This window comes from Microbacterium sp. NPDC056736 (assembly GCF_042790415.1).
GTDB lineage: Bacteria > Actinomycetota > Actinomycetes > Actinomycetales > Microbacteriaceae > Microbacterium.
On record NZ_JBHTZE010000004.1, the window covers coordinates 74,292 to 273,636 of the forward strand.

Annotated in this window: 174 protein-coding genes and 1 riboswitch (1 of these 175 running past the window's edge); of the genes, 92 read left to right on the top strand and 82 right to left on the bottom strand. The window is 71.6% G+C overall.

Annotated elements, in window-relative coordinates:
• Positions 1–714, bottom strand: partial view of a carbohydrate ABC transporter permease gene (locus tag ACFRAL_RS09795; protein WP_378882257.1) — the 5' portion only. Its footprint begins 279 nt before the window's first position; only the first 714 of its 993 coding nucleotides appear in the window; the start codon lies at positions 712–714; its stop codon lies beyond the left edge, outside the window.
• A gap of 19 nt (positions 715–733) precedes the next feature.
• Positions 734–2,050 carry an ABC transporter substrate-binding protein gene (locus ACFRAL_RS09800; RefSeq protein ID WP_336398316.1) on the bottom strand — a complete coding sequence of 439 codons (1,317 nt, stop codon included), beginning with the start codon at positions 2,048–2,050 and terminating at the stop codon, positions 734–736.
• Between the two features lie 291 nt (positions 2,051–2,341).
• On the opposite strand from ACFRAL_RS09800, the gene ACFRAL_RS09805 reads away from it, so the two are divergent.
• Entirely contained in the window at positions 2,342–3,367 is a 1,026-nt protein-coding gene (locus ACFRAL_RS09805) for a LacI family DNA-binding transcriptional regulator (RefSeq protein WP_336398317.1), read from the top strand.
• 16 nt (positions 3,368–3,383) lie between these two features.
• Here the strand turns inward: ACFRAL_RS09805 and ACFRAL_RS09810 are convergent, their stop codons facing one another.
• Together ACFRAL_RS09810 and ACFRAL_RS09815 are read right to left on the bottom strand one after the other, a co-directional pair.
• Positions 3,384–4,352, bottom strand: a complete 969-nt coding sequence (locus ACFRAL_RS09810; protein ID WP_336398318.1) for an acetylxylan esterase — start codon at positions 4,350–4,352, stop codon at positions 3,384–3,386.
• A 154-nt stretch (positions 4,353–4,506) separates the two neighbouring features.
• The gene (locus ACFRAL_RS09815) at positions 4,507–4,959 is read right to left on the bottom strand and encodes a GNAT family N-acetyltransferase (RefSeq protein WP_336398319.1); all 453 of its coding nucleotides are present in this window, start codon (positions 4,957–4,959) and stop codon (positions 4,507–4,509) included.
• 148 nt (positions 4,960–5,107) lie between these two features.
• Here ACFRAL_RS09815 and ACFRAL_RS09820 point away from each other — a divergent pair, with 148 nt between their 5' ends.
• Positions 5,108–7,324, top strand: a complete 2,217-nt coding sequence (locus ACFRAL_RS09820; protein WP_378882264.1) for an NADP-dependent isocitrate dehydrogenase — start codon at positions 5,108–5,110, stop codon at positions 7,322–7,324.
• A 71-nt stretch (positions 7,325–7,395) separates the two neighbouring features.
• Here ACFRAL_RS09820 and ACFRAL_RS09825 read toward each other — a convergent pair whose 3' ends face one another.
• Positions 7,396–9,096, bottom strand: coding sequence for a L,D-transpeptidase (locus ACFRAL_RS09825; protein ID WP_378882267.1), 1,701 nt, complete (start codon positions 9,094–9,096; stop codon positions 7,396–7,398).
• Between the two features lie 219 nt (positions 9,097–9,315).
• Here ACFRAL_RS09825 and ACFRAL_RS09830 point away from each other — a divergent pair, with 219 nt between their 5' ends.
• The 6 genes from ACFRAL_RS09830 (at position 9,316) to ACFRAL_RS09855 (ending at position 15,546) form a co-directional block, all read left to right on the top strand.
• Entirely contained in the window at positions 9,316–10,509 is a 1,194-nt protein-coding gene (locus ACFRAL_RS09830; RefSeq protein WP_336398322.1) for an ROK family transcriptional regulator, read from the top strand.
• A gap of 107 nt (positions 10,510–10,616) precedes the next feature.
• Positions 10,617–11,888 (top strand): extracellular solute-binding protein, encoded by a 1,272-nt coding sequence (locus tag ACFRAL_RS09835; protein ID WP_336398323.1) that lies wholly within the window; start codon positions 10,617–10,619, stop codon positions 11,886–11,888.
• An 87-nt stretch (positions 11,889–11,975) separates the two neighbouring features.
• Positions 11,976–12,941 carry a sugar ABC transporter permease gene (locus tag ACFRAL_RS09840; protein WP_336398324.1) on the top strand — a complete coding sequence of 322 codons (966 nt, stop codon included), beginning with the start codon at positions 11,976–11,978 and terminating at the stop codon, positions 12,939–12,941.
• Positions 12,938–13,780 (top strand): carbohydrate ABC transporter permease, encoded by an 843-nt coding sequence (locus ACFRAL_RS09845; RefSeq protein ID WP_336398325.1) that lies wholly within the window; start codon positions 12,938–12,940, stop codon positions 13,778–13,780. The genes ACFRAL_RS09840 and ACFRAL_RS09845 overlap by 4 nt, the downstream gene beginning before the upstream one ends.
• 43 nt (positions 13,781–13,823) lie before the next feature.
• On the top strand, positions 13,824–14,774 hold the full coding sequence (locus ACFRAL_RS09850) for an ROK family protein (RefSeq protein WP_336398326.1): 951 nt from the start codon (positions 13,824–13,826) through the stop codon (positions 14,772–14,774).
• Positions 14,767–15,546 (top strand): glucosamine-6-phosphate deaminase, encoded by a 780-nt coding sequence (locus ACFRAL_RS09855; RefSeq protein WP_378882274.1) that lies wholly within the window; start codon positions 14,767–14,769, stop codon positions 15,544–15,546. The genes ACFRAL_RS09850 and ACFRAL_RS09855 overlap by 8 nt, the downstream gene beginning before the upstream one ends.
• Positions 15,547–15,579: 33 nt before the next feature.
• Here the strand turns inward: ACFRAL_RS09855 and ACFRAL_RS09860 are convergent, their stop codons facing one another.
• The 6 genes from ACFRAL_RS09860 to ACFRAL_RS09885 form a co-directional block, all read right to left on the bottom strand.
• Positions 15,580–15,984: an NUDIX domain-containing protein gene (locus ACFRAL_RS09860; protein ID WP_378882277.1), complete on the bottom strand. Its 405-nt coding sequence runs from the start codon at positions 15,982–15,984 to the stop codon at positions 15,580–15,582.
• Entirely contained in the window at positions 15,981–17,372 is a 1,392-nt protein-coding gene (locus ACFRAL_RS09865) for an FAD-binding oxidoreductase (protein ID WP_378882279.1), read from the bottom strand. Before ACFRAL_RS09865 ends, ACFRAL_RS09860 begins: the two co-directional genes overlap by 4 nt.
• Entirely contained in the window at positions 17,369–17,782 is a 414-nt protein-coding gene (locus tag ACFRAL_RS09870) for a YrdB family protein (protein WP_336398330.1), read from the bottom strand. Before ACFRAL_RS09870 ends, ACFRAL_RS09865 begins: the two co-directional genes overlap by 4 nt.
• Positions 17,783–17,823: 41 nt before the next feature.
• Complete coding sequence (locus ACFRAL_RS09875) at positions 17,824–20,082, bottom strand: sigma-70 family RNA polymerase sigma factor (RefSeq protein WP_378882282.1); 2,259 nt, start codon at positions 20,080–20,082, stop codon at positions 17,824–17,826.
• Positions 20,083–20,434: 352 nt separating this feature from the next.
• Complete coding sequence (nagA, locus tag ACFRAL_RS09880; RefSeq protein ID WP_378882284.1) at positions 20,435–21,571, bottom strand: N-acetylglucosamine-6-phosphate deacetylase; 1,137 nt, start codon at positions 21,569–21,571, stop codon at positions 20,435–20,437.
• A gap of 25 nt (positions 21,572–21,596) precedes the next feature.
• A complete protein-coding gene (locus tag ACFRAL_RS09885; protein ID WP_378882285.1) occupies positions 21,597–23,120 on the bottom strand; it encodes a family 20 glycosylhydrolase in 1,524 nt (507 codons plus the stop codon).
• A 58-nt stretch (positions 23,121–23,178) separates the two neighbouring features.
• A riboswitch (ZMP/ZTP riboswitch) is annotated at positions 23,179–23,263 on the top strand.
• 38 nt (positions 23,264–23,301) lie between these two features.
• Between ACFRAL_RS09885 and glyA the strand changes: the two genes are divergently transcribed.
• Both glyA and ACFRAL_RS09895 read left to right on the top strand, forming a co-directional pair.
• Positions 23,302–24,576 (top strand): serine hydroxymethyltransferase, encoded by a 1,275-nt coding sequence (glyA, locus tag ACFRAL_RS09890; protein WP_378882288.1) that lies wholly within the window; start codon positions 23,302–23,304, stop codon positions 24,574–24,576.
• Positions 24,577–24,675: 99 nt separating this feature from the next.
• On the top strand, positions 24,676–25,557 hold the full coding sequence (locus tag ACFRAL_RS09895; protein ID WP_378882291.1) for a bifunctional methylenetetrahydrofolate dehydrogenase/methenyltetrahydrofolate cyclohydrolase: 882 nt from the start codon (positions 24,676–24,678) through the stop codon (positions 25,555–25,557).
• A gap of 37 nt (positions 25,558–25,594) precedes the next feature.
• Here the strand turns inward: ACFRAL_RS09895 and ACFRAL_RS09900 are convergent, their stop codons facing one another.
• The 10 genes from ACFRAL_RS09900 to ACFRAL_RS09945 form a co-directional block, all read right to left on the bottom strand.
• On the bottom strand, positions 25,595–26,692 hold the full coding sequence (locus ACFRAL_RS09900; protein WP_378882293.1) for an RNA polymerase sigma factor: 1,098 nt from the start codon (positions 26,690–26,692) through the stop codon (positions 25,595–25,597).
• A 62-nt stretch (positions 26,693–26,754) separates the two neighbouring features.
• Positions 26,755–27,135 carry a YciI family protein gene (locus ACFRAL_RS09905; protein ID WP_378882295.1) on the bottom strand — a complete coding sequence of 127 codons (381 nt, stop codon included), beginning with the start codon at positions 27,133–27,135 and terminating at the stop codon, positions 26,755–26,757.
• 75 nt (positions 27,136–27,210) lie between these two features.
• A complete protein-coding gene (locus ACFRAL_RS09910) occupies positions 27,211–27,777 on the bottom strand; it encodes a hypothetical protein (RefSeq protein ID WP_378882298.1) in 567 nt (188 codons plus the stop codon).
• A gap of 74 nt (positions 27,778–27,851) precedes the next feature.
• Positions 27,852–28,646, bottom strand: a complete 795-nt coding sequence (locus ACFRAL_RS09915) for a transglutaminase family protein (protein ID WP_378882300.1) — start codon at positions 28,644–28,646, stop codon at positions 27,852–27,854.
• Between the two features lie 92 nt (positions 28,647–28,738).
• Complete coding sequence (locus ACFRAL_RS09920; RefSeq protein WP_336398350.1) at positions 28,739–29,542, bottom strand: aldolase/citrate lyase family protein; 804 nt, start codon at positions 29,540–29,542, stop codon at positions 28,739–28,741.
• Complete coding sequence (locus ACFRAL_RS09925; protein WP_378882304.1) at positions 29,527–30,312, bottom strand: 2-keto-4-pentenoate hydratase; 786 nt, start codon at positions 30,310–30,312, stop codon at positions 29,527–29,529. The genes ACFRAL_RS09920 and ACFRAL_RS09925 overlap by 16 nt, the downstream gene beginning before the upstream one ends.
• Positions 30,313–30,330: 18 nt before the next feature.
• The gene (hpaD, locus tag ACFRAL_RS09930) at positions 30,331–31,491 is read right to left on the bottom strand and encodes a 3,4-dihydroxyphenylacetate 2,3-dioxygenase (protein ID WP_378882307.1); all 1,161 of its coding nucleotides are present in this window, start codon (positions 31,489–31,491) and stop codon (positions 30,331–30,333) included.
• 1 nt (position 31,492) lies between these two features.
• The gene (gene hpaE / locus ACFRAL_RS09935; protein ID WP_336398353.1) at positions 31,493–33,013 is read right to left on the bottom strand and encodes a 5-carboxymethyl-2-hydroxymuconate semialdehyde dehydrogenase; all 1,521 of its coding nucleotides are present in this window, start codon (positions 33,011–33,013) and stop codon (positions 31,493–31,495) included.
• Positions 33,014–33,068: 55 nt separating this feature from the next.
• Complete coding sequence (locus ACFRAL_RS09940; RefSeq protein ID WP_336398354.1) at positions 33,069–33,770, bottom strand: GntR family transcriptional regulator; 702 nt, start codon at positions 33,768–33,770, stop codon at positions 33,069–33,071.
• Positions 33,767–35,266, bottom strand: coding sequence for a fumarylacetoacetate hydrolase family protein (locus ACFRAL_RS09945; RefSeq protein ID WP_378882311.1), 1,500 nt, complete (start codon positions 35,264–35,266; stop codon positions 33,767–33,769). The genes ACFRAL_RS09940 and ACFRAL_RS09945 overlap by 4 nt, the downstream gene beginning before the upstream one ends.
• 123 nt (positions 35,267–35,389) lie before the next feature.
• Between ACFRAL_RS09945 and ACFRAL_RS09950 the strand changes: the two genes are divergently transcribed.
• The gene (locus ACFRAL_RS09950) at positions 35,390–36,772 is read left to right on the top strand and encodes an MFS transporter (RefSeq protein WP_378882314.1); all 1,383 of its coding nucleotides are present in this window, start codon (positions 35,390–35,392) and stop codon (positions 36,770–36,772) included.
• Between the two features lie 66 nt (positions 36,773–36,838).
• Here the strand turns inward: ACFRAL_RS09950 and ACFRAL_RS09955 are convergent, their stop codons facing one another.
• The gene (locus tag ACFRAL_RS09955; RefSeq protein ID WP_336398357.1) at positions 36,839–37,453 is read right to left on the bottom strand and encodes a TetR/AcrR family transcriptional regulator; all 615 of its coding nucleotides are present in this window, start codon (positions 37,451–37,453) and stop codon (positions 36,839–36,841) included.
• A 91-nt stretch (positions 37,454–37,544) separates the two neighbouring features.
• Here ACFRAL_RS09955 and ACFRAL_RS09960 point away from each other — a divergent pair, with 91 nt between their 5' ends.
• The 10 genes from ACFRAL_RS09960 to ACFRAL_RS10005 all read left to right on the top strand — a co-directional run bounded on the left by ACFRAL_RS09960 (position 37,545) and on the right by ACFRAL_RS10005 (position 46,539).
• Positions 37,545–38,282 carry an enoyl-CoA hydratase/isomerase family protein gene (locus ACFRAL_RS09960; protein WP_378882317.1) on the top strand — a complete coding sequence of 246 codons (738 nt, stop codon included), beginning with the start codon at positions 37,545–37,547 and terminating at the stop codon, positions 38,280–38,282.
• Entirely contained in the window at positions 38,279–39,139 is an 861-nt protein-coding gene (locus tag ACFRAL_RS09965) for a 3-hydroxyacyl-CoA dehydrogenase family protein (RefSeq protein ID WP_378882320.1), read from the top strand. Before ACFRAL_RS09960 ends, ACFRAL_RS09965 begins: the two co-directional genes overlap by 4 nt.
• Positions 39,136–41,262, top strand: a complete 2,127-nt coding sequence (gene paaZ / locus ACFRAL_RS09970; protein ID WP_378882323.1) for a phenylacetic acid degradation bifunctional protein PaaZ — start codon at positions 39,136–39,138, stop codon at positions 41,260–41,262. Before ACFRAL_RS09965 ends, paaZ begins: the two co-directional genes overlap by 4 nt.
• Positions 41,259–41,711: a hydroxyphenylacetyl-CoA thioesterase PaaI gene (paaI, locus tag ACFRAL_RS09975; protein WP_378882326.1), complete on the top strand. Its 453-nt coding sequence runs from the start codon at positions 41,259–41,261 to the stop codon at positions 41,709–41,711. Before paaZ ends, paaI begins: the two co-directional genes overlap by 4 nt.
• A 94-nt stretch (positions 41,712–41,805) precedes the next feature.
• Positions 41,806–42,771: a 1,2-phenylacetyl-CoA epoxidase subunit PaaA gene (gene paaA / locus ACFRAL_RS09980; protein WP_336398361.1), complete on the top strand. Its 966-nt coding sequence runs from the start codon at positions 41,806–41,808 to the stop codon at positions 42,769–42,771.
• The gene (paaB, locus tag ACFRAL_RS09985; protein WP_378882800.1) at positions 42,771–43,076 is read left to right on the top strand and encodes a 1,2-phenylacetyl-CoA epoxidase subunit PaaB; all 306 of its coding nucleotides are present in this window, start codon (positions 42,771–42,773) and stop codon (positions 43,074–43,076) included. The genes paaA and paaB overlap by 1 nt, the downstream gene beginning before the upstream one ends.
• Positions 43,073–43,924: a 1,2-phenylacetyl-CoA epoxidase subunit PaaC gene (gene paaC / locus ACFRAL_RS09990; protein ID WP_336398362.1), complete on the top strand. Its 852-nt coding sequence runs from the start codon at positions 43,073–43,075 to the stop codon at positions 43,922–43,924. Before paaB ends, paaC begins: the two co-directional genes overlap by 4 nt.
• 125 nt (positions 43,925–44,049) lie before the next feature.
• Positions 44,050–44,571, top strand: a complete 522-nt coding sequence (paaD, locus tag ACFRAL_RS09995) for a 1,2-phenylacetyl-CoA epoxidase subunit PaaD (protein WP_378882803.1) — start codon at positions 44,050–44,052, stop codon at positions 44,569–44,571.
• Positions 44,571–45,767 (top strand): 1,2-phenylacetyl-CoA epoxidase subunit PaaE, encoded by a 1,197-nt coding sequence (gene paaE / locus ACFRAL_RS10000; protein ID WP_378882329.1) that lies wholly within the window; start codon positions 44,571–44,573, stop codon positions 45,765–45,767. Before paaD ends, paaE begins: the two co-directional genes overlap by 1 nt.
• Before the next feature lie 10 nt (positions 45,768–45,777).
• Complete coding sequence (locus ACFRAL_RS10005; protein WP_336398364.1) at positions 45,778–46,539, top strand: enoyl-CoA hydratase-related protein; 762 nt, start codon at positions 45,778–45,780, stop codon at positions 46,537–46,539.
• A 14-nt stretch (positions 46,540–46,553) separates the two neighbouring features.
• Here the strand turns inward: ACFRAL_RS10005 and ACFRAL_RS10010 are convergent, their stop codons facing one another.
• Complete coding sequence (locus ACFRAL_RS10010) at positions 46,554–48,206, bottom strand: thiamine pyrophosphate-binding protein (RefSeq protein ID WP_378882332.1); 1,653 nt, start codon at positions 48,204–48,206, stop codon at positions 46,554–46,556.
• A 138-nt stretch (positions 48,207–48,344) separates the two neighbouring features.
• Between ACFRAL_RS10010 and ACFRAL_RS10015 the strand changes: the two genes are divergently transcribed.
• Positions 48,345–48,653 (top strand): hypothetical protein, encoded by a 309-nt coding sequence (locus ACFRAL_RS10015; protein ID WP_336398366.1) that lies wholly within the window; start codon positions 48,345–48,347, stop codon positions 48,651–48,653.
• A gap of 15 nt (positions 48,654–48,668) precedes the next feature.
• On the opposite strand, the gene ACFRAL_RS10020 is transcribed toward ACFRAL_RS10015, so the two are convergent.
• Positions 48,669–49,382 carry an IclR family transcriptional regulator gene (locus ACFRAL_RS10020; protein ID WP_336398367.1) on the bottom strand — a complete coding sequence of 238 codons (714 nt, stop codon included), beginning with the start codon at positions 49,380–49,382 and terminating at the stop codon, positions 48,669–48,671.
• A gap of 130 nt (positions 49,383–49,512) precedes the next feature.
• Here ACFRAL_RS10020 and ACFRAL_RS10025 point away from each other — a divergent pair, with 130 nt between their 5' ends.
• From ACFRAL_RS10025 to ACFRAL_RS10035, 3 genes are all read left to right on the top strand, one after another.
• Positions 49,513–51,426, top strand: a complete 1,914-nt coding sequence (locus ACFRAL_RS10025) for an FAD-binding monooxygenase (protein ID WP_378882337.1) — start codon at positions 49,513–49,515, stop codon at positions 51,424–51,426.
• Between the two features lie 157 nt (positions 51,427–51,583).
• Positions 51,584–53,053: an NAD-dependent succinate-semialdehyde dehydrogenase gene (locus ACFRAL_RS10030; RefSeq protein ID WP_378882805.1), complete on the top strand. Its 1,470-nt coding sequence runs from the start codon at positions 51,584–51,586 to the stop codon at positions 53,051–53,053.
• A 68-nt stretch (positions 53,054–53,121) separates the two neighbouring features.
• A complete protein-coding gene (locus ACFRAL_RS10035) occupies positions 53,122–53,391 on the top strand; it encodes a hypothetical protein (protein WP_336398369.1) in 270 nt (89 codons plus the stop codon).
• A 1-nt stretch (position 53,392) separates the two neighbouring features.
• Here the strand turns inward: ACFRAL_RS10035 and ACFRAL_RS10040 are convergent, their stop codons facing one another.
• From ACFRAL_RS10040 to ACFRAL_RS10055, 4 genes are all read right to left on the bottom strand, one after another.
• A complete protein-coding gene (locus ACFRAL_RS10040) occupies positions 53,393–54,331 on the bottom strand; it encodes an SDR family oxidoreductase (protein WP_378882340.1) in 939 nt (312 codons plus the stop codon).
• Positions 54,332–54,431: 100 nt separating this feature from the next.
• Positions 54,432–54,686, bottom strand: a complete 255-nt coding sequence (locus ACFRAL_RS10045) for a helix-turn-helix transcriptional regulator (RefSeq protein ID WP_336398371.1) — start codon at positions 54,684–54,686, stop codon at positions 54,432–54,434.
• 1 nt (position 54,687) lies between these two features.
• A complete protein-coding gene (locus ACFRAL_RS10050) occupies positions 54,688–55,173 on the bottom strand; it encodes a DUF2975 domain-containing protein (RefSeq protein ID WP_378882343.1) in 486 nt (161 codons plus the stop codon).
• A 146-nt stretch (positions 55,174–55,319) separates the two neighbouring features.
• Positions 55,320–56,558, bottom strand: coding sequence for a hypothetical protein (locus ACFRAL_RS10055; RefSeq protein WP_378882346.1), 1,239 nt, complete (start codon positions 56,556–56,558; stop codon positions 55,320–55,322).
• A 228-nt stretch (positions 56,559–56,786) separates the two neighbouring features.
• On the opposite strand from ACFRAL_RS10055, the gene ACFRAL_RS10060 reads away from it, so the two are divergent.
• Positions 56,787–58,031, top strand: a complete 1,245-nt coding sequence (locus ACFRAL_RS10060) for a hypothetical protein (protein ID WP_378882349.1) — start codon at positions 56,787–56,789, stop codon at positions 58,029–58,031.
• A gap of 82 nt (positions 58,032–58,113) precedes the next feature.
• Here ACFRAL_RS10060 and treS read toward each other — a convergent pair whose 3' ends face one another.
• Positions 58,114–60,408, bottom strand: a complete 2,295-nt coding sequence (treS, locus tag ACFRAL_RS10065; protein ID WP_378882352.1) for a maltose alpha-D-glucosyltransferase — start codon at positions 60,406–60,408, stop codon at positions 58,114–58,116.
• Between the two features lie 108 nt (positions 60,409–60,516).
• On the opposite strand from treS, the gene ACFRAL_RS10070 reads away from it, so the two are divergent.
• Complete coding sequence (locus ACFRAL_RS10070; RefSeq protein WP_336398376.1) at positions 60,517–61,596, top strand: winged helix DNA-binding domain-containing protein; 1,080 nt, start codon at positions 60,517–60,519, stop codon at positions 61,594–61,596.
• 15 nt (positions 61,597–61,611) lie between these two features.
• Here the strand turns inward: ACFRAL_RS10070 and ACFRAL_RS10075 are convergent, their stop codons facing one another.
• Positions 61,612–63,048, bottom strand: coding sequence for a helix-turn-helix domain-containing protein (locus tag ACFRAL_RS10075; protein ID WP_378882355.1), 1,437 nt, complete (start codon positions 63,046–63,048; stop codon positions 61,612–61,614).
• Between the two features lie 136 nt (positions 63,049–63,184).
• On the opposite strand from ACFRAL_RS10075, the gene ACFRAL_RS10080 reads away from it, so the two are divergent.
• Positions 63,185–65,065: a phosphoenolpyruvate carboxykinase (GTP) gene (locus ACFRAL_RS10080; protein WP_378882358.1), complete on the top strand. Its 1,881-nt coding sequence runs from the start codon at positions 63,185–63,187 to the stop codon at positions 65,063–65,065.
• Between the two features lie 69 nt (positions 65,066–65,134).
• Here the strand turns inward: ACFRAL_RS10080 and ACFRAL_RS10085 are convergent, their stop codons facing one another.
• Positions 65,135–67,147 carry an ABC transporter ATP-binding protein gene (locus tag ACFRAL_RS10085; RefSeq protein ID WP_378882361.1) on the bottom strand — a complete coding sequence of 671 codons (2,013 nt, stop codon included), beginning with the start codon at positions 67,145–67,147 and terminating at the stop codon, positions 65,135–65,137.
• A gap of 26 nt (positions 67,148–67,173) precedes the next feature.
• On the bottom strand, positions 67,174–67,389 hold the full coding sequence (locus tag ACFRAL_RS10090) for an AsnC family protein (RefSeq protein WP_336398380.1): 216 nt from the start codon (positions 67,387–67,389) through the stop codon (positions 67,174–67,176).
• 222 nt (positions 67,390–67,611) lie between these two features.
• Here ACFRAL_RS10090 and ACFRAL_RS10095 point away from each other — a divergent pair, with 222 nt between their 5' ends.
• The 3 genes from ACFRAL_RS10095 to ACFRAL_RS10105 are packed head-to-tail and all read left to right on the top strand — an operon-like array spanning position 67,612 to position 70,270.
• On the top strand, positions 67,612–68,553 hold the full coding sequence (locus ACFRAL_RS10095; protein WP_336398381.1) for an ATP-binding cassette domain-containing protein: 942 nt from the start codon (positions 67,612–67,614) through the stop codon (positions 68,551–68,553).
• On the top strand, positions 68,550–69,431 hold the full coding sequence (locus ACFRAL_RS10100; RefSeq protein ID WP_378882366.1) for an ABC transporter permease: 882 nt from the start codon (positions 68,550–68,552) through the stop codon (positions 69,429–69,431). The genes ACFRAL_RS10095 and ACFRAL_RS10100 overlap by 4 nt, the downstream gene beginning before the upstream one ends.
• The gene (locus tag ACFRAL_RS10105) at positions 69,428–70,270 is read left to right on the top strand and encodes an ABC transporter permease (protein WP_378882368.1); all 843 of its coding nucleotides are present in this window, start codon (positions 69,428–69,430) and stop codon (positions 70,268–70,270) included. Before ACFRAL_RS10100 ends, ACFRAL_RS10105 begins: the two co-directional genes overlap by 4 nt.
• Positions 70,271–70,334: 64 nt before the next feature.
• Here ACFRAL_RS10105 and ACFRAL_RS10110 read toward each other — a convergent pair whose 3' ends face one another.
• The 7 genes from ACFRAL_RS10110 to ACFRAL_RS10140 form a co-directional block, all read right to left on the bottom strand.
• On the bottom strand, positions 70,335–71,813 hold the full coding sequence (locus tag ACFRAL_RS10110; RefSeq protein ID WP_336398384.1) for an MFS transporter: 1,479 nt from the start codon (positions 71,811–71,813) through the stop codon (positions 70,335–70,337).
• Positions 71,814–72,012: 199 nt separating this feature from the next.
• Entirely contained in the window at positions 72,013–72,366 is a 354-nt protein-coding gene (locus ACFRAL_RS10115) for a Fe-S protein (protein WP_336398385.1), read from the bottom strand.
• A gap of 74 nt (positions 72,367–72,440) precedes the next feature.
• Positions 72,441–72,923: a 6,7-dimethyl-8-ribityllumazine synthase gene (gene ribH, locus ACFRAL_RS10120; RefSeq protein ID WP_336398386.1), complete on the bottom strand. Its 483-nt coding sequence runs from the start codon at positions 72,921–72,923 to the stop codon at positions 72,441–72,443.
• Positions 72,920–74,194: a GTP cyclohydrolase II gene (ribA, locus tag ACFRAL_RS10125; RefSeq protein ID WP_336398387.1), complete on the bottom strand. Its 1,275-nt coding sequence runs from the start codon at positions 74,192–74,194 to the stop codon at positions 72,920–72,922. The genes ribH and ribA overlap by 4 nt, the downstream gene beginning before the upstream one ends.
• Positions 74,191–74,862 (bottom strand): riboflavin synthase, encoded by a 672-nt coding sequence (locus tag ACFRAL_RS10130; protein ID WP_336398388.1) that lies wholly within the window; start codon positions 74,860–74,862, stop codon positions 74,191–74,193. The genes ribA and ACFRAL_RS10130 overlap by 4 nt, the downstream gene beginning before the upstream one ends.
• Positions 74,862–75,899 carry a bifunctional diaminohydroxyphosphoribosylaminopyrimidine deaminase/5-amino-6-(5-phosphoribosylamino)uracil reductase RibD gene (ribD, locus tag ACFRAL_RS10135; protein WP_378882374.1) on the bottom strand — a complete coding sequence of 346 codons (1,038 nt, stop codon included), beginning with the start codon at positions 75,897–75,899 and terminating at the stop codon, positions 74,862–74,864. Before ribD ends, ACFRAL_RS10130 begins: the two co-directional genes overlap by 1 nt.
• 321 nt (positions 75,900–76,220) lie before the next feature.
• On the bottom strand, positions 76,221–77,180 hold the full coding sequence (locus ACFRAL_RS10140) for a sugar-binding transcriptional regulator (protein ID WP_378882377.1): 960 nt from the start codon (positions 77,178–77,180) through the stop codon (positions 76,221–76,223).
• 88 nt (positions 77,181–77,268) lie between these two features.
• On the opposite strand from ACFRAL_RS10140, the gene ACFRAL_RS10145 reads away from it, so the two are divergent.
• Positions 77,269–78,993, top strand: a complete 1,725-nt coding sequence (locus tag ACFRAL_RS10145; RefSeq protein ID WP_378882380.1) for an FAD-dependent oxidoreductase — start codon at positions 77,269–77,271, stop codon at positions 78,991–78,993.
• Between the two features lie 65 nt (positions 78,994–79,058).
• Positions 79,059–80,609 carry a glycerol kinase GlpK gene (gene glpK / locus ACFRAL_RS10150; RefSeq protein WP_378882382.1) on the top strand — a complete coding sequence of 517 codons (1,551 nt, stop codon included), beginning with the start codon at positions 79,059–79,061 and terminating at the stop codon, positions 80,607–80,609.
• 39 nt (positions 80,610–80,648) lie between these two features.
• Here glpK and ACFRAL_RS10155 read toward each other — a convergent pair whose 3' ends face one another.
• The 9 genes from ACFRAL_RS10155 to sdhC form a co-directional block, all read right to left on the bottom strand.
• On the bottom strand, positions 80,649–81,509 hold the full coding sequence (locus ACFRAL_RS10155; RefSeq protein WP_378882385.1) for an Fpg/Nei family DNA glycosylase: 861 nt from the start codon (positions 81,507–81,509) through the stop codon (positions 80,649–80,651).
• A gap of 75 nt (positions 81,510–81,584) precedes the next feature.
• The gene (locus tag ACFRAL_RS10160; protein ID WP_378882388.1) at positions 81,585–82,151 is read right to left on the bottom strand and encodes a GNAT family N-acetyltransferase; all 567 of its coding nucleotides are present in this window, start codon (positions 82,149–82,151) and stop codon (positions 81,585–81,587) included.
• Positions 82,152–82,202: 51 nt separating this feature from the next.
• Complete coding sequence (gene trpS / locus ACFRAL_RS10165; RefSeq protein WP_336398395.1) at positions 82,203–83,210, bottom strand: tryptophan--tRNA ligase; 1,008 nt, start codon at positions 83,208–83,210, stop codon at positions 82,203–82,205.
• 70 nt (positions 83,211–83,280) lie between these two features.
• Complete coding sequence (locus tag ACFRAL_RS10170; RefSeq protein ID WP_336398396.1) at positions 83,281–84,147, bottom strand: exodeoxyribonuclease III; 867 nt, start codon at positions 84,145–84,147, stop codon at positions 83,281–83,283.
• Positions 84,148–84,177: 30 nt separating this feature from the next.
• Entirely contained in the window at positions 84,178–85,443 is a 1,266-nt protein-coding gene (locus ACFRAL_RS10175) for a YihY/virulence factor BrkB family protein (protein WP_336398397.1), read from the bottom strand.
• A gap of 75 nt (positions 85,444–85,518) precedes the next feature.
• Complete coding sequence (locus ACFRAL_RS10180) at positions 85,519–86,319, bottom strand: succinate dehydrogenase iron-sulfur subunit (protein ID WP_336398398.1); 801 nt, start codon at positions 86,317–86,319, stop codon at positions 85,519–85,521.
• Positions 86,319–88,124, bottom strand: a complete 1,806-nt coding sequence (sdhA, locus tag ACFRAL_RS10185; RefSeq protein ID WP_378882394.1) for a succinate dehydrogenase flavoprotein subunit — start codon at positions 88,122–88,124, stop codon at positions 86,319–86,321. Before sdhA ends, ACFRAL_RS10180 begins: the two co-directional genes overlap by 1 nt.
• A 55-nt stretch (positions 88,125–88,179) precedes the next feature.
• Complete coding sequence (locus tag ACFRAL_RS10190) at positions 88,180–88,650, bottom strand: succinate dehydrogenase hydrophobic membrane anchor subunit (RefSeq protein WP_336398400.1); 471 nt, start codon at positions 88,648–88,650, stop codon at positions 88,180–88,182.
• Entirely contained in the window at positions 88,650–89,087 is a 438-nt protein-coding gene (sdhC, locus tag ACFRAL_RS10195; RefSeq protein ID WP_336398401.1) for a succinate dehydrogenase, cytochrome b556 subunit, read from the bottom strand. Before sdhC ends, ACFRAL_RS10190 begins: the two co-directional genes overlap by 1 nt.
• A gap of 377 nt (positions 89,088–89,464) precedes the next feature.
• On the opposite strand from sdhC, the gene ACFRAL_RS10200 reads away from it, so the two are divergent.
• The 9 genes from ACFRAL_RS10200 to ACFRAL_RS10240 all read left to right on the top strand — a co-directional run bounded on the left by ACFRAL_RS10200 (position 89,465) and on the right by ACFRAL_RS10240 (position 100,371).
• Complete coding sequence (locus ACFRAL_RS10200) at positions 89,465–90,628, top strand: endo-1,4-beta-xylanase (RefSeq protein ID WP_378882398.1); 1,164 nt, start codon at positions 89,465–89,467, stop codon at positions 90,626–90,628.
• 99 nt (positions 90,629–90,727) lie between these two features.
• Positions 90,728–91,843, top strand: a complete 1,116-nt coding sequence (locus tag ACFRAL_RS10205) for a mannose-1-phosphate guanylyltransferase (protein WP_336398403.1) — start codon at positions 90,728–90,730, stop codon at positions 91,841–91,843.
• A 181-nt stretch (positions 91,844–92,024) separates the two neighbouring features.
• Positions 92,025–93,173 carry a BMP family ABC transporter substrate-binding protein gene (locus ACFRAL_RS10210; protein WP_336398404.1) on the top strand — a complete coding sequence of 383 codons (1,149 nt, stop codon included), beginning with the start codon at positions 92,025–92,027 and terminating at the stop codon, positions 93,171–93,173.
• Between the two features lie 110 nt (positions 93,174–93,283).
• Complete coding sequence (locus tag ACFRAL_RS10215) at positions 93,284–94,798, top strand: ABC transporter ATP-binding protein (protein ID WP_378882402.1); 1,515 nt, start codon at positions 93,284–93,286, stop codon at positions 94,796–94,798.
• Entirely contained in the window at positions 94,795–96,165 is a 1,371-nt protein-coding gene (locus ACFRAL_RS10220) for an ABC transporter permease (protein ID WP_336398406.1), read from the top strand. Before ACFRAL_RS10215 ends, ACFRAL_RS10220 begins: the two co-directional genes overlap by 4 nt.
• On the top strand, positions 96,162–97,448 hold the full coding sequence (locus ACFRAL_RS10225) for an ABC transporter permease (protein WP_378882405.1): 1,287 nt from the start codon (positions 96,162–96,164) through the stop codon (positions 97,446–97,448). Before ACFRAL_RS10220 ends, ACFRAL_RS10225 begins: the two co-directional genes overlap by 4 nt.
• Positions 97,449–97,452: 4 nt before the next feature.
• Positions 97,453–97,854, top strand: coding sequence for a cytidine deaminase (locus ACFRAL_RS10230; RefSeq protein ID WP_336398408.1), 402 nt, complete (start codon positions 97,453–97,455; stop codon positions 97,852–97,854).
• Positions 97,851–99,161 carry a thymidine phosphorylase gene (locus ACFRAL_RS10235; protein WP_378882409.1) on the top strand — a complete coding sequence of 437 codons (1,311 nt, stop codon included), beginning with the start codon at positions 97,851–97,853 and terminating at the stop codon, positions 99,159–99,161. Before ACFRAL_RS10230 ends, ACFRAL_RS10235 begins: the two co-directional genes overlap by 4 nt.
• 94 nt (positions 99,162–99,255) lie before the next feature.
• A complete protein-coding gene (locus tag ACFRAL_RS10240) occupies positions 99,256–100,371 on the top strand; it encodes an adenosine deaminase (RefSeq protein ID WP_336398410.1) in 1,116 nt (371 codons plus the stop codon).
• Positions 100,372–100,432: 61 nt separating this feature from the next.
• Here ACFRAL_RS10240 and ACFRAL_RS10245 read toward each other — a convergent pair whose 3' ends face one another.
• The 7 genes from ACFRAL_RS10245 to ACFRAL_RS10275 form a co-directional block, all read right to left on the bottom strand.
• Positions 100,433–101,242, bottom strand: a complete 810-nt coding sequence (locus ACFRAL_RS10245) for an alpha/beta hydrolase (RefSeq protein ID WP_378882412.1) — start codon at positions 101,240–101,242, stop codon at positions 100,433–100,435.
• 26 nt (positions 101,243–101,268) lie between these two features.
• Positions 101,269–102,441, bottom strand: coding sequence for a mannitol-1-phosphate 5-dehydrogenase (locus ACFRAL_RS10250; protein ID WP_336398412.1), 1,173 nt, complete (start codon positions 102,439–102,441; stop codon positions 101,269–101,271).
• A complete protein-coding gene (locus ACFRAL_RS10255) occupies positions 102,441–102,878 on the bottom strand; it encodes a PTS sugar transporter subunit IIA (protein WP_336398413.1) in 438 nt (145 codons plus the stop codon). Before ACFRAL_RS10255 ends, ACFRAL_RS10250 begins: the two co-directional genes overlap by 1 nt.
• Positions 102,879–103,017: 139 nt before the next feature.
• Entirely contained in the window at positions 103,018–104,577 is a 1,560-nt protein-coding gene (locus tag ACFRAL_RS10260; protein WP_336398414.1) for a PTS mannitol transporter subunit IICB, read from the bottom strand.
• Between the two features lie 26 nt (positions 104,578–104,603).
• Positions 104,604–106,271, bottom strand: a complete 1,668-nt coding sequence (ptsP, locus tag ACFRAL_RS10265) for a phosphoenolpyruvate--protein phosphotransferase (protein WP_336398415.1) — start codon at positions 106,269–106,271, stop codon at positions 104,604–104,606.
• A gap of 2 nt (positions 106,272–106,273) precedes the next feature.
• Positions 106,274–106,552 (bottom strand): HPr family phosphocarrier protein, encoded by a 279-nt coding sequence (locus ACFRAL_RS10270; RefSeq protein ID WP_336398416.1) that lies wholly within the window; start codon positions 106,550–106,552, stop codon positions 106,274–106,276.
• Positions 106,553–106,584: 32 nt separating this feature from the next.
• Positions 106,585–106,953, bottom strand: coding sequence for a PTS sugar transporter subunit IIB (locus ACFRAL_RS10275; protein ID WP_378882416.1), 369 nt, complete (start codon positions 106,951–106,953; stop codon positions 106,585–106,587).
• A gap of 120 nt (positions 106,954–107,073) precedes the next feature.
• Between ACFRAL_RS10275 and ACFRAL_RS10280 the strand changes: the two genes are divergently transcribed.
• On the top strand, positions 107,074–109,017 hold the full coding sequence (locus tag ACFRAL_RS10280) for a BglG family transcription antiterminator (protein WP_378882419.1): 1,944 nt from the start codon (positions 107,074–107,076) through the stop codon (positions 109,015–109,017).
• Between the two features lie 203 nt (positions 109,018–109,220).
• Here ACFRAL_RS10280 and ACFRAL_RS10285 read toward each other — a convergent pair whose 3' ends face one another.
• The 5 genes from ACFRAL_RS10285 to ACFRAL_RS10305 form a co-directional block, all read right to left on the bottom strand.
• On the bottom strand, positions 109,221–110,171 hold the full coding sequence (locus ACFRAL_RS10285; protein WP_378882422.1) for a hypothetical protein: 951 nt from the start codon (positions 110,169–110,171) through the stop codon (positions 109,221–109,223).
• A 318-nt stretch (positions 110,172–110,489) separates the two neighbouring features.
• Complete coding sequence (locus tag ACFRAL_RS10290) at positions 110,490–111,074, bottom strand: GNAT family protein (protein ID WP_336398419.1); 585 nt, start codon at positions 111,072–111,074, stop codon at positions 110,490–110,492.
• 76 nt (positions 111,075–111,150) lie between these two features.
• On the bottom strand, positions 111,151–112,527 hold the full coding sequence (locus ACFRAL_RS10295; protein ID WP_378882425.1) for an MFS transporter: 1,377 nt from the start codon (positions 112,525–112,527) through the stop codon (positions 111,151–111,153).
• A 120-nt stretch (positions 112,528–112,647) separates the two neighbouring features.
• Complete coding sequence (locus tag ACFRAL_RS10300) at positions 112,648–114,549, bottom strand: phospho-sugar mutase (RefSeq protein WP_378882808.1); 1,902 nt, start codon at positions 114,547–114,549, stop codon at positions 112,648–112,650.
• Positions 114,550–114,605: 56 nt separating this feature from the next.
• Positions 114,606–115,439, bottom strand: a complete 834-nt coding sequence (locus ACFRAL_RS10305) for a purine-nucleoside phosphorylase (protein WP_378882428.1) — start codon at positions 115,437–115,439, stop codon at positions 114,606–114,608.
• Positions 115,440–115,554: 115 nt separating this feature from the next.
• Here ACFRAL_RS10305 and ACFRAL_RS10310 point away from each other — a divergent pair, with 115 nt between their 5' ends.
• Positions 115,555–117,003 (top strand): NAD(P)H-quinone dehydrogenase, encoded by a 1,449-nt coding sequence (locus tag ACFRAL_RS10310; protein WP_378882430.1) that lies wholly within the window; start codon positions 115,555–115,557, stop codon positions 117,001–117,003.
• A gap of 173 nt (positions 117,004–117,176) precedes the next feature.
• Here the strand turns inward: ACFRAL_RS10310 and ACFRAL_RS10315 are convergent, their stop codons facing one another.
• Together ACFRAL_RS10315 and ACFRAL_RS10320 are read right to left on the bottom strand one after the other, a co-directional pair.
• Complete coding sequence (locus ACFRAL_RS10315; RefSeq protein WP_336398423.1) at positions 117,177–118,943, bottom strand: biotin carboxylase N-terminal domain-containing protein; 1,767 nt, start codon at positions 118,941–118,943, stop codon at positions 117,177–117,179.
• Positions 118,944–119,055: 112 nt separating this feature from the next.
• On the bottom strand, positions 119,056–119,733 hold the full coding sequence (locus ACFRAL_RS10320; RefSeq protein WP_336398424.1) for a nucleoside triphosphate pyrophosphatase: 678 nt from the start codon (positions 119,731–119,733) through the stop codon (positions 119,056–119,058).
• A gap of 42 nt (positions 119,734–119,775) precedes the next feature.
• Between ACFRAL_RS10320 and ACFRAL_RS10325 the strand changes: the two genes are divergently transcribed.
• Genes ACFRAL_RS10325 through ACFRAL_RS10340 form a run of 4 tightly spaced genes read left to right on the top strand, consistent with a single transcriptional unit; the run spans position 119,776 to position 124,170 of the window.
• On the top strand, positions 119,776–121,149 hold the full coding sequence (locus ACFRAL_RS10325) for a class I SAM-dependent RNA methyltransferase (protein ID WP_378882435.1): 1,374 nt from the start codon (positions 119,776–119,778) through the stop codon (positions 121,147–121,149).
• Between the two features lie 9 nt (positions 121,150–121,158).
• Positions 121,159–121,836: a response regulator transcription factor gene (locus tag ACFRAL_RS10330; protein WP_336398426.1), complete on the top strand. Its 678-nt coding sequence runs from the start codon at positions 121,159–121,161 to the stop codon at positions 121,834–121,836.
• Positions 121,826–123,073: an ATP-binding protein gene (locus ACFRAL_RS10335; protein ID WP_336398427.1), complete on the top strand. Its 1,248-nt coding sequence runs from the start codon at positions 121,826–121,828 to the stop codon at positions 123,071–123,073. The genes ACFRAL_RS10330 and ACFRAL_RS10335 overlap by 11 nt, the downstream gene beginning before the upstream one ends.
• Positions 123,070–124,170, top strand: coding sequence for a hypothetical protein (locus ACFRAL_RS10340; protein ID WP_336398428.1), 1,101 nt, complete (start codon positions 123,070–123,072; stop codon positions 124,168–124,170). The genes ACFRAL_RS10335 and ACFRAL_RS10340 overlap by 4 nt, the downstream gene beginning before the upstream one ends.
• A gap of 301 nt (positions 124,171–124,471) precedes the next feature.
• Here the strand turns inward: ACFRAL_RS10340 and ACFRAL_RS10345 are convergent, their stop codons facing one another.
• Together ACFRAL_RS10345 and ACFRAL_RS10350 are read right to left on the bottom strand one after the other, a co-directional pair.
• Positions 124,472–124,705, bottom strand: coding sequence for an acyl-CoA carboxylase subunit epsilon (locus tag ACFRAL_RS10345; protein WP_336398429.1), 234 nt, complete (start codon positions 124,703–124,705; stop codon positions 124,472–124,474).
• Positions 124,702–126,291, bottom strand: a complete 1,590-nt coding sequence (locus ACFRAL_RS10350) for an acyl-CoA carboxylase subunit beta (RefSeq protein WP_378882441.1) — start codon at positions 126,289–126,291, stop codon at positions 124,702–124,704. Before ACFRAL_RS10350 ends, ACFRAL_RS10345 begins: the two co-directional genes overlap by 4 nt.
• A 194-nt stretch (positions 126,292–126,485) precedes the next feature.
• Here ACFRAL_RS10350 and ACFRAL_RS10355 point away from each other — a divergent pair, with 194 nt between their 5' ends.
• The 11 genes from ACFRAL_RS10355 (at position 126,486) to ACFRAL_RS10405 (ending at position 140,435) form a co-directional block, all read left to right on the top strand.
• The gene (locus ACFRAL_RS10355; RefSeq protein ID WP_378882444.1) at positions 126,486–128,768 is read left to right on the top strand and encodes a serine hydrolase; all 2,283 of its coding nucleotides are present in this window, start codon (positions 126,486–126,488) and stop codon (positions 128,766–128,768) included.
• Positions 128,769–128,820: 52 nt separating this feature from the next.
• Positions 128,821–129,642, top strand: a complete 822-nt coding sequence (locus ACFRAL_RS10360) for a biotin--[acetyl-CoA-carboxylase] ligase (RefSeq protein ID WP_378882447.1) — start codon at positions 128,821–128,823, stop codon at positions 129,640–129,642.
• A 54-nt stretch (positions 129,643–129,696) separates the two neighbouring features.
• Positions 129,697–130,281, top strand: a complete 585-nt coding sequence (locus ACFRAL_RS10365; protein WP_336398433.1) for a PH domain-containing protein — start codon at positions 129,697–129,699, stop codon at positions 130,279–130,281.
• A gap of 67 nt (positions 130,282–130,348) precedes the next feature.
• Positions 130,349–131,485, top strand: a complete 1,137-nt coding sequence (locus ACFRAL_RS10370; RefSeq protein WP_378882450.1) for a 5-(carboxyamino)imidazole ribonucleotide synthase — start codon at positions 130,349–130,351, stop codon at positions 131,483–131,485.
• A 128-nt stretch (positions 131,486–131,613) separates the two neighbouring features.
• A complete protein-coding gene (purE, locus tag ACFRAL_RS10375) occupies positions 131,614–132,081 on the top strand; it encodes a 5-(carboxyamino)imidazole ribonucleotide mutase (RefSeq protein WP_378882811.1) in 468 nt (155 codons plus the stop codon).
• The gene (locus ACFRAL_RS10380) at positions 132,078–133,547 is read left to right on the top strand and encodes an LCP family protein (RefSeq protein ID WP_378882453.1); all 1,470 of its coding nucleotides are present in this window, start codon (positions 132,078–132,080) and stop codon (positions 133,545–133,547) included. The genes purE and ACFRAL_RS10380 overlap by 4 nt, the downstream gene beginning before the upstream one ends.
• A 3-nt stretch (positions 133,548–133,550) precedes the next feature.
• Positions 133,551–134,681 (top strand): glycosyltransferase, encoded by a 1,131-nt coding sequence (locus ACFRAL_RS10385; protein WP_378882455.1) that lies wholly within the window; start codon positions 133,551–133,553, stop codon positions 134,679–134,681.
• A gap of 121 nt (positions 134,682–134,802) precedes the next feature.
• Positions 134,803–136,788 (top strand): cell wall-binding repeat-containing protein, encoded by a 1,986-nt coding sequence (locus ACFRAL_RS10390; RefSeq protein WP_378882458.1) that lies wholly within the window; start codon positions 134,803–134,805, stop codon positions 136,786–136,788.
• A 92-nt stretch (positions 136,789–136,880) separates the two neighbouring features.
• A complete protein-coding gene (locus tag ACFRAL_RS10395) occupies positions 136,881–137,783 on the top strand; it encodes an ABC transporter permease (RefSeq protein WP_378882461.1) in 903 nt (300 codons plus the stop codon).
• Positions 137,780–138,523 (top strand): ABC transporter ATP-binding protein, encoded by a 744-nt coding sequence (locus ACFRAL_RS10400; RefSeq protein ID WP_378882464.1) that lies wholly within the window; start codon positions 137,780–137,782, stop codon positions 138,521–138,523. Before ACFRAL_RS10395 ends, ACFRAL_RS10400 begins: the two co-directional genes overlap by 4 nt.
• Position 138,524: 1 nt before the next feature.
• Complete coding sequence (locus ACFRAL_RS10405; RefSeq protein WP_378882467.1) at positions 138,525–140,435, top strand: DUF6541 family protein; 1,911 nt, start codon at positions 138,525–138,527, stop codon at positions 140,433–140,435.
• Here ACFRAL_RS10405 and ACFRAL_RS10410 read toward each other — a convergent pair.
• Together ACFRAL_RS10410 and ACFRAL_RS10415 are read right to left on the bottom strand one after the other, a co-directional pair.
• Entirely contained in the window at positions 140,432–140,821 is a 390-nt protein-coding gene (locus ACFRAL_RS10410; RefSeq protein WP_378882470.1) for a DUF2304 domain-containing protein, read from the bottom strand. The genes ACFRAL_RS10405 and ACFRAL_RS10410 overlap by 4 nt on opposite strands.
• Before the next feature lie 5 nt (positions 140,822–140,826).
• Entirely contained in the window at positions 140,827–141,528 is a 702-nt protein-coding gene (locus ACFRAL_RS10415; protein ID WP_378882473.1) for a glycosyltransferase family 2 protein, read from the bottom strand.
• A gap of 67 nt (positions 141,529–141,595) precedes the next feature.
• Between ACFRAL_RS10415 and ACFRAL_RS10420 the strand changes: the two genes are divergently transcribed.
• From ACFRAL_RS10420 to ACFRAL_RS10480, 13 genes are all read left to right on the top strand, one after another.
• The gene (locus tag ACFRAL_RS10420; RefSeq protein ID WP_378882476.1) at positions 141,596–142,795 is read left to right on the top strand and encodes a glycosyltransferase family 4 protein; all 1,200 of its coding nucleotides are present in this window, start codon (positions 141,596–141,598) and stop codon (positions 142,793–142,795) included.
• Positions 142,796–142,874: 79 nt separating this feature from the next.
• On the top strand, positions 142,875–143,456 hold the full coding sequence (locus tag ACFRAL_RS10425) for an acyltransferase (RefSeq protein WP_378882814.1): 582 nt from the start codon (positions 142,875–142,877) through the stop codon (positions 143,454–143,456).
• Entirely contained in the window at positions 143,453–144,550 is a 1,098-nt protein-coding gene (locus ACFRAL_RS10430) for a DegT/DnrJ/EryC1/StrS family aminotransferase (protein ID WP_378882479.1), read from the top strand. Before ACFRAL_RS10425 ends, ACFRAL_RS10430 begins: the two co-directional genes overlap by 4 nt.
• Positions 144,550–145,536 (top strand): Gfo/Idh/MocA family oxidoreductase, encoded by a 987-nt coding sequence (locus tag ACFRAL_RS10435; protein WP_336398445.1) that lies wholly within the window; start codon positions 144,550–144,552, stop codon positions 145,534–145,536. The genes ACFRAL_RS10430 and ACFRAL_RS10435 overlap by 1 nt, the downstream gene beginning before the upstream one ends.
• Complete coding sequence (locus ACFRAL_RS10440; protein ID WP_336398446.1) at positions 145,533–146,519, top strand: glycosyltransferase family 2 protein; 987 nt, start codon at positions 145,533–145,535, stop codon at positions 146,517–146,519. Before ACFRAL_RS10435 ends, ACFRAL_RS10440 begins: the two co-directional genes overlap by 4 nt.
• The gene (locus ACFRAL_RS10445) at positions 146,503–146,931 is read left to right on the top strand and encodes a GtrA family protein (RefSeq protein WP_336398447.1); all 429 of its coding nucleotides are present in this window, start codon (positions 146,503–146,505) and stop codon (positions 146,929–146,931) included. The genes ACFRAL_RS10440 and ACFRAL_RS10445 overlap by 17 nt, the downstream gene beginning before the upstream one ends.
• A complete protein-coding gene (locus ACFRAL_RS10450; protein ID WP_378882484.1) occupies positions 146,928–148,352 on the top strand; it encodes a hypothetical protein in 1,425 nt (474 codons plus the stop codon). The genes ACFRAL_RS10445 and ACFRAL_RS10450 overlap by 4 nt, the downstream gene beginning before the upstream one ends.
• A 3-nt stretch (positions 148,353–148,355) precedes the next feature.
• The gene (locus ACFRAL_RS10455) at positions 148,356–149,546 is read left to right on the top strand and encodes a hypothetical protein (RefSeq protein ID WP_378882487.1); all 1,191 of its coding nucleotides are present in this window, start codon (positions 148,356–148,358) and stop codon (positions 149,544–149,546) included.
• Positions 149,547–149,582: 36 nt separating this feature from the next.
• Positions 149,583–151,367, top strand: coding sequence for an ABC transporter ATP-binding protein (locus tag ACFRAL_RS10460; protein ID WP_336398450.1), 1,785 nt, complete (start codon positions 149,583–149,585; stop codon positions 151,365–151,367).
• Entirely contained in the window at positions 151,364–152,452 is a 1,089-nt protein-coding gene (locus ACFRAL_RS10465) for a glycosyltransferase (RefSeq protein ID WP_378882491.1), read from the top strand. Before ACFRAL_RS10460 ends, ACFRAL_RS10465 begins: the two co-directional genes overlap by 4 nt.
• Positions 152,449–153,597, top strand: a complete 1,149-nt coding sequence (locus ACFRAL_RS10470) for a glycosyltransferase (protein ID WP_378882494.1) — start codon at positions 152,449–152,451, stop codon at positions 153,595–153,597. Before ACFRAL_RS10465 ends, ACFRAL_RS10470 begins: the two co-directional genes overlap by 4 nt.
• Complete coding sequence (locus tag ACFRAL_RS10475) at positions 153,594–154,823, top strand: glycosyltransferase (RefSeq protein WP_378882496.1); 1,230 nt, start codon at positions 153,594–153,596, stop codon at positions 154,821–154,823. Before ACFRAL_RS10470 ends, ACFRAL_RS10475 begins: the two co-directional genes overlap by 4 nt.
• Entirely contained in the window at positions 154,820–155,959 is a 1,140-nt protein-coding gene (locus tag ACFRAL_RS10480) for a glycosyltransferase family 1 protein (protein WP_336398454.1), read from the top strand. Before ACFRAL_RS10475 ends, ACFRAL_RS10480 begins: the two co-directional genes overlap by 4 nt.
• Positions 155,960–155,971: 12 nt before the next feature.
• Here ACFRAL_RS10480 and ACFRAL_RS10485 read toward each other — a convergent pair whose 3' ends face one another.
• Together ACFRAL_RS10485 and ACFRAL_RS10490 are read right to left on the bottom strand one after the other, a co-directional pair.
• Positions 155,972–157,042 carry a glycosyltransferase gene (locus ACFRAL_RS10485; RefSeq protein WP_336398455.1) on the bottom strand — a complete coding sequence of 357 codons (1,071 nt, stop codon included), beginning with the start codon at positions 157,040–157,042 and terminating at the stop codon, positions 155,972–155,974.
• Complete coding sequence (locus ACFRAL_RS10490) at positions 157,039–158,145, bottom strand: glycosyltransferase (RefSeq protein ID WP_378882500.1); 1,107 nt, start codon at positions 158,143–158,145, stop codon at positions 157,039–157,041. The genes ACFRAL_RS10485 and ACFRAL_RS10490 overlap by 4 nt, the downstream gene beginning before the upstream one ends.
• Before the next feature lie 61 nt (positions 158,146–158,206).
• Here ACFRAL_RS10490 and wecB point away from each other — a divergent pair, with 61 nt between their 5' ends.
• Complete coding sequence (gene wecB / locus ACFRAL_RS10495) at positions 158,207–159,268, top strand: non-hydrolyzing UDP-N-acetylglucosamine 2-epimerase (protein WP_378882503.1); 1,062 nt, start codon at positions 158,207–158,209, stop codon at positions 159,266–159,268.
• Positions 159,269–159,289: 21 nt separating this feature from the next.
• On the opposite strand, the gene ACFRAL_RS10500 is transcribed toward wecB, so the two are convergent.
• Entirely contained in the window at positions 159,290–161,272 is a 1,983-nt protein-coding gene (locus tag ACFRAL_RS10500; protein ID WP_378882506.1) for a cell wall-binding repeat-containing protein, read from the bottom strand.
• A 105-nt stretch (positions 161,273–161,377) separates the two neighbouring features.
• On the opposite strand from ACFRAL_RS10500, the gene ACFRAL_RS10505 reads away from it, so the two are divergent.
• Both ACFRAL_RS10505 and ACFRAL_RS10510 read left to right on the top strand, forming a co-directional pair.
• A complete protein-coding gene (locus tag ACFRAL_RS10505) occupies positions 161,378–162,787 on the top strand; it encodes a cell wall-binding repeat-containing protein (RefSeq protein WP_378882509.1) in 1,410 nt (469 codons plus the stop codon).
• A gap of 48 nt (positions 162,788–162,835) precedes the next feature.
• Positions 162,836–164,128 carry a nucleotide sugar dehydrogenase gene (locus ACFRAL_RS10510; protein WP_378882512.1) on the top strand — a complete coding sequence of 431 codons (1,293 nt, stop codon included), beginning with the start codon at positions 162,836–162,838 and terminating at the stop codon, positions 164,126–164,128.
• Positions 164,129–164,160: 32 nt separating this feature from the next.
• Here ACFRAL_RS10510 and rfbD read toward each other — a convergent pair whose 3' ends face one another.
• From rfbD to rfbA, 3 genes are read right to left on the bottom strand one after another with little or no spacing between them, the layout of a single operon-like run.
• Positions 164,161–165,582, bottom strand: coding sequence for a dTDP-4-dehydrorhamnose reductase (rfbD, locus tag ACFRAL_RS10515; RefSeq protein ID WP_378882515.1), 1,422 nt, complete (start codon positions 165,580–165,582; stop codon positions 164,161–164,163).
• Between the two features lie 5 nt (positions 165,583–165,587).
• Positions 165,588–166,586, bottom strand: a complete 999-nt coding sequence (gene rfbB / locus ACFRAL_RS10520; protein WP_378882518.1) for a dTDP-glucose 4,6-dehydratase — start codon at positions 166,584–166,586, stop codon at positions 165,588–165,590.
• Positions 166,586–167,455: a glucose-1-phosphate thymidylyltransferase RfbA gene (gene rfbA, locus ACFRAL_RS10525; protein ID WP_336398463.1), complete on the bottom strand. Its 870-nt coding sequence runs from the start codon at positions 167,453–167,455 to the stop codon at positions 166,586–166,588. Before rfbA ends, rfbB begins: the two co-directional genes overlap by 1 nt.
• Before the next feature lie 132 nt (positions 167,456–167,587).
• Between rfbA and ACFRAL_RS10530 the strand changes: the two genes are divergently transcribed.
• The 4 genes from ACFRAL_RS10530 to ACFRAL_RS10545 are packed head-to-tail and all read left to right on the top strand — an operon-like array spanning position 167,588 to position 171,944.
• A complete protein-coding gene (locus ACFRAL_RS10530; protein WP_378882521.1) occupies positions 167,588–169,537 on the top strand; it encodes a DUF6541 family protein in 1,950 nt (649 codons plus the stop codon).
• A gap of 40 nt (positions 169,538–169,577) precedes the next feature.
• Entirely contained in the window at positions 169,578–170,309 is a 732-nt protein-coding gene (locus tag ACFRAL_RS10535) for a glycosyltransferase family 2 protein (protein WP_336398465.1), read from the top strand.
• Complete coding sequence (locus tag ACFRAL_RS10540) at positions 170,306–170,698, top strand: DUF2304 domain-containing protein (protein WP_336398466.1); 393 nt, start codon at positions 170,306–170,308, stop codon at positions 170,696–170,698. The genes ACFRAL_RS10535 and ACFRAL_RS10540 overlap by 4 nt, the downstream gene beginning before the upstream one ends.
• Positions 170,685–171,944 carry a hypothetical protein gene (locus ACFRAL_RS10545; protein WP_336398467.1) on the top strand — a complete coding sequence of 420 codons (1,260 nt, stop codon included), beginning with the start codon at positions 170,685–170,687 and terminating at the stop codon, positions 171,942–171,944. Before ACFRAL_RS10540 ends, ACFRAL_RS10545 begins: the two co-directional genes overlap by 14 nt.
• Here ACFRAL_RS10545 and ACFRAL_RS10550 read toward each other — a convergent pair.
• The 4 genes from ACFRAL_RS10550 to ACFRAL_RS10565 are packed head-to-tail and all read right to left on the bottom strand — an operon-like array spanning position 171,934 to position 176,237.
• Positions 171,934–173,034, bottom strand: a complete 1,101-nt coding sequence (locus ACFRAL_RS10550) for a glycosyltransferase family 1 protein (RefSeq protein WP_336398468.1) — start codon at positions 173,032–173,034, stop codon at positions 171,934–171,936. The genes ACFRAL_RS10545 and ACFRAL_RS10550 overlap by 11 nt on opposite strands.
• 25 nt (positions 173,035–173,059) lie before the next feature.
• Complete coding sequence (locus ACFRAL_RS10555; RefSeq protein WP_378882526.1) at positions 173,060–174,163, bottom strand: acyltransferase family protein; 1,104 nt, start codon at positions 174,161–174,163, stop codon at positions 173,060–173,062.
• Entirely contained in the window at positions 174,160–175,296 is a 1,137-nt protein-coding gene (locus ACFRAL_RS10560) for an NAD-dependent epimerase/dehydratase family protein (RefSeq protein ID WP_336398470.1), read from the bottom strand. Before ACFRAL_RS10560 ends, ACFRAL_RS10555 begins: the two co-directional genes overlap by 4 nt.
• A 50-nt stretch (positions 175,297–175,346) precedes the next feature.
• Positions 175,347–176,237 (bottom strand): glycosyltransferase, encoded by an 891-nt coding sequence (locus tag ACFRAL_RS10565; RefSeq protein WP_336398471.1) that lies wholly within the window; start codon positions 176,235–176,237, stop codon positions 175,347–175,349.
• Between the two features lie 153 nt (positions 176,238–176,390).
• Between ACFRAL_RS10565 and glf the strand changes: the two genes are divergently transcribed.
• From glf to galE, 4 genes are read left to right on the top strand one after another with little or no spacing between them, the layout of a single operon-like run.
• Positions 176,391–177,527: a UDP-galactopyranose mutase gene (glf, locus tag ACFRAL_RS10570; protein WP_378882530.1), complete on the top strand. Its 1,137-nt coding sequence runs from the start codon at positions 176,391–176,393 to the stop codon at positions 177,525–177,527.
• Between the two features lie 23 nt (positions 177,528–177,550).
• Complete coding sequence (locus ACFRAL_RS10575) at positions 177,551–178,348, top strand: ABC transporter permease (protein ID WP_336398473.1); 798 nt, start codon at positions 177,551–177,553, stop codon at positions 178,346–178,348.
• Entirely contained in the window at positions 178,348–179,094 is a 747-nt protein-coding gene (locus ACFRAL_RS10580) for an ABC transporter ATP-binding protein (protein ID WP_336398474.1), read from the top strand. The genes ACFRAL_RS10575 and ACFRAL_RS10580 overlap by 1 nt, the downstream gene beginning before the upstream one ends.
• Before the next feature lie 37 nt (positions 179,095–179,131).
• Positions 179,132–180,157 carry a UDP-glucose 4-epimerase GalE gene (gene galE, locus ACFRAL_RS10585; RefSeq protein WP_378882535.1) on the top strand — a complete coding sequence of 342 codons (1,026 nt, stop codon included), beginning with the start codon at positions 179,132–179,134 and terminating at the stop codon, positions 180,155–180,157.
• Positions 180,158–180,221: 64 nt separating this feature from the next.
• On the opposite strand, the gene ACFRAL_RS10590 is transcribed toward galE, so the two are convergent.
• From ACFRAL_RS10590 to ACFRAL_RS10605, 4 genes are read right to left on the bottom strand one after another with little or no spacing between them, the layout of a single operon-like run.
• Positions 180,222–181,211: a glycosyltransferase family 2 protein gene (locus ACFRAL_RS10590; protein WP_378882538.1), complete on the bottom strand. Its 990-nt coding sequence runs from the start codon at positions 181,209–181,211 to the stop codon at positions 180,222–180,224.
• The gene (locus ACFRAL_RS10595; protein ID WP_378882541.1) at positions 181,208–183,118 is read right to left on the bottom strand and encodes a glycosyltransferase; all 1,911 of its coding nucleotides are present in this window, start codon (positions 183,116–183,118) and stop codon (positions 181,208–181,210) included. The genes ACFRAL_RS10590 and ACFRAL_RS10595 overlap by 4 nt, the downstream gene beginning before the upstream one ends.
• Before the next feature lie 56 nt (positions 183,119–183,174).
• The gene (locus ACFRAL_RS10600; protein WP_378882544.1) at positions 183,175–184,530 is read right to left on the bottom strand and encodes an O-antigen ligase family protein; all 1,356 of its coding nucleotides are present in this window, start codon (positions 184,528–184,530) and stop codon (positions 183,175–183,177) included.
• Positions 184,527–185,960 carry an O-antigen ligase family protein gene (locus tag ACFRAL_RS10605; RefSeq protein WP_378882547.1) on the bottom strand — a complete coding sequence of 478 codons (1,434 nt, stop codon included), beginning with the start codon at positions 185,958–185,960 and terminating at the stop codon, positions 184,527–184,529. The genes ACFRAL_RS10600 and ACFRAL_RS10605 overlap by 4 nt, the downstream gene beginning before the upstream one ends.
• 130 nt (positions 185,961–186,090) lie before the next feature.
• Between ACFRAL_RS10605 and manA the strand changes: the two genes are divergently transcribed.
• The 4 genes from manA (at position 186,091) to ACFRAL_RS10625 (ending at position 192,103) form a co-directional block, all read left to right on the top strand.
• Positions 186,091–187,242 carry a mannose-6-phosphate isomerase, class I gene (gene manA, locus ACFRAL_RS10610; RefSeq protein ID WP_336398480.1) on the top strand — a complete coding sequence of 384 codons (1,152 nt, stop codon included), beginning with the start codon at positions 186,091–186,093 and terminating at the stop codon, positions 187,240–187,242.
• Positions 187,243–187,424: 182 nt separating this feature from the next.
• Complete coding sequence (locus ACFRAL_RS10615) at positions 187,425–187,751, top strand: WhiB family transcriptional regulator (protein WP_194397809.1); 327 nt, start codon at positions 187,425–187,427, stop codon at positions 187,749–187,751.
• A gap of 87 nt (positions 187,752–187,838) precedes the next feature.
• Positions 187,839–190,700 carry a glycosyltransferase gene (locus ACFRAL_RS10620; RefSeq protein ID WP_378882551.1) on the top strand — a complete coding sequence of 954 codons (2,862 nt, stop codon included), beginning with the start codon at positions 187,839–187,841 and terminating at the stop codon, positions 190,698–190,700.
• Complete coding sequence (locus ACFRAL_RS10625; protein WP_378882554.1) at positions 190,697–192,103, top strand: DUF5719 family protein; 1,407 nt, start codon at positions 190,697–190,699, stop codon at positions 192,101–192,103. Before ACFRAL_RS10620 ends, ACFRAL_RS10625 begins: the two co-directional genes overlap by 4 nt.
• Before the next feature lie 33 nt (positions 192,104–192,136).
• Here ACFRAL_RS10625 and ACFRAL_RS10630 read toward each other — a convergent pair whose 3' ends face one another.
• Positions 192,137–192,577, bottom strand: a complete 441-nt coding sequence (locus tag ACFRAL_RS10630) for a metallopeptidase family protein (RefSeq protein WP_336398483.1) — start codon at positions 192,575–192,577, stop codon at positions 192,137–192,139.
• A gap of 79 nt (positions 192,578–192,656) precedes the next feature.
• Here ACFRAL_RS10630 and ACFRAL_RS10635 point away from each other — a divergent pair, with 79 nt between their 5' ends.
• Both ACFRAL_RS10635 and ahcY read left to right on the top strand, forming a co-directional pair.
• Positions 192,657–192,863 carry a DUF3499 family protein gene (locus ACFRAL_RS10635; protein WP_109210080.1) on the top strand — a complete coding sequence of 69 codons (207 nt, stop codon included), beginning with the start codon at positions 192,657–192,659 and terminating at the stop codon, positions 192,861–192,863.
• Between the two features lie 39 nt (positions 192,864–192,902).
• A complete protein-coding gene (gene ahcY, locus ACFRAL_RS10640) occupies positions 192,903–194,402 on the top strand; it encodes an adenosylhomocysteinase (protein WP_378882557.1) in 1,500 nt (499 codons plus the stop codon).
• A gap of 24 nt (positions 194,403–194,426) precedes the next feature.
• Here the strand turns inward: ahcY and ACFRAL_RS10645 are convergent, their stop codons facing one another.
• Positions 194,427–195,299: an RDD family protein gene (locus ACFRAL_RS10645; protein ID WP_336398485.1), complete on the bottom strand. Its 873-nt coding sequence runs from the start codon at positions 195,297–195,299 to the stop codon at positions 194,427–194,429.
• Positions 195,300–195,315: 16 nt separating this feature from the next.
• On the opposite strand from ACFRAL_RS10645, the gene ACFRAL_RS10650 reads away from it, so the two are divergent.
• Genes ACFRAL_RS10650 through katG form a run of 3 tightly spaced genes read left to right on the top strand, consistent with a single transcriptional unit; the run spans position 195,316 to position 199,202 of the window.
• Entirely contained in the window at positions 195,316–196,311 is a 996-nt protein-coding gene (locus tag ACFRAL_RS10650) for a stage II sporulation protein M (protein WP_336398486.1), read from the top strand.
• Between the two features lie 48 nt (positions 196,312–196,359).
• Positions 196,360–196,848: a Fur family transcriptional regulator gene (locus ACFRAL_RS10655; RefSeq protein WP_336398487.1), complete on the top strand. Its 489-nt coding sequence runs from the start codon at positions 196,360–196,362 to the stop codon at positions 196,846–196,848.
• Between the two features lie 41 nt (positions 196,849–196,889).
• Positions 196,890–199,202, top strand: a complete 2,313-nt coding sequence (gene katG / locus ACFRAL_RS10660) for a catalase/peroxidase HPI (RefSeq protein ID WP_336398488.1) — start codon at positions 196,890–196,892, stop codon at positions 199,200–199,202.
• Positions 199,203–199,345: the final 143 nt, after the last annotated feature.

Below are 199,345 nucleotides of genomic sequence, written 5' to 3' on the forward strand. Positions count from 1 at the left end.
CTGCCAGCGGCTCGCCCCATCGAGCTCGGCCGCCTCGTACAGCTCGTGCGGGATGGACTGGATGGCACCCAGGAACAGCACGAAGTTCATGCCCGTGTAGCGCCACACCGACGTGCCCGCCAGCGACCAGTTGACGACGTCGGGGTTGCCGAGCCACTGCGGCGGGTCGCTGACGCCGAACCAGCTGAGGACGGTGTCGAGCGTCCCGCCGGGCTGGAAGAGGTAGAGGAACACGAAGCCGATCGCGACGCCGTTGATGAGGTAGGGGAAGAACAGGATGCCGCGGAAGAGGTTGGAGAAGCGCGTCGAGAAGCTGAGGATCGTCGCGAAGTAGAGCGCGATCGCCATCTGTGCGAAGGACGCGAAGAAGTAGTAGAGGCTCACGCCGAAGACGGAGAAGATCCGCGGGTCGGTGAACACCTGCACGTAGTTGTCGAGCCCGACGAAGTCCTTCTCGAGGTCGATGCCGTCCCAGTCGGTGACGCTGAAGTAGAAGAGGTTCACCGCCGGCCAGTAGGTGAACAGCAGCAGGAAGCCCACCGCCGCGGCGAGGAAGAGCCACGGGGTGAGGTGCTGCAGGATGCTCCGCCCGGCGGAGCCGCCGCGCGGGCGGCCGATCCGGCGGATTCCTCCGCCGAATCGCCGCGCCCGCGCGGGCGCGGAGAGGACGGCAGGGGCATCCGCCGGTGCCGCACCAGGTGTCGCGATGGCCATGAGTGCCGTCCCCGTCCGCTCAGCCCGCGAGCTTCTCGACCGACGCGCCCCAGCGCTCGTTCAGCTCGGCGAAGTAGCTCTCTTTGTCGCCGTCGGCCGCGCCGCGGGCGATGTCGACGAGCTTCTGCCGGTAGATCGGGCCGTACAGGTCGATCTGGGAGTCATCGGCGATGTTGTTGATGAGTCCCTCCTTGCCGGCCGGGGCGGGGTTGATCTCCATCAGCTCGACGCCCGCCTCCTCGAAGCCCTGCAGGTTCTCGGGGAGCGGCTTGTCGAGCACCGGCGAGATCATGCCCTGCGCCTCGGTGTAGCCGGAGTCCTCGACCACCCACTGGATCCAGGCCCACGCCGCCGCCTTGGCCTTGGAGTGCTTGCTGACCGCGAGGTTGTAGTCCCCGCCGATCACCGCGAGCTGCCGGCCGTCGACGTTCGCCGGGAACGCCATGTAGCCGATGTCGTCGGCGGATGCGCCGTTGTCCTCGGCGGCCGCCTGCATCTGCGAGATCGCCCACGATCCGAGCGTCATCGCGGCGATCTTTCCGGTGCCGAGGTCGACCTTGGACTGCTCCCAGTTGGTGGTGAGCGGGTCGTCCTCGGTCAGGCCTGCCGCCACCGATTCGTACAGCAGCGAGTCGATCGCGTAGACGTCGGTGCCCTCGGTCCACGGCGCGGGATCCTCCGCCATGGTGATCGGCGCGTCGGCATCGTCGGTGACGACACCGAGGTTGCCGAAGCTCTGCGTCAGCGGCCAGCCGTCCTTGTAGTTCGTGTACAGCGGGATCGCGTCGGTGTCGTCCTTCACCTGCTGCAGGGCATCCAGCCACTCCGCCTCGGAGGTCGGCAGCTCGGTGACGCCGGCCTCTTCGAAGATGCGCTTGTTGTAGACGACGCCGTTGGCGTTGCCTCCCCAGGCGATGCCGTACTGGGTGCCGTCGTAGCTCGCGGCGGGGAGGAAGCGGTACGTGTCCTCGAAGTCCGACGTCTCGCCGAGGGGCTCGAGGAACTGCTCGTACTGCTCCGGCTTGATCGCGGGGATCCCGATGACGTCCCCGTAGTTGGTCGTGCTCATGCGCGTGAGCATCTCGCCGGCGTAGTCGGTGATGCCCTCGAACGTCACGTTCACGTCCGGGTACTTCTTGTTGAACTCCTCCGCGTACTTCTCGAACGTGCCGTCCTCGACGAGGTCGGTGCGCCAGGTGACGACCTTGATGTCGCCCTTCACCTCGCCGTCGATCGTGTTGTCGGCGTCGTCGCCCGCCCCGCCGCCGGCGCAGCCGCTCAGCGCGACCGCGGCGGTGGCCGCGAGCGCGATGCCCGCGAGTGCCTTCTTGGCCATGTGATGCTCCTTGTCAGGTTCGCCCTTGAACTTTCCGGTGCGGCTGTTCGCACCGTTGCGTGGTTCGTCGCGCCGTCAGGCTAAAGGCATTCGAAGCGGTTTCGCAACCGTCGGATGTCAGCGCTGTCTAAGCCTGTCCGCGATGTGAAGCGTGAGAAAAAAAGCATCATAACCCGGCATATTTCCTCCATCGCTCGCGCGGGGGCCGTCCGAATGTCTGTGAAATGTCCTACGTGGACATCAGTTGCAGGACGGTGCTAGCGTGGTGGCGTCGGCGAGGAGGCCACACCGATGACCGTTCAGCAGCGCGCAACGCTCGAAGACGTCGCCCGTCTGGCGGGCGTGAGTTCCAAGACGGTGTCGCGGGTGTTCACGCATCGCGACCTCGTCGCCCCCGACACGGTGGATCGCGTGCTCGTCGCCGCCAAACGGCTGCGCTTCCGTCCCAACCCGCTCGCCCGCAATCTGCGGCGGGGCGGCCCGACGAACACGATCGGGTTCATCATGGGCGAGCTGAACAACCCCTTCTACTACAAGGTCGCGGCGGGCATCGAGCGCGAGCTGTCCGCGAACGGGTTCTCCCTCGTGGTGGCGACCACCGACGACACCGCCGAAGGGGAGGAGCGGGTCGCCGAGACGCTGCTGGGTCAGCGACTGGGGGCGCTGCTGCTGATCCCCGTCGCCGAGGACCAGTCCTACCTCGAGGGGGAGCGCCACCTCGGGACCCCGGTCATCGCGATCGACCGACCGGCACGCAACCTCGTCGCCGACTGCCTCGTCCTGGAGAACCACCGCGGCGTCTTCGACGCCACGACGCGTCTGCTGGAGCGCGGGCATCGGCGCATCGGCTACATCTGCAATCCGGCATCCGTCTACACCCAGGCCGAGCGGCTGCGCGGCTACCGGGACGCGCTGGCCGCCTACGGCATCCACGACTCATCCCGATGGGAGCGGCTCGCCGACGACCTGTCGGTGCCGGCCGACGGCTTCATCGCCGACCTGCTCGACCAGCCCGACGCGCCGACGGCGATCATCACCGGCAACAACCGGGTCACGGTCGGCGCGCTCCGCGTGCTGCGCGACCGCCACGACGACGGCCGCACCGCCCTCATCGGCTTCGACGACTTCGACACCGCCGACGTGCTCGGCGTGTCGGTGGTCACCTACGACCCGCTGGCGCTCGGACGCGCCGCGGCGACGCTCGCGATCGAGCGGATGCAGGACCCCGCCGGGTTCACGCGCCGACTGGAGCTGCCGACGTGGGTGGTCGAGCGTGGCACGGGCGAGCGCCCGCCCGCCGACCGGGCTCCGGCCTGACGAGGGCCGGGGTGCGTCAGAGGAGTCCGGCGAGGAAGCGGGCCTGCTTCGGGAACTGGAACGCCTGGCCGCCTTCGTGGCCGTTGTGCGTGTAGACCTCGATCCGCTTCGTGGCGGCGGTGTGGCGGTTGAACGCCGCGTACACCGTCGACGGCGGGCAGATGGTGTCCATGAGCGCGACGGAGTACAGGGCCGCGGCATCCGCCCGCTTCGCCATGTTGACCCCGTCGAAGTAGGACAGCGTCTCGAACACCCGGTCGTCGGCGCCGCGGTGGACGGCCAGATACCGGACCACCTCCTGATACGGGTCGTCGCCGGTCAGCCCGACCGCGCGCTCGAAGTGGCACAGGAACGGCACGTCGGGCATGACCGCGACCAGGCCCTCCGACAGTCCGGCCGCGGCGATCGCGATGCCGCCTCCCTGGCTCGCGCCGCAGACCGCGACGCGCTCCGCGTCGACCTGGGGGAGCGAGCGCACCGCGTCGACGGCGCGGACCGCGTCGGTGTAGACGCGGCGGTAGTAGTACGCGGCGGGGTCCTCGATGCCGCGGGTCATGAACCCGGACGAGGAGGGACCCGTGCCGTGGGGGTCGAGCGTGTCGCCGCCGGAGCCCCACATGGACCCCTGGCCGCGCGTGTCCATGAACAGGTGGGCATAGCCCGCGACCGCCCAGTTGACCCGCTCGCCCGCGACCCCGCGGCCGCCGCCGTAGCCCTGGAACTCCACGACGGCCGGCAGCGGGCCCTCCGCACCCGCCGGGAGGGTGAGCCAGGCGCGCACCGGGTCACCGGCGAAGCCCGGGAAGGTGACGTCGTAGACGTCGACCAGGGTGAGCGCCGTGTCGACACGGGTGAGGACGGGCGCGGCATCCGCTCGGCGTGACTCGGCGAGGGTGTCGGCCCAGAAGGCGTCGAAGTCGGCGGGTTCGCGGACCTCCGGGGCGAAGGTCTCGAGCTCGGCGGGGGACAGATCGAATCTCGGCACGGGCATACCCTAGCGCGTTCGCGACGAAGCGTTTCGACGGTGCCGCAGAGGGCGACGAGGCCTCGATGGGGGAGGGGTATTCGAGGCCCCGCCGCCGGTCTCGGAAGCCCCAGTCCGGGCGGCGTCGTGGCAGAGCGAGTGTCGCGCCCGCGTCTTACAGGCGCATCTCCGCGATCACTTCACCGTACTCGGTCTCCCCGACCGGTGTGAAGCCCACGCGCTCGAAGAATGCCTGCGGGCCGCCCTCGCCCGCCTCGTAGATGACGTTGACGTGGTCCATGCCCCGGTTGCGGGCCTCCTCCAGGAGTCCTGCGACCGCGAACCGGCCGACGCCGCGGCCCTGGTCGTCGGCGTCGACGTTGATGCGCCACAGGACCGAGCGGAAGTGCTCCTGCGGGGCGTCGGGGTCGAAGTTGCCGCTCACGAAGGCGACGACCTCCTCGCCGTCGAGCACGACGCGCTGCCAGGTCGTCTGCGGATTGACCACCGTCGCGGCGATGCCGTAGCTGACGGGGGACAGGTACTCCTCCTGCCCGGGCTTCAGCGACATATTGTTGACCGCCACGATGGTGGCGGCGGACAGTTCGACGAGTCGCAGGTCACCCATAACGCACAGGCTAGCGGGGATGGACGCATCCGGCACCGCCGGGATGTCGGATTAACACGGTGTTCATACGCGGAGATATCTTGACGTCGAGATATCTCCGGGCCTGTTGCGATAGGCTGACAGCCGACCCGCAAGAAGGACGTGACAGGTGACCGACTCCACCATCATCTACACCTACACCGACGAGGCCCCGGCTCTCGCGACCGCATCGTTCCTGCCGATCGTGCAGGCCGTCACCCGCCAGGCGGGTGTGGACGTCGAGACGCGCGACATCTCACTGGCCGGCCGCATCCTCGCGGCATTCCCCCAGAACCTCACCCCCGAACAGCAGGTGGGCGACGCGCTCGCCGAGCTCGGCGGCCTCGCCACCCTCCCCGAGGCGAACATCATCAAGCTGCCGAACATCTCGGCGTCGATCCCGCAGCTCAAGGCCGCCATCGCCGAGCTGCGGTCGCAGGGCTACGACATCCCCGACTACCCGGACGAGGCCGAGACGCTCGAGCAGAAGGACGTCCGCGCCCGCTACGACCGCATCAAGGGCTCCGCGGTCAACCCGGTGCTGCGCGAGGGCAACAGCGACCGGCGCGCACCGCTCTCGGTGAAGAACTACGCGCGCAAGCACCCGCACCGCAACAAGGCGTTCGCCGAGGGCTCGAAGACCCGCGTCGCCACGATGGGCCACGACGACTTCCGCTCGAACGAGAAGTCCTTCGTCTCCCCCGCCGACGACGTGCTGACCATCCAGCACGTGGCCGCCGACGGCACGGTCACCGAGCTCAAGACCGGCCTGAAGGTGCTGCCGGGCGAGATCATCGACGCGACCTTCCTCTCGGCGTCCGAGCTCGACGCCTTCCTGGCGCAGACGCTCAAGGATGCCGCAGCCGACGACGTGCTCTACTCGGTGCACCTCAAGGCGACCATGATGAAGGTCAGCGACCCGATCATCTTCGGCCATGTCGTCAAGGCCTACTTCGCCGACGTGTTCGCCACCTACGGCGACAAGATCGCCGAGGCGGGCCTGACCCCGAACGACGGCCTCGGCGCGATCCTCGCCGGCCTTCCGTCGGTCGAGGGCGGTGACGAGATCGCGGCGGCCATCGCGGCCGACCTCGAGCGCGGTCCTCGCCTGTCGTACACCAACTCGGACAAGGGCCTGACGAACCTGCACGTTCCCTCCGACGTGATCGTGGACGCCTCGATGCCGGCGCTCATCCGCAACGGTGGCAAGCTCTGGGGCGTCGACGGCGGCGAGGACGACACGCTCGCCGTGATCCCCGACTCGTCGTACGCCGGCGTGTTCCAGACCGTGATCGACGACGTGAATGCCCACGGCCCGCTCGACCCCGCCACGATCGGCTCGGTGCCGAACGTCGGTCTCATGGCGCAAGCGGCCGAGGAGTACGGCAGCCACGACAAGACCTTCGAAATCGCGGCTCCCGGCGTCGTCCAGGTCGTCGGCGGTTCCGGCGACGTGCTCCTCGAGCACGCCGTGCAGCGGGGCGACATCTGGCGGGCGACCCAGACCAAGGACGTCGCGATCCGCGACTGGGTCAAGCTCGCCGTCACGCGAGCTCGCGCGAGCGCCACTCCCGCGGTGTTCTGGCTCGATGAGACCCGCGCCCACGACGCCGAACTGATCGGCAAGGTGAAGACGTACCTGGCCGACCACGACACCGAGGGCCTCACGATCGAGATCCTCGCTCCGGCGGCGGCGACGCAGTACTCGCTCGACCGGCTTCGCAAGGGTGAGGACACCATCTCGGTCACCGGCAACGTGCTGCGCGACTACAACACCGACCTGTTCCCGATCCTCGAGGTCGGCACCAGCGCCAAGATGCTCTCGATCGTGCCGCTGCTCTCGGGCGGTGGGCTCTTCGAGACCGGCGCCGGCGGTTCGGCTCCGAAGCACGTGCAGCAGCTCGTCTCGGAGAACTACCTGCGCTGGGATTCGCTCGGCGAATTCTTCGCGCTCGCCGCGTCGCTGGAGCACCTCGCGGACTTCACCGGCAACGTCAAGGCGCAGGTCCTGGCCGACACGCTGGATGCCGCGACCGGAACGTTCCTCGAGAACGACAAGTCGCCCGGCCGTGCGCTCGGGACGATCGACAACCGCGGAAGCCACTTCTACCTCGCGCTGTACTGGGCGCAGGAGCTCGCCGCGCAGCAGGCGGATCCCGAGCTGGCAGCGGTCTTCGCGCCGGTGGCCGAGGCGCTCGCGGCCGACGAGCAGAAGATCGTCGAGGAGCTGAACGCCGTCCAGGGCTCGCCGGCCGAGATCGGCGGCTACTACCGTCCCGACGCCGAGCTCGTGGCGGGAATCATGCGTCCGTCGGCGACCTTCAACGCCGTGATCGACGCGCTCTGAAACCCCGAGAGCAGGAAGGGCGGATGCTGCGGCATCCGCCCTTCCTCGTTCTCAGGTCGTCGCCGAGCAGGTCAGTGGTGAACCCACACCTCGGTGCCTCGGGCGGTCCAGTCGTAGACGAACTTGGCGGCCGACTCGGTCATGTTCACGCAGCCGTGGCTCATCGGCGTACCGAAGTTGTTGTGCCAATACGTGCCGTGGAAGGCGATGTCCGGCGCGAACCACGTGATCCAGGGCACGTCCTCCGTGCAGTAGCTGTTCTGTGCCTCCGGGTTGTAGCAGAGCGCCCCCAGGTCCTGGATGCGGGTGTACGCGTTCACGGTGAAGTGTCCCGTCGGGGTCGGGGTGGCGGCCCGCCCTGACGAGATCGCGTACGTGCCGACGACGTTGCCGTTCTCGAAGAGATACGCCGTCTGGCTGGACAGGTTCACCTCGACCGTGCGAGCCAGAGTCCTCATCTCAGGTGCAGTCTCGGTCACGGGCGCCGCGAACACCGCGTTTCCGGTGGCGAGCTGCTCGGCGAAGTCGGAGGCCACGTTCGAGGTGTCGCCGAGCTCCCGCCCGGACACTCCCGCAGCCTCCTCGCGGAGCACGGTGCCCGCCGAGTTGGTGATGACCGCGCCGTTCTCGACCGGCCGGTTGATGGCCGCCGCAAGGCCGTCCACCGTGGTCTGGATCGCCGCGCTGTCGGCGGTGATCTCGAAGCCGCCGCTCTCGGTGTCGGGCGCCACGTTCAACCACCCCGCCAGGGTGGCGCGATCGATCGGCACCGTGCGCTCCTCGCCGACGTAGAAGCCGGCCGTGTCGAGCATCCCGTTCAGCTGTGCCACCGTGGCGTCCGCCGTCTCGGTCGAGATGCCGGCCGGGATCTCGACCGCCACGGGCTCGACGTCGGCGCTCCGGGCGCCGGTCATCAGGGCGTCCTGCAGGGCGGCCTGCACGGTGGCGAGGTCGATCCCGGTGCCCGGAACAGCCGGCGTCACCGCATACGAGGCCGACGCCGGATCGAAGGCCAGCGTCGCGTCGACCGGATCGGTGTACAGCTGGGGGACCGCCTCGCTGAGTGCTGCGGTCGCGGTGGCGGCGTCGAGCGCGACCTCTGCGTCGGTGCTCTGGAACCACGACGTCACGTTCCACATCGGGTGCTGCGCGAACGCGGCGTCGGCGAGAGCCTGCGCGTCGACGGTCGCTCCGAGCTCGGCGCCCGTCAGTTCGACGTCACCGTCCTCGCCGGCGATGACGACCGTGGTCTCGGCGAGGCTGCCGTCGATCGCGTCGGCGGCGGCGCCGGGCGTCAGCCATCCGACCGGAACCCCGGCGACCGTGGTGCCGGGGGCGATCAGCACGAGCGATGACACCACCAGTCCGACGACGGCGACGCCGGCGGCCGCGGTGATCCAGAGCCCGGTGCGCCTCTTCTTGGCCTTGGGCTCGGCGGGCGCCCACGCGTAGACGGCGGCGTCGGCAGAGATCGAGGGGAGCGGCGGCACCGGAGTCGTGGCCGCCGGCGTGGCGAGCGCGGCTGTCGCGGCGGCCTCCGGCTCGGGCTCGTCGGCCGGCTCGGGCTCGTCGGCCGGCTCCGCTTCGTCGGCCGGAGCGGGCTCGTCGACCGGCTCCGCCTCGACGGCCTCCTCGGCGTCGACGGCCCCCTCCGGCTCGTCGGCCGGCTCCGTCTCGACCGCGGTCTCGTCGCTTTCGACGGCCTGCTGGGCCCGGTCGTCGTCTTCTGAAGACGCCTCACCGGCCTGCGACTGGGTCGCCAGATCTGTCACGCCAACACCCCCGACTGTGATAAACGCTTCCCCCATGGTAGGTGACGGAGGCCACCCATGAGGTTACGGCCTGATCACGCATGAATCGCCGGTCACGCTGCGAAACGTGCGTGGACGCGTTTCGGACCGCCTGCGCGGGAGGTCACGGTTTTGTAAAGCCTCCGCGCAAATAGGCTCTGAGGGTTGCGGAAAGTTAGTTCGTAAGCTCTACTAACAAACATGCCGAACACGGAAACGCAGCGCAGCGCCTCTGTCGCGGACGCCCCACCGGTGTCCGGGTCCGGCGCGTTCACCCCCGGACGCACGCTGCGCCAGGGGCGCAAGGTGCTGCCGGAGCACGCTCGCGGCCACAACCGGTCGCTGGTGCTGCAGACCCTGTTCCACCAGGGCGCCATGAGCCGCGCCGACCTGTCAAGGGAGACCGGGCTCACGCGCGTCACGATCTCCGACCTCGTCGCCGAGCTCATCGCCGACGGCTTCGTCTCGGAGCGGGGCGTGCGCGAGGCGTCAGGCCCGGGCAAGCCCGCCATCCTCGTCGACCTCGACCACGACGGCCACCGCATCGTCGGCCTGGATCTGTCCGGCAGCGACACCTTCATCGGCGCGGTGCTGACCCTCGACGGCAGCATCGTCGCGCGGCGCGAGGTCCCGCTGCCGGCCGACGAGGACGTCGTGACGACGGTCGTCGACCTCGCCCGCGCGCTCGTGGCCGACTCGCACGCCCCGGTGCTCGGCATCGGCGTCGGCACGCCCGGCGTCGTGGACGACCGCGGCGTGATCCTCACGGCCCCGAACTTCGGCTGGGCGGGCTTCGACCTCGAGGGCGCGCTGCGCGGCGCGCTCGGGCTCCCCGTGCTGGTCGCCAACGACGCGAACGCCGCGGTGCTGGCCGAGTACACCTTCGGCGGCGCACCCGACGACGTGCTGCTCGTCAAGGTCGGCCGAGGCGTGGGCTCTGGGCTGCTGCTGGCCGGTCAGCCCATGCGCGGCAGCCGCTTCGCTGCGGGCGAGATCGGCCATGTGACGGTCGGGACCGACGGCGGTCCCCGCTGCGCGTGCGGTCGGGTCGGATGCCTCGAGGCCTGGCTGTCGGTGCCCTCGCTGTCGTCGCGGCTGGCCGCGGCATCCGATCCCGATGCCCGCGAGGGCGTCCTCCGCGATGCGGGGGAGCGACTCGGGATCGCGCTCGCACCGGTCGTCGGCACCCTCGACGTGTCGGAGATCGTCCTCTCCGGCCCCCCTGAACTCCTCGGCGGGTCCCTCGCGGACCAGACCGTCGAGACCCTCCGTGCGCGCACGCTCGCGTCGTCCGACGACGAGGGCGTGCGGGTGCGGATGACGGAGCAAGGCCAGGACATCGTCCTGCGCGGCGCGGCCGTCATGGTCCTGTCAGGTCAACTCGGGGTGTCCTGACGGCGCTGTCTGTCCGGGTTCGTCCCGGAAACCCCGATTCCCCCCGGATGGGCCACCCGGCCCACCCGAACCAAGAGAACACCGAACAGAACACGAAGGAAGACACCATGAAGAAGACGCTCGGAGCTGTGGCGCTCATCGGCGCCTCGGCACTGGTGCTCGCCGGCTGCGCCGGCAGCAGCGACGAGGGCGGCTCCTCGTCGGAGGAGGGCGCCGAGATCCGCGTGTGGCTCGTCGGCACCGACACGCCGCAGGACGCGCGGGACTACCTGAAGGAGACCTTCGAGGAGGAGAACCCGGGGTCGACGCTGGTCATCGAGGAGCAGCAGTGGACGGGCCTCGTCGACAAGCTGACCACCAGCCTGTCGTCCAACGACAGCCCGGACATCGTCGAGATGGGCAACACGCAGGCTCCGGCCTTCACCTCCAGCGGCGCGCTGCTGAGCCTCGACGACATCGAGGGCGACCTCGGCGGCGACGACCTGCTCCCCGGCTTCGTCGAGGCGGGCAGCTGGGACGACACGCTGTTCGCGGCCCCGTACTACTCCGGCGCGCGGGTCGTGTTCTACAACACCGCCATGTACGAGCAGGCGGGCGTCGCGGTACCCACGACCCTCGACGAGTACGTGTCGAACGGCGTGACCCTGGCCGGGGCGCTGCCGGGGGTGTCGGGCGTGTACTTCCCGGGCAAGGACTGGTACAACGCGCTGCCCTTCATCTGGGAGAACGGCGGAGAGATCGCCGTCCAGGACGGCGACGAGTGGGATGCGCAGCTGTCCAGCGACGAGTCCCTCGCCGGTCTCGCGCAGGTGCAGCAGCTGATGACCGAGGCCTCCCTCGCGCCGAAGGACGGCGACGAGGCCGAGGGCTGGGTCCCCTTCCGCACCGAGCAGTCGGCCACCTACTCCGCGCCGAGCTGGGCGTACTGGTCGATCGTCGCCGATGAGGACAAGCAGCCCACCCCGGTCGCAGACCTCACGGGCTACTTCGCCCTCCCTGGCATGGACGGCGGCGCTGCGCAGGTCTTCGCGGGCGGATCCAACATCGGCATCGCGGCCAAGTCGCAGAACCCGGACCTGGCCAAGAGCGCGCTGCAGATCATGCTGAGCGAGGAGTACCAGACGATCCTCGCCGAGAACGGTCTGGTCCCCGCCCTCGTCTCGCTCGGCGACAAGGTGGCCGCGGCCACCCCCGAGCTCGCGACCGTCATCGCCGAGGCGGCTGCCGACGCGAAGCTCACGCCGGCATCGCCCAACTGGGCCGACGTCGAGGCGCAGGGCATCATGCAGGACCTGTTCGTCAACATCGCGAACGGCGGCGACATCGAAGAGCTCGCCACCGCGGCCGATGAGCAGATCGAAGAGATCCTGAACGGCTGATCCTCGGGAGCGGGGTGCCTCGTGCCGCGGGGCACCCCGTTCCATGCCCGCCCCCAGGGCTCGCACGATCTTGAGAGGAGGTTCGCCATGACGACCATTCCCGCGGAGGCATCCGCACCGCCGGCCTCGCCGTCGGCGTCACGGCCCGAACCCGAACAGCCGCGACGGCGCGGCTTCCCGTGGGCGCCGCTCGCGCTGCTCACACCCGCGCTCATCATGCTCGTCGTCTTCATCGGCTGGCCCCTGGTGCAGCTCGTGATCATGTCGTTCCAGGAGTTCGGGCGTGCGCAGATCTTCGGCGCCGCACCGGAGTTCATCGGCATCGACAACTACGTCTCCGTGCTGACCGACCCCGAGTTCTGGGCCGTGCTCGGACGCAGCGTCGCCCTCTGCGTCGTGAGCGTCGTGGCCACCATGCTCCTCGGCGTCGCGATCGCGGTGATGATGACCAGGCTCGGCGCGGTGATGCGCACCGCGGTGTCGATCTCGCTGCTCCTGGCCTGGGCGATGCCGGCGCTGACCGCCACCATCGTGTGGGGCTGGATCTTCGACACCCAGTACGGACTCGTGAACTGGCTGCTGACCCAGCTCACGGGTGAGAACTGGATCGGCCACAGCTGGCTGATCGACCCCACGAGCTTCTACGCCGTCGCGGCGATCATCATCACGTGGGGAGCGATCCCGTTCGTCGCGTTCAGCACCTACGCCGCGCTCATGCAGGTCCCGGACGAGGTGCTGGAGGCGGCCTCCCTCGACGGCGCCGGCGGCTTCGCCCGGTTCCGCCTCATCGTCATGCCCTACCTGCGGTCCGTGCTGCTGGTGCTGCTGGTCCTCCAGATCATCTGGGACCTCCGCGTGTTCGCCCAGATCTACGCGCTGCAGTCGATCGGCGGCGTCCGCGCCGAGACCAACACCATCGGCGTCTACATCTACAGCGTCTCGATGGCCTCCGGCGACCTCGGCGCGGGGGGAGCGATCTCGGTGATCCTCGTCATCCTCCTGCTGGTCATCTCGGGCTACTGGATCCGCACCATGCTGAAGGAGGAGTCATGACAGGCCGCCCCCGCCGCGCCGTGGCACGGGTGTCGCTGAACGCCGCCGCCCTCGTCGTCATCGTCGCCTCGCTCTTCCCCGTCTACTGGATGGTGAACACGTCGCTGCTGCCGGCATCCGCGGTGCGCTCGACCACGCCGCACTGGTGGCCCGACGAGTTCACCCTGAGCAACTATCAGGAGGCGCTCGGCGACGACAGCCTGGTGAACGCGCTCTTCAACTCGATGGCGGTGACCGGCATCACGCTCGTGGTGGCGCTCGCCTTCGCCTTCCTCGGGGCTGTCGCGGTGTCGCGCTACCGTTTCCGCACGCGGACGTCCTTCATCGTCGCGATCCTCGTGATCCAGATGATCCCCGCGGAGGCCATGATCGTCTCGGTGTTCCGCGTGCTGGACGGCTGGTACCTGCTCAACACGATCATCGGCCTGAGCTTCGTCTACATCGCGTTCGTGCTGCCGTTCACGATCTGGACGCTGCGCGGCTTCGTCAACGGCGTGCCCGCCGACCTCGAAGAGGCTGCGATGATCGACGGATGCAGTCGCTCGGGCGCCTTCTGGCGCATCACGTTCCCGCTGCTCGCGCCGGGACTGATCGCGACCGGGGTGTTCGCCTTCATCCAGGCCTGGAACGAGTTCGTCTTCGCCCTCGTCATCATGACGCGCCCGGAGTCGCTCACGCTGCCCATCTGGCTGCGGGCCTTCGTGCAGGCGACGAAGGCGACCGACTGGGCGGTCGTCATGGCCGCCTCCACGATCATGGCAGTGCCTGTCATCGTCTTCTTCCTCATCGTCCAGCACCGCATGACCAGCGGTCTGGTGTCCGGGGCGGTCAAGGGCTGATGCGCGGGGGTTCTGGGCCGGCGTCCCGCGGGGAGGCCGGCGGATGAGGATCGGGCTGGACGTCGGCGGAACCAAGACCGACGTCGTCGCGGTGGACGATGCCGGTGCCGTCATCGGTCGTCTGCGGGTGGCCACGGGATGGGGACCGGATGCCGTCGTCGACACGGTGGTGGACGCCGTGCGGGCCCTCGGCGCCGAGACCGGTGTCGACCTCGGCGCGGTGCGGTCGGTGGGGGTCGGCATCCCCGGCCAGGTCGAGCCGGGGACCGGACGCGTCGTGCATGCGGTCAACCTCGGCGTCGACGAGCTGGACCTCGCCGCGGCGGTCTCGCCCCGGCTCGGCGTGCCCGTGCGGGTGGAGAACGACGTCAAGGCGGCCGCTCTCGGCGCCCACGCGCTGCATGCGGTCTCGGGACCGCCGCCGCGGTCGATGGCGTATCTGAACCTCGGCACCGGCGTCGCGGCCGGCATCGTGTCGGAGGGAACGCTGTGGCGAGGGGCGCGCGGTGCCGCCGGCGAGGTGGGTCACATCTCCATCGACCCGAACGGGCCGGTCTGCCGCTGCGGGCAGCGGGGGTGCATCGAGGCCTTCGCGGGCGGCGGGGCCATCGCCGAGCGATGGGGGCGGCGCTCGGCCCTCCCCGTGCGCGACGTGTTCGACGCCGCCGACGCGGGCGATCCGTCGGCGCAGCGGCTGCGCGCGGGTCTCGCCCGCGGCGTGGCGGCCGCCGTGCGGGTACTGGTGCTCACCGCCGACGTCGATATCGTGGTCCTCGGAGGGGGTGTGACAGCGCTGGGCGATCGGCTGATGACGGATGTCGCAGCCGAGCTGTCGGCCAGCGCCGAGGCATCCCCGTTCATGCGCTCCCTGCACCTCGCCGAGCGCGTCGAGCTGCTGCCGCCGGGTTCGCCCGCGGCGGCGCTGGGCGCCGCGCTCGTGGGTGCGGAGGGCGATGCCACACACGACACCGAGGAGGCTCTGGTCCATGGCTGAGATCGTCATCGTCCGCGACAAGGAGGCCGCGGGGGCGCTCGTCGCCGATCACATCGCGGCGCTCGTGCGAGAGAATCCCGAGACGGTCCTGGGTCTTGCGACCGGGTCGACCCCGCTTCCGGTGTACGAGGCCCTGAAGCCGCGGCTGGAGGGTCTGGACGTGTCACGCGTGCGCGGCTTCGCGCTGGACGAGTACGTCGGGATCGACCCGGCCCACCCCGAGAGCTACCGCTCGGTCATCACGCGGGAGGTCGTGGAGCCGCTGGGCCTCGACCCCGAGCTGATCCGCACGCCCGACGGCACGCCGGAGGGCATCGAGTTCCACGGCGACGAGTACGAGGCGGCGATCCTGGACGCCGGCGGCATCGACCTGCAGATCCTCGGCATCGGCACCGACGGCCACATCGGCTTCAACGAGCCCGGCTCGTCGTTCGCCTCCCAGACGCGCGTGAAGACGCTCACCGAGCAGACCCGGCGCGACAACGCGCGGTTCTTCGACTCGATCGACGACGTGCCGATGCACTGCATCACGCAGGGGCTGGGCACGATCCTGCGGGCGCGTCACCTGCTGCTCCTGGCCTTCGGCGAGGGGAAGGCGGCGGCTGTCGCCGGCGCGGTCGAGGGGCCGCTGAGCGCGTCGCTGCCCGGGTCGGCCATCCAGCTGCACGCCCGCGCGACGGTGGTCGTCGACGAGGCGGCCGCATCGCAGCTGCGTCGCGCCGACTACTACCGCTACGCGTTCGACAACAAGCCCGACTGGCAGGGCATCTGAGCCCGGCTTCGGACGCGTGACGGATGCCGCGGCTCAGCGCCAGGCGTAGCGGATGAGCTGGTTCCTTGAGAGCGGTGCGAGGGGCGTCGCCTCGACCTCGTGCTCGCCGATCCACCGCAGCTCGGCGATCTCGGCCGCCGGGATCGCCGTGCCCGAGCCCGCCGCAACCCTGAGGACGTAGGCGTCGGCCACGACGAGGTGACCCGGCTCGTTGGCGGCGGCATCCGTGAACCGTCCGAGCGGCTCGAACGCGGCGCGGTCGGCCACGATGCCGGTCTCCTCGGCCACCTCGCGCACGACCGCGTCGAGGGCGGTCTCGCCGGGGTCGGGCTTGCCGCCGGGCTGCTGGAACACCGTCGCGCCGTGCTTGCGGACGACGAGCGCCCGGCCGGCGTCGTCGACCACGACGGCGGCGCTGACGTGCACCGTGGCGGTCACGGCGCGAACACCTTGCCCGGGTTCAGGATGCCCTGCGGATCGAACAGGCGGGTGATCTGCCGCTGCAGCTCCCACTGGTCCTCGCCCAGCTCGTCGGCGAGCCACCGGCGCTTGAGCACGCCGACGCCGTGCTCGCCGGTGAGCGTGCCGCCCAGCCGCAGCGCGGCGCGGAACAGGTCGTCGGCCGCGCGCCAGATGTACTCGGGAGCCTCGACGACGCCGAACTCGTCGGGCACGCCCTCGAAGATGAAGTTGGGGTGCAGATTGCCGTCGCCGGCGTGGGCGACCGTGGGGATGACGACGCCGTGCTCGCGCTCGACGCGGGCGATCTCGTCGAACATCGCCGGGAGCGCGCTGCGCGGCACCGAGACGTCCTCGATGAGCGCGGTGCCGAGCGTCTCCATCGCGGGGTGCATCGATCGGCGGACCGTCAGCAGCCGCTCGCCCTCCTCGCGATCGTGCGAGACCGCGACCGTGCCGCCGGCGCGGCGCAGCACCGCGGCGATCGCCTCGGCCTCCGCGATGGCCGCGGGACCGTCGGTCTGGATGGTCAGCTGGGCGGCGCCCGGGGTGGGTGGGCCCAGCGACAGCAGGGCGTGCACCGCGGCGAGGGACGCGGCATCCATGAGCTCCATGATCGCCGGCTGCGTCCCGGACGCCGTGACGGCGGCGGATGCCTCGGCGGCCGTCCGCACGTCGGGGAAGGTCGCGGCGATCGTGCACACCTCGCCGGGCATGAGCCGGCGCAGCTTCAGGGTCGCGCCCACGATCACCCCGAGCGTGCCCTCGGACCCGATGACCAGCGACGTGAGGTCGAGGCCGGTCACCCCCTTGACGGTGCGGTGGCCGAGCGTGAGCAGCCGTCCGTCGGCCAGGACGATGTCGACGCCCAGCACCGCGTCGCGTACCACGCCGTACTTGGCGCACAGCAGTCCGCCGGCGCCGGTCGCGATGTTGCCGCCCACGGTCGAGATCGCCCGGCTCGCGGGGTCGGGCGCCCACCAGAGGCCGTGCGGGGCGAGCGCGGCGTTGAGGTCGGCGTTGAGGATGCCGGGCTCCACGACGGCGAGGAGGTCGTCCGGACGCACCTCGAGGATGCGGTCCATGGCGCGCACCGAGAGGGCGATCTCGCCGGCGCCCGCGTTGGCGCCGCCCGCGAGGCCGGTGCCCGCGCCGCGGGTGACGACCGGCGTGCCTGTCTCGCTCGCGATGCGGAGGGTGCGCTGGACGTCTTCGACGCTGCGGGCGTGCACGACGGCGATCGGGTGACCGGATGCCGCATGCCCCGACTTGTCGGCGCGCGCGGCGGCCAGCGACGCGGGTGAGGTGTCGACCCGGTCGCCGAGCTCGGCGCGCAGGAGGGTGAGCGCGTCCGCGCCCGTGGTCACGAGAGGCGCCGGCGGCCGACGATCACGCCGGCGGTGACGGCGATGACGCCGTAGGCGAGGCCGATCCAGGCGTTGCCCATGCTCCACCACGCGATCGTCGCCGACGCGTACACCAGGAGCTCGACGACGGCGCGCACGAACGGATGCACGGCGAGCACGGCGCGCGGTGAGACGAAGAGCGCCCAGGCGAGGATGGCGACGACCGGAGCCGCGATGCCCGCCACGATGTTCCACGGGAACGGCCACATCGTGAAGCCCCACAGCGCCAGGGTGGCGAAGGCGAAGAGCTCGCACAGGAACGCCACGATGTCGATCGCCGAGAGCGGCGGGCGGGTGCCCGGTGCCGGTTCGGACGCCTGCGGCGCAGCCTTGCTCGTGGGCGCAGGCGTGGCGCCGGTCGTGTCGGACATGGCCTCCAGTCTACGGCGGGATGCCGCACCCGCCGGCCGGGTCAGTCTCCGGCGGGCGCCGCCCCACGCGCGTCCGCGGCGGCGTCGGCGCGTGCCGCAGGCCCCCGGCTGTCCGTGGCGTCGGCAGCCGCCTGGGCTGCCTCGGCGGCAGGCGCCGCCGGGGTCTCGCGGGCGGGGGTTTCGCGCCCGGTGGCGGTCGGAGTCGGGCGCTCCGGCGTGGCGGGCGTGCCGGGCTCGGCGGCGGGCGCCGCCGGGGTTGCGCGCTCCTCGGGCTCCGCAGCAGCCGGCGAGTGCGGTGTCGAGCCCCTCGTCGCCGTCGGGCTGGTCTCCGCCGGTCGATTCCCGGGGGCCTGGCCTGGGCGGGCGTCTGCCGCCTGCTCGGCGCCGGTCGCGTCCTGGCCGCGTGCATCCGCGGCCGGCGACGCCGCCCGCTTCTCCTCGGCCGGGGAGCCGGCGGCGGTCGGTCGCGTCGGGGCTGCGGCCTCCGGCGTCTCCGGCGCTGCTGTCTCGGTCTTGCCGGGCCGCGTGCTGTTGTTCGGCGCGCCGCTCGGCTTCTTCTCGTCCACGCCGGCCGCATCGTCGTCGCCGGCCGGCTCCTCGCTGACCGCGGCGCCGCCGTTGCCGCGGCCGGGGGTCTGAACCGGCGTGCCGGGCGTGGTCGCCTCGTCGCCGCGTCCGCTTCCGTACGCATTGCCGTTGCCGGTGCCGTACGCATTGCCGTTGCCGGTGCCGTACGCATTGCCGTTGCCGGTGCCGTACGCGTTGCCGTTGCCGTTCTTCGTCGGGCCGTCGGGGGCGTCGCCCGCCTCATCGCCGGCCTCGTCGCCGTCTTCGGCGGCGCTGCCGTCGGCCTCGTCGTCGGTGGCGTCGCCCCGGCTGGGGCGCTCGCCGTCCGCGCCCTGACCGCCGGTGTCGCGCCTGCCCCGCACCACGTCGTCCGACGGTCCGTGCTCGGCGATCACGGAGATGTCCGCGGGATCCGGGCCCGGCTCGTCCGAGAGCTGCAGCGCGGGTTCGTCCTCATCGACGATGCCGGGCAGCGCGTCGAGGAGGCCGGGCTCGGACGCCGTCACGGCCGGTGTCGGCGCAGGGTCGGGTGCTGCGGCCGGCAGCGCCACCGCCGCCACCACACTGCTGACCACCACGAGGCCCGCAGCCGCCAGGCCCGAGGCGGCGCCGATCCCGGCCAGGGTCGACCCGCCGACGGCGCCGGCGACGATGCCCGTCGTCGTCCCCGCCGCGACCGCGCTGCCCACGGCGCCGGCGCTCGAGGTGACCGCGACGGCGCTCGCCCCGACCCCGGTGCCGGTGCTCGCGATCGCACTCGTCGAACCGGCGAGCGTCCCGCCGGTGGTCGCGGCGGCGCCGCTGCCGGCGCCTGTGGAGGTCCCGGCGCCGATCGCGAGGTCGGCCGCGCGGGGGAGGACCGCGGCGGCGCCTTCCACGACGGCGGACGGCATCTCGGCCATCGCGACCAGTGTCGTGCCGCCGCCCTGGACCGTCGCCAGGTACCCCGCGGTGCCGGAGGCCCCGATCGCGAGTGGAAGCAGCACCAGGGCGAGGCGGCTCGAGACCTCCTTGGCCTCGCTCGCGACGATCGAGCACCGCACGCAGCTGGACAGGTGGCGCTCGACCTTGGCGTGGTCGCGGCGTCCGAGGTTGCGCCGGGCGTAGGCGCCCAGGCGCTCGATCGTCCACTGGCACTCGGACCCGTCGGCGACCGAGCGCAGGTGCGCCTGGATCCACGCCTCGCGCAGCCCCTCACGCGCGCGGAACGTCAGCTGCGCCACCGCCGTCGGCTTCATGCCGAGGAGGGGCGCGATCTCGGCCGGCTTCATCTGCTCGATCTCGGAGTACCAGAGCACCTCCTGCCAGCGCGTGGGCAGGCTGCGGAACGCCTGGTGCGTGAGGCCGCGGTCGAGCGCGGCCTCGCTCTCGTGCTCGCCGGCCGCCGGGTCCTCGACGCCGTCGAGCTCGTCGTACGCCGTCTCGCGGCGCGCGCGTCCCCACGCCGCTGCGGTGTTGCGGATGCTCGTGAACAGGTACGCGCGGAAGGATCCGGTGGGGCCGCCGCCGGACACGATGGAGTGGTAGATGCGGGTGTACGCCTCCTGCACCAGGTCGTCCGCGTCCAGGCTCGACGTCATGTTGCGCGCCACCGTGACGCCCGCCCGGTAGTGGCGGCGCCACAGCTCTCCGAAGGCGCCGGAGTCGCCCGAGCGGGTGCGGGTCACGAGGTCGGAGTCGGCGACGACGTCGGCATCGACCGCGTCGTGTTCGCGTACCTCGTCGTGTTCCATGAATCCCCAGACTCCACAGCGCCACGATCGCGCACGCCTCGGTGCGCGGCGCGTCTCGCGTCGCGACTGGGTCCATTGTCGCGGCCCTGCCTCGATTTGACCAGTGGTCTGCGCAGCCCGCCGGCGCAGCGGCGCGATGCGCGCTCCTCGCCTTGCTCCGCGAGCCCGAAGAAAATCTTCGCGAAGTCGCGTAATAGATGCCGGGACCCGCGGTCTCTCTGGTCAGAGTGGCAGGCCGCCCTTGTGTGGGGCACGACGGCGGCGGCCCCCCGCGGGATCATCCCGCGGATATGGCGGGGCTCGAAGGTATCTCGGGGGAGGGACCTTCGGCCCCGCCTTCATCGTGCCTGCGTCAGTCGGAGCTGCCCGCGACCCACACCCGGCGCACGGCGAGGTCGTCGTCCAGCAGCACCGCGTCGGCGAGGGAGCCTTCGTCCAGCCGTCCCAGGTCGGGTCGGCCGATCGCCTGCGCGGGGGTCTGCGTCGCGGCGCGCACCGCGTCGTCGAGAGCGACTCCGGCCGCGACGACGTTGCGCACTGCGGCATCCTGCGTGAGCGTCGACCCGGCGATCGCGCCGCCGTCCTCCAGGCGCGCCACTCCTCCGTCCACCCGTACGGCGAGCCCGCCGAGCACGTAGCGCCCGTCCGCCGCGCCCGCCGCCGCCATCGCGTCGGTGACCAGCGCCATGCGGTCGCCGTCGGCGGCGAAGAGCGTCGCGATCAGGGCGAGGTCGACGTGCACCCCGTCGGCGATGATCTCGACGGTCACGCGGTCGTCGCGCAACGCCGCGACGACCGGTCCCGGTGCGCGATGATGGATGCCGTTCATCGCGTTGAAGGCGTGCGTGAGGATGGTCGCGCCGGCGTCGAACGCGCGACGGGCGACGGCGGCGTCCGCGTCGGTGTGCCCGACCGCGACGGCCACGCCCGCGTCGACGAAGCGGCTGATGGCCTCGAAGGCGCCCGGGAGCTCGGGAGCGAGGGTGACCTGCCTGATCGAGCCGCGTCCGGCCTCGAGCAGGCGGTCGACGGATGCCGCGTCCGGGGCGCGCAGCAGCGCCTCTGCGTGCGCGCCCTTGTGACCGGGGTCGAGGAACGGTCCCTCCAGGTGGGAGCCCAGGATCGTCGGGTCGGATTCGGTCAGGTCGGCGACCATCGCGACCCGCGCGGCCAGCTCGTCGATCGGCGCGGTGATCAGCGACAGCACGGCGCGTGTCGTGCCGTGGGCCCGGTGCACTGCGCGCGCTGCGCGGATCGCCTCCGGGCCGTCGTCGAAGCCGGCACCGCCCCCGCCATGCCCGTGGATGTCGACGAAGCCGGGGACGAGGCATCCGCCCCTGCCGTCCACGACGTCCTGGGCAGCAGGGAGGTCGCCGCCCGCCCCGGCGCCCGAGACCCGGCCGTCCTCGAACAGGACCCAGCCGTCGCCGCGGCCGGAGTCGACGCCTGCCGACCCGAGCAGGCGGACGGTGTGGACGAGCGTGCTCATGCGGTGCGTCCTTCCTCGGCGGCCGTCACTCGGCGGCCCACGGGATCTCGTCGGAGGGGTGGAAGCCGATGCCCATCGCGGTCCACAGCGGACCCAGCGCGCCGACGCGCTCGCGGAAAGACGCCCACGTGCGGAGCTCGCTGTCGCCGGTCGCCGGCGACCACCCGGCCTCGGCCGCCGCGGCGATGCGGGGGAAGGCCATGGTGTCGATGTCGGCGGCGGTGCAGACCGTCTCGGTCCACAGCGCGGCCTCGATCCCGAGGATGGCGGCCTCGTCGACGCCGGGCACGACGTCGGACGGCTCCCACGAGTACGCGCGCTCGACGCTCGTCGGTCCGTCGGCCCACGTCAGCCCGAGCGCGGGACCGGACGGGTACTTCATGTCGAGGTAGATCGCGTCGGCGGGGGAGAGGATGAGCCCGCCGCCGTTGTCGACGAACGCCCTCGCCTTCTCGCCGGAATCGCCCTGCGGCCTCACGAAGCCCCAGTACTGGCCGATCGTCGTGTCCGCGATGTCCTTCGCGGCGCCCGCCTCGTGCCACGCGACCGGCGTCTTGCCGAGGTCGGCGATGATCGCGCTGACGCGGGTGACGAACTCGTCGAAGTCCGCGGCGCTGGTCGACAGCGATTCGTCGCCCCCGAAGTGGAGATAGGGCCCGGGCGTCATGGCCGTCAGCTCGCCGAAGACGTCGGCCACGAAGTCGTAGGTCGCCTCCTCGTGGATCTTCAGCGAGGAGAACCCCACCGCCATGCCGTCGTACGGCACGCCGGCGACGGGCGCGTCGCCGCCGTACTCGGCGAGCGTCTCGAGGATGTGGTCGCCGACCACCGGCTCCTCCGCCAGCTCGGGGTACGCGAGCCCGACCGCGTGAGTGTGACCGGGCATGTCGATCTCGGGCACGACGATCATGTGCCGCGACGCGGCGTACCGGACGATGTCGCGGTAGTCGTCCTTCGTGTAGAACCCGCCCGGGTCGCCGCCGACCGAGGCGGCGCTCGCACGCTCCACGAGCTCGGGACGCGAGTCGAGCTGGATGCGCCACGCCTGGTCGTCGGTCAGATGGAGGTGGAGCGCGTTCATCTTCAGCGAGGCGGCGCGGTCGATGCAGCCCTTCACCGCCTCGACGGGGTGGAAGTGCCGGGCGACGTCGAGCATCAGCCCGCGGTAGGCGAACCGCGGTGCGTCGTCGATGCTCACGGCGGGCAGGCTCCAGCCCGCCCCGTCGCGTGCGATCAGCTGCCCGAGGGTCTGCACGCCGTAGAACAGTCCGGCCGCGTGGGCTCCGGTGACGACGACGGATGCCTCCGCCACGTCGATCCGGTAGGACTCCGGCGCGCCGCCCGGCGTCACGCGCAGCTCGACGTCGGCGGCGCCCTCGGCGGCGCCCAGGCTCAGCCCGGTCCGCGCCAGGACGATGGCGGCGAGGGCGGCCGTGGCATCCGCGTCCCCCGCCAGCGAGGTGGTCTCGGAGAGCCGGAAGGGCGCACCGCTGCCCGCCTCGATCGACGACGGTGCAGGGACGACGGCGGGAAGCGACGCGGCATGCATGTAAAGAGTCCTAACAAATCGGTCGGGCATCAGCCTAGCGGTTCGTCTTCGGTTATGCTCGGGATGTCGCGACTGGCGTTGAGGTGGGCCACCACCGGGGAGCGACCGACTACGGCATTCGACCGCACGCCTGGGCCGATGTGGGACACCCCTATCTGGAAGCCGTGAGTCAGGAGATCGCATGACCGATCAGTTCTTCAACGCCCCGCTCGCCGAGGTCGATCCCGAGATCGCCCAGGTGCTCGACCGCGAGCTGGACCGGCAGCGCGGATTCCTCGAGATGATCGCGTCCGAGAACTTCGTCCCCGTGTCGGTCCTGCAGTCTCAGGGCTCGGTGCTGACGAACAAGTACGCCGAGGGCTATCCCGGCCGCCGCTACTACGGCGGCTGCGAGGAGGTCGACGTCGCGGAGGAGCTTGCGATCCACCGCGCGAAGAAGCTCTTCGGCGCCGAGTTCGCCAACGTGCAACCCCATTCGGGCGCCACCGCGAACGCCGCGGTGCTCCACGCGATCGCGCGCCCCGGCGACACGCTGCTCGGTCTGTCGCTCGACCAGGGCGGCCACCTCACGCACGGCATGAAGATCAACTTCTCGGGCCGGCTGTACAACATCGTCGCGTACGGCGTCGACCCCGAGACCTCGACCATCGACATGGACGAGGTCGCGCGGCTCGCGCGCGAGCACCGGCCGAAGGTGATCATCGCCGGCTGGTCGGCCTACCCCCGTCAGCTGGACTTCGCGCGCTTCCGCGCGATCGCCGACGAGGTCGGCGCCACGCTGTGGGTCGACATGGCGCACTTCGCGGGACTCGTCGCGGCGGGCGTGCACCCGAACCCCGTGCCGCACGCGCACGTGGTGTCCTCGACGGTGCACAAGACCATCGGCGGCCCGCGCTCGGGTTTCATCCTCACCAACGACGCCGAGATCGCCAAGAAGATCAACACCGCGGTCTTCCCTGGCCAGCAGGGCGGCCCGCTCATGCACGTGATCGCGGCCAAGGCCACCGCGTTCAAGCTCGCGGCCACGCCCGAGTTCAAGGAGCGGCAGGAGCGCGTCCTGCGCGGCGCCCGCATCATCGCCGAGCGCCTGTCGCAGCAGGACGTGAAGGATGCCGGCATCACGGTGCGCTCCGGCGGCACCGACGTCCACCTCGTGCTGGTCGACCTGCGCAACGCCGAGCTCGACGGCAAGCAGGCCGAGGACCGCCTCCATGAGATCCGCATCACCGTCAACCGCAACGCGGTCCCCAACGACCCCCGCCCCCCGATGGTCACGTCCGGTCTGCGCATCGGCACGCCGGCGCTCGCCACCCGCGGGTTCGGCGACGCCGAGTTCACCGAGGTCGCCGACGTCATCGCCCTCGCCCTCCAGCCGGGCGCCGACCTCGAGGAGCTGCGCCTGCGGGTGTCGGCCCTGACCGCCGCGTTCCCGCTGTACCCCGACTTCCGCCATTGAGCGGAAGCGGGCGCCGCAGCGGGGGCGCTCGTCTGGTATCACTATCGAGATAGGGATTTCGGATGCCGCGGGTACGGCATCCGTCGACGGAGGCACGACATGACGGCACAGAAGCTCGACGGCAAGGCGGCCGCGGCCGAGATCAAGGACGAGCTGCGCGGGCGCATCGCCGCGCTGAAGGAGAAGGGCATCACGCCGGGCATCGCGACCGTGCTCGTCGGCGCCGACCCCGCGTCGCAGCTGTACGTGGGGATGAAGCACCGCGAGTCCGAGGCGATCGGGATGAACTCCATCCAGCGGGAGCTTCCGGCCGACGCCACGCAGGAGCAGGTCGAGGCGCTGATCGACGAGCTCAACGCCGATCCGGAGTGCCACGGCTACATCGTGCAGCTGCCGCTCCCGAAGCACCTCGACACCGACGCGATCCTGGAGCGCATCGATCCGGCCAAGGACGCCGACGGCCTGCATCCGACGAACCTCGGACGCCTCGTGCTCAACGTCAACGCGCCGATCACGACGCCGCTGCCGTGCACGCCCCGCGGTGTCATCGAGCTGCTCCTGCGCAACGGCTACGACCTGAAGGGCAAGGACGTCGTGGTGGTCGGCCGCGGAGTCACCATCGGCCGCTCGATCGGCCTGCTGCTCACCCGCCGCGAGATCAACGCCACGGTGACCCTCACGCACACCGGCACCACCGACCTCGGCCACCACCTGCGCCAGGCCGACGTCATCGTCGCCGCCGCCGGCGTGAAGCACATCGTGCGCGCGGAGGACGTCAAGCCCGGCGCGGCCGTGCTCGACGTCGGCGTGACGCGCGAGGAGGACCCCGAGACCGGCAAGTCCCGCGTGTACGGCGACGTCGCCCCCGATGTCGCCGAGGTCGCGGGCTACCTGTCGCCGAACCCCGGCGGCGTGGGGCCGATGACCGTCGCGCTGCTCATGACGAACGTGGTCGAGGCCGCCGAGCGCGCCGCCGGCTGACGCCGGGCGGGCTAGCCCGCCCGGCTCGTCGGCGGGCTCAGCGCAGCCGCGCCTCGGCGGCGGCGAGGGCCGCCCGGGCCCCGTCGGTCGGGGCGATCGCCACCAGTCCGCGGTAGAGCTTCACGAGAGCCTCGACGTCCAGCTCGCCGGTGCGGGCGCGGTCGCAGTGCACGGCCTGGATCGCCGCCTCGAGCTGGAAGCGACCGAGCGGACGACCGAGCGCGGAGGCGCGGCGCAGCAGCGCGGCGCCCTCGGCGATGAGCGAGCGGTCCCACAGCGCCGGGTCCTGTTCGTCCAGTGGCGGCCACGGCGCGGCCGCGCGTGCCGCGGCACGCGACTGGGCATACGTCAGCAGCGCGGCCAGGCCCCACGCCTCGGGCTCGTCGTCGAGGAGGGCGGCCGTCAGCACCGCGAGCCAGCGCGCCTCGTCGGCGAGCGACTCCCGCGGCTCGTCGCCCTGGTCGAGCCACGCGATCGCGTACGCGCCGTACACGGCCTCGAGCACGGCGGGCAGCCGGGCCGGCATGTCGGCCCGCAACGGCACCCGGAACGGGATCCCGGCGTCGCGGATGCGGCGCTTCGCGCGCACGAGCCGCTGCGCCATCGTCGCCGGTGCCACGCCGAACGCGCCGGCGATCTGCGCGGCGTCGAACCCCAGCACCGTCTGCAGCATGAGCGGCGTGCGGGCGGCGGGATCGATCGCGGGGTGCGCGCAGGCGAACAGCAGCTCGAGCCGCCGGTCGGGGATGACCTCGCGTCGCGCGACGGCCGTCGCCGCGTCGCCGTCGTCGGCGAGCGTCGCCAGGAGTGCCTCATCGAGTGGCACGCCCGTGCGGCGCGCGGCGGAGCCCAGTGCGTCGCGGATGCGGTTTCGGGCCACGGTGACGAGCCACCCTTCGGGATTGGCGGGGATGCCGGCATCCGGCCACGTCCGCAGCGCCTTCTCGAACGCGTCGGCGAGGGCGTCCTCGACCAGCGCGATGTCCGGGCCGACGTGCCCGGAGGCTCCGCGCGACGCGCCGGCGGCGCGGGGAGGAGGCGAGGGGAGCGTCGAGGCGGCGACGACGGCGAGCAGCCGGCCGTACGACGTCCTCGCGGCGTGCTCGGCGGCCGCAGCAGCGGCGCCGGGCGCCACGCCCCCGGTCGATCCGCCCGGAACGACGGGCCGGTCGGGAGGGGGCACGGCGGCCGGCGGCATCAGCTCGCGAACGGGGTCCAGGCGCCGTCGCGGAAGTGCGTGGCGCTCGGGCGCACCTCGATGGCGCCCCAGCCGACCGAGGGCGCCTTGCCGGCCCACGCGATGGCGGCGTCGAGGTCGTCGACCTCGATCACGAAGGTGCCGCCGAGCTGCTCCGTCGTGTCGGCGAACGGGCCGTCCTGCACGCGCAGCGCACCGTCCGGCGCCGTGACGGTCGTGGTCACCGCGGACGGCTGGAGCACCTCGGCCGACACGAGCACGCCGGCGTCATCGAGCGCCTTGGCGTACTCGTCGAACTCGCGCATGCCCTCGGCCCACGCATCGGGGCCCATGTCGTCGGCGGTCATCTCGGGGTAGTGGAGGAGGAGTGCGTAGCGCATGGCGTCGTCCTTTCTGGAGGGGTGTGACACCTCTATGACGATCGGGGTCGACGCCGATCGACAGATCGGGCCCGATCAGCCCTTGCCGAGTTCGTCGAGCATGCGGCGCTGCTCGTCGGTGAGGCCGTCGTTCAGCTCGCGCCGGCCCGCGGCGGCCTCGGGGCTCCGCACCGGCGGGGCGGAGGCATCCGGCCCCGGCACACTGCGCGTACCGGTCGCCCGGTCGTAGAGGGTGCCGGCGTGCGTCTCGACCCGGTCATCGATCGCGGCGTAGATCGCCCAGGCGATGAGGAGGAAAACCGGGGGCATCACCCACCCCCAGAATGCGCCGAAGATCCCGCCGCCGATCGACACGCCGGTGAAGACCACGGTGGCGATCCAGACGAGGAAGGCGACGGCGAAGGCGAGGAGGAACTCGACGAGCTTCTCGCCTGCCCGGGTGCGCTGGTGGGACGACCGGGCCGCCATCGAGCGGAACCACTTCTCGACGAGGGGCTTGATCCAGATCACGAGCGCGGTCAGGACGATGCCCGCCCACAATGCCGCCCAGCCGACGCGCGCGGGAGTGAGCCAGCCCACGACCAGCAGCACGACGATGTTGAACACGAGCAGCGACGCGAACCGCACGACCCACTTCTTCATGCCTCTCACTGTGCCATGTCCGCTCGGGCGCGGGTGGCCGATGCCACCGCCCGCCGTCCGGCCGGTGGGGACGCTCAGGCGATCGAGACGAGCCTGTCGAGGTCGTCGTCCGGCAGCACGTCGGCCGTCGCGCCCACGGTGACGTCGACGAGGTCGGCGCGGCCCGACACCACCGTGAGGAACGCCGTGTCGGCGGCATCCCTCCCCGTCGCGATGCGGACGAGACTCGAGCGCGGGGCGAGCGTGGTGGCGTCGACGGCCCGCCACGCGTCGTCGATCCACGCCTCGGCGACCGCGTGGAAGTCCATCGGGTGCAGTCCAGGCGCGTAGACGGCCACCATGCGGGCCGGGATGCCGAGCCCGCGCAGCAGCGCGATGCACAGGTGGGCGTAGTCGCGGCACACGCCCTGACGTGCGAGGAGGGTGCGGGTGGCGCCGTCCGTCGGGAGCGACGAGCCGGGGACGTACGCCAGGCGCGTGCCGACCCACGACGACACGGCGGCGAGGAGCTGGGTGGCGCCCTCGATGCCGGCGAACTCCGCGGCCGCTGTGGGGGCCATCGCATCGGACTCGGCGTAGCGGCTCTGACGGAGGTACACGAGCCGCTCGACGTCGCCGCCGCCGGCCGGGTCGCCCTCGTCGAGCGCGGCGGCGTACTCCATCGCGAACGCGCCGACCGGGGCGAGCACGCGGTGCAGACGCGTCCCGTGGGCGTCGAGGAGCTCCTCGATCTCGAGGGACCGGCCGTCGACGGTCGCCGAGATGCGCTCGGACGCGGGGGAGTAGTGGCGGGAGGCCGCGATGGCGAACACCAGTTCGGCGGGCTCGGTGATGTTCAGGGCGATGCGGCTGGAGACGTCGCGCTTCATGGGCCCAGCGTGTCACGCCCGCGCTGCGGGTGGGGGGCCCTTGACAGGGTTCGCCCGGCGCCTGTCGCCGGGAGCAGCAGCGCTCGTGCGCCTCAGTACGACGCGCGGTCGCCGTCGCCGGATGCCACGACCCAGCGCGCCGCGAGGGCCTCGGACCCGCGCGCGAGCAGCGCGACGTCGGCGCCGACGAGGATGAAGGATGCTCCGGCGCCGAGGTACGCGTCGGCGGCGGCCGGATCGAACGCGTTGACGCCCACCGGCTTGCCGGCGGCGCGCACGGCGTCGAAGGCGCGGTGGACGGCGGCCACGACGTCCGGATGCGTCTGCTGACCGAGGACTCCCATCGAGGCGGCGAGGTCGGACGGCCCGACGAACACCCCGTCGACCCCGTCGACCGCGGCGATCTCGGCGGCCGCCTCGACGCCCGCGGCCGTCTCGATCTGGACGAACAGCGACACGTGGTCGTCGGCGTCCCGCAGGTATCCGTCGACGCGGTTCCACCGCGCCGACCGGGCGAGCGCCGAGCCCACCCCGCGGTTCCCCCGCGGGGGATAGCGCACGGCGGCGACGGCGGCCTCGGCATCCGTCCTGGACGACACCATCGGCACGAGCAGGTTCTGGGCGCCGAGGTCGAGCACCTGCTTGATCGTCACGACGTCGCCGATGGGCACGCGAACGACGGGCGTCACCGGGTAGGCGGCGACCGCCTGCAGCTGCGCGAGCACGGACTCGAGGCCGTTGGGCGAGTGCTCCATGTCGATCAGCACCCAGTCCAGGCCCGAGCCCGCGCAGATCTCGGCCACCAGCGGCGATCCCGTGCACACCCACATCCCGGCCAGCGGGCGATCGGCGCCCGCGAGGGCGGCGCTCAAGGTCGGGCTCAGACGAAGCGGCATTCGATGACTCCCATTGGTCCGTAGTCGCACCTGACGCTATCTCCCCGCGAGACCCACATGGGGCGCGTGAAGGACCCGGCGAGGATGATCTCGCCCGCCTCCAGTCGTGCGCCGTGCTGGTGGAACTTGTTCGCGAGCCACGCGACACCGGTGGCGGGGTGGCCCAGCACGCCGGCGGCGACCCCGGTCTCCTCGATCTCGCCGTTGCGGCTGAGCACGCCCGGGACCCACCGCAGGTCGATCTCGTCGGGCCGCTTGCGCATATCGCCGAGCACCATCGCACCGTACGCGGCGTTGTCGGCGATCGTGTCGACGATCGTGCGGCCCTCCAGCTCGATGTGCGAGTTGAGGATCTCAAGGGCCGGCACGGCGTCCTCGATCGCGGCGAGGGCGTCCTCGAGCGTGCAGTCCGGACCCTCGAGGGGCTTCGCGAGCACGAAGGCGAGCTCGACCTCGATGCGCACGTTCGAGAAGAGGTCGACCGGGATCTCGGCGCCCGACTCGTAGACGGTGTCGTCGAACATCACGCCGTAGTCCGGCTCGGTGATGCCCGTCGCCTGCTGCATCGCCTTGGAGGTGAGCCCGATCTTGCGGCCGACGAGCCGGCGCCCGGCGGCGATGTTCTGGTCGCGCCACACCCCCTGGATCGCGTACGAGTCCTCGACCGTCGCGTCGGGATACCGTGCCGTGATCCGGGGGATGACCCCGTGCGTGCGGTCGGCCTCGGCGAGCTCCGCCGCGATGGCCGCGATGTCGTCGGGATGCAGCATCCGTCTCTCCTTCCGGGTCTAGAGCTGGTGGCCGAGCTTGTACTCGCCCTGCTTCCAGCTCGGCAGCTCCTCGGCCCGCTCGTCCGGGCGCGTGTACGAGAAGCCGTCCGCGCCGATCGTGACGGCCATCTCGGACGAGTCGGTGCGGGCGACGACCGGCTGCGGGTTGCCGTCGAGGTCGAGCACGAGCGAGGCCTCGGTGTACCAGGAGGGCACGACGGGGTTTCCCCACCAGTCGCGGCGCTGGTTGTCGTGCACGTCCCACGTGACGACGGGGTTGTCGGGGTCGCCGGTGTAGTAGTCCTGCGTGTAGATCTCGACGCGGTGCCCGTCGGGGTCGCGCAGGTAGAGGTAGAACGCGTTGGAGACGCCGTGCCGCCCCGGCCCGCGCTCGATCGCATCGGAGCGGCGGAGCGCGCCGAGCTTGTCGCAGATCGCGAGGATGTTGTGCTTCTCGTGCGTGGCGAACGCCACGTGGTGCATGCGCGGGCCGTCGCCGCCGGTCATGGCGGTGTCGTGCACGGTGGGCTTGCGGCGCATCCATGCGGCGTAGACGGTGCCCTCCTCGTCCTGGATGTCCTCGGTGACGCGGAAGCCCAGCGACTGCATGAAGTTCACCGCGCGGGGCACGTCGGGGGTCACCTGGTTGAAGTGGTCCAGGCGCACCAGCTCGCCGGGGGTGTGCAGGTCGTAGCGCCACGACAGGCGCTCCACGTGCTCGGTGGCGTAGAAGAACTCGTACGGGAAGCCGAGCGGGTCGGTGACGCGCACCGCGTCGCCGATGCCCTTGACGAAGCCGTCCGGGCGGCGCTCGACACGGCAGCCGAGCTCCTCGTAGAAGGCGACGGCCCGGTCGAGGTCCTCGGGGGAGCGCACTCGGTACGAGAACGCCGCGACAGCGGCCAGCGGCCCCTGGCGCAGCACGAGGTTGTGGTGGATGAACTCCTCCGTCGAGCGGAGGTAGATCGCCTCATCGTCCTCCTCGGTGACGTACAGACCCAGCACGTCGACGTAGAACGTGCGGGAGGCGGCGAGGTCGGTGACCACGAGCTCCATGTACGCGCAGCGCAGGATGTCCGGCGCCGGAGCCGTCGGCGTCGGGATCGGGTCGTCGGAGAGGATGGGCGCCTCCTGGCTCACGAAGAAGCCGGATGAGGTCAGGGTCTTGTCGTGGGTCATATCAGGCTCCCTTGCCGAAGGTCGGGTTGTGGGCGGGGCCGAGCGTGATGTGCACGGCCTGCTGGTCGGTGTAGAAGTCGATCGAGCGGTAGCCGCCCTCGTGACCGAGGCCCGACGCCTTGACGCCGCCGAACGGGGTGCGCAGGTCCCGCACGTTGTTCGAGTTCAGCCACACCATGCCGGCCTCGATCGCCTGCGAGAAGTTGTGCGCACGCTTCAGATCGTTCGTCCACACGTACGCGGCGAGGCCGTAGCGCACGCCGTTGGCGAGCTCGAGCGCCTCTTCGTCGGTGTCGAAGGGCGTGATCGCGACGACCGGGCCGAAGATCTCCTCCTGGAAGATCCGCGCGTCGGGGGCGACGTCGGCGAAGACGGTCGGGCGCACGAAGTTGCCCCCGTCGAACCCGTCGGGGCGGCCGCCGCCGGCGACGAGGCGCGCCTCGCCCTTGCCGATCTCGATGTAGCCCATCACCTTGTCGTAGTGCTCGGGGTGCACGAGCGCGCCGACCTCGGTGGCGGGATCGTGCGGGTAGCCGACCACGACGCGCTCGGCCTGGGCCGCGTAGCGCTCGACGAACTCGTCGTACACCGATCGCTCGACGAGGATGCGCGAGCCGGCGGTGCAGCGCTCGCCGTTCAGTGAGAAGACCCCGAAGATCGTCGCGTCGATCGCGGCCTCCAGGTCGGCGTCGGCGAAGACGACGGCCGGGCTCTTGCCTCCGAGCTCCATCGACAGGCCCTTGAGGAACGGTGCGGCGTTGCCGAAGATGATCTGCCCCGTGCGGCTCTCGCCGGTGAAGGAGATGAGCGGCACATCCGGATGCTTCACCAGCGCGTCGCCCGCGTCCTCGCCGAGCCCGTTGACGAGGTTGAACACACCCTGCGGGAGCCCCGCCTCCTCGAAGATGCCGGCCCACAGCGATGCCGACAGCGGGGTGAACTCGGCGGGCTTGAGCACCACGGTGTTGCCGGTGGCCAGGGCGGGGCCGAGCTTCCACGACTCGAGCATGAACGGCGTGTTCCACGGGGTGATGAGCCCGGCGACGCCGATCGGCTTGCGGTTGACGTAGTTCATCTGGCGGCCCGGCACCTTGTAGGCGTCGTCGGCCTGCGCGACGATCAGGTCGGCGAAGAACCGGAAGTTCTCGGCCGCGCGGCGGGCCTGACCGAGCGCCTGCGTGATCGGCAGGCCCGAGTCGAACGACTCGAGTTCGGCCAGGCGGGCGTCGCGGGACTCCACGATGTCGGCGATGCGGTGCAGCACGCGCGAGCGCTCGCGCGGCAGCATCCGCGGCCAGGGTCCTTCGGTGAAGGCGCGCCGCGCGGCGGCGACCGCCCGGTCGATGTCCGCCTTCTTGCCGGCGGCCGCCTGGACATAGGTCTCGTTGGTGACGGGGTCGAGCACGTCGAACGTGTCGCCGTCCAGCGAGTCGACGAACGCGCCGTCGATGTAGTGCTGGATGCGGTCCGGCAGGCCCTCGGGCACGTGCCGCGTCGCGAGAACGGTCTGGGTGTCGGTCATTTCGCTCCTTCGTCGGAGATTCGTGACGGGTGCGGGTCGGGCAGCCGTCGAGGTGTCAGAACGCGGGGAGGCCGAGCGCCTCGTCGGGGTGCTCGTGGATCATGTACGCGTCGAGGGTGGCGGCGCGGTGGCGGCGGGCGGCCTTCTCGATCTCGCCGAGCGGGGCGCCGACCTCGATGAGCCGGACGATGTTCTCGTGCTCGTGCACCGACTCCTGCGCGCGCCCGGGCACGAAGCTGAACGTCGAGTCGCGCAGGTGGCCGAGGCGCGCCCACTCCGCGTTGACGAGCTCGAGCATGCGGGGGTTGGCGCACTTGGAGTACAGCGCCGAGTGGAACTCGTGGTTCAGCGACGTGAAGGCCCGCGGGTCGAAGTGGTTGAGCGTCTCGATCATCAGCTCGTTGATGCGGCGTGCGGCGCGGAGGTCGTCGGCGGTGAGCCGGCGCGCGGCGAGGGCGGTGGCGGTGCCCTCGAGGATCGACAGCGCCTGCATGCTGTGCCGGTACTGCGAGTCGTCGACCATCGACACCCGGGCGCCCACGTTGCGCTCGAACGTGACCAGGCCCTCCGCCTCCAGCTGGCGGATCGCCTCGCGCACCGGCACGACGCTCATGTCGAGGTCGCCCGCGATCGAGCCGAGCACGAGGCGGTAGCCGGGGGTGAACTCCTGCCGCGCGATGCGCTCCTTGATCCAGTGGTAGGCGATCTGCGACTTGCTACGGCTCGGCGTGTCGACGCCGGTCTCGACCTCGGTCATCGCTCCCGTCCTTTCTGCGCCTCGTACCGCTCGCGCCACTGCGCGTTCATCGGGAAGAGGCCGTCGACGGGATGCCCCTCCGCGACGCGTTCGGCGATCCAGGCGTCCTCCACCTCCTGCGCGAGGGCCGCGTCCGCGACCTCCTCGACGATTCCGGGCGGGATGACGATGACGCCGTCGGCGTCGCCGACGATCACATCGCCGGGCTGCACCGTGGCGCCGCCGCACGCGATGGTGAGGTCGTGGTCCCACGGGACGTGCCTGCGGCCGAGCACGGCCGGGTGGGCGCCGGAGGTGTACACCGGGATGCCGACGGCCGCGACGGCTGCGGCATCGCGCACCCCGCCGTCGGTGACGATGCCGGCGGCGCCACGGGCGTGGGCGCGGATGGCGAGGATGTCGCCGAGCGTGCCGGAGCCGGCTTCGCCGCGCGCCTCGATGACGACGACCTCGCCCTCGCCGACGGCGTCGAACGCGCGCTTCTGCGCGTTGTAGCCGCCGCCGTGCGAGGCGAACAGGTCCTCGCGGTTGGGTACGAAGCGCAGCGTCCGGGCGGTGCCGACGAGCTTGGCCCCCGGATGCAGCGGCACGACGCCGTCGATGTGCACGTTGTCCAGGCCGCGCTTGCGCAGCTGCGCCGAGAGGCCGGCGACCGGCACGGCGTCGAGCTTCGCCCGCAGCGCGTCGCTGAGCACGGGTGCGGCGGAGGCTTCGGGCTCCTCGGGCGGAAGCCCGGCCGCCTCGCGGGAGCCCCACGCCTCGGAGCGCTGCAGGTCGTCGGCGGCGGGGAGCGACCCGAGCGCGCCGTCGAAGCCGACAGTGCCCTGCACGACCGTCGTGACCAGGCGTCCCGAGGTGGGGCCGCCGGGGACGTCGACCTCGACCTCGACGACGTCGCCGGGGACGGCGACCGAGGAGCCGGCCGGCGTGCCGGTGAGGATGACGTCGCCGCGCTCGAGGGTGAAGTGCTGAGAGAGGTCGGCGACGAGCTGGGGGAGCGCGAAGATCATGCCGGCGGCGGTGTCGTCCTGCACCGGCGTGCCGTTGAGCCACGTGCGCACCCGCAGGTCGCGAGGCTCGATGGTGCGCGCGTCGATGAGGGAGGGGCCGATCGGCGTGTAGCCGTCGCCGCCCTTCGACCGCACATTCGAGCCCTTGTCATTGGCGCGCAGGTCGTAGAGCCCGAAGTCGTCGGCCGCCGTGACCCAGCCGACGTGGTTCCACGCGTCTTCGAGGGAGACCCGTCGTGCGGGCTCGCCGATCACGAGGGCGATCTCGCCCTCGAACGCCAGCAGCTCGGTGCCCGCCGGCCGCTCGATCGTGCCGCCGGAGGCGGCGACCGAGCTCGAGGGCTTGAAGAAGTACGACGGATGCTGCGGCCGACGCCCGCGCTGGTCGGCGCGCGACGCGTAGCTGAGGTGGATCGCGACGATCTTGCCGGGGCGCGAGGGCAGCGCCGCGAATCGCGGGTCTGCGGCGTCGGGGGTGTCTGCCATGAGCTTCCTCACTCGGTGGGCTGTTGCGTCGTATCCGAAATCGTATATGATCATCCCGCATCCGGCAAGCGTCCCGAATCGTTCGCCGGTGACGACGACGTCAGCCCCGACACAGGAGTCAGAATGAGCTCATCGAAAGCCCCGCAGGGGTTCACCCCCACCGGCACCATCGCCACTTCGGCCGATCGGCGCCGGGTCGTCTTCGCCACGGTCGTCGGCACGACCGTCGAGTGGTACGACTTCTTCATCTACGCGTTCGCGGCCGGCCTCGTCTTCGCCGAGCTGTTCTTCGCGCCCGCCGGTGAGGGGTTCGCCCAGATCCTCTCGTTCATCACGGTCGGCATCAGCTTCCTGTTCCGCCCGCTCGGCGCGTTCCTGGCCGGGCACTTCGGCGACAAGTACGGCCGCAAGGTCGTGCTGATGTGGACGCTGATCCTCATGGGCGCCGCCACGACCCTCGTCGGTCTGCTGCCGACGTATGCCGCGATCGGCATCGCCGCACCGATCCTGCTCATCCTGCTGCGCGTGCTGCAGGGCGTCTCGGCCGGCGGCGAGTGGGGCGGCGCGGTGCTGATGGCCGTCGAGCACGCGCCCAAGGCGCGCCGCGGCATCTTCGGGGCCTCGCCGCAGGTCGGCGTGCCCATCGGCCTGCTGCTGGCCTCGGGCGTCATGGCCCTGGTCGCGATCCCCGGCGACGAGTGGTTCAAGGAGTGGGGATGGCGCATCCCGTTCCTGCTGAGCGTCGTGCTGATCCTCGTCGGCTACTACGTCCGCCGTCGCGTCGAGGAGAGCCCGGTCTTCGCCGAGCTCGCCGAGCGCAAGGAGGAGGCGCGCATGCCGATCGTGCAGCTGTTCAAGAAGCACACGCTCCTGGTGATCATCGCCGCGCTCGTCTTCGCCGGCAACAACGCGGTCGGCTACATGACCACCGGCGGCTACATCCAGCGCTACGCCACCGACCCCGAGGGTCCGGTCGGCCTGGCCACCGCGCCGGTGCTGTGGGCGGTGACGGGATCGGCTGTGACGTGGCTGATCGCGACCTTCGTCGCCGGCTGGCTCAGCGACAAGATCGGCCGCCGCACGACGTACATCATCGGCTGGATCGTGCAGCTGGCGGGTGTCTTCCTCCTCTTCCCGCTGGTGAACACCGCCGACGTCGGCCTGCTGTTCTCGGGGCTCGCGTTCCTCACGATCGGCCTGGGCTTCACCTACGGTCCGCAGGCGGCGCTGTACAGCGAGCTGTTCCCCGCCTCGATCCGGTTCTCGGGCGTCTCGATCTCGTACGCGATCGGCGCGATCGTGGGTGGTGCGTTCGCCCCGACCATCGCGCAGGCTCTGGTGCAGACGACCGGCTCCACCGACGCCGTGACCTGGTACCTCGCCGGCATGACGCTCATCGGCCTCATCGCCACGCTCCTCCTCCGCGACCGTTCGGGCATCCCGCTCGGCCCCGACCACGAGGCCGAGCAGGCGAAGAGCCCGATCTACGGCCTGTCCCGGGCCTGACGCCTCGACGGCGGATGCCGCGACCCCGCCCCCTCACGGGCGGCGGGTCGCGGCATCCGTCGTCCGTCAGCGCGTGCGCATGCCGTCGAGGGCGACCGCCACGACGTCGTGCGCCAACTGCTCGCGGCCCGTGGGACCGCCGGGTCGGTACCACTCGACGATCGAGTTGACCATGCCGAACACGAGGCGGGTCGCGACGGCGCCGTCGACGTCGGCGCGGACCTGACCGGCCCGCTGCGCCTCGCTCACCAGCGCGGCCACGCGGTGGTCGAAGGCGCGACGGCGCTCCAGCGCGGAGCGCTCGACGGCGCTGTTGCCGCGCACGCGCAGCAGCAGCGTGACGTACGGCAGCTTGTCGACCAGCACCCGCACGGCGCCGCGCAGCACGGTCGCCAGGCGCTCGGCCGGGTCGCCGATCGCGGCGGAGGGATCGTCGAGCACGCCCTCCAGGCCGTCGAGCGCCTCGTCGAGCGCCAGCGCGAGCAGCTGCTCCTTGGAGTCGAAGTGGTGGTACAGCGCCGATTTCGTCAGGCCCAGCCGCTCGGCGAGGCCGGCGACCGAGGTGGCGTCGTACCCCTGCTCGTTGAACAGCATCACGGCGACGGCGAGCACCTGGTCGCGGTCGTACCCAGGGCGCCCGCGCCGCACGGCGGCCTGCGCGGGCTCGGACGGCAGCGGCATGCGCCCCAGTCTGGCACGGGAAGGGGTATTACTGAACGATCGGTCACGTAATATGGAGGCGACCGCGACGGAGCGGATCGAGAGGATGCCGATGCCCGAGCCGCTGCAGCTCCAGCGCCGCACAGACCGCGTCATCGCCACGCTGTCGCGGCCCGAGGTGCGCAACGCCATCGACCAGGACATGATCGACCGGCTGCACGAGCTGTGCCGTGAGCTCGAGAGCGAGCCCCGCACGCTGATCCTCATCGGCGCGGACGGCGTGTTCGCCTCCGGCGCCGACATCGCCCAGCTGCGCGAGCGGCGGGCCGCCGACGCGCGCATGGGCATCAACACCCGGGCGTTCCAGCGGATCCGCAACCTGCCCATGCCCGTCATCGCCGCCGTCGACGGATACGCCCTCGGCGGGGGCGCCGAGCTCGCCTACGCCGCCGACATCCGCATCGGCACGCCGCGTCTGCAGATCGGCAACCCCGAGACCGGCCTCGGCATCATCGCCGCCGCGGGGGCGACGTGGCGGCTGCCGCAGCTGGTCGGCGAGGCCCGCGCCGCCGAGATGCTGCTGACCGGACGGATCCTGGATGCCGAGACCGCCGTCGCGTGGGGCCTCGTGTCGTCGCTGTACGAGCCGGACGAGCTCCTCGCCGCCGCGAACGCGCTCGCCGACCGCATCGCCCGCAACGATGCGCTGGCCACGAGGCACACCAAGACCGCGCTGCTCGCGCCGCCCGCGGCGCACCCGGAGGTGGAGCTGGAGCTGCAGGCCCAGCTCTTCGAGAGCCCAGAGAAGGACCGGCGCATGGCCGCCTTCCTCGAGAGGCGCACGCGATGAGCGCGGGCGTCCCCGCGCGCGTCGGCGTCATCGGCGGAGGCCGCATGGGGGCCGGCATCGCACACGCCTTCGTGCTGGCCGGCGCCGCGGTGACCGTCGTCGAGCGGGACGCGGATGCCGCGGCCGCGGCATCCGCTCGCCTCCTCGAGAGCCTGCGGCGCAGCGTCGAGCGCGATGCGACCGAGCGCCGGTTCGAGGCGCTCGCGGCCGCGGTGGAGACGACGGCGGATGCCGCCGCCCTCGGCGGCTGCGGCCTCGTCGTCGAGGCCGTCCCCGAGGAGCGTGGGCTCAAGCTCGAGGCGCTCCGGCGGGCCGAGGGGACCCTCGGGCCTGAGGCGGCGCTGGCGACCAACACGTCATCGATCTCGATCGACGACCTGGCGTCCGGGCTGGAGCGTCCGGAGCGGTTCCTGGGCCTGCACTTCTTCAACCCCGTGCCGGCCTCGCAGCTGGTCGAGGTCGTCACGGGCTCGGCGACCGGCCCGGGCCTGGTCGACGACGCGCGCGGCTGGGTCGAGGCGCTCGGCAAGGCGGCCGTGGTCGTACGCGACAGCCCGGGCTTCGCGTCGAGCCGGCTGGGGGTGGCGCTGGGGCTCGAGGCGATCCGCATGCTCGAGGAGGGCGTCGCATCGGCGGCCGACATCGACGCGGCGATGGAGCTCGGGTACCGGCATCCGCTCGGCCCGCTGCGCACGACAGACCTCGTCGGCCTCGACGTGCGGCTCGGCATCGCCGAGGAGCTGCACGCGAAGCTCGGCGACCGCTTCGCGCCCCCCGACCTGCTGCGACGGCTCGTCGCCGACGGACATCTCGGCCGCAAGACCGGCCGCGGCTTCTACGAATGGAGTGACCAGTGATCGACGATCGGACCGAGGACGGCATCCTCCCCAGCTACCTCCAGGACCGGTGGTGGGCTCCCGAGCCCGGCGCCGAGGCGGCCGAGGTGCTCGACGCGTCGACGGGCGAGGTCGTGACCCGCGTGAGCACCGCCGGCATCGACCTCGCGGGCGCGATCGCCTGCGCGCGCACGACGGGGCAGGCGAGCCTCGGTGCGCTGACGTTCCACCAGCGGGCGCTGCTGCTCAAGGAGTTCGCCATCGCGCTCACCGCGCGCAAGGACGAGCTGTACGAGCTCTCCAAGCGCGCCGGCGCGACGGTGCGCGACTCCCTCAGCGACGTCGACGGCGGCATCGGCGTGCTCTTCACGTACTCGTCGAAGGGGCGTCGCGAGCTGCCGAACGCGCAGGTGTACCTCGACGGCCCGGCCGAGCCGCTCTCCAAGGACGGATCGTTCCTCGGCCGCCACGTCTACACGCGCCTTCCCGGCGTCGCCGTGCAGATCAACGCCTTCAACTTCCCGATGTGGGGGGCGCTGGAGAAGTTCGCGCCGGCGTTCCTCGCGGGCGTCCCGACGATCGTGAAGCCCGCGACCCCCACGGCGTACGTGGCCGAGGCCTGGGTGCGCATCCTCGTCGAGACGGGGAGGCTCCCGGCAGGATCGCTGCAGCTGGTGAGCGGCGGCGTGCCGGGTCTTTTCGACCATCTCGGACTCGGAGACCTCGTCGGCTTCACCGGCAGCGCCTCGACCGCCGAGCGGCTGCGGGCCCAGGCGGCCGCGGGCGTGCGGTTCACCAGCGAGACCGACTCCATCAACGCCTCGGTGCTCGGCCCCGACGCGGTGCCGGGCACGCCGGAGTTCGACGCGTACGTCACGCAGCTCATGGTCGAGCTCACCACGAAGGCCGGGCAGAAGTGCACGGCCATCCGCCGCGCGATCGTGCCCGTCGCGTCCGTCGAGCCGCTCGTGGCGGCGCTGCGGGCGAAGATCGTCGAGCGCGTGGTCATCGGCGATCCGCGCGCCGACGGCGTCACGATGGGGCCCGTCGTCTCGCGCGCCCAGCGCGAGGAGGTGCTCCGGGCGGTCGGCGAGCTGCAGGCGGCGGGCGGCCGGCTGCTGATCGGAACGACGGATGCCCCCGACGTCACGCACGCGGACGGCTCGACCGGACCCGCGCCCGACGGCGCGTTCGTCGCGCCGATCGTGGTCGGCTTCGACGGCGACCCGGCGTCGCTGCCGGACGCCGTGCACGAGGTCGAGGCGTTCGGGCCCGTCGCGAGCATCCTGGCGTACCGCACGGTCGACGAGGCCGCCGACCTCGTGGAGCGCGGCGGCGGGTCGCTCGTGACCAGCGTCGCCACCTCCGACCCCGCGGTCGCCGCGACGCTGCTCGCCCGTACCGCGGCCTACAACGGGCGCCTGCTGTTCCTCGACCGCGACGACGCCCGCTCGTCGACCGGCCACGGCGCGCCCGTGCCGCACCTCGTCCACGGCGGACCCGGCCGCGCCGGCGGGGGAGAGGAGCTCGGCGGCATCCGCGCCGTCCTGCACCACATGCAGCGCACCGCCGTGCAGGGATCGCCGCAGATGCTCACGGCCCTGACCGGCGTGTGGCACCAGGGCGCGGCATCCCGCTCCGACCGCCACCCGTTCCGCAAGTCGCTCGCCGAGCTCGCCGTCGGCGACCAGGTGGCCTCACCCACGCGCCCGGTCACGCTCGACGACATCGAGACGTTCGCGAACTTCACCGGCGACCTCTTCTACGCGCACATGGACGAGGCGGCCGCCGCCGCCAACCCGTTCTTCCCGGGGCGGGTCGCGCACGGCTACCTGCTCGTCTCGTGGGCCGCGGGCCTGTTCGTCGACCCCGAGCCGGGCCCGGTGCTCGCCAACTACGGGCTCGAGAACCTGCGCTTCATGACCCCGGTGTCGCCGGGCGACGAGATCCGCGTCGTGCTCACGGCGAAGCAGATCACGCCGCGCGAGACCGACGCGTACGGCGAGGTGCGGTGGGATGCCGTGATCCTCAACCAGGACGATGAGATCGTGGCGACCTACGACGTGCTCACCCTCGTCGCGAAGACGGCGGAGGCGACGGATGCCCTCCCGTCCGGCTCTCCCGCCGCCCAGGTGCCGGTGTGACCGACCCGGCCGAGCACTTCGCGGGGCAGCGGCCCATGCTCCGGCGCGACCGGGCGTCGGCGGCGCTCGGCATGGTCGTCGAGCGCGACGAGCCGGGGGAGGCGGTGGTGTCGATGCGGGTGCGCGACGACATGACCAACGGCTTCGCGATCACCCACGGCGGGATGGTGTTCGCGCTCGCCGACACCGCGTTCGCGATGGCGTGCAACGGTGCGGATCCGGGCTCCGCGGGCGACCCCGCCGTCACGGTGGCGGCCGGGGCCGACATCTCGTTCCTCAAGGCGACGCGCGCGGGGCAGACGCTCACCGCACACGCGCGCCGCGTGGCGGTGACCGGCCGCAGCGGGCTCTACGACGTGACGGTCGCCGACGAGACGGGCGACGTCGTGGCGGAGTTCCGCGGGCGCTCCTTCACCACGCGCCGGGCCGGACCCGAGGAGTCGGTGTGAGGTCGTGGCGAGGCATCCGTCGCCGTACTACACTTTTACTGAACGAACGGTCTGTAATCCTTTCGACAGGCTCAGGAACCGAACGGAGTCGACGATGACGACCGATGCGACGTCCGCCGAGACCGCCGAGCAGGCGGCCTTCGACGCGATCATCGAAGCCGACTCGCGCATCGAGCCGCGCGACTGGATGCCGGCTGCGTACCGGAAGACGCTGATCCGCCAGATCTCGCAGCACGCGCACTCCGAGATCATCGGCATGCAGCCGGAGGGCAACTGGATCACCCGGGCGCCGAGCCTCAAGCGCAAGGCCATCCTGATGGCCAAGGTGCAGGACGAGGCGGGCCACGGCCTGTACCTCTACTCCGCCGCGCAGACCCTCGGCATCACCCGCGACGAGATGACCGAGCAGCTCATCGAAGGCCGCGCGAAGTACTCGTCGATCTTCAACTACCCGACACCCACGTGGGCCGACATGGGCGCGATCGGCTGGCTCGTGGACGGCGCGGCGATCTGCAACCAGGTGCCGCTGTGCCGCGCCTCGTACGGCCCCTACGGCCGGGCGATGGTGCGCATCTGCAAGGAGGAGTCGTTCCACCAGCGCCAGGGCTTCGAGATCCTGCTGACGCTGATGCAGGGCACCGAGGCGCAGCGGACGATGGCGCAGGATGCCGTCGACCGCTGGTACTGGCCGTCGCTGATGATGTTCGGGCCGCCCGACGACGCCTCGCCCAACTCGGCGCAGTCGATGGCGTGGAACATCAAGCGGTTCTCCAACGACGAGCTGCGGCAGCGGTTCATCGGGATGCTGGTGCCGCAGGCCGAGGTGCTCGGGGTCACGCTCCCCGACCCCGAACTGCGCTGGGACGACGAGGCCGGACGCTGGCACACCAGCGAGATCGACTGGAGCGAGCTGCAGGAGGTGATCGCCGGTCGCGGCGCGATGAACGCCGAGCGCATCCGCAACCGACGCAACGCCCACGAGGAGGGCGCGTGGGTGCGCGAGGCCGCCGCCGAGTACGCCCGCAAGCAGGCGCTCGACGCGCAGAAGGCGGTGGCATGATGCCGACCCCCGGATTCTCCGACCGCGAATCGTGGCCGCTGTGGGAGGTGTTCGTCCGCGCCGGCCGCGGCCTGTCGCACGTGCACGCCGGGTCGCTCCACGCGCCCGATGCGGACTTCGCGCTGCGCAACGCGCGGGACCTCTACACCCGGCGCGGCGAGGGCACGTCGATCTGGGTCGTGCCCGCCGACGCCATCACGACCAGCGACCCCGCCTCCAAGGGCGCGTTCTTCGAGAGCCCCGCCGGCAAGAACTACCGGCACGCGACCTACTACACGGCCTCGGAGGGGGTGCCGCACCTGTGACCCTCCGACACGCCCAGGCACCGGATCTCGGCGGCGACGCTCACGGCGACGTCACTGTCGAGCGGATCGCGCTCTCGGCCGAGCTCGCCGGCGGCGAAGGCCGCGCGCCGTCGGCCGACGTCGCGGAGTACGCGCTGTGGCTCGGCGACGACGCGCTGATCCTGTCGCAGCAGCTCGGCGCCTGGATCGCGCGGGCGCCCGAGCTCGAAGAGGACGTCGCGCTGGCGAACATCGCACTCGACCTCCTGGGCCACGCGCGGTCGCTGCTGCACTACGCCGGCTCGTTCGACGGACGCACCGAGGACGACCTGGCCTACTGGCGCGACGAGCCGGAGTTCCGGTGCGCCTGGCTCTTCCAGCAGCCCAACGGCGACTTCGCGCAGACGATCGCGCGCCAGCTGGTGGCATCCGTGTACCTCTTCGAGCTGTACACCGCGCTGCAGGGATCGTCCGACGAGACCCTCGCGGCCATCGCCGGCAAGGCGGTCAAGGAGGTCGAGTACCACCGCGACCACGCCGTGCAGTGGACGCTGCGCCTGGCCGGCGGCACCGACGAGTCGCGGCGGCGCATCGTGCGCGCCGTCGGCGACGTGTGGCCGTACGTCGGCGAGCTGTTCCGCGACGAGCCGCTCATCGACCGGCTCGGCGACGTCGCGGTGCGCCCGTCGGCGCTGCAGGCGGGGTTCGACGCCGTCATCGCGGCGGTCTTCGCGGAAGCGGAGATCGAGGTCCCGGCCGGCCCGGTGTCTTCGGCCGGCGGACGCCGCGGGGCCCACTTCTCGACGCTGGGGTACCTGCTCGCCGAGATGCAGGTGCTCGCGCGAGCGCATCCGGGGGCGACATGGTGACCGGGGCGGTTCCCTCGCTGGCAGCTTCCGCCGGCCGCTCTGTGCCGATTGCAGGATCGGGCGGCTCGGCGGCGGGCACGCCCGCGGATTCCCGCGGGCGCGCGTCGGCGCGGGACGAGACGCTCCTGCGAACAGTACGTGTCGAGGCTGCGACCGGAGACGGGGTACCAGAACGCACCCGCGCCTGGGCGGTGGCGGCCTCCGTCCTCGACCCGGAGGTGCCGGTCCTCACCATCGAGGATCTCGGCGTCCTGCGTGACGTCGTGGTCGAGGGCGGCCGCGTCACGGTCACCATCACCCCCACCTACTCGGGCTGCCCCGCCATGGACGCGATACGCGACGACGTCGTGCTCGCGCTGACCGCGGCCGGGTTCGAGCACGTCGACGTGCGGCTCGTGCTGGCGCCCGCGTGGACGACGGACTGGATGACGGATGCCGGCAAGCGCAAGCTCGTCGACTACGGCATCGCCCCGCCCACCGGCCGGGCGGCGGTGCGCGGCCCGATCCCGGTGCGGCTGTCGGTGCGGTGCCCGCGGTGCGGGTCGCTCGACACCCGCGAAGTCGCCCGGTTCGGGTCGACCGCGTGCAAGGCGCTCTACGAGTGCCGCGCATGCCTCGAGCCCTTCGACCACTTCAAGGCGCACTGATGCGGCCCGACGACCTCGCCGACGCCGAGCGCCGGCGCATCGCCGAGACGCTGCTGACGACAGCGGTGGGCGGTCCCCGCGGCGCGAGGCACCGCGCGCGGTTCCACACGCTCCGCGTCGCCGCGGTGCGGCCGCTGACGGATGCCGCCGTCGAGGTGACCTTCGCCATCCCCGAGGAGGCGCGCGGCGACTTCGACTACCTCGCCGGTCAGCACGTCGCGCTGCGGAAGGTGATCGACGGGCACGAGCTGCGCCGGTCGTACTCGCTGTGCCGGGCGGCGGACTCGGGCGGCGGGGGCGACGGCCCCCGCACGATCAGCGTCGCGATCAAGCGCGATTCGGGCGGCCTGTTCTCGACGTGGGCGCAGACCGAGCTGCGGGTGGGCGACCAGATCGACGTCATGAGCCCGCAGGGTACGTTCACCTCGAAGCTGGCCGACCTGGACGACGCGCACGTCGCCGGCATCGCGGCGGGGTCCGGCATCACGCCGCTGATGGCGCTCGCCGCGACGGTGCTCGCGCGCTCCGCCACCTCGCGGTTCACCCTGGTCTACACGAACCGCTCGAGCCTCGATGTGATGTTCCTCGACGAGCTCTCCGACCTCAAGGACCGCTACCCGACGCGCCTCGCGCTGCACCACGTGCTCTCGCGCGAGCAGCGCACGGCGCCGCTGCTGTCGGGGCGCATCGACGAGCCGCGCCTGCGGCGCATCCTCGGCGACCTCGTGCTCCCCGACACCGTCGACGAGTGGTTCCTCTGCGGGCCGTTCGAGCTGGTGCAGCTGTGCCGCGACACCCTCGCCGACATCGGCGTCGACCCGGCGCACGTGCGCTACGAGCTGTTCACCACCGGCGAGGGCGAGCGGGCCGAGCCGGCCGCGGGCCGGCCCGTCGCCGTGGCCGCGGACGAGCCGGTGCGCCGCATCGAGTTCACGCTGGACGGGCAGTCGCAGGCCGTCGACAGCCCGGTCTCGGCGCGCGAGTCGATCCTCAACGCCGCGCTGCGCGTGCGCCCCGACGTGCCCTTCGCCTGCGCGGGCGGCGTGTGCGGCACCTGTCGTGCCCGGCTGCTGGAGGGCTCCGTCACGATGACCGAGAACTACGCGCTCGAGCCCGACGAGCTCGAGCGCGGCTACGTGCTCACCTGCCAATCCCACCCGACGACCGACACCGTGGTCGTCGACTACGACGTCTGAGGAGGAACGCATGATCGAACTGTCCATCACCGGCGACGTGGCCGACGTCGTCCTCAACGCGCCGGAGAAGCTCAACGCCCTCTCGCTGCGGGCGCTGGGGGAGATGGATGCCGCCTATCGCAGTGCCGAAGAGGCCGGCGTGCGGGCGCTCGTGCTGCGGGCCGAGGGCCGCGCGTTCTGCGCGGGCCGCGACATCGCCGGCGTCGACCCCCTGACCGACGACGTGCCCCAGTACCTCGCGGGCGTGGAGACGCTCATGCGGAGGATCGCCGCGTTCCCCGCGCCGACCTTCGCGGCCGTCCACGGCGCATGCCTCGGGGTGGGGCTCGGCCTCGCGATCGCGACCGACGTCGTCTACGTCGCCGACGACGCCAAGATCGGCTCGCCGTTCGCGAGCCTCGGCGCGATGCTGGACTCCGGCGGCCACGCCCTGCTCTACGAGCGGCTCGGCGCCCACCGGGCGCTCGACCTCATCTACACCGGCGAGCTCATGACCGGCGCGGAAGCCGTCGCAGCGGGCCTGTTCAGCCGGGCGATGCCCGTCGAGGACGTGTTCGACTTCACCCAGCAGCGTGCCACGGTCGCGGCATCCGGACCGACGGCGGCATTCGTCGCCTCCAAGCGCCTGATCGCCCGGCTGCGCGGGGAGCGGCTGTGGGATGCCGTCGCCGAGGAGGCGCGCGCCCAGGAGGCGCTGCGCACCACCGCCGACTACCGCGAGGGCTTCGCCGCGTTCCAGCAGAAGCGCCGCCCCGACTTCAAGGGGGAGTAGCCCGGCTCGGCCCGTCAGGAGTTCACGCGGATGATCTCGCGCTGATACGGCGCGACGACCGCGCCCGAGATGCGGCAGTCCAGGACCAGGAAGCGGCGGGATGCCTCGGGCTCGGCCGCCCAGGTCGCGAGACGGTCCAGATCCTCGAGCGTCCGCACGACGACGCCCTCGGCGCCCACGCCCGCGGCGAGGGCTGCGAAGTCGACCTCGGGGATGAGCATCGGCTCCTTCGCGAGCCCCTTCAGGCCGTACAGGTTCACCTCGGCGCCGTAGGCGGCGTCGTTCCAGACGACGGCCAGTCCTCGACCGCGTGCGACCCGCACGGCGCTCTCGAGATCGGCGAGCGCCATGAGTCCGCCGCCGTCGCCGGTCGTCAGCACGACCGTCGCCGAGGGCTTCGCGAGCGCCGCGCCCGGCACGGACGGCCAGCCCAGCCCGATCGACTGGAATGCCGTGCCGACCATGCTCATGCGGTCGGGGGAGGCGACCGGCCAGTACATGTTCGCCCAGCCGATGAAGTGCCCGCCGTCCGACACGACCACGCGGTCGTCGGGCAGCAGTTCGCCGATGCGCGCCGCCACCGAGCGGGGGTCCAGGCGTCCGTCGGGGGCGGCGCGGTCGCCCGGCTCGTAGGTGCGCAGCGCCGCCACGTCGATCGACTCGCGCCAGCCGCTCGGCGCCGCGCCTCGCGCGCGCAGGCCTTCCGCGACGGCACGCGCCACGACGGCGGCGTCCCCGCGCACGAAGCCGCCGACGTGCGGGTGGGTCGCCGCGCCCGTCACGTCCACCTGGAAGACCCGGGTCCCCGGCGCGAACAGGTCGCCGAAGCGCATCGTGAACTGGTTGAGGGATGCCCCGAAGACGACGGCCACATCGGCCGTGCGCACGAGCTCCATGGCACCCTCGGCTCCGAAGCCGCCGGTCACGCCCAGGTCGAACTCGCCGCGCGGGAACACGCCCCGCCCGAGCGCGGTGGAGGCCGTCACGGCGCCGACCGCGTCGGCGATGTCGCCGAGCGCCTCCCCGGCGCGAGAGATCCAGGCTCCCCGGCCGGCGAGCAGGAAGGGACGCGCCGCCGACGCCAGTGCATCCACGATGCCCTCGACCGCGCCCTCGGCGAACGGCCCGGCGGGCACCAGCGGTCCGGGAAGCCGGGGCTCCGGAGCCTCCGGCACCGGCCCGGCGTCGCGCGCCGCGACGTCGTAGGGGATCGCCAGCACCGTCGGCACCCGGTAGGTGAGGGCGTGCTCGATGGCGATGACGGTCGTGGCCGCGGCATCCGCCCGCCCCACGGTGTAGGTGCGGGCGCCGACCGCCGACGCGAGCGCGATCTGGTCCACGTCCCACGGGCGCGGTCCCGACGTGGGCTCGTCGCCCACGACGAGCACGAGTGGCACGTGCGCCTGCACGGCCTCGGCGAGAGCGGTGATCGTGTTGGTGAACCCCGCACCGTAGGTCGCGGTCGCCGCGGCCAGGCGTCCGGAGGCGCGGTGGTACGCGTCGGCGGCGACCACGCCGCCCGCCTCGTGGCGCACGGCCGTGAAGTGCACGTCGGTGGAGCGCTCGAGCGCGTCGAGGAAGTACGCGTTGCCGTTGCCCATCACCCCGAAGACGTGGTCGATGTGGCGGGCGAGGGTGAGCGCGACGTGCGCGGAGACGGTGGGCATGGCGGAGCCTTTCGAGACGGAACGGAGGATCAGGCCGTATGTGTCTCGCGCTTCGCGCTGCGTGCCCATTTTTCGAGCACCGGCGGGCTTCGGTGCCGCCGGACGAGTCGAGTATATGACTTCGGCCAAGATGGGTTCATGAAGACGATCCAGCTGCGCCGGTACACGCTCGTCGAAGGGGAGTACGACGCGTTCGTCGCGTGGTGGACCGAATGGATGCCGAGGGTCCGGCCCGCCGCCGGCTTCACGGTCGAGTTCGCCTACGGCCTGCCCGAGACGAACGAGTTCGTATGGGCCGTCAGCGCGCCCGGCGACGAGGACGCGTTCGCCGCCCTCGAGAAGGAGTACATGGCGTCCGAGGCGCGGGCCGAGGCGTTCGCGGGCGTCCCGCAGCGGGTCGCCGAGTACAACATCCGCTTCGTGTCGGACTTCCCGACGACGGCCTGACCCCCCCAGAACGGGTCAGCCGCCGAGCGCGTCCCTGATGGCGGAGGCCGAGCGCGACAGCCGCTGCGCGATGGCGTCGTCGCCGTGCGCGCTGGCCACGAACACCACGGCGATCGCCGCCGGTCCGCGCCCCCGCACGGCCAGGGGGACCGCGACCGCGCGCAGGCTCGGGATGACCTCGTCGTGGCTCGTCGCCCAGCCGCGGGCCGCGGCATCGCGGATCTCGCCGGCGAGGTCGTCGCCGACGCCGTCGGGCCACGATCGCTCGGGCACCAGCGACAGGATCGCCTTGCCGGGCGCGCCGCGGGTGACCGGATGCCGCGTGCCCGGCCGTTGCGCGACCGGGTTCACGGCGTGCCGCGGCTCGACGCTGGAGAGCGTGACGCACTCGTCGTGGTCGAGCACTGAGAGGAAGCAGGTCACGCCGAGGTCTCCGGCCACGGCGGTGAGCTCGGGGAGGGCCTCGGCCTGCAGGTCGTGCGCGACGCCCGCCGCGAGGGCGGCCATGCGCGCGCCGAGCTCGACGCGTCCCGCGGAGTCGCGCTCGATCAGGCCGTGGTCCTCGAGCGTCCGCAGCAGCCGGTAGGCGACCGAGCGGTGCACCTCGAGGCGGCGCGCGATCTCGTCGATCGTGAGAGGCCCGCGCGCGTCGGCGAGCACTTCGAGGATCCGGATGCCGCGACTCAGCGTCTGCGACGCCGGCGCCGGACTGCTGCGCGGAGGGGTCATGTGTGCTCGCAGTCTTGCCGCTGCGCGGCAGGTCGTATACGATCTGTTCAATAGTAGAACGATGTGTTCGAATATAGAACACATCGTCCAGGCTCACAAGCCCTCGACACCGTCGTCCGAGGAGGACACGATGCAGTTCCACCACCACGGCTACGTCTCGGGCGACCCCCGCGTGCAGGACGCCGCCGGCACCGGCATCGACCGCCCCGCCGAGCTGCCCGACGAGATGGACGTGCTCATCGTCGGCTCCGGGCCGGCGGGCATGCTGCTCGCCGCGCAGATGTCGCAGTTCCCCGGCGTCACCACGCGGATCATCGAACGGCGCGACGGTCGCCTCGTGCTGGGGCAGGCCGACGGCATCCAGCCCCGCAGCGTCGAGACCTTCCAGGCGTTCGGCTTCGCGGAGCCGATCATCGCCGAGGCGTACAACATCGCCTACATGAACTTCTGGGGTCCCGACCCCGAGAACCCCCGCGACATCGTGCGCACCGCCCGCACCGAGGACTACGCCTTCAAGATCAGCGAGTTCCCTCACCTGATCGTGAACCAGGCCCGGGTGCTCGACTACTTCGCCGACGCCGCCGCGAAGGGTCCCGGCCGCATCGTCCCCGACTACGGCATCGAGTTCGTCGGCCTGACCGTCCACGGCGAGGGCGAGCACCCCGTCGAGGTGCGCCTGCGCCACGTCGCGGGGGAGCGGGCCGGCGAGGAGCGCACGGTGCGCGCCAAGTACGTGGTCGGCTCCGACGGCGCCCGCAGCGGTGTGCGCGAGGCGATCGGGCGCAAGCACGTCGGCGAGTTCGCGGCCCACGCGTGGGGCGTCATGGACGTGCTCGTCAACACCGACTTCCCGGACTGGCGCACCAAGTGCGCGATCAACTCCAGTGCCGGCAACATCCTCCACATCCCCCGCGAGGGCGGCTACCTCAGCCGCATGTACATCGACCTGGGCGAAGTGGCAGCGGACGACGAGCACCGCGTGCGCCGGACGCCGATCGAAGAGATCATCCGCCGCGCGAACGAGATCCTCCACCCGTACACGATCGACGTGAAGCAGGTCGCGTGGCACAGCGTGTACGAGGTCGGCCACCGCGTGACCGACAAGTTCGACGACGTCGACGTCGACCAGGGGCACGCCCCGCGGGTCTTCCTCACCGGTGACGCGTGCCACACGCACAGCGCGAAGGCGGGCCAGGGCATGAACGTCTCGATGCAGGACGGCTTCAACCTCGGCTGGAAGCTGGGGCACGTCCTCACCGGGCTGAGTCCCGCCTCGCTGCTGGAGACCTACTCGGCCGAGCGGCAGCCGGTCGCGCAGCAGCTCATCGACTTCGACCGGGAGTGGTCCTCTCTCATGGCGCGCAAGCCGGAGGAGATCTCCGACCCGCAGGAGCTCGCGAACTACTACCTCGGCACCGCCGAGTTCCCCTCGGGCTTCATGACGCAGTACGGCCCGTCGATGATCGTGACGGATGCCGCGCACCAGGCGCTGGCCGAGGGCTTCCCGCTGGGCAAGCGCTTCAAGTCTGCGGAGGTCGTGCGCGTGTGCGACGGCAACGCGGTGCACCTCGGCCACCACGCCAAGGCCGACGGGCGGTGGCGCGTGTACGCATTCGCCGACGCGCCGGCTGCGGGAGAGGCATCCGCCCTCTCCGCCTGGGCGGAGTTCATCGCCTCGCCGGACTCGCCCGTGCGTCGCTTCACCCCTGCGGGCGCCGACGTCGACGCGGTCTTCGACGTCAAGGTGATCTACCAGCAGCGCTACGAGGACGTCGACCTCGCGCGCGTGCCCGAGGCGTTCCTCCCGAAGACGGGACCGCTCGGGCTCACCGACTGGGAGAAGGTCTACGCCGCCGCGCCGAGCGCGTGGACGACCGACGACATCTTCGCCGAGCGCGGGCTGTCGCGCGACGGCGTCGTCGTCGTCGTGCGGCCCGACCAGTACGTCGCCGCGGTGCTGCCCCTGCAGGCGCACGACGAACTCGCCGCGTTCTTCGCGCAGTCCTTCCTGCCGCAGCAGGAGCCTGCGGTCCTGGCCGGCTGATTGCGTCCAGGCCGGCGAAACAACCATCCCCGGTATACAGCGCGTACATCGGCCGCCCCGGCGGCGGCGGGCAGAATTGGCCCGGTAGACATCGAATGAGCGGATGCCGCGACGGGCGGCATCCGGAACCGACGAGGGAGTCCCCGTGAGCACGACGATCACCGAAACCCGTGAGTCCGAGCTGCTGGCGTCCGTGCCCGACGGGCTGTTCATCGGCGGGCGGTGGCGTGCGGCATCCGGCGACAGGACGCTGAAGGTCTACGACCCGTCCAACGGCGAAACGGTCAAGGAGATCGCCGACGCGTCGCCCGAGGACGGCAAGGCCGCGCTCGATGCGGCCGTCGAGGCGTTCCCCGGATGGGCGGCGACGCCGGCGCGGGAGCGGGCCGAGATCCTGCGTCGCGCGTTCGATCTGCTGCAGGAGCGCAAGGAGGACTTCGCCCTGCTGATGACGATCGAGATGGGCAAGCCGCTGGCCGAGGCGCGCGGCGAGGTCGCGTACGGCGGCGAGTTCCTGCGCTGGTTCAGCGAGGAGACCTCCCGCGTGCAGGGCCGCTACGGCGCGAACCCGGAGGGCACCGGCCGCATGATCGTGTCGCAGCATCCCGTCGGGCCGTGCTTCCTGATCACGCCGTGGAACTTCCCGCTCGCGATGGCGACCCGCAAGATCGCGCCGGCGCTGGCCGCCGGCTGCACCGTGGTGATCAAGCCGGCTGAGCTGACGCCGCTGACCACCCTCTACTTCGCGAAGCTGCTCGAAGACGCCGGCGTGCCCGCGGGTGTGGTGAACGTGTTCACCACCTCGACGTCGGGGGCGGTGTCGGAGCCGATCATCCGTGACCCGCGGCTGCGGAAGCTGTCGTTCACCGGGTCGACGCAGGTCGGTCAGCGGCTGCTCGAGCAGGCCGCGCAGGGCGTGCTGCGCACGTCGATGGAGCTCGGCGGCAACGCCCCCTTCGTCGTGTTCGACGACGCCGACCTCGACAAGGCGGTCGACGGGGCGATCGCGGCGAAGTTCCGCAACATCGGCCAGGCGTGCACCGCGGCGAACCGGTTCATCGTGCACCGCTCGGTCGCCGACGAGTTCGCCCGCCGCGTCACCGAGCGCGTGAACGGCTTCAAGGTCGGCCGCGGCACCGAGGAGGGCGTGACGATCGGGCCGCTCATCGACGACCGTGCGGTCGCGAAGGCGTCGCAGCTGGTGCAGGACGCCGTGAAGCGCGGAGCGAAGGTGGCCACCGGCGGCAGCGAGGTCGAGGGGCCCGGCACGTTCTACGAGCCCACCGTCGTCACCGACGTGCAGCCCGGCTCGGACATCCTGCGCGAGGAGATCTTCGGACCGGTGCTCGCCATCGTCCCCTTCGACACCGAGGATGACGCGGTGCGTCTGGCCAACGACACCGAGTACGGCCTGGTCTCCTACGTCTTCACCGAGAGCCTCGCCCGCGGCCAGCGCATGATCGAGCGCCTCGAGACCGGCATGATGGGCCTGAACATGGGCGTCGTCTCCAACGCCGCCGCGCCGTTCGGCGGCTGGAAGATGTCGGGCCTGGGCCGCGAGGGCGGCGCCGAGGGCATCCACGAGTACCTGCAGACCAAGTACACGCTGACCCCGAACCCGTTTTGACGCGACACGGATCGGAGAGCGATCCGCGCCCTGCGGGGCGCGGATCGCCCGCACGGGATAATGGACGCATGACCTCCTCCGTCGAACGCCGCTCCAACCCGACGGCCTGGGCCGCGTTCTGGTTCGCGCTGGCCGGCCTCGTGCTCATGCCCATCCCGCTGTTCATCGGTCTGATCCTCGGCGGCGGCCTCTCCATCGTCGCCGCGGTGCTCGCCGTGATCGCGCTCCTCAAGGGCCTCGCACGCAACGGCAAGGGCATCGCACCGGTCGTGTTCGCCGCGATCTTCATCGCGCTCACGTGGGGCGGCATCTCGCTCGGCGGCGGCACGATCTGGTAGCTCACACCGGCACGCGCACGCCGGTGAGCTGTTCGGAGAGGTCCCAGATTCGTCGCCCGTCCTCCTCGCTCGCGAGGCGCGAGTACACCGGCTGCTCGGCGGGGAGTCCGCCCAGGTGGCGGAAGCCCTTCGGCCCGTACAGTCGGCCCCCGAGCGCATCCGCGCTGGTCGCCGCGTAGACGGCGGAGAGCGCCGCCGAGGAGGGAGTGCCGACCAGGATGCCCAGGCGCGACAGCGTCCGGATCACCTTGACCGCCGTCGTGTCTTCGGGGCGACCCATGCCGGGCTGGGCCGAGAGCAGATTGGTGGGCGTGATGCCGGGGTGCGAGAGGTTGCTCCGGATGCCCCATCCGGCCGCCTGCGAACGCCGATGCAGCTCCATCGCGAACAGTCCGAACGCGATCTTCGACGAGCTGTACGCCTTCATCGGGTCGTAGTGGCGGCTCCAGTTCGGGTCGTCCCAGTTCACCGTGCCCTGATCCGCGGCGATGCTCACCTGGCTCGTCACGTGGGCACGACCCTCGCGCAGAAGCGGCATCAGCCCGGCGATCAGGGCGAAGTGCCCGAGGTGGTTCGTCGCGAGCTGCAGCTCGAAGCCGTCGGCGGTGAGTCGACGCGTCAGCGGGTTCATGACGCCGGCATTCAGGATGAGGATGTCGATCGGCCGTTCGTCGCGGAGCAGGCCGTCGGCGAACGCCGACACCGAGTCGAGCGACGACAGGTCGAGCGAGCGGACGACGGTGGTGGCATCCGTCGTCCGCTCCCGGATGCGCCCGGCTGCCGCCTCTCCCTTCTGCCGGTTGCGGACGGGAAGGACGATGTCGGCGCCGGCGCGGGCAAGACGCGAGGCGATCTCGAATCCGACGCCGTCGCTCGCGCCGGTGACGACCGCCAGCTTTCCGGCGAGATCCGGGACGGAGATGTCGAGGGAGGTGGGCATGAGGTGGCTCCTGTTCGGTCGGTGACCTCCATGCTGGAGGTCTCGTCCCGACGGATTCAGGGCGCGCTTGTCCAGGGACTGCGGGTCCCTGGCAGCGAGATCAACCCGCGACGTCGGCCGAGCGACCGGCGGGGCTCGCCGGTGCCGGCGCCCCGGGCTCCCACCGGAGGAGGTCGCCGGGCTGGCATTCGAGCACCTCGCACAGGGCGTCGAGCGTGGTGAAGCGGACGGCCTTCGCCCTGCCGTTCTTGAGCACGGCCAGGTTCGCCGGTGTGATGCCGACCCGCTCGGCCAGGGTGCCCACCGACATCTTCCGTCGTGCGAGCATCACATCCACATCGATGACGATCGGCATGTCAGACCACCTCGTCCAGCTCGGAGCGCAGGGCCGTGGCCTCGGTCTCGCGGTCGATGGCCTGCCGCAGCAGCGTCTTCATGACCACGACGAGCAGGGCCATCCCGCCGAGCACGAGCGTCGCCCCGCAGGAGAGCCCGACCACACCCGGCGCGGCCTCGCCGCTGGCGAGCAGGACGGCGATGGCGAACGTGATGACGGCCGCCGCCGCGATCGACCAGATGACCACGTCGACGTACCGGAAGGACGACTCCGAGAACACCGACCCCTTGCGCACCTTCGTCAGCAGCTGCCAGACGCAGACGGCGAAGACCTGCATGGTCACGACGCCGAGCACGAGGAGCGTGACGAAGGTGATCCGGGGCACCGGGGGAGCGCCGTCGAGGTCCACCCAGACCGCCGGGACGATGAAGGTCTGCACGATGAGCGACCCGGCCAGTGCCAGCGCGATGACGACCTGCAGCACGAGAGTTGTCGACTTGGCCACGGCATCCGTCCTTTCTTCAGCTAACGACAGAAAACTATCGTTCCTCGATAGATATCGCAATACTGTCGATAGATCAGTGGGGATCGGATGCCGCGCAGCGATGACGGGACCCCGGGCGCGGGCGCCCGGGGTCCCGACGATGATCGCTAGAGCGCGGCCGTGTAGATCGTGCCCAGGTTGGTGCCGAAGTAGAACACCCCGTCCTTCACGGCGATGCTCGCGGCGGTCCCGCGCATCTCGGTCGTGATCTCGCCGTTGTGCCAGGTGTGGAGCCAGTTGTCGACGGGGATGTCGATGTTCATCACCGGGGTCCACGTGAGGCCGTCCTTCGACGAGTACAGGGTGTCGTCGGCGGTCACCGCGTCCGCGCGGACGAGGCCGTAGATAGTCGAGCCGTCCACGTAGAGATCGACCAGCACGCCGCCGCTCGTCCCGAGGGTCGCCCCCTGGATGGTGGCCTTCTTCGCCGCGGTGTCGAAGACGAACACCGAGTTGTTGATCGACTTCGCCACGATCTTCGTGCCGAAGGTCGTGAGGTGGTGCGCCTCGAGCACGCTCGCCGGGCTGGACGACGGGAGGGTGACCGTCGACCAGGTGCCCGCGGCGTACACGTCGATGATCTTGTTGCGGTACCCGTTCGCGTCGGCGACGGTGGCGGCGGCGTAGACCTTGCCGTTGACGGACGCGAGCCAGTAGTAGCGGTCGTTGTCGTTGCTGCCGCGCAGCGACGAGCGCGTCTTCTCGATGGTCCAGGTCTTTCCGCCGTCCGCGGACTTCTTGATCGCGGCGAGGTACGGCGCGGGGCCGTAGGTGGCGGTGTCGGGGTTGACGATGCTGCCGGCCAGGAAGATCTCGCTTCCGGCGACGGCGACGTCGAAGACATGGATGAAGGGGGTCGCCGCGTTGTATTTCCACGCGCCGCCCGCGTTCGTGGCATACCCGGCGTTGGACTGCCAGCCCACCTTGGGGTCGATGTCCGCGGTGTAGACGCTCCCGTTGACCACGCGCAGCGCGTTGAGCTCCTCCCCGTTGACGGTGAGGTGGTGGGTCTGCGCGCCGGTCGCCAGGTTGTGCGAGTTCAGCGCGATCGGGCCGATGTTGCCGTTGTAGTCGCCCCATGACGAGTACAGCTCACCGCCTGCGATCGCGAGGTCGGTGAGCGACCGGTGCCAGTGGTCGGAGAGGGCGTTGGCATCGGTGTTCGTGGCGAACAGCGTGCCGGAGACCGTCGGGGTGGGTGCGGCGGTCGTCGTGGGGACGGGGCCGGGCTTGCCGGGACCTCCCGGCTTGGCGGCGAAGGCGGGGCTCGCGCCGAGCACGGCGGTCGCGATGAGGGCGGCGGTGGCGAGGGACGCGACGGTCCGACGCGGTCGGGGGTGGGACAACTGACCTCCAAGGTTCGGTCGACCGTCCCCAGGTGCACGCGGAACTCGTGCCCTGTGGGGTGGGAACAGGCCGACAACAGCACCGTATTGGCAAGCGTTTCCGCGATTCTGTAGACCTTTCGGGGGACATGCCGCCGCGCCTCGCCGCTCCGGGCGCCGGCACTACGCCTCTCGCGCGCGTCCGTCCACCCCTTTCTTCCGCATGCGGATGCGGGTCAAGGTGGGGTGGTGCATTTCACGGATGAGATCGGCGCCTGGGTGGCGCAGCAGCGATGGCACGCGGGGAAGGGGCACGAGCCCAGATTCCGGCTCCTCGACGCCCGACCGGTCACGGGGGCCACCCGCTATCTGCTCATGGACGACGCGGGGACGCTGCCGGCCCTGTACCACGTGCCCCTCGCGCTGGTCGCCGAGCCGATCGAGCCGCCGGACGCCGTCGTCAGCCGCGGCGAGGGCGGATGCCTCGTCGATGCGGCCCGGCATCCGGAGTTCGCCGTCGGCATCCTCGCGGAGATGGGCGTCGACGTCAGCCGTGTGACGGGTTCGCGGGTGCTCACGGGGGAGCAGTCGAACACGTCGATCGTGTTCGACGAGGACGGTGAGCCGACGATCATCCTCAAGCTCTTCCGCACCCTCCACCACGGCGAGAATCCCGACGTCACGGTGCAGCGCGTGCTGAGCGGCGAGGGCTCGCCGTTCGTGCCCCGCTTCTTCGGCAGCGTGGACGCCGAGTGGCCGGATGTCGGGCGCGAGGCCGGCGTCGCGCACGGCACCCTCGGCTTCGCGCAGGAGTTCCTCCCCGGCGTGCGGGACGGGTGGGCGGTCGCGCTGGAGGAGGCGCGCGAGGGGCGGGACTTCACCGCCGCGGCGCATGACCTCGGAACCGCGGTCGCCGGCGTACACGGCGCCCTCGGAGCGGCGCTGGAGACGGCGGATGCCGGACCCGACGAGGTGGCGTCCACGGCGACCGCCTGGCGGCGGCGCCTGCGGATCGCGTCGGCCGAGGTGCCCGCCGTCGCCGAGCGGCTCCCCGCGATCGACGCCGTCTACCGTGCCGCACTCGAGCGCGCGTGGCCGCGGCTGCAGCGGATCCACGGGGACCTGCATCTCGGTCAGGTGCTCGCGGTGCCCGACGGCGGGTGGCGCATCGTCGACTTCGAGGGCGAGCCCCTCCGCCCGATGAGGGAGCGTGCCATCCCCGACCTCCCGCCGCGGGACGTCGCGGGCATGCTCCGGTCCTTCGACTACGCGGGTGCGGTGGCCGCCGGCCCCGACGGCGCCGGGTGGGCGGCGGCGTGCCAGGCCGCGTTCGTCGAGGCCTACGCCGGCGCGCCCGGCGCCGTGGCGCTGGACCCCGTTCTGCTGCGGGCGCTCGTCCTCGACAAGGCGGTGTACGAGTCGATCTACGAAGCGCGCAACCGCCCCGCCTGGCTGCCCGTGCCGCTCGCGGGGATCGACGCAGCGCTCGCCTGACCCGCCCGCCGGTGCGGGCCGGGGCCGGGCCCGGCGGCGACGTGCGCCCGAGGCATCCGACCTCCGGCGCGCGGGCTGGGGCCTACTCGGCGGATTCCGCAGGCCGGAGCACCAGGAACAGTGCTCCGTAGGCGGGGAGCGAGACCGAGAAGCTCTGCAGGTCGTCGACGCGCCCGACCGACTCGCCCGAGGCCGCGTCCACGACCTCGCTGCCGGGAGCGAGCTGCTCCGATCGCACGGTGCCCTCGGTGGGGTCCTGCGAGAAGTTCAGCACCGTCACCTGCATCGGGGCCTCGGCGTGCGGGTCGCCGTCGTCGAGGCGGTGCACGAGCACGAGCATGCCCGCGTGGGCGACCTCGGGGATGTCGATCTGCGACGCCGTCGCGATGCCGTGCTCCCGGCGCAGGGCGAGGATGTCGGCGAGACGCGACGCGAACGACTCCCGGTCGGCCAGCTGCGCCGGCAGCGCGCCGTACAGCGCGCGCCCGCGGGGCATGCCCGCCGCCGACCGCGTGGCGCTGCCGTCGACGTCGAGCAGATCGTGGGCGCCCCGCTCGATCCACCGCGTGTCGCCCGCGGCGACGAGATCGGCGACCTGGTCCGCCGGCACGGTGAGCATGCCGGTGAGGTCCCAGCCCGAGAGCGCGAAGACGCCCGGCTGCCACGCGTTGTAGGCGCACAGCAGCAGGTGCGCGTCGCGGATGGCCGGCAGGTCGTCGTCGGTGATGTCATCGAGCCTGGCCAGTCCGCGGGTCGCCGCGATGAGCGACGCCGTCGTGCAGGCGATGCCGTTCTGCGTGAAGACGCGGTTGTAGTCCGCCGTGCCGGTGAGCCGCTCGGTGAGGTCCGCGCGCACCTCCTCGGCGAGCTGGCTGCCCGGGATCTCGCGCCCCCGGAAGGGGAACGTGTCGTCGCCGTGCCGCGTCGCCCAGTGCACGAGCTCGTAGGTGAGCTCGTCGTGATTCTGCAGGCCGTGGACGAGCTGCACCGGCTGCACGCCCAGCCGCAGCGACGTGGTCAGCGCGAGCCGGAGGAATTCGGTCTGCCCGGTCGCCAGCGCGTGGTGGTAGCCCGGGCGACCGATGAAGTCGTACGACAGGTCGGCGCCGACGGCGCCCGTGTCGCGGATGTCCTCGATCGTGAGGTTGAGCTCCTGGAAGGTGAAGCCGCCGACCTTGCGGACCATGCCGGCGATGATGTGGTTGGCGGCGTGCGAGAGCGGATGCCCCTCCGACCACGCCGGAAGACCCTCGGCGCTCTTCTCCACGCCGAGGAATCCGTTCGCGTCCAGGCGCAGCGCACTCGTGCCGAGCTCCCCGAGCGAGTGCAGCGCGTCGCCGATGACAAGGCGCATCCCCGCGAACGTCGGGTCGAGCCAGTTGATCGACGGCTGGCCCTGCTTGAAGTAGTGGAGGTACACCCACCGGCGGGTCACGCCGTCGGGTCCGATCACCGGGGCGGTCGCGCTCCAGTTCGTCTCCTTCACGCCGGGCGTGTAGAAGATGACGCGCTGCAAAGCGCCGATGATGTACCCGTGCCCGGCGAGCTCATGCTCGGTCGCGGCGTCCAGGTTGACGCTGTCGACGCCGTCGGGCACCTCGGGCAGCAGCTCCCAGTCCTCCGGCGGGATCTCGATCATGTGGTAGATCCCCGGGTAGTCCTTGAAGCCCATCTCGGCGAGGCGGAAGTCGGCGCCCTTGCCCGTGTGCCCGGGCACGATGTCGTCGATGATGCTCCCGCCGTGCGTGTCGGCGACGTCGCACAGGGCGCGGAACTCGTCCTCGGTGCCGAAGGCGGGGTCGATCTGCGTGCTGATGCGGTCGAAGTGCCCGTCGACGCTCGGGGTGTCCAGCCACCCGGCGATGCCGCCCGCCCGCTTCACCGGCCCGGTGTGGATGGCGGTGATCCCGATGCGCTCGAAGGCCGACCAGAGCGCGTCGTCGCCGAGCGAGGCCAGGAACGACTGCCCCGGCCGGGTGATGAGGGAGATCGGATACGCCGTGAACCACACGTCGCTCGTCGCGATGGCCCGCCGGGCGTCCGGACGCGCGTAGGCATGACGCCACATCGTCGGCTGCCCCGACAGCTGGCGGGCCAGGACGTCGGCGTCCTTGAGCATCGACTGCCGCACGAGCCACTCGACGTACGACGGGTTGGTGCCGTTCGCCGTGCGCGGGTCGGTCCGGATGCGCCGCACGCTGCTGCCCCGCAGATGGTCGCGGGGGCGCAGTCGCCGCGGACGGGCAGGGTAGCGCTGCTCGTCGTAGCTGATCTCGGGCGTCTCGGCCTCGGGCTCCGCCCCCTCGATCGCCTCGATCCCGGCCAGGTCGATGGGTCCGGTGTACAGGGCCTCCGGCCATTGCTCGTCGCGCGCCATCCCTCCACGCTAGAGATCCCGGCTCCCCGGCACGAGGGACTGGTGCGCACCCTCCGCCAGGGGTTATAGGGGACACCGGCTGTCCGCGGGCTGGGCCATGATGGGCGGATGGATGCCTCGACCGTGCGTCACGAGCGGCTCCGGTCGCATCGCCTGACCGCTCCCGCGGCGTCGGTCGCCGACGCCGCACGGCACATGCTCGCGACGCAGAGCCAGGAGTTCTGGGGCGGCCGCTGGGCGCTCGCGGCACGCACCCGCGGGCGCATCACGGTGCGCGACGTCGACGCCGCGTACGGGCGCGGCGAGATCGTGCGCACGTGGACGATGCGCGGGACGATCCACACGATCCCGGCCGCCGACGTCGCGTGGGTGCTCTCGGTGACCGCCCAGCGGCAGCTCCGTCAGGCCGCCGCCGTCCATCGTGCCGAGGGGATCGACGCCGACGAGGCCGATCGGGCCGAGCGCCTCGCCCGTGCGGCGCTCGCCGGCGGCGGTCGCCTCACCCGCAGGGAGCTGCTGGCGGTGTGGGAGCAGGGCGGCGTGTCGACGCTGCGCCAGCGCGGCTACCACCTCCTCGTCGCGCTGTCGCTGCGGTCCGTGCTGTGCCAGGGCCCCGTCGTCCCGCGCGAGAGCGGGCCGACCCGCGAGCAGTACTGGGTGCTCGCCGACGAGTGGATCACGGATGCCGCCGCCCCCGCCGATCCGCTCGCCGAGTTCTTCGTCCGCTACATCGCCTCGCACGGACCGGCCGGGCCGCGGGACTTCGCGTGGTGGACCGGGCTGCCGCTGGGGGTGTCGCGGGCCGCGGCGGAAGCGGCATCCGACCGGCTCGTCGTCGTCGCCGACGAGCCCGAGCCGCAGTATCTGGTCGCCGGCGCGGCGCCGCGACGCAGCGCGGCCGCACCCGAGGTCGTGGCCCTCCCGCCGTTCGAGGAGTACTACCTGTCGTACGTGGACCGCACCGTGCCGTGCGCGCCGGAGTTCCTGAGCGCGATCGGGCCGAGCATGAACGGCATCGTCCGGCCCATCCTCGTCGCCCGCGGCGAGGCCGTCGGCGTGTGGACCCACTCGGTCGCGGTGGGCCGGCATGCCGATGCGCCGGTGCCCGAGCTGTTCACGCCGGGGGCGGCGACGGATGCCGAGATCGCGGCCGCGCTCGACCGCTACCGGGACTTCATCACGGCGTAGGCGGGCGGCACGCGCTCAGGCGTGGCGGTCGAGGAAGTCGTAGACCTCGTTGTCGTCGACGCCGGGGAAGGTGCCGCGGGGGAGCGGCGAGAACATCTGCATGTGCACGCGCGCGCTCGGCCAGGCCTTCCCCGACCAGCGCTCGAGCACGTCGGGTGCCGCCCGGCGGCAGCAGGACTCGTCGGGGCACGTCGACGTGGCGCGCTTCTGGGTCTCGCGTCCGCGGAACCAGCGGGCGTCGTCGAAGGGCACACCGACGGTGATCGAGAACTCGCCCGCCGAGGTGGTGCCGGTCTGCGTCGAGCACCAGTACGTGCCGGCCGGAGTGTCGGTGTACTGGTAGTGCTCCGTCGTGCGGTTCTGCTCCGAGAACGCGGCGCGCGCCGAGAACTTGCGGCAGGCGATCTGGCCGTCCACCGCGCCGGTGACGTCCATCGGCAGGGGGAGGTCGTCGTTCTCGTAGACGCGCGAGATCGCCCCCGAGCCGTCGACGCGCAGGAAGTGCAGCTTGATGCCGAGGTGGTGGGTCGCGAGGTTGGTCAGGCGCATGCCCGCGGCCTCGTGCGTCACGCCGAAGGCGTCGCGGAAGTCCTCCACCGCGAGGTTGCGGTCCTTCTTGGCCTGCTGGAGGAACGCCACCGACGCCGTCTCGGGCATGAGGCAGCACGCGGCGTAGTAGTTGATCTCCAGTCGCTGCTGCAGGAAGTCGGCGTAGTCGGTGGGGCGCTCGTGCCCGAGCAGGCGGTGGGCCATCGCCTGCAGCGCCATCGAGCGCAGGCCGTGGCCGCCGGGGATCGAGGCGGGCGGCAGGTAGATGCGGCCGTGCTCGAGGTCGGTCACCGAGCGGGTCGAGTGGGGCAGGTCGTTGACGTAGATCAGCTCGAATCCGAGCTTCTCCGCCATGATGCTCACGGTGCGGTGGGTCAGCGCCCCGGTCGTGTGGCCCGCGGCCTTCAGCTGCTTCTCGGCGAGCTTCTCGATCTCGGGGAGGTAGTTGTCGCGCTCGCGCATCATGAGCCGCAGCTCGGTGTTCGCGCGGCGGGCCTCCTCGGGTGTCGCGATCGCCTCCTTCTCGCGGCGCTGCAACTCGCGGTGCAGCCCGAGGATCGACTCGATCGTCTCGTCGCTCATGCCCTTGGACACCTTGACGGGGGCGATCCCCAGCTGGCGGAAGACGGAGCTCGACTGCGCCCGGTCGAGCTCGATCTCGAGGGCCGCGCGCCGGTTGGGAGGCTCGGCCGACAGCAGGTCGGCGACCTCGACGCCGGTCGACGACGCGATCGCCTGCAGCAGCGAGAGCTTCGGCTCGCGCTTGCCGTTCTCGATGAGGCTCAGCTGGCTGCCGGCGACGCCGACGAGGGCGCCGAGCTCGTCCAGCGTGTAGCCGTGGGCGAGGCGCTGATGACGGATGCGGTGACCCAGGGTCGAGAGTTCGAGCGCGGTGGCGGGCATTCTTTGATGCTAGCGAAAGAATCAAGACTCTTGACGCCATGTTGCGTGGGAAAACAAGCTCAAGGGCATCCAAAGTAGAGGAAGAGCACGAATCTGAATCGTCTATCCGACGGTCGAATCAACGAGGAGCGACACTATGGCCCTTGCCGACATCTTCACCCGGACCGAAGGCTCCACCCCCGCCCGTCATGCCGCGACCCGGTCGTACGGCGCGGTGCCCACCGTCCAGGGTGAGGGCATGGCCGCCCTCACGCAGTGGGTCGACGAGATCGCCGCGCTGACGAAGCCGGCCCGCATCCACTGGGTGGACGGCTCGCGCGCCGAGAACGACGCGCTGCTGCGCGAGATGGTCGACGAGGGCAAGCTCATCAAGCTCAACCCCGAGTGGCGGCCGGGTTCGTACCTCGCCCGCTCGCACCCCAGCGACGTCGCCCGCACCGAGGCGCGCACCTTCATCGCCTCCGAGCGCGAGCAGGACGCGGGGCCGACGAACAACTGGGCCGCGCCCGACGAGATCCGGGCCACCATCACCCCGCTGTTCGAGGGCTCGATGGCCGGCCGCACGATGTACGTCGTGCCGTTCTCGATGGGGCCGGTCGGCGGGCCGCTGTCGCACATCGGCGTGCAGGTGACCGACAGCGCCTACGCCGTCACCTCGATCGGCATCATGACGCGCGTGGGCACCGAGGTGCTGCGCGAGATCGCCGGCGGTGCGCCGTGGGTCAAGACCGTGCACTCGGTGGGGGCCCCGCTGCAGCCTGGCCAGCAGGACGTCGCGTGGCCGTGCAACGACGAGAAGTACATCGTGCACTTCCCCGACACCCTCGAGGTGTGGTCGTTCGGCTCGGGCTACGGCGGCAACGCGATCCTGGCCAAGAAGTGCTTCGCGCTGCGCATCGCGTCGGTGATCGGCCGCGACGAGGGCTGGCTCGCAGAGCACATGCTGCTCATCCGCGTGATCGACCCGGCCGGCCGCGCCTACCACCTCGCGGCCGCGTTCCCCTCGGCGTGCGGCAAGACGAACCTCGCGATGCTGCGGCCGACCATCCCCGGCTGGCGCGTCGAGACCCTCGGCGACGACATCGCGTGGCTCCGCCCCGGCGAGGACGGGCGCCTGTGGGCGATCAATCCCGAGGCCGGCTTCTTCGGCGTCGCCCCGGGCACCGGCGAGTCCACGAACGTCACGGCCGTCGAGACGCTGTGGGGCAACACGATCTTCACCAACGTCGCGCTGCGCCCCGACGGCGACGTGTGGTGGGAGGGTCTCACCGACGAGCCGCCGGCGGAGCTCACCGACTGGGAGGGGAACCCCTGGACCCCGGCATCCGGTCGTCCCGCCGCGCACCCGAACTCGCGCTTCACCGTCGCCGCTGCCCAGTGCCCGCAGATCGCCGACGACTGGGACGCCCCGCAGGGCGTGCCGCTGGACGCGATCCTGTTCGGCGGGCGCCGGGCGACGAACGTGCCGCTCGTCGTGGAGGCCACCGACTGGACCCACGGCGTCTTCATGGGCTCGAACATCTCGTCCGAGCGCACCGCCGCCGCCGAGGGCACGGTCGGCGAGCTGCGCCGCGACCCGTTCGCGATGCTGCCCTTCTGCGGTTACAACATGGCCGACTACTTCGGGCACTGGCTCAAGGTCGGGCAGAAGCTGCGCTTCGACCGCGCCCCGCGCGTGTTCCAGGTGAACTGGTTCCGCAAGGGCGCCGACGGCCGCTTCCTGTGGCCGGGCTTCGGCGACAACTCGCGCGTCATCGACTGGATCATCCGGCGCATCGAGGGCGAGGTCGGCGCGATCGACAGCCCGATCGGACGCCTCCCGCGCAACGAGGACCTCGACCTCGACGGCATCGAGGTGTCGCAGGCCGACCTCGACGAGCTGTTCGCCATCGACCGCGACCTGTGGCTGCACGAGGCCGACCTCACCGAGGAGTTCTACCGCACCTTCGACGGCCGCGTGCCCGCCCCCCTCTGGGCCGAGCTCGCCGCCCTGCGGTACCGGCTCCAGCGCGCCTGACGCGCCCCCGACCGGCGCCCGGCCCCTCTTCTTCGCAGAGGGTCCGGGCGCCTCATCACGGGCGCCGCGTCAGACGAGCAGCTGGTGCTTGGCCAGCTCGCGGTACAGCGGCGTCGACTGCACGAGCTCGGAGTGCGTGCCCTGGCCGACCACCCGGCCGTGCTCCATGACGACGATGTGGTCGCTGTCGACGACGGTCGACAGGCGGTGCGCGATCACGATGAGCGTGCGGCCGGCCGCGACGGCGTCGATCGCCTCGCGCATGCGCTGCTCATTCAGCCCGTCGAGCGACGAGGTCGACTCGTCGAGCAGCAGGATCGGGGGAGCGGCCAGCAGCGCCCGGGCGATCGCCAGGCGCTGGCGCTCGCCGCCCGAGAGCATGACGCCCGACTCGCCCACGGGCGCGTCGACGCCGAGCGGGTTGCGATCGAGCACCTCGCCGAGATTCACGGCGCGCAGCACGGCCTCGCATTCGGAATCGGATGCCTCGGGCGAGGCCAGCCGAAGGTTGTCGCCGATGGTCCCGGCCAGGGTCGGGGCGTCCTGTTCGACGTAGCCGAGCTGCGCGCGCAGCTCGACGCGGTCGAGCGTGCGCACGTCCGTGCCGTCGAGCAGGATCGCGCCGCCGGTGGGGTCGTAGAAGCGCTCGATGAGCGCGAGGGTCGTGCTCTTGCCCGCACCCGAAGGGCCGACGAGCGCGACGCGCGCGCCGCGCGGGACCGAGAACGACACCCCCCGCAGCACCTCGGCATCGCCCGAGACGGATGCAGCGGCATCCGTCCGTCCGTCCGTGCTGCCGGAGACGGACTCGTCGCCGAGCGCGATCGCCGAGGTGTCGACGTGAGCGCTCTCGAGCACCGCCCGCGCCTCGGACTCGGCCTTGCGGCGCGCCTCGACGACGTTCTCGGGGTATCGGAACCGCACGTCGCGGAACTCGATGGCCGGCGCTTCGGCACGCTCAGCGACCGGGTCCGGTCCCTGAGCCTGTCGGAGGGCCCGTGCCGCGATGGCGGCGTCGTCCTGCGACTCGGTGGGAAGGTCGAGCACCTCCTGGATGCGGCCGAGGGCGCCGAGCGCCTGGCTCACCGACGTGATGGCGCCGAAGAACGAGCCCAGCGGTGCGATCAGCATGAACAGGAACATGATGAACGTCACGAGGCTCGCGATCGACAGCGCGCCGGTCGCGACGCGGAAGCCGCCCAGGCCGATGACTACCAGCAGTGACACCTGCAGTGCGACGCTGGCGATGGGCACCACCAGCGCCGACACCTTCGCGATGCGCACGCCGACGGTGTAGGCATCCGTCGCCTGCGCGGTGACCGCGTCGATCTCACGAGCGGTCGCGCCGGACGCGCGGACGGTGCGGATCGATCCGACGGCGCGCTCGACGCCCGACGCGAGCGCGCCGACCTTCTCCTGCTGCTCGGTCGAGGCGGTGCGGATGCGGCCGCTCAGTGCGGTGACGCCGAGCACCGAGATGCCGATCACGACCACGATGATCGCGAGCAGCACCGGGTCGATGATCGCCATGGCGACGAGCGCGCCCACGAACAGCAGCGCGTTGCCGATCGAGTCTGCGAGCCCCTGCGTGAGCGCGGAGTAGAGGAGTGTCGTGTCGCTGCCGACGCGCGAGACGAGGTCGCCGGTGCGGCGCGCGTCGAACTCGCTGACGGGCAGGTGCAGGATGCGCGCGATGAGCCGGCGGCGGCTCGAGTAGACGACGGCCGTGCCCGTGCGCTGCAGCAGGTAGTGCTGCCACCCCGAGATGAGCGAGGCCAAGAGGACGAAGCCGACGAGCGCCCAGACCAGCAGGCCCAGGTCGAGCCCCTCCTGCACGCGCGTGATGACCTGGCCGACCAGAAGCGGCTGCACGAGGGATGCGGCGGCGCTCAGGATGCTGAGCACCACCACGACGGCGAGGGTGCGCTTGTGCTCGAAGAGGTAGGGGAGCAGCTGCCCGAAAGAGGCACGGGGGCCGTCGTCCTGCTTGCCGCGGCGCGAGCGGCCGCGCGGCGCGCGAGGGGAGGGGGACGCCGTGGGCGGTGCGACGGCGGGGGCTTCGTCGAGTTCGGCGGAGGGCATGGGTGTACCTCGTTCGTGAAAAGGGCTTACCTTCGACCGTACTTCTTGTGGACGGCCTGTCGGCTCACGCCCAGGGCGCTCGCGATCGCCTGCCACGAGAAGCCGAGGTTGCGGGCCTTGCGCACCTGCACCTCTTCGGCGCGGGCGAGCTCGCGGCGCACCTCGGCGAGGCGGTGCAGCTCGGCCAGGGGTTCGCGCGCGCCGGCCGCCCCGATCAGGGTGCTCAGGTCGTCGCCGCTCATCGTGCGCCTCTCGTGCGGGCCGCCCATCGGTCGATGAGCTGTCGGATCACGGATGCCGCAGGCCGCGGCATCCGTCGTCAACCATAGTTGACACGCCGCGGCGCCGTCAACTCGCGTTGACGCTGCAGCCGCCAACTCGACCGAGGAAGGGTGCGGGCAGGGGAGCGCCGTGGGCGCATGACGGCGCTGGGCGGTGTCGGAGCGGGGCGTTAGGGTGGTCCGGTGCCCGCCCCCGTGATCGAAGCTGCGAACCTCGTCAAGGCCTACAAGGTCAAGGGCAAGCCCGACTTCCTCGCCGTCGACGGCCTCTCGTTCGAGGTCGCGCCCGGCGAGTCGTTCGGCCTGCTCGGCCCGAACGGCGCAGGCAAGTCGACGACGATGAAGATGATCGGCGCCGTCTCGACCCGCACCGCCGGCGACCTCGAGATCCTCGGGCTCGACCCCGACCGCTACGGGCCGGAGATCCGCTCGCGCCTCGGCGTCGTGCCCCAGCAGGACAACCTCGACGGCGAGCTCAACGCGCGCGAGAACCTCTACATCTACGGCCGCTACTTCGGCCTGCCCGGCCGGGTGTGCGCCGAGAAGGCCGACGAGCTGCTGGCCTTCGCCGCGCTGGAAGACAAGGCCAAGTCGAAGGTCGACCAGCTCTCGGGCGGGATGAAGCGACGGCTGACGATCGCCCGCGGCCTCATCAACGACCCGCGCATCCTGCTCCTCGACGAGCCGACCACGGGCCTGGACCCGCAGGCGCGGCACGTGCTGTGGGACCGGCTGTTCCGCCTCAAGGAGCGCGGCACGACGCTCGTGCTGACGACGCACTACATGGACGAGGCCGAGCAGCTGTGCGACCGCCTCATCGTCGTGGACAAGGGCCGCATCATGGCCGAGGGCACGCCGGCGTCACTCATCCGCGACCACTCCAGCCGCGAGGTGCTCGAGGTGCGGTTCGGCTCCGACCGCAACGAGCAGGTCGCGCCGCTGCTCGAAGGCATCGGCGACCGCGTCGAGGTGCTGCCCGACCGCGTGCTCGTCTACGCGCGCAACGGCGAAGAGGCCCTCGAGGCCGTCACGCACCGCGGTCTCCGCCCGATCACGAGCCTCGTGCGCCGCTCGAGCCTCGAGGACGTCTTCCTGCGCCTGACCGGAAGGTCGCTGATCGAATGACCGCGCGACCCGAAGACGCCGGCGCCGCCGCGACGACCGCGGCGCCGTCGCTCGACGAGCTGCGTGCCGAGGCGCTGCAGTGGGGGCGCAAGCCCCGCCTGTTCGGCACCTGGTACGTCACCGAGCACATGGTGCGTGCCATGCGCGCCTACGGCTGGACGATCATCGTCGGCGCGCTGGGCCAGCCGATCCTCTACCTCCTGGGCCTGGCGGTGGGGCTCGCGGCGCTCATCGACGCGCCGATCGTCGAGAACGGCGTGGAGGTGTCGTACCTCGTGTTCGTCGCCCCCGCCCTTCTCATGACCGCCGCGATCTCGGTCGCGTCCGAGGAGTTCTCCTACCCGGTGATGGCCGGCTTCAAGTGGCGGCGCTACTTCTTCGGCTTCAGCGCCTCGGCGCTCTCCCCCGGTCAGATCGCCGGCGGTGTGGTCGCCGGCGCCTCTGCGCGCATCATCTTCGTCGTCGTCGCCTACTACGCCTTCCTCTGGATCTTCGGCGCCGTGCCCGACCCGGCGACCGGCTGGCTCACCATCCCCATCGGCCTGCTCGCGGGGCTCGCGTTCGGAATCCCGTACATGGCGTACGCCGCCTCGATCACGGAGGACAAAGGGCAGATCGCGCTGGTCCAGCGCTTCATCTTCATGCCCATGTTCCTGTTCTCGGGCACGTTCTATCCGCTGGCCACGCTTCCGCTGTGGCTGCAGTGGATCGGATGGGTCTCGCCCCTCTGGCACGCCACCGAGCTCGGCCGCATCGTCACCTACGGCAAACCCGCCGAACCCTTCATGATCGTCGTGCACGTCGGCTACCTGCTCGTGCTGTCCATCGGCGGCTACCTCGTCGGCAGGCGTCTGTTCGGCAGGAGGCTGGCCGCATGACCACCGTCCGACAGTCCTCCGGACCGGAGGAGACGCAGGCGCAGGTCCGCCGTGGCGGCGTGCGGGCGCTGTGGGCGGGCAACCCGCAGGCCGTGGTGCAGCGCGGGCTCCTCGCCGCCCGCTCGTCGAGCTGGGCCGTCGTGCTCTCGGGCTTTTTCGAGCCCGTGTTCTACCTCGCCTCGATGGGCATCGGGCTCGGTGCCCTCATCGGCGATGTCCAGACCTCCAGCGGCGTCGAGGTGCCCTACGCGGCCTTCATCGCCCCGGCGCTCCTGGCGGTGTCGGCGATGAACGGCGCCATCTACGACTCGACGTGGAACGTCTTCTTCAAGCTCAACTACGGCAAGCTCTACGAGGGGATGCTGGCGACCTCCATGGGGCCGCTCGACGTGGCGCTCGGCGAGATCCTCTACGCGCTGCTGCGCGGGCTGCTCTACGCCACCGGCTTCATGGTGATCATGCAGCTGCTCGGGCTGAATCTGGCCTGGACCGCGATCCTCGCGCTGCCGGCGGTGCTGCTCATCGCCTTCGGTTTCGCCAGCCTCGGCATGGCGGTCACCAGCTACATGAAGACCTTCCAGCAGATGGACTGGATCAACTTCGTGCTGCTGCCGATGTTCCTCTTCTCGGCGACGCTGTACCCCATCACCATCTACCCCGAGTGGATCCAGGGCATCATCATGGCCTTCCCGCTGTGGCACGGTGTCGAGCTGGTCCGCGGCCTCACCACCGGCATCCTCACGCCCGACATGTGGTGGCACGTCCTGTACTACGTCGTCATGATCGCCGTGGGCCTGGTCTTCACCACGAAGCGGCTGCGCGCGCTGTTCCTGGACTGAGGTCACAGACGACGGATGCCCCGACCCGGCCGGGTCGGGGCATCCGTCGTCCGATGCGATATCGCTAGAGCGAACCGGTCGCACCGACGCCCAGGTCGGCGTCGTAGTCCACGTCCTTCGTCTCGGGCGCGAGGAGCAGCGCGATGAACGTCAGCACCGCCATCGCCGACAGGTACACCCCGACCAGCACGGGGCTGCCGCCGGCGGACGCCCACAGCCAGACCGCGACGATCGGCGCGAGGGCCGCCCCGAGGATCGACGACACGTTGTACGAGATGGCCGATCCCGAGTACCGGACGTTGGTCGGGAACAGCTCCGGCAGCACGGCGCCCATCGGCCCGAACGTGGAGCCCATCAGCATGAACCCGAAGACGAGGAACGCCTGCGTGAGGGCTCCGGTGAACTTCGGGTCGGCCTGCGGGAGCAGGAAGATGTTGAAGGTGAGGCCGAACACGATGATCAGACCCGTCACCCACAGCAGCAGGCGGCGGCGGCCGATCGCGTCGGCGATCGGACCGGACAGCAGCGTGAAGATGCCGAAGAACACCACGCCGATGATCTGCATCAGCACGAAGTCGGTGTAGCCGAAGCCCAGACCCGGGTAGAACTGCGCCGCGAAGGCGTCGGCGTCGAACGGGTTGCCCGCGGCCTCGGCGGCCGCCTGCGCGGCGGCCGATGCCGTCTCGAGGTCCGCCGCCTTCGTGCCGTACGAGAGGGTGAAGTTCGTCATCAGGTAGAACAGCACGTACGTCGCCAGCATGATGAACGTGCCGAGGATCAGGTGCCACCAGTGGTGACGCAGGACCGTCGCCAGCGGGAACTTGCGGATCGCGCCCTTGGCCTCCGCCTTGACGAAGGTGTCGGACTCGACGAGGCGCAGGCGCACCCACAGGCCGATGATCACCATGACCGCCGAGAACAGGAACGGCACGCGCCATCCCCACGCGAGGAAGTCGTCCGAGCGCTGTCCTGCGCCGTCCGGGTGCGGGAGCAGGTAGTTGATCGCGAGGAACACCGAGTTGGCGATGATGAAGCCCAGCGGGGCACCCAGCTGCGGGAACGTGCCGTACCAGGCGCGCTTGCCCTTCGGGGCGTTCTCGGTCGCGACGAGCGCCGCGCCCGACCACTCGCCGCCGAGCGCGAAGCCCTGGGCGAGGCGGAGCACCAGCAGCAATACGGCCGCCCACACGCCGATCTCGTTGAAGGTCGGGAGGCATCCGATCAGGAAGGTCGCGATGCCCATCGTGAGGAGCGAGGCGACGAGGGTCGCCTTGCGCCCGAAGCGGTCGCCGAAGTGGCCGAACACCACCGCGCCGAGCGGCCGGGCGATCATGGCGGCGCCGAACACGCTGAACGAGAGCAGGAGCGACGTGGTGTCGTTGCCGGTGGGGAAGAAGAGGATGGGGAAGACCAGGACGGCGGCGGTCGCGTAGACGTAGAAGTCGTAGAACTCGATCGTCGTGCCGACGAGGCTCGCGGTGATGACGCGGGAACGGGGATTGGCGGGGGCCGCGGGCGTGGCGGCGGACGTGCGGGAAGTCATTGTCACCTGGGGGAGTGCGGAGCGAAGCATCCGGGTCGGATGCGGCGGTGGGCGTCCGCACGGCGCAGGGTGATGCGTCAGGCGGCACTGCACTGGATCACCGTGAGCACGGGCGGGGTCGCCCGGCACGAGGATCGAGTCTACCCCCGGCTGCGGATGCCGCGACGCGGGGTCGCGGCATCCGCTCGTTCCCGCTGGATCAGCGCCAGAGCACCGCGATCGCGGCGTTGGCGAAGGTGAGGATGCCGATCGACCAGAAGATCGCCGGCGGCACCGAGCCGGACTTGCGCTGGCGGCCGGCGCCGATGCCCAGCAGCGCGCCGATGATCAGGAGGATGACCAGCTTCACGCCGATCTTGGCGTAATCGAGGTCGTACTCGATGCCCCAGGGGGCGGCGAGGATGAGGCCGGCGACACCCGCGATGCCGAGACCCCAGTGCATGAGACGCGTGATGTGGTGCTTCCCGTTGACCAGTTCGACGACCCAGGCTCCGAAGAGGATGGCGAAGCCGACGAGGTGGACGAGCACGACGACGTGGCGGAGGATTTCCATGCCATCAGCCTACCTGAAGGTTGCCTCGCCTCCAGGGCCGATCGCGGCGGCGCGGCGCGGCCCGCGCCACCCGGTCACCGAGCCTGTCGGAGCTCCCGCAGCACGAGCGCGGTGCGCAGCGCGGCGTCCGCCGCCTCGTACCCCTTGTCCTCCTTCGACCCCTCGAGTCCGGCGCGGTCGATGCCCTGCGCCTCGTCGTCGAGCGTGAGCACACCGAAGCCCACCGGCTTGCCGGTGTCCAGCGCCACGCGCGTGAGGCCGTCGGTGGCCGCGTTCGAGACGAAGTCGAAGTGAGGCGTGCCACCGCGGATGATCACCCCGAGCGCGACCGCCGCATCGGCGCCGGCGTCCAGCGCCGCCTTCGCGACGACCGGCAGCTCGAACGAGCCCGGTACGCGGACGAGGCGCCAGGAGGCGCCCGACGCCTCGAGGGCGCGCTCGGCGCCGGCGATGAGGCCGTCGGTGATCGTGTCGTGCCACGTGCCGGCGACGACGACCACGTCCAGGCCCGCGCCGTCGATCCGGTCGGTGGCCTGGGGAGCGCCCTTGCCGCTCATCGCTCTGCTCCTTCGTGCATCTGGGCCAGCGCGTCGGCGAGATCCGCCTCGGCGATGATGTGGCCCATGCGGTCGCGCTTGGTCGCGAGGTACTGGTGGTTGTTCGGGCCGACGCCCACGAGGAGCGGAACCTGCTCGACGATGTCGAGTCCGAGGGCTCGCAGCTGCGCCACCTTGTCGGTGTTGTTGGTCAGCAGGCGCACCTTCTCGATGCCGAGGTCGGTGAGGATCCCCGCCGCCGCCGCGTAGTCGCGCGCATCGGCCGGGAGGCCGAGCGCCAGGTTCGCATCGACGGTGTCGAGTCCGCGCTCCTGCAGCGAGTACGCGCGCAGCTTGTTGATGAGCCCGATGCCGCGCCCCTCGTGGCCGCGCATGTAGATGACGACCCCGCCGTCCTGCTCGATGGCGTCCAGCGCCGCATCGAGCTGGGGGCCGCACTCGCACTTGAGCGACCCGAAGGCTTCGCCGGTCAGGCACTCGGAGTGCACGCGCACCAGCGGCGCGTCGGAGAGCTCGCCCGAGACGACCGCGATGTGGTCGGTGCCGGTGACGCGGTCCTTGTACGCGAGGAAGCGGAAGTCGCCGTGCGAGGTGGGCACGCGCGCCTCGGCGCGCAGGCTCACGCGGCGCTTGTGCGCGCCGTGGGTCGCCGGGTCGCACGGCGCGGTCTCGTCGAGGTGGGCGATGAGCTGCTCGATCGTGATCACCGGGATGTCGTGCTCGGCGCCGAGCTCCTGGAGACCCGGCAGTCGCATCATGCTGCCGTCGTCGGCCACGACCTCGCCGATGACACCGACCGGCGTGAGCTCGGCGAGGCGCATGAGCTCCACCGCGGCCTCGGTGTGGCCGGCCCGCTCGCGGACGCCGCCGTCGACGGCGCGCAGGGGCAGGATGTGGCCGGGGCGGATGAGGCTGGCAGGCGTCGACTCGGGGTCGGCCAGCACGTTGAGCGTGTGCGCGCGGTCGGATGCGCTGATGCCCGTCGACGAGCGGTCGGCCGCGTCGACGCTGACGGTGTACGCGGTGCCGCGGGCGTCCTCGTTGACCTCCACCATCGGGGGGAGGTCGAGACGGTCGGCCCAGTCGGCGGGCATCGGGGCGCACAGGAAGCCGCTGGTCCAGCGGACGGTCCAGGCGACCCACTCGGGCGTCGCGAGCTGTGCCGACAGCACGACGTCGCCCTCGTTCTCGCGGTTCTCATCGTCGGCGACGATGACCGGCCGGCCGGCGCGCAGCGCCGCCAGGGCCTCGGGGATCGTGGAAAGGCTCATGCGGAGCCTCCTTCCGTGGGTGCGGACGTCGCCGCGGAGACTGCTGAGGCGGCCGGGGCCGTGGAGGCGAAGGAGAGGAGGCGCTGCACGTGCCGCGCCAGGATGTCGGTCTCGAGGTTGACGCGGTCGCCCGGGACGCGGGCGCCGAGGGTCGTCGCGGCGAGGGTCTCGGGAATGAGCGAGACCTCGAACCAGCCGTCGCCGGGGGAGGCGGGGCTGGCGGCGCTGACCGTGAGCGAGACGCCGTCGACGGCGATCGAGCCCTTGTCGACGACAAGGGGCGCGAGCGGTGCCGGCAGCGAGATGCGCAGCACCTGCCACTGCGCGCCGGGGCGCACCTCGAGCACCTCGCCGGTGCCGTCGATGTGACCCTGCACGATGTGCCCGCCCAGTCGTCCGTGCGCGGCCGTGGCGCGCTCGAGGTTCACGCGGCGTCCCGCTGCGACCCCGGCGAGGGTCGACATGTCCAGAGTCTGCTTCATCACGTCCGCGGTGAACCAGTCCGCGCCCTGGTCGACGACGGTGAGGCACACGCCGCTGACCGAGATCGAGTCGCCGTGCGCGGCATCCGACACCGCCTTCGGGGCGGTGACCGTCACGCGCACGCCGTCGCCCGACGGCTCGACGGCGGCGATCTCGCCGATCTCCTCGACGATTCCGGTGAACATCACTCGTCTCCTTCCGACGACGGGCGGGCGACGATGAGCAGATCATCGCCGAGGGGGGTGACGGATGCCACGGCCAGGCGTCGCGCCTCGGTGATCGTTGTCACGCCGATGTCCTGGAGCGCGAGGCGGTCGCCGCCGAGCAGCACGGGGGCGACGTACACGAGGAGCTCGTCGGCGAGCCCGTCGCGAAGGAAGGAGGCGGCGACGGAGGGCCCGCCCTCGACGAACACGCGCTGCACGCCGCGACGGCGGAGGTCTTCGAGCAGCGCCGGGAGGCCGCCGGACGCGGGGTCGCCGGGGAACTGCAGGAATGCGTGCGGGTGCCGGCGCAGCGCCGCGGTCTCGGGCACCGCGCGGGCGCCCACGACGACGGGGACAGGCTGTCGCGACAGGAGCGAGCCGTCCTCGGCGCGCGCGGTGAGGGCCGGGTCGTCGGCGAGGACCGTGCCGGTGCCGGCCACGATCGCGTCCGCCTGCGCCCGGCGAACGTGGACGTCGGCGCGCGCCACCGGTCCGGTGATCCACTGGCTGGTGCCGTCGGATGCCGCAGCCCGCCCGTCGAGGCTCTGGGCCCACTTCACCGTCACGTGAGGGCGACCGAGGCGCTGCACCGTGAGCCACGCGTCGAGCAGCGCGGCCGCCTCCGGCGCGAACAGGCCGGACTCGACGTCCACGCCGGCAGCGCGGAGCCGGTCGGCGCCGCCGGAGGAGTGGTCGCCGGGGTCGGCGACGGCGTACACCACGCGGGCGACCCCGGCGGCGATGAGCGCCTGGGCGCACGGGCCGGTGCGTCCGGTGTGGTTGCAGGGTTCGAGGGTGACGACGGCGGTCGCACCGCGGGCTGCGCCCGGCGCCAGCTGCGACAGGGCATCGACCTCGGCGTGCGGCGTCCCGGCGCCGCGGTGCCAGCCCTCGGCGAGGATCTCGCCGTCGGGCGAGAGCAGCACGGCACCGACCTGCGGGTTCACGCCCCGCGGGCCGCGCACGGCGAGCTCCAGCGCGCGACGCATCGCGTCGTGTTCCGCTGCGCTTGCCATCCGGCCCCTCGTCTCGTCGTCGTCTACGACGCTCCGGGGCACGGGAAGCCGCGGCGCGCAGGGCGCCGCTCGTGCTGCCTCCCATCCGGACTAGCGACGGATACCCGTCGCATCACCGTCGGTTCCGGAGTTCCACCGGATCGGCCGTGGCGGCATCCGATCGGATGCTGATGCCTCGGCTCGCGGACTGTCACCGCCGGTTCGGATTCTCACCGACCCCGGAGCACGTTGATGCTCACGAGTGTAGTCAACGCGGCATCCGTTCATTCATTCCATGTCTTCGCATGTACTTCGTCGCGAGGCGGGCGCGGCATGCGGCCGTCACTCCAGCAGCGCGCGCGCGGTGGCCTCGTCCACGACCAGGTCGGTGGCGATGCGCGCGGCCAGCGCCCCGCGCAGGCTCGCGAGCTTCGAGACGCCCGAGACGATGCACAGGCGCCGGGGGATCCGCCGCAGCAGGTCGAGGCTCGGGCCCGTCGCGCGGGCGTTGAGCGTGATGCCGTCGCTCGAGCCGTCGGCGCGGTAGAAGACCGTCGCGACGTCGCCGACCACGCCCTCGTCGGCGAGCTCGTCGAGCTCGCCCGCCTCGAGGTAGCCGCCGCTGTACACGTGGCTGGGCACCTGCGAGCCCGCCGAGCCGGTGCTGAAGACGACGAGGTCCATCGACGTCTGCATGTCGAGGATCCGGCGGGTGCTGCGCTCCCGCCACATCGCCCGCTTCGTCGCCGGGTCGTCGAAGAACGCCGGCACCGGGAACTGCTGCGCGCTGCCGTCGTACGCCGCGGCGAAGCGGCTGAGGATCTCGCTGGCGTACAGGAGGCCGGTCGTGTGCGTGTTGCCCGAGCCGTTGAGCTGCACGAACGTCGCGCCGTGGACCGGCTTGGGCACCAGATGCCGGCTCACCGCGGCGGTCGTCGACCCCCACGCGACACCCACCGTCATGTCGTCCTGGACGAGGTCGGCGACGATGTGGGCGGCGGCGATCGCGACGCGCTGGAGGCGGTCGACCTCGGTGGCCTCCTCGGGCACCGGAACGACGTCGGCCGCGATGCCGAACCGCTCGGCCAGCCGCTCCTCGAGTCCCTCGGGGGCGGCGAAGGGAGACCGGATGCGGATGTCGACGATGCCCGCGGCGCGCGCATGGGTGAGCAGGCGCGACACCGTCGAACGCGACGTGCCGAGCTCGCGGGCGATCGCCTCCATCGTGCGGTCCTGCACGTAATAGAGGTGCGCGGCGGTGAGGGCCCGCTGCACCGTCCGGGCGTCGCCGATCTGCTCCATCCGGCCATTGTGCACGTATGTGCATATGGCCTGCAAGGACGTCCAGAGGTGTCATCATGGTCACCAGCGACACGAAAGGGGGCCGGCGATGACGGCGGGTTCGGAGCAAGGATTCGAGAAACTTGCGGCGCGTCCGTATGCCGACGTGCTGATCATCGGGGGCGGCATCAACGGCCTCGCCACCTTCCGCGACCTCGCCATCCAGGGCGTGGACGTCGCGCTCGTCGAGAAGGACGACTTCGTCAGCGGCGCCTCCGCGGCCTCGTCCCACATGATCCACGGCGGCATCCGCTACCTCGAGAACGGCGAGTTCCGTCTCGTGCACGAGGCGGTCACCGAGCGCAACGCGCTGCTCAAGACCGCACCGCACTACGTGCGCCCGCTGCAGACGACCATCCCGATCTTCTCCACCTTCTCCGGCGTCCTCTCCGCTCCGCTGCGCTTCCTCCGCCACGGCGGCGGAAAGCACCGGGAGCGCGGCGCCGCGCTCATCAAGATCGGGCTGGTCATCTACGACTCCTTCTCCCGTGGCGGAGGTCTGTTCGGGCGCGGCACCGTGCCACGCCACACGTTCCACGGCCGCAAGCGCTCGCTCGCGCAGCTCCCTCAGCTGAACCCCGACGTGAAGTACACCGCCACCTACTGGGATGCCTCGCTCCACGACCCCGAGCGCCTGGCGATCGACGTCCTGCGCGACGGCCGCATCGCCGGCGGCGAGCGCGCGCGCGCTGCCAACCACACCGCGGCGGTGGGGGTCGACCGCGGACGGGTCGTGCTGCGCGACGCGCTGAGCGGCGAGGAGACGCGGTTCGCGGCATCCGTCGTCGTCAACGCCAGCGGACCGTGGACGGATCTGACGAACCTGGCCCTGGGCGACCCGACACGCTACATGGGCGGCACCAAGGGCTCGCACATCGTGCTCGACCACCCCGAGCTGCTCGCTGCGACGGGCGGCCGGGAGCTGTTCTTCGAGAACGAGGACGGCCGCATCGTCCTCATCTACCCCCTGAAGGGTCGCGTGCTGGTCGGCACCACCGACCTCGAGCACGAGATGGGCGACCCGGTCGTGTGCACCGAGGCCGAGGTCGACTACTTCATCGACCTCGTCGGGCAGGTGCTGCCCACCGTGCCGGTGCAGCGTTCGCAGATCGTCTACCGGTTCTCGGGCGTGCGGCCGCTGCCTGGCCACGGCGAGCTCTCGCCCGGCTTCGTCTCGCGGGACTATCGCATCGAGTCCGCCCCGCTCGTGGGAGGGGACGCCACGGTCCTGAGCCTCGTCGGCGGCAAGTGGACGACCTTCCGCGCCTCGGCCGAGGACCTCGCCGACCGCGCCCTCGAGCTGCTCGCCCAGCCCCGCCGTCGCTCCACCCGCGGCCTGCCGATCGGCGGCGGCCGGGGCTACCCCGTCACCGAGCGCGCGCGGCAGCAGTGGATCGCCTCGCACGCCGTGGACGTCCCCGCCGCGCGCGTGGCGACGCTGCTGGACCGCTACGGCACGGTCGCGGCATCCGTCGTCGAGGCCATCGCGCAGGACCCGGACGACGCACTCCTGGACCACGCGCCCTCCTACAGCTCGGGCGAGCTGCGGCACCTCGCGGCGACCGAGGACGTCGCGCACCTCGACGACCTGCTCCTGCGCCGCACGAGCATCGCCTTCACCGGCGGTGCGACGCCCGACGCGGTGGCCGAGATCGCCGACGCCGTCGCGCCGGTGCTCGGGTGGGATGCGGACCGCGTATCCCTCGAGATCGCCCGTGCTCTCGAGCGGGTCCACGCCGCCGACCCCACGTGGTCCCCGGCGTCGGCACGATAGCCTGACCGCACCGCGCCCGAGGGCGCCGTCGCGGGCACTGCCGCCCGCCGAGGAAGGAGACGAGGTTGCCCGACCACGTGCTGTCCATCGATCAGGGCACGACCTCGACGCGCGCGATCGTGTTCGACTCCGGCGGCGCGGTCGTCGCCGTCTCGCAGCGCGAGCACGAGCAGATCTTCCCCCGCGCGGGCTGGGTCGAGCACGATCCGGTCGAGATCTGGACGAACACCGAATGGGTGGTGGCCTCGTGCCTCTCGCGCGCCGGGATCGGCGCGTCCGAGGTCGCGGCGATCGGCGTGACCAACCAGCGCGAGACCGCCGTCGTGTGGGAGAAGCGCACCGGCCGGCCCGTGCACAACGCCCTCGTCTGGCAGGACACCCGCACGCAGCCGCGCATCGACGAGATGTCGCGCGACGGCGGGGGCGACCGATTCGCCGACACCACCGGTCTGCCGCTGGCGACCTACTTCTCGGCGTCGAAAGTGGCGTGGATCCTCGACCACGTTCCCGGCGCGCGCGCGGCCGCGGAGGCGGGCGACCTGCTGTTCGGCACGCCCGACACGTGGGTGGTGTGGAACCTCACCGGCGGCGCGCGCGGCGGCATCCATGTCACCGACGTCACCAACGCCTCGCGGACGCTCCTGATGGACCTGCGCACCCTCGACTGGTCCGACGAGCTGCTGGCGACCTGGCGCATCCCGCGGGCGATGATGCCGGCCATCCGCTCCTCATCGGAGGTCGTCGGCGAATCGCTGCTGCCGGAGGTCCTCCACGGCGCCCCGATCGCCGGGATCCTCGGCGACCAGCAGGCGGCGACCTTCGGGCAGGCGGCGTTCGACGCGGGAGAGTCGAAGAACACGTACGGCACGGGCAACTTCCTGCTCGTCAACACCGGGACCGAGATCATCCGCTCCGGCAGCGGGCTCATCACCACCGTCGGCTACCGGATCGGCGACGAGTCCGCGCGCTATGCGCTGGAGGGCTCGATCGCCGTGACCGGCTCGCTGGTCCAGTGGCTGCGCGACAACCTCGGCATCATCCAGCGCTCGGAGGAGGTCGAGACGCTCGCCTCGACCGTCGACGACAACGGCGGAGCGTACTTCGTGCCGGCGTTCTCGGGGCTTTTCGCGCCGTACTGGCGCCCCGACGCACGCGGCGCGCTCGTCGGCCTCACACGCTACGTCAACAAGGGGCACATCGCGCGGGCCGCCCTCGAGTCGACGGCCTTCCAGACCCGCGATGTCATCGAGGCGGTCGTCGCCGACACGGGACGGACGCTCGACGAGCTCCGCGTGGACGGCGGCATGACGCGCAACGACCTGCTGATGCAGTTCCAGGCCGACATCCTCGGCATCCCGGTGGTGCGCCCGAAGGTCGTCGAGACCACGGCGCTCGGCGCCGCGTACGCCGCGGGCCTGGCGACGGGGGTCTGGCGCGACCTCGACGAGCTGCGCGCCCACTGGCAGGAGGACGTCCGCTTCGAGCCGCGGATGGCGCAGGACGAGCGCGAGCGGCGATTCCGGCAGTGGCGCAAGGCCGTGTCGAAGTCGCTGGACTGGGTCGACGACGACGCCCGCGTGCTCATGGGCACCACCGAGACGCCGCCGTTCGGCTGAGGCCTCGACGGGCGCCGCGGGGTCGCGGCGCGTCGGCGCCTACTTCAGCAGGCGCGAGAGGCGGCGGTCCGCGAGGATCCTGCCGCCGGTCTGGCAGGTCGGACAGTACTCGAGCGAGTTGTCGGCGAAGAACACGCTGCGCACCTCGTCGCCGCACACGGGGCAGGTCTCGCCTCGCCGGCCGTGCACCTGCATGCCGCGGCGCTTGGCGTCTTTCAGCTCGGCCGGCGGCTTGCCGGACGCCTCGGCGACGGCATCCGTCAGCGTCTGCGTCATCGCGTCGAAGAGGCGCGTGATGTCGGCGTCCGACAGCGAGGACGCGAGCGCGTACGGCGACATCTTCGCCGCGTGGAGGATCTCGTCGGAGTAGGCGTTGCCGACGCCAGCGATGATCGCCTGGTCGCGCAGCACGCCTTTGATCTGCGTGCGCCGGCCCTCGATGAGGGACGCGAACACGTCGCGCGAGAAGGACGGGTCGAGCGGGTCGGGGCCGAGCCGGGCGATGCCGGGCACGTCGGCGGGCTCGCGCACGACGTAGACGGCGAGCGACTTCTTCGTGCCCGCCTCGGTCAGGTCGAAGCCCGCGCCGTCGGCGAGCGCCACGCGCAGCGCGATCGGTGTCTTGCCGGGGCGGATCACGGTCTTCGGCAGCTCGTCGTACCAGCGCAGCCACCCCGCCTTGGCGAGGTGGAACACCAGGTGCGGGCCGGTCGTGGCGAGGTCGATGAACTTGCCGTGGCGTTCGGCCCCCGTGATCTCGGCGTCCTTCAGCGCGTCGATCGGCGGGTCGTACGTCTTCAGCGCCGCGATGTTCGCGACCGTGGCGCGCTCGATGCGCACGCCGGTGAGCCGCTCGCGGAGGAAGTCGACGAGCCCCTGAACCTCGGGCATCTCGGGCATGCGCTCATCCTGCCATGGGCCCGCGACGGCAGGGCCGCCGAACCCGCCGGGTTCGCGGCGAGCGGCGGGGGCCGGTCAGTCCGCGAGGACCGCCCAGCGCTGCGGCCCGCGGTCGTCGGATGCGAGGAGGCCGGCGATCCAGCCGTCGTCGCGCCCGTGCGCGCCCGTCAGCGCCTTGCGCAGCAGTCCCTCGTACCGGAAGCCGAGCGTGCGGGCGAGCTTGGCAGAGGCGACGTTCCCCACGACCGCCCGCCACTCGATGCGGACCAGGCCCAGACCGTCGGACGAGAACCCCCAGTCGATCACCGCCTCGGCCGCCTCGCGGAGCCGACCGCCGCCGCGAGACCAGGGCGCCATCCAGTAACCGAGCTCACCGGCTCCTCGTCCGTCGACGCGGTAGAACCCGATGGTGCCGACGAGGCGGTCGCTCTCGCGGATGATCCAGGTCAGGTGCTGGCCCGCCTCCCAGTCGCGCGGGATGCGCTCCACGAACGCCGCCGCGTGCTCCCGCTCGTACGGGACCGGCACCGGGGTGTACCGCTGGATGTCGGCATCCTGGCAGGCCGCGTGGATCAGGTCGACATCGGCCTCCCGGGGGAGCGACAGCTCGAGGCGAGGCGTGCGCAGGACGACCGGCTCCATCGGCCCAGCCTAGGGCCGGGCGCGCCGGGTTGCCCGCGGCAGGCCGGGGAGTCAGCGGGTACGGCGGAGCAGCCCCACCTTGTCGTAGACGTCGGCGAGCGTGCGGTTGGCGACTTCTTCGGCCTTGGCGGCGTTCGCGGCCAGCACGCGGTCGAGCTCTGCCGGGTCGTCGAGCATCTGCAGGGCGCGCTCGCGCACGGGACCGAACTCGTTCACCACGACCTCGGCCAGGCCCTTCTTGAAGTCGCCGTAGCCGCGGCCCGCGTACTCGTCCTCGATCGCCGGGATCTGGCGGCCCGTCAGCGCCGCGTAGATCACCAGCAGGTTCGACACGCCGGGCTTGGTCTCGCGGTCGTACCGCACCGACCCCTCGGAGTCGGTCACGGCGCGCATGATCTTCTTCGCCGAGACCGCCGGGTCGTCCAGCAGCCAGAGCACGCCGGCATCCGTCTCGGCAGACTTCGACATCTTCGCGGTCGGGTTCTGCAGGTCGTAGATGCGCGCGGTCTCCTGCTGGATGACCGGCGTCGGCACGCGGAACGTCTTGCCGAAGCGGCTGTTGAAGCGCTCGGCGAGGTCGCGCGTGAGCTCGACGTGCTGCTTCTGGTCGTCGCCGACAGGCACGATGTCGGTCTGGTAGAGCAGGATGTCGGCGGCCATCAGCACCGGGTAGGTGAAGAGCCCGACGGAGGTCGCGTCCGTGCCGTAGCGCTGCGACTTGTCTTTGAACTGCGTCATGCGGCCGGCCTCGCCGAAGCCGGTGATCGTCGACAGGATCCACGCGAGCTCGGGGTGCGCGGGCACGTGCGACTGCACGTACAGCGTCGACTTCGACGGCTCGATCCCCGCCGCGATGTACTGCGCGGCCGTGCGGCGCGTCTTCTCGCGGAGGTGCTCGGGATCCTGCGCGACGGTGATCGCGTGGAGGTCGACCACCGAGAAGAACGCGTCGTAGGACTCCTGCAGATCGCGCCACTGCATGAGGGCCCCGATGTAGTTGCCGATCTGGAGCGAGTCGGCGGAGGGCTGCATGCCGGAATAGAGACGCGACTTGGTCATCCGACAATCCTACAAAGCGGATGCCGCCGCTCCGCGCCGCCCGCGGGTGCCGGCGCGGCTCGGCGAGCGGTCAGCGGCCGATCGTGTAGTCCGCGACGACGGGGGAGTGGTCGCTCCACCGGGTGTCCCACGAGGGCGCCCGCACCACGCGATAGTCGGCGACCCGCGCCCCCAGCTCGGGCGTCGCGAGGTGGTAGTCGATCCGCCACCCGGTGTCGTTGTCGAACGCGCGTCCGCGCATCGACCACCACGTGTAGGGGCCGTCGACGTCGCCGTGGAACCGGCGGCCGACGTCGACCCAGCCGAGGCCCGGGCCGACCGACCCGTCGGCGCCCGTGACGTCGGCACCCTCGTCGCCGAAGAACCGGTCGAAGTACGCCCGCTCGCGGGGGAGGAAGCCGGCCTTCTTGACGTTGCCCTTCCAGTTGCGGATGTCGAACTCGCGGTGCCCGACGTTGAGGTCGCCCATCACGAGGGCGAGCGGCGAGGCGGCGCGCAGCTGCGGCATCCGCTTCTCCATCGCATCGAGGAAGGCCCACTTGGCGTCCTGTTTCGGCGTCTCGGCCTCTCCGGTGTGGACGTAGGCGCTGACCACGATCAGGCGCTCGCCGTCGATGTCGAAGTCGGCCTCGATCCAGCGGCCCGCGCTGTCGAGCACATCGGCGGCGTCCTCCGCCGCGGGCCCGAGCACCCGCCGCACCTCGACCGAGGGCATCCGGCTGGCCACGGCGACGCCGGCGCGGCCCTTCGCCAGCGCCTCGTCGTTGACGATCTCCCACCCGGGCAGGGCCGCGCGCAGCTCGTCCTCGGTCGCGCGCACCTCCTGCAGCGCCATCACGTCGATGTCGGCGGCGTCGAGCCACTCGAGCATGCCCTTCCGCGTCGCCGCGCGGATCCCGTTGACGTTGACAGAGGCGATGCGAACACGGCGAGACACGACGGCAAGACTATCCGGCACCGCCGACACTCACTCGAACAGGCTGCCGGCCTTCTTCTGCACGGGCGGCGTCGCCGCCTCGACCTGGGCCAGCTCGTCCTCGGCGGCGCGGACGGCGCGGTTCGCCGTCCAGATCCGGTACCACGGCGCGCTGTCGCGCGCCTCCTCGGCGGTGCGCAGGCGCACGCGCGCGGCGACCAGGAGCGCCGCATGCTCGGCCGCCAGCCGGTCGGCCTCCGTCTGCGGCAGGAGGGGGATCTCCTCGTCCTGCGCCGACACCGCGATCCACGCGGCGGCGACGAGCATGATGATGCCGATGATGCGGAACCACAGCAGCAGGCCGACGAAGATCGCGAAGGTGGCCAGCAGCGCGTTCGTCGGCGTGTAGACGAAGAGCCAGCCGGTGAACAGCTGCAGGACGGTGATCGCGCCCCCGCCGAGCAGGGCGCCGGGGATGATCCGCCGCGGGGGGAGCTCGGTCCCGGTGAGGAAGCGGATGAGCGCGCCGAGCGCGGCGCTGTAGATGGCGAACGAGATGAGGATCGTGCCGACGGTGGCCGTGACCCCGATCCACCCCGACGCGTCGTCCCAGCCGAGGATCGAGAACACCCACGTCAGCGCCCACGTCCCGATCGAGGTGGCCGCGAAGCCCAGCACGAGGGCGAGCGCGAACAGCCCGGCGCCGATGAGGTCGCGCACCTTCAGGTAGACGTAGCTGCGGCTGTCGGGCGGCAGGCCGAAGATGTCGCGCACCGCGCGGCGCGTGAAGGTGACGAACCCGATCGCGGTCCAGATCAGGGTGCCGAGCGCGATGATGCCTGTGATGCCGAGCACGCCGGCGTTGCTCGTGGCGACCTCGGTCACCTGGTCGGGGGTGAACAGCCCGCCCTCCGGCGCGATGAGACCGGGGATGTAGCTGTTGATGAGGTCGATGAGGCCCTCGATGGCCTGCTCGCTGCCGCCGAGCCAGAGGCCGGTGATCGCGAACGCCACATAGATCGCCGCGAACGTCGCGAACAGCGCCTGGTAGCTCACGCCCGCCGCGAGCAGGAAGCCGTTGTGCTGCAGGAAGTGGCGCCACACGCGCACCGGGAACCAGGCGAGCGTGCGCTGCGTGATCGCCGTCGCGCGGCTCAGCGGCTCGTCGAAGCGCTGACGCAGGCTCGTCTGCGTCGCCTCCCACCGCGCGCGGAGCGACTCCTCCTCGCGCTGGGCGGCGTCGGCCTGGTCCCGGGCTTGCTCGTGGCCCTGCGCATGGCGGCGCGGCTTCTCCTGCGCGTCGTCCCGATGGCTCACGGACCTCACATTATCGACAGACCGATGCCGCATCGCAGTGCGATGCGGCATCCGGTCGTCCAGCGTGCGCGGCGTCTACGGGCGTCCGCGCAGAACCGCCTGCTTCACCTCGGCGATGGCCTTGGTGACCTCGATGCCGCGGGGGCACGCCTCGGTGCAGTTGAAGGTGGTGCGGCAGCGCCACACGCCCTCCTTGTCGTTGAGGATGTCGAGGCGCACATCGCCGGCGTCGTCGCGCGAGTCGAAGATGAAGCGGTGGGCGTTGACGATCGCGGCCGGTCCGAAGTACTGGCCGTCTGTCCAGAACACCGGGCACGACGAGGTGCACGCGGCGCACAGGATGCACTTCGTGGTGTCGTCGAAGACCTCGCGGTCGACGATGGACTGGATGCGCTCCTTGCCCGGCTCCGGCGTGGAGCTCGCGATGAGGAACGGCTGCACCTCGCGGTACGACGCGAAGAAGGGCTCCATGTCGACGACGAGGTCCTTCTCCAGCGGCAGGCCCTTGATCGCCTCGACGTAGATCGGCTGGGAGATGTCGAGATCCTTGATGAGGGTCTTGCACGCCAGGCGGTTGCGGCCGTTGATGCGCATCGCGTCGGAGCCGCAGATCCCGTGGGCGCACGAGCGCCGGAAGGTCAGCGACCCGTCGACCTCCCACTTGATCTTGTGGAGCGCGTCCAGCACGCGGTCGGTCGAATAGAGCTCGACGTCGTAGTCGACCCAGCGCGGCTCCTCGTCGACCTCCGGGTCGAAGCGACGGATGATGAACGTGACGAGGAACGACTGGATGCCGGTGTCGCTCGCGGTCTCCTGCGCGCGCACGGGGGCGTCGGCGTCGGTGCGCTCGATGACGTCGGTTGCCGAGGTGGCCATCAGTACTTCCTCTCCATCGGCTGGTAGCGGGTCACCACGACGGGCTTCCAGTCGAGGCGGATGTGGTCGTCGGCCTTCGACGAGCCGGCATCCCCCGAGAGATACGCCATCGTGTGCTGCATGTAGTTCTCGTCGTCGCGCTGGGGGAAGTCGTCGCGCATGTGACCGCCGCGGCTCTCCTTGCGGTTGCGCGCGGTGACGACGACGACCTCCGCGATGTCGAGCAGGAAGCCGAGCTCGACGGCCTCGAGCAGGTCGGTGTTGAACCGCTTGCCCTTGTCGTCGACGTGCACGTTCCGGAAGCGCTCGCGGAGCTCCTCGATGACCTCGAGGACCTCGCCGAGCGACTCCTCGGTGCGGAAGACCTGGGCCTTGCGGTCCATCTCGTCCTGCAGCTTCTTGCGCAGGACGGCGATGCGCTCGGTGCCCTGGTTGTTGCGCAGGCCCTCGATCAGGTTGCGCACCTCGGCGGCGGGGTCTTCGGGCAGCGGCACGAAGTCGGCGCTCTGCACGTACTGGACCGCGTTGCGGCCGGCCCGCTTGCCGAACACGTTGATGTCCAGGAGCGAGTTGGTGCCGAGGCGGTTGGAGCCGTGTACCGACACGCACGCGCACTCGCCGGCGGCGTACAGGCCCGGGACGACCGTGGTGTTGTCGCTGAGCACCTGCGCGTCGTTGTTGGTCGGGATGCCGCCCATCGCGTAGTGCGCGGTCGGCATGACGGGCACGGGCTCCACCACCGGGTCGACGCCGAGGTAGGTGCGGGCGAACTCGGTGATGTCGGGGAGCTTGGTCTCGAGGACCTCGGCGCCCAGGTGGGTGCAGTCCAGCAGCACGTAGTCGCGGTGCGGGCCGGCGCCGCGTCCTTCGGCGACCTCCTGCACCATGCAGCGGCTGACGATGTCGCGGGGCGCGAGGTCCTTGATGGTCGGCGCGTAGCGCTCCATGAAGCGCTCGCCGCTCACGTTCCGCAGGATCGCCCCCTCGCCGCGCGCGCCCTCGGTGAGCAGGATGCCGAGTCCGGCGAGGCCCGTCGGGTGGAACTGGAAGAACTCCATGTCCTCCAGGGGCAGGCCCTTGCGCCAGATGATGCCGACGCCGTCACCGGTGAGGGTGTGGGCGTTGGAAGTCGTCTTGAAGATCTTGCCGAAGCCGCCGGTGGCGAAGATCACGGCCTTCGAGTGGAACACGTGCAGGTCGCCCGTGGCGAGCTCGTACGCCACGACGCCCGCGACCTCGGTGCCGCCGTCGGCGTTCTTCACCGTGATGAGGTCGAGGACGTAGAACTCGTTGAAGAAGTTGATGCCGAGCTTGACGCAGTTCTGGAACAGCGTCTGCAGGATCATGTGGCCGGTGCGGTCGGCGGCGTAGCAGGCGCGGCGCACCGGGGTCTTGCCGTGATCGGCGGTGTGGCCGCCGAAGCGGCGCTGGTCGATCTTGCCCTCGGGCGTGCGGTTGAAGGGCAGGCCCATGTTCTCGAGGTCGATGACCGCGTCGATGGCCTCCTTCGCGAGGATCTCGGCCGCGTCCTGGTCGACCAGGTAGTCGCCGCCCTTGACGGTGTCGAAGGTGTGCCACTCCCAGGAGTCCTCTTCGACGTTGGCCAGCGCCGCCGCCATGCCGCCCTGCGCCGCGCCGGTGTGGGAGCGGGTGGGGTACAGCTTGGTGATGACGGCGGTCTTCGCGCCGGGGCCGGCCTCGATGGCGGCGCGCATGCCCGCGCCGCCGGCCCCCACGATGACGATGTCGAACTGGTGGTAGTGGACGCCGTCCTTGACGTAGGAGTCCGCGGTCTGAGTGCTCACGTGTGGGGTGCCTCTGTTCTGTGCTGCGTTCTGAGTCGTGGCGAGGGGGTCTGCGTCAGGCGCTGCAGATCTCGGCCAGGACGCTTCCGTCGCTGAGGTTGGGGATGCACGGGTCGAAGGTGAAGACCACGAGCGTGCCGAGGAGGATGAGGAAGGCGGCGGTGAGCCACAGCGCCCACACCAGCACCCGGCGGGTCTTGTCGTGCATGACGTAGTCGTTCACGATCGTCCGCATGCCGTTGGCGCCGTGGATGAGGGCGAGCCAGAGCATCAGCACGTCCCACCACTGCCAGAACGGCGAGGCGAACTTGCCGGCGACGAAGGCGAAGTCGATGCCGTGGATGCCCTCGCCGAGCATGAGGTTGACGAAGAGGTGGCCGAAGATCAGCACCACCAGCAGCACGCCCGAGGCGCGCATGTAGATCCAGCCCCACTTCTCGAGGTTCGGTCCCTTGCGGCGCACCGCGGTGCGCGGGGAGCGGGGGTCGGCGATCGCGGCGCCGCCCTGCGTCTGTCCGAGGGTCATCAGTGCTCTCCTCCCCAGCCGTAGGCGAAGACGATCGACAGGTGGCGTACGGCGAAGGGGATCATCGTCGCCAGGAACAGGGCGATGACGCCCCACCACAGCTGGCGCTGGTGGCGGGTCGCCCAGGGCCAGAAGTCGACCAGGATGATCCGCAGCCCGTTGTAGGCGTGATAGGCGACGGCGCCGACCAGCACGACCTCGCCGAGCCCCATGATCGGGTTCTTGTACGAGCTCATCACTGCGTCGTACGCGTCCGGCGCGACCCGGATCAGGGCCGTGTCGAGGATGTGCACGAGGAGGAAGAAGAAGATGGCGACGCCGGTGATGCGGTGGAGCACCCATGACCACATGCCCTCGTTCCCGCGGTAGAGGGTGCCGCGGGGGACTCGGGAGGTGGTCTCGGATACCGACGGTGTGACGCGTGCTGGTGCAGACACGTGCGTCCTCCTTGGATCGAAACACGGTGGGGCGGCCTCGGCGGACGAGGACGGCCCCCGGAGAGGGCCCCAAACGGTGGGCTTCGGGCCGTCGGCGTCACGCGGGCGCTGCGTCCATCCTATTCCCGCATTCGGGGCACGGGCGACGAAGGGCATCCTTACGATGCCTTCTTCCGGAGGGATCTTCGCATGCGTGAAGAACACCGTTTGTTTCGCCCGGCGGCCACCTCGGCAGCGCTCGGCCGGGTCCGGTCGCGGCCGGTGTCGAAAATGCGCCGAAACTCTTTGCCCGCCCGGGAGACCCCGCCTAGCTTTTGTTGGACACAAGAACATATGCGTCGCTGCGGCGACGCCGACGAAGATGTCAGGAGTTCTCCATGCGTCGATCCCTTCGATCGCTTCTGGTGGCCACGGCCGCCGCTTCCCTCGTGGTGCCCCTCTGGGCGGGCACGGCCGCCAACGCCGAGCCGCCCGGATTCAGCCACGCCGACAAGGACACCCTGCGCAATCAGGCCCCGCGCGATCTCGCGATCGGCAGCGCCGTCTGGGCGCAGCGGGATCTCCTCTCCTATGACCCCGCCGCGCCGACGGAGCTGCAGCGGGTCCTCGGCGCCCAGTTCTCCTCGGTGACCCCCGAGAACGACATGAAGTGGGATGCCATCCACCCGGCGCCCGACGTGTACGACTTCGCGTCCGCCGACGCGCTGGTCGCCTTCGCCGAGGCGAACGGTCAGGAGGTCCGCGGCCACACGCTCCTCTGGCACAGCCAGAACCCGGCCTGGGTGACCGCGGCGAGCAGCACGTGGACCTGCGACGACGCTCGGGCCGTGCTGGAGGACCACATCCGCACCGTGGTCGGCCACTTCAAGGGCGAGATCTACGAGTGGGACGTCGCGAACGAGATCTTCCAGGACAACTGGGACGCGGGCGGGGTCCGGCTCCGCACCGAGGCCAACCCGTTCCTCCGGGCGTGCGCCGACGACCCGGTCGCGCTCATCGGGGATGCCTTCCGCTGGGCGCACGAGGCCGATCCCGACGCCGTGCTGTTCCTCAACGACTACAACGCCGAGGGCATCAACGAGAAGACCGACGCGTACTACGACCTCGCGCAGCGCCTGCTCGCCGACGGCGTGCCCCTGAGCGGGTTCGGCGCGCAGGGGCACCTCAGCCTGCTGTACGGCTTCGACACCTCCATCCAGGCGAACTTCGAGCGGTTCGCCGCGCTGGGACTGAAGGTCGCCGTGACGGAAGCGGACGTGCGCATCCCGCTGCTCGACGGTGAGACGGGCCCGACGCCTGCCCAGGTCGCCGAGCAGGCCGCGCGCTACGACGCGATGCTCGAGGCGTGCCTGAACGTCCCCGCATGTTCGTCGTTCACCGTGTGGGGCTTCCCGGATGCCAACTCGTGGGTTCCCGCCGTCTTCCCCGGCGAGGGCTGGGCGACGATCTTCGAGGACGACTTCTCGCCGAAGCCGGCCTTCGACGTCATGCTCGCGTCGCTGCGCGACGCCACGCCCGGCATCTCGCCGAGAAGGGGCTGACCTCCACGACGGCGGCGGGCAGGCGATGCCCGCCGCCGTCGTCATGCGCCCGCCACGCGCGCGCCATCCCGGCGAAAACCGGCCCGATAGCCTGGGGTCATGTCCGGACGCATCGACGACTTCTACGCCGTCATCCCCGCGGGTGGCATCGGCAGCCGGCTCTGGCCGCTCTCGCGAGCCGACGCCCCCAAGTTCCTGCACGATCTCACCGGCTCCGGGCGCACCCTGCTGCGCGACACCTGGGACCGGCTGGAGCCCCTGGCCGGTGCGGACCGCATCGCCGTGGTGACCGGTCGCGCCCATCGCGCGGCCGTGGAGAGGGAGCTCCCGGGCATCCCCGACCACAACGTCTTCCTCGAGTCCGAGCCGCGCGACTCCACCGCGGCGATCGGCCTCGCCGCGGCGATCCTGGCGCGCCGGGAGCCCGACGTCATCATCGGATCCTTCGCAGCCGACCACGTCATCCGCGTGCCGCAGCTGTTCGACTGGGCCGTGCGCCAGGCGGTCGCCACCGCCCGCGAGGGGTACATCTGCACAATCGGCATCCAGCCCTCCGAGCCGTCGGTCGGCTTCGGCTACATCCGCAAGGGCGACGCGCTGACCGTGGAGGGTGCGCCCGAGGCGGCCCTGGTGGAGAGCTTCGTGGAGAAGCCCGACCTGGAGACCGCCAAGGAGTACTTCGCCGACCGCAACTACCTGTGGAACGCGGGCATGTTCATCACGCGCGCCGACGTGCTGCTGGGAGAGATCGCCGAGAGCGACCCCCACCTGTACGCGGGCCTCATGGACCTGGCCGAGGCCTGGGACGACCGCGACCGCCGCGGCCCGGTCGTGGACCGCGTCTGGCCGACCCTCACCAAGATCGCCATCGACTACGCCGTCGCCGAGCCCGCCGCGGCGAAGGGCCGCCTCGCCGTGATCCCCGGGCACTTCGACTGGGACGACGTGGGCGACTTCGCCAGTCTCGCCAAGCTCAACTCCGGCGGGCGCAAGAACGATCTGGCGATCCTGGGTGAGAATGCACGGGTGCTGTCCGACGCCGCCAGCGGCATCGTCGTCAGCCAGACCCGCCGCGTGATCAGCGTCATCGGGGTGCGCGACATCGTGGTCGTCGACACCGAGGACGCCCTCCTGGTCACCACGAGCGAGCATGCGCAGCGGGTGAAGGGCGTCGTCGACGCGCTCAAGCTGAGCGGGCGCGGCGAGGTGCTCTGACGAGGAAGTGATGGGACCGGATGCCGCGAGCCGCGGCATCCGGTATCGAACTCGTCTCGCGATATTGCGTCTTTGTAACCATTCCGCTCGCGGGGGCCCGGACGCATGCAACTCCGGCGTCACAATGGGTAACTTGATGCAGTCCCCGTGAAGGCCGCGGGGGAACGTAGTGGAGGCTGAGTTGACCATCTCACGCACCAAGAAGCTCGTCGGCGTCACCGTCGCCGCGGGCATGCTGATCGCCCTCGCGGGCTGCGGCTCCGCCCCGGAGGAGACGGACCCCACCGGTGACGCAGGCGGCGACGTCGTCGAGGGCTTCACGCCCTGCCTGGTCTCGGACGACGGCGGCTTCAACGACAAGTCGTTCAACCAGTCGGCCCTCGAGGGCATGGAGCGCGCCGCCGAGGAGCTCGGCGTCGAGGCGATCGAGGTCGAGTCGAGCTCGGCCAACGACTACGCCCCGAACCTCGAGAACCTGATCGCCGAGGGCTGCACGTTCATCGTGTCGGTCGGCTTCAAGCTCTCGGCCGACACCATCACGTCGGCCAACGCCAACCCCGAGGTGAGCTACGCCATCATCGACGACTGGGCCGACAACACCGGCGCCAAGGACGACGAGGGCAACGACATCGGCGACGGCACCACCGACGCCCCCAACATCAAGCCGCTCATGTTCGACACGGTCCAGGCCGCGTACCTCGGCGGCTACGCCGCGGCCGCGTGGTCGGCGCAGTCCGGCGTCAACAAGGTCGGCACGGTCGGCGGCATCCCGATCCCGCCGGTGACCATCTTCATGGACGGCTTCGTCGACGGCGTCGAGAAGTACAACGAGGACAAGGGCGCCAACGTCGAGACCTTCGGCTGGGACGTCGAGGCTCAGCAGGGCTCGATGACCGGTGGCTTCCAGGCCAACGACACCGCCAAGCAGGCCATGCAGGGCGTGCTCGACCAGGGCGTCGACGTCATCCTCCCGGTCGGCGGCCCGATCTACCAGAGCGCCCGCGACGCCATCACCGACGGCGGCACCGGCACCGTCATGCTCGGTGTGGACTCCGACCTCGCCGTGGCCGACCCGTCGGTCGCCGACATGGTGCTCGTCTCGATCATGAAGCGCATCGACGAGGCCGTCTACCAGGCCACGCTCGAGGCGTCGACCGGTGACTTCGACGTCACCCCCTACGTCGGCACGCTCGAGAACGAGGGCGTCGGCCTCTCCGGCTTCGGCTCGTTCGAGTCGCAGCTGCCCGAGGGTCTGACCGACGAGCTCGACGCGCTGCGCGAGCAGATCATCTCGGGTGAGCTCGAGGTCACCTCGCCCAGCTCGCCGTAAGGCAGGGCAGGTGTGACACGCGGCCGGGTGGACGATTCCACCCGGCCGCGTTCTTCCGGGCACGGCAGCCACCATGGCGCCACCGCCGAATGGATATATAAGGTGCAGATATGAAGCTCGAGCTCCGTGGCATCACGAAGCGGTTCGGCTCCCTCGTCGCGAACGACCACATCGATCTGGTGGTCCAACCGGGTGAGATCCACGCTCTTCTGGGGGAGAACGGCGCCGGCAAGTCCACGCTCATGAACGTCCTCTACGGCCTGTATCAGGCGGACGAGGGCGAGATCCTGCTGAACGACGTCGTCCAGCACTTCCGCGGCCCCGGCGACGCGATGAACGCCGGCATCGGCATGGTGCACCAGCACTTCATGCTCATCCCCGTCTTCACCGTGGCCGAGAACGTCATGCTGGGCCACGAGGACACCAAGGCGCTCGGCGCCCTCGACCTCGCCAAGGCGCGCCAGCACGTGCGCGCCGTCGCCGACCGGTTCGGGTTCGAGGTGGATCCCGACGCGATCGTCGGCGACCTCCCCGTCGGAGTCCAGCAGCGCGTCGAGATCATCAAGGCGCTCTCCCGCGACGCGAAGGTGCTCGTGTTCGACGAGCCCACCGCGGTGCTCACGCCGCAGGAGACCGACGAGCTGATGGCGATCATGCGGCAGCTGCGCGACGAGGGCACCTCGATCGTCTTCATCACCCACAAGCTCCGCGAGGTCCGCGCCGTCGCCGACCGCATCACCGTCATCCGGCTCGGCAAGGTCGTGGGCGAGGCCGCGCCCACCGCGTCCAACGCCGAGCTCGCGTCGCTCATGGTGGGCCGCGCCGTCGAGCTCACCGTCCACAAGGAGCCGGCCACGCCCGGCACGGGCGGCCTGGAGGTGCGCGATCTGCGCGTCGTCGCCGCCGACGGCACCGTCGTCGTCGACGACGTGAGCTTCGACGTGCGGCCCGGCGAGATCCTCGCGGTGGCCGGTGTGCAGGGCAACGGCCAGACCGAGCTCATCGAGGCCATGGTTGGCCTCGCCGACCGCGTGACCGGTTCGATCGAGCTCGACGGCGTCGAGCTCGTCGGCAGGAGCGTGCGCGGCATCCTCGACGAGGGTGTCGGGTTCGTCCCCGAGGACCGCACCGAGGACGGCCTCGTCGGCACCTTCACCGTCGCCGAGAATCTGATCCTCGACCGCTCCGGCGACAGCGCCTTCATCTCGGGCGGCACGATCCGCCGGGGCGTGCTGGACGAGTTCGCCAGGGCGCGGATCGCCGAGTACGACATCCGCACGCAGGGCCCGGACCTGCCCGCCGGCACGCTCTCGGGCGGGAACCAGCAGAAGGTCGTCATCGCCCGGGAGATGAGCCGCGACCTCAAGCTCCTCGTCGCCGCGCAGCCCACGCGCGGCGTCGACGTCGGCTCAATCGAGTTCATCCACAAGCGCATCGTCGAGACCCGCGATGCCGGCATCCCCGTCGTCGTCGTCTCCACGGAGCTCGACGAGGTCGCCGCGCTGGCCGACCGCATCGCCGTCATGTACCGCGGTGCGATCGTCGGCATCGTGCCCGGCGGAACCCCCCGTGACGTTCTCGGCCTGATGATGGCCGGCGAGAAGCCTGAGGAGGCGGTCGCGTGAGCGGTCAGACCCCTGCCGCGAGCGGCGAACCGCTGAAGGGTGGACTGCCCCCCGAGCAGCTGCCCCCGGTCTCCGGACCCCTGACGGGGTCGCCCGACCTCCCCGCACCCACGCCGACCGCGCCCGGCGCCGTCGACGGCGAGGTGCCGCCGCCGCCCCGGCAGAACGTCTTCATCAAAGAGCTGCTGCGCAGCAACTGGGTGACGACCGTTCTCGCGATCGTCGTGGCCATGGTCGTCGGCGGCATCCTCATGGCGCTCACCGACGAGGACGTCCAGGAGGCGGCGGGGTACTTCTTCGCCCGCCCCACCGACACACTCGCGGCCATCTGGAACGCGGTGTACGGCGGGTACGAGGCGATGTTCCGCGGCGCCATCTTCAACCCCCGCGCCAATGACTTCGCGACGCAGATCCGCCCGCTGACCAACACCCTCGGGTTCGCGGCGCCGCTGATCGCCGCGGGCCTCGGCGTGGCGCTGGCGTTCCGCGTCGGCCTGTTCAACATCGGCGGTCGCGGCCAGATCCTCATCGCCTGTGCGACGGCGGCGCTGCTGACGTTCAACCTCAACCTCCCGATGTTCCTGCAGCTGCCGCTGACGCTCGCCGCAGGCATCGCCGGCGGCGCGATCTGGGGTGGCATCGTCGGTGTGCTGAAGGCCCGCACCGGTGCCCACGAGGTCATCCTCACGATCATGCTCAACTACGTCGCGTTCTACCTCGTGACGTGGATGGTGCGCACCTCCGGCATCCTGCAGCGGCCCGCCGGGGACCAGCCGATCTCGTCGGCGACCCCCGCGAACGCGCAGTTCCCCGAACTGCTCGGGCCGCGCTTCCCGCTGCTGGACTGGGGCTTCATCATCGTGATCGGGGCCACCGTCTTCGTCTGGTGGCTCGTCGAGCGCTCCGGCCTCGGCTTCCGGCTGCGTGCCGTGGGTGAGAACCCGCACGCCGCGCGGGCGGCGGGCATCTCGGTGCAGCGCATGTACATCTACGCGATGCTCTTCGCCGGCGGCCTCGCCGGCCTGGCCGGCATGAACCAGATCCAGGGCTCGGTGACCACGGGCTTCGACGGCCTCATCGACGCGGGCATCGGCTTCGACGCGATCACCGTGGCGCTCCTCGGCCGCAGCCGGGCGTGGGGCGTGTTCGCGGCGGGCCTGCTGTTCGGCGCGCTCAAGGCCGGATCGTTCACGATGCAGGCCTCGCAGGGCATCCCGGTCGACATCGTGCTGGTCGTGCAGTCGCTCATCGTGCTGTTCATCGCCGCACCGCCGCTGATCCGCACGATCTTCTTCCTGCCCAAAACCGATGCCGAGAAGGCCGCGAAGGCCAGAGCCAAGGCCGCGAAGAAGGCGGTGTCCGCATGACCGCCCTCGCCCCCGCTCCCGCCGCAGGAAGCACCGTGCAGCACTCCACGGTGAAGGTCCGCCATCTGAAGATGCCCATCACCCTCGCCATCGCGACGGTGCTGCTGGCCCTGCTGTTCCTCCTCGTGCCGCGCGACGGCGTCAGCACGTTCCGGCTGGGCGACCCCGGCTCGTCCATCGCGCTGCCGAACGTCAGCGTCCCGACGGCGCCGACGTGCTGGATCCTGATCGTCCTGCTCGTCCTGCTGACCCTGTTGGCCTTCTGGAACGCGGTCTCGTATCGCCGCACCGGCATGTGGCTTCCGATCGTGTTCGGCGTCCTCGCCGTGTTCGCGTTCCTGGTGTGGGCCTCCGCCGGCGGTCTCGTGCCCGTCACGGGGCTGCTCTTCGGCGCGCTGTCGCTGTCGATCCCGCTGATCTTCGGCGCCCTGGGCGGCGTCATCGGCGAGCGCGTCGGCGTGGTCAACGTCGCGATCGAGGGTCAGTTCCTGTTCGGGGCGTTCAGCGCGGCGCTGCTGGCGAGCATCACGCACAACCCGTTCGTCGGCCTCGTCGGCGCGATGGTCGGCGGCGTGCTCGTGGCGTTCGTGCTGGCCGCGTTCTCGATCAAGTACCTCGTCGACCAGGTGATCGTCGGTGTGGTCCTGAACGTCCTGGTCACCGGCCTGACCGGATTCCTCTACGGCGCGCTGCTGGTGCCCAACGAGTCCGAGCTCAACCGCCCGGTGCGCTTCACGCGCTGGGAGATCCCGGTGCTCGGCGAGATCCCGATCATCGGGCCGGTGCTGTTCAACCAGACGTTCATCGTCTACCTCATGTACATCACGGTCGCGGTGGTGGCGTGGGGCCTGTACCGCACCCGGTGGGGCCTGCGCCTGCGCGCGGTCGGCGAGCACCCGCAGGCCGCCGACACCGTGGGCATCAAGGTGAACACGAGCCGCTTCTGGAACGTCTCGCTCGCGGGCGCCATCGCCGGAATCGGCGGGGCGTACTTCACGCTGGTCTCGGTGGGGCAGTTCACCAAGGAGATGACGGCGGGCCTCGGCTTCATCGCCCTCGCGGCCGTCATCTTCGGCCGCTGGGATCCGATCCGCGCGACGCTGGCGGCGCTGCTGTTCGGCTTCGCGACGAACCTGCAGAACCTCCTCACGGTGCTGCGGACGCCGATCCCCAGCGAGTTCATGCTGATGCTTCCGTACGTCGTGACCATCATCGCCGTCGCCGGCTTCGCGGGGCAGATCCGCGGCCCCGCGGCAGCGGGCAAGCCGTACATCAAGGGATGACTCCGTGACCGATATCGACTGGGACGAGCTGCGGGCCGCGGCGACCGATGCGATGGAGCGCGCGTACGCGCCGTACTCGCGCTACAAGGTCGGCGCGGCGGCGCTCGTGACCGACGGGCGCATCGTGACCGGCTGCAACGTCGAGAACGCGTCGTACGGCGTCGGCCTGTGCGCCGAGTGCGGCCTGGTGAGCGAGCTGCAGAACTCGGGCGGCGGCGGTCTCGTCGCCTTCGTGTGCGTCAACGGTCACGGCGACACGATCATGCCGTGCGGTCGCTGCCGGCAGCTGCTCTTCGAGTTCGCGATCCCCGGCATGCTGCTCGAGACCGTCTCGGGCATCCGCACCATCGACGAGGTGCTGCCCGACGCCTTCGGGCCGCGGGACCTCGAGGAGGCGGGGCGATGAGCCAGCAGAGCACGGATGCCGCGGTGGAGCCCTTCGACGCCGTCGACGTCATCCGCGCCAAGCGCGACGGGGGAGCGGTCCCCGAGGCCGCGCTGCGCTGGATGGTCGACGCGTACACGCGCGGCTATGTCGCGGACTCGCAGATGGCGGCGTTCGCCATGGCGGTGCTCCTGAACGGCATGACGCGCGACGAGATCCGCGTCATGACCGATGCGATGATCGCGTCGGGGGAGCGTATGAGCTTCGCCGGCCTCGGCAAGCCCACGGTCGACAAGCACTCGACCGGGGGCGTGGGCGACAAGATCACGCTGCCGCTGGCGCCCCTCGTCGCGTCGTTCGGCGTCGCCGTGCCGCAGCTGTCCGGCCGCGGCCTCGGCCACACCGGCGGCACCCTCGACAAGCTCGAGTCGATCCCGGGCTGGCGCGCGGCGCTCTCGAACGACGAGATGTTCGCGCAGCTGCGCGACGTCGGCCCGGTCATCTGCGCCGCCGGGTCGGGCCTCGCACCGGCCGACAAGAAGCTCTACGCGCTGCGCGACGTCACCGGCACGGTCGAGGCGATCCCGCTCATCGCCTCGAGCATCATGTCGAAGAAGATCGCCGAGGGCACCGACTCGCTCGTGCTGGACGTGAAGTTCGGCTCCGGGGCGTTCATGCGCGACGTCGACCGTGCGCGCGAGCTGGCGCGGACGATGGTCGAGCTCGGCACCGACTCGGGCGTCGCGACGACGGCGCTCCTCACCGACATGAACACGCCCCTCGGCTTCGCGATCGGAAACGCCAACGAGGTCCGCGAATCGGTCGAGGTGCTCGCCGGCGGCGGACCCGCTGACGTGGTCGAGCTGACGGTGGCGCTCGCGCGCGAGATGCTCGCGCTCGCGGGACAGCCGGACGCCGATGTCGAGGCCGCGCTGCGCGACGGCCGTGCGATGGACACATGGCGCGCGATGATCTCCGCGCAGGGCGGGGATCCGGATGCCGCCCTCCCCGCGCCGAACGACACCCACACGGTGTCGGCGCCCCGGAGCGGGTTCGTCACCCGCCTGGAGGCGCTCCCGTTCGGGATCGCCGCCTGGCGCCTCGGCGCAGGGCGGGCGCGGGCCCAGGACCCGGTGCTGCACGCCGCGGGCATCGACCTCCACGTCAAGCCGGGCGACGAGATCGCCGCCGGACAGCCGCTGTTCACCCTCCTCGGACAGGATGACTCGCGGTTCGAGCGCGCCCTGGACGCACTGGAGGGCGCGTGGGAGATCGGGACGGATGCCCCCGCCTCGTCGCCCCTCGTCCTCGAACGCATCACTGCCTAGACTGTTCAGTCGCGCGTGCCACGACACGACGCGGCGCCGGGCAGCGGCATCCGTCATCACACCCCCACTCGCGATCGCAACCGAGGAGAACTCCATGCCCATCGATCAGCACGGCGACGCCATCCTCGACGGACTGTCGGTCCGCGGCCTGCCGAAGGTGTCGCTGCACGACCACCTCGACGGCGGCGTGCGCCCGGCGACGATCATCGAGCTCGCCGACGCGATCGGGCTGGAGGTTCCCGAGACCGACCCGGACGACCTCGCGGACTGGTTCGCCGAGAAGAGCGACTCGGGCTCGCTCGTCGAGTACCTCAAGACGTTCGACCTGACGACGGCGGTCATGCAGACCCGCGAGGGGCTCACGCGCGTCGCGCGGGAGTTCGTCGAGGACCTCGCCGCCGACGGCGTCATCTACGGCGAGGTGCGCTGGGCTCCCGAGCAGCACCTCGGCCGCGGCCTGTCGCTCGACGAGGTCGTCGCCGCCGTGCAGGAGGGCATCGAGGAGGGCGAGGATGCCGCCGAGCGTCGCGGACGCGACATCCGCGTCGGACAGCTCATCACGGCGATGCGCCACACCGACCGCTCGCTGGAGATCGCGCGGCTCGCGGTGGACTGGCGCGGCCGCGGCGCGGTCGGCTTCGACATCGCCGGGCCGGAGGACGGATTCCCCGCCTCGAATCACCGCGACGCCTTCGACTACCTCGCGTCGGAGTTCTTCCCGGCGACCGTGCACGCCGGAGAGGCCGCGGGGCTCGACTCCATCCGCTCGGCGCTGATCGACGGCCGCGCGCTGCGACTCGGCCACGGCGTGCGCATCGCCGAGGACCTCGAGGTCGTCTCGCGGGCGGGCGAAGAGGTGCTCGTGCAGTTCGGCGATCTGGCGCGCTGGGTGCGCGACCGCGAGATCCCGCTCGAGCTGTCGCCGTCGTCGAACCTGCAGACCGGCGCGATCGAGCGCTGGGGCACCACGATGGAGGATCACCCCTTCGATCTGCTGTACCAGCTCGGCTTCTCGGTGACGGTGAACGTCGACAACCGCACGATGAGCCGCACGTCCCTGACGCGCGAGCTCGCCCTGCTGGCCGAGACGTTCGAGTACGGCCTCGACGACCTCGAGGCGTTCCAGCTCAACGCCGCCGCGGCCGCGTTCCTCCCGGTGGAGGAGCGCGAGGAGCTCATCGAGCTCATCGCCGAGGGCTTCGGCGCCTGACGCCACCCGTGCTCGGTACCCCCGGGCTGAGGCGCACTCATCGTGGGTCGGAGCGCGACGGTCACCGGTCGGCGACGGCGGTGAGGGCGAAGGCGCCGACCAGTTCGGTGAGCTGCCTCCGCATGTCGTCGTCCGAGATCGTGGGCGTGCCGTCGCCGGCCTGCGGGCCGTAGTCGCCGAACGACGAGTGGCTCGCCCCCTCGATCTCGTGCATCTCCGCGTCCTCGGGCAGGAGGTGTCGCCCGTCGGCGATCTCGCCGGGCGTCGAGAGACCGTCCTCACTGCCCGCGACGCTGATCACGGGGAGCCCCGATGCCGCCAGGTCGGTCGCGCAGTACGAGGCGAAGAGCGCGAGGCCGTCGGCATCCGTCGCCAGCTGGCACGCGCGGACGCCGCCCAGGGAGTGCCCGCCGACGAGCCACGTGTCGACGTCCGGGGCGAGCTCGGTGAACGCTCCGAGCGGGCGCAGGTCGAAGAAGGCGAGGTTCAGCCACGGCTTGGTGATGACGACGGTGATGCCGTCCTCGGCGACGAGGCCCGACAGCTTGTCGGCGTACGCCCACGGCTCGACCTTCGCGCCCGGCACATAGACGAGTCCCACGTCCGCGCTGCCGTCCGCCGGCGCGAGGACGATGCCCGCGTCCGTATCGGTGACCGCGATCGCGGAGTTCGCCCGCACGGCCGCGACCGGCCCTTCCTCGGCCGCCATCACGCCGACCTGGCTCCAGACCAGGATCGCGACGACGCCGAGGAGGATGACGGCGGCGAGCGAGCCCAGGATCCACCACAGCACCCGCAGTCCGCGGCGTCGCGGCCGCGTCGCGGACGCGTGCGAGGTGGCGTGCGCGGGGTCGGCGTCGCGTGCGGTCACGGCACGAGCCTATTCCGCGCCGCCGCCTACTCCGATGACTCCGGCTGCTCCGCCAGCTCCGCCTGCCGCGCCGCGACGACGGCCGCCACGCGGGGGAAGAGCGGATGCCCGGGCTCCAGGCCGGTGACCGCGGCGGTGAACTCTCCGGCGTCCTGCTCGCGCAGCATCCGCTGCAGGTCGACCGACTGCGCGTCCTCGGCGTCGTCGAACGCGAGTGCCGCGCCCATCGCCGCGAGGAGGGCGTCGACGCCGAGCCCGCGCTCGGCGGCTTCGGCCGCGGGACCTGTGAAGCGCTCATGGCGCGACAGCTTGCGCAGCGGCTGGCGGCCGACCCGCCATACCGTGTCGGGGAGGGCGTGGTTGCGGAACCGCTGCAGGATCGTCGCCCGGTAGTCGGCGAGCGACGGCGCGCCGAGCCCGTGCTTGGCCTCCAGGAGCGCCGAGGTCTCCTCCAGCGCGGCCGAGACGCGTGCGGCGATGGCCTCGTCGGCGAGGGCGTCGGCGATCCCCTCGATCCCCGCCTGCGCCCCGAAGTAGGCGGTCGCGGCGTGCCCGGTGTTGACGGTGAAGAGCTTTCGCTCGATGTAGGGAGCCAGGTCGTCGACGAAGTGCGCGCCCGGGATGCTCGGCGGGTCGTCCCCGAAGGGAAGCCGCTCGATCGCCCATTCGAAGAACGGCTCGACGGTCACGTCGACGCCGCCGCCGTCGGGCTGGGCGGGGACGATGCGGTCCACGGCGGTGTTGGCGAACACGGCGCGGGAGGCCAGGCCGTCCCACGCATCGGCCGCGAGGGCCACCATCTCGTCGCGCAGCAGGTCGGTCGCATTGATCGCGTTCTCGCACGCCATGATCTGCAGCGGCGGGCTCGACGGGTTGCGCAGCGCGAGTCCGGCGACGATGTGCGGGGCGACGAACTTGAGGATCGTCGGCCCGACGGCCGTGGTGACGACGTTGGCCGTGGCGATCTCCTCGACGACCTCGTCGGGGTGCTCGGCGCTGTTGATCGCGCGGAAGCCGGTGACGACGGTGTCGCGGCCGCCCTCGCCCACCTCGTGGACGGTGTAGCGGTCGGTGGCGTTGATGGCGTCCACGAGCGACGCCGCGACGTCGGAGAACACCAGCCGGTAGCCGCCCTGGTGCAGGAGCAGGCCGACGAATCCCCGGCCGATGTTCCCGGCCCCGAAGTGGACCGCCTTCATCAGACGCCCGCCGCCGACACGAGGGCGAAGAGCTCCTCCGGCGTCTGGGCGGCCTTGAGCTTCTCGACCTCGTCCTCGTCCGAGAACAGGATCGCGATCTGCGACAGGATCTCCAGGTGCTCGTCGCCCTTGCCTGCGATGCCGATCACGAAGCTGACCGGGTTGCCGTCCCAGTCGACGCCGCCGTCGTACCGCACCACCGAGAGGGCCGACTCCAGGATCTCGTTCTTGGTCTCGTTGGTGCCGTGCGGAATGGCCAGCTCGTTGCCCATGTAGGTCGAGACCGTCTGCTCGCGCTGCAGCATGGCGTCGTAGTAGGCGCCGGTGACGGCTCCCGCGCTCTGCAGGATGTCGGCGGCCTCCCGCATCGCGTCGTCTCGCGTCGCGCTGCCGGAGTGGATGCGCACCTGACCGATGCTCAGGACCTCGCGTGCCATGTCATCGCCTTTCTGGTTGATCGTCTGTGGCTGTGGGGGACGGATGCCGCGGCCGGCCGTGTCCTCGACCTTACGGGCCGCTCGGGAGAAGGGCGATGGGACCGGGGGCATCCGCCTGCCCGGCCCCATCGCCGCCTTGTTACGCCTTGCCCTCGTGCTGGGCACGGACGAGATCGACGACCTCGTCGTAGCGCGGCGAATTCATGAAGTTGTCGACCGAGACGTGCACCGCGTCGGGCGTGCGGTGGCGCGCCCGGTCGGTGAGCTGGTTCTGCGTGATGACCAGGTCGGCCGACGGGTCGAGGTTGGCGATCGCCTTGTTGACGACCGTGACGTCCTCGATGCCCGCCTTCTTGATCTTGTTGCGCAGGACGCTCGCGCCCATCGCCGAGGAGCCCATGCCCGCGTCGCACGCGAACACGATGTTGCGGATCTGGCGCTCCGTCATGGTGGGAGGCTCCACGCCGCCGCCCGCCTCGGTCGCCGCTCCGCCGCGGAGGCCGGTCAGGTGCGACGAGGACTTGCCCTTGGCCGCCTCGGTCTGCGTGATCGCGGCGCCGAACGCGTCGTCGGTCGCCGCCATGGCCGCGAGGTCGCGCTTGCGCGAGGCGCGCAGGATCAGCGCGGCGATGACGAAGGTCACCGCGGCCGAGAGGATCACCGACAGGATCACCGCGAGATACGCGCCCGTGGCCGTCTGCGCGAGCACCGCGATGATGCTGCCCGGCGCGGCCGGCGCGCGCAGCGCGCCGCCCAGGAGCATGTTCGTGGTGACGCCCGTCATGCCGCCGGCGATGAGCGCGACGATCAGGATCGGCTTCATCAGCGCGTACGGGAAGTACACCTCGTGGATGCCGCCGAAGAACTGGATCACCGCGGCACCGGGGGCCGAGGCGCGCGCGGCGCCCAGGCCGAAGAAGGTGAACGCCAGCAGCAGGCCGACACCGGGGCCGGGGTTGGCCTCGAGGAGGAACAGGATCGACGAGCCCTCCTCGGCGGCCTGCGAGATGCCGAGCGGCGTCAGCACGCCGTGGTTGATGGCGTTGTTCAGGAAGAACACCTTCGCCGGCTCGATGATGATGCTGGTCAGCGGCAGCAGGTTGAAGTCGACGAGCCACTCCACCGCGCGCGACAGCACGCCCATGATGCCGTTGACGAGCCACGCGACGGGGTAGAACCCGACGATGGCCATCACGAAGCCCCAGATGCCTGCCGAGAACATGTTCACGAGCATCTCGAAGCCGGCCTTGATCTTGCCCTCCCACAGGCTGTCGAGCCACTTCATCGTGTAGGCCGACAGGGGGGCGAGGATCATCGCGCCGATGAACATGTGCACCTGACCCAGCTGCGCCTCGCCCTCGGGGAGGGTCGCGTTGAACTGGGCGATGAGCAGGTCGGAGCCGGCGATCGCGCCCATCGTGGCGATGGATGCCACGACGCCGCCTCGGATGCCGTAGACGATGCTTCCGCCCGTATAGGCGATCAGGATCGGCAGCAGGTAGTGGATGAACGGACCGACGATCGTCGCGAGGTCGGCGTTGGGCGTCCAGCCGACTCCGATGAAGAACGCGGTGAAGATGCCCCACGCGATGAGCGCGGGGATGTTCGGCATGATCATGCCGGACAGGTACGTGCCGAAGCGCTGGACTCCGACTCGCGCCTTGCTGGCGCCCGATGTGGGCGCAGACGCCGTTGTCATGACTTTCTCCTTCTCTCCGCGGCCGCTCAGGCGGCGGGCTCTCGGGTGACGGCCGCCTGGGCGGCGGCTCGGGCGGATGCCGCGTCCGACGCGGCGACGGCGGCCGAGGCGATCTCGCGCGCCTGGTCGAGGGTGTACTGCAGCAGGGTGGCCCGCACGTCGGCGAGAGCGGTGGGGGCCATGGACAGGCTCGTGGCGCCGAGGCCCACGAGCACGACGGCCAGCAGCGGGTCCGCTGCCGCCTCGCCGCAGATGCCGACCGGCTTGCCCGTGGCGCGGCCGGCTTCGCCGACCTCGCCCACGAGCCGCAGCACCGCCGGGTGCCACGGATCCTGGAACGAGGCGACCGATCCGAGGAGCCGGTCGGCGGCGAGCGTGTACTGGGTGAGGTCGTTGGTGCCGATCGAGGCGAAGTCGGCCTCGGCGAGGATGCGGTCGGCGAGCAGGGCCGAGGACGGCACCTCCACCATGACGCCGGCGGTCTTGATGCCGTAGTCACGGGCGACGTCGACGAAGTAGGCGGTCTCCTCGACGGTGGACACCATCGGCGCCATGACCCACAGGTCGGCGTCGGTGGCGGCATCCGCCTCTGCCAGCGCGGTGAGCTGCTCGCGCAGGATGTCCTCACTGGCACGCAGCGCGCGGAGGCCCCGCAGGCCGAGCGCGGGGTTCTCCTCGTGCGCGTCGTTGAGGAAGGGCAGCGGCTTGTCGGCGCCGGCGTCGAGCACGCGCACGACGACCTTCTTGCCGGGGAACGCCGCCAGCAGCCTCGTGTACGCCTCGCGCTGCTGCTCGACGGTGGGTGCCTGGCTGGCGCTGAGGAACAGGAACTCGGTGCGGAACAGCCCCACGCCCTCCGCGCCGAGCGCGACGGCGTCCGGTGCCCCGTCGGCATTGCCGAGGTTGGCCAGCAGCGGCACCGGGGTGCCGTCCGCGAGCGCGCCGTCGGTGATCGGCGCGGATGCCGCGGCCGCGCGATCGGCGGCACGACGATGCGCCCGGTCGAGCTCGTCGGCGGTCGGCTCGGTCGTCACCACGCCGGCGGCGGCATCCACGATCACCGTCTCGCCCTCGCGCAGTCCCTTCGCGTCCACCGCGCCGACCACGGCGACGATCGACTTCTCGCGCGCGAGGATCGCGGTGTGCGAGGTGGGCCCGCCCTCGGTGGTCACGAGCGCCAGCACCTTGTCGAGGTCGAGCAGGGCGGTGTCGGCGGGCGCCAGGTCCTTGGCGACGAGCACGAAGGGATGCCCCGGGTCGGGCACGCCCGGCGCCGCCACGCCGCGCAGCCTCGCGATGACCCGCTGGGCGACGTCATCGAGGTCGGCGGCGCGCTCGCCGAGGTAGCCGCCGAGGGCCGTCAGCTGGTCGCGGAACGACGCGAAGGCGTCGAACACGGCGAACTCGCCGGTCTTGCCCTGCGCGATGCGGGCGTTCACCTCGTCGGCGAGGCTGGGGTCCTCGGCCATCATCGCCTGCGCCTCGAGCACCTCCTGCGCGGCGCCGCCCGCCTGCACGCCGCGAGCCTCGAGCTCGCGGGCGACAGCGGCGACGGCATCCGCCACCCGCGCCTTCTCCTCGTCGTGGGTCAGCGTGCTCGGCGCGTCGGACGGCGCCGGCAGCGGCTCCGCCATGCGCGCGACGGGACCCTGGGCCACGCCCAGGCCGATTCCCACACCCCGAAGCTCGGTCATGTTCACGCCTCCGCGTCGTGGTCGGTGGTCAGCAGTTCCGCGAGCCGGTCGAGCGTGGGCTCGGCGCCGTCGCCGTCGGCGGTGAGGGTGACGTAGTCGCCCTGCTCCACGCCCAGGGCGATCACGCCCAGGATGCTCGCCGCGTTGACGGGCGCGCCGGAGTCCTTCGCGATGGTGATCGGGATGCCGGCATCCTTCGCCGCCTGTGCGAAGAGCTTCGCGGGGCGGGCGTGCAGCCCGTGCGCCGATCCGATGCGGACGGTGCGGGAGATGGGGGGCATGTCGTGACCTCTCTGTCGGAGTCCGGCGTCGTTCAGTCTTCGGGTGAGGCGGTGCCGGCTGCGGTGGCCGCGTCCGTCGCCGGCCGTGGACCCTCGTCGGCTCCGGCTGCGGCGCGGACCAGCTCGAGTGTCCGTGTGCCGTCCCGGTCTCCGAAGATGTCGGGCGGCAGCAGCACCACCGTCGTGCCCCGCGCGGCGGCATCCCGTTCGATGCGCTCGAGCGCATGAGCCAGATGCGGTCCCACGAGGACCATGTCGGCGGCGTCGAGGTCGATCGGGAGCGACCGCTCGGTGCCGGCGAAGGCGGAATAGTCGAGCCCCCGGGCTTGGGCTGCGTGGCGCACGCGCTGGGCGACGAAGGTGCTCGAGGCACCCGCTCCGCAGACCACCAGGATCCTCATCGATCCGCCTCCTCTGGAGCCATTCTTGTGAGAACGCTGAGAGGGGACAACCAGTCCTTCTTCCGCGGGGGCGGAAACGCGGACCGGCCGGGGCGTCCCGGCGCGTGATTGACTGGGCGTGTGACCCGGGCCCGGCAAGATCGCGTGCTGGGGCTCCTCCTGCGCGACGGGGACTGGATGACCGCGTCCGCGCTCGCCGACGCCCTCGGCGTCACGCCGCGCAGCATCCGCTCGTACGTCACCGCGGCCAATGCGCGGGTGGCCCCGGGCGTCGCCGTCGAATCGGGCCCGCAGGGATACCGGGCGGGATCGGACGCGGCGGCCGCGCTGCGCGCCGGCGGTGATGCCGGGACGCCGCGCGATCGGCTCCACACGCTCGTGCGCGCGCTGCTGGACGCACCCGACGGCATCGACGTGTTCGAGACCGCCGACGCGCTGCACGTGTCGACGGCGACGCTGGACGCCGACCTCGCGCGGGTCCGGGGACTGCTGGGCGGCACCGAGCTGACTCTCGAGCGCTCCGCGTCGCAGGCGCGCCTGCGCGGCACCGAGAGCGCCCAGCGACGGCTGCTCAGCCGGCTCGCGCACGACGAGATGGATGCCGGGTCGTTCGACATCGCCGCCCTGCGGCGGACGCTCGGCGAGGGGTCGGTGGGGGCGCAGGCGTTCGGGCCGTTCAAGTCCGACCTCGTCGCGCGGCTCGGCGAGCTCGGCTGGTTCGTCAACGAGTTCGGGATCGGCGACGTGGTGATGCACATCGCGATCGCCGCGGACCGGACGGCCCGGGACCGGCCGCTGGACGCGGCGGGCGCGGATGCCGCGGGCGACCGGCCGACGCAGCGGCAGGTCGCCGAGATCATCGCCGAGCTGTCCGCGCAGCATCTGGGGGTGCGGCTGGGCACGGCCGACCTGCAGCACCTCGCGACGCTCGTGCTGACGCGCGTCGTCGCCCCCGACGGTGCGGCGGGCGAGGCATCCGGATCCCGGCCGGCCTCGCTCGACGCGGAGGTGGAGGAGGTCGTGCGGGAGGTCGTGACGGCGGCGGCCGACGAGTTCCTCGTCGACATCGTCCACGACGACTTCGTCGCCCGACTGGCGCTGCACGTGCAGAACCTGCTGCACCGCGCCCGCGAGCAGGCGTGGTCGCGCAACCCGCTCACGCGCTCGCTCAAGTCGACCTACCCGATGATCTTCGAGGTCGCGGTCTTCATCGCCAGCCGCCTGCAGCAGCGGCTGGGCATCCCGCTGCCCGATGACGAGATCGCCTACATCGCGATGCACGTCGGCGGGCGTCTCGAGCGGAGCCGCCGCGCCGACCAGCTGCTGACGGCGACGATCGTCTGCCCGGGCTACTACGACCTGCACGAGCTGCTGCGCTCGAGCGTCGATCGCTCGCTCGGGCGGGCCGTCGAGGTCGTCGGCGTCGAGACGCGCGTCGACCCCGACTGGGGCTCGATCGACACCGACCTCGTGCTGACGACCATCGACCCGCCCACGACGAGCGACCGCATCGTCCGTATCCAGCCGTTCCTCACCGACGCCGACGTGGAGCGCGTGCACACGGCGGCGGGACGCATCCGCAGGTCCCGGCGCCTCGCGCGCCTGCGCGCCGAGCTCGAGCGGTACTTCGAGCCGTCGGCCTACCTGCGCGGGCTCGACGGCGTCGCGGCCTCAGGGGACGAGGGCGTGATCCGGGCGCTGGGGGCGCTGCTGGTCGGACAGGGCGTCATCGACGACGAGTACGTCGAGCGCACCATCGAGCGCGAGCGCCTGTCGTCCACGGCGTTCACCGACGCGCTGGCGGTGCCGCACGCGCTCGAGATGACGGCATCCCGCACCGCGATCGCCATCGGGATCGCCGACCCGTCGATCCCGTGGGGCGACGGGCGCGTGCAGGTGGTGGCGCTGGTGGCGTTCTCCGAGACCGACCGCGAGGCCTTCCAGACCGTCTTCGAGCAGTTCGTCGAGGTCTTCAGCGAGCGCGACAGCGTGCAGCGGATCGTCCGCCGAGGCACTGACTTCAACGCCTTCCTCGACGAGCTCGTCGCCGTGATCGACGGCTGAGCCGCGGCATCCGTCTCCTCCGGGGCTGCCGGCGTCCGTCCCCTCTCTCGGGATTGCCCATCGGTTTGGGGCGCACGGCGACCGTTCGGGGCGCGCGGTGACCGTTCGGGGCGCGCGCCGTGCGCCCCGAACGCACGCGGCGCGCCCCAAACCCGCGGCGTGGCCCCGAACCCGCGCGGTTCGCGGCGAACCCGCGGAGGACGTCAGCGGGGCGGCCGGATGCTGAAGGCCTCGAGTCGCATCCGCAAGTCCGTCGCCGTCGCGATGTGCGGCCACCCCCAGCGGGCGTAGCGGCGCTGGGTGGTCCCGCGGATCCAGTCCTCGCGCTGCTTCTCCTCGTCGAAGACCTGCGACGACGTGCGGCCGTCGAGGATGTTCCCGTCGACGTACTTGATCGCTCCGTCGAACTCCCCGAAGGCGTCGGCCTCGTCGAGGCCGAAATCGACGTAGTACGGATGCATGCCCCGCCCCGGCACCGCGACCTGCAGCTCGAGGGAACGGAAGCCGATCTCGCGGAGCCGGATTCGGCTGATGCTCTCGCCGGGCAGCTGTGCGCGCCCGTCGGCGAAATCGAGGGCGCGACGAGCGCGCGTGCGACCATGAGCTGATCGGCTCGCGATGACGAGCACCTCCCGCCGGAACCGCTCCGCTCCGGCGAAGTCGTACTCACCCGGAGCGGTGACGAACTGCCGGCGCAGCGCGGCGTCGGCGATGGCGACCGACTGCTCGAACGAGGCGGTTCGGGCGACGTCTGAGACGGTGCGAGCGAGCGATGTGACCTGGAGTCCGTCGATTTCGACCATGTCATCGTCCCGGAGTTCGCCGCGGTGACGGATCACGCCACCGGCAGCACCCGGTCGCGCGTGCGGCGCGATGACGTGCACCCGGCTCCGATCCGCGCGATACAGCGGCAGGCCATGCACCGCGGCGGCCGTCTCGTGAGAGATCACGGGTGCCGTCGGCGAGGCCAGCGCCAGGGCACGAGCGCGCGCAAGGACGCGAGCTTCGGGCCTCGCGGCATCCCACGCCACCGTGTCCACGTAGACCCCGACTCTCAGCCGCGTGAGCTCGCCGGCGGTGACCGCCTTCGTGAGCCGGCGGGGCGTCATCGCGCCGAGGAGTTCCTCGCGCCTGAGCAGTGTGAGGGCGGCCATGTCGGCGAGTCTCCGTCGCACCGCCGTGGGTGCGGCGCCCGGGCTCGGAAAGTGTGGACAACTTCAGCCTGTGGAGGAGGTGCCGCGTGTTCGCGGCATCCGCTCTCCCCGTTCCTTCCGGCCTCGGGGCTCCCGGCATCCGGCATGGCCCTGCTTCGTGCGTTTGGGGCGCTGGACGCACGTTCGGGGCGCGCGCGGTGCGCCCCGAACGAAACCGGTGCGCCCCAAACCCCGATGGGGGGCCGGACGCAGCCAGGGCGGGACGACACGGATCCAGAACGACGGATGCCGCGGCCGGGCCGCGCCGAGCTCCCCGGGTCAGCCGCGGGCGAGACGCTCCGTGAGGTCGAGGCGCACGGCCGGCCACTCGCCGGGGAGGATCGAGAACACCACGGTGTCGCGCAGCGTGCCGTCGGGGCCGAGGCGGTGGTTGCGCAGCACGCCGTCCTGCTTCGCGCCGAGCCGGGCGATCGCGGCGCGCGACTGCCGATTGTGCCAGTGCGTCCGGAACTCGACCGCGATGGCGTCGCACGCCTCGAAGGCGTGCGCGAGGAGGAGGAGCTTCGACGCGGTGTTCACGGCCGTGCGCTGCGCCTCGAGCCCGATCCAGGTGTGGCCGATCTCGACGTGCCGGTTCGGCTGGTCGATGTTGCAGAAGGTCGTGGTCCCCACGACGCGACCGGTGTCCAGGCGGCGGACCGCCCACGGATTCATGTGCCCCTCGTCGCGCCACGCGAGCCGCTGTGCGATGTCGGCGTCGACCTCGCCGGGACGCGGCACCGAGGTGTACCAGGCGTGCTCCAGCCCGACGGCGGCCGCACTCAGGTCGGCTGCATGCTCCGGCGACAGCGGCTCGAGCCGGACGTGGGCGTTCTCGAGCGTGAGGGGCTGGGTGAGGAGCATTCCCCGAGCCTAGGGCTGGATCGGCCCGAATCCCCGTGCGGGCCCGGCGTATACGCCGCGTCGCGGCATCCGATGCTCAGGACTCCTTCGCGTGCATCTCGGCCTCGACCACCGCCGCAGCGGTGCCCGGGTCGTGCTCGGCCACCTGCGACGCCCGGCGTGCGGCGGCGATCGCCCGCCGGCCGGCCGGCAGCCACACCGAGAGGCCGACGACGACGAACGTGAGCACGCCGGCGGCGATGAGGAGCGCCTCGATCGGCACGAGGTCGGCGAGTGGGCCGAACACGACCATGCCGATCGGCATCGCGACCGCCATCACGATGCCGACGAAGCCGAACACGCGGCCCTGGCGCTCGTGCTCCACCGTCTCCTGCAGCAGCGTCATCGACGGCGTCGAGAAGAAGGGCACCGCGAGGCCGACGAGGAACATGAAGCCGAAGAACACCCAGACGTTCGGCGACAGGCCGAGTCCGATCGACAGCACACCGAACACCAGCGACGACGCCACGATCATGCCGATCCGGCTGCGCTTGGCGAAGAACGACGCGACCAGGATGCCGCCGAGCATCATGCCGATGCTGAAGGCGATCTCGAGGACGGCCAGGTTCACGACGTCCTGCGACTCGCCGGCGGGGAACGACCGCACCAGCATGAGCGGCGTGAGGTTCGACGGCGCGACGGTGAGCAGGAAGATGATGGCGAACAGCACCAGGAGCCAGCGCACGAACGCGTGGTGCACGATGTAGCGGACGCCGTCGACCAGGTCGGCGAAGTAGCCGGTGTGGGCGTCGGCGGCGCGTCGCACGGTTCCCACCGGGATGAACGCGAGGATGCCGACGCCGATGACCGCGGTCGCGACGTCGATGAAGAAGATCGGGATGAGCGACGCGGCGGCACCGTCGGACGCCGCCGACGCCCACGCGTACAGCGCCCCGGCGGCAGCCGGCGCCAGCAGCGCCATCGCGGACTGGATCGAGCCGTTGATGCCGTTGACCCGGATCAGGTTGCGCGTCGGTGCGATCTGAGGGATGAGCGCCGACACCGCCGGCATCTGGATGCCCGCCCCGGCGGACCGGATGGCCATGGTGGCGAAGATCAGCCACACCGCGTCGTAGCCGGTCATCATGATGAGTGCGAGGGTCAGCGTCGACAGAGCGATCGCCGCATCGGCGCCCATGATGAGGTACTTGCGGTTGTGGCGGTCCGCCCAGACACCGCCGAAGATCGACACCACGGCCTGCGGCAGGAAGCCGAACAGGGCCGCGAGGGCCATCACCAGGCCGGACTGATAGGCGATCGTGAGGTACCAGAAGACGGCGTACTGCACGAGCATCGACCCGAAGAGGCTGACGGTCTGCCCGCTCAGGAAGAGGATGACGTTGCGCAGCCACCGCGGGGGATCGGGGGTCTGGGTAGCGGCATCCGTCCGCTCGTCGTCGCTCCCGCTGCCCATCGTCGCTCCCGTCGCTCGCCCGCGCGCAGGCGCGAACCGTCCAGGCAGGGGAGGGCTCGCGGTCTACCGCGGCCGCGACTCTAGCACCGGGCCCGGACACACGCCGGACACCCGTGAGGGTCAGCCTCCGTAGGTGTCCAGGAGCGTGCGCGCGCCGTCGGCGAGCGCGCGGATCCGCGCAGACGCGTCCTCGCGGTCGTCACCGCGCACGTCGAGGTACAGCTTGAGCTTGGGTTCGGTGCCGCTCGGCCGCACGATCACGCGCGACCCGTCCGAGAGCCAGAGGCGCAGCACGTCGCCGGGCGGCAGGTCGCCGAACCCGCCGAGCAGGTCGTCGACGCGGTCGACCGCGACATCTCCCACGGATTCCGGATGCCGCTCCCGCAGCGCAGCCATGATCCGGCCGATCTGCGACAGATCGTCGACGCGCACCGAGATCTGGTCGCTCGCGAACGACCCGAACTGCTCGTCGAACTCCCGCAGCAGGTCGGCGAGGGACGCGCCGCGCTCGCGGGCCTCCGACACCATCCCGAGGATCGCCACGGCCGCCGAGATGCCGTCCTTGTCGCGGACGGTCTCGGGGTTGACGAGATAGCCCAGGGCCTCCTCGAACCCGAACACCATGCCCGGCGCGCGCGAGATCCACTTGAACCCGGTCAGCGTCGCGTGGAAGTCCAGGCCGTAGTGCTCGGCGACCGCCTGCAGACCGGGCGAGGACACCAGCGAGCACGCGAGCGACGCGCCGGCCGGCCTCCCGTCGGCGGTCGCGAGGCGCGCTGCGCGCCAGCCCAGCAGCAGGCCGATCTCGTTGCCGGTGAGCCGCCGCCAGCCGCCCTCCGCTGCGTCGTCGGGCAGGGCGACTGCGAGCCGGTCGGCGTCGGGGTCGTTGGCGATGACCAGCTCGGCGCCCGACTCGCGCGCGAGCTCGAAGGCGAGGTCCATCGCGCCGGGCTCCTCCGGATTGGGGAAGGCCACCGTCGGGAAGGCGCCGTCGGGCTCGAGCTGCGCCGTCACCGGCACCGGCGGCGGGTAGCCCGCGGTCTCGAGGATGCGCGCGAAGGTCTCCCAGCCGACGCCGTGCATGGCCGTGTACACCCAGGTGAGTCCCTCGGCCCCGTGCGTCGCCGGGGCGACGGCGGCGGTCGCGGCGACGTAGTCGTCGACCACCGCCTCGGTCGCCAGCTCGAACCCGAGCGAACGGGGGAGCGTCGAGATGTCGCCGGCCTCCGCGACGCGCTCGATGTGCGCGGCGATCTCCGCGTCGGCGGGGGAGACGATCTGCGAGCCGTCGTCGTCGCCGCCGAGGTACACCTTGTACCCGTTGTCGTCGGGCGGATTGTGGCTCGCGGTGACCATCACGCCGGCCGCCGCGCCGAAGCGGCGGACGGCGAAGGCCAGCACGGGGGTCGGCAGCAGACGCGGCAGCACGATGGCGCGGAGCCCGGCGCCCGCGAAGATCTCGGCGGAGTCGCGCGCGAAGACGTCGGAATTGCGGCGGCCGTCGTAGCCGATGACCACGATCGGCGCATCGTCGAGGATGCCGGGGACCTCCGGGCCCTCCGCCTCGAGCGCGTCGTGAGACGGCGCCTCGATGAGCGCGCCGTCCGGTGCGGCATCCGACGCGCTCTCCGGTGCGGCATCCGGCGACGCCTCGGGCTCGGCCGGCGCCTCCTCCGGTGCAACCGCCGCCGGCCGATCGCTCTCGCCGCCGTGATCCGCGCCGAGCGGCGGCATCCCGGCCCGCTCGCGCACGTAGGCGGCGAGGCCCGCCGCGGCCTGCGCCACCAGGACGCGGTTCATGCGGTTGCTCCCGGCTCCGAGGGCGCCGCGCAGGCCCGCGGTCCCGAAGGCGAGCCGTGTCGCGAACCGGTCCTCGAGTTCGTCTGCCGCCCCGGCGTCGCCCGCTTCGGCCGCATCGATCAGCGCGCGCAGCTCCGCGCGCGTCTCGCCGTCGGGATCCTGCGCCAGCCAGGCGTGCGCCCGCGCCAGGATCGCCGTGGCGTCGTCCGCGCCGGCGGACACCGCGTCGGGCGCCGGCTCCTGGACGTCGGGGCTCGCCGCCGGCACCTCCTCGCCGCTCACAGCGAACCGATCACACGGGCCAGCAGCGACGAGATGACCGGCTCGGCCTCGCGGCCGGCGTCGAGCACCTCCTGATGGCTGAGCGGGGTCTTCTGGATGCCGGCGGCCATGTTCGTGATGAGCGAGAAGCCGAGGATCTCCATGCCCGCTTCGCGGGCGGCGACCGCTTCGAGGGCGGTCGACATGCCGACGATGTGCCCGCCGACGGCCTTGACCATCTGCACCTCGGCCGGCGTCTCGTACTGCGGACCGCGGAACTGGCAGTACACGCCCTCGTCCAGCGTCGGATCGACCCTGCGCGCGAGGTCGCGCAGTCGCATCGAGTACAGGTCGGTGAGGTCGATGAAGGTGGCGCCCTCGAGCGGCGTGGCGCCGGTGAAGTTGATGTGGTCGCTGATGAGCACCGGGCGGCCGGGCGTCCAGGTGTGCTTGATGCCGCCGGCGCCGTTGGTGAGCACCATCGTGCGGGCGCCGGTCGCGGCGGCCGTGCGCACGCTGTGGACGACCCGGCGCACGCCGTGGCCCTCGTAGTAGTGGGTTCGCGCGCCGATGACGAGCACCCGGCGGCCTCGGGGGGTGACGATGCTGCGAAGCGTGCCGACGTGCCCGGCGAGGGCCGGCGCGCTGAAGCCGGTGATCTCGGTGGCGGGGAACGTCGCGGTCGTCTCGCCGAGGAGCTCGGCGGCCTTGCCCCAGCCGCTGCCGAGGGTCAGCGCGATGTCGTGGCGCTCGACCCCGGTGACGCGGGCGATGTCCTCGGCGGCGGCCGCCGCGACCTCGAACGGGTCGACGGCGGGATCGTCGAGGGGGTTGCCGGTGGTGTCTGACATGGGACCACTCTAGGAACCGGCGGGCATCAGAGCCAACGATCCTGTTTCGGCGCCCCGCCGGGAGTGTCGCGGCCGATGTCGTGCCCGCCCCCGCGGGCAGGAGAGAATGGAACCCATGTCGATCAGCTTCGAGCGCACGCAGAGCGTCGCCATCATCGGCGGCGGACCCGGCGGATACGAAGCGGCGCTGGCCGCCGCCCAGCTCGGAGCCGAGGTGACGGTGGTCGAACGGGCCGGCATCGGCGGCTCCGCGGTCATCACCGACGTCGTGCCGTCCAAGTCGCTCATCGCCACCGCCGACGCCGCCGTGGCGATCGCGGGCGCGGGCGACCTCGGGGTGCAGGTGTTCGCCAAGGGGAAGGACGGCAAGCCGCTCAAGCCCGAGATCGCGATCAACCTCGCCGCCGTCAACAAGCGCCTGCTCACCCTCGCCCGGCAGCAGTCCGACGACATGCGGGCGACGCTCGCCGAAGCGGGCGTGCGGATCATCTCCGGTCACGGCCGCCTCGAGGGGGACGACGCGGTGGTCGTGTCGACCGGCCCCGGCGGCACCGACTTCGACCGCATCGAGGCCGACACCCTCGTGGTCTCCACCGGCTCCTCGCCCCGGGTTCTGCCGTCTGCGATGCCCGACGGGGAGCGCATCCTGACCTGGACGCAGCTCTACAACATGGCGGCGATCCCCGAGCACCTCATCGTCGTCGGCTCCGGCGTCACCGGCGCCGAGTTCGCCGGCGCCTACATGAACCTCGGGGCGAAGGTCACTCTGGTCTCGAGCCGCGACCAGGTGCTCCCGGGCGAGGACAAGGACGCCGCGGCGGTGCTCGAGCGCGTGTTCAAGCGCGGCGGCATGAAGCTCCTGCAGAAGTCCCGGGCCGACAGGGTCGAGAACACCGGCGACGGCGTCGTGGTCACCCTGTCGGACGGCGCGACGGTCGAGGGCAGCCACTGTCTCATGGCGGTCGGGTCGGTGCCGAACACGAAGGGCATCGGCCTCGAGGAGGCAGGCGTCCAGATGACCGAGTCCGGTCACATCCAGGTGAACCGCGTCGCGCGCACGTCGGTCCCCAACATCTACGCCGCGGGCGACTGCACCACCTTCGTCCCGCTCGCGTCGGTCGCCTCGATGCAGGGCCGCACCGCCGTCTTCCACGCGCTGGGCGACGTCGTGATCCCGCTCGAGCGCCGGCGCATCACCTCGAACATCTTCACCGCGCCCGAGATCGCCACGATCGGCTGGCAGGAGAACGACATCGTCGACGGGCACATCAACGGCGTGGTGCACAAGCTGCCGCTGGCCGCCAACCCGCGCGCGAAGATGATGGGCGTCAAGGACGGCTTCGTGAAGCTCATCGCGCGCGAGGGCAGCGGCACCGTCATCGGCGGCGTCATCGTCGCCCCCCGCGCGTCGGAGCTCATCTACCCCATCGCGATCGCCGTCGAGCGCCGTCTCACCGTCGACCAGGTCTCGCGCGTGTTCGCGGTCTACCCGTCGCTGTCGGGCAGCATCACGGATGCCGCGCGCGCGATGCACGTCGTCGACCACAACCTCTACGGCGGCTGACCCCGAGCACCGCGTTCCCCAGGGGCCGGCCTCACCTTCCGCGGATCCGGAATTCGGAGAACCTGCCGCTTTCCGGCGAGGCCGCGGCGTGTCGGTCCGGAGACAGCGCGGAAGTCCGGATTCCGGATCGGGGGAGGATGACGGATGCCGCGACCCGCGGCATCCGGCGCGCGTCAGCTGATCGTGAGGAGCTGGTGGCCGGCAGACACGGTCGTGCCCGGATCGGCGTCGATCGCGCCGATGACGCCGTCCTTGTGCGCCTGGATCGGCTGCTCCATCTTCATCGCCTCGAGGACCACGACCAGGTCGCCCTTGACGACCTGCTGCCCGTCCTCGACGGCGACCTTCACGACGGTGGCCTGCATCGGCGATTTCACGGCGTCGCCCGACGCGCCGGCCACGACCGAGGGGGAGTGCGAGCGGCGCGACGGCGGCACGGCGGCGGGGCGCCCCGCGACGCCGACGGGGGTCACGACGCGGTCGGGCAGGCTCACCTCGAGACGCTTGCCCGCGACCTCGACGACGACCGTGTGGCGCGCCTCTGCGGCGGTCGGCTCGCTGAGCTCGCCGTCCCACGGCGGGATGTCGTTCACGAACTCCGTCTCGATCCATCTCGTGAAGACGCCGAAGCGGCCGTCCTCCGCGGTGAAGGCGGGGTCGCGCACGACGGCCCGGTGGAACGGGAGCACGGTGGGCAGGCCCGAGACCTCGAACTCGTCGAGGGCACGGCGTGAGCGCTCCAGCGCCTCGGCGCGGTCGCGGCCGGTGACGATGATCTTCGCCAGCAGCGAGTCGAAGGCCCCCGAGACGCTGTCGCCGGCGGTGACGCCGGAGTCGAGGCGGATGCCGGGACCGCCGAACGTCTTGAACACGTGGATCGGCCCGGGCTGGGGGAGGAAGCCGCGGCCGGGGTCCTCGCCGTTGATGCGGAACTCGATCGAGTGGCCGTCGGCGACCGGGTCGTCGTAGCCGAGCTCTTCGCCCTCGGCCAGGCGGAACTGCTCGCGCACCAGGTCGATGCCGGTGATCTCCTCGGAGACGGGGTGCTCCACCTGCAGGCGGGTGTTCACCTCGAGGAAGGAGATCGTGCCGTCGGCGCCGATGAGGAATTCGCACGTGCCCGCGCCGACGTACCCCACCTCCTTGAGGATGGCCTTCGACGCCTCGTACAGCGTCTTGTTCTGCGCCTCGGTCAGGAAGGGCGCCGGTGCCTCTTCGACGAGCTTCTGGTGACGGCGCTGCAGCGAGCAGTCGCGCGTCGAGACGACGACGACGTTGCCCGCGGCATCCGCGAGGCACTGCGTCTCGACGTGTCGCGGCTTGTCGAGGTACTTCTCGACGAAGCACTCGCCGCGTCCGAAGGCGGTGATCGCCTCGCGCGTGGCGGATTCGAAGAGCTCGGGGACCTCGTCGAGGGTGCGGGCGACCTTGAGGCCGCGGCCGCCGCCGCCGTAGGCCGCCTTGATGGCGATGGGCAGACCGACCGACTGTGCGAAGGCGACCACCTCGTCGGCGCCCGACACGGGGCCGGGGGTGCCGGGCGCGAGGGGCGCGCCCACCTTCTCGGCGACCGCGCGGGCGGTCACCTTGTCGCCGAGCGCCTCGATGGCCTCCGGGGACGGGCCGATCCAGACGAGCCCCGACGCGATGACGGCCCGCGCGAAGTCGGCGTTCTCGGCCAGGAAGCCGTACCCGGGGTGCACGGCGTCGGCGCCCGACCGGCGGGCGACCGAGAGGATCTTGTCGATCGAGAGGTAGGTCTCGGCGCTCGTGGAGCCGTCGAGCGCGTAGGCCTCGTCGGCGAGGCGCGCGTGCATCGCGTCGCGGTCCTGGTCGGCGTACACGGCGACCGAGGACTTCCCGGCGTCGCGGGCGGCGCGTATGACGCGGACGGCGATCTCGCCGCGGTTGGCAACGAGAACCTTGGCGATCTGAGGCATGAGTGCCAGCCTACCGACGGCACCCCGAGGGCTTTTGACCGGTTCGTACAAGAACCGACCAGAAACGTGGGATTCCTACTACAACGCCGACGGCTCCGCGACGCGCGCCGAGCTAGTGCGCGGACGTCTCGTCGAGCGACGGGTCGGTCGTGTTCCACAGCGCCGTCCAGTCCACGCCGAGCGCGCGGACGAGGTCGCGGAGGGTCGACAGCGACATCCCGACGACGGTCGACGGGTCGCCCTCGACGCGCGAGATGAACGCGCCCCCGAGGCTGTCCACCGTGAACGCGCCCGCCACGTGGAGCGGTTCGCCGGTGGCGACGTACGCGTCGATCTCGGCATCCGTCACATCCTCTGCGAACGAGACGGATGCCTCGGCCGTCGCGTGCACCTCCCGCGGCTGCTCGTCCGGCGCGACGCGGACGACGGCGTGTCCCGAGTGCAGCACGCCGGTGCGTCCGCGCATCGACCGCCAGCGGGCGACGGCGTTCTCGGGGGTGTAGGGCTTGCCGAGCACCTCGCCGCCGATCTCGAACATCGAGTCGCCGCCGATCACGATGCCGTCGAAGTCGGGGATGTCGTCGCGCAGCCGGGCGGCGACGTCGGCGGCCTTGCGGCGCGCGAGCAGCAGCACGTGCTCGTCGGGCGCCAGCGTGCGCCGCTCCGCGCTCTCCACCGCGGCGATCACCGCCTCCTCGTCGACGGCGGGCGCGAGGGTCAGCGGGCGGATGCCGAACTGCTGCAGCAGCATGAGCCGGGCGGGGCTGGTCGAGGCGAGGCAGACGCGCATGCGTCCACCGTACGCAACGGCCGGGGGACGTAGGCTCGACGGGTGAGCGGAACCGGCGACATCCTCGACCTCGACATCACGGGCGTCGCCCACGGCGGCGTCTTCGTCGCCCGCCATGAGGGGCGAGTGGTCTTCGTGCCCGACACGATCCCGGGGGAGCGTGTGCGCGTGCGGCTCACCGACACCGCGAAGAAGTCGTTCTGGCGGGCCGAGACGCTCGAGGTCCTCGACGCGTCGCCGCACCGGCAGCTGCATGTCTGGCGGCAGGCCGATGTCGACGTGCCGCCCGAGCACCGCCCCGGCGGCGCCGACTTCGGGCACATCTCGCTGGAGCACCAGCGCCGGCTGAAGCTCGAGGTGCTCCTGGACGCGCTGCACCGCTTCGGCGGCATCGCCGATCCCGCCGCGACGATGAGCGGCGCGTCCGCTCCGGTCGACGGCGACGAGGTCGACGGCGACGAGGCCGACGCCGAGACCGTCGACGGCACCGGATGGCGCACCCGCGTGAGCCTGCACGTCGACGCCGACGGCAACGTCGGCCAGTACGCCGCGCGCAGCCACCGGGTGATCCCGCTCGAAGACCTGCCGCTGGCCACCGCCGAGGTCGAGCGCGCGGCCATGGCTCTCCACGGCGGCGAGCCGGGGCGCATCGACCTGGTGCAACCGGCGGACGGCCGCGTGCGCGTGCTGCCGCGCCCCGATGCGGTGCGGCTCACCGGTCCTCGCGGTGGCCGGGGGCGGCCCGGGCGACGTCCGGGGCGGCCCCAGGCCAAGGCGCCGACCCCCGAGGTGATCGTCGAGCGCGTCGGCGGGCGCGGGTTCCGCGTGGACGCCGGCGGGTTCTGGCAGGTGCACCGGCTGGCGGCGCACACGCTCACGACCACCGTCGCGGCGGCGCTGCGGGCCCGGGCGGGCGACGCGCCCGCCGTCGATCCGGACGCCTGGCACCTGGACCTCTACGGCGGCGTCGGCCTCTTCGCCGCGACGCTGGGGGAGCTCGGCGGTCCCTCCACCCGTGTCACGAGCGTCGAGTCCGACTCCCGTGCGACCGAGCATGCCGGTGAGAACCTCGCCGAGTGGGTGGGCGCGCGCGCCGAGACCGGGCGGGTCGACCGGTGGCTGGCGCGGCTGGCGGCAGAGGCATCCGCCGCCGAGAAGGAACGGCTGGCGCGCGGTGTCGTGCTGCTCGACCCGCCCCGCTCGGGCGCAGGACGCGAGGTCGTGGAGCACATCACGACCCTGTCGCCGGCCACGATCGTCTACGTCGCGTGCGACCCGGTGGCCCTCGCCCGCGACATCGCGACGTTCCGCGCCGGGGGGTACGAGGTGGCGGGCATCGACGCACTGGACGTCTTCCCCAATTCACATCACGTCGAGGCTGTGGCCCTCCTCACCCGCGCCGACGCACGTGGATAGGCTGAGCGCATGACGCGCGTCGCCCTCATCGACGACCACGAGTCGGTGCGGCTCGGGCTCCAGGCGGCGTGCGCGCGGGCCGAGAGCATGAATGTGGCCTTCTCGGGCAGCACCGTGACGGAGTATCTGGACTGGCGTGCCTACGCGCGCCAGGCGCCGGCCGACGTCGTCGTGCTCGACCTCACGCTCGGCGACGGGACGACCGTGACCGAGAACGTCGGCCGTCTCGTGCGCGACGGCTCGAGCGTCATCATCCACAGCGTCGCCGACCGCCCTGCCGCCGTGCGCGAGGCGCTCGCCGCCGGCGCCGCCGGGGTGGTGAGCAAGTCCTCGCCGATCGACGACGTGATCGCCGCGGTGCGCACCGTCGCCCGCGGCGAACCCCTCAACAACGTCGAGTGGGCCAGTGCCGTCGAGGGGGATCGCGCGTTCGCCGACGCACAGCTGTCGGCGCGTGAGCGCGACGTCCTGCGGCTCTACGCCGCCGGGCTGCCGCTCAAGGTCGTCGCGGACCGCCTCGGCGTGGCCTATTCCACCGCCAAGGAGAACATCACCCGCATCCGCGTCAAGTACGTCGAGGTCGGGCGCCCCGCGCCCACCAAGATCGATCTGCTCCACCGCGCGGTCGAGGACGGCATCCTCGTCGAGCCGTCCGCCGACCCGGGAGACGTGGCGCGTGGCCGCTGACGTGCAGACGGGCGTGCTCGACACGGCCTGGGGGCAGATCCCGCATGCCACGCATGCGACGGCGGGGATCGGGTCGTTCACCCGGTCGCGGGTCGAGCGCATCATCTCGCTCGCCGCAGGCCTCGGGTCGGTCATCGTCGGCCTGCAGTCGTTCCTGACCGCGCTGGGATCCGCCGACGAGCGCCCGGGCTGGCACGAGGCGCTCATGATCTCGGTGTTCGGGTCGCTCGCCGTCATGATCCTGGCCTGCATCATCGGCCGCGGGGTGCGCATCGCGGCCGGCGCGTTCGCGATGATCTACGTCCTCGCCCTCGTCGCCTGGCCCATCGCGACGGCCGGCGTCGCGCCGCCCTCGCTCGAGGAGCCGTGGATCTGGCTTCCCCTCAACCTCGCGACCCTGGCGGCCGTGCTCGCCTTCCCCTTCCCGCTGCAGGTCATCTGGACCGCGCTGACGCCGCTGCTCTTCGGGATCGTGCGCCTGATCCAGGTCGGCTTCGCCCAGGAGTACTGGCTGGTCGTCGGGCTCGACGTGTCGTTCACGCTCATCCTGGGCGGCGTGATCCTCACGCTCGGGTGGCTGTTCCGCTCGATGGCCGTCAACGTCGACGAGACGCGCGCCCGCGCCGTGGCCTCGTACGCGAAGGCGGCCGCCGCGGACGCCGCCGAGCAGGAGCGCGTCGCCGTCGCGGCGCTCATGCACGACAGCGTGCTGGCCGCGCTGATCGCGGCGGAGCGCGCGACCACGCCGCGCGAGCGCACGCTGGCGGCGACGATGGCGCGGGAGGCGCTGACGCGGCTGGCCAACACCGAGCAGGACGACCACGAGGGCACCGACGAGCCGTGGGATGCCGCCACCCTCGCCGCCGAGGTGGGCGAGGCCGCCCGCGACCTGGGCGTCGAGGTCGACGTCCAGCGCGACATCGACCCCGCCTCGCCGCCGATCCCGGGGCGCGTGGCGCGGGCGCTCACGCTCGCCGCGACCCAGGCCGTCGCCAACGCGATCCAGCACGCCGGCGGCGCGGGTCTCGGCGTGGCCGTGATCTGCGGCGGCGGACGGGTGCGCGTGGAGGTGCACGACGCCGGGGAGGGCTTCGATCCGGATGCCGTCCCCGACGATCGCCTCGGGATCCGTGCGTCGATCGTGGCGCGGGTCGCGGCCGTCGGCGGGAAGGCCGACCTGCAGACGGGACCGCACGGCACCGTCGTCCGCCTGTCGTGGCAGGAGGCGGCCGCATGATCAGCGTCAAGAACGTCCTGGCCGTGCTGGCCGTCGCCTTCACGGCGTACCTCGCCGCCCGCGGGCTGTCGTGGACGGGCCCGGTGCCCTACCCGCTCGTGGTCGTCACCACCCTCGCCCTCTATCTCGCCACCACCTGGCTCTGCATCTTCTGGGAGCCTGCGGCGGTGAGGGCTGCCCGCGCCGCGGCCGAGGCGGCCGGACCCGGCGCGCCCCGCGACCCCGCAAGGCCCGAGGCCGCGGGCGACGGCATCCGCGGTTCGATGCCGCTGCCCGTTCCCGCCCAGGTGCTCGCTCTGGCGTGCGCCCTCATCGTGCCGAGCGCCATCGCCCTCTCGGTCGGCGAGGCCGCGCGCACCGATCCCTTCGCCACCTGGTACCTGGGCGGCATCGGGGCGCTGATGACCATCGTCATGGTCCGCCGCCGGCCGTGGACGGCCTGGGCGGGCATCGTCGCGCTGTCGGTGGCGTCGATGGCGTGGATGGGGCCGCTGACCGCGCTCGGTCTCGGCCTCGTGGGCTCGATCGTCTGGGTCGCCGTCGCGCAGCTGCTCGTGCGCTCGATGGATCGCGCCGCGCGCGACACCTCGCGTCTCACGCGCCTGCAGCGCGCCGCGACGGCCTGGCAGACGTCCCAGGTCGTGCGTCAGCGGGAGCGGCGGGTGCAGGTGCAGAAGGCGCTCGCGGTCGCCGGGCCCGTGCTTACGCGGACCGTCGCGAACGGCGGCGCCCTCACCGACGACGACCGCCTCGAGGCGCGCATCGCCGAGGGCCGGCTGCGCGACGAGATGCGCGGGCCGCGTCTCCTCGACGACGACGTGCGCGCCGAGCTGGAGCGGGCGCGACGGCGCGGTGCGAACGTGACGGTGCTCGACGAAGGCGGGCTGGACGACGTCGACGAGGACACGCTGGCGGTCATCCGGGCGCAGCTGGCCGAGACCCTGCGTTCGGCCAGCTCCGACCGCCTGTACATCCGCACGTCGCCGGACGAGCGGGTCGCGGTGACGGTGGTGGGGCGATCGCCGTCGGTCGGCGCCCCCAGCGACGAGGACGCGGTCGACCTCTGGCGCGAGATCCCGCATCCCGGGAGGGTGTGACGACGCGCCGCGCCCGTCCGCACTCGCGGACGGCGTCTGTCGGCGCACACGATCCCCGCCCAGCAGGGGGAGGGACGCCGGACGGGGAACGAAATCGAAGGAGGCGAGGGGCGGCGAAGCCGCCCGCCCCTCGCCTGGCGGACGGTTACCCGAAAACCGTCCGCGTGGCCGGACCCGGGGTATCCGCATGACGGATCCGGGTCGGCCGAACGCAAAAGCGTTCCAGCGAATCCAGTATCGCCACGCGATGCGACCGGTGTCTGTAGGTATTTCGGGGGACACGGCCATGCCCGCGCGGGGGTCAGCCGAAGCGTCCCCAGCCGAGATCGCGCCGCAGCGGGCGGCGAAGGTCGCGCTGCGACAGCTGCCACGCGGTGCGGCGGGCGCTGTCGTCGGCGACGGCCTCCGCGGCCTCGCCGACGTAGGCCTCGCTGACGACGGCGATGAGCGCCGCGAGCTCCTCCTCCGTGGCAGTGCCGCGGAGGACGTCGATCGTGACGCGGTCCGCCTGCGACCCGTCGTCCGCGATGCTCACAGCGGGATGTTCCCGTGCTTCTTGGGCGGCAGGCTCGCGCGCTTGCCGCGGAGGGCCCGCAGCGCCTTGGCGACCGACACGCGGGTGGCCGCGGGCTCGATGATGCCGTCGAGCTCGCCGCGCTCGGCGGCGAGGAACGGCGAGGCGACGTTGTAGGTGTACTCGTTCGCCAGGCGCGTGCGCACGGCGGCGACGTCTTCGCCCGCCTCCTCGGCCCGCTTGATCTCGCCGCGATACAGGATGTTGACCGCGCCCTGCCCGCCCATCACGGCGATCTCGGCGGTCGGCCACGCCAGGTTGATGTCTGCGCCCAGCTGCTTGGAGCCCATCACGATGTAGGCGCCGCCGTACGCCTTGCGCAGGATCACGGTGACCAGCGGCACGGTCGCCTCGGCGTACGCGTACAGCAGCTTCGCGCCGCGACGGATGACGCCCGTCCACTCCTGGTCGGTGCCGGGGAGGTAGCCGGGCACGTCGACGAGGGTGACGATCGGGATCGAGAACGCGTCGCAGAAGCGCACGAAGCGGCTGGCCTTCTCGCCGGCCTCGATGTTGAGGGTCCCCGCCATCTGCGACGGCTGGTTGGCGATGATGCCCACCGAGCGCCCCTCGATGCGGCCGAAGCCGATGACGATGTTCGGGGCGAACAGAGGCTGCACCTCGAGGAAGTCCTCCGCGTCGACGATGCCGCGGATGACCTGATGGATGTCGTACGGCTGGTTGGGCGAGTCGGGGATGATCGCGTTCAGCGCGCGATCGGCATCCGTCGTCTCGAACTCGAATCCCGTCTCGTAGACCGGCAGCTCGGCCATGTTGTTGTCAGGGAGGAAGCCGAGCATGGTGCGGACGTAGTCGATCGCGTCGTCCTCGTCCTCGGCGAGATAGTGCGCGACGCCCGAGCGGGTGTTGTGCGTGTGCGCGCCGCCGAGCTCCTCCATGCCGACGTCCTCGCCGGTCACGGTCTTGATGACGTCGGGGCCGGTGACGAACATCTGGCTGGTCTTGTCGACCATGACGACGAAATCGGTGAGGGCGGGGGAGTAGACCGCACCGCCGGCGGCCGGGCCCATGATGATCGAGATCTGCGGGATGACGCCCGACGCCTGGGTGTTGAGGCGGAAGATCTCGCCGTACTTGCCGAGGGCGACGACGCCCTCCTGGATGCGCGCGCCGCCCGAATCGAGGATTCCGACGATCGGGATGCCGGAGCGCAGCGCGAACTCCATCACCTTGATGATCTTCTCGCCGGCGACCTCGCCGAGCGAGCCGCCGAAGGTCGAGAAGTCCTGCGAGTACACCGCCACCGTGCGACCGTGGATGGTGCCGACGCCCGACACGACGGAGTCGCCGTAGGGGCGGGACCGGTCCATGCCGAACGCGGTGGTGCGGTGGCGGACGTACTCGTCGAGCTCGACGAAGCTGCCGGTGTCGAGGAGCATGTCGATGCGCTCCCGCGCGGTGCCCTTGCCCTTCGCGTGCTGCTTCTGCTTGGCGACCTCCTCGGGATCGAGCACGGCCTCCTGGAAGCGGGCGCGGAGGTCGGCGATCTTGCCGGCGGTCGTCGAGAGGTCGGGCTGCTCGGTCACGGATTCCACCCTATCGGCGGGGTCGGCGCATCCGTTGGAGGGTCCGCACAAGGGGTCGCGGCATCCGCTGTGGCCCGCCTCACGACGTCGCGCGTCCGGCGGCGGGCGACGTCGGGCACGGGGGTCGCTCTCATCTTCTTCTCATGCGGCGGATCCGCAGGGCGCAGACGCCGCCCGATAGCGTCGGGGGCACGATGTCGTCGCGTCGAAAGCTGCTCGGGTTCTGGACGGCGCGAACCATGCTGTTCGCGCTGCCGGTCGTGATGGTCCTCGCCGCGAGCCCGTCGGGTGCGCAGTCCGTGCCGTCCCCGTCGCCGAGCCCGACGGCGACCTCCGCCGCCGCACCGACGCCGGTGGCCACCGCCGGGCCGGAGCCCACGGCGGCACCTGAGCCCACCGCGGCACCCCACACCACGGCGGCACCTGAGCCCACCGCGGCACCGGAGGAGGGCGGTGGGCAGGTCGAGCCCGGCGAGCCCGTCGACGACGGGTCGCAGCCCGACCCTGATCCGTCGGCGAATCCGCTCGCGCCCGACAGGGACACCCCGCCCACGGACGAGGCGCCGCAGCGGCGCGCGCAGCGCCAGGAGGCGGTTCCGCAGGATTCGCCGCGGGAGGCGACGGCGACCGACGCCGTCGCCGTCCCCAACACCGCGCGGGTGTCGGGGATCGACCGGTACGCCACGAGCGTCGCGGCGTCGTCGAACGCGTTCCCGAGCGGCGCGCAGACGGTGCTCGTCGCCTCGGGCGCTGCGCCGGCCGACGGCATGATCGCCGCGGGCCTCGCCGCGGCCCTCGAGGCGCCGCTGCTGTACGTCCAGCCGAACGCGGTGCCCGAGGTCGTGGCCGCCGAGATCGCGCGACTGGGGCCGCAGCGCGTCGTCGTCGTCGGCGGTGCGCTCGTGGTGGGCGACGGCGTCGTCTCGCGGCTGCGAGAGCTCGTCCCCGATGTCAGCCGATACGGCGGCGGGAACCGGTACGAGAGCTCGCGCCTGGCGCTGGCCGGGATCGGATCGGCTGTCGACACCGTGTACGTCTCGAGCGGCCTCTCGCTGGTGGACTCCGCGCTCGCCTCGGTCGCGGCAGCCGCCACGTCCCGCGGTGCGCTGCTGGTGAACGGTGGTGCCGCGGCCGACGCGGCCACCGTCGAGGCGCTGCGGGCGTCGGGCGCGGGGAGCATCGTCATCGTGGGCGGCTACGGCACCGTCGGGGCAGCGCACGAGGACTCCCTGCGTGCGGCCGGCTTCGCGGTGAGCCGCAAGGTCGGTGCCGATCGCTACGCGCAGTCCGTGCTGATGGCGGCCGAGCGCACCGAGCCGGTGCTCCGCGCGATCGTCGTGAACTCGTTCACGAACCCGGACCTCGCGGTGGCGGCCGCGCTCGCCGCGGTGAGCCGTCAGCCGCTGTACTACGCGATCGAGCCCTGCACCCCCGACCCGGTGGCGGCCGCCATCGCCGCGACCGGCGCCGCGGTGACCGCCGTGGGCGGTCCGGTGTGGCTGGGGCCGGCGGTGCTCGTCAACCGCTCGTGCAGCGCCGAGAAGGACCTGCGGCAGTCGCAGCTCGGCTCGGCCATCCGCGCGACCATCGCGCAGTACCCGGGCGCCTACTCGGTCTCGGTGCACCAGCTCGACGGGCTCCGCGTCACGACGGACGTCGGCGGCGGAGTGCGCCGCGAGCCCGCGAGCATGATGAAGATCTACGCCGCCTGGGCGGCCCTGCAGCTCATCGAGCGCGGCGAGGCGTCGTGGGGCACGCGGCTGTCGTCGGGCGTCGACCTCTCGACCTGCATCCACGTCATGATCCACGCCTCCGACAACGGCTGCCACAGCGACATCGTGCACTGGATCGGGATCGGCCGCCTGAACTGGATGATCCAGGCCTCCGGCTGGACGCAGACCTCGTACGGCAGCGTGCCGCCGGGGACCAGCGTCCTCTACGCGGGCAACCGGACCACCAGCAACGACCTCAGCAACATCCTCGAGCGGCTCGCCTCGGGCAACGCCCTCACGCGGCCGTACGCCGACCATCTCCTGCGGCTCATGACGGACCAGATCTGGCGGTCGCGCATCGCCTCGGGCATCCCGCCCGGCGTGCGCCAGGCCACCAAGCCCGGCTCGCTGTGGGTGAGCTCGGGTCTCATGCAGGGCGACAGCGGTGTGGTGTGGGGCACGGAGTCGACGTACGTCCTCTCGATCATCGGCGACCAGGCCCCGCCGCAGGCCGCGCTGCGGGCCGTCTCGCGCACGGTGTACGAGTACTTCAACGGCCCGTTCGGCACCGCCGCGTGGTACCCCGCCCAGCAGATGGTGACGGTGCGCGCCACCGCCCTGCGCACCTCCCCGGGCGGGGCGATGACCGTCGTGCTGCCGGCCGGCGCGCCGGTGGAGGTCCTCGACGCGAACCGCATCTGGTACCAGCTGCGCTACGGCGATCGGCAGCTGTGGACGGTGTTCTCCGACCTCAGGAACCGATAGCGCAGCACCGGAGGGGGTGGGCGGGCGACCTCATGGGCGTAGCGTGAGGACCATGACGTTCTCGTCCGACGGGTTCCCGCTCACCGCCGCCATCAGCCCGCGCGTCCAGGTCGTGGAGTCGACGGACTCGACCAACGCGGATGTGCTGCGCCACGTCGCGGAGGCGCCCGCGGACTGGCCGCACCTGTCCCTCCTCCTGACGAACGACCAGCGCGCGGGCCGCGGTCGCCTGGACCGCACGTGGGTGACGCCGCCGGGCACCGCCCTGGCCGTGTCGGTGCTCGTGGACGTCACCGGCCTGCCGGTCGCCGCGCGCGGCTGGATCCCGCTCATCGCCGGCGCCGCGATGACGCGGGCGATCGGCGCACAGCTGACCGGCAGCATCCACACCGCGACCCTCAAGTGGCCCAACGACGTGCTCCTGGACGGCCAGAAGGTGTGCGGCATCCTCGCCGAGGTCGTCCCCGGCCGTCCGGACGCCGTCGTGGTCGGAGCGGGCGTCAACACGCGGATGACGCGCCCCGACCTGCCGGTGACCACGGCCACATCCTTCGCCGTGCACGGCCTCACGTGCGACGAGGACCGCCTGCTCGCCGACTACCTCGGCGCGCTGGACGAGCAGCTCAAGGCCCTCGTCGCGGCGGGCGGGGATGCGGGGGCGTCGGGGGTGCAGGGCGAGGTCGAGGCGCTGTGCGGCACCCTCGGTCACGACGTGGCCGTGTCGCTGCCCGACGGCCAGACGCTGTGGGGGCGAGGTCACCGCATCGACCCGGACGGGCGGCTCGTGATCGTCCAGGACGACGAGTACGAGAGCGTGGTCTCGGCGGGCGACGTGGTCCACGTCCGGACCCGGCCGTCGACCGCACCGGACTGAGCCGAACCGGCGGGTGCGCGCCGCGGTGTCGCGGCCACCGGTCACAATGGGAGCATGACGCAGCCGACGAGCTACGGCGGCAGGCCGCTCACCCCGGCCCCGGGCGCCCCCACGCCGGAGCTGCTCGTCGCGCGCTTCCGCCCCCACGCCCGCAGGCTGTTCTGGTCCGCGCTGGTGCTCATCGCCGTCGCAGCAGCTTGCGGATACCTTTACGGCAACCTCCCTGCCCCGTTCGAGGACTGGATGCTGCTGGGTGCCGGCGCCGCCATCGTCCTCCTCCTCGTGCTCCTGCCGTTCCTCGGCTGGTGGGCCCACGTCTACACGATCACGACCCGGCGGGTCATGGAGCGCCGTGGCGCCTTCGGCGTGAAGAAGCGGGAGCTCGCCCACGTGCGCGGCTACACGCTCACGGTGCGCCGGGGCGTCCTGCAGCGCCTGTGGGGTGCCGGCACGATCACCCTCGCGAACGGCGTCGACGAGCCCCTGCGCCTGGCCGACATCCCGAGCGTCGAGCTCGTGCACGAGGCGCTCGTCGACCAGGTCGAGGTCAACCAGATCCTGGCGCATCGCGACGCCCAGCCGCTTCCGCCGGGCCCGCCGCCCGCGGTCCCGCCCCGGCCTCCCGCGCCGACCTCCTGACGCGCCGCCTCCCGCTCGCGGGTGCGGGATGATGGAGGAGGTCTGTCTGCAGTCGAGAGGGAATGGCATGGCGCTGCGAGTCGGAGTCGTCGGGGGCGGGCAGCTGGCCCGCATGATGATCGCGCCGGCGGTCGAGCTCGGGGTCGAGCTGCGGGTGCTCGCCGAGGAGGAGGGCATGTCGGCCTCGCTCGCCGCGACCGCCGTCGGCGACTACCGCGACGCCGCCACGGTGCTGGCCTTCGCCCGGGACGTCGACGTGCTCACCTTCGACCACGAGCACGTGCCGCAGGAGGTGCTGGCGGCGCTGGTGGCCGAGGGCGTCGCCGTCCACCCTGGTCCCGACGCGCTGCGGTACGCGCAGGACAAGCTGCTGATGCGCGCACGCCTGCAGGAGCTGGGGATGCCGCAGCCGGACTGGGCGGCCGTCACGACCGCTGAGGAGCTCCAGGCCTTCATCGACGACCACGGCGGCCGGGCGGTCGTGAAGACGCCGCGCGGCGGGTACGACGGCAAGGGCGTGCGCGTCGTCTCGGCGGGCACGGAGGCTATGGACTGGTTCGCGACGCTCGCGGAGGACGCTCGGGGCGGCGCGCTGCTGGCGGAGGAGCTGGTCGAGTTCACGCGCGAGCTCGCCCAGCAGGTCGCCCGCCGTCCGTCGGGCGCCGTCCGGGCGTATCCGGTGGTCGAGACGGTCCAGCGCGACGGCGTCTGCGCCGAGGTGATCGCGCCCGCCCCGCACGCGGGGGACCGGCTGCAGCAGGTGGCGGCCCAGGTCGGCGTCGGCATCGCCGAGGGCCTGGGCGTCACCGGGATGCTGGCGGTGGAGCTCTTCGAGACCACGGACGAGCGACTGCTCGTCAACGAGCTCGCGATGCGGCCGCACAACAGCGGGCACTGGAGCCAGGACGGCGCGGTGACAAGCCAGTTCGAGCAGCACCTGCGCGCGGTGCTGGACCTTCCGCTGGGCGACACCGATCCGCTGGCCGAGTGGGCGATGATGGTCAACATCCTCGGCGGCCCGGCGCAGGACGCTCTGGACGCGCGGTTCGCCGCGGCGATGGGAGAGCACCCGCAGGCGAAGGTGCACACCTACGGCAAGGCGCCCCGTCCCGGGCGCAAGGTCGGTCACGTCACCGTCGTGGGCGACGACCTGGACGACGTCGCGTACCAGGCGCGGGCCGCGGCATCCGTCTTCCTCGACTGAGCGCTCGAGCGGCTCCTGAGCTTGCCGACGGGGCCGCGCCGTTGCGGGGATCTTCCAGCCTCGCCCCCTACCCTTGACGAGTGACTGCGCCCCTTCACTCCTCCGAGGCGCCGCTGGTCGGCGTCGTCATGGGTTCCGACTCGGACTGGCGGGTCATGAGCGATGCCTCCCAGGCCCTCACCGACTTCGGGATCCCCCACGAGGTGGAGGTCGTCTCGGCGCACCGCACGCCCGACAAGCTCATGCGCTACGGGCGGGACGCCCGCTCGCGCGGCCTGCGGGTCATCATCGCGGGAGCGGGGGGCGCTGCCCACCTGCCGGGCATGCTGGCGTCGGTGACGGCGCTGCCCGTGATCGGGGTCCCGGTCCAGCTCGCGACGCTCGACGGCATGGACTCGCTGCTGAGCATCGTCCAGATGCCCGCAGGAATCCCGGTGGCCACGGTCTCGATCAACGGCGCCAAGAACGCCGGGCTCCTGGCCGCGCGCATCCTCGGAGTCGCCGACGATGCCGTGGCGGATCGCGTCGAGGCCTACGCCCGTGACCTGGAATCCCAGGTGGAGGAGAAGAACCGGCGGCTCAGGGAGTCGCTGTGAGCATCGCCAGTCCTCCGCGCACGGGCGCCAGGGCGGTGACGGCCGCGGTCGTGAACGAGCGTCCGCTGCGGTATCCCGACACCTCGTCCCGCGCCCTCATGACCCGGCGCGGGTGGTGGCTGGTCGGTCTCAACTTCCTCATCCCGGGCTCGGCGCAGGTGCTCGCGGGCAACCGGCGGCTCGGTCGCTTCGGGATCGCATCCACGCTCGTGCTGTGGGTGCTCGCGGTGGTGGGGGTGCTGTTCGCCCTGCTCGCGCCGACCGCGGGGCTGAGCCTGGTCACCAGCGCGTGGCTTCCGGACTGGCTCGGACTCCTCCGCCCGCTGCCGCTCCTCGTCGCGCAGGGCGTGCTCATCGCCTACGCCGCGCTGTGGATCGTGCTCACGATCGACACGCTGCGCCTCGTGCGGCTGGTCAGGACCGGGCGTGGCGCCCGCTTCGCGATCGCGACCGTGGCCGTGGGGCTGCTCGTCGTCGCCAGCGGCACCGCCGCCTACGCATCCACGGCGGTCGGCACCGCCCGCAGCACGATCTCGACGATCTTCGGGGCGAGCGGTCCGACCGTGCCACCGTCGGACGGGTACTACAACATCCTCCTGCTCGGCGCCGACAGCGGCGAGGGCCGCGACTCGATGCGGTTCGACAGCATCTCGGTCGTGTCGGTGAACGCTCAGACGGGGGCCACCACGATCACCGGCATCCCACGCGACATGCCGCATTTCCCGTTCTCGGAGGGACCGATGCGGGACCGCTATCCCGACGGCCACGAGGGCTTCTCCGACCCGTCGTGCGGGTGGGGGAGCGGCATCAACCAGCTGCGCACCGAGGTCGAGGTGTGCCAGGACGGCGCGGAGCTGTATCCGGATGCCGAGTCCAACGGATCGGCCCCCGGCATCGAGGCCACCAAGGACGCCGCCGAAGGCATCCTCGGCATCGAGATCCCCTATTACGTGTTCATCGACATGCACGGGTTCGCGTCCCTCGTCGACGCTCTCGGCGGCGTCGAGATCACCGTCGCCGAGCGCCTGCCCAAGGGCGGCGGGCCGTCGTACACCGGCCAGCCGGTCGAGGAGTGGGCGATCGGCTGGATCGAACCCGGCACGCAGCGCATGGACGGCGACACCGCGCAGTGGTACGCCCGCTCCCGCTACACCACGAGCGACTTCGACCGCATGGAGCGCCAGCGGGAGCTGCAGGCGGCGATCCTCGCGCAATTCACCCCGCAGGTGGTGCTGACCCGGTTCCAGGACGTCGCCGCGGCGGGTGCCGACATCGTGCAGACCGATCTGCCGCAGTCGCTCATCCCGACGCTCGTGGACCTGGCGATGAAGGCCAAGGAGCAGCCCGTGCAGACGCTCGAGCTGACGCCGGCCGGCGGGATCGACGAGTTCGACCCCGACTACGCCTATATCGCCGAGCTGATCCGGACGACGCTGCACCCGCCGACCGAGACGCCGGAGGGCTGAGCGGTGGTGGCGACCCTTCGCGTCATGCTGGACCAGCTCGTGGCGCCCAGTGAGCCGCAGCTCGCCGAGGCATCGCTCGAGCTGGCGCGGGCTCTCGTCGTGGCCGCGCCCGACGGGTGCGAGGTAGAGGGCATCGGCCCCGCGGGCGGCGCGGACGACGCGTTCGCGGCGGTTCCGGGGCTGTCCGCCGTCCGGCGCAGCGCGCTGCCGCGTCGCGAGCTCGCCGGTGCGCTGCAGCTCGGGGTGGGCAGCGGCCTCGGCGGCGGCATGATCCACGCGCCGTCGCTGTTCGCGCCCCTCGTGCGGCACGACCGCGTCCACGACCACGACCAGACCGTCGTGACGATCTGGGATCTGCGGCCGTGGGAGGCGTCGTCCGAGCTGCCTCGCTCGGTCGTCGGGTGGCACCGGGCGATGCTCAAGCGCGCGGCCAAGCACGCCGACGCGGTCGTCGTGCCGACGCACTCGCTCGCCACGCGGCTGCTGGAGATCGCCCCTTCGCTGGCGAACAGGGTCCGGGTCATCGCCGGCGCCGCCCCGTCCCGATTCGCGGTGCCGACGGACGAGGTCGGTCGTCGTCGGGGGCTCGACCTGCCGGAAGGATTCGTGCTGATCTCCGGAGGCCCGCCCCCTTCGGAGAACCTCGCCACGGCGCTGGCAGCGGTGGCGGCATCCGGCATCGACCTCCCCGTCGTGGTCATCGACGTCGAAGAGGGGGACGAGCCGGCGGTCGCCGACATCGCCTCCGCCGCGGGCGTGCCCGAGCGCGCCGTGCATGTGCGGGGCGCGCTCGATCCCGCCGACCGCGCCGCCGTGTTCGGCGGGGCGGTCGCGCTCGTCGCGCCGTCGCGACGGGCCGCGTTCCCCTGGCGCGTAGTCGACGCGCTGCGGCTCGGCGTCCCGGTGATCGCCGCGGCCTCTGCCGTGCACGACGAGGTCGTGCTCGACGGGGGAGTGCTCGTCTCGGCGACCGGCGCCTCCGAGCTGTCCGACGGCCTCGGTGCGGCGCTCGCGTCGGCGCTCGCGTCCACGGCACAGGCCGAGCGGCTCGGCGTGCTGGCCGGTGATCGCGGCCGCGCCTTCTCGTGGCGCGAGGCGGCCGACAAGGTGTGGCTCCTCCACGCCGAGCTGTAGACAGCCTTCGAGTCTTCCGAAAGCGACGTGTCGATGCGCCGCTTTTCGGTCTCGTGTTGTACTCATCCGTCCCATCGGTCACACTGGTCACATGGCGGGGGCTATCAGAAGGCGCGTGCGCGTGTCGAGATCGACGATCATCGGGATGCTGGCCGTGACGGTGATGCTGATCTCAGGCCTCACCGGAGCGACCTCCGCCGCCGCGGCAGCCGGGCCCCAGGCCCGCGAATCCGGCATCGTGGCCGCCGCCGATCTGAGCTCGTTCCAGCCGGGCAACATCGTCAGCGACGCCGTCTTCTTCTACAAGGACGCGATGACGGAGGCGCAGATCCAGGCCTTCCTCGAGCAGAAGGTGCCGAGCTGCAAGGCGGGCTACACGTGCCTCCGGGACTGGTACGACACCTCGCGCACCACCTCCGCGGACGCCATGTGCGGCGCGTACCAGGGCGGCGTCCGCGAACGCGCATCGCGGATCATCTACAAGGTGGCCCAGGCGTGCGGCATCAACCCGCAGGTGATCCTCGTCACCATCCAGAAGGAGCAGGGCCTCGTCACGCACACCTGGCCCAGCGACTGGCGGTACACGATCGCCATGGGACAGGGATGCCCCGACACCGCGGCGTGCGACACGCGGTATTACGGCTTCTTCAACCAGGTCTTCGGGGCGGCATGGCAGCTCAAGCGCTACGCCAACCCGCCCGGGACCAGCCAGTACTTCACGTGGTACGCGCCGGGCAAGACGTGGAACGTGCGCTGGCACCCGAACGCCGCGTGCGGCTCGTCGCCGGTCTACGTGCAGAACCAGGCCACCGCCAACCTGTACTACTACACCCCGTATCAGCCCAACGCCGCAGCGCTGCGCGCGGGCTACGGCACGGGGGACGGATGCTCCAGCTACGGCAACCGCAACTTCGTCAACTACTTCACCGACTGGTTCGGCTCGACCCAGGTGCCGGTGAACGCGTGCGCCCAGCCGGCGGAGTCCTCGCTGACGCCGGGTGAGGCGGAGTTCGTCGTGAACGTCGCCGCCCTCAACGCCCGCTCCGCTCCGTCGACCTCGTGCGAGCCCGTCGTACGGTCGCTCTCGCAGGGCACCGCCGTGACCAGGACCGCGACCTTCGGCGAATGGGCGCGGATCCGCATCGACGGAGCCCGGTACTGGGTGCACGGGAGCTACCTGAGCCCGGCGGCGCCCCTGCCATGGTCGACGAGCCGGACGTCGGGGGCCACCCGGTACGAGACCGCCGTCGAGGTCTCGAAGACCACGTATCCGACCGGCGCTGCGACGGTCTACCTCGCGTCCGGCTTCGACTTCCCCGACGCGCTCGCGGCCGCCCCGGCCGCCGTGAAGTCCGGTGGCGCGCTGCTCCTCACGAGCCCCGGCTCCCTTCCCGCCTCGGTGAAGGCGGAGCTGAGCCGGCTCGCCCCGAAGCAGGTCGTCATCGTGGGCGGCGTCGGCGCCGTGAGCGCCGCCGTCGAGGCCGAGGTGGCTGCGCTGCTCCCTGCGGCGGCCCGCCAGCGCATCGGCGGCGCCGATCGCTACGAGACCAGCCGGCTGCTGGCAACGAAGGTCTTCGGCACGTCGGCGAGCACCTACATCGCCACCGGCGCGGGATTCGCGGACGCGCTCGCCGCCTCCGCGGTCGCCGGCGCCAAGGGCGCGGCCGTGGTCCTGGTGGAGGGTTCGGCAGCCGCCGCCGATCCGGCAACGCTGGCGGCGCTCAAGCAGCTCGGCACGACCTCCGCGGTGATCGCGGGCGGCACCGGTGCGGTGAGCGCCGGCGTGGCGGCCTCGTTCGGTGGCGCGGGCATCGGCGTGACCCGCTACGGGGGGACCGACCGCTACCAGACGAGCCAGCTGATCAACGCGGCGGCCTATCCCGCCGCGGTGGGAAGCGCGCTGCTGGCCACCGGCGTCGACTTCCCCGACTCGCTGGCCGGCGCCGTGCTGGCGGGGCGCACCAAGGTGCCGCTGTTCTCGCAGCCGACCTCGTGCATGACCGGTGCCGCCAAGAACTGGCTCATCGCCCACGGAGTGAAGGCGGTGCGACTGATCGGCGGCCCCGGCGCGCTCACGGATTCGGTGGCACGCGCCCTGCGCTGCTGAGCAGGGCCGACGCTCAGGGTCGCCTCCGACCCGCGCATAGAATGGGACGAGCCCGCGACGCGAACGCGGCGACCAGCCTAGTGAGTGGGACCGTGTCCGATACCCGAGATCTCTTCGCGCACGTGCCCCGTGCGCAGTTCGACGTCCCCGGTCGCAGCGGCGGGCTCCTGGACGTCTTCCGCTGGCACTATCTGCTGCGCCTGCTCGTCCGCACGGGCGTCACGACGCGGTACCGCAACTCGGTGCTCGGGTGGACGTGGTCGTACGTGCGGCCGGCCGCGCAGTTCCTCGTCTTCTGGGTCGTCCTCGGTCTCTTCCTGAGCCTCGAGCGCGGCATCCCCAACTACGCGATCTACCTCTTCTCGGGGATCGTCGTCATCAACCTCTTCTCCGAGGCGTACAAGAACGCGACGACGTCCATCGTCGGCAACGCGCCCCTCGTGCGCAAGGTCTACCTGCCGCGACAGCTCTTCGCCGTCTCCGCGGTGATCGTGGCGTTCGTGCATTTCCTGCCGCAGGTCGGTCTGCTGCTGGTGGTGTGCCTGTTCCTCGGCTGGATCGTCAACATCTCGGTGGTGTCCGTGCTCGCGATCCTGGCGGGCGTCGCGATCGTGTTGGTCTTCGCGCTGGGGCTGGGGCTGCTGTTCGGATCCGTCAACGTGCGCTACCGGGATGCCGAGAACATCGTCGAGCTGCTGCTGCTGCTGGCCACGTGGGCGTCGCCGGTGCTCTACTCCTGGACGATGGTGCGCGACGCGCTCCAGACGCTCGGGTGGCCGGACTGGATCCTCGAGCTCTATCTCCTCAACCCGATCACGCAGGCGGTGGAGCTCTTCCACTTCGCGTTCTGGAATCCCGTCACGACGACGACCCTGCCGCTGCCGCCCGACCTCGCCATCAACACGCTGTGGACCTTCCTCATCTCCGTCACCGTCCTGATCATCGGGCAGTCGGTGTTCCGCCGGCTCGAGGGAAGGTTCGCTCAGGACCTATGACCGATCGCACCCTCACCACGCCGCGGCCGTCGATCATCGTCGACGGCGTGCACAAGAAGTTCACCCTCAACCACGCGTACTCCCTCAAGGACACCGTCGTCTCGTGGATCCGCGGCCGCCGGCTCACGAGCACCTTCGAAGCGCTCAAGGGCGTCGACGTCGTCATCAACGAGGGCGAGTCCGTGGCCATCCTCGGCCTCAACGGGTCGGGCAAGTCGACGCTCCTCAAGCTGATCTCCGGCGTCATGCAGCCCGACGGCGGCGAGGTGCTCACGCGCGGCCGGGTGGCCGGACTCATCGAGGTGGGCGCCGGATTCCACCCCGAGCTGTCGGGCCGCGAGAACGTCTTCCTCAACGCGGCGATCCTCGGCATGGCACGGCGAGAGATCGAAGAGCGGTACGACGAGATCGTCGCCTTCAGCGAGATCGAGCCCTTCATCGACCAGGAGGTGAAGCACTACTCCTCGGGCATGTTCATGCGGCTGGCCTTCTCGGTCGCGATCCACGTCGAGCTGGACGTGCTCCTGGTCGACGAGATCCTCTCGGTCGGCGACGCGCCGTTCCGTGAGAAGTGCCGGCTCAAGTTCCAGGAGCTCATCGCCGCCGACAAGACCCTCGTCGTCGTCAGCCACGACATGGAGATGGTGCGGGAGCTGTGCACCCGCGGCATCGTGATCGACAAGGGCAACGTCGTGTACGACGGCCCTGTCGAAGGGGCCATCGCGCGGGTCGAGGGCTGACGTGGCCGACTGGATCGCACAGGCGCCGGCCCTGCTGGCCGCCGCGGCGCTCCTGCTGCTGCCCGGAGCGCCCGCCGCCTGGCTGATCGGCCTCCGCGGCGCCCTGCTGCCCGGCGGCGCCGCAGCGATCTCGCTGGCGACGGTCGCGGTGGCGGCCCTTCTGGCGCCGCCGGCCGGAGTGCACTGGTCGCCGCTGGCGGTCGTCGCCCTCGCCGCCGTCGTCACGGCCGCCGTCGCGCTCATCCGGTGGCTGCGTCGCTCCGAGCGACCCGTCGCGCTGGGACGCGCGTCCGTCTGGGTCTTCTCGAGCCTGGCGCTCAGCGCGGTGCTGTGGATCGGCGCGGCCGCGTGGGGCATGGCCTCGCCGACGCATCCCGCCCAGCACTTCGACGTCGTGTTCCATCTCAACGCGGTCGCGTTCGTGCTCGACCACGGCTCCGCGTCCCCCGTCGACATGACCATGGCCGCTCCGGGAGCGGCGCACTCGTTCTACCCGACGCTGTGGCACGCGGTGACGGCGCTGATCGTCCCGGTCGCGGGCGGCGTGGTCGCGGCGACGAATGTCATGACCCTGGCGGTCGTCGGCGTCCTGTGGCCTGCCGCCGTGCTCTTCCTCGCGGCGAGCGTGTGGCCCGACCGGGAGCGCACGCTCATCGCCGCGCCGCCGCTGACCCTCGCGTTCGCGCTCTACCCGCTCGGCTTCCTCAACTGGGGCGCGCTGTACCCGAACCTGCTCGGGAACGCGCTCGTGCCCGTCGTGCTGGGGCTCGCCGTTCTGAGCGCCCGTCGCGGCGCCCGGCCGCTGTGGCAGCGGATCCTCGTCATCGTGGCCCTGATCGGTGCGGCCGGTGCAACGGCCGTCGCGCATCCGTCGTCGCTGCTGACGGCACTGGCACTCGTGCTGCCGTTCGCCGCGGGCCGGGTGGCGGTCGCCTGGCGGACGGCGGGCACGACGCGCGCGGCGAGGGTCGGCGGGACGGCCGCCGTGGCGTTCGGGGCGCTGCTGCTGATCGGCATCTGGCCGTCGCTCAACGTCACGACGAACGAGTGGATGCCGTACGAGTCGCTCGCGCAGGCGCTCGGCGAGGCCGTGGCGCTGGGTCCGGTCGGCAGGCCGGCGAGCCTGCTGGTCGCCCTGCTGTCGATCATCGGCGCCGTGACCGCTTTCCGCACGAGGAGCGGCCGCTGGCTCGTCGGCGCACAGCTGATCGCCGCGGGCCTCTTCGTCGTCGCCGCTTGGCTGCCGGTGCTGTGGCTGCGATCCTCGATCGTCGGCCTCTGGTACGACGACGTGGTGCGCGTAGGCGCCGTGCTCGCCGTGGCGGCCCTGCCGCTGGCCGCCAGGGGAGCGGATGCCGTGGTCTCACGGTGCCTGACCTGGTGGCGCACCCTGCCCCGCCGTGCCTCGGTGGTGCGCATCGGCGCGGTCGCGCTGGTGGCGCTGCTCGTCGCCGCGCCCACGCTCCTGGCTCCCCGCCACGAGGTGCTGGCGATGCGCGAGCTGAGCTTCCTCGCCTCCGAGCAGTCGCAGGGGCTGAGCCCCGACGAGGCGGATCTGCTCGAGGAGGCGTCGGAGACCCTCCCGGCCGGCGCGGTCGTCATCGGCGACCCGCTCACGGGCGCGGGCCTGGTGTACGCCTACACCGGTCGCCGCACGGTCTTCCCGCACATCAAGGGCGTCTACGGCCCCGATGCGGCACTGCTGGGCACCCGGCTGCGCGAGGGCGGGCCGGAGGTGTGCGCGGCGGTGGAGCGGCTGGGGGTGGAGTACGCCCTCGACTTCGGCGATCGCGTGATCTTCCCGAAGTACGGGGAGCTGTACACGGGGCTGCACGACCTCGATCGCTCGCCGGTGCTGACCGCGATCGCCGAGGAGGGCGACGCGACGCTGTACCGCGTCACCGGCTGCTAATCGCGCTGGGCCTCGTGCGGGGTGCCGTCGGAGGCGGCATCCGGAGCCGGTGCTTCCTTCTCGGCGCCGGCCTCGAGCAGGGCGACCTTGCGCGCCAGCAGCGTCAGCTGGCGCTGAAGCGCGATGTTGCGCCGGTACTGCGTCCACACGAACACCAGGAAGACCAGGACGAGCGCGTACAGCAGCAGGTCGGTTCCGCGGCCGACGCCGACGAGGTTCGCGAGCCAGGTGAGCCACTGCGGGAACAGCACGGCCAGGATCGCGGCGATGACGAACACCCCGAAGAGGATGCGGCGGATCGCGAGGTGGCTGTCGGAGCCGGTCCGGCGCATCACGAACGCGGCGAGCAGCACGATCGCGGCGATCAGGAGGAGCTGGATCCACATGGGGGTCACCTCACGACCAGGTCGACGAGGATGTTGACGGAGTTGAGCAGGCTCTGGCCCTTCGCGCGGGAGTAGTCGGTGTAGAGCAGCTCGACGGGGTACTCGCGCCAGGGCAGGCCGGTCCGGCCCAGCTGCAGCACGATCTCGGTGGCGTGCGCCATGCGGTCCTGCGACAGCCGGACTCCGGCGGCGGCGTCGCGCCGGATGACGCGCAGTCCGTTGTGGGCGTCGGTCAGGGTCAGGCCGGTGGTCATGTTGGTGACCCACACGGCGGTCTTCAGCACCGCCTTCTTGAGAGCCCCCGGCCGGGTGCGGTCGTCGAGGAAGCGCGAGCCGAAGACGATCGCGAGATCCTCGCGACGAGCCAGCGCCACCATCGCCACCGCGTCCTCGACGCGATGCTGACCATCCGCGTCGAAGGTCACGATGAACTCGCACGACGGGTGGGCCAGGGCGAACTCGATCCCGGTCTGCAGGGCCGCGCCCTGACCGAGGTTGATCGGATGCCGCACCATCGTCGCGCCGGCCGCGGCGGCGACGGCCGCAGACTCGTCGGACGAGCCGTCGTCCACGCACACGACGTGGGCGAACCGCTGCCGCAGCTGCGCGATGACCTCGCCGATGACGGATGCCTCGTTGTACAGCGGGATGACCACCCAGGCGCCGGGGTCGCCGGGGCGCGCGCGATCCGCCGGCGTGCTGCTCATCCATCCATTGTGACAGAGCACGCTAGGCTGAACCGGCCGCCGTCGCGTCATCCCGAGGAGTCCCGCCGTGCACGGACCCGACGCACGAGCGCGAATCGTGATCGCCAGCAGGCTGTACGAGCCCGAGGCCGGGGCCGCGGCGTTCCGCATCGCCGCCGTCGCCCGTGCGCTCGGTCGCGATCACGACGTCACCGTCCTCACCACGCGTCCTCCGGCGGGATCTCCCGACGAGCCCGGCACCGGCCCGATCCGGGTGTCGCGGGCCCCGGTGCTGCGGGATCGCAGCGGCGCCATCCGCGGGTACCTGCAGTATCTGAGCTTCGACATCCCCCTCTTCGTCCGGCTGCTCCTGCGGGGGCGTGCCGACGTCATGGTGGCCGAGGCCCCGCCGACGACCGGCCTGGTCACCCTGCTGGCCGCCCGCTTGACGCGGAGCCGGTTCGTCTACTACCCCGGCGACGTGTGGACCGACGGCATGATCGCGATGGGCGCCTCCGGACTGCTCGTCCGCATCATGCGCGCCGTCGAGTCGCTCGTCGTGCGTCGCGCGGACCTGCTCATCGCGGTGTCCCCCGAGATCATCGGGCGCTTCGCGGCTCTCGGCGCGAGGGTCGAACGGGTCGCGGAGGTCGGGAACGGCATCGATGTCGACGTCTTCGGCCACGGCGTCGAGCCCATGCCGGCGGAGCGGCCGTACTTCGTCTACACCGGGACGATGTCCGAATGGCAGCGCCCCGAGCTCTTCGTCGAGGCGCTGGCCCTGCTCGGCGACGAGGGCCGCTCCGTCGACCTGCGGTTCTTCGGCCAGGGCGCGTCCGAGGCGGCGGTGCGCGAGAGCGCCGAGCGACTGCTTCCCGGCCGGGTCATGATGACGGGCTGGGTGCCGCCCGCCGTCGCGGCGAGGTGGATCAGCGGCGCCGTCGGCGCGCTCGTGAGCATCGTGCCCGGGATCGGCTACGACTTCGCGCGCCCGACCAAGACGTATGCCGCCGCGGCGGCGGGCACGCCCGTCCTGTTCGCGGGCCCCGAGACCGGCGCCGCGGTCGTCCGCGACGCCGGGCTGGGCGAGACCGTGCCGTTCGACGCCGTCGCCGTCGCGCAGGCGATGCGCCGCCTGCTCGAGGCGGATCGCGCGGGGGAGACCGAGCGGCTGCGGGCCCGCAGATCCGCATGGGCCGCCGACACCGTCTCGCTGCGCGCCGTCGGCGAGCGGGCGGCTGCCGCGGTCCTCGGCGCCCTGCGGGGACCACGCCGGCGTGGCGGATAGACTGGCACCGCACAGCGGACGGCCCTATCGCCCTGTGCAAGGAGCCCCTACCGTGACAGATCCTTCCGCCGTGCGCGTCATGGACTCGGCCGACGTCTCTCCTGATGCGGTCATCGGCGACGGGACGTCGGTCTGGCACCTCGCCCAGGTGCGCGAGCGCGCCGTGATCGGGCGACGCTGCATCATCGGCCGCGGCGCCTACGTCGGCACGGGAGTGCAGATGGGCGACGACTGCAAGGTGCAGAACTACGCCCTGGTGTACGAGCCTGCTCGGCTGGCCGACGGCGTCTTCATCGGCCCGGCGGTGGTGCTCACGAACGACACGTACCCGCGCGCCATCAACGCCGACGGCTCGCAGAAGAGCGCCGCGGACTGGGAGCCGGTGGGGGTGACCATCGAGCGGGGAGCGTCGATCGGGGCTCGCGCGACGTGCGTCGCGCCGGTGACCATCGGCGCCTGGGCGACGGTCGCGGCCGGCGCGGTCGTCGTCAAGGACGTCCCCGCCTACGCGCTGGTCGCGGGCGTGCCCGCTCGCCGCATCGGCTGGGTCGGGCCCGCGGGGGTCCCGCTGACCCGCGCCGAGGGGGAGCACTGGGTGTGCCCGCGCACGGGCGCCCGATTCATCGAGATCGACGGAACACTGACCGAGGAGACCGCGTGAGCGAGTTCATCCCCCCCGCCAAGCCCATCATCGGCGACGAGGAGCGCGAGGCGGTCGATCGTGTGCTGCGCAGCGGCATGGTCGCGCAAGGGCCGGAGGTGGCGGCGTTCGAGAGCGAGTTCTCGGCGCACTTCGTGCAGGGCAGGCCGGTGGTGGCGGTGAACTCGGGGACCTCGGGGCTGCACCTGGGCCTGCTGGCAGCGGGCGTCGGCCCCGGCGACGAGGTGATCGTGCCGTCGTTCACGTTCGCCGCGACCGGCAACTCGGTCGCGCTGACCGGCGCGACGCCGGTGTTCGCCGACATCGAGCCCGAGACGTTCACCCTCGACCCCGCCGCGGTCGCCGCTGCGATCACGCCCCGCACCCGCGGCATCCTGCCGGTGCATCTCTACGGGCATCCCGCGCGCATGCGCGAGCTGTCGGCGATCGCCGAGAAGCACGGCGTGGCCCTCTACGAGGACGCCGCGCAGGCGCACGGCGCCTCGCTGGACGGCACCCCGGTGGGCGCGTTCGGCGTGTTCGCGATGTTCTCGCTGTACCCGACGAAGAACATGACCAGCGGCGAGGGCGGCATGGTGTCCACGGCGACGGAGGAGATCGCGCGCGGCGTGCGACTGCTGCGCAACCAGGGCATGGAGCGGCAGTACGAGAACGAGGTCATCGGCTTCAACGCGCGGATGACCGACATCCACGCCGCGATCGGCCGGGTCCAGCTGACGAAGGTCGACGCGTGGACGCGCACGCGCCGGCAGAACGCCGCCTTCCTCGACGCGAACCTGCGCGGCGTGGTGGTTCCCGCGGTCGCCGACGGCGCCGTCCACGTGTACCACCAGTACACCGTCCGGGTCCCGGAGGACCGCGACGGGTTCGTGCGCGCGCTGCGCGAGGAGCACCAGGTCGGCAGCGGCGTGTACTACCCGATCCCCAACCACCGGCTGCCGTCGCTGGCCCCGTTCGCCCCGGGCCTGGACCTGCCCGAGACCGAGCGGGCCGCGGGCGAGGTCGTGTCGCTGCCGGTGCACCCCTCGCTGTCGGCGGCGGACCTGGATCGCATCGTGACCGCCGTCGACGCGGTCGCCGGGGCCGGCTCCTGATGGCCGCGCTGCGAGCCGGACTTCTCGGGATCGGCATGATGGGGCGCCACCACGCCCGCGTGCTGCGCGACCTCGACGGCGTCGAGCTCGTCGCCATCGCCGACCCGGCGGGAGACCCGCACGGTGTCGCCGGCGACCTGGAGGTGCTTCCCGACATCGAGTCCCTCATCGCCCGGGGACTGGACCTCGCGGTGGTCGCCGTGCCCACCCGCTACCACGAGGACGCGGCGCTCAAGCTGGCCGCGGCCGGCGTGCACTGCCTCGTCGAGAAGCCGATCGCCGAGTCGGTGGACGCCGGGCGCCGGATGACCGACGCGTTCGCGGCGGCGGGCCTCGTCGGAGCGGTCGGGCACATCGAGCGCTTCAACCCCGCGCTGCAGGAGCTGCGCCGCCGCCTGGCCGCCGGCGAGCTGGGCGCGGTCTACCAGATCCAGACCCGCCGGCAGGGTCCGTTCCCGTCCCGCATCGCCGATGTCGGGGTGGCCAAGGACCTCGCCTCCCACGACGTCGACCTCACCGCGTGGGTCGCGCAGAGCGAGTACGCCACGGTGTTCGCGCAGACGACGTTCAAGAGCGGGCGGCAGCACGAGGACATGATCGCGATCGCGGGACGACTGGAGTCGGGGGTGATCGTGAACCATCTGGTGAACTGGCTCAGCCCGATGAAGGAGCGCGTCACCGTGGTCACGGGGGAGAAGGGCGCCTTCGTCGCCGACACCGCGACCGGCGACCTCACCTTCTACGCCAACGGCACGATCCCGCTGGAGTGGGAGTCCGTGACGGCGTTCCGGGGCGTCTCCGAGGGCGACGTCACCCGCTACGCGTTCGCCAAGCGCGAGCCGCTGCGCGTGGAGCACGAGGCCTTCCGCGACGCCGTGCTCGGCAAGCCCAGCGACGTCGTCACGATGGAGCAGGGACTTCGCACCCTGGCCGTCGTGGAAGCGGCGCTGGACTCCGCGAAGCAGGGGACCTCCGTCACGCCATGAGCGCGCCCGAAGCGACGGGATCCTCGGACGCGGCAGCGGACAGCCGCCGCACCGTGACGATCCTCGTCCCCGTGTTCAACGAGCAGGACGTCCTCGACCAGTTCTACGGCGTCCTGGACGGAGTGCTCGCCGGGCTCCCCGCCTACGCGTTCGAGATCCTCTTCGTCGACGACGGCAGCGACGACGCGACAGCCGACAGGATCGTGGCCCTGGCGGGCGCCGACCCGCGCATCTCGCTCATCCGCCTGAGCCGCAACTTCGGCAAGGAGAGCGCCATGCTCGCCGGGCTCGATGCGGTGACCACCGACGCCGTCATCCTGATCGACGTCGACCTGCAGGACCCGCCCGGGCTCATCGCCGAGATGCTCGCGGCGTGGGAGGAGGGCTACGACGACGTCTACGCCCGGCGGCGGAGCCGCGCCGGCGAGACGATGCTCAAGCGCACCACCTCGCGCTGGTACTACCGCCTGCTGCAGCGCACCACCCGCATCAAGATCCAGTCCGACACCGGCGACTTCCGGCTCCTGGACCGGCGCTGCATCGATGCGCTGATCTCGCTCCGCGAGGGCGAGCGCTACACGAAGGGCCTCTACAGCTGGGTCGGCTTCCGCAAGAAGGAGATCCTGTTCGACCGGGCGCCGCGCGCCGGCGGACGGTCGAAGTGGGACTACCCCGGCCTGGCCAACCTCGCGATCGACGGCATCACCTCGTTCACCACCGCCCCGCTGCGGATCTCCACCTTCCTCGGCCTGCTGGTGTCGCTGGCGGCCTTCATCTATCTGGTCGTGATCATCGTCCGCACGCTCCTCTTCGGGATCGATCTGGCCGGCTACCCCTCGACGCTGGCCGTCATCCTCTTCCTGGGCGGCGTGCAGCTCATCTCCCTCGGCATCATCGGGGAGTACATCGGCCGGATCTTCACCGAGACGAAGCGCCGTCCGGTCTACATCGTCCAGGAGCATCGACGTGGCCGAGCGGGATAGCCGGGCGGGACGCCCGCTGCGCTTCCTCGTGGTGGGCGTAGCGAACACGCTCCTGGACATCGCGCTCTTCCTCCTGCTCACCGCGTGGGGCGTTCCAGTGATCATCGCGAACATGATCTCCACCGCCGTGGCGCTGTGCTTCAGCTTCCTGCTGAACCGCGCCTACACGTTCCGCGCCGGTGCCGGCGTGGTGGGGCAGGCCGTGCGCTTCCTCGCGGTCACGCTCATCGGACTCTGGGTGCTGCAGCCCGTCATCATCCAGGCCATGCTCGCCCTCATCGGCGATCAGCTGCCGTCGACCGCCGCGCTGCTCATCGCCAAGGGCGTCGCCACGGTGGCCTCGCTGACGTGGAACTACCTGCTGTACAGCGCCGTCGTGTTCCGCGACCGTTCCAGCGGGGGACGCACGTGAGGTACGCGCGCATCGCGCGCGAGGCCGCCCTCCTCGTCGTCGCCGGGCTGTTCGTGCTGCTGCTGTCGGGGACCACGAGTCCGCTCGGGCCGTGGTACGGCGGCGACAGCGCGCTGTTCCGGGTGATCGGCACCGCGATGGCCCAGGGAGAGGTGCTGTACCTCGACATCTGGGATCACAAGGGCCCGGTGCTCTTCCTGTTCCAGTGGCTCGCGCAGCTGCTCATCCCCGGCCGCATGGGGCTGTTCGTCATCCAGGTGCTGCTCCTGTACGCCTCGCTGTCGATGATCACGGCGTTCGCCCGCCGATTCGTCGGTCCGCTGCTCTCGATCGCCGTGCTGGCGTGCACCCTCGGCTACCTCGCACCCGCGTACGAGCACGGGAACCTCAGCGAGGAGTTCTCGATGCCGTTCATCGTGCTCGCGCTGGTCATCCTCACGCGCGAGTGGGTGACGGGACGACGTTCCTCGCCGTGGCTCTTCGGCGTCGCCGGCGCCGCTTTCGCCGCGGTCGTGTTCATCCGCATCAACAACGCGCTGCCGATCTTCGCGGCGTTCGTGGCGTGCTTCGTGTGGATGCTGGTGGCGCGGCGCCCCTTCCTGCGGCCGCTGCTGTTCTCGATCGGAGGGTTCTTCGCCGTCACGGCGGCCATCGTGGCCGGGTTCGCACTGGCGGGCGCCCTCGCGCCGATGCTCGACGCCACGTTCCTCTTCAACCTCCGCTACGCCCGCAACGACTCGGTGTCCGCCGAGCGGCTGTTCGCGAACGGCTACGCCTACGTCGCCCTCGCGGGGATCGTCGCGCCCCTCATCGGCGGCGTCGTGGATGCGCAGCACCGGCGTCGCGGGAGCTTCCTCCTGCTCGGATGGTGTCTCGCGGCCGCCACGGCGCTCGCGCTGCTCATGTCGTCGACCGGGTACTTCCACTACCTCCAGGTCGCGGTGCCCGGGGTGGCCGTCGGCGCCGCGCTCGCGCTGCAGGCCGTCACCCGCCGACTGCAGGTGCACGTGCTGGCGGCGACGCTCGCCGTCGCGCTGCCGCTGGTGGCCGTGAACGTCGGGCGCGAGCAGATCGCGCGGGAGCGGTCGCAGGAGCCGGCGTACGCGGCCGCCGTGGCCGACATCCTCGACGGCGTCCCCGAGGCCGACCGCGACGCCGTCTACGCGTGGAACGTGAACCCGAAGTACTTCCTCATGGCCGACACGCTGCCCGTGCAGCGGTACTTCACGATGCAGGAGTGGTGGGGCAGCGCGGACGAGCGCGTGCTGGACGAGGCGCTCGGCTACGTGCGGGCGGAGCAGCCGCAGTGGATCCTCACCTCCTCGGTCGGCGACCCGCGCATGCAGGAGATCCTCGCGGAGGATTACGTGGAGAAGGCGCGCAACGCCTCTTTCGTGCTCTTCGAGCGGGCCTCGGGCTGAGCCGTGGGGCTGCGCTCGCGCCTGGCCGCCGCGCCCGTCGTCCGGCGGGCGTGGCACGCGGCGGACGCGCGCAGGTCGGCGCGCGCCGCCGGCACGACGCGCGTGCGGCGCGCCGCAGCCCGCCTCTTCATCGGCCCGGTCAACTCCGCCGGACAGGGCTTCGCCTGGGCGCGCGCGGCGGAACGGCTTCCCGGTGTCGCCGCCGCGGACTTCATGTACCGCGATGCCGCGGATGTCTTCGGGTTCCGTGCCGACCACTCCGTCGGGACGGTGTTCTTCCGGACGAACCGCCCGTGGCAGCGCGCCCAGCGCCGCGCGATCCTGCGCCGGTTCTCGCACGTCATGATCGAGTCGGGCCGTCAGGTGCTCGGGCCGGACGAGACCGTGGACGAGCAGATCGCGCGCATGCGTGCGAAGGGCATCTCGGTGGCGCTCGTCTTCCACGGCAGCGACCTGCGGATTCCGAGCGCGCACCTCGCCCGGGAGCCCGACTCGCCCTTCCACGCCACGGGATATCCCGAGACCCCCCGGCTCGAGGAGATCGCCCGGCGCAACCATCGCCTCATCGACGTCTCGGGGCTGCCGGTCTTCGTCTCGACCCCCGATCTGCTCGAGGACGCGCCCGGTGCCACCTGGCTTCCCGTCGTCGTGGACCCGGAGCGGTGGCGCAGCGCCGCGCCCGCGGCGCCGCTCATGCGCGAGAGACCGGTCGTCGTCCACGCCCCGAGCAACGCGGGGCTGAAGGGCAGCGACCTCATCGCCGAGACCCTCCGCCGCCTCGACGCCGAAGGCGTCGTCGAGTACCGCGAGCTGTCGGGCGTGCCGGCCGGCGAGATGCCCCGGCACTACGGCACCGCCGACGTCGTGCTCGATCAGTTCTCGCTCGGCATCTACGGGGTGGCCGCGTGCGAGGCGATGGCGTCGGGCCGCCTGGTGATCAGCCATGTGAGTGCGTCCGTGCGCAGCACGGTCGAGACCGTCGCCGGGCACCGGCTCCCCATCCTCGAGTCCACCGCCGCCGACCTGGAGGAGACGCTGCGCGCGGTCGTCGCGGCGCCCGCCGCGTACCGTGAGATCGCCGCGCGCGGCCCGCGATTCGTCGCCGAGGTGCACGACGGCCGGCGTTCGGCGCTCGTGCTCGCGTCCTTCCTGAACGTCGAGCCAGCAGCGTCGTCGCGGCCCGTGGAAGAATAGCCTGATGCCCTCCGACCTGCCTCGCGGCGTGCGCCCATGAAGATCGTCTACCGCACGTTCCGCGAGCTCGTCCCGTGGCTCCCCTCGGATGCGCGCAGCTACCTCACGCGCTACATCATCGTCTCGTGCCTGCTCGCGGCCATCGACATCGCGGCGATCATGCTGCTGGCCGTCAGCCTCGCGCCGATGATCTCCGGCGCACCGATCCGGTTCCCCATCATCGGCGAGCTCGGCGTGGACGCCGTCGTCTGGGTGTTCGGGCTCGTCGCGGTCCTCATCCTCGTGAAGTCCGCCCTCGCACTGGCGCAGCAGTGGTTCGCCACCCGCCGGTTCGCCGCCTTCGAGCTGGAGGTCGGACGCCACCTGTTCGACAGCTACATCAAGGCCCCGTGGACCCATCGCCTCGCGCGCAACACCGCGCAGATCGTCCGCATCGCCGACGTCGGGATCGCCAACGCCACCGCCGGCTTCCTCCTCCCGATCGTGCAGCTGCCGGCCCTGGCCGTCAGCTTCGTGCTGATCGTCGTCGTGCTCGTCATCGCGCAGCCGCTCACCGCGCTCATCACCGTCGTGTACCTCGGGCTGATCATGGCGATCCTCTACTGGATCGTCTCGGCGAAGTCCGTGCAGGCCGGCCGGGTGTCGCGCGACTACTCGCTGAAGGTCGCGGCGCTGATGACCGAGATGGTCCAGGCGCTCAAAGAGATCACGCTGCGCAACAAGGTCGGCGAGATCGCCGACGTCGTGCAGGAGAACCGCCGGCACAGCACCCGGGCGCGCGCGAACATGAGCTTCCTGTCGTCGCTGCCGGTCTTCGTGCTGAACGCCGCGCTGGTGGGAGGCTTCATCCTCATCGGCGGTGTGGGCTACGCGTACGGAGGGCTGTCGACGGCCGTGGCATCCGTCGCGCTCTTCGCCGTCGCGGGGTTCCGGCTCATCCCCTCGCTGACGGGGTTCCAGTCGATCGTGACCACCACCACCGCCAACGTGCCGCACGTGCAGGGCGTGATCTTCGACATCAAGGCCTCCCAGATCCACATCGAGGCGGCCGAGCGGCTCGGGCGCGAGCCGATCGTCGGAACCCCCGACGCGCTGCGGATGCGCGGCGTGTCGTTCGGGTACCCCGGACACGAGGACACCCCGGCGCTGCACGACATCGACCTGGACATCCCCATCGGAAGCTCGCTCGCCCTCGTCGGCTCGTCGGGAGCAGGCAAGTCGACGCTCGTGGACGTGCTGCTGGGCCTGCTCGTGCCCCAGCAGGGGACGATCATGCTGGGGACCCAGGATCTCAACGACGTCCTCGCCGCGTGGCGCTCGCGGGTCGGCTACGTGCCCCAGGACGTGGCGCTGTTCGACGGGACGATCGCCCAGAACGTCGCGCTGTCGTGGGACGACGCCGACATCGACTTCGACCGCGTGCGCGAGGCCCTCGTGCGGGCCCAGCTCTGGGACACCGTCGCGGTGCGCGAGGGCGGCATGCGCGGGCGGATCGGCGAACGCGGCCTGGCGCTGTCGGGCGGCCAGCGCCAGCGGCTGGGCATCGCCCGCGCGCTCTACAGCGATCCGCTCATCCTCGTGCTCGACGAGGCGACCAGCGCCCTGGACACGAAGACCGAGTCGCTGGTGACGTCCGCGATCCGGGGCCTCAAGGGCGAGGTGACGATCGTGTCGGTCGCGCACCGCCTCTCGACGATCCGCGACAGCGACCTCATCTGCTTCCTCCAGGACGGGACGATCGCCGCGCGGGGCTCGTTCGACGAGCTCGTGGCCGCCGTGCCGAACTTCGCCGAGCAGGCTCAGCTGGCCGGGCTGGCATGACCGCACCGTACGTCGACGTCGTCATCGCGTGCCACGACGAGTCCCGCCCCATCGAGCGCGCGGTCGCCTCGGTCTTCGCCGACGCCGACGTGCGCCGTGACGTGCGGGTGACCGTCGTGGCCCATGGGCTGCCGGCGGAGCCGTTCCGTCAGCGCCTGTCCGGGATGGACGGCGATGTGCGCGTGGTCTCGCTCGTGGACGGCATCCGCAGCGCCGCCGGTCCGTTCAACCACGGGCTGTCGCTCGCCGACGGCGAGTACTGCGCGGTGATGGGATCCGATGACTTCCTCGAGCCGGGCGCGATGGCGGGGTGGATCCGCCACGCCCGGGCGCATCGACCGGACGCGGTGATCGCGCCGCTGCGGATCGACGGCCAGACGCGCATGCCCAACCCGCTGGTGAGACTCGGCCGCCGCAACCGGCTCGACGCCGCGAAGGATCGGCTGTTCTACCGGACCGCGCCCCTCGGGCTGATCCGCACCGCCACGATGCGGGCGATGGGTCTGCGCATGGTCGAGGGCCTCCCGGTGGGGGAGGACTTCGAGTTCAGCATCCGCCTGTTCGCGACATCCTCCCGCGTCGATCTCCCGGCGGCGCCGTGCTACGTCATCGGAACCGACGCGCGCGAGCGGACGACCCATGCGCCGCTGCCGGCGGAGGACGTGCTCCGGCCGCTCGTCCGGCTCCTCGACGACGGCGTCGTCGCCGGCCTCGCCGAGCCGCATCGCCGCGCACTGGCGGTCAAGCTCATCCGCGTCAGCGTCGTGGGGATCGCCCGAGGGCGAGACCGCGGCGCCTGGCGCGACGACGCCGAGGTCGCCTTCGTCGCGGGGGTCCTCCGGCGTCTGATCGCCGTGGCCCCGGGGGTGCTGACGCCGTTCAACCGCCAGGACCGGCGCGTGCTCGACGGTCTCCTCCGTGAGCCGACGATCGACCGCGTCACCGGAGACGCCGCGCGCGCGGCATCCGCCGGCCGCCGGGATCGGTGGCTGACCCCCGATGTCGTGCACAGCCTCGCCCGCGAGGCGACGCTGCGGCGCTACCTGCTGTACTTCCTCACCCGCGAACGGAAGCCGAGGCGATGAGTCCCCGTCCGACCATGCTGATCCTGTCGTACTCGCCGATCGCGCGGGACGCCCGCCTGCTGAAGCAGGTCGCGCGCTTCACCCAGCGCTTCGACGTCACCACGTGCGGGTACGGACCGGCGCCGGAGGGCGTCGTCGAGCACATCACCATTCCGGACGACCAGCGCTACAACGACCTCAACGGGTCGCTCATCACGCTCAAGCGGTACCGGCCGGCGTACTGGCGGCTGTCCGCCGTCGCCTGGTCGCGGCAGGCGCTGAAGGGTCGCCGCTTCGACGTGGCTATCGCCAACGACGTCGAGGCGGTCCCGGTGGCGGTCAAGCTCCGTCCGCGCCACGGCGTGCTCGCCGACCTGCACGAGTACAGCCCGCGCCTGCACGACGACAACCCCGCGTGGTTCGCGCGCATCACCCCGTGGTTCGAGTGGGTCGTGCGGCGCTATGTCGCGAAGGCCGACGCGTGGACGACGGTGAGCAGGGGGATCGTCGACGAGTACGAGAGGAACTTCGGGTTCCGCGCGGAGCTGGTGACCAACGCCGCGCCGTACCAGGACACCGCCCCCACGCCCGTGGGGACGCCGATCCGCCTCGTCCACAGCGGGGCGTGCCTGCGCAACCGCCAGCTGCACGTCATGGCCGAGGCCGTCGACGCCGCGAGCAACGACGTCACCCTCGACTTCTACCTGACGGCGAACGATCCGCCCTACCTGCAGGAGCTGAAGGACTTCGCCGCCTCGTCCGCGCGCGTGGTGGTGCACGACCCCGTGCCGTACGCCCAGCTCGCCGAGACGCTCAACGGCTACGACGTCGGCATCCACGTGCTGCCGCCGATCAACTTCAACAACAAGCTCGCGCTGCCGAACAAGATCTTCGACTACGTGCAGGCGCGGCTGGGCGTCGTGATCGGGCCGTCCGAGGAGATGGTGTACTACACCGACCACTACGGCATCGGCGAGGTCGCGGCCGACTTCACGCGCGAGGCCACGCAGGAGGCGATCGAGCGGCTCACCCCGGAGTCCGTCGCCCGGTTCAAGGCGAACGCGGACGCGAGCGCCGCCGAGCTGGCGGGGGAGCGGCAGGTGGACGTCTGGGATGCCGTCGTTCAGCGCCTCATGTCGCGGAGGCGGGGACTCCTCCGGCGATGAGTCGACTGCTGCTCTTCACCAACGACTATCCGTACGCGACCGGCGACACGGTCTTCGTCGAGAAGGAGATCAGGAGCCTCGCCGCATCCTTCGACGACGTCGTCGTCTTCTGCCACGCGCGCGACACCTCGCCCGGTCTCGTGCCGATGCCGGCCAACGTCCGGCTGGGCGGGAACCTGTTCGAGCGGTCCGCGGAAGACAGCCTCTGGACGCCGCTGCGGCCCCGGATGCTGGCGCTGGCGGCCGCCGCCGCGTGGCGGGAGCTCGTCGCCGGGCGGCTGCGGGGGCACGTCCGCCTGTTCCTGATGGGGGCTCGCGTGGGAATCACGCAGGCTCGCCGGCGTGCGGTGCGCGAGGCGATCGCCGAGAGCCCGGACACCGTCGCCTACGCGTTCTGGGGCATGGGCGGGGGCCTCGCCATCTCATGGCTCACCGGGGTGCGCCGCAGGGTGGTCCGCCTGCACGGCTACGACCTCTACGAGGACCGGCAGCCGAGCGGATACCTGCCGTTCCGCCGCTTCCTCCTTGCCCGGGTGGACCGGGTGCTGACGGTGTCGGAGCACGGACGCCGGTACCTGTCGCAGGCGTACGCCGACCCGCGCGTGGACGCGAAGGTGACGGTGAGCCGGCTCGGCGTCGGCGGTCCGGCGGAGCTGCGCAGGCCCCCGCGCGGCCGGGAGCGCGTGGTCGTCTCGTGCTCCGCGGTGATCCCGCTCAAGCGCGTGCCGCTGATCTGGGAGTCGCTCAGCGCGCTGCACCGCCGCGCACCTGAGACGCCGCTGCGGTGGGTCCACTTCGGCGGGGGCGAGGGCCTCGGCGAGCTGGAGCGGCTGACCTCCGCCGCCGGCGCCGGCATCGCCGTCGACCTCCGCGGCGACACCCCTAACCGCGACGTGCTGCGCTTCTACGAGGAGAACCGGGTGGACGCGTTCGTCAATCTCAGCACCAGCGAGGGGCTGCCGGTCAGCATCATGGAGGCCGTCGCGTGGGACATCCCGGTCGTCGCGACGGCGGTGGGGGGAACGCCCGAGCTCGTGGGACCTGAGCTCGGCACCGGCGAGCTGGTCGCAGGGGATGCCGGAGCCGACGCCGTCGCCGCCGTGCTCGAGCGCGTCCTCGAGGCGGACGACGGCACGTACCGTCCGCGCGGGGTGTGGGAGCAGGAGTTCGACGTCGAGAAGACCGGCCGGCGCGCCGCCGACCTGGTGAGGGGAGGCGCGAGGTGACCGGTGCGCGCAGGTCCCTGCTGATCGTCTCCTTCTCGCCGATCGTGTCCGATGCCCGGCTGCTCAAGCAGATCGCGGTGTTCCGCGACGAGTACGACATCGTGACGTGCGGGTACGGTCCGGCTCCGGAGGGCGTGGCCGAGCACATCTCCATTCCCGAGGAGCTCGCCGTCTGGCGCTACCCGCGGCTGCTGGTGATCCTCCGGCAGTACCGGCGGGCGTATCGGGGCAACGCCGCGATCGCCGCGGCCACGCGGGCGCTGGCCGGGCGGACGTTCGACGTCGCGATCGCGAACGACGTCGACGCCGTCGGCGTCGTCCTCGCCACCGGGGTGCGCGACGGGGTCCACGCCGATCTCCATGAGTACTCGCCCCGGCAGCACGAGGAGCTGCTGCGCTTCCGCCTCTTCGTCAAGCCGTTCATCGAGTGGATGTGCCGCCGCCACGTCGCCCGCGCCGACTCGTGGACGACGGTCAGCGCGGGCCTCGCGCGCGCGTACGAGAAGCGGTTCGGCTTCCGTCCGGACGTCGTCACCAACGCCGCGCCGTACGTCGACGCCGAGCCGACGCCCTGCCACCGGCCCCTTCGCCTCGTGCACTCCGGCGCAGCGCTGCGCAACCGGCACCTGGGCGTCCTCGTCGACGGCGTGCTCGCCGCTCGCGAGGCGACGCTGGACCTCTACCTCACACCGAACGACCCCGGCTACCTCGAGGAGCTGCGTGCCGTCGCCGCGCGGTCTAAGCGCATCACCCTCCACGATCCGGTGCCCTACCGGCAGCTGCCCGAGACGCTCCGGGGCTACGACGTGGGCGTCCACATCCTGCCGCCGGTCAACTTCAACAACCGCTGGGCCCTGCCCAACAAGATCTTCGACTACGTGCAGGCCAGGCTCGGCGTGATCTGCGGTCCTTCGCCCGAGATGGCCGAGTACGTCAGGCGGTACGGCATCGGCTGGGTCGCCGAGGACTTCACGGCGCCGGCGCTCACGCGGACGATCGACGCCCTGACGCCGTCGGCCGTCGACGCGGCCAAGGCCGCCTCCCACGCGCATGCCCGGGAGCTCTCGAGCGAGAGCCAGGTCGCGATCTGGAAGCGGGCCGTCGACGCCCTGCCCCAGCGACCGGCCGTGGGCTGAGGCCGGCGCGACTCAGAGGAGCTGGAGAGCGGATGCCGCGGCCATGCGCAGCCCCGCCTCGCGGTGGAAGGTGCAGCGCAGGTCGCGGGGGAGCAGGGTGCCCGGAGCGCCGAAACGGCGGCGTCGCACCGCGGCACGCAGCAGATCGGCGGCGGGCACGCCGGGGTCCCTGATCGCATCGAGCAGAGCGCGGTCGCGGCGCGCGAGCACCCGTTCGATGCCGTGCCCGGCGGCCACCAGGCGGTCGGCGACGCCCGCGAGCGCGCGGCGCTCCACCGCGGTCCACATCGCCGGATCCGGGCGGTTGAGCACCGCACCGAACACGTGCACCCGCAGGAGCTTGACGACGACCGCGGCCTGCCGATCCGCTGTCGCGCCGGTGAACGCCTCCTCCGCGAACAGCGCGTCGAGCCACTGGAACTCGATCTCGAGGGGCCGGATCAGCGTCGTGGTGCGGGACTGCGCGTCGGCGTGCACGAGGTAGGCGGGGCCGCGCCGGTCGTACGCGATCGGCTGGCCCGACAGCCACAGCCGCGTGACGAACGGGATGTCCTCGCCGACCGGCAGACCGACGGGGAAGCGGAGGTCGCCGAAGGGGTCGCGCGAGAAGAGCCCGAGCGGGGCGGAGCGGTAGCTGAGCCTGTCCCGGACGGGGTCCAGGCCGGCGGTGCGACCGGGACGGGTCGGCGGCGTGGGGACCGCCCGCCCGCCCGCGTGCCGGACCCGCGCGATGACCACCCGCGCCCCGGCCCGATCGGCCCGTGCCAGCCACGAATCCATCGCGCCCGGCTCCAGCTCGTCGTCCGAGCCCATCACCGCGCGGAACTCGGCGGTGGCTGCGTCCAGGCCGGCGTTGAACGGGCCGGCAGGGCTCGGGATGCCGTCGCGCAGCTCCTGCGTGCGCAGGCGGGGATCCTCGGCGAACGGCGAGAGCCGCTCCAGGACCGGTGCCGGCTCGGTGTTGTGGACCACCACGGTGACCCGGACGGGCGCGGTGGTGCCGCCGAGCACGCTGCCGACGGCGCGCTCGATGGGGCGGGTGGGGTCATGGACCGCGATGACGACATCGACGCGCGGAGTCATCGGCCCGCCCCGCGCGCGGCGCCGGCCGTCGCGTACGCATCCTCGTAGGCGGCGCGCACGCGCGCGCGGGAGAACGCGTCGCCGATGGTCGACGCGACGAGCTCGGGGTCGCTCGCCGCCGCGAGGACCTCCTCGATCGCGTCGGCGTAGGCGCCGGCGGCCCGCTCGGCGACCAGGCGCCCGTTCGCCGGGGTGACGTACTCGCGCTGGCCGCCCACGGCCCCGATCACGGCGGGGCGGCCGCGGACGATCGCCTCGGCCGCCGACACGCAGAAGTTCTCGCCCCTGGTCGGGAGGAGGAACACGCGGGCGGCGTCGATCGCCGCCGCGACCGCCTCGGGGGAGACGGCACCGGGAAGCGTCAGGCGCTCCAGCACGCCCGCGTCGCGCGCGTGCTGGACGACCGCCTCGCGGAGAGGACCGTCGCCCTGCCAGCTGAGCGCCGCGTCATGGCCGCGGTCGACGAGCTCGCGGACGACGTCGACCGCGAGCAGCGGGTCCTTGCCGTCCACCAGGCCTCCGGTCGCCGTCAGCCTCAGGCCGTCCGCCTCGGACGGCCACGAGGCCAGGCGTCCGGCCGGTTCGACGATGCACGGGACCACCCGCACCTCGCCCGGGCGCGAGCGCCGGATCGGCGCGGCGAGGAACTCGCAGACGGCCGTGACGACGTCGGGGCGGCGCAGCAGCGGACGGAGCACCCGGCCGATGACCTGCCACACCGGACTGACGGACTCCGGCCTGCTGATCCCCGACCAGTGCTCGGTGTGGACCCACGGCAGGCGCGGCCCGCGGGCCGCGAACGGCAGCAGGGCGCTGAACGCCTGCGTGTGGAGGACGTCGGCCTTCCGCAGGTGCGCCTCGAGCGCGCGCCTGGCCCGCAGCCAGTGGAACGGGGCGGACGTGCGCATCGGGATGCGCGTCACCCTCACCGGCGAGCCGGCGTCGGCGGCGGCATCCGCCGGCGACAGCAGAGCAGGCGAGGCGAGGTGGACGACGTGCACATCGTGGTCCTCGGCCAGTGCGTGCGCGTCCTTGGCGACGAAGGCGCCGGACGACGGGGCTGCCTGCGACGGATACCACGTCGTCACGAGCAGGATTCGCACGCGTCCACGTTACCCAACGGCTCGCAGGCCGCGCGTCGGCGACTGTCTAGACTGGTGCCCCGTGAAGATCGTCAGCGTCGTGGGCGCGCGCCCGCAGTTCGTCAAGCTCGCCCCCATCGACAAGGCGATGCGTGCCGCCGGAGTCGAGCACGTCATCGTCCACACCGGGCAGCACTACGACCCGATGCTCTCGGACGTGTTCTTCGACGACCTCGGGATCGCAGCGCCCGACGTCCATCTGGGCGTGGGCAGCGGCTCGCACGGCGTGCAGACGGGGTCCATGCTGTCGGCCCTCGACGGGGTGTTCGACGCGCAGCAGCCCGACTGGGTGCTCGTGTACGGCGACACGAACTCCACGGTCGCCGCGGCGCTCAGCGCCGTCAAGATGCACCTGCCTGTCGCGCACCTCGAGGCCGGCCTGCGCAGCTTCAACCGACGCATGCCCGAGGAGCACAACCGGGTGCTCACCGACCATGCCGCCGACCTGCTCCTGGCGCCGACGAAGGTGGCGGTCGACCACCTCGCGGCCGAGGGGCTCGCCGAGCGCACCGTCCTCGTCGGCGACGTGATGACCGATGTGCTGTACGAGGTGCGCGACGAGCTGGCGGGGCGCGCGTCGTCGCTCGTCTCGGAGCTCGGCGTGGCGCCGGGCGGGCACTACGTGGCGACCATCCATCGCGCCGAGAACACCGACGACCCCGCACGGCTCGCGGAGATCGCCGGCGCGCTGGCGTCGCTGGACAAGCCCGTCGTCCTGCTCGCGCACCCCCGCGTCGTCGCCAAGGCGGCGGCCCACGGCATCCCGCTCACGGAGGGCTCGCTGATCTCGCACGGTCCGCTCGCGTACCCCGACCTCATCGCCGCGGTGATGCACAGCGCGGGCGTCGTCACCGACTCCGGCGGACTGCAGAAGGAGGCGTTCCTGCTGCGCGTGCCGTGCACGACGGTGCGCACCGAGACCGAGTGGGTCGAGACCGTCGACCTCGGGTGGAACGTGCTCGCGGGGACGCGGGCAGAGATCGCCGCGGGCGTGACGAGGCCTCGCCCGGCCGACACGGCGGCGGCCCCGTACGGCGACGGCCGCGCCGCACAGCGCGTCGTCGCGGAGCTCGCGGCGCGCTGACCCCCGCTGCGCGGACGGCCGCTACTGCGGCGGCCCGTCCTCCCAGCCCAGCGGCAGGCTCGGCGGCGCCGCGAAGCGCGCGGCGGGCGGCGTCCAGTCCTGTCGCAGCAGGTTCGCCCAGTCGCCGAACCGCTGGTCGCCCGTCAGCCGGGCCACCGTGTCGAGCTGCCACGAGTGGATGGGGTGGTAGGCGGAGTTCTGCCACAGCGGGCTCTGGCAGTAGACGTCCTGCACGCAGTAGTACGAGATGCCTCCGGGCACGCGGATGCGGGGCATAATCTGCAGCGCCGTCGTCGCGGCGCCGTCCAGGTAGCGATGCACCGTCTCGTCCCCGGTGAGCCGCCAGTAGTCGTAGAGCCCGAACAGCGCGAAGACGTGCCCGTTGAACACGAGCAGCGGCGGCTGATTGCCGGCGTACTCCTCGAAGAACAGCAGGCCGTCGTCGACCATCGTCTGCCACGGCAGCGCGCCGTCCCGCTGCTGCGGGAAGCTCGCCCACGTGCGGTCGGCCGCCGTCCGCCAGCGCTCCTCGCCGGTCTCCTCGTACAGCCGGACGAACAGCGACAGCGCCTGACCCTGAGCCATCCCCGACCACCACGGCGTGAGCATCGTGCGCTGGTAGTAGGTCCAGCGGAACGTGTACGGGAACCACCACGCCCCTGCGCGCTCGGTGCGGATCTGCGAGAGGCGCTCGGCGTGCCGGACGGCACGGTCGAGCCACATCTGTTCGCCGGTCTTCTGAAACTCCATGAGCGCCGAGATCCCGTACTGCGCGTAGGCGACGGGGTGGTCGGCGCGCACGCTGGGGGTGCCGCGGGTGAGGTAGATGCGCAGGCCGGTCTCGTCGAGCTCGATCGCGGGGTCGTCCACGTTGACCGGGGCGCGATCCGAGTACGGGATCGCCGCCTGCGCATCGAACGCCAACCCGCTGGTCGCCCAGGTCGGCGCGGGGGCGGGGACGAACGGGCACGGGGTGTTCTCCGCCGCCGCCGCGGACACCACGCCCTCGCCGCCGACGACGAACAGGTGCGAGCCGACGCCGGCCACGAGGCCGCTGGTCGGCGCCGGCACGCAGTCGGTCCTCGTCAGGAGCACCGGAGCGTGCAGCGCACCGGCGCGGGCGCCGGCCGAGAGCGCGTCGGGGAAGTCGAGCCCGGTCGCGAGGAACGCCGACGGCGGGTTCGCCCCGAAATACGTCGTCGCGATCTCGTCCGCGGTCGCGAACCGGTCGGCCCCTGCCAGGCGCCCGACCTCGAAGCCCGCCGTGCGCAGCTGCTGCTCGATGCCCACATCGACGGCGCCGACCCCGCCCGCGATCGTGACGCGGCTCACGTTCCAGCGATCGAGGGCGGTGAGCGTCGCGTCCGGCAGTGCCGGCTGCGCGCCGTCCACGAGCAGGAGGGGGTCGCCGGCCGAGCCGGCTGCCGCGCCGGCGGCGAGGGCGTCGGCGAACCCGCGGCCCGTCGCGATCACGATCGAATCGTCCGCCGTGAAGACCTTCTCGACGATGGCGGATGCCGTCGCATAGCGGTCCGATCCGCCGATGCGATCGGCGTCGGCGACGGTGCGCAACTGCGTGAGGACGGCATCCGACACGGCTCCCGGACCACCGAGGACGAGAATGCGCTCGGGATCCAGCCGCACGAGCTCGTCCTTCACCGCGGGCGGCAGCACATTGTGCGGGGTCAGCAGCAGCGGCCCGCCCAGGTGTGCGGCGGCCGCGGCGCCCGCAAGGGCGTCGGGGAAGTTCGCACCCGCCGCCACGACTGCGGTCCCGACGCCGGGCTCGAACTCCTGCGAGATCGCGACGGAGGTGTCGTAGCGGGTGGGGCCGGCCAGGCGCGTGGTCTCGGCCTGCACCGTCGCCGAGACGGCCGCCGGAGCGCGCCGCCCCGCCTCCGCCGGCAGCGTGCCGGCGCCCGCGGACGCGGGGATCCCGGCGACGACGAGCGCGGCTGCGAGCGCGATCGTCGCGCCTGCGCGCGACAGGGGATAGGAGCCCAAGATCCGTCCTCAGAAAGTGGTGCCACGTCGATGCGGACCCTGCGGTTCCACCGTGCTACCGTTTGGCGATTCTCATCCCATCCTCTCCTGAAACTGGTCCACTCGATGACGCGTGTTCCCCTCGTCGCGGCTGCCTTCGTGGCCGCAGCCGCATTCTCGCTCCTCTCCGCGGCGCCCAGCGTCGCGCAGCCGCTCGTCGAGGCGCCCGCGGGCGCCTCGGGGCCGGCGGCTCCGACACGGCTGGTGTCGTTCGCGACGCCGCCGACGGACCCGGCCAAGGGCAACGTCAACGTCGGGGTCATGTACAAGAGCACGTGGCTGTCGCCGCTGTCCCAGGTCGAGATCAGCCTGTGGAAGCTGGACGAGGGCACGGGCTACTACGTGCAGCTGCCGTCGGTCGGCTGGAGCGGTGACTTCGACGACTGGACCTCGCAGGACCTCGAACCCGGCACGTACTCCATCCGCTTCCTGGCCAGCGACGTCTCCATCGGCCTGGAGTGGTACAACGACGCGCGCTACTTCTTCGAGTCGGAGGACCTGATCGTGACGGCCGGCCAGACGGTGGACCTCGGCACGGTGATCCTCGACGAGCGCTACTTCGACGTCGGCAGGGTGTTCGGCGGGAGCAGGTTCGAGACCGCCGCCGAGATCTCGCGGTGGGCGGTGCCCCCCGGGTCGAGCCCCGACGTGGTCTACGTGACCAACGGCATGACGTACCCCGACGCGCTCGCGGCCGGACCCGCCGCGATCCTGCAGGGCGGCGTGCTCCTGCTCACCTACGCGACGTCGCTGCCGCAGGCGACGAGCGACAGGCTCGCCGAGCTCGATCCCGCACGCGTCGTCGTCGTGGGCGGCCCCGGCGCCGTGTCCGACGGGGTGCTGAACGCCATCAAGGCGGTCCTGCCCGGGACGGCCGTCGACCGCGTGGGCGGCACCAGCCGCTACGACACGGGCGAGAACATCGTGCGCGACGCCTACGACGCGGGGGCGGACGTGGCGATCATCGCGACCGGCCGGAACTATCCCGACGCCCTCGCGGCCGGCCCGGCGGCCGGCGTCATGGGTGCGCCGGTGATCCTCGTCGACGGCACCGCCTCGACCCCCGCCGCCGAGACGCTGACGCTGCTGGACGAACTCGGCGTGCAGCAGGTCATCATCGCGGGCGGCACCGGTGCGGTCTCGGCCGGCATCGAGAGCGGCCTCGCCGCGCACGGGATCGGCGAGGTCGTCCGCATCGCCGGCACCAGCCGCTACGCCACCGCGGCCCAGCTGAACGCCGCGGTCTTCGGCGTCGCGGAGGACTCCTTCCTCGCGAACGGGATGAACTTCCCCGACGCGCTGGCAGGAGCTCCGCTGGCGGGAGCGTGGGGCGCGCCGCTGTTCCTGACGCCTCCCACGTGCGTGGGCGTGGACGCCGCCGACGGCATCATCTCCCACCGCGCCAACGGGGTGTGGCTGCTCGGCGGCACCGGCGCCCTGTCGGCCGACGTCGAGGATCTGCTGCTCTGCCCGTGAGGTCTGGCGCGGGCGGCGCCCGGCGCCGCCCGCCCTAGACTGGAATCCATGCGCATCGCCGTCGTGGCCCTCGGAAAGATCGGGCTTCCCCTCGCCGTCCAGTTCGCCGATTCGGGCCACGAAGTGATCGGCGTCGACGTCAACGCGGCGACGGTCGACAGCATCAACGCCGCCGTCGAGCCGTTCCCGGGCGAAGCGCACCTGCAGGACAAGCTCGCCGAGCTCGTCCCCGCCGGGCGCCTTCGGGCCACCACCGACTACGCCGACGCCGTCCCCGGCGCGGACGCGGTCGTGCTCGTGGTCCCGCTCTTCGTGGACGACGCCACGTGGGAGCCGGATTTCGCATGGATGGATGCCGCGACCCGGTCTCTCGCGCAGCACCTCACGCCCGGCACGCTGGTCTCGTACGAGACGACGCTGCCGGTCGGCACGACGCGAAGCCGCTGGAAGCCGATGCTCGAAGAGGGGTCGGGTCTCGTCGAGGGTTCGGACTTCCATCTCGTCTTCTCGCCGGAGCGCGTCCTCACCGGCCGGGTGTTCGCCGACCTGCGCAAGTACCCCAAGCTCATCGGCGGCCTGTCCGAGGCGGGAGCGCAGCGCGCCCGCGAGTTCTACGAGTCGGTGCTGCAGTTCGACGAGCGCGATGACCTCGCGCGGCCCAACGGCGTCTGGGACCTCGGAAGTGCCGAGGCGGCCGAGATGGCGAAGCTGGCCGAGACGACGTACCGCGACGTCAACATCGGACTGGCCAATCAGTTCGCCCTCTTCGCCGCCGAGCACGGCATCGACGTCTACCAGGTCATCGAGGCGTGCAACTCGCAGCCCTACAGCCACATCCACCGTCCCGGGATCGCGGTCGGCGGTCACTGCATCCCGGTGTACCCGCGGCTGTACCTCTCGACCGACCCCGGCGCCGACATCGTGCGCACGGCGCGCATGCTCAACGCGTCCATGCCCGGCCGTCTCGTCGAGCAGGCGGCGGGTCTCCTCGGCTCGCTCGACGGCACCCGCGCCGTCGTCCTCGGCGCGGCCTACCGCGGCGGCGTCAAAGAGACGGCGTTCTCGGGCGTGTTCCCGACGGTCGAGGCGCTCACGCAGCGCGGCGCCGACGTCCGCGTGCACGACCCGCTGTACAGCGACGACGAGCTGCGCGCCCTCGGCTTCGAGCCGTACCGGCTCGGCGATCACGTCGACCTCGCCGTCCTCCAGACCGACCACGGCGACTACCGCGCGCTGACCCCGGCCGATCTGCCCGGCATCCGCCTCCTCGTCGACGGCCGCAACGCGACGGATGCGGCCGCCTGGGCCGGCACGCCGCGCGTCGTCGTCGGAGCGGGCTGAGCCGCGACGGCCACCCGGTCGCGGGGGTCGGCTCAGCCGCCCTCGCCCGTGAGATAGCGGCGCAGCGCGTCCTTCCAGTCCGGCGCCCGGAATCCGGTCGCCTCGATCTTGGCGAGGTCGAGCGCGCTGTTGCGCGGCCGCGGAGCGACCGGTGTCGTCGCGGCGGAGAAGTACTCGTCCGTCGAGACGGCCGTGATGCGGGCCGGGTCGTGGCCGGTGAGCTCGAACACCGTCCGTGCGACGTCGGCCCACGACGCCGGGTCGCCCGCGCCGGTGAGGTTGTACGTGCCCGACGGCGCCGCGGTCGACAGGAGATGACGGATGCCGCGAGCGATGTCGTCTGCGAACGTGAGGCGCCCGATCTGGTCGCCCACCACGGACGGGTCCACGCCCCGCTCCGCGAGCGACTGCATCGTGCGGACGAAGTTCCTGCCGTCCCCGATCACCCAGGAGGTGCGAAGGATGTAGTGGCGCGGCACGGTGGACACCACGGCGTCGCCGGCGGCCTTCGTCTGCCCGTACACCCCCAGCGGCGACACCGGATCATCCTCGCGGTAGGGGCGGGACAGCGTGCCGTCGAAGACGTAGTCGCTCGAGACGTGGACCAGCGTCACGCCGTGCGCCGCGGCCACCGCCGCGAGCCGCGAGACGCCCGTGACGTTGGTCAGCCACGCATCGGTGCGTCCGTCCGCCGTCTCGGCGAGGTCGACGGCGGTGTAGGCGGCGGCGTTGACGACGGCTGCGTAGTCGCGCCAGCGCCGGGCCTCCGCGAGGTCCGGCGAGCCCAGGTCCACGTCGTCGCGCGCGGCGAACTCGACGTGCGCCGCGCCGGCGAACTCCGCCCGGAGCGCGCGTCCGAGCTGTCCGTTCGCGCCGACGACGAGGATCTTGCGCGGGGTCATCGGCGTCACGTCCGCCAGGCGGGGGTGAGCCCTGTCCTTCGCGGAGACCTCGACCTGGTCGAGCGGGATCGGCCACGCGATGGCGGCGGACTCGTCGGCGAGGTTGAGGAAGGTGTACGGCGCCTCGGACGACCAGTGATCGTTGACGAGATAGGTGTACGCGGTGTCGGGCTCGAGCGTCTGGTAGGAATTGCCGACGCCGCGGGGCACGAAGATCGCGCGGGACGGGTCGAGCTCGGTGGTGTAGACCGCCCCGAAGGTCGGGCCCTCACGCAGATCGACCCACGCGCCGAAGATCCGTCCGGTCGCGACCGAGACCCACTTGTCCCACGGTTCGGCGTGGATCCCTCGCGTGGTCCCGACCGCGTCGTTGAACGAGATGTTGTTCTGCACCGGTCCGAAGTCCGGAAGTCCGGCGCGGGTCATCTTCTCGCGCTGCCAGTTCTCCTTGAACCAGCCGCGGCTGTCACCGTGGACGGGGAGGTCCCACACGACCAGCCCGGGAATGGGAGTGGTGGTGATGCCCAGTTCCTTGCCGAACTCGATCGCCACGCGTCTCACTGCCCCTTCGATGCGTAGAAGGCTTCGACGCCGTCCTTGGCCGGCGCCCACCAGTCCTCGTTCTCGCGGTACCAGTCGATGGTGGCGCGCAGGCCGGCCTCGAAGTCGCGGTATCGCGGCTGCCAGCCGAGCTCGGTGCGCAGCTTGGTGGAGTCGATGGCGTAGCGCAGATCGTGTCCGGCGCGGTCGGTGACGTGGTCGTAGGCGTCGGCGGGCTGTCCCATCTCGGTGAGGATGAGCTCGACGACGGTCTTGTTGTCCTTCTCGCCGTCGGCGCCGATGAGGTAGGTCTCGCCGATGACACCCTTGTCGAGGATGGTGAGCACGGCGGAGGAGTGATCGTCGGCGTGGATCCAGTCGCGCACGTTCTCGCCCTTGCCGTACAGCTTCGGGCGGATGCCGCGCAGGACGTTGGTGATCTGGCGGGGGATGAACTTCTCCACGTGCTGGTAGGGGCCGTAGTTGTTGGAGCAGTTCGAGATGGTGGCCTGCACGCCGAACGAGCGCACCCAGGCGCGCACCAGCAGGTCCGATCCGGCCTTGGTCGACGAGTACGGCGACGAGGGGTTGTAGGGGGTGGACTCCGAGAAGCGGGCCGGGTCGTCCAGCTCCAGGTCGCCGTAGACCTCGTCGGTGGAGATGTGGTGGAACCGGGTGCCGTGGCGGCGGGCGGCTTCGAGCAGCGTGTACGTGCCGATGATGTTGGTGTCCAGGAACGGGCGCGGGTCGTGCAGCGAGTTGTCGTTGTGCGACTCGGCGGCGTAGTGCACGACCGCGTCCGCCCGGCTCATCAGGCCGTCGACCAGCTCCGCGTCGGCGATGTCGCCGCGGACGAAGGCGAAGCGGTCCTCGGGCAGGCCCGCCAGGGAGGCGAGGTTGCCGGCGTAGGTGAGCTTGTCGAGCACCGTGACCTGGTGATCGGTGTGCTCGATGACGTGGTGGACGAAGTTGGACCCGATGAAGCCTGCGCCTCCGGTGACGAGCAGGTGGGCCATCAGCGTCCTCTCTCCAGCAGCTCCAGCAGGTACGTGCCGTACCCGGACTTCACCAGCGTCTGCGCCCGGGCGCGCAGCTCGTCGTCCGTCAGGAAGCCCTGCCGCCACGCGACCTCCTCCGGCACGCCGATGCGCATGCCGGTGCGCCGCTCGATCGTGCGGACGTAGTCGGCGGCGTCCGTCATCTGATCGAACGTCCCGGTGTCCAGCCACGCGGTGCCGCGCGGCAGCACCTCCACGTGCAGCGACCCGCGCTCCAGGTACGCCCGGTTGATGTCGGTGATCTCGTACTCGCCGCGCGCGCTGGGCTGCAGCTCGCGGGCGATGCCGACCACGTCGTTGTCGTAGAAGTACAGCCCCGGCACGGCGTAGTTGCTCTTGGGCGCCCTCGGCTTCTCCTCCAGCGAGACCGCCCTGCCGTCGCCGGCGAACTCGACCACGCCGTACGCGCTGGGCTCGGCCACCCAGTACGCGAACACCGCGCCGCCCTCGACGTCGGTGTACCGCTTCAGCTGCGTGCCCAGACCCGGCCCGTAGAGCAGGTTGTCGCCGAGGACCAGGGCGACCTTGTCGTCGCCGATGAAGTCCGCACCGATCGTGAACGCCTGCGCCAGCCCGTCCGGCGACGGCTGCTGCGCGAACGTCAGGCTCACCCCGAACTGCGACCCGTCGCCCAGCAGACGCTCGAAGAACGCCGCATCGTGCGGCGTCGTGATCACCAGGATGTCGCGGATGCCGGCGAGCATCAGCGTGGACAGCGGGTAGTAGACCATGGGCTTGTCGTAGACCGGGATCAGCTGCTTGGACACACCGAGTGTGATCGGATGCAGCCGCGTGCCCGAACCGCCCGCGAGGATGATGCCCTTCACCCGACAATCGTGTCACAGGTCGCGTCCGGGCCCCGAAGCGGCCTCTCAGCGATACGCCGGTAGGGTTCTAGCGGTGCGCCGGGCAGTCGCTCACGCCGACCACGACACGTGATTCTCCGAGAAAGGCCGATCGTGACGTTTCTCGACCTGGTTTGGCCGGTGTGCGTCGCCGTCGCGATCCTGTGGGGTCTCGGCGGAGCCCTGGCGGCCGCGGTGGGGCTGCGCGGACTCTGGGCGGTGGGAGCGGCTCCCGCGTTCGCGCTGACGATCATCGGCGGGACGGCGGTCGTCGCAGGATGGGTGGGCGTGCCGTGGTCGCTGCTCCCCGTCGCGGGCATGACGGCGCTCGTGGGCGGCGCCATTCTCCTGATCCGACGCCGGGTGGACGGTGGCATCGCGCTCGCGCGCCGGCCGCGCCGGCGGCCCGACTGGTGGCTCGTCGCCGCGCTGGCCGCCGCGGCCGTGATCACGATCGTCCGCGTCGCGCAGATCATCCAGGCACCGGACCACATCTCGCAGACGTTCGACAACATCTTCCACCTCAACGGTGTGCGGTTCATCCTCGACGAGGGGAACGCCTCCTCCCTCCGGCTCGGATACATGACGAGCCCCGATGGCTCGCTCCCGTTCTACCCGGCGGCATGGCACGCGCTGGTGTCGCTCACGGTCCAGCTCTCGGGCGCGTCGATCCCGGTGGCCGTCAACGCGGTCGTCATGGTGGTCGCCGCCGTCGTGTGGCCGGTCGCCGTGGTGCTGCTGGCCCGCGCCCTCTTCGGGCGGCATCCGGTGCTGACCGTCGGAGCGGCCCTCCTCGCCGTGTCCCTGCCCACGTTCCCGCTGCTGCCGATGGACTACGGCGTGCTGTATCCGTTCCAGCTCGGGCTGGCGGTGCTGCCGGTGGCGCTCGCGGCGACGCTGCGCGTGCTGTCGATCGTGCCGCAGCGGGATCCGGCGGGCCTGTGGTGGTGGCTCCTCATCCTCCTCGGTGCCATCCCCGGCATGGCACTCGGGCACCCTGGCGCCTTCGTCGCGTGGCTCGCGCTCACCGTGCCGATGGCCATCGTCTTCACCGTGGACCGGTGGCGGGTCTCGACCACGGTGAAGGGCAGGCTCCTCGTCGCGGCGGGGGTGATCGCGTATCTCGGGATCGGCGTCGTGCTCGTGCGCATCCTCCGGCCCCCGCTCGAGGCGCGGCTGTGGCCGACCCAGATGTCGGTGCCCGAGGCGGCATGGCAGGTGCTGTCGGCGTCGACCTGGTATCTCGCGCCGGCCTTCGTCGCCGCCGTCGCGATCCTCGCCGGAGCGGTGTGGGCGGTCATCGACCGCACGCGGCCGGCCATCGTGGCCCTGGGCATGTGGGTCGTCGGGGCGGTGCTGTTCATCACCGTCGCATCCCTTCCCTTCGGCGACCTGCGCGACCTGCTCACCGGAAGCTGGTACAACAACCTGCCGCGCCTCGCGGCCATCCTCGCGATCGCCTCGGTGCCGCTCGGGGCGTACGGCATCGTCCGCACGTGGGTCGCCGTCGCGGCGCTCCCGCCCCTGCGCCGCGCAGCCGGGTCCCTTCCGCGCGCCGCGCGCGTCACCGTCGCCGCCGTCCTCGCCGTGCTCCTGGGGCTGTCGATGCAGGGACTGGCCGTCCAGCGTGCCGTCGACTGGGCCAAACCGCTGTACCTGCTCTACCCGGGCTCGCCGCTGCTGACCTCCGACGAGTACGCGCTGCTGCAGCGCGTGCCGGAGCACGTCCCGGAGGGCGTCGCCATCGCGGGAAGCCCGTGGACGGGAGCCTCCCTGGCCTCCGCGATCTCCGGTCGGGATGTGCTCATGCCGCACACCCTGATGCAGATCTCCGACGAGCTCGAGACGATCAACGACGGACTGGACTCGGCCCGGCCCGGCGGCACCGTCTGCCGGGCCGTGGCCGACCTCGACGTCGGCTTCGTGCTGGACTTCGGCACGCAGGAGGTCCACCCCGGCACGCATCCCTTCCCGGGACTGGACGACCTCGCAGACTCGGACGCCGTGCGGCTCGTCGACAGCGAGGGCGACAAGCGCCTGTACGAGATCGTGGCATGCGGCTGATCCCGGGCGGGCACACGCCCTCGGATAGACTTCTGGGACTATGACGACCGCTTCCGATCCCGTGCTCGTCATCGTCCCGGCGTGGAACGAATCGAGCAACGTCGGCAACACCGTCAGGGAGATCCGCGCCGCCAGCGCCGACTACCACGTCGCCGTCGTCGACGACGGCTCGGCCGACGACACCGCGCATGTGGCGCGCGAGGCGGGAGCCACCGTGCTGGTGCTGCCGTTCAATCTCGGCGTCGGCGGGGCGATGCGCACGGGGTTCACGTACGCCCAGCGCATGGGCTATCGCCGCGTGATCCAGGTCGACGCCGATGGCCAGCACAACCCGGCCGACATCGAGCGCGTCCTCGCCGGGCTCGAGCGGGCCGACATCTCGATCGGCGCGCGGTTCAGCGACGTCGGCGACTACAAGGTGCGCGGACCCCGCAAGTGGGCGATGAAGTTCCTCGCATCGGTCGTCTCCCGCGTCGCGCACACGACGCTCACCGATGTCACGAGCGGCTTCCGCGCCGCCGGGCCCCGCGCGATCGGGCAGTACGTCCGCTACTACCCGGCCGAGTACCTCGGCGACACGCTGGACTCGCTCGTGGCCGCGTGCCACGCCGGCCTGGTGGTGACGCAGGTGCCGGTCGCGATGCGCCCGCGGCAGTTCGGCCGCCCCAGCCAGGGCGCGTGGGGGTCGACGGTGTACCTGCTGCGGTCCATGTTCGCGCTCGGGCTGGCGCTCATGCGCCGGTCGCGTCCTGCACCGGGGGTCGCGGCATGATCGTCCTGGCGGGAATCGTCCTGGCCGTCCTCATCCTCTTCCTGGTGATGTGGCTGCTGCTCACGCGGCGCATCCGCGAGAAGTACGCCGTGCTGTGGATCGTCGTGGCGCTGGCGGTGCTCATCCTCGGCCTCTTCCCGCAGCTGCTGCTGTGGCTCACCGCGGTGCTCGGGGTCCAGATCCCCGCGAACCTGCTGTTCGCGGCAGCGATCGTGCTGCTGCTCGGCGTGACGCTCCACCTGTCCTGGGAGCTCTCGCAGGCGGAGGACGAGAACCGGCGCACGGCCGAGGAGGTGGCGATCCTGCGCGCGCAGCTGGAGGATCTCGCCGCGCGCTGCGATGCGCTCGACGGCCGCCCCTCGTCGCCGGAGGCAGATGAGCGAGGCTGACCGGGCCGAGGGACGCGGTGCCCTCGGCTACGTCCTCGGCGCCACCGTCCTGGCCGGAGTCATCGGCTACGTGATCCAGGCCGTCGTGCCCGGCTTCACCGCCGCCGACGAGTACATCACGTTCAGCGTCTTCTGGTCGATCGTCTACCTCGTCGTCTCGGCCCTGTCCGGGGTGCAGCAGGAGGTGACCAGGGCTGCGCACGTCGCGGCGCCCGCCGGCGGCACCCGCACCCTGGTGGGGTTCGCGCTGCTGTACGCGTCGGGCGCCGCCGTGCTCATCGTCGCGCTCTCGCCCCTGTGGGCGTCCCAGGTCCTGCCGCCGGAGGCCCTGGCCGATGCGGGCGGCGCGGTGGTCCAGCTGGTCGCCGCACTCGCCGTCGCGGCGGTCGGCTACACGTTCGTCGCCGTGCTGAGCGGAGCCCTCTACGGGGTGCGCAACTGGCCAGGCGTCGCCGCCATGACCGTCTCCGACTCGGTGCTGCGCCTCATCGCGATCGCGGCGGCCCTGGCCCTCGGCGCCGGGGTCGCCGGACTGGGCTGGGCCGTCGCCGCACCGTTCCTCCTCGCCGCCGCCGGAGTCTGGCTGTTCACCGGGCGCGGCATCCGCGCCTCGCTCGCGCTCGACACCGGCATGCCCGGCCTGCTGCGCAACAGCGTGCGCACGGTCGGCGCGGCCGTCGCGACGGGCATCATGATCTCCGGCCTGCCCTTCCTGCTCGGGGTCACCTCGGACCGGACCCAGCCCGAGCTCCTGGCCTCCCTGATCCTCGTGATCACCCTCACTCGCGCGCCGCTGGTCATCCCGCTCCTTGCCCTCCAGAGCCTCCTCATCGTGACGTTCCGGGACGCGCCGGGCAGGGTGGCCGCGCGGGTCCGGCTCTGGGGTGCGGGCCTCCTCCTCGTGACGGCTGTGCTGTCCGCGCTCGCCGTGGTCGTGGGCCCCTGGGTGATCGCACTCCTCTACGGCGACCGCTACGCGCTCCCGGCGCCGGCGTACGCCGCGATCGTGGCCAGCGCCGGGCTCACCGCGCTCCTCTGCCTGACCGGCCCCGCCGTGCTCGCCGCGGGGGATCACGGGCGCTACCTGCTCGGCTGGGCCGCGGCATCCGCCTCCCTCATCGGGTTGCTGCTGCTGCCGCTGCCGGAACTCGAGCGCGTGCTGCTGGCGCTGTGCGCGAGTCCGGTCGTGGGCGTGCTGATCCACGCCACCGGACTCGTCCGCCGTCGCAACGGCGTCAGCGGGTGATGCCCAGCGCTGCGTCGAAGGACGCCCTCGTCTCGCGCGCGGTGCGCTGCCAGGTGAACTCCGCCGCTCTCGCCACGCCCGCGGCCGACATTCGCTGACGCAGGCCGGCGTCCGTGGTCACCGCGATCATGGCCTCGGCGAGGCTCCGGTCGTCGGCCGGCTCGAAGTAGCGCGCCGCATCGCCGGCCACGAACCGGTGCACGTCGATGTCGCTGAGCAGGACGGGGACTCCCGCGGCCATCGCCTCGAGGGAGGGGAGGGAGAAGCCCTCCGCCAGCGACGGGATGGCCAGCGCCGTCGCGGTCGAGTAGAGGCGGCGGACCTCGGCATCGTCCACCCAGCCCCGGAGATCGACCCACCTGGCCATACCGGTCTCGTCGACGTCGGCCTGCAGCGGGTCCTCGCCCCGGCCGCCGGTGATCACCACGCGCGGGCGCTCCGCCTCGGGGATGTGGGTGAGGGCGCGGATCAGGGAGCCCCAGTTCTTGTGGGGGCGGCGATTGCCCATCGCGAGGATCAAGGGTCCCTCCGTGCCCGCGAGCGACCGATCGACTCCTTCGGGCGTCGTGCCGGCGAGCGGCACCACATCCAGGCGCCCGCGCTCGACGCCCAGGTACTTGACGATCTCGTCGGCGGAGGTGGGACTGATGGTCACGATGCGCGTCGCGTTGCGCGCGGCGACCTTCTCCATCCACTTGACGGGCGCCGTGTAGAGCGGGGTGGACATGTACTCCGGATGGCTCCAGTAGAGCATGTCGTGCATCGTGACGACGGTGGGCATCGTCGTCTTGCGGGGCCCGAGCGTCGCGGGCGAGTGGACGAGATCGGCACGGACGCGGTCGGCGGCGCGGGCCACCTGCGTGAGCTCGCCCCACGCCCACTGGAACCGGTTCTCACCGCTGATGCCGGACTCGATGATGCGACCGGGGAACCAGGACCTGTCGAGGGCGGCGCCCTCACGGCTCAGGAACCCGACGTACTCGTACTCGTCGCCCAGGGCGCCCAGCGCGCGGTAGAGCTCACGCGTGTACGTCTCCATGCCCCCCTTCGTACCGGAGTAGGACAGGAGGTCGACGAGCACGCGGGGCACGGTCGTCCAGCCTACGTCACCGGGGTCACGTGCGCTGGATGTCGCCGGGGATGGTCTCGGGCGGGCGGAGGTGGTTGCCCGCCGGCCGCGCCCACAGCATCGCCCGGCGCTCGATGCCCACCCAGCTGGCCCACGCCAGGGCGAACGTCACGACGACGGTGATCGCGATGTACGCCGGCATGCCCAGGGCGGCGGCGCCCAGCAGGACGGTGAGCTGCTGGACCGGCCAGGCGTAGATGTAGAAGCCGTAGCTGACGTCGTTGCGCGCGATCCACCGGGGCTGCGGCACGACAGCCGACAGCCACAGCAGCCCGTATGCGAGGAAGGGGGCGGCGGCCTGGCCTCCCCACCGGGGCACCGCCGCGATCAGCACCACGGCGATGACGAGGGAGCCGATGCCGACGTAGCGGTTGATGCCGGCCCGCTCGACGAGGAAGTACACCAGCGCGCCGCCGAGGAAGAAGGGCGCGAGCTTGGCGAACAGCACGAAGCTCTCGTCGAGACCCCACCGCTGGGCCAGACCGATGCCGATCCAGACGGCCAGGCTGACGCCGAAGGCCGCACCCGCCACGAGAGGCGTGCGGCGGAACAGCGCCAGCCCGCCCAGCACCCACACCAGGATGTAGCAGAGGAACTCGTAGAAGAGCGTCCAGAGCGATCCGTTCCACGCGCCGGGGTAGGGCACCGACTCGAGCGTCGTGCCGATCGTGTAGTGGTCGATGTAGAGGGTGAGGTTGCCCCAGATGTACTCCAGGGGCGTCACCGGCGTGCTGAGGAAGCCGGCGAGCGTGCCGTGCTCGAGGAGGGCGGCCAGCGGCGCGAACACGAAGGCGATGACGACGAGGCACACCAGGAAGGCCGGGAAGATGCGGGCGATGCGGTGAAGAAGGTAGTCTCCCGGGCCGGTGCGCAGCCGGCTGCGGGTGATGAGGAAGCCCGAGAGGACGAAGAAGCCGGCCACGGCCCATCCGCCGAGGTTCTCGCCGTGGATCTGCGGGCCCACTCCCTGCCCGGCGATGTAGAAGGAGTGCGCGAAGAGGACGGTCGCGGCCAGCACCAGCCGGAAGAGGTTGAGGCTGTTGGAGCGATACGGGTAGGGGGTGCCCGTCAGGATCGCGCGCCGGATCACTTCAGGAGATTCCTCGCCGCCATCTCGTCGAGGGACCGCTGGTAGGCGTCCTCCTCGACCGGCTCGGTGAGGACCCACTCCACGAACCGCTTCACGCCGTCGCGGAACGTGACGGCGGGCTCGAAGCCGAGGACCTCCCGGAGGCGGGTGGTGTCGGCGACGTTGTGACGGATGTCGCCCAGACGGTAGTTGCCCGAGACGCGGGTCGGCACCTCGGTGCCGAAGGCGGCGAACAGCGCCGCGACGACCTCGTTCACGGTGGTGGCCACACCCGATCCGACGTTGAAGACGCCGCCGGCGGCCGCGGGCTCGGTGGCGGCGAGGAACGTGGCCTCCACGACGTCGTCGATGAAGACGAAGTCCCGGCTCTCGAGGCCGTCCTCGAAGATGTTGATCTCCTTGCCCTGACGGATCAGCGTCGAGAAGATCGAGAGGATTCCGGTGTAGGGGTTCTTCAGGGACTGCCCCGGCCCGTAGACGTTCTGGTAGCGCAGCGACACCGGCTCGATGCCGACCGTCGGCGCGACGGTGAGGATGAGCGACTCCTGCATCTGCTTCGTGATGCCGTAGACGCTGGACGGGTGCAGCTTGGACCCCTCGTCCGTGGGGATCAGCTCGAGGTCGCCTTCTCCGTCCATGTGCACGTCGAAGTCGCCGGCGGCCATCGCGGCGTCGTCGCGGTGGGAGGGATACACCGTCCGCCCGTCGGCGGTGCGGTACGCGCCCTCGCCGTAGATCGACCGCGACGACGCGATCACCAGCCGCCGGACGGAATGCTCCTCGTTGGCGAGGACGTCCAGGAGCTTGGCGGTGCCGCCGACGTTCGCCTCGACGTACCGGTCGATCTCGTACATCGACTGGCCGGTGCCGGTCTCGGCGGCCAGGTGGACGATGACGTCCGCCCCCGCGATCGCCTCGCGGAGCGCCTCGACGGACGTGACGGACCCGTGGATCACCGTCGCGATGCCGTCGAGGCTGCGCAGCAGCGGCGAGGTCGTCGCGGGGTCGGCGCCGTGCACCTGCGGGATGAGGGCGTCCAGCACCGTGACGGTGCTGCCGGCGGCGACGAGCCGCCGGGCGAGCCGACTGCCGATGAATCCCGCTCCGCCGGTGATGAGCACGTGGTTCGACATAGCGGGAGGACTCCTGATGAAGCGGTGGATCCCCCGGCGCGGGCGGCGGTTCAGGGGGTGAAGACGTGGGCGAGAGTCGATTCTATCCCGGCACGTGTCCCGTGCCTGATGACGCCGGGAAGCTCGGTGAGCGCATGAAGCCGGGACATGACCCGCAGGCCCGCGGTGGTCGAGGTGCGCCCCCAGCCCTTGGCCTTCGCCAGCTCGCGGGCCTGGCGGTAGTACGTCCGCTCGTCGCGGAACCGTCGTCCGTCCAGCAGGGTCTTCTGGGACGCGCTGCTGCCGTGGCGGCGATACGAGAAGGCGAGCTCCGGGTTGTACGCGAGGGTGCCGCCGTCGAAGGCGATGTCCATCAGCAGGGCGAGGTCCTGGATGATCGGCAGGCCGTCGCGGAAGTCGATCCGCCGCAGCGTCTCGGTGCGGAAGGTGAGCGACGGCCAGTACAGCCAGTCGCCGCGGATGAGGCTCGTCGCCATGCGCTCGGCCGTGAGCACGGCGATGCCCCGTCCGCCGTGCGGGGCGAGGATGCTCTGCTTGACCCGGTCGACCAGCGGCCGGACGACGCGTCCCGTCTCGTCGATCACCTGGACGCCGGGCTGGATCACGTCGGCGTGCGGCACCGCCCGGATGGTGCGGCCGATCACGCTCACGTAGTTCGGCAGGAGGAGGTCGTCGCAGCCCAGGATCGTCAGGTGCTCGCCCTGCGCGCGGCGGATGGCTTCGCGATAGTTCTCGGTGATCCCGAGATTGACCTCGTTGCGGACGTACGCGATCCGCGGATCCTCGATCGCGGCGAAGAAGCCGGGGACGGACTCGTCCGGGTAGCAGTCGTCGATGACGAGAAGGCGCCAGTCGGGGTCGTCCTGCGCCTGGACGGAGCGGACGGTGTCGTAGAGCAGCGCGGGGTCGCCCCAGAACGGAATGACGATGTCGAGTGTCATGGCACCCCGAGCCTACGAGATCCCCCGTCGCCTCGCCGCACGCCGCCGGGGCTCACCCGTCCCGGACAGGCGCATCGAGTAGGATCGGACTCCGCGGCGGCTGGGCCCGCCGCGTCGCCGTGTCCCGGCATCCCCCTCACGAAAGCACAGCGCATGGATCTCCTCGTCGTCGGCTCCGGATTCTTCGGCCTCACGATCGCAGAACGGGCCGCGGCGGCTGGTCGCAAGGTCACCGTCATCGATCGCCGCCATCACATCGGCGGGAACGCGTACAGCGAGGACGAGCCGACGACCGGGATCGAGGTGCATCGCTACGGCGCGCACCTGTTCCACACGTCCAACCCGGGAGTGTGGGAGTACGTCAACCGCTTCACGACCTTCACGGACTACGTGCACCGCGTCTACACGAACCACAAGGGCGTCGTGTACCCGCTGCCGATCAACCTCGGCACCATCAACCAGTTCTTCCAGGCGGCGTACTCGCCGGAAGAGGCGCGTGCGCTCGTGCACGAGCTCGCCGACGAGTTCGACGCGAAGGACGCAGCCAACCTCGAGGAGAAGGGGATCGCGCTCATCGGCCGCCCCCTGTACGAGGCCTTCATCCGCGACTACACCGCCAAGCAGTGGCAGACGGATCCCAAGGAGCTGCCCGCCGAGGTGATCAGCCGCCTTCCCGTGCGCTACAACTACGACAACCGCTACTTCAACGACACGTGGGAGGGCCTTCCCACCGACGGGTACACCGCGTGGCTGGAGCGCATGGCCGACCACCGGGGCATCGAGGTGAAGCTCGACACCGACTTCTTCGACGAGTCGCAGCCCCTCAACAAGAAGGCGACGGTCGGGCAGGTTCCCATCGTCTACACGGGCCCGGTCGATCGGTACTTCGACTACGCGGAGGGCGCACTGTCCTGGCGCACGATCGACCTCGAGCAGGAGGTTCTCGAGGTCGGCGACTTCCAGGGCACGTCGGTCATGAACTACGCGGATGCCGACGTCCCGTACACCCGCATCCACGAGTTCCGGCACTTCCACCCGGAGCGCGCCGACCGCTACCCCGCCGACCGAACCGTCATCATGCGGGAGTTCTCGCGGTTCGCGTCGCGCGAGGACGAGCCGTACTACCCGGTGAACACGCCGGAGGACCGCGCAGGACTGCTGGCGTACCGGGAGCTCGCGAAGGGTGAGAAGGACGTGCTCTTCGGCGGCCGCCTGGGCACGTATCAGTACCTGGACATGCACATGGCCATCGGCGCGGCGCTGTCGATGTGGAGCAATCAGCTCGCGTGAGCGGGCCCGCATAGACTCGACCCGTGACCACTGCCGCCGTCGGCGCCCCCGGATCCGCCCGGCGCTACGTCCACTCACTGTGGCTGCTGTCGGCGCGCGACCTCAAGGTCCGCTACGCCACGAGCGCGCTCGGGTATCTCTGGTCGATCCTGGACCCGCTCGTGATGAGCGCGATCTACTGGTTCGTCTTCACGCAGATCTTCGATCGCACGGTCGGCCATGAGCCCTACATCGTCTTCCTGATCACCGCGCTCCTGCCGTGGGTGTGGTTCAACTCCGCGGTGTCGGACTTCACGCGGGCGTTCAACAAGGACGCCCGGCTGGTGCGATCCACCGCGATCCCGCGCTCCATCTGGGTGAACCGCATCGTGCTGTCGAAGGCGATCGAGTTCCTCTGCTCGCTGCCGGTCCTCGCGCTCTTCATCGTCGTGGCAGGGCCGGGCGTGCAGTTCAACTGGGGCCTGCTGCTCTTCCCCGTCGCCGTCCTGCTGCAGACGATCCTGCTGATCGGTCTCGGCCTGCTCGTCGCGCCGCTGTGCGTGCTGTGGAGCGACCTGGAGCGCACGACCAAGCTGATCCTGCGTGCGCTGTTCTATGCGTCGCCGGTCATCTACGGGGTGTCCGACCTGCCGGGCGTGTTCGAGACGCTCGCCGCGTTCAACCCCCTCGCCGGCATCTTCGCGCTCTACCGGGTGGGGTTCTTCCCCGGGGAGTGGGATCCCTGGGTGGTGTCGATCGGCGCCGTCATGTCGGTGCTGTTCTTCGTCCTGGGCGTTCTGGTGTTCCGCCGCCTGGAGCGTCCCGTCCTGAAGGAGCTGTGATGACGTCGTCGGGCCTGGCGATCGAGGTCGAGGGCCTCGGGGTGCGTTTCCGCCGGAACCGTCGTGGCCGCCGCAACATCAAGGACCTGTTCTCCGACTCCACGCGGCGCTCGAAGCCGGGGGAGTTCTGGGCGCTGCGCGACGTCGGCTTCGACGTGCGCCCGGGGGAGTCCATCGGCGTGGTGGGGCGGAACGGGCAGGGCAAGTCGACGCTGCTCAAGCTCGTGGCGGGGGTGCTGCTCCCCGACGAGGGGACCGTCTCGGTCAACGGCGGCGTCGCACCGCTCATCGAGATCACGGGAGGCTTCGTCGGCGACCTGACGGTGCGCGAGAACGTGCGCCTGACGTCGGGGCTCCACGGGATGTCGAAGGCCGAGGTCACGCGTCGCTTCGACGGCATCATCGCTTTCGCCGAGCTCGAGGATTTCATCGACACGCCCTACAAGCACCTCAGCAACGGGATGAAGGTGCGCCTGGCGTTCTCCGTCGTCTCACAGCTGGAGGAGCCGATCCTCCTCGTCGACGAGGTGCTGGCGGTCGGCGACAAGGCGTTCCGCGAGAAGTGCTACGCCCGCATCGACGAGCTGCTCGCCGACGGCCGGACGCTGTTCTTCGTGTCGCACAGCGAGCGCGACCTGCGGCGGTTCTGCACCCGCGGGCTGTACCTCGACAAGCACCGGCTCGCACTGGATGCCCCGATCGACGAAGTCCTCGACCGCTACAACGCCGACTACCCGACCGGCTGAGCGCGGTCGCAGCCGGCGGCTCTCGTAGGCTTGTCGGATGCGAGTCCTTCTCTCCGGCGGCGCGGGCTACATCGGCGCGCACACAGCGGTCGCTCTCATCGAGGCCGGGCACGAGGTCATCGTCGTGGACGACATGTCCAACTCCTCGCCCGAGGCGATCGCCCGTGCCGGATCGCTCGCCGGCGCGGAGATCCCTCTTCTGGGCGCGGACGTGCGGGACGAGCCGCGGGTGCGCGCGTTCGTTCAGCAGCACGGCCCCGTCGACGCCGTCGTCCACTTCGCGGGCCTCAAGGCGGTCGGCGAGTCGGTGGCGCAGCCGGTGCGTTACTACGACGTGAACATCGGCTCGGCCGTCGCGGTGCTGAGGCTCATGGCGGCCGAGTCGATACCGACGATCGTCTTCTCCAGCTCGGCGACCGTCTACGGCAGGCCCGAGACGCTCCCGCTGCGCGAGGACTCGCCGACCGGGATCGACCTGGCCAATCCCTACGGCAAGACCAAGCGCATCGTGGAGGAGATGCTGAAGGATGCCGCGGCGGCCGACCCGCGCCTGCGCGCGATCGCGCTGCGGTACTTCAACCCGGTCGGCGCGCACCCCAGCGGCCGGATCGGCGAGGATCCGTCGGGCACGCCCAACAACCTCATGCCTTACGTGGCGCGGGTCGCGGTGGGCAGCCTCGAGCGTGTCGGCATCTTCGGCGACGACTACCCGACCCCCGACGGCACGGGCCTGCGCGACTACATCCACGTCCTCGATCTCGCGGCCGGGCACGTCGCCGCGCTCGAGCGCGCGCGCGAGGGCTTCGAGGTCTACAACCTCGGAACCGGCGTGCCCGTCAGCGTCCGCGAGCTCATCGCGGCCTTCGGGCGCGCGGCGGGCCGGCAGATCCCCACGGCCGTCCTGCCGAGACGCGCAGGGGACGTCGCCGCGTCGTACTGCGATCCGTCCAAGGCGCGCGAAGGGCTCGGCTGGTCGGCCACGCGCACGATCGACGAGGCGTGCCGCGACTCGTGGAGATGGCAGTCCCAGAATCCGCGGGGCTACGCACCCTCCCCGCGGTGACGCGACCCGTCGCCACCGCAGGGGCGGGCGGCTCCGTCGAGGCATCGCTCCTGCGGCTGCCGTCTCAGCTCTCGGCGGACGCGGTCTCCAGCGGCGGCATCGGCCGCCACGAGGCATCCTTCGAGATCCTCCGGCCGTCGCGCAGTCCCCGGAAGAGGTTCGACGTGCCCCGCACCGTCCGCTCGACGAAGACGAGGCGGATCAGCTCCTTGCCGAAGGTGAGCGCGGTCCCGAGCGCGAACAGCACCGGGTTGTAGACGCCGAGCTCGCGGTAGTACTTCTTGATGTATGCCCGGTTGCGCATGATGTAGTAGCGGTAGGCGTTGCTGGACGCGTTCATGTGGCGGATGCCCATGTCCCACTGCTTGATCTCGCGTGTGCGTCGGAGCACGAACTCGTCCACGATGACGGACTGCGTCACGCGCGAGGCCAGCCAGCCGTACATCTGGTCGTCCCAGTAGATGAAGAAGCGCGGGTCCGGCAGGCCGATCTGGCGCACGATGTCCCGGTGGATGAACATGCCCTCGAAGCATCCGGAGTTCATCGGCTTGTAGCCGGATCCGTCGAAGCCGGCCGGAGCGAAGGGGATCGGGATGCCCATCGGCTCGGCGATCCGGTACTGCCAGTAGAAGGCGCTGCCGTCGTAGTCGTAGCGGCGGCCCTGGATGCTGCGGAACCGCGCCGACCACTTGCCCATCTTGGCCAGGCCGTCGGGGAGGACCTCGACGTCGTCGTCCATGAGCCAGATCCACTCCGACCCGAGCTCGTACGCCAGGCGCATGCCCTCGCTGAACCCGCCGGACCCGCCGGTGTTGGTCTCCATCCGGCGGTAGACCAGGGTGCTGGGCTCGAGCGCCTCGCGGAACGACTCCACGACGTCGGCGGTGTCGTCGGTCGAGGCGTTGTCGACCACCACGATGTGGCCCGGCTTGGGCTGCATCTCCGTGATGCTCGTGAGCAGGCGCGCGAGCAGGCCGGAGCGGTTGTAGGTGACGATCGCGATCGTCGCCGTCGTCGGGTCGAATCCCTGCGGCCGGGGACCGGCGCCGCTCACGACTCTCCCTCGAACGTCCGCTTCCAGGCCTCGGGAGAGGTCAGCTCGGCACTGGCCGCACGGTAGCGCTCGGCCAGCTGCGGCCACTCGCGCCGCAGACGGCGGTGCAGCCTCAGGGAGTCCAGGATCATCCCGCGGAACTTCCTGCGATCACGGGTGTAGATGTTCTTCCCGGAGCCGTCGGCGGAGTTCACCAGGGCGCTGTCGTACAGCGGGAGCCGCCACCAGTGCGCGTCGCCCTTGCCGAACTCGACCTCGGGCTGCGTGAGGTTCTCGGGCTTGGGCGCGTGGATCCAGTGCGACACGAGCGTGGAGAGGGTGAACCAGCGCAGCCGCAAACCCGTCGGGCTGTCGAAGCTGTGCTGCTTGAGACGCTTGAAGACCAGGCGCCCACGGCGGGAGCGCAGCGCGACGCCGTTCTCGCGGTGGATGACGGTCTCGGGGTACTCCTTGGCCAGCGCGCGGGCCGCGGGCATCGCGGTGGCGAGATTCGCCCGCATGTGCGCGGGACCCGACAGCACGTCGCGCAGCGCCCGGTGACGCAGGGCCACGGGGTAGTACTGCATCATCATCAGGTGCTTGAGGTCCACTCGCCGACTGTGCCGGATGAGGGTTCCGCCCTTCGGCGCACCGGAGTGGAGCAGTCCGGCGACGATGCGGTTGCGGGCGTGGAAGTACGCCTGCCAGTCGATCGAGTCGTCCTTGCCCACCCAGGAGACGTGCCACAGCGCGACTCCCGGCATCGACACCGTCGGGTAGCCGGCGTCGCGGGCGCGCAGGCAGAACTCCGCATCGTCCCACTTGATGAAGGCGGGAAGCGGCAGACCGATCTCACGGATGATCGAGACGGGGATCAGGCACATCCACCAGCCGTTGTAGTCGGCGTCCAGTCGCATGTGCAGCAGCGGCGACTGCCGGAGGTTCGCCACGCTGAAGTCGTGCGGGAGCTTCTCCTGGTACAGCGCACGCCACATGAACGGCCCGTCGTCGACGACCTCTGCCCACGCGTGGAGCTTGGGCCGGTCGAGCAGGTCGAACATGTGCGCGCCGACGATCGTCGGCACCGTGGCGTACCGCCCGAAGACGACCGATCGCCGGATGGACTCGGGCTCGATCCGCACATCGTCGTCCAGCAGCTGGACGAAGTCGCTGTCCGGGCGCGACAGCGTCTCGGACATCGCCCGGGCGAACCCGCCCGAGCCGCCGAGGTTCGGCTGCGTGATGATCTGGAGGGTGTCGCCGAGGCGCGCCGCGACGTCGTCGTACTCCGGCTGGGCGTCGACGCGGCGATCGCCCTGGTCGATCAGGAAGATCCGGTCCACGACGTCGAGCACCTCGGGCGAGTCCGCCAGGTTCATCAGCGTCCAGATGCAGTAGTCCGGCTTGTTGTAGGTCGTGATGCCGATCGACGCCTTGCCGTCGCGGACGGGGTCGAGCTCCGTGGTCCACTCGGCGCCCTCGAAGAGCGCCGTCTTCTCATCGGCGACGATGTCGAACCAGATGAAGCCGCCGTCGCTGTACTGGTCGAGCACCAGGTCGAACGTCGACGTCTGCGCGCCCTCGACCTCGCGCGTCTCCAGCCGCTGCTTGACGCCGCCTCCGTTCGAGCGATAGACGAGGATCGTCGCGGGGCCGACCGTCCGCACCGTGAGCGTCACCTCGCGGACCGACGTCCAGTGCTGCCAGTACGACGCGGGGAACGCGTTGAAGTACGTGCCGAAGGACACCCGTCGCCCGGCCACGATCCTCGCCGACGTGCGGCTCACGATGTTGCCCAGCTGCGCGCGGCTGGACACGCGCACCGGCTCCTCGTCGATGACCGACCACGTCTCGGGGTCGACGTAGAGGGGGAGGAGGTCGGGATCGCGGTCAAGGGGGAAGACGACGTTCTGAAGGACGTGGGTCACGGGGGAATCTCCGGGAACGAGGCGGCGGGCGCCGAGACGTCGGGCCGGAGAGAAGCCTACCCCGCCGTCCCGTGCGGTCCCTGGTCGTGGGGAAGCCCCGAGCCGCTCGCGCCCGCCCCGCCGCCGGCATCCGTCCCGCTGTCCAGCCGCTCGCGCCACGAGCGAGACTGGCCCGCGCGCACCGCGCACAGCACGAGCATCAGCCAGCCGAGGCCGGTGAGCGTGAAGCTCTCGAACATCGAGTCGACCAGGAGCGCCACGAGGATGAGCGGCGTCCACGCGTACACCACCGAGCGACGCTCGCCGGCGACCAGCCACGCGCGCGCGAGGGCGAGGGCGCCCAGGGCGAGGAACAGCACCAGCCCCACCCAGCCGAGCTGCAGCGCCACGTCGAAGTAGGCGTTCAACCCGGTGGCGTGGTCGGCGTCGACCCAGAAGTTGATGGCGTTGAAGGGGTACTCCCGCGGGTCCCACACACCGAACCAGCCGAATCCCTGCACGGGCCTCTGGCGCAGGATGTCGACCATGAAGTTCCAGAGGTCGACGCGCATGGAGAAGTCCGTGCCGGCCCCGAGCAGGGCGATGATCGGATGCCGCGCCGCGTAGCCGACGAAGACGCCGACGACGACCAGGGCGCCGAGGGCGAGCTGCAGTCCGGCGCGACGCTCGGGGCGCGCGTGCCGCACGAGCGCGAGGGCGCCGACGGCCAGGCCCACGGCGAGGGCGAGGACGACGACCGTGGGGGAGTCGCTGAGGGCGGCCAGGCCGCCCGCCAGCACGACGGAGGCCACCGACACGCCGGGCGCGACGGACTGCGTGCGGTACTCGATCAGGAAGGTGATGAGAGCGAGCACGGCGACGAAGCCGAGGAGGTTGCGCGTTCCGAAGATGCCCTGGACCGGGCCCAGCTGTGCGAGGTTGCCCTGCACGCCGAGGAAGCGGAACGGGACGTCGAGCAGGATTCCGGAGAGCACCTCGACGGCGAGGGAGAGGCCCAGGAGCACGCGGAGCACGTCGCCGAGGGCCCGGACGGTCTGCAGCGTGTCCCGCACGTGGCCGATCACCACGGCGAGGAAGGCGATCGCGGCCATCGAGACCCAGCTCCAGAACGAGGTGGTCGGCTCGCCGCTCCAGAAGACGCTCGCCAGTGCCCAGCCGACGAACACGACCACGCTCGTGGGCACCAGCCGCAGGAGCGAGACCTCGCCCCGGCGCACCATCATCACCGCCGCTCCCAGCACGCACAGCCCGGCGACCACGGTGACATAGGTGACATGCCCGGCGATGCGCTCGATAGCGAAGGACGCGAAGACGGTGCCGAAGACGGTGACGGTGAACGCGCGGGCGAAGGACGCCGAGTTCAGCAGCGCCCCCGGCCATCCGGCTGCGGTCGGCGCGGGCGAGCCGCTCACGCGCCCGGCCCCGGGCGGTCGCGGGGGACGGACTCGTCCGGGCGGACGGCCTCACCGCGCTCGATCGCGGCCGATTGCTCGGCGGGACCGACCCCTACGTGCGGGGACTGCTTGATCTTGCCGCCGAGCATGACCACGAAGAGCCAGCCCCACAGCAGCAGCGGGCTGGACTCGGCCAGCCCCTGCACCAGGAGGATCGCCCCCACCAGCGTGGGCAGCAGGGTCAGCGGCGAGTACGGCCGGTCGGCTCGGAGATCCCAGCGAGGCCGGTCGACGGCGAAGAACCACGAGCGCCAGATGAAGGCGAAGAAGAGCAGCGCGAGCAGCACCACGCCGACGATCCCGAGCTGCATCGACACGTCGATCCACATGCTGTGCGCCTGCATGACGGTCTGACCGTGATCGACCACCCAGCCGTCGAACGCCGGATCCGACGGGATCCACGGCGTCGCGTAGCCCCAGCCGACCCACGGCCGCTCGGCGGTGCGGGCCAGCACCGCGTCCCAGATGCGCTCCCGGCCGGTGAGGTCGGCGCTGCGTCCCAGGGCGCTGAAGACGGCATCCCGCAGCAGCCAGAGCGCCACGAGGCCCCCCACGCCCACGACGAGGTATCCCAGGTAGAACTTCGTCCGCTCGCCCGGCTTCGTCGCGCGGCGCATGAGCAGCGCGGTGACCAGCACCACGGCCACCGCGGCGGCGGCGAGGTAGGCGGTGGCCGAGGACGCGCGGACGAAGAGGAAGGCCGCCGATCCGATCCAGATCCACAGCGCCACGCGGCGGGGCGCGCCCGCGGCCAGCCGGATCGCGAAGACGATGATCGCCAGCAGCGCCACCGGGCCGAGCAGGTTGGCGTTGCCCATGATGCCCTGGATGCGCTCAGGGAAATCGAAGAGGTTGTTCCGCGACCAGTACTCGATCGGATCGTCGGCCTTCTCGACGACCCAGCCGGGCATGATCGGCTCGCCGATGACGACCGACACCCACAGCTCGAAGAGGATCGACAGCGCGACGACCCACTTCAACGCGGACGCGACCGCACCCACCAGCTCGCGCCACGTCAGGACGCTGCCGATGAAGAGCGCCTGCAGGGTCGTGATGTACAGCAGCAGCAGGGTGATCGCCGTGGTCTGCGGCCATGCCGACCACGCCAGCGACGCCGTCGCCCACACGACGTAGGCCACGACGAACCAGGGCAGGCGGCGCCACTGCACCGGAGGGCGGACGACGATCCACAGCACCGCCGAGAGGACGCCGCCGCCGATGGTCACGACGGCCGCCGGAAGCTCTCCGAACGCGTTGACCCATGCCGTGCCGGACAGCGACATGAACAGGACGAAGATGCACCAGCCGCGCAGCAGCAGGTGGCCGGTCTTCTCGCGGACCGGCGGTCCGGGCGGCGCCGACGCCGGATGCTTCGAGTGGACGGCCATCGCTCTCAGAGTACCCGCGCGACCCCGTCCGCCCCGCCGCTCGCAGGACCCCGCGCCGCGCGACCGGAGGCGGGTCCGCGGATGACGCACGGCGGGGAGGGGTGCGAGGGCCGTGGCTAGGCTGAGGCGCGTGCTGATTCCGCTTGCGAACGACCCCCGCGACTACGCGTGGGGCTCCCCGTCCCTGCTGGCAGAGCTCGAAGGGCGCGAGCCGTCCGGCCGCCCCGAGGCCGAGGTGTGGTTCGGCGACCACCCGGGGGACCCGGCCGACACCCCGGACGGGCGCACGCTGGACCGCTGGATCGCCGAGGACGGCGCCGCCGTCGGCGTGGACGGGCCGCTGCCGTACCTGCTGAAGCTCCTGGCTGCGGCATCCGCCCTGTCCATCCAGGCGCATCCCTCCATCGCCCAGGCAGAAGCCGGCTTCGCGCGCGAGGAGGCCGCCGGGATCCCCCGGGACGCGGGCGAGCGCACCTACCGCGACCGCAACCACAAGCCGGAGCTCATCGTGGCGCTGAGCGAGACCTTCCGCGCGCTGGCGGGGCTGCGCGAGATCGACGCGACGCGCCGCCTCGTGCACGAGCTGGGTGCGGGAGCGGCTCCGCTGGCCGACAGGCTCGCCGATCCGGATGCCTCGCTCGCGGCCGTCATCGGCTGGGTGCTGTCGGACGGCGCCGACGCGGCGAAGGAGATCATCGCCGCCGCGGTCGCCGCCCGCTCCGACGAGTTCGCCGCCGAGCTGGAGCTCGCCCGCGCGCTGGACGAGGCGTTCCCCGGCGACCCCGGCATCGTCGTCGCGCTGCTGATGAACCTCGTGACCCTGCGCCGCGGCGAGGGGCTGTTCGTGCCGGCGGGGGTCCTGCATGCCTACCTCGAGGGGCTCGGCGTGGAACTCATGGCAGCCAGCGACAACGTGCTGCGCGGCGGCCTGACCCCCAAGCACGTGGATGCCGCGGAGCTGGTCGGCGTGCTCGACCCCGCGCCGGGCCTTCCGCCCGTGATCCGGGCGCGGCCGGTCGGCGACGGCGTCGGTCGCTACGACGTCCCGGTCGAGGACTTCGCGCTGCTGACCGCCTCGCCGCGCGACGACGCGGGCATCGACGTGCCGCTCGAGGGCCCAGCGATCGCCCTCGCGACCGGCGGCGCCGTCACCGTGTCGGGTCGCGCCTCGGGCGGACGGGCGGAGCTGGTGCCGGGCGCCGCGGTGCTCGTCACCCCGGACGAGCGGGGAGTGCGCGTGTCGGGCGAGGGTGAGCTGTTCATCGCGCTGCCGGGGCGGTGAGGACGCCCCAGGGCGGCTTTCTCACCGGACCGTTACACAGTGCGACACGCCGTCGGCGCGTCGTGAAGGTTCAAGAGTCGGTTGAGCCTTTACTATCTGCGACTTGACCTCACCGAACTACACGGGTGTAATTAGCCGTACACGCACCAGCGTGGAGCAGGATCTCGGGGGGTGAGAACGACATGACGGTTTCGCAATTCCGTTCCGGCGTTCCCGACGACTGGTTCGTCGATCCGGTTCAACTGGGGGTTCCGGGGGTACGCCGCAACGTCGACGCGGAAGAAGACAATCCGCTCGCGTGGCAGACCGACGCACTCTGTGCGCAGACCGATCCGGAGGCGTTCTTCCCTGAGAAGGGCGGCTCCACCAGAGATGCCAAGCGCATCTGCACGTCGTGCGACGTTCGGGGGGAATGTCTCGAGTACGCGCTGCAGAACGACGAGCGGTTCGGCATCTGGGGCGGGCTGAGCGAGCGGGAGCGTCGCAAGCTGAAGCGCCGAGCGGGCTGAACGCACGCCCGGGCCGACCGGTCCGATCCGGTCGGCCCGGCGCGTTCGCCCGGCGTGACGGATCTGCACGCCTAGGCTGACGAAGACATGCCCGCCGACACGCCGAACAGAGTCCACGCCGTCCTGGTCGTGCGTCCCGACGGGCGCACTCCGGCCGCGTTCCATCTCCGCCGGAGCCTCGCGGCGCTCGGACAGCAGTCGCGTTCGGTCGACACGCTGACCGTCGTCGTCTGCGGCGGCGACGACCATCTGTTCGAGGTCGCCGATGCCGGCAGGCCAGACGTCATCCTGCGCGCGCCGGCGTCGACCGGATTCGCCGCCGCGGTGGCGCAGGCCACGGACGATCTCGGCGACGGCGTGGTATGGCTCCTGGCCCAGGACACCGCACCCGAGCCGGACGCGCTGGCGCGACTGCTCGGCGCGCTGGAGCGGTCGCCGTCGGTCGCCTTCGTCGCCCCCAAGCTCGTGCGGTGGGACGACCGCTCCGAGATCGTGTCCCTCGGCGTGGGCATGACGCGCTTCGGGCGCTCGGTCGGGCTCGCCGACGACGAGCTGGACCAGGGTCAGCACGACGCCCGCGAAGACGTGCTCGGCACCGACGTGCGCGGCATCCTGATCCGCGCCGACGCCTGGAAGCGACTCGGCGGACTCGACCGGGGCCTCGCGGGCGCGGACGAGGGATTGGATCTGGGGGTGCGCGCACGGCTCGCCGGCGGGCGCGTCTCGCTGGTGCCCAGCGCGCTGGTCGCCGTCGCAGGGGACGGCGTGGCAGGCCTTCCCGTTCCGCTCACGCCGCAGCGGCGGCGCCGAACGGCGTACGCCGTTCGCCTGGCGCAGCTGCACCGCCGCCTCGTGTACGCGCCGGCGCCGGCGGTGCCGCTGCACTGGCTGACGATCCTGCCGCTCGCGGTGTGGCGGACCATCGCGGACCTCGCCCGCAAGCAGCCGGGCCGCATCGCGCCCGAGTGGGCGGCGGCCGCCGTCGCGCTCGTCGGGTTCGCGTCCGTGTGGCGCGGGCGGCGGCGCCTGCGCAACGCCCGCACGGCGTCGTGGGCGCTGCTGGCGCCGCTGCGGACAAGTCAGGCCGAGCTGCGCGAGCGGCTGGACGACGAGCCCGAGGTGGCGATCGGCGGGCACCGGCGCAGCGACCTGCGGTTCTTCTCCGGCGGCGGCGCGTGGCTGGTGCTCGCGGCGCTGGTCGGATCCATCGCCGCCTTCCCCGCGCTCCTGGCCTGGCCGGTGCTGGGCGGGGGAGCGCTGCAGCCCCTCGCAACGACGGTGGGGCAGCTGTGGAACGACGCGGCTTTCGGGCAGCGTGCCCTCGGGCTTGCGACCATCGGGCCGGCCGACCCGTTCGCGGCGGTCGTCGCCGTCCTCGGCTCGCTCTCGCCGTGGGCGCCGTCCCGCGCGCTCGTGCTGCTGTGGATCGCCGCGCTCCCGCTCGCCGCTCTGGGCGGATGGTTCGCGGCGACGCGCGTCACCGAGCGCTCGGGGCTCCGACTCCTCGGCGGCGCCGTCTGGGCGCTCGCCCCCACCTTCGTGATCGCCCTCATGCAGGGCCGGCCGACCGGTGTGATCCTGCACCTGCTCCTGCCGTGGCTGTTCTACGCCGGCTCGGTCGCCCACCGCTCCTGGGCGGGTGCGGGCGCCGCCTCGATCCTGCTGGCCGCCGTGCTCGCGACCGCGCCGTCCCTCGCCCCCGCGATGGCGCTGATCTGGATCGGCGCGGTGCTGCTGGCCGTCTTCGGCCGGGCGGGGCACGGCGTGGCGCGGCTGATCTGGGCGCTCGTGCCCACCATCGCCCTGGCTCTGCCCCTCGTCTGGCACAGCCTCGCGGGCGGCAGCGCCTGGAGCCTTGTGGCCGACCCCGGCGTCCCGTGGCCGGGACCCCAGGTCGCGGCGGACGCCGCTGGTCGGGCCCTGCTCGCGGCGGGCATCCCGACCCCCGACCTCGCCGGATGGGCAGCGCTCCTCCCGGAGGGCCCGACGTGGTGGGTGCCGCTGCTGAGCGTCCCGCTCGCGCTCCTCGCCCTGGCGGCCCCGCTCACGCAGCGCTGGGCCGTGGGCACCGGCCTCCTCGTCGTGACGGCGCTCGGGCTGGCGACGGCCTTCGCGGCCGCCGGCGTGTCGGTCCAGTTCATCCAGTCGCTCACCGTGCCGCTGTGGCCGGGGACCGCGCTGAGCCTCGCCTGGCTGGGAGCGCTCGGCGGCGCGCTCGTGGCACTGGATGCCGGGCTCGCGCCGCGGGTCGCCCTCGTGCGGGGCGTCGCCGCCGCGCTCGTCTTCGGGTGCGCCGTGGTGCTCGCGCTGCCCTCCCTCACCGCGTTCACCCGCGGTGCGGCGACGCTCGCCAACGGCCCGGCCAGCACCCTCCCGGCGTTCGTCGCCGCGGAGGGCCGCGAGGATCCCGACGTCGGGACGATCGTGCTGACCCCGCAGGCCGACTCCGGTGTCGCCGCTCAGGTGGTGTGGGGCGCGAGTGAGACGATCGGCGGCCAGACCACCCTGCTGTCCGCCCGCACGGAGCCCACGGCGCAGGACGCCGAGCTGGCCAGGCTCGCCGCGGACCTCGTGACGCCGTCCTCCGAGGACGTCGTCGCGCAGCTGGGCGAGAGCGGCATCGGCTTCATCCTGCTGGCGCCGGCCACACCGCCCGAGACCGACGCCGCCCGCACGGTGCGCCTGTCGGCGATGACGGCGCTCGGTCAGCGCGAGACGCTCGTGGTCGTGGGCGACACCGCGAAGGGCGAGCTGTGGCGCGTCGTCGACGAGGTGGCCGAGCGGCCTGGGGAGCCGGCATCCGTGTCGACGATCGCGTGGTGGATCGCCGCCGCGCAGCTCGTCGTCTTCGGCATCGCGCTGCTCCTGGCCGTGCCGACGGGCGCGTCGCTGCGCCAGGCGCGGCGCACGCCGCGGATCGTGGGACCGCACTGGCAGGAGGGACGATGAGCGACCGACGCGTGTTCCGGTGGGCGACCTCGAGCGCCCGCCTCCTCATCGGCACGGCGGTGTCGATCTGTGCCGCGATCGCGGTGGTGACGGCGGTCTGGCTGCCGTGGCCGACCCTCGCGCGCTCGCCGCTGGAGGTGACGGCCACGCCGGCGCCCGCGGCGTCGATGATCGTGTGCGACGGTGCGCTCCTGACGATCGGGCGGGACCCGACCGACGCCGACGCCGTTCAGGTGGCCGTGCCGCAGTCCGTCGTCGGCGGCGTGGCCGAGGGCGAGCCCGCCGACGAGGAGCGGCTCGAGACGGTGGACGTGGGCGAGGGCCCCGTCGCGTTCGTCGCCCAGCCGGTCGGCGACGAGGCGGTGGACATCGCCGCCACCGGCTCCGCCACCGCGGCGGAGCCCGACCTCGCCGGATTCGCCGCGTCGGCGTGCCGCCCTCCGCTGCTGGACTCGTGGCTGGTGGGCGGGTCGGCGACGACGGGTGCGGCGGATCTGGTGCTGCTGTCGAATCCGGGGACGGTGGCGGCGACCGTGCAGCTCACCGTGTACGGCGTCGACGGGCCGCAGGTTCCGCCCGGCGGCTCGGACCTCGTGATCGCCCCCGGCACGCAGCGGGTCATTCCGCTGGCGGGCCTCGCGCTCGGCGAGGAGACGCCCGTCGTACGGGTCTCCGCGGTCGGCGCCCCCATCCACGCCTCGCTGCAGGCGAGCATCATCCGCACCCTCACGCCGGGCGGGGTCGACCAGGTCGGCCCCGTGCCGCAGGCGGAGACCCGCACCGTGATCACCGGCGTCACCGTCGAGTCCGACACCGGCGAGGACGACGGCGCGGCAGAGGCCACCGTGCTGCGGATGCTGTCGCCCTCTGCCGCGGCCACCGCCCGGGTCACCGTCAATGCGGTGGGACGTGCGGAGTCGGTGCGCGAGCCGCAGGAGGTGGCGCTCGAAGAGGGACGCCCGCTGGCGTTCGCGCTGGACGGCCTCAGCACCGGCACCTACACGGTGACGGTGGAGGCGGACGCCCCCGTCGTCTCGGCGGTCTGGCAGACCACGGGCGTCGAAGAGGGCGACGACTTCGCGTGGTACACGCCGTCGCCCGAGGTCGCGGTGCCGTCGCTGTTCGCGACGCCCGGCGGCCCGACGCCGACGCTCTCGATCGTGAATCCCGCCGCGGAGGCCGTCACCGTCGGCGTGGTCGCCGCCGACGGCGGCTCGACGATGGACCTCACGGTTCCCGCCCTCGGATCGGTGGCCGTGCGTCTCGCGCCCCGCACGCTGTACCTGTTCGAGCCCGACGCGCCGGTGCGGGCGGGGCTGACGTTCGCCGGCGACGGCGCGCTCGCCGGCTTCCCGATCTGGCCGGCCGACGTCGCCACGCCGGAGATCGTCGTCTACCCGTAGTCCGCCGCGGGCCGCGTCTCGATCCGAGTCGCGTCAAAAGTACCGGAAGCGCTCCGGCCCGAGATCCCACGGGTCGCGGTCGAGGTACTCCGCCGCGGCCCGGAACACGGCGCCCTCCACGAGCATGCGTCGATGCAGCTCGTCGTCGCGGTGCAGGTGGCTCAGCCGCTCGATGGGGAGCCGGTACAGGATGATGCGTCGCTCGGCGGGCAGGACCGTCCAGCGCGGGATGCCGTCGGCGCCGGTCGCGGCAGGCATGTCGGCGACCTCGAACCGCACGTCGCGCAGCTCCGACCAGGCCGAGCGCAGGAACTCCGCCGCCGTTCCCACGGACAGGTCGAAGCGGTCCACGCGGGTGTCCAGCGGGGGCAGCGGCGGTCGGACGACGGAGCTCCGCCCCTCGCGCCCGTGGCGTCCGTGTCGCGACGCCCGCCGCGCCACGCGGTCGCTGGTCCGGGTCCGACGCCACGCCATGCCCCCATCCTAGGTCTCGCGCAGGTCGCCGCGGCGCGGCATCCGTCGCTCCCGTCGATGGGGCAGTAGCGTCGAGCCGATGCGCGAGAGAGTCTGCTCCAAAGTCGGCTGCGCCCGTGAGGCGGTGTCGACGCTCACCTACGACTACGGCGACCAGATGGCGGCTCTCGGCCCCCTCGGCGCGGTGGGCGACCCGCACGCGCACGACCTGTGCGCGATCCACACCGACCGGCTCTCGGTTCCCAAGGGCTGGGTGGTGGTGCGCCACGAGACCCTGCGCGCCTGAGCCCGTTCGTGCGCCGGATCCGCATGGGAGAATGGGCGGATGCCGACCCACACCTCTGTCGCGCCCGCCGGCGCCCCCGCTGCTGAGGCAGCAGCCTCCGCTTTCGAGTTCGAGGTCGCCGACCTCTCGCTGGCCGAGGCGGGACGCCACCAGCTGCGCCTGGCCGAGAACGAGATGCCGGGCCTCATGGCGCTGCGCGAGGAGTTCGGTGCGTCGCAGCCGCTGAAGGGCGCCCGCATCGCCGGGTCGCTGCACATGACGGTGCAGACGGCCGTGCTCATCGAGACCCTGGTCGCCCTCGGCGCGCAGGTGCGCTGGGCCAGCTGCAACATCTTCTCCACCCAGGACGAGGCGGCCGCGGCCGTCGTCGTCGGTCCGGCCGGCACCGTCGACGCGCCGGCCGGCGTGCCGGTGTTCGCGTGGAAGGGCGAGACCCTCGAGGAGTACTGGCGCCTCGCCGACCGCATCTTCGACTGGTCGGCCGAGGGCTTCGACGGCCCGAACATGATCCTCGACGACGGCGGTGACGCGACCCTCCTCGTGCACAAGGGCGTCGAGTTCGAGAAGGACGGGGCGGTGCCGGATGCCGCGCCCGGCGACCCGGCCGAGTACCGGATCATCCTCGACACGATCCGCGCGAGCATCGCGCGCGATCCGCAGCGGTTCACGCGTATGGCAGTGGACCTGCTGGGCGTCACGGAGGAGACCACCACAGGCGTCCACCGCCTGTACGAGTTGGCGGCATCCGGCGATCTGCTCTTCCCGGCGATCAACGTCAACGACTCGGTCACGAAGTCCAAGTTCGACAACAAGTACGGCATCCGCCACTCGCTCCCCGACGGCATCAACCGTGCGACCGACGTGCTGATGGGCGGCAAGGTCGCCTTCGTGTGCGGCTACGGCGACGTGGGCAAGGGCGCGGCCGAGGCGCTGCGCGGGCAGGGCGCCCGCGTGATCGTGAGCGAGGTCGACCCGATCTGCGCGCTGCAGGCCGCGATGGACGGCTACCAGGTGGCGCCGCTCGCCGATGTCGCCGGCCAGGTCGACATTCTCATCACGGGCACGGGCAACAAGGACGTCGTCACCGTCGACGATCTGCTCGCCCTCAAGCACCTGGCGATCGTCGGCAACGTCGGGCACTTCGACAACGAGATCGACATGGCCGGGCTCGAGTCGCTCCCCGGCGCCGAAAAGGTCGAGATCAAGCCGCAGGTGCACGAATGGCGCCTGCCCAACGGACGCAGCGTGCTCGTGCTGAGCGAGGGCCGGCTGCTCAACCTGGGCAATGCGACGGGGCATCCGTCATTCGTCATGAGCGCCTCCTTCACCAACCAGGTGCTCGCCCAGATCGAGCTGTTCACCCGGCGCGACGAGTATCCGACCGCGGTGTACACGCTTCCCAAGCACCTCGACGAGAAGGTCGCTCGCCTTCACCTCGACGCCCTCGGGGTGAAGCTGACCACGCTGACCGAGGAGCAGGCCGACTACATCGGCGTTCCCGTCCAGGGGCCGTACAAGCTCGACCACTACCGCTACTGAGGCATCGCGCCGCAGCGGCGCGGATCAGCGCTCCGGGAAGCCGCGCGGCGGGGACGCCGCCGGTCCTGACAGGGCGTCCGCGCGGGCGGTCTCCAGCTGCAGCGCCCGCAGCTCGCGATCGCGACGCAGCGCCATCACGCCGATGAGGAACGTCTCGGGATCGACGGGCGGCACCGGCGAGACGTGCTCGGCCGCCTCTCGTGCGAGGGATGCCGCCACCCGCGTGCGCGCGGCCGGCTGCATGCTCGTCGCCGACCGCGAGAACTGCGAGATGCGGCGCGAGAGCGGCTCGGGCAGCCGGGCGACATCGGCGACCGCCGCCCACCCGGTGAGGGCCGGCGGAACGCCGATCCACGCGTCGGGCAGGCGGGGCGTGCGCGTGCGCTCGGAGTAGGTGCCCGCGACGAGGTCGCCGAGTCGCTGCGACCGCGGCGTGAACGCGCCGACGAGGGCGGCGACGGCGCCGAGCGTGAACCACAGCTCGAAGACGCCGACGAGGGCGCGGATGAACGCGTGCCGGAAGCCCGCCGCTCCGCCGTCCGTGCGGACGATGCGCCCGCCCACGGCGAGGCGGCCGAGGCTGCGGCCGTGCGTGGTCGTCTCGACGACCGTCGGGATCACGACCATCACGAGAACGAGCACGACGATCGTCAGGATCGGCACCACCGTGCTGTCCACGGCCCCTACGCCCACGAGCCAGAGCATCCCCCACGCGAACAGCAGCAGGATCGCGACGCCGATCAGCATGTCGATCAGTACGCCGAGCGCCCGGAGGAAGAAGCCCAGCGGCTGGACGTCCAGCGCGACCGCCTCGCCGGTGAGGACCTCGTCCTGGTGGATGTCGACGACGGCGCCGCGGGAGACGCTCGGCGGCGGGACGGACGGCGGAGCGCTCATGGCTACAGTAAAGCGCATGGACCTCGACGCGCTCACGGCCGCCCGTCGCCAGGAGTGGGCCCGGCTGGACGAGCTCAGCCGCGCGCGGCGCCTGTCGGGCGCGGAGGTCGACGAGCTGGTGACGCGGTACCGGGCGGCATCCGCCGATCTCGCCGACGCGAAGACGTCGGCCGGGCGGAGCATCCAGAGCGACCACGTGTCGACCATGCTCGGCAGGGCGCGGCTGCGGCTCACCGGCGCCCCCGAGAACGTCATGCGGCAGATCCCGCGGTTCTTCGCGCTCCAGCTGCCGGCGGCGCTGTACCGCGTGCGCTGGACGACGCTCGTCATCGCGGCGGCGTTCCTGATGGTCGTCACGATCGTGGCCCTGTGGGTCTCGCAGGACGCCGCGCTCGTGGCGAGTCTGGGCAGCCGTGCGCAGCTCGAGCAGTACGCCGAGAACGACTTCACCGAGTACTACAGCGAGAACCCGGCAGCCGTGTTCGCCGGCACCGTATGGACCAACAACGCCTGGATCGCGGCGCAGTGCGTGCTGTTCGGCATCACGGGCGTGTGGCCGGTCATGGTGCTGGTCCAGAACGCCGTCGGCGTCGGCACCGCCGCCGCCGTGATGACGGCGTTCGACCGTGCCGACGTCTTCGTCCTCTTCATCCTCCCGCACGGCCTCCTCGAGCTGACCTGCATCTTCGTCGCCGGCGCGGCCGGGCTGCACATCTTCTGGGCCTGGGTGGCGCCCGGCGCCCGCTCGCGCGGCGAGGCGCTCGCGGCGACGGGCCGCTCGCTGGCCACGATCGCGATCGGGCTCGTCATCGCCCTCGGCGTCTCCGGGCTCATCGAGGGCTTCGTCACGGCGCAGCCCTGGCCGTGGCCGGTCAAGATCGGCATCGGCGCGGCCGCGCTCGCGCTGTTCCTCGTCTACATGCTGGTCGTGGGACGCCGCGCGCACCGGCTGGGGGAGACGGGCGACCTCACCGAGTACGAGACGGGCACCCCGACGCTCGTCGCCGGCTGAGCCATTACCACTGTTTTGAATGACTCAAAACAAAGCTACGATGAAGGGGTGACTCCGGCCCCCCACCTCGACGCTGCGCACGTCGACCCGATCGCGCGGCTGCGCGCGGCCGGCCTGCGGGTGACCGAGTCCCGGCGCGCGGTCGTCGCCGCTCTCGTCGAGCGTCCGCACGCCAGCGCGGACGAGCTCTACGGCGTCGTGGCTCGCACGGTGCCCGGCACGAGCCTGCAGTCCGTCTACAACGCACTGGGCGACTTCGTCGACGCCGGACTCGCGCGCCGTATCGAGCCGGCGGGTCGACCCGGCCTGTTCGAGCTGCGGGTCGACGACAACCACCACCACCTCATCTGCTCGCGCTGCGGCGCCGTGCAGGACGTCGACTGCGTGGTGGGCGAGGCGCCGTGTCTCACGCCCGCCGACACCCACGGCTACGCGCTGCAGGTCGCCGAGGTGACCTTCTGGGGCGTGTGCCCCGCGTGCGCGGCGGAGGACGCCGGCGGCGCCGCCCCCGGGCGCGCCGTGCCCGCCGCATCCTGACTCACTCCGACCCGACAGCCCATCCCGATTGGAAGGAAGCCATGACCGACAGCAACGAGATCATCCCCGAGATCGGTGAGGACCTGCCCAACACCGACCAGGCGGTCACGCCGATCGACACCCCCGTCGACGAGCGCGAGGACGGCGAGACGCGTCCGCGCCCGAATCTCGACGAGTCGTGCCCGGTCATCCACGGCGGCGGTCAGCCGCACCCGACGACGGGCAACGCGAACAGCGTGTGGTGGCCGAACCAGCTGAACCTCAAGATCCTCGCCAAGAACCCGGCCGTGGCGAACCCGCTCGGCGACGACTTCGACTACAAGGCCGCCTTCGAGGCGCTCGACCTCGCGGCGGTCAAGGCCGACATCGCCCAGACCCTCACCACCTCGCAGGACTGGTGGCCGGCCGACTTCGGCAACTACGGTCCGCTGATGATCCGCATGGCCTGGCACAGCGCGGGAACGTACCGCGTGACCGACGGCCGCGGTGGCGGCGGGGCCGGCCAGCAGCGCTTCGCGCCGCTGAACAGCTGGCCCGACAACGTCAACCTCGACAAGGCCCGCCGCCTGCTGTGGCCGGTGAAGAAGAAGTACGGCCAGTCGATCTCGTGGGCCGACCTGATGATCCTCGCCGGCAACGTGGCGCTCGAGTCGATGGGCTTCCGCACCTTCGGGTTCGCCGGCGGTCGTGCCGACGTGTGGGAGCCCGACGCCGACGTGTACTGGGGCCCCGAGACCACCTGGCTCGCCGACGAGCGCTACTCGGGCGAGCGCGACCTCGAGAAGCCCCTCGCCGCCGTGCAGATGGGACTCATCTACGTCAACCCGGAGGGGCCCAACGGCAACCCCGATCCGCTCGCGTCGGCCCGCGACATCCGCGAGACCTTCGGTCGCATGGCGATGGACGACGAGGAGACCGTCGCGCTGATCGCCGGCGGCCACACGTTCGGCAAGACCCACGGCGCCGCGCCCGACACGAACGTCGAGGACAACCCCGAGGCCGCCGGCCTCGAGCAGCAGGGCCTGGGCTGGAAGAACAACCACGGCACCGGGCACGGCGACGACACCATCACCTCGGGTCTCGAGGTCACCTGGACCTACCACCCCACGCGCTGGGACAACGAGTTCTTCCACATCCTCTACGCGTACGACTGGGAGCTCATGCGCAGCCCCGGCGGCGGCCACCAGTGGCGCCCGGTCAACGGCGGCGGCGCCGACATGGTGCCGATGGCCCACTCGAACGGCCGGCGCGAGCCCCGCATGCTGACGAGCGACCTCGCGCTGCGCACCGACCCCGAGTACGACCGGATCTCGCGCCGCTTCAAGGACGACCCCGAGGCGTTCGCCGACGCGTTCGCGCGGGCGTGGTTCAAGCTCACCCATCGCGACATGGGCCCGATCGACCGCTACCTCGGCCCCGAGGTCCCGGCGGAGGAGCTCCTGTGGCAGGACCGCGTCCCGGCCGTCGACCACGAGCTCATCGACGCGGCGGACGCGGCGGCGCTCAAGGCACGGATCCTCGACTCCGGTCTCACCGTCACGCAGCTCGTCGAGACGACGTGGGCCGCGGCATCCTCGTTCCGCGGCAGCGACAAGCGCGGCGGCGTCAACGGCGCCCGCATCCGCCTCGCGCCGCAGAAGGACTGGGAGGTCAACAAGCCCGCCCAGCTGGCGACGGTGCTCGCGCAGCTCGAGCAGATCCAGGCCGCGTTCAACGACGGCCGCACCGACGGCAAGAAGGTGTCGCTGGCCGACCTCATCGTGCTCGCCGGCAACGCGGCGGTCGAGAAGGCTGCCGAGGACGCGGGCGTCGAGGCCGAGGTGGTCTTCCACCCCGGTCGCACCGACGCCACGCAGGAGCAGACGGATGCCGCGTCGTTCGCGTTCCTCGAGCCGGCGGCGGACGGATTCCGCAACTACTACGGGCCGCAGGCGTTCATGCCCGAGGAGCACCACCTCATCGACCGCGCGAACCTGCTGACGCTCAGCGCGCCGGAGATGACCGTGCTCGTCGGCGGGCTTCGCGTGCTCGGCGCGAACTGGGACGACTCGGACTACGGCGTGTTCACCGATCGCAAGGGCGTTCTCACGAACGACTTCTTCGTGAACCTGCTGGACCTCGGCACCACCTGGAAGCCGCTCGACCCGGGCTCGCACGCCTTCTCGGGCGCCAAGGACGGCTCGGGCGAGCCGGTCGGCATCGGCACCCGGGTGGACCTGCTGTTCGCGTCGAACTCGGAGCTGCGTGCCGTCGCCGAGGTGTACGCCTCCGACGACGCCACCGAGAAGTTCGTGCGCGACTTCGTCAAGGCGTGGGGCAAGGTCACCGAGCTCGACCGCTTCGACCTCGTCTGAACGACGGCCACGACAGAGCGGCCCGCCCCCCCACGGGGGGGGGGCGCGCCGGCGGGTGGGGGCCCACGTGTACCGCGCCCCCCCCCGCACGGGCGGCCCCCGGGCCCTTGGGGGGAAAAGGGCCCGGGGGCGGGACCGGGGCA

Coding starts and splice junctions, on each gene's coding strand:
- ACFRAL_RS09800 (WP_336398316.1), bottom strand. CDS start 2,050: ATGGCCAAGAAGGCACTCGCGGGCATCGCGCTCGCGGCCACCGCCGCG.
- ACFRAL_RS09805 (WP_336398317.1), top strand. CDS start 2,342: ATGACCGTTCAGCAGCGCGCAACGCTCGAAGACGTCGCCCGTCTGGCG.
- ACFRAL_RS09815 (WP_336398319.1), bottom strand. CDS start 4,959: ATGGGTGACCTGCGACTCGTCGAACTGTCCGCCGCCACCATCGTGGCG.
- ACFRAL_RS09830 (WP_336398322.1), top strand. CDS start 9,316: ATGCCGAACACGGAAACGCAGCGCAGCGCCTCTGTCGCGGACGCCCCA.
- ACFRAL_RS09835 (WP_336398323.1), top strand. CDS start 10,617: ATGAAGAAGACGCTCGGAGCTGTGGCGCTCATCGGCGCCTCGGCACTG.
- ACFRAL_RS09840 (WP_336398324.1), top strand. CDS start 11,976: ATGACGACCATTCCCGCGGAGGCATCCGCACCGCCGGCCTCGCCGTCG.
- ACFRAL_RS09845 (WP_336398325.1), top strand. CDS start 12,938: ATGACAGGCCGCCCCCGCCGCGCCGTGGCACGGGTGTCGCTGAACGCC.
- ACFRAL_RS09850 (WP_336398326.1), top strand. CDS start 13,824: ATGAGGATCGGGCTGGACGTCGGCGGAACCAAGACCGACGTCGTCGCG.
- ACFRAL_RS09855 (WP_378882274.1), top strand. CDS start 14,767: ATGGCTGAGATCGTCATCGTCCGCGACAAGGAGGCCGCGGGGGCGCTC.
- ACFRAL_RS09870 (WP_336398330.1), bottom strand. CDS start 17,782: ATGTCCGACACGACCGGCGCCACGCCTGCGCCCACGAGCAAGGCTGCG.
- ACFRAL_RS09875 (WP_378882282.1), bottom strand. CDS start 20,082: ATGGAACACGACGAGGTACGCGAACACGACGCGGTCGATGCCGACGTC.
- nagA (WP_378882284.1), bottom strand. CDS start 21,571: ATGAGCACGCTCGTCCACACCGTCCGCCTGCTCGGGTCGGCAGGCGTC.
- ACFRAL_RS09885 (WP_378882285.1), bottom strand. CDS start 23,120: ATGCATGCCGCGTCGCTTCCCGCCGTCGTCCCTGCACCGTCGTCGATC.
- glyA (WP_378882288.1), top strand. CDS start 23,302: ATGACCGATCAGTTCTTCAACGCCCCGCTCGCCGAGGTCGATCCCGAG.
- ACFRAL_RS09895 (WP_378882291.1), top strand. CDS start 24,676: ATGACGGCACAGAAGCTCGACGGCAAGGCGGCCGCGGCCGAGATCAAG.
- ACFRAL_RS09905 (WP_378882295.1), bottom strand. CDS start 27,135: ATGCGCTACGCACTCCTCCTCCACTACCCCGAGATGACCGCCGACGAC.
- ACFRAL_RS09910 (WP_378882298.1), bottom strand. CDS start 27,777: ATGAAGAAGTGGGTCGTGCGGTTCGCGTCGCTGCTCGTGTTCAACATC.
- ACFRAL_RS09915 (WP_378882300.1), bottom strand. CDS start 28,646: ATGAAGCGCGACGTCTCCAGCCGCATCGCCCTGAACATCACCGAGCCC.
- ACFRAL_RS09920 (WP_336398350.1), bottom strand. CDS start 29,542: ATGCCGCTTCGTCTGAGCCCGACCTTGAGCGCCGCCCTCGCGGGCGCC.
- ACFRAL_RS09925 (WP_378882304.1), bottom strand. CDS start 30,312: ATGCTGCATCCCGACGACATCGCGGCCATCGCGGCGGAGCTCGCCGAG.
- hpaD (WP_378882307.1), bottom strand. CDS start 31,491: ATGACCCACGACAAGACCCTGACCTCATCCGGCTTCTTCGTGAGCCAG.
- hpaE (WP_336398353.1), bottom strand. CDS start 33,013: ATGACCGACACCCAGACCGTTCTCGCGACGCGGCACGTGCCCGAGGGC.
- ACFRAL_RS09940 (WP_336398354.1), bottom strand. CDS start 33,770: ATGACCGAGGTCGAGACCGGCGTCGACACGCCGAGCCGTAGCAAGTCG.
- ACFRAL_RS09945 (WP_378882311.1), bottom strand. CDS start 35,266: ATGGCAGACACCCCCGACGCCGCAGACCCGCGATTCGCGGCGCTGCCC.
- ACFRAL_RS09950 (WP_378882314.1), top strand. CDS start 35,390: ATGAGCTCATCGAAAGCCCCGCAGGGGTTCACCCCCACCGGCACCATC.
- ACFRAL_RS09955 (WP_336398357.1), bottom strand. CDS start 37,453: ATGCCGCTGCCGTCCGAGCCCGCGCAGGCCGCCGTGCGGCGCGGGCGC.
- ACFRAL_RS09960 (WP_378882317.1), top strand. CDS start 37,545: ATGCCCGAGCCGCTGCAGCTCCAGCGCCGCACAGACCGCGTCATCGCC.
- ACFRAL_RS09965 (WP_378882320.1), top strand. CDS start 38,279: ATGAGCGCGGGCGTCCCCGCGCGCGTCGGCGTCATCGGCGGAGGCCGC.
- paaA (WP_336398361.1), top strand. CDS start 41,806: ATGACGACCGATGCGACGTCCGCCGAGACCGCCGAGCAGGCGGCCTTC.
- paaB (WP_378882800.1), top strand. CDS start 42,771: ATGCCGACCCCCGGATTCTCCGACCGCGAATCGTGGCCGCTGTGGGAG.
- paaE (WP_378882329.1), top strand. CDS start 44,571: ATGCGGCCCGACGACCTCGCCGACGCCGAGCGCCGGCGCATCGCCGAG.
- ACFRAL_RS10005 (WP_336398364.1), top strand. CDS start 45,778: ATGATCGAACTGTCCATCACCGGCGACGTGGCCGACGTCGTCCTCAAC.
- ACFRAL_RS10010 (WP_378882332.1), bottom strand. CDS start 48,206: ATGCCCACCGTCTCCGCGCACGTCGCGCTCACCCTCGCCCGCCACATC.
- ACFRAL_RS10015 (WP_336398366.1), top strand. CDS start 48,345: ATGAAGACGATCCAGCTGCGCCGGTACACGCTCGTCGAAGGGGAGTAC.
- ACFRAL_RS10020 (WP_336398367.1), bottom strand. CDS start 49,382: ATGACCCCTCCGCGCAGCAGTCCGGCGCCGGCGTCGCAGACGCTGAGT.
- ACFRAL_RS10025 (WP_378882337.1), top strand. CDS start 49,513: ATGCAGTTCCACCACCACGGCTACGTCTCGGGCGACCCCCGCGTGCAG.
- ACFRAL_RS10035 (WP_336398369.1), top strand. CDS start 53,122: ATGACCTCCTCCGTCGAACGCCGCTCCAACCCGACGGCCTGGGCCGCG.
- ACFRAL_RS10040 (WP_378882340.1), bottom strand. CDS start 54,331: ATGCCCACCTCCCTCGACATCTCCGTCCCGGATCTCGCCGGAAAGCTG.
- ACFRAL_RS10045 (WP_336398371.1), bottom strand. CDS start 54,686: ATGCCGATCGTCATCGATGTGGATGTGATGCTCGCACGACGGAAGATG.
- treS (WP_378882352.1), bottom strand. CDS start 60,408: ATGGCGCGCGACGAGCAATGGCCGGAGGCCCTGTACACCGGACCCATC.
- ACFRAL_RS10070 (WP_336398376.1), top strand. CDS start 60,517: ATGGATGCCTCGACCGTGCGTCACGAGCGGCTCCGGTCGCATCGCCTG.
- ACFRAL_RS10075 (WP_378882355.1), bottom strand. CDS start 63,048: ATGCCCGCCACCGCGCTCGAACTCTCGACCCTGGGTCACCGCATCCGT.
- ACFRAL_RS10080 (WP_378882358.1), top strand. CDS start 63,185: ATGGCCCTTGCCGACATCTTCACCCGGACCGAAGGCTCCACCCCCGCC.
- ACFRAL_RS10085 (WP_378882361.1), bottom strand. CDS start 67,147: ATGCCCTCCGCCGAACTCGACGAAGCCCCCGCCGTCGCACCGCCCACG.
- ACFRAL_RS10090 (WP_336398380.1), bottom strand. CDS start 67,389: ATGAGCGGCGACGACCTGAGCACCCTGATCGGGGCGGCCGGCGCGCGC.
- ACFRAL_RS10100 (WP_378882366.1), top strand. CDS start 68,550: ATGACCGCGCGACCCGAAGACGCCGGCGCCGCCGCGACGACCGCGGCG.
- ACFRAL_RS10105 (WP_378882368.1), top strand. CDS start 69,428: ATGACCACCGTCCGACAGTCCTCCGGACCGGAGGAGACGCAGGCGCAG.
- ACFRAL_RS10110 (WP_336398384.1), bottom strand. CDS start 71,813: ATGACTTCCCGCACGTCCGCCGCCACGCCCGCGGCCCCCGCCAATCCC.
- ACFRAL_RS10115 (WP_336398385.1), bottom strand. CDS start 72,366: ATGGAAATCCTCCGCCACGTCGTCGTGCTCGTCCACCTCGTCGGCTTC.
- ribH (WP_336398386.1), bottom strand. CDS start 72,923: ATGAGCGGCAAGGGCGCTCCCCAGGCCACCGACCGGATCGACGGCGCG.
- ribA (WP_336398387.1), bottom strand. CDS start 74,194: ATGAGCCTTTCCACGATCCCCGAGGCCCTGGCGGCGCTGCGCGCCGGC.
- ACFRAL_RS10130 (WP_336398388.1), bottom strand. CDS start 74,862: ATGTTCACCGGAATCGTCGAGGAGATCGGCGAGATCGCCGCCGTCGAG.
- ribD (WP_378882374.1), bottom strand. CDS start 75,899: ATGGCAAGCGCAGCGGAACACGACGCGATGCGTCGCGCGCTGGAGCTC.
- ACFRAL_RS10140 (WP_378882377.1), bottom strand. CDS start 77,180: ATGGAGCAGATCGGCGACGCCCGGACGGTGCAGCGGGCCCTCACCGCC.
- ACFRAL_RS10145 (WP_378882380.1), top strand. CDS start 77,269: ATGACGGCGGGTTCGGAGCAAGGATTCGAGAAACTTGCGGCGCGTCCG.
- ACFRAL_RS10155 (WP_378882385.1), bottom strand. CDS start 81,509: ATGCCCGAGATGCCCGAGGTTCAGGGGCTCGTCGACTTCCTCCGCGAG.
- ACFRAL_RS10160 (WP_378882388.1), bottom strand. CDS start 82,151: ATGGAGCCGGTCGTCCTGCGCACGCCTCGCCTCGAGCTGTCGCTCCCC.
- trpS (WP_336398395.1), bottom strand. CDS start 83,210: ATGACCAAGTCGCGTCTCTATTCCGGCATGCAGCCCTCCGCCGACTCG.
- ACFRAL_RS10180 (WP_336398398.1), bottom strand. CDS start 86,319: ATGGCCACCTCGGCAACCGACGTCATCGAGCGCACCGACGCCGACGCC.
- ACFRAL_RS10190 (WP_336398400.1), bottom strand. CDS start 88,650: ATGACCCTCGGACAGACGCAGGGCGGCGCCGCGATCGCCGACCCCCGC.
- ACFRAL_RS10200 (WP_378882398.1), top strand. CDS start 89,465: ATGCGTCGATCCCTTCGATCGCTTCTGGTGGCCACGGCCGCCGCTTCC.
- ACFRAL_RS10205 (WP_336398403.1), top strand. CDS start 90,728: ATGTCCGGACGCATCGACGACTTCTACGCCGTCATCCCCGCGGGTGGC.
- ACFRAL_RS10215 (WP_378882402.1), top strand. CDS start 93,284: ATGAAGCTCGAGCTCCGTGGCATCACGAAGCGGTTCGGCTCCCTCGTC.
- ACFRAL_RS10225 (WP_378882405.1), top strand. CDS start 96,162: ATGACCGCCCTCGCCCCCGCTCCCGCCGCAGGAAGCACCGTGCAGCAC.
- ACFRAL_RS10235 (WP_378882409.1), top strand. CDS start 97,851: ATGAGCCAGCAGAGCACGGATGCCGCGGTGGAGCCCTTCGACGCCGTC.
- ACFRAL_RS10240 (WP_336398410.1), top strand. CDS start 99,256: ATGCCCATCGATCAGCACGGCGACGCCATCCTCGACGGACTGTCGGTC.
- ACFRAL_RS10250 (WP_336398412.1), bottom strand. CDS start 102,441: ATGAAGGCGGTCCACTTCGGGGCCGGGAACATCGGCCGGGGATTCGTC.
- ACFRAL_RS10255 (WP_336398413.1), bottom strand. CDS start 102,878: ATGGCACGCGAGGTCCTGAGCATCGGTCAGGTGCGCATCCACTCCGGC.
- ACFRAL_RS10260 (WP_336398414.1), bottom strand. CDS start 104,577: ATGACAACGGCGTCTGCGCCCACATCGGGCGCCAGCAAGGCGCGAGTC.
- ptsP (WP_336398415.1), bottom strand. CDS start 106,271: ATGACCGAGCTTCGGGGTGTGGGAATCGGCCTGGGCGTGGCCCAGGGT.
- ACFRAL_RS10270 (WP_336398416.1), bottom strand. CDS start 106,552: ATGCCCCCCATCTCCCGCACCGTCCGCATCGGATCGGCGCACGGGCTG.
- ACFRAL_RS10275 (WP_378882416.1), bottom strand. CDS start 106,953: ATGAGGATCCTGGTGGTCTGCGGAGCGGGTGCCTCGAGCACCTTCGTC.
- ACFRAL_RS10285 (WP_378882422.1), bottom strand. CDS start 110,171: ATGGCCGCCCTCACACTGCTCAGGCGCGAGGAACTCCTCGGCGCGATG.
- ACFRAL_RS10290 (WP_336398419.1), bottom strand. CDS start 111,074: ATGCTCCTCACCCAGCCCCTCACGCTCGAGAACGCCCACGTCCGGCTC.
- ACFRAL_RS10295 (WP_378882425.1), bottom strand. CDS start 112,527: ATGGGCAGCGGGAGCGACGACGAGCGGACGGATGCCGCTACCCAGACC.
- ACFRAL_RS10305 (WP_378882428.1), bottom strand. CDS start 115,439: ATGTCAGACACCACCGGCAACCCCCTCGACGATCCCGCCGTCGACCCG.
- ACFRAL_RS10310 (WP_378882430.1), top strand. CDS start 115,555: ATGTCGATCAGCTTCGAGCGCACGCAGAGCGTCGCCATCATCGGCGGC.
- ACFRAL_RS10315 (WP_336398423.1), bottom strand. CDS start 118,943: ATGCCTCAGATCGCCAAGGTTCTCGTTGCCAACCGCGGCGAGATCGCC.
- ACFRAL_RS10320 (WP_336398424.1), bottom strand. CDS start 119,733: ATGCGCGTCTGCCTCGCCTCGACCAGCCCCGCCCGGCTCATGCTGCTG.
- ACFRAL_RS10330 (WP_336398426.1), top strand. CDS start 121,159: ATGACGCGCGTCGCCCTCATCGACGACCACGAGTCGGTGCGGCTCGGG.
- ACFRAL_RS10340 (WP_336398428.1), top strand. CDS start 123,070: ATGATCAGCGTCAAGAACGTCCTGGCCGTGCTGGCCGTCGCCTTCACG.
- ACFRAL_RS10355 (WP_378882444.1), top strand. CDS start 126,486: ATGTCGTCGCGTCGAAAGCTGCTCGGGTTCTGGACGGCGCGAACCATG.
- ACFRAL_RS10360 (WP_378882447.1), top strand. CDS start 128,821: ATGACGTTCTCGTCCGACGGGTTCCCGCTCACCGCCGCCATCAGCCCG.
- ACFRAL_RS10365 (WP_336398433.1), top strand. CDS start 129,697: ATGACGCAGCCGACGAGCTACGGCGGCAGGCCGCTCACCCCGGCCCCG.
- ACFRAL_RS10370 (WP_378882450.1), top strand. CDS start 130,349: ATGGCGCTGCGAGTCGGAGTCGTCGGGGGCGGGCAGCTGGCCCGCATG.
- purE (WP_378882811.1), top strand. CDS start 131,614: ATGGGTTCCGACTCGGACTGGCGGGTCATGAGCGATGCCTCCCAGGCC.
- ACFRAL_RS10400 (WP_378882464.1), top strand. CDS start 137,780: ATGACCGATCGCACCCTCACCACGCCGCGGCCGTCGATCATCGTCGAC.
- ACFRAL_RS10410 (WP_378882470.1), bottom strand. CDS start 140,821: ATGTGGATCCAGCTCCTCCTGATCGCCGCGATCGTGCTGCTCGCCGCG.
- ACFRAL_RS10415 (WP_378882473.1), bottom strand. CDS start 141,528: ATGAGCAGCACGCCGGCGGATCGCGCGCGCCCCGGCGACCCCGGCGCC.
- ACFRAL_RS10425 (WP_378882814.1), top strand. CDS start 142,875: ATGGACTCGGCCGACGTCTCTCCTGATGCGGTCATCGGCGACGGGACG.
- ACFRAL_RS10435 (WP_336398445.1), top strand. CDS start 144,550: ATGGCCGCGCTGCGAGCCGGACTTCTCGGGATCGGCATGATGGGGCGC.
- ACFRAL_RS10440 (WP_336398446.1), top strand. CDS start 145,533: ATGAGCGCGCCCGAAGCGACGGGATCCTCGGACGCGGCAGCGGACAGC.
- ACFRAL_RS10460 (WP_336398450.1), top strand. CDS start 149,583: ATGAAGATCGTCTACCGCACGTTCCGCGAGCTCGTCCCGTGGCTCCCC.
- ACFRAL_RS10465 (WP_378882491.1), top strand. CDS start 151,364: ATGACCGCACCGTACGTCGACGTCGTCATCGCGTGCCACGACGAGTCC.
- ACFRAL_RS10470 (WP_378882494.1), top strand. CDS start 152,449: ATGAGTCCCCGTCCGACCATGCTGATCCTGTCGTACTCGCCGATCGCG.
- ACFRAL_RS10475 (WP_378882496.1), top strand. CDS start 153,594: ATGAGTCGACTGCTGCTCTTCACCAACGACTATCCGTACGCGACCGGC.
- ACFRAL_RS10485 (WP_336398455.1), bottom strand. CDS start 157,042: ATGACTCCGCGCGTCGATGTCGTCATCGCGGTCCATGACCCCACCCGC.
- ACFRAL_RS10505 (WP_378882509.1), top strand. CDS start 161,378: ATGACGCGTGTTCCCCTCGTCGCGGCTGCCTTCGTGGCCGCAGCCGCA.
- ACFRAL_RS10510 (WP_378882512.1), top strand. CDS start 162,836: ATGCGCATCGCCGTCGTGGCCCTCGGAAAGATCGGGCTTCCCCTCGCC.
- rfbB (WP_378882518.1), bottom strand. CDS start 166,586: ATGGCCCACCTGCTCGTCACCGGAGGCGCAGGCTTCATCGGGTCCAAC.
- ACFRAL_RS10535 (WP_336398465.1), top strand. CDS start 169,578: ATGACGACCGCTTCCGATCCCGTGCTCGTCATCGTCCCGGCGTGGAAC.
- ACFRAL_RS10540 (WP_336398466.1), top strand. CDS start 170,306: ATGATCGTCCTGGCGGGAATCGTCCTGGCCGTCCTCATCCTCTTCCTG.
- ACFRAL_RS10545 (WP_336398467.1), top strand. CDS start 170,685: ATGAGCGAGGCTGACCGGGCCGAGGGACGCGGTGCCCTCGGCTACGTC.
- ACFRAL_RS10560 (WP_336398470.1), bottom strand. CDS start 175,296: ATGTCGAACCACGTGCTCATCACCGGCGGAGCGGGATTCATCGGCAGT.
- ACFRAL_RS10565 (WP_336398471.1), bottom strand. CDS start 176,237: ATGACACTCGACATCGTCATTCCGTTCTGGGGCGACCCCGCGCTGCTC.
- glf (WP_378882530.1), top strand. CDS start 176,391: ATGGATCTCCTCGTCGTCGGCTCCGGATTCTTCGGCCTCACGATCGCA.
- ACFRAL_RS10580 (WP_336398474.1), top strand. CDS start 178,348: ATGACGTCGTCGGGCCTGGCGATCGAGGTCGAGGGCCTCGGGGTGCGT.
- galE (WP_378882535.1), top strand. CDS start 179,132: ATGCGAGTCCTTCTCTCCGGCGGCGCGGGCTACATCGGCGCGCACACA.
- ACFRAL_RS10605 (WP_378882547.1), bottom strand. CDS start 185,960: ATGGCCGTCCACTCGAAGCATCCGGCGTCGGCGCCGCCCGGACCGCCG.
- ACFRAL_RS10615 (WP_194397809.1), top strand. CDS start 187,425: ATGACGGTTTCGCAATTCCGTTCCGGCGTTCCCGACGACTGGTTCGTC.
- ACFRAL_RS10620 (WP_378882551.1), top strand. CDS start 187,839: ATGCCCGCCGACACGCCGAACAGAGTCCACGCCGTCCTGGTCGTGCGT.
- ACFRAL_RS10625 (WP_378882554.1), top strand. CDS start 190,697: ATGAGCGACCGACGCGTGTTCCGGTGGGCGACCTCGAGCGCCCGCCTC.
- ACFRAL_RS10630 (WP_336398483.1), bottom strand. CDS start 192,577: ATGGCGTGGCGTCGGACCCGGACCAGCGACCGCGTGGCGCGGCGGGCG.
- ACFRAL_RS10635 (WP_109210080.1), top strand. CDS start 192,657: ATGCGCGAGAGAGTCTGCTCCAAAGTCGGCTGCGCCCGTGAGGCGGTG.
- ahcY (WP_378882557.1), top strand. CDS start 192,903: ATGCCGACCCACACCTCTGTCGCGCCCGCCGGCGCCCCCGCTGCTGAG.
- ACFRAL_RS10645 (WP_336398485.1), bottom strand. CDS start 195,299: ATGAGCGCTCCGCCGTCCGTCCCGCCGCCGAGCGTCTCCCGCGGCGCC.
- ACFRAL_RS10650 (WP_336398486.1), top strand. CDS start 195,316: ATGGACCTCGACGCGCTCACGGCCGCCCGTCGCCAGGAGTGGGCCCGG.
- katG (WP_336398488.1), top strand. CDS start 196,890: ATGACCGACAGCAACGAGATCATCCCCGAGATCGGTGAGGACCTGCCC.